General features: G+C 56.7%; 157 protein-coding genes and 7 pseudogenes (1 of these 164 only partly in view). 101 read left to right on the top strand and 63 right to left on the bottom strand.

Annotation, left to right across the window (positions count from 1 at the left end; all coding sequences use genetic code 11):
• From C7476_RS15785 to C7476_RS15760, 6 genes are all read left to right on the top strand, one after another.
• Positions 1 to 189, top strand: a 189-nt coding sequence (locus C7476_RS15785; protein ID WP_147274663.1) for a helix-turn-helix transcriptional regulator, incomplete at its 5' end; no start/stop codon positions are given.
• Between the two features lie 217 nt (positions 190 to 406).
• Complete coding sequence (locus tag C7476_RS15780; protein WP_181872457.1) at positions 407 to 1,096, top strand: ATP-binding cassette domain-containing protein; 690 nt, start codon at positions 407 to 409, stop codon at positions 1,094 to 1,096.
• The gene (locus tag C7476_RS15775) at positions 1,093 to 1,770 is read left to right on the top strand and encodes an ABC transporter permease (protein ID WP_114430854.1); all 678 of its coding nucleotides are present in this window, start codon (positions 1,093 to 1,095) and stop codon (positions 1,768 to 1,770) included. The genes C7476_RS15780 and C7476_RS15775 overlap by 4 nt, the downstream gene beginning before the upstream one ends.
• Before the next feature lie 10 nt (positions 1,771 to 1,780).
• Entirely contained in the window at positions 1,781 to 2,539 is a 759-nt protein-coding gene (locus tag C7476_RS15770; protein WP_114430853.1) for an ABC transporter permease, read from the top strand.
• A complete protein-coding gene (alr, locus tag C7476_RS15765) occupies positions 2,536 to 3,726 on the top strand; it encodes an alanine racemase (protein ID WP_114430852.1) in 1,191 nt (396 codons plus the stop codon). The genes C7476_RS15770 and alr overlap by 4 nt, the downstream gene beginning before the upstream one ends.
• Positions 3,719 to 4,558: a transporter substrate-binding domain-containing protein gene (locus C7476_RS15760; protein WP_114430851.1), complete on the top strand. Its 840-nt coding sequence runs from the start codon at positions 3,719 to 3,721 to the stop codon at positions 4,556 to 4,558. The genes alr and C7476_RS15760 overlap by 8 nt, the downstream gene beginning before the upstream one ends.
• Positions 4,559 to 4,900: 342 nt before the next feature.
• Here C7476_RS15760 and C7476_RS15755 read toward each other — a convergent pair whose 3' ends face one another.
• Complete coding sequence (locus C7476_RS15755) at positions 4,901 to 5,248, bottom strand: hypothetical protein (protein ID WP_114430850.1); 348 nt, start codon at positions 5,246 to 5,248, stop codon at positions 4,901 to 4,903.
• Between the two features lie 515 nt (positions 5,249 to 5,763).
• On the opposite strand from C7476_RS15755, the gene C7476_RS15750 reads away from it, so the two are divergent.
• From C7476_RS15750 to C7476_RS15740, 3 genes are all read left to right on the top strand, one after another.
• Positions 5,764 to 6,906 (top strand): helix-turn-helix domain-containing protein, encoded by a 1,143-nt coding sequence (locus C7476_RS15750; RefSeq protein WP_245426376.1) that lies wholly within the window; start codon positions 5,764 to 5,766, stop codon positions 6,904 to 6,906.
• Positions 6,907 to 7,095: 189 nt separating this feature from the next.
• Positions 7,096 to 7,287 (top strand): hypothetical protein, encoded by a 192-nt coding sequence (locus C7476_RS15745; protein WP_114430849.1) that lies wholly within the window; start codon positions 7,096 to 7,098, stop codon positions 7,285 to 7,287.
• 114 nt (positions 7,288 to 7,401) lie between these two features.
• On the top strand, positions 7,402 to 7,608 hold the full coding sequence (locus C7476_RS15740; RefSeq protein ID WP_147274662.1) for a hypothetical protein: 207 nt from the start codon (positions 7,402 to 7,404) through the stop codon (positions 7,606 to 7,608).
• Between the two features lie 46 nt (positions 7,609 to 7,654).
• Here C7476_RS15740 and C7476_RS15735 read toward each other — a convergent pair whose 3' ends face one another.
• The 3 genes from C7476_RS15735 to C7476_RS15720 all read right to left on the bottom strand — a co-directional run bounded on the left by C7476_RS15735 (position 7,655) and on the right by C7476_RS15720 (position 14,104).
• Positions 7,655 to 9,346, bottom strand: coding sequence for a translocation/assembly module TamB domain-containing protein (locus C7476_RS15735; RefSeq protein ID WP_114430847.1), 1,692 nt, complete (start codon positions 9,344 to 9,346; stop codon positions 7,655 to 7,657).
• A 481-nt stretch (positions 9,347 to 9,827) separates the two neighbouring features.
• Complete coding sequence (locus tag C7476_RS15725; RefSeq protein ID WP_114430846.1) at positions 9,828 to 12,974, bottom strand: efflux RND transporter permease subunit; 3,147 nt, start codon at positions 12,972 to 12,974, stop codon at positions 9,828 to 9,830.
• Positions 12,971 to 14,104, bottom strand: coding sequence for an efflux RND transporter periplasmic adaptor subunit (locus C7476_RS15720; RefSeq protein ID WP_245426375.1), 1,134 nt, complete (start codon positions 14,102 to 14,104; stop codon positions 12,971 to 12,973). Before C7476_RS15720 ends, C7476_RS15725 begins: the two co-directional genes overlap by 4 nt.
• A gap of 670 nt (positions 14,105 to 14,774) precedes the next feature.
• Here C7476_RS15720 and C7476_RS15710 point away from each other — a divergent pair.
• The 3 genes from C7476_RS15710 (at position 14,775) to C7476_RS15700 (ending at position 17,599) form a co-directional block, all read left to right on the top strand.
• Complete coding sequence (locus C7476_RS15710) at positions 14,775 to 16,214, top strand: GntP family permease (protein WP_114430843.1); 1,440 nt, start codon at positions 14,775 to 14,777, stop codon at positions 16,212 to 16,214.
• 29 nt (positions 16,215 to 16,243) lie between these two features.
• Positions 16,244 to 16,831 (top strand): HupE/UreJ family protein, encoded by a 588-nt coding sequence (locus tag C7476_RS15705; protein ID WP_114430842.1) that lies wholly within the window; start codon positions 16,244 to 16,246, stop codon positions 16,829 to 16,831.
• Between the two features lie 84 nt (positions 16,832 to 16,915).
• Positions 16,916 to 17,599 (top strand): urease accessory protein UreF, encoded by a 684-nt coding sequence (locus tag C7476_RS15700; protein WP_114430841.1) that lies wholly within the window; start codon positions 16,916 to 16,918, stop codon positions 17,597 to 17,599.
• Here the strand turns inward: C7476_RS15700 and C7476_RS15695 are convergent.
• The 5 genes from C7476_RS15695 to C7476_RS15675 are packed head-to-tail and all read right to left on the bottom strand — an operon-like array spanning position 17,585 to position 21,970.
• Entirely contained in the window at positions 17,585 to 18,634 is a 1,050-nt protein-coding gene (locus C7476_RS15695; RefSeq protein WP_114430840.1) for an urea transporter, read from the bottom strand. The genes C7476_RS15700 and C7476_RS15695 overlap by 15 nt on opposite strands.
• Positions 18,635 to 18,692: 58 nt before the next feature.
• Positions 18,693 to 20,396 (bottom strand): urease subunit alpha, encoded by a 1,704-nt coding sequence (gene ureC, locus C7476_RS15690; RefSeq protein WP_114430839.1) that lies wholly within the window; start codon positions 20,394 to 20,396, stop codon positions 18,693 to 18,695.
• 9 nt (positions 20,397 to 20,405) lie between these two features.
• Positions 20,406 to 20,711 (bottom strand): urease subunit beta, encoded by a 306-nt coding sequence (locus C7476_RS15685; RefSeq protein WP_114430838.1) that lies wholly within the window; start codon positions 20,709 to 20,711, stop codon positions 20,406 to 20,408.
• Positions 20,712 to 20,721: 10 nt separating this feature from the next.
• Positions 20,722 to 21,024, bottom strand: a complete 303-nt coding sequence (locus C7476_RS15680) for an urease subunit gamma (RefSeq protein ID WP_114430837.1) — start codon at positions 21,022 to 21,024, stop codon at positions 20,722 to 20,724.
• A 22-nt stretch (positions 21,025 to 21,046) separates the two neighbouring features.
• Positions 21,047 to 21,970, bottom strand: coding sequence for an urease accessory protein UreD (locus C7476_RS15675; protein ID WP_425373991.1), 924 nt, complete (start codon positions 21,968 to 21,970; stop codon positions 21,047 to 21,049).
• A gap of 301 nt (positions 21,971 to 22,271) precedes the next feature.
• Between C7476_RS15675 and C7476_RS15670 the strand changes: the two genes are divergently transcribed.
• From C7476_RS15670 to C7476_RS29130, 7 genes are all read left to right on the top strand, one after another.
• The gene (locus tag C7476_RS15670; protein ID WP_114430836.1) at positions 22,272 to 22,769 is read left to right on the top strand and encodes an urease accessory protein UreE; all 498 of its coding nucleotides are present in this window, start codon (positions 22,272 to 22,274) and stop codon (positions 22,767 to 22,769) included.
• Between the two features lie 42 nt (positions 22,770 to 22,811).
• On the top strand, positions 22,812 to 23,429 hold the full coding sequence (gene ureG, locus C7476_RS15665; RefSeq protein WP_114430835.1) for an urease accessory protein UreG: 618 nt from the start codon (positions 22,812 to 22,814) through the stop codon (positions 23,427 to 23,429).
• Positions 23,430 to 23,882: 453 nt separating this feature from the next.
• Positions 23,883 to 24,170, top strand: coding sequence for a glycine zipper 2TM domain-containing protein (locus C7476_RS15660; protein WP_114430834.1), 288 nt, complete (start codon positions 23,883 to 23,885; stop codon positions 24,168 to 24,170).
• 47 nt (positions 24,171 to 24,217) lie between these two features.
• On the top strand, positions 24,218 to 24,709 hold the full coding sequence (locus C7476_RS15655; protein ID WP_114430833.1) for a DUF1269 domain-containing protein: 492 nt from the start codon (positions 24,218 to 24,220) through the stop codon (positions 24,707 to 24,709).
• 143 nt (positions 24,710 to 24,852) lie between these two features.
• A complete protein-coding gene (locus C7476_RS15650; RefSeq protein WP_245426374.1) occupies positions 24,853 to 25,563 on the top strand; it encodes a DUF3611 family protein in 711 nt (236 codons plus the stop codon).
• Entirely contained in the window at positions 25,553 to 27,205 is a 1,653-nt protein-coding gene (locus tag C7476_RS15645) for an alpha/beta hydrolase (protein ID WP_245426373.1), read from the top strand. The genes C7476_RS15650 and C7476_RS15645 overlap by 11 nt, the downstream gene beginning before the upstream one ends.
• A gap of 104 nt (positions 27,206 to 27,309) precedes the next feature.
• On the top strand, positions 27,310 to 27,432 hold the full coding sequence (locus C7476_RS29130; RefSeq protein WP_281032708.1) for a hypothetical protein: 123 nt from the start codon (positions 27,310 to 27,312) through the stop codon (positions 27,430 to 27,432).
• Between the two features lie 173 nt (positions 27,433 to 27,605).
• Here the strand turns inward: C7476_RS29130 and C7476_RS15640 are convergent, their stop codons facing one another.
• Positions 27,606 to 27,785 carry a hypothetical protein gene (locus C7476_RS15640; protein ID WP_114430832.1) on the bottom strand — a complete coding sequence of 60 codons (180 nt, stop codon included), beginning with the start codon at positions 27,783 to 27,785 and terminating at the stop codon, positions 27,606 to 27,608.
• A 22-nt stretch (positions 27,786 to 27,807) separates the two neighbouring features.
• A complete protein-coding gene (locus C7476_RS15635; protein WP_114430831.1) occupies positions 27,808 to 28,077 on the bottom strand; it encodes a hypothetical protein in 270 nt (89 codons plus the stop codon).
• Positions 28,078 to 28,454: 377 nt separating this feature from the next.
• Here C7476_RS15635 and C7476_RS15630 point away from each other — a divergent pair, with 377 nt between their 5' ends.
• Positions 28,455 to 29,513: a calcium:cation antiporter gene (locus C7476_RS15630; RefSeq protein ID WP_114430830.1), complete on the top strand. Its 1,059-nt coding sequence runs from the start codon at positions 28,455 to 28,457 to the stop codon at positions 29,511 to 29,513.
• A gap of 191 nt (positions 29,514 to 29,704) precedes the next feature.
• On the opposite strand, the gene C7476_RS15625 is transcribed toward C7476_RS15630, so the two are convergent.
• The gene (locus C7476_RS15625) at positions 29,705 to 32,056 is read right to left on the bottom strand and encodes an autotransporter family protein (protein WP_114430829.1); all 2,352 of its coding nucleotides are present in this window, start codon (positions 32,054 to 32,056) and stop codon (positions 29,705 to 29,707) included.
• 710 nt (positions 32,057 to 32,766) lie between these two features.
• Between C7476_RS15625 and C7476_RS15620 the strand changes: the two genes are divergently transcribed.
• The 3 genes and pseudogenes from C7476_RS15620 to C7476_RS15610 form a co-directional block, all read left to right on the top strand.
• Positions 32,767 to 33,759: a YihY/virulence factor BrkB family protein gene (locus tag C7476_RS15620; protein WP_114430828.1), complete on the top strand. Its 993-nt coding sequence runs from the start codon at positions 32,767 to 32,769 to the stop codon at positions 33,757 to 33,759.
• A gap of 387 nt (positions 33,760 to 34,146) precedes the next feature.
• Positions 34,147 to 35,547, top strand: a complete 1,401-nt coding sequence (locus C7476_RS15615; RefSeq protein WP_114430827.1) for a Do family serine endopeptidase — start codon at positions 34,147 to 34,149, stop codon at positions 35,545 to 35,547.
• A 72-nt stretch (positions 35,548 to 35,619) separates the two neighbouring features.
• Positions 35,620 to 35,892, top strand: a pseudogene (locus tag C7476_RS15610) (chromate transporter); the annotation flags it as partial.
• 56 nt (positions 35,893 to 35,948) lie between these two features.
• On the opposite strand, the gene C7476_RS15605 reads toward C7476_RS15610, so the two are convergent.
• The 7 genes and pseudogenes from C7476_RS15605 to C7476_RS15575 all read right to left on the bottom strand — a co-directional run bounded on the left by C7476_RS15605 (position 35,949) and on the right by C7476_RS15575 (position 42,305).
• Complete coding sequence (locus C7476_RS15605; protein WP_181872456.1) at positions 35,949 to 36,671, bottom strand: cytochrome c3 family protein; 723 nt, start codon at positions 36,669 to 36,671, stop codon at positions 35,949 to 35,951.
• A gap of 3 nt (positions 36,672 to 36,674) precedes the next feature.
• Complete coding sequence (locus tag C7476_RS15600; RefSeq protein ID WP_114430826.1) at positions 36,675 to 37,166, bottom strand: nitrate reductase cytochrome c-type subunit; 492 nt, start codon at positions 37,164 to 37,166, stop codon at positions 36,675 to 36,677.
• Entirely contained in the window at positions 37,136 to 39,637 is a 2,502-nt protein-coding gene (gene napA, locus C7476_RS15595) for a periplasmic nitrate reductase subunit alpha (RefSeq protein ID WP_114430825.1), read from the bottom strand. The genes C7476_RS15600 and napA overlap by 31 nt, the downstream gene beginning before the upstream one ends.
• On the bottom strand, positions 39,615 to 39,899 hold the full coding sequence (locus tag C7476_RS15590) for a chaperone NapD (protein ID WP_114430824.1): 285 nt from the start codon (positions 39,897 to 39,899) through the stop codon (positions 39,615 to 39,617). Before C7476_RS15590 ends, napA begins: the two co-directional genes overlap by 23 nt.
• Positions 39,892 to 40,389, bottom strand: a complete 498-nt coding sequence (gene napF, locus C7476_RS15585) for a ferredoxin-type protein NapF (RefSeq protein WP_114430823.1) — start codon at positions 40,387 to 40,389, stop codon at positions 39,892 to 39,894. The genes C7476_RS15590 and napF overlap by 8 nt, the downstream gene beginning before the upstream one ends.
• 11 nt (positions 40,390 to 40,400) lie before the next feature.
• On the bottom strand, positions 40,401 to 40,568 hold the full coding sequence (napE, locus tag C7476_RS15580) for a periplasmic nitrate reductase, NapE protein (RefSeq protein ID WP_114430869.1): 168 nt from the start codon (positions 40,566 to 40,568) through the stop codon (positions 40,401 to 40,403).
• A 386-nt stretch (positions 40,569 to 40,954) separates the two neighbouring features.
• Positions 40,955 to 42,305, bottom strand: a pseudogene (locus C7476_RS15575) (transposase).
• Between the two features lie 272 nt (positions 42,306 to 42,577).
• On the opposite strand from C7476_RS15575, the gene C7476_RS15570 reads away from it, so the two are divergent.
• Positions 42,578 to 43,054, top strand: a complete 477-nt coding sequence (locus tag C7476_RS15570; RefSeq protein ID WP_114430822.1) for a transposase — start codon at positions 42,578 to 42,580, stop codon at positions 43,052 to 43,054.
• A 75-nt stretch (positions 43,055 to 43,129) separates the two neighbouring features.
• Here C7476_RS15570 and C7476_RS15565 read toward each other — a convergent pair whose 3' ends face one another.
• Entirely contained in the window at positions 43,130 to 43,510 is a 381-nt protein-coding gene (locus C7476_RS15565) for a hypothetical protein (protein ID WP_114430821.1), read from the bottom strand.
• A 487-nt stretch (positions 43,511 to 43,997) separates the two neighbouring features.
• Between C7476_RS15565 and repA the strand changes: the two genes are divergently transcribed.
• The 4 genes from repA to C7476_RS15545 all read left to right on the top strand — a co-directional run bounded on the left by repA (position 43,998) and on the right by C7476_RS15545 (position 50,013).
• Positions 43,998 to 45,221 (top strand): plasmid partitioning protein RepA, encoded by a 1,224-nt coding sequence (repA, locus tag C7476_RS15560; RefSeq protein ID WP_114430820.1) that lies wholly within the window; start codon positions 43,998 to 44,000, stop codon positions 45,219 to 45,221.
• A complete protein-coding gene (gene repB, locus C7476_RS15555; protein ID WP_114430868.1) occupies positions 45,218 to 46,225 on the top strand; it encodes a plasmid partitioning protein RepB in 1,008 nt (335 codons plus the stop codon). The genes repA and repB overlap by 4 nt, the downstream gene beginning before the upstream one ends.
• 157 nt (positions 46,226 to 46,382) lie before the next feature.
• A complete protein-coding gene (gene repC / locus C7476_RS15550) occupies positions 46,383 to 47,663 on the top strand; it encodes a plasmid replication protein RepC (RefSeq protein ID WP_114430819.1) in 1,281 nt (426 codons plus the stop codon).
• 343 nt (positions 47,664 to 48,006) lie between these two features.
• Positions 48,007 to 50,013 (top strand): ABC transporter ATP-binding protein/permease, encoded by a 2,007-nt coding sequence (locus C7476_RS15545; RefSeq protein ID WP_114430818.1) that lies wholly within the window; start codon positions 48,007 to 48,009, stop codon positions 50,011 to 50,013.
• Between the two features lie 132 nt (positions 50,014 to 50,145).
• Here the strand turns inward: C7476_RS15545 and C7476_RS15540 are convergent, their stop codons facing one another.
• The gene (locus C7476_RS15540; protein WP_114430817.1) at positions 50,146 to 50,928 is read right to left on the bottom strand and encodes an endonuclease/exonuclease/phosphatase family protein; all 783 of its coding nucleotides are present in this window, start codon (positions 50,926 to 50,928) and stop codon (positions 50,146 to 50,148) included.
• Between the two features lie 34 nt (positions 50,929 to 50,962).
• On the opposite strand from C7476_RS15540, the gene C7476_RS15535 reads away from it, so the two are divergent.
• A complete protein-coding gene (locus C7476_RS15535; protein WP_181872455.1) occupies positions 50,963 to 51,910 on the top strand; it encodes a putative bifunctional lysylphosphatidylglycerol flippase/synthetase in 948 nt (315 codons plus the stop codon).
• Here C7476_RS15535 and C7476_RS15530 read toward each other — a convergent pair.
• Entirely contained in the window at positions 51,884 to 53,383 is a 1,500-nt protein-coding gene (locus C7476_RS15530) for a phospholipase D-like domain-containing protein (protein WP_114430815.1), read from the bottom strand. The genes C7476_RS15535 and C7476_RS15530 overlap by 27 nt on opposite strands.
• Before the next feature lie 234 nt (positions 53,384 to 53,617).
• On the opposite strand from C7476_RS15530, the gene C7476_RS27860 reads away from it, so the two are divergent.
• Positions 53,618 to 53,833 carry a hypothetical protein gene (locus C7476_RS27860; protein ID WP_147274661.1) on the top strand — a complete coding sequence of 72 codons (216 nt, stop codon included), beginning with the start codon at positions 53,618 to 53,620 and terminating at the stop codon, positions 53,831 to 53,833.
• A 111-nt stretch (positions 53,834 to 53,944) separates the two neighbouring features.
• Here C7476_RS27860 and C7476_RS27855 read toward each other — a convergent pair whose 3' ends face one another.
• From C7476_RS27855 to C7476_RS15495, 6 genes are all read right to left on the bottom strand, one after another.
• Positions 53,945 to 54,343 carry a hypothetical protein gene (locus C7476_RS27855; protein WP_147274660.1) on the bottom strand — a complete coding sequence of 133 codons (399 nt, stop codon included), beginning with the start codon at positions 54,341 to 54,343 and terminating at the stop codon, positions 53,945 to 53,947.
• 639 nt (positions 54,344 to 54,982) lie between these two features.
• Positions 54,983 to 55,420 (bottom strand): DsrE family protein, encoded by a 438-nt coding sequence (locus tag C7476_RS15515; protein WP_114430812.1) that lies wholly within the window; start codon positions 55,418 to 55,420, stop codon positions 54,983 to 54,985.
• A gap of 503 nt (positions 55,421 to 55,923) precedes the next feature.
• Positions 55,924 to 56,847 carry an SDR family NAD(P)-dependent oxidoreductase gene (locus C7476_RS15510; protein ID WP_181872454.1) on the bottom strand — a complete coding sequence of 308 codons (924 nt, stop codon included), beginning with the start codon at positions 56,845 to 56,847 and terminating at the stop codon, positions 55,924 to 55,926.
• 62 nt (positions 56,848 to 56,909) lie between these two features.
• Entirely contained in the window at positions 56,910 to 57,935 is a 1,026-nt protein-coding gene (locus C7476_RS15505; RefSeq protein WP_114430811.1) for a zinc-binding dehydrogenase, read from the bottom strand.
• Positions 57,928 to 59,016: a Gfo/Idh/MocA family protein gene (locus C7476_RS15500; protein ID WP_114430810.1), complete on the bottom strand. Its 1,089-nt coding sequence runs from the start codon at positions 59,014 to 59,016 to the stop codon at positions 57,928 to 57,930. The genes C7476_RS15505 and C7476_RS15500 overlap by 8 nt, the downstream gene beginning before the upstream one ends.
• Positions 59,013 to 59,465: a nuclear transport factor 2 family protein gene (locus tag C7476_RS15495; protein WP_114430809.1), complete on the bottom strand. Its 453-nt coding sequence runs from the start codon at positions 59,463 to 59,465 to the stop codon at positions 59,013 to 59,015. The genes C7476_RS15500 and C7476_RS15495 overlap by 4 nt, the downstream gene beginning before the upstream one ends.
• Positions 59,466 to 59,568: 103 nt before the next feature.
• Here C7476_RS15495 and C7476_RS15490 point away from each other — a divergent pair, with 103 nt between their 5' ends.
• Positions 59,569 to 60,534 (top strand): AraC family transcriptional regulator, encoded by a 966-nt coding sequence (locus tag C7476_RS15490; RefSeq protein ID WP_114430808.1) that lies wholly within the window; start codon positions 59,569 to 59,571, stop codon positions 60,532 to 60,534.
• On the opposite strand, the gene C7476_RS15485 is transcribed toward C7476_RS15490, so the two are convergent.
• The 3 genes from C7476_RS15485 to C7476_RS15475 are packed head-to-tail and all read right to left on the bottom strand — an operon-like array spanning position 60,509 to position 63,582.
• A complete protein-coding gene (locus C7476_RS15485) occupies positions 60,509 to 60,883 on the bottom strand; it encodes a response regulator transcription factor (protein ID WP_114430807.1) in 375 nt (124 codons plus the stop codon). The two genes, C7476_RS15490 and C7476_RS15485, sit on opposite strands and share 26 nt — an antisense overlap.
• Positions 60,884 to 60,890: 7 nt before the next feature.
• Positions 60,891 to 61,529, bottom strand: coding sequence for a response regulator transcription factor (locus C7476_RS15480; protein ID WP_114430806.1), 639 nt, complete (start codon positions 61,527 to 61,529; stop codon positions 60,891 to 60,893).
• A gap of 4 nt (positions 61,530 to 61,533) precedes the next feature.
• Positions 61,534 to 63,582 carry a PAS domain-containing protein gene (locus C7476_RS15475; RefSeq protein WP_114430866.1) on the bottom strand — a complete coding sequence of 683 codons (2,049 nt, stop codon included), beginning with the start codon at positions 63,580 to 63,582 and terminating at the stop codon, positions 61,534 to 61,536.
• A 502-nt stretch (positions 63,583 to 64,084) separates the two neighbouring features.
• Here C7476_RS15475 and C7476_RS15470 point away from each other — a divergent pair.
• The 3 genes from C7476_RS15470 (at position 64,085) to C7476_RS15460 (ending at position 66,319) form a co-directional block, all read left to right on the top strand.
• Complete coding sequence (locus C7476_RS15470; RefSeq protein ID WP_114430805.1) at positions 64,085 to 64,909, top strand: alpha/beta fold hydrolase; 825 nt, start codon at positions 64,085 to 64,087, stop codon at positions 64,907 to 64,909.
• Between the two features lie 69 nt (positions 64,910 to 64,978).
• Entirely contained in the window at positions 64,979 to 65,944 is a 966-nt protein-coding gene (locus C7476_RS15465; protein ID WP_245426371.1) for an MBL fold metallo-hydrolase, read from the top strand.
• Positions 65,945 to 65,974: 30 nt separating this feature from the next.
• Positions 65,975 to 66,319, top strand: a complete 345-nt coding sequence (locus C7476_RS15460) for a carboxymuconolactone decarboxylase family protein (RefSeq protein ID WP_114430803.1) — start codon at positions 65,975 to 65,977, stop codon at positions 66,317 to 66,319.
• Between the two features lie 207 nt (positions 66,320 to 66,526).
• Here C7476_RS15460 and C7476_RS15455 read toward each other — a convergent pair whose 3' ends face one another.
• Positions 66,527 to 67,243 carry a hypothetical protein gene (locus C7476_RS15455; RefSeq protein WP_114430802.1) on the bottom strand — a complete coding sequence of 239 codons (717 nt, stop codon included), beginning with the start codon at positions 67,241 to 67,243 and terminating at the stop codon, positions 66,527 to 66,529.
• Between the two features lie 228 nt (positions 67,244 to 67,471).
• Here C7476_RS15455 and C7476_RS15450 point away from each other — a divergent pair, with 228 nt between their 5' ends.
• The 17 genes and pseudogenes from C7476_RS15450 to C7476_RS15375 all read left to right on the top strand — a co-directional run bounded on the left by C7476_RS15450 (position 67,472) and on the right by C7476_RS15375 (position 84,828).
• Entirely contained in the window at positions 67,472 to 68,461 is a 990-nt protein-coding gene (locus C7476_RS15450) for a zinc-dependent alcohol dehydrogenase family protein (RefSeq protein WP_114430801.1), read from the top strand.
• Positions 68,462 to 68,516: 55 nt separating this feature from the next.
• Complete coding sequence (locus tag C7476_RS15445) at positions 68,517 to 68,825, top strand: tautomerase family protein (RefSeq protein ID WP_114430800.1); 309 nt, start codon at positions 68,517 to 68,519, stop codon at positions 68,823 to 68,825.
• Between the two features lie 19 nt (positions 68,826 to 68,844).
• Positions 68,845 to 69,132, top strand: a pseudogene (locus C7476_RS28705) (DUF983 domain-containing protein); the annotation flags it as partial.
• Positions 69,044 to 69,547 (top strand): autotransporter outer membrane beta-barrel domain-containing protein, encoded by a 504-nt coding sequence (locus C7476_RS28170; protein ID WP_245426370.1) that lies wholly within the window; start codon positions 69,044 to 69,046, stop codon positions 69,545 to 69,547. The pseudogene C7476_RS28705 and the gene C7476_RS28170, both read left to right, overlap by 89 nt.
• Positions 69,548 to 70,640: 1,093 nt before the next feature.
• Positions 70,641 to 71,261, top strand: coding sequence for a type IV toxin-antitoxin system AbiEi family antitoxin domain-containing protein (locus tag C7476_RS15430; RefSeq protein ID WP_114430799.1), 621 nt, complete (start codon positions 70,641 to 70,643; stop codon positions 71,259 to 71,261).
• A pseudogene (locus C7476_RS28695) lies at positions 71,254 to 72,130 on the top strand (nucleotidyl transferase AbiEii/AbiGii toxin family protein). Before C7476_RS15430 ends, C7476_RS28695 begins: the two are co-directional and overlap by 8 nt.
• 77 nt (positions 72,131 to 72,207) lie before the next feature.
• Positions 72,208 to 72,525: a hypothetical protein gene (locus C7476_RS27850; RefSeq protein ID WP_147274659.1), complete on the top strand. Its 318-nt coding sequence runs from the start codon at positions 72,208 to 72,210 to the stop codon at positions 72,523 to 72,525.
• A gap of 8 nt (positions 72,526 to 72,533) precedes the next feature.
• The gene (locus C7476_RS27845) at positions 72,534 to 72,722 is read left to right on the top strand and encodes a hypothetical protein (protein ID WP_147274658.1); all 189 of its coding nucleotides are present in this window, start codon (positions 72,534 to 72,536) and stop codon (positions 72,720 to 72,722) included.
• Between the two features lie 669 nt (positions 72,723 to 73,391).
• Positions 73,392 to 74,420, top strand: a complete 1,029-nt coding sequence (locus C7476_RS15415; RefSeq protein ID WP_114430797.1) for a substrate-binding domain-containing protein — start codon at positions 73,392 to 73,394, stop codon at positions 74,418 to 74,420.
• Positions 74,421 to 74,501: 81 nt separating this feature from the next.
• Positions 74,502 to 76,043, top strand: coding sequence for a sugar ABC transporter ATP-binding protein (locus C7476_RS15410; protein WP_114430796.1), 1,542 nt, complete (start codon positions 74,502 to 74,504; stop codon positions 76,041 to 76,043).
• A gap of 22 nt (positions 76,044 to 76,065) precedes the next feature.
• Positions 76,066 to 77,055, top strand: coding sequence for an ABC transporter permease (locus tag C7476_RS15405; protein ID WP_114430865.1), 990 nt, complete (start codon positions 76,066 to 76,068; stop codon positions 77,053 to 77,055).
• 1 nt (position 77,056) lies between these two features.
• Positions 77,057 to 78,067, top strand: coding sequence for a sugar-binding transcriptional regulator (locus C7476_RS15400; protein WP_114430795.1), 1,011 nt, complete (start codon positions 77,057 to 77,059; stop codon positions 78,065 to 78,067).
• A complete protein-coding gene (locus C7476_RS15395) occupies positions 78,064 to 79,059 on the top strand; it encodes an aldo/keto reductase (RefSeq protein WP_114430794.1) in 996 nt (331 codons plus the stop codon). The genes C7476_RS15400 and C7476_RS15395 overlap by 4 nt, the downstream gene beginning before the upstream one ends.
• 11 nt (positions 79,060 to 79,070) lie before the next feature.
• Positions 79,071 to 80,815 (top strand): annotated as a pseudogene (locus tag C7476_RS15390) (glycerol-3-phosphate dehydrogenase/oxidase).
• The gene (locus tag C7476_RS15385; protein ID WP_114430792.1) at positions 80,788 to 81,630 is read left to right on the top strand and encodes a class I fructose-bisphosphate aldolase; all 843 of its coding nucleotides are present in this window, start codon (positions 80,788 to 80,790) and stop codon (positions 81,628 to 81,630) included. The pseudogene C7476_RS15390 and the gene C7476_RS15385 overlap by 28 nt, the downstream one beginning before the upstream one ends.
• 31 nt (positions 81,631 to 81,661) lie before the next feature.
• On the top strand, positions 81,662 to 83,191 hold the full coding sequence (locus C7476_RS15380) for an FGGY-family carbohydrate kinase (protein WP_114430791.1): 1,530 nt from the start codon (positions 81,662 to 81,664) through the stop codon (positions 83,189 to 83,191).
• A complete protein-coding gene (locus C7476_RS15375) occupies positions 83,188 to 84,828 on the top strand; it encodes a GMC family oxidoreductase (protein WP_114430790.1) in 1,641 nt (546 codons plus the stop codon). The genes C7476_RS15380 and C7476_RS15375 overlap by 4 nt, the downstream gene beginning before the upstream one ends.
• Positions 84,829 to 85,037: 209 nt before the next feature.
• Here C7476_RS15375 and C7476_RS15370 read toward each other — a convergent pair whose 3' ends face one another.
• Together C7476_RS15370 and C7476_RS15365 are read right to left on the bottom strand one after the other, a co-directional pair.
• On the bottom strand, positions 85,038 to 86,246 hold the full coding sequence (locus C7476_RS15370) for an MFS transporter (protein ID WP_114430789.1): 1,209 nt from the start codon (positions 86,244 to 86,246) through the stop codon (positions 85,038 to 85,040).
• A 59-nt stretch (positions 86,247 to 86,305) separates the two neighbouring features.
• A complete protein-coding gene (locus C7476_RS15365; protein WP_114430788.1) occupies positions 86,306 to 87,295 on the bottom strand; it encodes an AraC family transcriptional regulator in 990 nt (329 codons plus the stop codon).
• 161 nt (positions 87,296 to 87,456) lie between these two features.
• On the opposite strand from C7476_RS15365, the gene C7476_RS15360 reads away from it, so the two are divergent.
• A complete protein-coding gene (locus tag C7476_RS15360) occupies positions 87,457 to 87,939 on the top strand; it encodes a class I SAM-dependent methyltransferase (RefSeq protein ID WP_114430787.1) in 483 nt (160 codons plus the stop codon).
• Here C7476_RS15360 and C7476_RS15355 read toward each other — a convergent pair.
• Together C7476_RS15355 and C7476_RS15350 are read right to left on the bottom strand one after the other, a co-directional pair.
• Positions 87,919 to 88,794 (bottom strand): FkbM family methyltransferase, encoded by an 876-nt coding sequence (locus tag C7476_RS15355; RefSeq protein ID WP_114430786.1) that lies wholly within the window; start codon positions 88,792 to 88,794, stop codon positions 87,919 to 87,921. The genes C7476_RS15360 and C7476_RS15355 overlap by 21 nt on opposite strands.
• A gap of 80 nt (positions 88,795 to 88,874) precedes the next feature.
• A complete protein-coding gene (locus C7476_RS15350; protein ID WP_114430864.1) occupies positions 88,875 to 90,596 on the bottom strand; it encodes an adenylate/guanylate cyclase domain-containing protein in 1,722 nt (573 codons plus the stop codon).
• A 163-nt stretch (positions 90,597 to 90,759) separates the two neighbouring features.
• On the opposite strand from C7476_RS15350, the gene C7476_RS15345 reads away from it, so the two are divergent.
• Together C7476_RS15345 and C7476_RS15340 are read left to right on the top strand one after the other, a co-directional pair.
• Positions 90,760 to 91,854, top strand: coding sequence for a glycosyltransferase family 4 protein (locus C7476_RS15345; protein WP_114430785.1), 1,095 nt, complete (start codon positions 90,760 to 90,762; stop codon positions 91,852 to 91,854).
• Positions 91,844 to 92,596 (top strand): polysaccharide deacetylase family protein, encoded by a 753-nt coding sequence (locus tag C7476_RS15340; RefSeq protein ID WP_114430784.1) that lies wholly within the window; start codon positions 91,844 to 91,846, stop codon positions 92,594 to 92,596. Before C7476_RS15345 ends, C7476_RS15340 begins: the two co-directional genes overlap by 11 nt.
• On the opposite strand, the gene C7476_RS15335 is transcribed toward C7476_RS15340, so the two are convergent.
• Positions 92,593 to 93,423, bottom strand: a complete 831-nt coding sequence (locus C7476_RS15335; RefSeq protein WP_114430783.1) for an MBL fold metallo-hydrolase — start codon at positions 93,421 to 93,423, stop codon at positions 92,593 to 92,595. The genes C7476_RS15340 and C7476_RS15335 overlap by 4 nt on opposite strands.
• 215 nt (positions 93,424 to 93,638) lie before the next feature.
• On the opposite strand from C7476_RS15335, the gene C7476_RS15330 reads away from it, so the two are divergent.
• The gene (locus C7476_RS15330) at positions 93,639 to 95,405 is read left to right on the top strand and encodes a metallophosphoesterase family protein (protein ID WP_114430782.1); all 1,767 of its coding nucleotides are present in this window, start codon (positions 93,639 to 93,641) and stop codon (positions 95,403 to 95,405) included.
• A 27-nt stretch (positions 95,406 to 95,432) separates the two neighbouring features.
• Here C7476_RS15330 and C7476_RS15325 read toward each other — a convergent pair whose 3' ends face one another.
• The 11 genes from C7476_RS15325 to C7476_RS15275 all read right to left on the bottom strand — a co-directional run bounded on the left by C7476_RS15325 (position 95,433) and on the right by C7476_RS15275 (position 111,086).
• Positions 95,433 to 95,897 carry a cyclic nucleotide-binding domain-containing protein gene (locus C7476_RS15325; protein ID WP_112532356.1) on the bottom strand — a complete coding sequence of 155 codons (465 nt, stop codon included), beginning with the start codon at positions 95,895 to 95,897 and terminating at the stop codon, positions 95,433 to 95,435.
• 91 nt (positions 95,898 to 95,988) lie between these two features.
• Entirely contained in the window at positions 95,989 to 98,703 is a 2,715-nt protein-coding gene (locus C7476_RS15320; protein WP_114430781.1) for an ABC transporter ATP-binding protein, read from the bottom strand.
• A 224-nt stretch (positions 98,704 to 98,927) separates the two neighbouring features.
• A complete protein-coding gene (locus C7476_RS15315) occupies positions 98,928 to 100,058 on the bottom strand; it encodes a glycosyltransferase family protein (protein ID WP_114430863.1) in 1,131 nt (376 codons plus the stop codon).
• On the bottom strand, positions 100,055 to 101,299 hold the full coding sequence (locus C7476_RS15310; protein WP_425373990.1) for a glycosyltransferase: 1,245 nt from the start codon (positions 101,297 to 101,299) through the stop codon (positions 100,055 to 100,057). Before C7476_RS15310 ends, C7476_RS15315 begins: the two co-directional genes overlap by 4 nt.
• Before the next feature lie 9 nt (positions 101,300 to 101,308).
• Entirely contained in the window at positions 101,309 to 102,520 is a 1,212-nt protein-coding gene (locus tag C7476_RS15305) for a glycosyltransferase family protein (RefSeq protein ID WP_114430780.1), read from the bottom strand.
• Between the two features lie 87 nt (positions 102,521 to 102,607).
• Positions 102,608 to 103,783, bottom strand: coding sequence for an ABC transporter permease (locus C7476_RS15300; protein ID WP_114430779.1), 1,176 nt, complete (start codon positions 103,781 to 103,783; stop codon positions 102,608 to 102,610).
• On the bottom strand, positions 103,780 to 104,778 hold the full coding sequence (locus C7476_RS15295) for an ABC transporter permease (RefSeq protein WP_114430778.1): 999 nt from the start codon (positions 104,776 to 104,778) through the stop codon (positions 103,780 to 103,782). The genes C7476_RS15300 and C7476_RS15295 overlap by 4 nt, the downstream gene beginning before the upstream one ends.
• A gap of 4 nt (positions 104,779 to 104,782) precedes the next feature.
• The gene (locus C7476_RS15290; RefSeq protein ID WP_114430777.1) at positions 104,783 to 106,708 is read right to left on the bottom strand and encodes an ABC transporter substrate-binding protein; all 1,926 of its coding nucleotides are present in this window, start codon (positions 106,706 to 106,708) and stop codon (positions 104,783 to 104,785) included.
• Positions 106,702 to 108,591, bottom strand: a complete 1,890-nt coding sequence (locus C7476_RS15285; RefSeq protein ID WP_114430776.1) for an ABC transporter ATP-binding protein — start codon at positions 108,589 to 108,591, stop codon at positions 106,702 to 106,704. The genes C7476_RS15290 and C7476_RS15285 overlap by 7 nt, the downstream gene beginning before the upstream one ends.
• Positions 108,592 to 108,786: 195 nt before the next feature.
• Positions 108,787 to 109,725 carry a polysaccharide lyase family 20 protein gene (locus tag C7476_RS15280; protein WP_245426368.1) on the bottom strand — a complete coding sequence of 313 codons (939 nt, stop codon included), beginning with the start codon at positions 109,723 to 109,725 and terminating at the stop codon, positions 108,787 to 108,789.
• 17 nt (positions 109,726 to 109,742) lie between these two features.
• Positions 109,743 to 111,086 (bottom strand): adenylate/guanylate cyclase domain-containing protein, encoded by a 1,344-nt coding sequence (locus C7476_RS15275; RefSeq protein ID WP_114430774.1) that lies wholly within the window; start codon positions 111,084 to 111,086, stop codon positions 109,743 to 109,745.
• Positions 111,087 to 111,487: 401 nt separating this feature from the next.
• Here C7476_RS15275 and C7476_RS15270 point away from each other — a divergent pair, with 401 nt between their 5' ends.
• From C7476_RS15270 to C7476_RS29400, 3 genes and pseudogenes are all read left to right on the top strand, one after another.
• Positions 111,488 to 112,825 (top strand): nucleotide sugar dehydrogenase, encoded by a 1,338-nt coding sequence (locus C7476_RS15270; RefSeq protein WP_114430773.1) that lies wholly within the window; start codon positions 111,488 to 111,490, stop codon positions 112,823 to 112,825.
• Between the two features lie 85 nt (positions 112,826 to 112,910).
• A pseudogene (locus tag C7476_RS29405) lies at positions 112,911 to 113,692 on the top strand (IS5 family transposase).
• A gap of 176 nt (positions 113,693 to 113,868) precedes the next feature.
• Positions 113,869 to 114,104 (top strand): annotated as a pseudogene (locus tag C7476_RS29400) (transposase); the annotation flags it as partial.
• A gap of 52 nt (positions 114,105 to 114,156) precedes the next feature.
• Here C7476_RS29400 and C7476_RS15255 read toward each other — a convergent pair.
• The gene (locus C7476_RS15255; RefSeq protein ID WP_342633344.1) at positions 114,157 to 115,029 is read right to left on the bottom strand and encodes an AraC family transcriptional regulator; all 873 of its coding nucleotides are present in this window, start codon (positions 115,027 to 115,029) and stop codon (positions 114,157 to 114,159) included.
• A gap of 201 nt (positions 115,030 to 115,230) precedes the next feature.
• Between C7476_RS15255 and C7476_RS15250 the strand changes: the two genes are divergently transcribed.
• The gene (locus C7476_RS15250; RefSeq protein ID WP_114430772.1) at positions 115,231 to 115,986 is read left to right on the top strand and encodes an SDR family NAD(P)-dependent oxidoreductase; all 756 of its coding nucleotides are present in this window, start codon (positions 115,231 to 115,233) and stop codon (positions 115,984 to 115,986) included.
• A 449-nt stretch (positions 115,987 to 116,435) separates the two neighbouring features.
• Here C7476_RS15250 and C7476_RS15245 read toward each other — a convergent pair whose 3' ends face one another.
• Positions 116,436 to 117,590, bottom strand: coding sequence for a DUF3095 domain-containing protein (locus C7476_RS15245; RefSeq protein WP_114430771.1), 1,155 nt, complete (start codon positions 117,588 to 117,590; stop codon positions 116,436 to 116,438).
• Between the two features lie 308 nt (positions 117,591 to 117,898).
• Between C7476_RS15245 and C7476_RS15240 the strand changes: the two genes are divergently transcribed.
• Positions 117,899 to 118,690 (top strand): helix-turn-helix transcriptional regulator, encoded by a 792-nt coding sequence (locus tag C7476_RS15240; RefSeq protein ID WP_114430770.1) that lies wholly within the window; start codon positions 117,899 to 117,901, stop codon positions 118,688 to 118,690.
• 3 nt (positions 118,691 to 118,693) lie between these two features.
• Here the strand turns inward: C7476_RS15240 and C7476_RS15235 are convergent, their stop codons facing one another.
• Genes C7476_RS15235 through motA form a run of 7 tightly spaced genes read right to left on the bottom strand, consistent with a single transcriptional unit; the run spans position 118,694 to position 123,938 of the window.
• Positions 118,694 to 119,125, bottom strand: a complete 432-nt coding sequence (locus C7476_RS15235) for a hypothetical protein (RefSeq protein ID WP_114430769.1) — start codon at positions 119,123 to 119,125, stop codon at positions 118,694 to 118,696.
• A 26-nt stretch (positions 119,126 to 119,151) separates the two neighbouring features.
• Positions 119,152 to 120,216 (bottom strand): EscU/YscU/HrcU family type III secretion system export apparatus switch protein, encoded by a 1,065-nt coding sequence (locus tag C7476_RS15230; protein WP_114430768.1) that lies wholly within the window; start codon positions 120,214 to 120,216, stop codon positions 119,152 to 119,154.
• A gap of 17 nt (positions 120,217 to 120,233) precedes the next feature.
• A complete protein-coding gene (locus C7476_RS15225) occupies positions 120,234 to 121,262 on the bottom strand; it encodes a flagellar motor switch protein FliG (RefSeq protein ID WP_114430767.1) in 1,029 nt (342 codons plus the stop codon).
• A gap of 37 nt (positions 121,263 to 121,299) precedes the next feature.
• Positions 121,300 to 121,653: a flagellar motor switch protein FliN gene (gene fliN, locus C7476_RS15220; protein ID WP_114430766.1), complete on the bottom strand. Its 354-nt coding sequence runs from the start codon at positions 121,651 to 121,653 to the stop codon at positions 121,300 to 121,302.
• An 18-nt stretch (positions 121,654 to 121,671) separates the two neighbouring features.
• On the bottom strand, positions 121,672 to 122,130 hold the full coding sequence (locus C7476_RS15215) for a BAB2_0123 family type IV secretion system effector (RefSeq protein ID WP_114430765.1): 459 nt from the start codon (positions 122,128 to 122,130) through the stop codon (positions 121,672 to 121,674).
• Positions 122,111 to 123,049, bottom strand: a complete 939-nt coding sequence (locus C7476_RS15210; protein ID WP_114430764.1) for a FliM/FliN family flagellar motor switch protein — start codon at positions 123,047 to 123,049, stop codon at positions 122,111 to 122,113. The genes C7476_RS15215 and C7476_RS15210 overlap by 20 nt, the downstream gene beginning before the upstream one ends.
• A 7-nt stretch (positions 123,050 to 123,056) precedes the next feature.
• Positions 123,057 to 123,938 (bottom strand): flagellar motor stator protein MotA, encoded by an 882-nt coding sequence (gene motA, locus C7476_RS15205; RefSeq protein WP_114430763.1) that lies wholly within the window; start codon positions 123,936 to 123,938, stop codon positions 123,057 to 123,059.
• Positions 123,939 to 124,090: 152 nt separating this feature from the next.
• Here motA and C7476_RS15200 point away from each other — a divergent pair, with 152 nt between their 5' ends.
• The 35 genes from C7476_RS15200 to C7476_RS15030 all read left to right on the top strand — a co-directional run bounded on the left by C7476_RS15200 (position 124,091) and on the right by C7476_RS15030 (position 152,659).
• Positions 124,091 to 124,873 (top strand): DUF1217 domain-containing protein, encoded by a 783-nt coding sequence (locus tag C7476_RS15200; RefSeq protein WP_114430762.1) that lies wholly within the window; start codon positions 124,091 to 124,093, stop codon positions 124,871 to 124,873.
• Positions 124,870 to 125,595, top strand: coding sequence for a flagellar basal-body rod protein FlgF (gene flgF, locus C7476_RS15195; protein WP_114430761.1), 726 nt, complete (start codon positions 124,870 to 124,872; stop codon positions 125,593 to 125,595). The genes C7476_RS15200 and flgF overlap by 4 nt, the downstream gene beginning before the upstream one ends.
• A 13-nt stretch (positions 125,596 to 125,608) precedes the next feature.
• Positions 125,609 to 126,985, top strand: a complete 1,377-nt coding sequence (fliI, locus tag C7476_RS15190) for a flagellar protein export ATPase FliI (protein ID WP_114430760.1) — start codon at positions 125,609 to 125,611, stop codon at positions 126,983 to 126,985.
• Positions 126,982 to 127,557 carry a hypothetical protein gene (locus C7476_RS15185; protein WP_114430759.1) on the top strand — a complete coding sequence of 192 codons (576 nt, stop codon included), beginning with the start codon at positions 126,982 to 126,984 and terminating at the stop codon, positions 127,555 to 127,557. Before fliI ends, C7476_RS15185 begins: the two co-directional genes overlap by 4 nt.
• A gap of 110 nt (positions 127,558 to 127,667) precedes the next feature.
• The gene (gene flgB, locus C7476_RS15180; protein WP_114430758.1) at positions 127,668 to 128,048 is read left to right on the top strand and encodes a flagellar basal body rod protein FlgB; all 381 of its coding nucleotides are present in this window, start codon (positions 127,668 to 127,670) and stop codon (positions 128,046 to 128,048) included.
• A gap of 1 nt (position 128,049) precedes the next feature.
• Positions 128,050 to 128,469 carry a flagellar basal body rod protein FlgC gene (flgC, locus tag C7476_RS15175; protein ID WP_114430757.1) on the top strand — a complete coding sequence of 140 codons (420 nt, stop codon included), beginning with the start codon at positions 128,050 to 128,052 and terminating at the stop codon, positions 128,467 to 128,469.
• Complete coding sequence (fliE, locus tag C7476_RS15170; RefSeq protein ID WP_114430756.1) at positions 128,469 to 128,786, top strand: flagellar hook-basal body complex protein FliE; 318 nt, start codon at positions 128,469 to 128,471, stop codon at positions 128,784 to 128,786. Before flgC ends, fliE begins: the two co-directional genes overlap by 1 nt.
• 10 nt (positions 128,787 to 128,796) lie before the next feature.
• A complete protein-coding gene (gene flgG, locus C7476_RS15165; protein WP_114430755.1) occupies positions 128,797 to 129,585 on the top strand; it encodes a flagellar basal-body rod protein FlgG in 789 nt (262 codons plus the stop codon).
• A 49-nt stretch (positions 129,586 to 129,634) separates the two neighbouring features.
• Entirely contained in the window at positions 129,635 to 130,075 is a 441-nt protein-coding gene (gene flgA / locus C7476_RS15160; protein ID WP_245426377.1) for a flagellar basal body P-ring formation chaperone FlgA, read from the top strand.
• Entirely contained in the window at positions 130,075 to 131,316 is a 1,242-nt protein-coding gene (locus C7476_RS15155) for a flagellar basal body P-ring protein FlgI (protein ID WP_114430861.1), read from the top strand. Before flgA ends, C7476_RS15155 begins: the two co-directional genes overlap by 1 nt.
• Positions 131,313 to 131,840, top strand: a complete 528-nt coding sequence (locus C7476_RS15150) for a MotE family protein (RefSeq protein ID WP_342633343.1) — start codon at positions 131,313 to 131,315, stop codon at positions 131,838 to 131,840. The genes C7476_RS15155 and C7476_RS15150 overlap by 4 nt, the downstream gene beginning before the upstream one ends.
• Positions 131,837 to 132,550, top strand: a complete 714-nt coding sequence (gene flgH, locus C7476_RS15145; protein ID WP_114430753.1) for a flagellar basal body L-ring protein FlgH — start codon at positions 131,837 to 131,839, stop codon at positions 132,548 to 132,550. Before C7476_RS15150 ends, flgH begins: the two co-directional genes overlap by 4 nt.
• A gap of 8 nt (positions 132,551 to 132,558) precedes the next feature.
• Positions 132,559 to 133,038 carry a flagellar basal body-associated FliL family protein gene (locus C7476_RS15140; RefSeq protein ID WP_181872460.1) on the top strand — a complete coding sequence of 160 codons (480 nt, stop codon included), beginning with the start codon at positions 132,559 to 132,561 and terminating at the stop codon, positions 133,036 to 133,038.
• A complete protein-coding gene (gene fliP, locus C7476_RS15135) occupies positions 133,035 to 133,769 on the top strand; it encodes a flagellar type III secretion system pore protein FliP (protein ID WP_114430751.1) in 735 nt (244 codons plus the stop codon). The genes C7476_RS15140 and fliP overlap by 4 nt, the downstream gene beginning before the upstream one ends.
• Positions 133,770 to 133,953: 184 nt before the next feature.
• Complete coding sequence (locus C7476_RS15130) at positions 133,954 to 134,736, top strand: flagellin N-terminal helical domain-containing protein (RefSeq protein WP_106718358.1); 783 nt, start codon at positions 133,954 to 133,956, stop codon at positions 134,734 to 134,736.
• A gap of 142 nt (positions 134,737 to 134,878) precedes the next feature.
• Positions 134,879 to 136,525 carry a flagellar basal-body MS-ring/collar protein FliF gene (gene fliF / locus C7476_RS15125; RefSeq protein ID WP_114430750.1) on the top strand — a complete coding sequence of 549 codons (1,647 nt, stop codon included), beginning with the start codon at positions 134,879 to 134,881 and terminating at the stop codon, positions 136,523 to 136,525.
• Complete coding sequence (locus tag C7476_RS15120) at positions 136,525 to 137,190, top strand: hypothetical protein (protein ID WP_147274657.1); 666 nt, start codon at positions 136,525 to 136,527, stop codon at positions 137,188 to 137,190. The genes fliF and C7476_RS15120 overlap by 1 nt, the downstream gene beginning before the upstream one ends.
• Complete coding sequence (locus tag C7476_RS15115; RefSeq protein ID WP_114430748.1) at positions 137,180 to 138,424, top strand: MotB family protein; 1,245 nt, start codon at positions 137,180 to 137,182, stop codon at positions 138,422 to 138,424. Before C7476_RS15120 ends, C7476_RS15115 begins: the two co-directional genes overlap by 11 nt.
• Positions 138,421 to 139,623 (top strand): chemotaxis protein MotC, encoded by a 1,203-nt coding sequence (locus C7476_RS15110; RefSeq protein ID WP_114430747.1) that lies wholly within the window; start codon positions 138,421 to 138,423, stop codon positions 139,621 to 139,623. Before C7476_RS15115 ends, C7476_RS15110 begins: the two co-directional genes overlap by 4 nt.
• On the top strand, positions 139,620 to 140,840 hold the full coding sequence (gene fliK, locus C7476_RS15105) for a flagellar hook-length control protein FliK (protein WP_114430746.1): 1,221 nt from the start codon (positions 139,620 to 139,622) through the stop codon (positions 140,838 to 140,840). The genes C7476_RS15110 and fliK overlap by 4 nt, the downstream gene beginning before the upstream one ends.
• The gene (locus tag C7476_RS15100; protein ID WP_245426367.1) at positions 140,812 to 141,363 is read left to right on the top strand and encodes a lytic transglycosylase domain-containing protein; all 552 of its coding nucleotides are present in this window, start codon (positions 140,812 to 140,814) and stop codon (positions 141,361 to 141,363) included. Before fliK ends, C7476_RS15100 begins: the two co-directional genes overlap by 29 nt.
• A gap of 240 nt (positions 141,364 to 141,603) precedes the next feature.
• Entirely contained in the window at positions 141,604 to 142,275 is a 672-nt protein-coding gene (ftcR, locus tag C7476_RS15095) for a flagellar transcriptional regulator FtcR (protein WP_114430745.1), read from the top strand.
• A 139-nt stretch (positions 142,276 to 142,414) separates the two neighbouring features.
• Complete coding sequence (locus C7476_RS15090) at positions 142,415 to 143,677, top strand: flagellar hook protein FlgE (protein ID WP_114430744.1); 1,263 nt, start codon at positions 142,415 to 142,417, stop codon at positions 143,675 to 143,677.
• Between the two features lie 31 nt (positions 143,678 to 143,708).
• On the top strand, positions 143,709 to 145,175 hold the full coding sequence (flgK, locus tag C7476_RS15085; protein ID WP_114430743.1) for a flagellar hook-associated protein FlgK: 1,467 nt from the start codon (positions 143,709 to 143,711) through the stop codon (positions 145,173 to 145,175).
• A gap of 2 nt (positions 145,176 to 145,177) precedes the next feature.
• Positions 145,178 to 146,227, top strand: a complete 1,050-nt coding sequence (locus C7476_RS15080; protein WP_114430742.1) for a flagellar hook-associated family protein — start codon at positions 145,178 to 145,180, stop codon at positions 146,225 to 146,227.
• A gap of 45 nt (positions 146,228 to 146,272) precedes the next feature.
• Complete coding sequence (gene flaF, locus C7476_RS15075) at positions 146,273 to 146,617, top strand: flagellar biosynthesis regulator FlaF (RefSeq protein WP_114430741.1); 345 nt, start codon at positions 146,273 to 146,275, stop codon at positions 146,615 to 146,617.
• Between the two features lie 2 nt (positions 146,618 to 146,619).
• Positions 146,620 to 147,060 carry a flagellar biosynthesis repressor FlbT gene (gene flbT / locus C7476_RS15070; RefSeq protein ID WP_114430740.1) on the top strand — a complete coding sequence of 147 codons (441 nt, stop codon included), beginning with the start codon at positions 146,620 to 146,622 and terminating at the stop codon, positions 147,058 to 147,060.
• A complete protein-coding gene (gene flgD, locus C7476_RS15065; RefSeq protein WP_114430739.1) occupies positions 147,057 to 147,464 on the top strand; it encodes a flagellar hook assembly protein FlgD in 408 nt (135 codons plus the stop codon). Before flbT ends, flgD begins: the two co-directional genes overlap by 4 nt.
• Positions 147,457 to 147,723 carry a flagellar biosynthetic protein FliQ gene (locus C7476_RS15060; protein WP_114430738.1) on the top strand — a complete coding sequence of 89 codons (267 nt, stop codon included), beginning with the start codon at positions 147,457 to 147,459 and terminating at the stop codon, positions 147,721 to 147,723. Before flgD ends, C7476_RS15060 begins: the two co-directional genes overlap by 8 nt.
• 74 nt (positions 147,724 to 147,797) lie before the next feature.
• Positions 147,798 to 149,888, top strand: a complete 2,091-nt coding sequence (gene flhA / locus C7476_RS15055) for a flagellar biosynthesis protein FlhA (protein WP_114430737.1) — start codon at positions 147,798 to 147,800, stop codon at positions 149,886 to 149,888.
• A gap of 10 nt (positions 149,889 to 149,898) precedes the next feature.
• Positions 149,899 to 150,648: a flagellar biosynthetic protein FliR gene (gene fliR, locus C7476_RS15050; RefSeq protein ID WP_245426366.1), complete on the top strand. Its 750-nt coding sequence runs from the start codon at positions 149,899 to 149,901 to the stop codon at positions 150,646 to 150,648.
• 3 nt (positions 150,649 to 150,651) lie between these two features.
• Positions 150,652 to 151,059 (top strand): hypothetical protein, encoded by a 408-nt coding sequence (locus C7476_RS15045; protein WP_114430735.1) that lies wholly within the window; start codon positions 150,652 to 150,654, stop codon positions 151,057 to 151,059.
• A gap of 225 nt (positions 151,060 to 151,284) precedes the next feature.
• Complete coding sequence (locus tag C7476_RS15040) at positions 151,285 to 151,716, top strand: rod-binding protein (RefSeq protein WP_245426365.1); 432 nt, start codon at positions 151,285 to 151,287, stop codon at positions 151,714 to 151,716.
• Positions 151,717 to 151,757: 41 nt separating this feature from the next.
• On the top strand, positions 151,758 to 152,174 hold the full coding sequence (locus C7476_RS15035; protein ID WP_245426364.1) for a flagellar protein FlgN: 417 nt from the start codon (positions 151,758 to 151,760) through the stop codon (positions 152,172 to 152,174).
• Complete coding sequence (locus tag C7476_RS15030; protein ID WP_114430733.1) at positions 152,171 to 152,659, top strand: hypothetical protein; 489 nt, start codon at positions 152,171 to 152,173, stop codon at positions 152,657 to 152,659. The genes C7476_RS15035 and C7476_RS15030 overlap by 4 nt, the downstream gene beginning before the upstream one ends.
• On the opposite strand, the gene C7476_RS15025 is transcribed toward C7476_RS15030, so the two are convergent.
• Complete coding sequence (locus C7476_RS15025; protein WP_114430732.1) at positions 152,647 to 152,988, bottom strand: PilZ domain-containing protein; 342 nt, start codon at positions 152,986 to 152,988, stop codon at positions 152,647 to 152,649. The two genes, C7476_RS15030 and C7476_RS15025, sit on opposite strands and share 13 nt — an antisense overlap.
• 221 nt (positions 152,989 to 153,209) lie before the next feature.
• Between C7476_RS15025 and C7476_RS15020 the strand changes: the two genes are divergently transcribed.
• From C7476_RS15020 to C7476_RS15000, 5 genes are all read left to right on the top strand, one after another.
• Complete coding sequence (locus tag C7476_RS15020) at positions 153,210 to 154,232, top strand: AI-2E family transporter (protein WP_114430731.1); 1,023 nt, start codon at positions 153,210 to 153,212, stop codon at positions 154,230 to 154,232.
• Between the two features lie 74 nt (positions 154,233 to 154,306).
• A complete protein-coding gene (locus C7476_RS15015; protein ID WP_114430730.1) occupies positions 154,307 to 154,837 on the top strand; it encodes a sigma-70 family RNA polymerase sigma factor in 531 nt (176 codons plus the stop codon).
• Positions 154,830 to 155,603, top strand: a complete 774-nt coding sequence (locus C7476_RS15010; RefSeq protein ID WP_114430729.1) for an anti-sigma factor family protein — start codon at positions 154,830 to 154,832, stop codon at positions 155,601 to 155,603. Before C7476_RS15015 ends, C7476_RS15010 begins: the two co-directional genes overlap by 8 nt.
• A 24-nt stretch (positions 155,604 to 155,627) precedes the next feature.
• On the top strand, positions 155,628 to 156,347 hold the full coding sequence (locus C7476_RS15005; RefSeq protein WP_114430728.1) for a Bax inhibitor-1/YccA family protein: 720 nt from the start codon (positions 155,628 to 155,630) through the stop codon (positions 156,345 to 156,347).
• A gap of 169 nt (positions 156,348 to 156,516) precedes the next feature.
• Entirely contained in the window at positions 156,517 to 157,977 is a 1,461-nt protein-coding gene (locus C7476_RS15000) for a sensor domain-containing diguanylate cyclase (RefSeq protein WP_114430727.1), read from the top strand.
• A gap of 22 nt (positions 157,978 to 157,999) precedes the next feature.
• Here the strand turns inward: C7476_RS15000 and C7476_RS14995 are convergent, their stop codons facing one another.
• On the bottom strand, positions 158,000 to 159,109 hold the full coding sequence (locus C7476_RS14995; protein ID WP_114430726.1) for an NADH:flavin oxidoreductase/NADH oxidase: 1,110 nt from the start codon (positions 159,107 to 159,109) through the stop codon (positions 158,000 to 158,002).
• Positions 159,110 to 159,435: 326 nt separating this feature from the next.
• Here C7476_RS14995 and C7476_RS14990 point away from each other — a divergent pair, with 326 nt between their 5' ends.
• Entirely contained in the window at positions 159,436 to 159,630 is a 195-nt protein-coding gene (locus tag C7476_RS14990; RefSeq protein WP_114430725.1) for a hypothetical protein, read from the top strand.
• Positions 159,631 to 159,639: 9 nt separating this feature from the next.
• Here the strand turns inward: C7476_RS14990 and C7476_RS14985 are convergent, their stop codons facing one another.
• From C7476_RS14985 to C7476_RS14970, 4 genes are all read right to left on the bottom strand, one after another.
• Complete coding sequence (locus C7476_RS14985; RefSeq protein ID WP_114430724.1) at positions 159,640 to 161,382, bottom strand: sensor histidine kinase; 1,743 nt, start codon at positions 161,380 to 161,382, stop codon at positions 159,640 to 159,642.
• A gap of 56 nt (positions 161,383 to 161,438) precedes the next feature.
• Complete coding sequence (locus tag C7476_RS14980; protein ID WP_181872452.1) at positions 161,439 to 161,828, bottom strand: response regulator transcription factor; 390 nt, start codon at positions 161,826 to 161,828, stop codon at positions 161,439 to 161,441.
• Positions 161,829 to 161,911: 83 nt separating this feature from the next.
• Complete coding sequence (locus tag C7476_RS14975) at positions 161,912 to 162,589, bottom strand: response regulator transcription factor (protein ID WP_114430722.1); 678 nt, start codon at positions 162,587 to 162,589, stop codon at positions 161,912 to 161,914.
• 28 nt (positions 162,590 to 162,617) lie between these two features.
• Positions 162,618 to 162,638, bottom strand: the end of a protein-coding gene (locus tag C7476_RS14970; RefSeq protein WP_114430721.1) for an RrF2 family transcriptional regulator. The gene runs 627 nt beyond the window's last position; the window shows 21 of its 648 coding nt (coding positions 628-648); its start codon lies beyond the right edge, outside the window; it ends in the stop codon at positions 162,618 to 162,620.

Raw genomic sequence — 162,638 nt, 5'->3', positions numbered from 1 at the left:
CCCTATGCCTTCATTATCCGGCGCAGGATCGAGCGGGCAAAGGACTTTCTGCGCCATTCCTCGATGCCGGTCACCGATATCGCCCTGTCATGTGGCTTCTCCAGTTCAAGCCATTTTTCCAATGCCTTTCGCCGGGAAGTGGGTACAACCCCCGTGGCATATCGCGGCGCCTGGCCGGGCAAAGCATAGCAATGATTTACTGATCAGATCCCGCAGCTGCATCAATTTACTGCAAGCACCCTCGCGTTGGCTGTCGCATCTTCGCGAAAACAAACGAGGGTCTCCAGTGCATACGCAATCTGATAACGATCAATTTCAGCCCCGCATTTCTGACAGCAACGCCCCGCTGCGCGTCAAAAATCTGAAGAAGCGCTTTGGGACGCTCGAGGTCCTCAAAGGGATTTTCATGACCGCGCAGCGCGGCGATGTCATTTCCATCTTGGGAAGCAGCGGTTCTGGAAAAAGCACGTTTCTGCGATGCCTGAACTTTCTGGAAGAGCCGAGCGAAGGTGAGATCTGGATTTCCGGCAGACGCGTCAGGAGGGGCGGAAGTCTTGCGGGTTACCAAGAGGTCAACGCCGTGCGCGCCAAGCTGGGAATGGTCTTCCAGCACTTCAACCTCTGGTCGTGCAAGACTGTTCTGGAGAACATTATCGAAGCACCAATCCATGTTCTTGGTATTTCTAAACAGAATGCGTGCCTTCGGGCAGAAGAGCTGCTCCTCAAAGTGGGCCTGGCTGACAAGCGTCACGATTACCCGGCGCATCTTTCCGGCGGGCAACAACAAAGGGTCGCGATTGCTCGCGCTCTGGCCATGCAACCGGAAATCCTTCTCTTTGACGAACCGACATCCGCGCTGGATCCAGAGTTGGTCGGAGAGGTGCTGAAGGTCATTCGATCGCTCGCCGATGAAGGGCGTACGATGCTCATTGCTACCCACGAACTTGGATTTGCCCATCACGTGTCCAACCGCGTCGTCTTCCTCTACCAGGGACAGATCGAAGAGGAGGGCAATCCGGACCAACTTTTCAGCGAGCCCTCCTCGCCGCGGTTTAAACAGTTCCTGTCGGCACATTTCGGGGAACGTGGCCAATGACGGAATTGCAAGGCTTTGGCGATCAAATCGCCCTTGGCGCATTCACGACACTTCGTACAGCATGCACCAGTCTGGCGCTGGGTATCGGCGTCGGTCTGTGCGGAGCCTTGGCCAAACGCAGCCGGTTTCAGCTTATACGGTGGCTCGCTGACTGTTACACCACGATTGTTCGCGGTGTTCCCGAGCTTCTGATTATTCTTATCCTGTATTTTGGCGGCACCGTTGCGCTGACAACGGTGTTCGGTCGCTACGTCGAGGTCGATGCCTTCGCCGCCGGCGTATTTGCACTGACGATCGTTTTTGGCGCATACGCGACCGAAGTCTTCAGGGCAGCCATTCAGGGGGTGCCTCCAGGGCAGATTGACGCGGCTCAGGCTCTTGGCCTGTCGAAGTTTTGCCTGTGGCACCTGGTGATTCTCCCGCAGATGTGGCGTTACGCATTGCCTGGCCTCGGCAATCTCTGGCTCACACTGCTAAAGGATACCGCGCTGATTTCCGTGGTCGGCCTTGAAGATCTGATGCGCAAGACCAGTATCGCTGCGGGATCAACCCACGACCCCCTGACGTTCTATTCGATCGCTGCCGGCCTCTATCTGTTGTTCACCTCCGTTTCGCTGGTCGGCCTGACATGGCTCGAGCGACGCGCCGACCGCGGCGTGCGGTTCGCGCAATGAGGCGGTTGTCATGAACCTGCATCTCATTGTCGAAGTTCTGCCCCTTCTTCTCGAAGGGATGCTCCTTACGGCGCAACTGACGGCAGCGTCCGTTGCCATCGGCCTTCTCATTGCGGTTCCGCTTGCGCTGTTGCGAACTTCGCCGTCTTCCGTTCTTTCCTATGCCGTTCTCCTCTACACGTTCGTGTTCCGTGGTACCCCTCTGCTGGTACAACTATTTCTCATCTATTACGGCGCCGGCCAGCTGGAGTGGATACGCTCAAGCGCCGCCTGGAGTATCTTGAGAGAGCCTTACTGGTGCGCACTCATCACGTTCTCCCTCAACAACGGGGCCTATACGACGGAGATTTTGCGTGGAGGAATTCGGGCGGTTCCCTCTGGTGAAATCGAAGCTGCAAAAGCACTCGGCATGTCCTACGCGTTGCGCATCCGACGGATCGTTCTTCCTGCCGGCTTTCGGCTCGCCCTTCCGGCGTACGCCAATGAGGTCGTCTTGATGCTGAAGGCGAGTTCTCTCGCCAGCACCATCACTCTCATGGAACTGACCGGCACGGCGCGCAAGATCGTGGCGCAGACCTTTTCTCCTTACGAGGTATTCATAGCGGCGGCCCTGATCTATCTCGGCTTCACATTCCTGATCGTTTGTCTCTTTGGCCGATTGGAAAGGCATATGACAAAGCATCAGCAACGCGCCGGACTCAAGAACAACAGCCGCTCACGCATCAGGGCAGCCGCAAAAATCTCCGCATCGCAGAAAGTGGCACCATGAGGACGGTTGCGGTGCCTCGATCAGGCGTACGCGCTGCAGATCAGGCCAGCGCCGCAATGTTGCGCGGTAGCTGGTACGAGATCGACCTGGATGCCATTTGCCACAACTACCGGCAACTGCGCCGCCATCTGCCTTGCCACGTCAAGGTCTATGCCTGTCTGAAACGCAACGCATATGGATGCGGCGCTGGTCCGGTCGCTTCTGCTTTGGCCAAGGAGGGTGTCGATGGTTTCGCGGTGGCTTCTCTGCTCGATGCCATCGCTATTCGCCAGGAAGGCGTATCCCAGCAGCTTCTGCTCTATCCGGGTGCCCTGCCTGCGGCCGCGCCGACAATTCAGTCGCTTGATCTGACCGTCAGCGTTTCGAGTATGGACGAGCTGGAGCAATGGCGGGCTGCCATCACGAGACTGCGTGTGTTCATAAAAGTCGACCTCGGGTTCTTCCGCGCCGGGGCCACGCCTTTCGATGCGGGTAAACTTCTGGCCGCAGCGGCAGGTCTTGCCGATGTGCAAGTCGAGGGCATTTACGCCCACATGAGCGAGCTGCCGGCCATGCAAGGCTCAGATGCGGACAAGCAATTCGATAGAATGCAGGCGATCTTGCGCGAGGCCAGCGGTTTCGGCTGGCGCCCCGCTGTGGTCATGATGTCCAGTACAGAGGGCGTGCTAAACCATCCGGACATGGACTTCGATGCCGTTGATCCAGGAGCGCTGTTTTTTGGGCTTCCGGAGTCCGACAGGCCGACCCGCCCGGTCATGCTGCGCCCGGCCCTGAAATCCATTTGTTCAAGCCTGGTTTCGGTCAAGCGCCTCGATACTTCCCTCGGACCCGCGCCGACCATTTTCGGGAAGAATCCAATGATCCTCGGGGTGATTGGCATGGGCTGGGGAGACGGGCTTCCCAGGCAGATTCCAGACGATGCGGTGGGCCTCGTGCGGGGGCAGCGAGCCCGGCTGCTGCCTCCCGCCCATCTTGAACACATACGCATCGACTTAACCGATGTTCCGGAAGCCCGCTACGGGGATCAGGTCGTGCTGCTCGGCCGTCAAGGTGAGCAATTCATCACGCATGAAGAAGTCGCCGCCCTCTGGGGGACCGATATCGTCGGCCTTTATGCGCAGCTCAGAGATCATATCCCGAGGATTTACAGCGCAAGGCAAACTGACAAGGGGATCCACAATGAATAGGTTCAAACTGCCACTGTCTTTACTTCTGGCTGCCTTGATTTTCGGGCAGGCGAGTGCCCAGGACGGCAAAACGATCAGGATCGCCACTGAAGGCGCATTTCCACCCTGGAATTCAGTCGACACATCTGGAAAACCCGTGGGCTTTGACATCGATGTCGGCACGGCGCTTTGTGAGCGGGCCAAATTAAAATGCGAATTTGCGACACAGGCATGGGACGGTATCATTCCCGCTCTGAACGTCGGCAAGTTCGATGCCATCATGGCCGGAATGTCGATCACCGAAAAAAGAAAGCAGGTTATCTCCTTCTCAAAACCCTATGCCCTGACCTCCAATTACTTCGTGGTCAGAAAGTCGCTCGGTCTTGCCGAGTTGGCCAGCCATTTGAAAGTCAATCTCTCGTCCGAAGCGGAAGAGGAGAGAGGCATTCTGCAAGCCCTGAAGGACGATCTCAAAGGAAAAATCATCGGCGTGCAGGGATCAACGAACGCCGAAGCATTCGTCCGGGAGTATTTTGGCGATGCCGTTGAAATCCGGACATACGACAAACAAGACAATCTCAATCTTGATCTGGTTGCAGGCCGCATTGATGCTGGATTGGCAGACTACTCCGTCTGGAAGGCTTTTCTGGAGTCGAAGGACGGTGCGGTGGCAGCGCTCTACGGTCCGAGAATTTCGGGCGGCCTCTTTGGCCCAGGTGTCGGCATTGGCTTGCGCAAGCAGGACAAGGAACTTGCCGAACGGTTCAATGGTGCTATCGAAGCAATTGAAGCGGATGGTTCGCTGAAAGCGATAAGCCTCAAATGGTTCGGCGCGGATCTGGTGTCGAACTGAACCAGCATTTGCGACGGATTGGCCAAGGGTTTGCAAGCGACGAGCAGCAAAGTGCATCGGGAAAGGATGCACAAGATGGGTATCATCCTCGGTGACGCTGTAATTTCAGGCCGTTTGGCCAGCCTAACCAATCAAGGCGCGGCTTGAAGATGGGTGTCGACCTCAAGGGACTCCTGTGAACGTGCGACTTTGTAAGGCATCTTTAAAGACTCGCATTGTCGAAGATCAGCTCTTGATCCATGCCAGGCGATACCGTGGCCACCATGCGGAAGAGTGTTGAGCGGTTCGCCATAGGTAGTGCTGAGAGAAAACCTCAAAATGCTTTAAAGAACTGCTCGGCCATCATTCTCGACCCTTCCTAACGATGTTTTCGCCGCCTACACGGTGACTGCCTGGGACATTTTCCGGGCGATCACCTATTAGGACGACTGCATCCACTATTGTGGTCGTCCACCAAGGGTCGGAATCTCTCGCGAGGCGAACCACATCCTCCAGGTCGAGCCCGACAACGTTCGGAACGAAGCCGAGTCTGTCGGACTGCTCCCGAAGGTTTTCCCGGACTACCTCCACGACCTCCGAGAGATGGTCTCTGTCAGCGATGAGGCCAACATCAAGGTCGCTCTCCGGATCGTCTTCCTTCCGACGTTGCTGGAAAGATGTCGCGAGAAAGGAAAATGGCAAGCCAGCCATTCATAGCACCCGGACACGGGGACTGCTGCTTCTCGTTCGAATTGGCGGGAATCGACTCGGACAACTTAGCCTAAGTCGGCGAGCGTCGACCGGAAGTTTTGCCATTGTTGGCACGAGTAGTGAAAAGAGTTCGGTGCACTTTGTTTAACGCAACTGCAATCCCTTAGATCGGCTTCACTGTGGAGGGCGGCAGCAGCCGATGAAAAGACTCGGCGATTGAGGTTACTTCGCCTTGTCTTTGCTTTAGGATTTTCAGTGTTGAAGAGACTTCATTACCAAATGCTTGGACGGTCGGCATTGGTTAAGCCGTGGATTGGAGGATTTGTCCGAAGCGGATAGAGTTACGGACTAAACAATTCGCATTAACTGTGTTATACGATTTTTATTACCACATATATGATGATGTGACCATCTAAGCTCCAAGGGTCATAAGCACTGCTATTTACACGCTGGTGTGCAACCAGGTCGAATGTTTCAAAAAGTTCTGCAGTCATTCTCGTGAGGGTGGTGACGCTATGAGGTCCGAAACTGCGCTAGACCAAGATCGGTTTCCCGGCACATACCGCGATGCAATCGCAATGGTATCAGATCGCGCCATGCCTGATCCGGGGCGAATTGTGCGCGCGCCATTGCACCTGCGGGCCTATGAGCTCACAACGCACGACCTTCCCCCAGGCTATCAGTTTGAAGCTTGGCGCACCAATTTCGCATCCATTCTTGAATTGAATACGCCCGAGGATGTGACCGTCGGCTTTGGTGGCAAGCAAGTCACTTGGGACCTCGGCTGCCTTGCCTTCTCACGCATCAAGACCGATGCGTTGAGATTTGCCAGCCTGCGCGGACATACACGGCGGGATTCCCTCGATCACTGGACATTGACGATGTTACTGCATGGCAGCGTCAACACGATTGCGCCAACCAGGACTTTTGAGGGTGGTGCAGGCGTCGTGCAGGTTCACTCACTCGGCCGGACTTTCGAAGGAACCGTCACCGATAGTGAAATGCTGACGCTGTTCGTTCCACGCGATTTTTCTTACGAAGTGACTAACACGTTGAGTGGCGCGGAATTCTCGACGCTCGACACCGGGTTGGGCCGTCTATTCTCCGATTTCATGATCGGCCTTGCCAAGCGGCTGCCGGCAGTCGAGGAGGTTGATCTTCCTGCTTTGGTAGCTGCGACGCGGGCGATGATTCTGGCTTGCGTTTCTCCAAGCGCGGATCATCTGGATGAGGCACGGGAGCCGATTGCGAGGGCCCTGATCGAAAAAGCGCATCGGATCGTCCAGTCCAGATTGTTCGATCCGGCACTTCGGGCCGAGACCCTGCGGCGTGAGCTTGGCGTTTCGCGCTCGCGGCTCTATCGCTTGTTCCAGCCGTTCGGCGGCGTCACGCATTATATCCAGCATCGACGCCTGCTCGACGCGCATGCGGCGCTTTCCGATCCGAATGATCAACGTCGTATCATCGAGATCGCCGAGCAACGCTGTTTCAACGATGGAACAGAATTTAGCCGTGCCTTCAGACGCGAGTTCGGGTGCAGTCCTACCGATGTCAGGAGCGGGCAAACGGCCCGCCCGCCATACAGGACCACGGCCGACGTTAAGGCGTACGCGCCCGAAGAGCGGTTCGGCGCGCTACTGCGCAGACTTCACGGCTGAGGATGAGGCAATCGCTTTTGGATAGGGCGATCGACGTTTGAGGGAACTCACATCCAACATAACGTCAGATCGTTGGTTTTAAACCATAGGGTGGATGGATTGAGCAACCTGGCGCGGGCTGCTCAGTTCACGTGCTGTGGATGAAATAACTTGTTTCTTTTTATTCCTCAAAAAGAGCGGAGTTTCGATATGGCCGCAAGCAGCTACAACGTGTCTCCCCTGATGAAGAAGGTCATCGGGCTGGCCGCAATCGTTCTCGGATTTCTCCTTACGGCAACAGGTTATAGATACGGATCGCCTGAATTCACTACTGTCGGGATTGCCATGCTCGCTCTTGGCCTGGTCTTACTGGTGCTTATGATTGTTCGACGCAATCAATGATGCGAGTTCTCGCCATGCTGGACATGGTGTTGGCGCGACTGCGACCTAACCGAGACTGCGGCGAGCGGGAATGGCGGCATTGAAGATCAGATGGCAGGCCGCCTGGGAGGCAATATGAAAAAAGTCAGTATAACCAACTCGGCGCTGTGGGGGCTTGTTATCGGGTTCTTATGCATGGCAGCGATAATCTTCTTTACGGGAAGAGCTCGCAGCGTGCCTGTGGCCGGGTACGTGATCGACCTGCTCGGCGGTGCTGTAGCCGGGGCAGGTGCGTTCTCCCTTGTGGCATGGATTCGGAATTTGACCATGCGCGCGAAATAGCTAGGCATAGCCCCTTCAGAACGGTGCCCGCATATTTTCCGGCGGGCTACCGCGATTTGACAAGGCCCGAGAATCCCGCGATGGCCAGCAGGCTCAGTGCCCACCCGATAACAGACTGGAAGAAGAAATAGTGCAGGGCAAGGGATCCTGTCGGCTTTGACGGGTCCGGCCGCCAATATTCTCTTTGGCCCAACTCCATTACGGGCAAAAGCGTATCGAGCGAATACATCAATGGGCGGAATCCCGGGTAGCTTGAGGCTTCGGGCTGATTCAAAAAACACTCCATTTGAGATTGCCCGGCTTCGGCACGCCCCGCAATGACCTGTCCTACCGACGGCATATAGACGGTTTGCTCCTGCCCGTGCGCGCACATTGTCCACTCGAGGGAACGAAGCATCACAGGGCTGTTGGGCTTGAGCGCGCTGTTCCGCTCCGCAAAATCGAACACCGTCGCTCCGATAACCCAAAAAAGAAAAAGCCAAAAAAGGGCGTAAAGCGGTTGGCGTCCGTAGCGGACTGTGACAGCAAGAATTCCGTCGCTGGAAGCCAGTGCAATCCACATCCACGGATTTCTTGTTCGGGCCCGCCGCGCCCGCCGTTGAAGCCGTTCTTTCTCAATCAACACGGTGCGGGCATCTTCATCGTGGCCCATGTCGCGAAGGACCGCTGAGAGCTGCTCGTAGGGCTGAGGCCAGAATTCCTCTTTCCATCGCTCAGGCACTTGCCGTGCCAGCCAGCTTAACCTGCTTTTCGCATCCACTGGCCCACCGATGAACGCGTCGTATCGGCAGCGGTTGAGTAGTAGATTTCCCGGTTGGGGCCAGCTTGCCTCGTCATCGTAAATCGCGCCGATCGCCGCCGCAGTCAGATCGAGCACTCCACCGACCGACGCGTTGTTGCGCAGAAAAAATGCGCCGCCTATCCGGGCCCTGTTGAGCCGCAAACAGTAACCACCAGGCTGGTTGAGGGTGGCAGACCCGCAATGAACATTTCCTCCGAAATCAGCGCCCCACAAGCGCGTCTCGCCTGCGATCATCGATCCTTTGAGGACCAGATCGCCGCGGACGGCGACGCCTTCACCGTCCAACGCCAGTCCTTCAGGCCGTTCAATGCGCGCGCCGGCAGCATTGATATCTGCACCAATCCGTGCACCCGACAGGTCGATACTTCCTTTAATATCCGCTCCGCGAAGCAGGACACTTCCTCGAACTTCTAACTGATCGGCAAGGATCGCCACCTGTTCCGGCAGCACCAACGTGACCGCATCAGCCTCAATGTTACCTCCTATTCGAGCCCCGGACAGGCGAATTTGGCCCGTCAAGGTTGCGCTGCGCAAGGAAAGTTCCCCCCGGGCTTCAAGCCGATCGGCCTGCAGGCCCGGCAGGGACGAGCCATCGAGGAAAAGATTGTCGATGACGGCTGACCGAAAAACAGGAGGGGCGTCGAAGAGGCAATCCTTAAGGCCGATGTCCCGTTGGAAACGGCAGCCTTCGAGATCGAGCTTGCCGATCACGCGCGCCCCGCTAAGCCTTAGGCCCTTCTCATGCAGTCGATGGCCGCTGTCAACGCCAAGAAGGAGAAAACGAACCAACTCCGCGCGTACGATCCTGTCGGGGTCATCCCATTCCGGCCGAAGGCCATCGCCCAGCCTTTCGAAATCTCCCGATCCCAATTCCGCGACCAACTTGACTTCAGCGGGGTTGAGGGGCATGAAATTTTCGAGCTTGATCGGGACCATCGGTCAGTCCTTTTGCTTCCTCGCACTCACGTTCCGATGCAACAGCGATATCCGCGGGAGTCACCTCATCGTGGTTTTGATTTATCCGCTACGGCAGTGCCGGTACAGGCCCAGTTTATCTTCTTCTTCCTATCCGTCGGACATCGACGACACGGCCATTGCTCTGCCTGACGGCAACCTCGAACCGGGTATTTCCTCGCCATGCGCGATAAATAAAGAACCGACCACGGCAGTTTATGCGCCGGATGTTCCGGAAGCCGCGATTGCGGAGCAGCCTTTCGCCTTGACTGCAGCTAATTCCCCTGCCTCTGTTCAGATTGGTGCCGATCGTGATGCTGACCGACTGGGCAATGGCGGCGGTGGGGAGCGCCACAGGCGTCATCACCAGGCTAAGAACAAGTCCCAGCGGTACAAACAAATTCTTGCGCAAAATTCCCTCCATGGACATGGCTGCAACGCCGGGTTCATTCTCGACCAGGGTTCAGCCCTCCCTCGTCGACCGGATCTCCTCCTCAATTCCGAACAACCGACGCTTCACAGTCTCCCTGATGGTCTGGACGAGAACGTAGAGAACAGGAATCAGCAGAAGGCCCGCGATCGTGCCCAAAATCAGCCCGCCGAATACTGTCGCGCCAATCGAGCGCCGGCTGCCGGCTCCCGCGCCCGTCGCGATCACCAGCGGTATCACGCCTAATATTGATGCCGCAGCCGTCATCAGCACCGGCCGAAACCGCTCGGATGTTCCAGCTACGGCTGCTTGCATCGTTTCCATTCCCTCTTCGCGCCGTTCCTTCGCGAACTCGACGATGAGAATGGCGTTTTTGGCGGCGAGGCCGATCAGCAGCAGCAGGCCGATCTGCGCATAGATATTGAGGTCGATACCGGCCACGAGAAGCGCGAACAGCGCGCCAAGCACGGCAACGGTCACTGACAGCATCACAGCGGCGGGGATACTCCAGCTTTCATATTGGGCAACGAGGAACAGATAGGTGAAAAGAATACCCATGAGCACGATGACCGTGATCTGGTTGCCCGCCTGCTTTTCCTGAAGCGCAAGTCCAGTCCACTCGAAGCCGAAGCCGGACGGCAAAACCTGTTCCGCCAGGGACGCCATGGCTGTCAACGCCTGTCCCGTGCTCGCCCCGGGGGCGGCCTGCCCGTTTACGGCCGCGGCAGGAAACAGATTGTAGCGGCTGATGGCATTGGGGCCATAGGCCGTCGCTGCGGTCAAGAGCGCCTGCAGGGGAAGGAGTGCCCCGCTTTGGCTACGGACCCGCAGCCGCTGAATGTCCTCTATCCGGCTGCGGAACTCGGGCTCGTCCTGGAGGCGGACCTGGTAGACGCGCGAGAATATGTTGAAGTCATCAACGTAAGAAGACCCGAGATGCGCCTGCAGGGCGCTGAAGATCGTCGAGGGGGAAATCCCGTAGAGCTCCGCGCGCTTGCGATCGACATCCAGGTAGACCTGGGGAACATCGGCGGAGAACGTGCTGAAGACACCCGCCAGCCCGGGTGTCTGGTTTGCCTTGACGATAAGGCCCCGCATCGCTTCGGCCAGCTCTTCCGGGCTTTGGCCACCACGCGCCTGCAGCCGCATGTCGAAACCGCCCGTCGTTCCAAGACCGGGGATGGCCGGGGGGTTGAAGGGCACAATGGACGCGGTCGAAATCTTGGCAAACTCCGAGCGCATGTGGCTCATGATGGCGTCGACGCTCTCGCCGGACCCTCGTTCGCTCCATGGCTTCAGCGCAGTGATGACCATACCAGTGTTGGATCCACTGCCGCCGATCATGCTCATGCCGGAAATGCCGATGGAGTTGGCGACGCCGGGTGTCCGCTGCAACACCGAAACGACGCTCGCCAGAGTCTGTTGCGTTCGTTCAAGCGAGGCGGCATTCGGAAGCTGGACGTTGATGAAAAGGTAGCCCTGGTCCTCCGCAGGCACAAATCCTGTCGGCAGAAAGCGGTAAAGCCCGTAAATGCCGCCGAAGATGACCAGGACAACAGCCGCCGCGACTGGCAGCCGTCCGCCAAGGGCGGAAAGCAGTTTGAGATAGAAATCGCGCGAGGCGGTAAGGCCACGATTGAAAGATCCGAACAGTCTGGAGCGAACGGGCTGCGGAGGCCGGAGCGTGAGCACGCAGAGCGCCGGGCTCAGGGTCAAGGCATTGATGGTGGAGAACGTGATCGTGACGAGGATGGTGACCGCGAACTGCTGGTAGAGCTGCCCGGTAATGCCCGGCAGGAAAACAATAGGGACAAAGAGGGCCGCGAGGACGAGTGTGGTCGCGACGATGGGGCCGGTAACCTGCCTCATGGTGCGTACCGTCGCTTCGCGTACCCCGAGCTGGTCCTCTTTCATGATGCGCTGCACGTTTTCGACGACGATAATGGCATCGTCCACGACGAGGCTGATGGCGAGCACCATGGCAAAAAGCGTAATCGTATTGGCCGAATAGCCAAGCAGGTAAAGAACGGCGAATGCTCCTATAAGCGACACAGGAATCGTCAGGGTCGGAATGATTGTCGCGCGCCAGTCCTGCAGGAAGATATAGGTGACAGCGACCACCAGCGCGAACGTGATCGCGAGCGTGAGGCCGATCTCCTTGATCGTCTCGGTCAGGAACGTTGTTGTGTCGAAGGCGACCGTATAGGCCATGTCGTCAGGAAACTGTGCCGACAGCGTTTGCAGTTGGGTGCGAACCGCGTTGGCGACGGCAAGCGCGTTGGCGTCGGAGGATTGGTAGACGACGACGGTGGCGCTGGTCTGTCCATTGAATGTGGAGGCGGTGTCATAGGATTGCGCGCCGAGTTCCACACGGGCGACATCGCGGAGACGGACGATAGCTCCGTCCTTGTTGGTGCGAATGACGATGTTTCCGAATTCCGTCTCGTTTGTGAGGCGGCCCCGCGCAGTCACTGTAAGCTCAAGCTGTTGACCGCTGACAGAAGGTGCGGATCCGAGCTGACCCGCTGCCGCCTGCACGTTCTGGGATTGGATCGCGAACGTCAGGTCGGCGGCCGTGATGCCGAGGGCCTGCATGCGGTCAGGATTCATCCAGATCCGCATGCTATAGACAGGTCCGAAGACGCTTGCCTCGCCGACACCGGCCACGCGGGCAATGGCATCTCGGACATTGATCGTCGCGTAATTGCTGATGAATATCTCGTCTCTCGTGCCCTTTGGTGAATAGAGCGCGATCCCCATCAGCATGCTTGAGGAGCGGCTTCGCACCGACACGCCCGTCTGCGTGACCGCAGCCGGAAGGCGCGCCGTCGCCATGGCGACGCGGTTCTGCACGTTCACCTGGGCTATCGCCGGATCGGTGCCCACTTCGAACGTGACGGTCAGCGAATAGGTCCCATTGTTGCTGCTGGATGAGGACATGTACAGCATGTCCTCCACGCCGTTGACCTGGTCCTCGATCGGCGCGCCGACGCTGTCAGTGAGCACGCTCGCGCTCGCGCCGGGATAACTTGCCGTAACCTGCACCTCCGGCGGTGTTATCTGCGGAAACTGTGCGACGGCAATTTGCGTGAGGGCTAGCGCCCCGGCAATGGTCATGACGACCGCGATCACTATGGCCAATCTCGGCCGGCCAATGAACGGTGCCGAGATGTCCTTCATGGCTTCGCCCCAGGCAAGGGAGGGGTGAAGCCACTTGAAGGATCAGCGAGCGGGTCGCTGACCTCAGTGACTCTGACGACGGTGCCGGGAGGAGCATTCTGTATACCCTCCACAACGAGCTTCTCGCCGCCTTTGAGACCGTCGTCGACGATCCAGTTTCTTCCCTTTTGGGTTGAGACGGTTATCCTGCGCGTTTCGACCTGGTTCTTGGCGTCGACGACAAACACAAATTTGCCTTCACGGTCTTGCTGAACCGCACCGACCGGCACCACGGGCCGCAGATTTTGCTTGAGTTCCTTCACGACCACGGTGACGAACTGCCCCGGCACGAGAAGCGACTGCGGATTATGAAACAGAACGCGGACGGCGATCGTGCCGGTCTGTGCATCGATTTCATTCTCGAAGTATTCGATCTCGCCGGCCTCGTCGTATTGACTGCCGTTCGACAGCCGCAGACCAGTCGTGAACTGTTTCGCCAGCGCATCTTTGCTCAAGCCCCCCGCAGCTGCGCGAAGGTCAAGTATCGTCCGGTCGCTGACGGAAAACACCACGCGAATGGGATCCATCTGGACCACGCGGGCCAAAGCACCGGATGAAGTTCCGACGAAGCTTCCCACCGAGAAAGCCGCTGTGCCGATCCGGCCGTCGATCGGGGAGTTTATACGGGTGTAGCTCAGATTGAGATCTGCTTGACGCACACGCGCTTCGGCCGACATGACCGTGGACCTTGCCGTTTCCAGCGCGGTCTCGCTCTGCTCAAGAATTGATTGGGCGATGGTCTGCCTGTTTATAAGGGAGCGGTTGCGCTGCAGCTGCCGCTCCGCCTCGGTGAAACTGGCCCTGGCGCTGACAAGCGCAGCTTGCGCATCTGCCAGAGCGATCTCGTAAGTGTTCCTTTCGATAAAAAAGAGGTCCTGGTCCTTCCGGACGGTCGAACCCTCGCCGAAGAGCCTGTTTTCCAGGAAGCCGTCGATGCGCGTCAGAATATCGACGGCGTTGAGCGCTTCGACGCGCCCTATGAATTCAGTGGAACGGGAGGTATCTTCGATGACCACGGGCGCAACGCCGACCACGGGAGCGTCCTGTGCCTGCGCACTGCTTCCAAGGCTCAAGGCAACAAGAAGTGCCAACGGTCTTCTCCAAAACCATGTCAAGATTGTCGTTCCTTTCATGTGCTCCGATTCGCTGCCTTGGCTTGACCGAACGAACCTGAACTATCTCCTACTCCCAATTCTGCGTACATCGACGACGCGGCCATTGCTTTGCCTGACGGCAATCTCGAACCGGGAATTTCCTCGCCATGCGCGGTAAATAAAGAACCGACCACGGCAATCTATGCGCCGGATGTTGCGGAAGCCGCGATTGCGGAGCAGCCTTTCGCCCTGGCTGCAGGTTATCCCTCTGCCTCGGTTGAGATGGGTCCCGATCGTGATGCTGACGGACTGGGCAATGGCCGCGGTGGGCAACGCCAGAGGCGTTATCAACAGGCCGAGGAGAAGCCCCAGCGTTACAAAGAAATTCTTTTTCAAGCATTCCTCCATGACAATTGGCGGTGGAGCAACGGCTATCCGGAAGCCGTTGCGACTAGATCAGTGGAAGTAGACACAAACAGTGCAGGCGGCATAGTACGTTACAGTTACTACCGCGCTTGTCTCAACCGTTTTTGGTATGTTTGCCAAAGATTGGGATGCTCAGCGTATTGTTGGGATTCTTAGCCGATCATTGGGCCACCCAATGACGCTATAGTAACGTTGGTGACGCTGCAGTGCCTTATCCAGTGGATAGCGGGGGTGCCGGAGTATGGGACTATTCGGAATACTGCTGGCGCTGGGGCTGCTGATGTGGCTGGCTTACCGTGGATGGAGCGTAATCCTTTTGTCCCCTGCCGCCGCGCTCCTCGCAGCGCTGATATCAGGCGAACCTCTGTTAGCTTCCTGGACCTCAACCTTCATGGGTGGAACCGCAGGTTTCGTCGCGCGATGGTTTCCGCTGTTTCTGCTCGGAGGTATTTTTGGGAAGCTGATGGATGACAGCGGTTCCATCATCGCAATTGCGCGGTATTTGACGGAAAAACTTGGAGTCCGCCGGACAATGTTGTCGGTGGTGCTCGCTTCCGCGGTCGTAACCTATGGCGGCGTCAGCGTTTTCGTTGCGTTCTTTGTGCTTGTCCCGATGACGCGCGAGATGTTCAAGGCAGCGAACATACCGGCACGATTGATGCCCGCAGCGATAGGACTCGGAGCGTTCACCTTCACGATGTCGGCTCTACCGGGTACGCCATCGACGAACAATGCTATCCCGATGCCGTATTTTGGCACGACAACCTTCGCCGCGCCCGGTTTGGGCATCATCGCATCGCTCATAACCCTGGCCTTCGGCATGTGGTGGCTGCAACGTGCAGAAGCCAAAGCGCGAACCGCGGGCGAGTCATATGTTGAGGATGCCGAGGCGATCGCCATCACTGAAAAGGTCCGCGAACAGGCAACGACATCCGGTGATTTCGACCCAGCGGAGTTTGACCATGGCCAACGCAGTGACGACAATCCGCCGTTCATCTTGGCCGTCTTGCCGCTCGTTGTGGTCATCGTCGTCAACTTTTTGATGGCCCTGGTCGTTCTTCCGCGCATAGACTTTTCCTTCCTCAAGAGTGAACCGTGGGGCATCGATGTCAGTGCGACGATCGGCGTGTGGGCTGTTCTTATTGCCCTCGCTGCTGCCAACATCACCGTGATCGCGATCAATTTCAGGCGACTTCTGAGGCTGCGCGAAAGCGTGGACGCGGGCGCAAACTCCTCGGTGTTGCCTATTTTGACAATAGCGAGTCTCGTCGGATTTGGAGCCGTGGTCGCCGCTATGCCTGCATTCGCAGTCATTCGGGACGCGGTCCTGCACATTCCAGGTGGACCTCTGGTGTCGCTCGTCGTCGCCATGAATGCATTGGCGGGCCTTACCGGCACTGCCTCTGGCGGCATGGCCATCGCACTCAATGCGCTCGGCAGCGAATTTATGCGGCTCGCAGTGGAACACGATATCGATCCGGCTTTGATGCATCGCCTGACCGTGATCAGCGCTGGCACTCTCGACGCGCTCCCTCACAACGGCACGGTGCTTCTCTTGCTTCAAATCAGCAAACAGACCCATGCGGGAAGCTACCTGGACATGGTCATGACGGTCATCGTCGGTGTGATAATTTCGCTCGTGGCCGTTTTCATATTGGGTTCTATGTTCGGATCATTCTGACGGGCTAGTTTTTGACAGAGGAGCGAGACATGAAAAAGACAACGGTTCTGACAGCAGCGGCGCTGGTCATCACGGCTAGTCCAGCCTTTGCCCACCTCAATCCCGCCGAATACGGCTCGTTTGCAGCGGGGTTCACGCACCCTCTTTCCGGTGCAGACCATATTTTGGCCATGGTCGCCGTTGGCCTCTGGGCCTCCATGCTCGGCGGTCGCGCGCTCCTTGCCGTTCCAGCGGCCTTCGTTGGCGTTATGCTGTTCGGTTTTGTGGCAGCTCTGGTTGGCATGCCGCTGCCTTACGCGGAACCCGTAATCCTGGCATCGGTGGTTGTGCTCGGACTTCTTGTGGCTTGCGCACTGCCCGTATCGACGGTTGCCGGGGCAGCCATTGCGGGCTGTTTCGCATTCTTCCACGGCCACGCTCATGGCGGCGAAATCGGTGCAGCAGCGTTTCTTGACTACGGTGCCGGCTTTGCTCTGGCAACGGCACTACTTCACACCGCGGGCATTGGCATCGGTCTGGCCGTTGGCCAAGCGATGAAGGGTCCCAACGGACGCCTCGCCATGCGCATCACCGGCGGCGCTACGACGATCGGTGGCCTGATGCTGATGGCAGGATAGGTCAAATGACGGCCATCGAATTCTATTTTCGGTTACGTGACTTTTCAGGCTTTCGGCAGGCCTGTTTGGAATTAAAGGACACACGTGGCAGATAATGTTTCTCAAAAGGAGTTGCCGCTCCATCTGTTGCGTCTTGTCAGTCCGAGCCAGCCGGTCGGCGGCTTCTCCTATTCCAGGGGATTGGAATGGGCGGTGCATGCCGGCACGGTCATGGATGAACAGACCTCCAGTTCGTGGATTCTTGGGATCCTTGAACACAGCTATGCCGCCCTTGACGGCGCTTTGTTCTGGCGCATGATTCGTGCCCTTGGAGCCAACGACGCGAAGCGCTTTCTTGAAACGAACACCTGGCTTGCAGCGGGCCGCGAAAGCCGTGAACTCGAACTGGAGGACCGGCGGATGAGCGAGTCGTTGTCGCATCTGCTCGCCGATCTGGGAGTTGCGCCGGCCATGCTATATTCAAACCAGCGCCTGACCTATCCGGCAACCTTCGCGATTGCCGCCCATCACTGGAACGTCTCCCCGGCAGATGCGCTTCGCGGGCTGATGTGGAGCGTCGTCGAAGGTCAGGTTGCCGCCGCCATCCGTCTCGTGCCGCTGGGTCACACCGCCGGTCAACGCATCCTCATCGCCAGTGTGCCTGTGATCGAACGGGCGGCGCATAAGGCCGCCACGCTTACCGATGATGAAATCGGCAATATGTCACCCGGTTTGGCGATGGCGAGTGCCTGGCATGAAATCCAGTATAGTCGGCTATTCCGGTCCTGAAGGATGGCGTTTGCCTTCAACGTAGCGTCGACGATTGTGTTCGGGGGTCGTCGCTTCGGCCGGCGGAACCGGCACAAGCGCCTTGAAGGCGTATTGCCCGATCAGCATGAGCCATGTGACGATCACGAAGGTCGAAGTCAGAACCGGCATCCCGATCGGCTTCAGGAAGATGGCAATCGACGCCCAGAGCCATGCCGAGACAATAGCTCCGAACACGGCGTAGAAAAAACTGTTCCAGGTCAAAACCAGGAAAAAGCCGCCGAGCGCCATTGCTGTCAGCGCCGCGTTATAACCGAAAAGCCCGTCGCGAATAGCTCCCTCGGGACCGCCGAAGAGTGCCGCCACCGCCGTTCCGACGATCGCTCCCAGCAATCCCATGCCTGCGGCGATGCGCGAATGCAGCCCCACGCCAATAAGGATAATGTATCCGGTAATCCAATTGTCCTGAAAGAAGATCTGACCGATAGAGGTACCGATGCCCATGTACCACGTCGGCAGCATGTAAGGCGCGGTGTAGGAGAACTGGTCAGGCGAAACGGGCTTGGCCATCGGGCCGGCGTCGATGGCGTCAAATTTGAGGACGGCAAAGAGAAAAAGCCATCCTATCAGTACGAACGGCATGGTCAGGGGCGCGACTTTGTGCGGGCCCAACAGGGCCGCGATGCTGGCGAACGCCATCGTGCTCAAAGCCGCCCCGAAGATAAGATACGCCGTCATCGCGAGGGAAGGCACCGCCCCCGTGCGGAAATTCTCGCTGGTGAAAGCGACGAGCGCAAGCGCCACCAACGCCCCGTTGAAACCGAAGAGACCGTCGCGAACAAGCGCCCGGTCGGCCCTAAGAATGATGGCGGTGAGAGTGCCTGCAGCCGCTCCCAGTATACAGATCGCCGCGTAGATCCAGGAGTTAATTAAGATGCCGAGCAGGATCACCAGGCCTGACAGTGGGTTGTTCTGGAATACGACCTGTCCGACACCCCGAAGGGTCCAGTCAATAATGCCGAGAAAGCGATGCTCCCGAAAATCGTCCAGTTGCATGGCCTGGGTCCACCCCTTGCTGTTTCGATTGAATCTGCGTTTCGATGATGTTTGGCCGTTAAAACAGGAAATAGCGCTGAGCCATCGGCAAGATCTCTGCCGGCTCGCAGGTGATCAGGTCTCCATCCACCCGGACCTGAAAAGTTTGCGGATCGACCTCGAGCTTTGGCGTAAGGCCGTTGTGTATCATGTCCTTCTTGCGGATCGTCCGAATGCCGCCGACGGCGACCAGCCTTTTTCCGAGCTTCAGTTTGTCGCCGATGCCGTCGTCAAGTGCTGCCTTTGAAACAAAGGTCACTCCGGTTGAGCAAAGTGCCCGTCCCATTACACCGTACATTGGGCGGTAGTGCACCGGCTGCGGTGTCGAAATCGACGCGTTGGGATCGCCCATGGGGGCCATGGCGATCATGCCGCCGATCATGACGAGTTGCGGTTTTACTCCAAAAAAATCCGGTTTCCACAAGACCAGGTCCGCACGCTTGCCGACCTCGACGGAGCCAATCTCATGGGCAAAGCCATGCGTGATCGCCGGATTGATGGTATATTTGGCGACATAGCGTTTTGCGCGAAAATTGTCGTTGCGGCTGCTGTCTTCCCCCAGTGGCCCACGTTGCACTTTCATTTTGTGCGCGGTTTGCCAGCAACGCAAAGTGGTTTCGCCGATCCGCCCCATGGCTTGCGAATCCGATGACATCATCGAGAAGACACCCAGATCGTGCAGAATGTCCTCGGCGGCGATCGTTTCCCTGCGGATGCGCGATTCTGCAAACGCCACGTCCTCCGGAATTTTCGGGCTGAGGTGGTGACAGACCATCAGCATATCGAGATGTTCATCAACCGTGTTGATGGTATAGGGCCGCGTCGGGTTTGTGGATGAAGGCAGGATATTCTCTTCCCCGGCCGCTGTGATGATGTCGGGCGCGTGGCCACCACCGGCACCTTCGGTGTGGAAACTGTGGATCGTCCGGCCCTTCATTGCGGCGAAGGAATTCCGCACGAATCCGCTTTCATTGAGCGTGTCGGTATGGAGCGCAACCTGAACGTCCTCCTCGTCGGCGACCGTGAGGCAATTGTCGATTGCAGCCGGTGTCGTCCCCCAATCTTCGTGAAGCTTGAGACCGACCGCCCCGGCGCGGATCTGCTCCCGCAGCGGTTCCGGCATGCTTGAATTGCCTTTGCCCAACAATCCGACATTGATGGGCAGGCCCTCGACCGCCTCCAACATTCGATGTATCGCCCATGGACCCGGGGTCACAGTCGTAGCGAGCGTGCCGACTGTCGGGCCGGTTCCGCCTCCCACGAGCGTCGTCGTGCCGCTTGCGAGTGCCTCCTCCGCCTGCTGCGGCGCTATGAAATGAATATGCGTATCTATCGCGCCGGCAGTAAGGATTTTACCCTCACCGGCGATCACGTCGGTAGCGGGCCCCACAACGATGTTCACGCCGGGTTGGATGTCAGGGTTTCCCGCTTTGCCGATGCCGGCAATACGTCCTTCCTTGATGCCGACATCTGCTTTGATAATACCCCAATGATCAAGAATGATGACATTGGTGATGACGAGGTCCGCGACCTCGGCTGCAGGTCTCTGCCCTTGTCCCATACCGTCGCGGATGACTTTGCCGCCACCGAACGTCACCTCTTCGCCGTAGACGGTATGGTCCTCTTCGATCTCGATGATGAGCTCGGTATCGGCAAGCCGCAGCCTGTCGCCCTTGGTCGGACCGTAAAGATCTGCATAGGCCTGTCGTGAAATCGTACCCATCCGAGCCTCCTACAATTTGCCCATGATCTTGGCGTTGAACCCGTAGACCTCTCGCGCCCCGGCAAGTGCGACAAGCTCGACCTTGCGATCCTGTCCGGGTTCAAACCGCACGGCGGTACCCGCCGGGATGTTGAGACGGAAACCTCTGGATTGTTCGCGATCGAAAACGAGCGCATCGTTTGTCTCGTAGAAATGGTAGTGCGAACCGATCTGGATCGGCCGGTCGCCCGAATTCTCCACCTCGATCGTGCGCGTTTCCCTACCCGTGTTAAGTTCGATGGAACCGTCCTCAATGAAATATTCGCCTGGGATCATAACGGCCTCCTCAAGGGATGGGATTGTGTACGGTGACAAGCTTTGTGCCGTCCGGGAAAGTAGCCTCGACCTGAATGTCATGGATCATTTCAGGGACACCTTCCATCACCTCGTCGCGTGTGAGAAGGGTTGCGCCATATGACATGAGATCCGCGACGGTCCTGCCGTCCCGAGCGCCTTCCACGACCGCGGCCGAGATATAGGCAATGACTTCGGGATGGTTGAGCTTCAGCCCTCTAGCCTTTCGCCGCTCTGCCAGCAACGCTGCGGTGAAGAGAAGAAGTTTGTCTTTTTCGCGCGGCAAAAGTTCCATTGACCAGTCCTCTTTGATCGTTTCATGTTGCCCAAATGCGCGGGACGGCAGCACCTTTGCCGATACCACCTTCGCGCAGTGCATCCCACGCATGCAGAAAAAGCGCCTTGCCTTCCGACATGCGATTGCCGAGATATCGACACACGATGACTCTTTCGAGTTGGGTGACGGCAAAGACATGACGTGCCGCATGTCCCAACGTTTCGCGCATCTTGCCGACGGCGTTTTCGATCATGGGCCCGGCATAGACCATCGTTCCAACGATCGGCTGACCGGCAAAGGCGAATGGCTCGTCGAGCAGACGGGCGGCGGTGCCTGAGACGCGAAGCTGTTCGAACCAGATAGGGGATCCATCGCGCGCTATTTCCAAGCGCTGGCGGGCGCTGCCCGTCAGAAAGCGCTCTCCACAGGCGGGACGACCGAAACTGAAGAATTCCCACCCGAGATAAATAGCGTCCGCGGCGAGGGAAATTCGCGTATTGATCGAAACATCCGCACCGTCGAAAAGAATGGTCTCTTGCGGAAGATACTCGCAGATCGCTCCAACACCCACGTTGATTGTGGTGTGCTGCGTGCTGAGACCTGCCTGGCTGCGGTAGAATTTCGTCGCGCCGGGTGTAGTGAGCACCGTGCAGGCCCGCGGCCCCAAATGGCAGTTTATGGCAAGCTGATCGCCGCCGGCCACGCCGCCGGGTGGATGCAGAAGATAAACATGGGCAGATCCGTCCGCTTCGGGATAAAACGGGCGCTGGACGGCAAGCGGGCCGACGTGACGCCGCCGCACGAGCCGGGTCAATCCATGACTTTTCTCGAACCAAAGCTCAAGTTCAGCGCACCAGCCAGTCACCGCGAACGAACCCTCTTCCCGTGCAAAAGCGAGAATTTCCGCATAGTGTCTGAAGCCATGATGACGCTCCCAACACCATGCTTTTGGCGGCCAAATCAAACAAGATCGCCCGTCCCGGATACTATAGGATCTCTGCGGGATGTGATCCGCACAGAATCCCAAGCATTGACGGTGCGTTCAAATCTTGGGGAAAATCGGTCAGATGAGATAGTGAAATGCTCTGCATTGTTATGCATGGGCAGCCGGGTACAATCGCAACCTGTAAAAAAGGAACGCAACGCACCGTATTGGGATTCTGTGCCAATTTCCTCGTCACAAGGGCGCGATATGATGCGACGAAATCTCTTGTGAGGCCGAAGTTGATTGCTTTCCCGCCAGACAATTCGATGTCGAGGAACATATGTTACGCGCAACGGGCATACGACACGACCGTGACAAAGATCGCGGGAATTTTACATCACTGCTCGGTACGGCCGTTCTTGAGCACGACGAGCGTCATCTGCGCCGAAAGGTGATCAACCTGACAAACGGTCTCAAGGTCCTCGTCGATCTGGCCGAGCCTGTTGTGCTCGTCGCAGGCGACGAACTCCTGCTGGACGACGGCTCGACGGTCTGCGTTGAGGTTGCCGAAGAGCAGTTGTATGCGGTCAGTGCGAACAACCAGATGCAGCTTACCGAATTCGCATGGCACATCGGCAACCGCCATCTTCCGGCTGCCATTCTCCGGGACCGGATCCTTATCCCGCGCGACCACGTGGTCAAAGCGATGCTGGAGCGCCTCGGCGCTGTCGTTGACGAAATTGTCGCGCCCTTCGATCCGGTTCCTGGTGCCTATCACGGGGGTGGGCACGCACATGACCACGATATTGCACATCCGCATCATCATGAGAATTCGTGACTTCCTCTTCTGAAACTGTTGCGGCTATTTAGGGTAATTACCATGGCGTCGAAAAATGGACCCCTGCGAATAGGGATAGGCGGGCCTGTCGGATCGGGAAAAACAACTTTGACAGAGAAACTGTGTAAGTTGCTGCGCGACCGCTACTCCATCGCCGTGATAACCAACGATATCTACACCAAGGAGGATGCCCTTATTCTCGTACGTCGGCAGGCGCTTTCCGAGGACCGCATTCTCGGCGTCGAGACTGGTGGTTGCCCACACACGGCGATTCGCGAAGATGCATCGATCAATCTTCAGGCAGTGGCTGAAATGAACCGGACGTTCCCCGAACTCGACATCATTTTCATCGAATCCGGGGGCGACAACTTGGCTGCTACGTTCTCGCCTGACCTTGCAGACATGACGCTTTATGTCATCTCGGTGTGTCAGGGAGAAGAGATTCCCCGCAAAGGCGGCCCCGGCATTACCCGCTCCGATTTTCTTTTGATCAACAAGAGCGACCTGGCTCCTTATGTGAACGTCAATCTCGAAGTGATGCGTGAGGACACTGAGCGTATGCGCGGGGGACGCCCCTTTGGTTTCACCGATCTGACGCGCGGCAAAGGTCTCGACACCGTAGTTGATTTTATTGTGGAACACGGTGGCCTCGCTGCCTAGTTCGTAATGTGTCGCACGCCCGCCTTGATCCGGTCTTGAAGAACGAGCACAGGCGGCCATCTGACATGCTGTGACGTTTGGACGGTGCGGCAGTCATCCGGTTCGATGCAGGAAGATCAAGGATCGCGTGTACCGGCATCAGGAGAACAGCCCAGTGGTCAAACGTCGGCAGCTGTTCGGAAAGAACAGGTTTGCCAAAGATTGGGATGCTCAGCGTATTGCTGGGATTCTCAGCCGATCACTGAGGTAACCCAATGGCGCTATAGTAACATTGCTGACGCCGAAGTGCCGCCGCGCCAGAGTGGCTGAATTGTCGCTGCTGGCATTTCTGGCGAGAGAAGTGCGAGCTATCGCGCGGGCGGTTCCCGCCGATCTCAAGTCGACCTGAACATCAGATGAGGGGCGGCGGAACCCGGCCTGTTTTGAATTCCAGATTTGAGAAGGAGCTGTGGCATGAGGGCTTTTAACATCGCAGTTGCCATCACTGTCGTGACGATCTGTGTTTCCGGTTGCGCAACGAACGAACAGGACCGGCGGGCCGGAACAGGCGCTTTGGTAGGCGGTGGATTGGGTGCCGTGGCCGGTCAGGCGATCGGCCGCAGCACGCGCGCTACCGTAGGCGGCGCGGCCGCCGGCGCGCTGTTGGGTGCCGTTGTCGGAACGGCAACAACACCAAGCCAAGACAGAAACCACTGCCGCTATCGGCGCAGCGATGGCACGATCTACATCGCGCCATGTTGACCGTTGACCCAATGCAAGCACGAAACTTCTTAGTAGGAGGAGCTACTATGTCTAGCCTGATCGCAATCGTTTATCCGAATGAAGAAAAAGCGGAGGAGGTGCGCCAGCGCCTTTTTGAGCTGCAGAAAGACTACTTGGTGACGCTCGGCGATGTCGTCATTGCCACAAAAACGGACGCGGGCAGAGTCAAGCTTAACCAGATGGTCAACACGACCGCGGCAGGTGCTGTTTCAGGCAGCTTCTGGGGTTTGCTGATCGGCATTCTCTTTCTCAATCCGCTGATTGGGGCTGCGGTGGGTGCCGCCTCGGGTGCGCTGGGCGGGGCGTTGACCGACGTCGGAATCAAAGATGCCTTCATGAAGGATCTCACCGCCACCATTGAGCCCGGCAATGCGGTTCTATTCACGCTCGTTCACTCCATGACGGCAGATAAGGTCCTGAAGGACATCTCCGGTTTCGGTGGCGTGGTGCTCAAGACGTCATTGGACGAAACCAAGGAACAGGTACTGCGCGACGCCTTGCAGAAGGTTGCCGCGTAGGCTGGCATTTCCGCAACGTGCCGGTGACGTTGTGAACACGTTGGCCGGCATCCGGGAAAAGCCGGAGCGGCCTTCGGAGGGCGATTGCCGGGTAAATCATCCTGCGCAGACCATTTCACAAGAGACCTATCTGCGCAGGAGTGATGAAGCCGGAAGCTCCTTTCATCGGGGCGTTCCTCATTGTCATCGGCATTTGCTTCGAGTGGTTTGACCCTGCCGCAAGCAAATCATTCGCCTCAGAATTCACAATCGAAACCGAAAGGCTCTGGCAGATGGTTGGATTATCACCCCGCAATAGTCTCGCTGGGACCTTCCGGCGCGTAGGGAAGATTGGCTTTTGGGCACAGGTTGTGATCGGTGTCATATCAATAGCGCTGGCAATCTATGCTTTTACGTTAGGCAGCGGTCTCGGAACCCGCGGCGGGCTGGCGCTCACAGAATATCTTACGATACTGAGCCTGATGATACTGACCTTCACGACAGCGTGGTCATACCGCTACGTCAGGTTGGCGGGACGGATCGAGGATCCTTCGCGCCGCCCTCAGATTTCCGCCGTCAAGCGCATCGTTTGGATCGGCGTGGTGTGCACCACCATCGGCCTGGTCCTCTCGATGCTGATAATGCTGTTCGAGACAGCTCAGCTGTTCTTCTATTTTCTTCGGGCCCCGCAGGCCGGTATCCCGGTTGTGCAGGTGACCGGCGAGAGGGCGAGTTGGGTTTCGGCGGGAGACGTCCTCGGCCTTGCCGTCGTCATCCTGACGACGTGCGTCGAGGTGCTGGTGTTGTCGCTTGGTCTTTGGCTGCTTTTCCGGACGCTGATGCCTTCAACGGAGTTTCCCCAGCTTGACGAATAGTTGGATTGCGCGGTTCTGGCGCTCGTTTTCCAGCAGCGGACTGCTTGTCGGCACCGCATTTTTTGTTGCCTCGATGACGCCGACGCTCACGCCTAGATCCTATCTGATTCAGGGGATAATTTCCGGATGGTGTTTTGCCGTCGGATACGGCGTCGGTGTCCTGTGCAGGCTTCTGTGGGGTTACATGGAGCTGCCCCTGCCGGCCGAACGATGGTCGCGCGTCATCAAATGGGTCTCGGCGGCAATTTTCCTCATCCTCGCCACGACGGTGTTATGGTTATCGGCAGGCTGGCAGAATTCAATACGAAAACTGATGGAGATGGAACCGCTGCCGAGCGCACAGCCTCTCGAAGTCTGCGCCATCACGCTCATCATTTTCCTGTTGCTCATCGCGGTTGCCCGAGGCTTAAGCCTTGTCTCGCATGCAATCGCAATGCGTACGAGGCATCTCCTTCCATGGAGGGTGGCACGGGTTATCGGCTACGCCCTGACGATAGTGTCCGTTTGGGCCATCGCCAATGGTGTGCTCATTCGATACATGCTGCATGTCGCGGATGCATCGTTCGCGTCGCTCGACCAGTATTTTGAGGCGGATAAGACCCCGCCCATGTCTCCGCTTAGGTCCGGAAGTGCCGCCTCGTCGGTTGAGTGGGAAGACCTCGGGCGTACGGGGCGAGCGTTTGTCGCCAGCGGACCGACAGCTGCTGAAATCAGCGCGCTTGGTGATGGCCGCGCGCTCGAGCCCATCAGGGTATATATCGGGCTCGCGGCCGCTGAAACACCGGAACGACGAGCGCACCTGGCGCTTGACGAGCTCAAGCGCGCCGACGCGTTCAGGCGGTCCGCCCTTGTTGTGGTCACACCGACTGGCACAGGTTGGATCGACCCTGCCGCGATCGACACTCTTGAATATTTGTGCGAGGGGGATGTCGCGAGCGTCGCGGTCCAGTATTCCTATCTTTCCAGCCCGCTTTCGTTGTTGATGGACCCGGAATACGGCAAGGAGACCTCACAGGCATTGCTTCGTAGCGTCTATGAGTATTGGACGACATTGCCGCCGGAAACGCGCCCGAAGCTGTACCTCCATGGCCTCAGTCTTGGCGCGCTCAATTCCGAAAATTCATTCGAACTCTATGAAATGCTCGGCGATCCGATTCAGGGTGCGCTGTGGAGCGGCCCCCCGTTCCAGAGCGGTTTCTGGCGGAGTGTCATGGAACGTCGCAACCCGGGATCGCCAGCCTGGCTTCCGCAATTCCGGAGCGGATCTTTTGTCCGATTCATGAATCAGAAGGGTGACATGAGCCAGAGTGAACAGCCATGGGGACCGGCGCGGATCGTCTATCTCCAATATGCAAGCGACCCGGTGACATTCTTCGATTACCGCGATTTTTATCGCCGCCCCGACTGGCTGGACGCGCCGCGTGGACCAGATGTCTCGCCCGAGTTGCGTTGGTATCCGGTGGTGACAGGACTCCAGCTTGTTTTCGACATGGCAGTCGCAACTGCCACGCCCGTCGGCTACGGGCATGTGTTCGCGCCCGAGCACTATATTGACGCGTGGCTCGTCATTTTGGAACGGAAGGCATGGACTGCCGGTAAGATTGCACGATTGAAACAATATTTCGCGCGGCAGCGGCAGTAGTGGAGATGATATCGCGGTAGACGTTCGCCCATTTTGTTGAATTTGCAGCAACCATTTCACGTCCACATTGGTTGTTGCGCTGCGAAGCGAGGAGACAAAAAGCCATGTCGGACAAACGCGACACCCGACTGTCGAAACTTGGCGTCAATGCCGGTCCCATAACCTTCAGCACGGTATTCCTGATTGGGGTCGTGGTGGCAATCGTCATTGCTTGGCTTCTTTACTGAATGGGAGCCTAAACCTGATGTGGGTCTTGCGCTCCATTGGCTCGACCTGAATAAGAGCGAGAGCACGCTCGAAACCGTGCTTATCCAGATCGGGGGCAACTTACGCAGCCGCAATTCTCCGTCCTGAACTCCGGTCCTAACCCGACTTCCTGCAAAAGAGAACGGTGTGTACATCAATAGCGGAACCGCCGTAGTGAACGTCCGGCGGTGTTGAGATTATCGTTGAGTGTGTCATGCGCCAACGGTTCGACGATGAGCCAGGTTCGTTCTTTCGTGCAACCGGACATGGCAACAAGATCGTAGCCGACCCGGGAAGTCCTTGGCCGTGGCCCGCCGGAATTCCGTCCGGCCATCGGAGCAGCCCCGAAACAGGTGTCACCCTGGTTTTGACTCGTAAGCTTCCAGCATACGGTCTACATCAGATAGCTGCCGATAGAGGTCGTCCAGCATATCGTCAACGAGATTCATCTTTTCACCCGCGACGGCAAAAATCTCCTGTGAGGCACCGCGGACCTTGGAGTCCGAGACCGTCTCCAAGATCAAATCGAGCCCGTCGTAGCGATAACGGGCGTGAGCAAGCGCATCTTTGATGTCGATGACGTGCCTGCGAAATGGATCAAGCACTTCGCCTAGATCAATCTTCATCCTGGGATCTCCACTATTCGAGCGATGATTTTTGTTCTGCTTTGCCTGTACATTAATGGATACTGCTCGTGTACGATACATTGCTTGATAGGCCATGGCAGCTTACAGCCATGCGGGTAGCCATCGTCTTGGGTGCCGAACCGGACCGGACCGGATCTTCTGCCGGCACGAGACTGCGAGGGTCCGTACGGCCGAATGCAACGACGCGATGAGGCGGGTGGAATGGCCATTACTATTTCAGAACCGATCCGCCGCCTTAGTCACGCGGATGTCCGCTTTTACGCAAAGCGAACATTCCTAGATTTACAGGCTTCGGATCTGTGATTCGAAAATCGCATCATGGTCCACGCCCATACTACTGGGGGAGAACTGCAGAGATGATCGGTGCGGGCCAGAAATGGGCAATCCTGCTTGTCGTTGTTACCGTTACGGTCGCCGGAGTCCTGCATTCGTCTGAAGCAGGGCCAGTCCTGGTTTTCGCCGCGGCGGTCGTCGCCCTGGCGGGAATAGCTTATGTCATCGGCGAAGCCACCAACCAGCTGGGCAATCACCTCAGTGCGGCGGCGACAGGGATAATACAGTCTGCGCTCGGCAACCTGCCGGAACTCTTCGTCTGTGTCTTTGCTTTGCGGGCTGGGTCAGTGGAGGTTGTCCAGGCCGCGCTGATCGGCTCGATCCTGGCCACTGCGGTCCTGATACTCGGTGCTGCCATAATAGCGGGCAGTGTCCGTTACGGCGTGCTGAAGTTCGCTAGCCGCACGCCCCGCATGATCGCTGTTTTGCTCATGCTGGCAGTTTCCGCCCTGGTCCTGCCAACTGTGGCCTATGAACTTCATTTGCCGGCGGGGCAACACAAAGCGCAATTGGCCGTTGCGTGCGCGATAGTATTGCTGTTGGTCTTTGCGGTGTCGACATGGGCCATGCTGCAGGATGGACAGCGAGGTGTCCCGGCGGAAGCGCGCAAGCGTCCCCACATATGGCCGTTATGGCTCGCCGCTTCTATTCTGGGCATCGGTGCTGTTGCCACGGTGCTGGTATCAGATTGGTTCGTTCAAGCGCTGAATCCGGCGATCCTTCGTCTCGGAATTTCACCCTCCTTTGCCGGAATGGTCGTGGTGGCACTGGCAAGCAACACCGTCGGCGTCGTCGAGATCCGTCTCGCTTTGCAGGGCAAGATTGATCTGGCTGTGAGCGTGGCTCTGAATGGGGCGCTTCAGGTGGCAATAGTGCTTATTCCCGCACTGATTCTCATCAGCCATTTTTTCATCGGTGGAACCTCGTTAACGCTGGCGATTCCGCCGATTATGGCGGTGGCAGTGGGACTTTCGGTTCTCGTCGTCACCCTGGTGTGTGTGGACGGACGGGCGGATATCGTCGACGGCGTGGCGCTCGTTGGACTTTATTTTCTTATTGCCGCCATCTTCTGGTGGGGATGAGATGGCATCCTGCCGCGCCAGTCGCAAACACAAGAGGTATGACGCCGAACAAAAATGTTCGGTCGGCGCGCATCCGGGAATCGGCTGGCAGGGGTCTTGAAATGCTTGGTGCGGAAGACACCAGGTTGATCCGGGTCAATAAGGCATTTCGGACTGCGGTGCGACGGAACCAGTCGGTTGTGCCCGGCTTCTTACCAGCGCACCTTCAGGCCGACCTCGCCGCCAATCGACTCGCCTGCATCGTAGAACTGATATTCGTAGTCCAAATTGGCGTAGAGCGCAGTGCTGTCGCCAAGCTCGGTATCCAGCCCCGCATTCAGGACCACCGACGGCCCGGAGTATTCGGCATCGAACGGCACCGGCCCCGCGCCCGAGGAGAAGGTGGTCACAGGATCCCCGAGGAATTCGTAGGCGAAGCTCGCGCGCAGCCACGCGGTGACCCTCCGCGGATCGGTTTTACCCTGATCGAGCTCCCAGGTTCTGGCGAGGCGCGCGCCAAGACGGCCGACCAGGCTTTCGACGTCCGAGAAGCTCACCGTGGCGGCTCCATCGCTCGCCTCGTCGAGATCGACATGCTGATAGGTCAGCTGCGCCTGCGGCTCGACGACCCAGCCGTCGGCAACTGGAAACGGATAGCCCGCCTCGAGGGAAGCGCCGAAGCCGAAGCCGTTCGTCGAGAGCGAGTACGGACGGTCCGAGCCGGCATCGACATCGTACCAGGTGCCCTGCAGGAGTGCGTCGATGTACCAGCCTTCCTTGCCGTAGTGCGTCCAGTAGCCGCCGATGGTGGATGCATTCAGATCGTTGGAGCCCGCTGGAAGGTCGAACGCGCTGGAGTCGGCCGATCCGGTTCCGATCGCCCCATAGACGCCCGCTCGGTCGCTTTCGCGGTTCGGGCCTTCGGCATAGTAAAGATCGATTCCGCCCTGCACGGCAAAGAGATCGTAGTCGAGGTCCATCCTATGACAAGACTGCCGTCCATGTCGGCCGACGGCACGACCCCAGATATGCGACTCGCCGGACCCGCGAGCGTCCGCCCGATCGTCGCCCTTGCGTTGATGCAACGTGTTGAGAAGCATCGACCCATAGCGTAGGGTGAGCGCGGGGTCGTTCTCGTAGAGCGGCACCTCGGGCCGAAAAGGTCCGTCAACGACGCCGCCGCCACTACCTTCATCTCCGCCGTCGCCACCACCGCCACCTCCGCCTTCGCCACCACCACCACCTCCGCCGCCGTCGCCACTACCACCGTTGCCACCTCCGCCAGTGCCGCCCGGCAGTTGAGGTTCAGGTTCGCAGGGGTCGGGGAGCCCGCCTTGGCTGCGCAGGTACCAGTTCTCCGGACCGCCGCTGTCTATGCTGGAGCGGAACAGGTTGTATTCGTACGGTCCCGCGCCTGTCGAACCGCCGTCGAGGAAAAAGGCGTTTGCGTCCGTCGTTGCCCCGTTGCTGGCCTCGACCACCAGAATGCCGTTGCCCTCTGTCTGGACGGCATCGTCAGGGTCGACGGGATCGATTTGAATCTGCGTAGTGCCGCTGGCTCTGGCACCGCTCCCGCTTACCTCCAGGACATCGGAACGCTGATCGTTTGCCGCGCGACCGAACCTGGTATCGAGCGCCAGCGTGCCATCGTCTCCTGCATAATTACCCACGATGGTCAGCCGGTCAGATGCAGATCCGTCGTTGAGGTCGATCATGCCAGCGTTGCTGACATCTACAAGCGCAGACGCACTGAAGGGTTCGACGGAATATGTTCCGCTTCCCGCAAAAACCGTACTCGACTGATCTATGAAAAGGTCGCCGGTCCCTGTTCCACTGTCGCCCAATGTGAGCACGTCGGAAGGCGCGGAAAATGTGAGCGTCGAGTTCTGCGTGAGTTCGAACAGTTCCCAGCGGACATAGCGCGCGGCCTGGTCGCCAGCAGTGTTTCGCCACAACAGATGGTCATCTTGGAGCCCGCCGTCGACGACGAGGTCCCGCTTCAGGTATTCGCCGGTCAAACCGACAAATGTTGCCGAATCTGGCTGTGTGCCTGCGTCGATTCCGTTGACGAAGCCTCCACTCCAGACAATCGTGTCCGGATTGGCACCTCCCAAGAGGCGGCCGGCAATGGTGCTGCCGGTAAGATTGAACGTGTCCCCCGTCTGGCCACCATCGACATCGCCCCCGACAGACCCGCCGCTAAGATTGAATGTGTCGGGCCCGTTGTTTCCCAAAAGACTGCCGGTAATGGCGCTGCCAGCAAGATTGAACGTGTCCGCTCCGTTCCCGGCATCGATCGAGCCCTCGACCTTGCCGCCATCTAGGTTGAACGTGTCCGGTGAGTTTCCTGATGAGGTGATGTCGCCGACCAGCGTCCCGCCCTCCAGGTTCAACGCATCCTTACCGCTGCCGAGTCCTAGAGATGACGACGGAGTTGTATGGTCGCCACTGCAGGTGATTGTCGATCCGTTGGAAACACATTGCGCCTGGGCCGGTCGGATCGCAAAAGCCGACAGTACCAGGAGAACAACAAGCGATGATCCGCTGAGGAGCCCGGCGTTCATGCGACGTTCCGCTCTGGTGCGGCAGTTCGGATAGGCTGACCCGCGAGCAAAAACAATCCGGGATAAATTGGTAGTGGCTGTTTCCGCATTCCTGCGGACCCGCCGAGTGCAGCTGTCGGTACTATGCGGTCATTGGAACGCATAAGCAGCCTCTCCTTCAGGTAACACCCGATGGCGATCCCGCTTCCTCAAACAGGATCAAGGCCACACTTTTGCCATGAATCGCCCTGCAGGCAAGCGCGACGCGCGACGCCGCTCGGATTTGCGTCACCGTGTTGCCAAAATACGACAGCGGCCCAGCCCCGGCCGATGTTGAAAGCTCGACCATACGCGCGCCAGGAGCAGATAGCCTTTCTACCGATGCGGCGCATCCGCAGCGTTGATTCACTGCTCACGTATCGGATCGGACCGGGCTCCAGTGTTTCGTTCATCCCTTGCGAGGGTTCGGCATGTGGATCGGCGTGCCTTCGAATATGGAGATCGGCTAACACGGCGGTCACTGCAACCTGATGTTGCGCTTCTCGTCCGCTCCATTAACCTGCCAAGGTGGTCCAAAATACCGGGGCGGTTCAAGACGAACTGCGCATCAACATTAAGCTCGGATCACCCCATAGAGCAGGCCAAAGGGGCATCGTCGGCACGGATGCTAGGCCGGAGCGCTGCATCAATGGTTTAGACATACGCAGCAGTTCGTTAGTTGGGAGTGGCAAATGCGTTCTCGTTCGATCTTTGCGAACTTATCTTTCGCGGTGACTGTAGGAATCGCGACTTATCTGACAGTGAGTCGGTTTGATGCAGATACGCCCCACAGAGCCGGAAAAGGTGGTGCGCCACGATCCGGCCCGCCGTCAGAAACTTATAAGTTAAATGGAATTTCGCTCGCGAGATGGCTGTCGATATTGAGTCAAACGTTTTCAGGCATTCGGAACGACCGCATCTTGTCAGTCGCCGCTGGCGTGACATTCTATGGTTTGCTTGCACTATTTCCTACCATCGCGGCAGTCCTGTCCGTCTATGGGTTGATTGCAGACTCCCAACATTTGACCGAGCTATTAGCGGGGGTCGAGGGGGCTTTGCCGACTGCCGGGGTTGAATTCTTACGCAATAGGATTGAGCGTATCGACAATGACCAAGAGGCCGCGTTTAGCATTGCGCTTGTCATTTCCGTCGTGTTGTCCCTTTGGAGCGCAAATAGAGGCATGAAGGCGCTGTTTGAAGGGTTGAACGTCGCATACGGCGAAATTGAGAAGCGAACTTTCGTTCAATTGAATATTACTTCTATTTATTTCACGATGGGATTGGTATTTTTTCTGGTGATCGCGATATTTACCGTCGGAGCAGTTCCGATTTTGTCTAACTTGGACAATCTCGATACGGCGGTTTTTGTCTTAATCTGGATTGGGCGTTGGCCTGTTGTATTTGTAATACTGTTGATAGGCTTAGAGCTTGTTTATAGATTTGGACCGAGCCGAACGGGCTATCGCTGGGGGTGGATTAGCCCAGGTTCGATTCTCGCCAGTCTAGTTTGGCTGATGGGATCATTTCTATTTTCAGTTTTCCTGGCAAATTTCCAAAACTATAACATGGCATTTGGCACGCTTGCCGCCGTCGACTTCCTTCTTTTTTGGATGTGGCTCTCCTCAATCAGCATCCTGATTGGAGCAGAGTTCAATGGTATAGGCGAGCGGAACTTCAATGAATGATTTTCGTCGCAGCGATGCCAACTTGACCGAGCCTTGACGGGCGCAGGTCGGACGCCGACATCGTCGTTGCGATGAGCCGCGAGGAGCGCCTTGTCGAGCTTGGCGATCCGCATTCCATCTGTGTCCGGCGACGCGAACGGCCTGCGGAGCGGCCGCAAGGCATATCAGCAGCTCGCGCGCACTGTGCGGCATAATCAGATTCTGGTTTAAGGCAACGCCACCGCTGAGGCGTACAAAGGTCTGGCGAGCGCCAATGGTGGATGCTATAATCTTCTTCTGCAACACAGCCGGATGAAACCCCAGATCGCTCAACCAAAGCGGATACAAGCAATTTTCCGAAGCCTACCGACATCATACCGCAGTGTCGGGAACAGGGAGTGACGGACAATGGATAGCTGTCGTGCCGGATCAACGGTTTTCACAGCCGTATGCAGCGCATTCACGCGTATAATAGCCTTCGGCCTTGCTGCTTTTCTGACGGCTTCGCTCCCCGCCGCAGCTCAACCGGGTGATCTTTCCGATCTTGCGGCGCGAGTTATCGATGCGGTCGTCAACATCTCGACGACCAGACGCGCCAATGAAAATCCAAATCCGGATGCTCAAGGTCAGCGTCCAGCGGCACCCGACACAGAAGAGCCGCCGCGCGCGCAACGTTCCCTTGGTTCGGGCTTTGTGATCGACGCCTCAGGAATCATTGTCACTAACGAGCACGTGATCAGGAACGCTGAGGAGATTGACGTCATCCTCAGTGATGGAACGAGCTTGCGTGCCGAATTGCTCGGGGAGGATAGCTACATAGACGTCGCTGTCTTGCGGGTCAGGCCGAGCACGCCGTTGCAGGTGGTGAAGTTCGCAGATTCCAACCAAATTCGCGTGGGGCAGCCGGTTATGGCGATCGGCAATCCGTCGGGCCTCGGCGGTACCGTGACTGCCGGGATAGTGTCCGCCAAGAATCGTGACATCCGAACGAGTCCTTTTGACAACTTCATTCAGACCGATGCAGCGATCAACCGAGGCAACTCCGGTGGACCATTGTTCGACATGGCCGGCGATGTGATCGGGATCAACACGCTGGGCCTTACCCCTTCGGGCGGCAGTATCGGTCTGAATTTCGCGGTACCGGCCAACACGGCGCAGCCGATAATCGCGCAACTTCGTGAGTTTGGAGAAACCCGGCGCGGCTGGCTCGGTGTGTCTCTCCAGGAACTGTCCAACGAAATCGCGGAGGCGTTGAGGATTGAACCTCCCCGCGGAGTCGTGATTTCTGGCGTCGATCCGCGCGGCCCGGCCGGTCCCGCGGGCATGCGCTCGGGCGACGTGATCGTCAATCTCAACGGTCAAGAAATACGCGATCCGCGGCAATTGCAGCGTATTGTCGCTGAAGCGCCCGTTGGCAAGGATGTGCCTGTAACCGTGGTGCGCGATGGTCGCAGCACCGAGCTGACGGTTACATTGGCACGCAGGGAGGTCCCGGCCGCAGGGACTTCTGTTGTATCTGCCCTCGGCATGAAGATTTCCGGCGTTACGCGTGCACAGCAAAGAGAGCTTGGACTGCGGGACGATGTCAGAGGAGTCGTCGTGGTCGCGCTGGACCCGGGGTCTCCGGCGGCCGGGCAGGGGATCCGACCCGGAACTGTCATTACGGAAGTACAAAATGAGGCGGTGGACTCTCCGGGAGCCTTTATACGGCGGATAGAGACGTTGAAGGCCGAGGGCCGCCGTTCCGCCGTGATTCTCGTACTTGCGGCCAATGGGCAGACGCGCCTCATTGCATTGAACTTAACCTGAACCGCGTGAGGCTGTTTTCCGGTCGATTTCCGGCGATAAGGAAGTCCTGCCCGAATTGGTCACTGGGACGGAATGCGTTGTGCCGCCGCAGTGAAGAATCCATCAGCGAAGACTCCGGACCATGGCGTTTCGTTTGGTGAAGCCGTGCGGGTTTGGGCGCGGGTTGCCGCCTTGAGTTTCGGCGGTCCGGCTGGCCAGATTGCCGTGATGCACCGGATTGTCGTCGAAGAGAAACGCTGGATCGGTGAAACGCGCTTCCTGCATGCACTCAACTACTGCACGCTGTTGCCGGGACCGGAGGCCCAGCAACTGGCCATTTATATTGGCTGGCTGTTGCAGTGTACCGCTCCCGACAAGCAATGTCGGCTTAGCGTAATCGGTGGTCATTCTACCATAGGTAATCATTGTCCAACTGAACCATCGGTCAGAAATGATCCGCCATGCGCGTCGGCGATGGCGCGTTTTAGATCATCGATGGCATTGGCGGAGGGCAGTGTTTCGCCTTCAAGTTCCGGTGGCACTTTCCAGCCGGGATCGATCCCTTGCATGTTGGGAAGTTCGTGGGCGATTCCCTTGTGGCAGTCGATGCAGGTAGCCGAGCCGGACAGAAGGTAGCGTGTATGGATTTCCGCCGCGCGCGGCGTCTGCTTGGAAAGGTCCATTGCCACGGACGAATGGCAGTTGCGGCATTCCAGACTGTCGTTGGCCTTCATCCGCGCCCATTCGTTCTGCGCCAGTGCGAGCCTGTGATCAAGGAATTTCCTGCGGGTGTCGATTGTGCCAAAAATCTTGCCCCATACCTCCTTGGACGCCTGCATTTTGCGGGCAATCTTGGCCGTCCATTCGTGCGGCACGTGACAATCGGGACAGGTCGCCCGCACACCGGAGCGGTTCGAGAAATGGATGGTGCGCGTCAATTCCTCGTAAGCATTGTCCCGCATCTCGTGGCAGGACGTGCAGAACTTCTCCGTGTTCGTCAGCTCAAGCGCGGTATTGAACGCGCCCCAGAACATCACCCCGCCGACGAAGCCGCCAAGCGTCAAGAATGCAAGACTGAGCGTTGCCGCGGGAGTGGTGAGCATTTTCCAGCCCCATGCCAGCCTCTTCTTGACCCACGCGATCATGTGCTATTCGCTCCCGGCGGGCTTAAAGCCCAGTTCGCTCATGTCCTTGAATTTGTTGTCGACGAGGGGGCGCACATCAGCTTGCGGCACATGACACGCGGTGCAGAAGTAGCGCCGCGGCGACACGTCGGCCAGCATCTGGCCTTCACGGGTCATGTAGTGGGTGACACTGATCATCGGAGCGCCCGACCCTTGGGTAAACTCGCGCTTATGGCACGACAGGCAACGGTTGGCGTTCACGGACAGCTGATAGCCTTCGATCGAATGCGGGATGACAGGTGGTTGATCCGGGTAGGCGCGCATCCTGCGGATGTCGTCGACTATCCATTTCGGTATCGGCGCAGCCGGGATTTCCTCCATGGCCTCATCCGGCCCGGACAGCGCAGGCACCATCTGCGCAATTGCCGCGGGTCCCACGAACAATACGAAGGTAAAAATAGCCAAAACCCAAGCTGGTCGGCGGGCTATGCGACCGAAACAATCTTGACCGCGCATTTCTTGAAATCCGTCTGTTTGGAGATGGGATCCGTGGCATCAAGGGTGACTTTGTTGATAAGCTGGCTGGCATCGAACCACGGCACGAAGATCACGCCCTTGGGCATGCGGTTGCGGCCGCGGGTGTCGATGCGGGAACGTATTTCCCCGCGCCTGGAGATGATCCGCACTTCGGCCCCCTGGTTAATGCCGCGCTTCCGTGCGTCGTCCGCGTTCATGAAACATCGAGCCCCCGGAAAGGCCCTGTAGAGCTCGGGAACCCGCATGGTCATCGAACCGGAGTGCCAGTGTTCAAGGACGCGTCCCGTGACAAGCCAGATATCGAACTCGTCGTCGGGAGATTCAGCCGGAGGTTCATAGGGAACGGCGAGAATGACAGCCTTACCGTCTGGCCGGCCATAGAATTTGACGCCTTCGCCTTGCTTGACGTAAGGATCATAGCCCTCGCGAAACCGCCATCTCGTCTCTTGGCCGTTGACCACAGGCCAGCGCAATCCGCGCTCTTCGTGATAGCGATCGTAAGGTGCAAGGTCGTGTCCATGCCCTCGACCGAAAGTGGCATACTCCTCAAACAATCCCTTTTGGATGTAGAAACCGAACGCTTTCGCTTCGTTGTTGCTATACTCGGCGTTGAGCTCACTTGTTGGGAAGCGGTCGACGACTCCGTTGCTGAACAACACCTCGTACAGCGTCTTGCCGCGATAGTCCGGACTGGCAGCGAGGATCTCCGCAGGCCAGACTTCGTCCGTCGTGAAACGTTTGGAGAATTCGGCCATTTGCCACAGGTCCGAGCGTGCATCCCCGGGTGCCTGCACAAGTTGATGCCAGACATGAGTGCGCCGCTCGGCATTGCCGTATGCCCCTTCCTTTTCCACCCACATGGCAGCGGGCAGGATTAGGTCAGCGCTCATCGCCGTGATGGTTGGATAGGCATCGGAAACCACGATGAAATTATCAGGATTGCGGTAGCCTTGATAGGTTTCATTGCTGGTGTTGGGCGCAGCCTGCACATTGTTGTTGACCTGGACCCAATAGAAATTGAGCTTGCCGTCCTTCAGCATCCGGTCCTGCTCGACAGCGTGATAGCCGGGCTTCTCCGGAATAATGCCGTGCGGAACATGCCAGATCTCCTCGGCGTGCTTGCGGTGCTCCGGATTGGTGACCACCATGTCCGCGGGCAAGCGGTGGGCGAAAGTGCCCACTTCGCGTGCCGTACCGCAGGCCGACGGCTGGCCAGTCAATGAGAATGGGCTGTTACCGGGTTCCGAGATTTTGCCAGTCAACAGATGGATATTATAGACCATCTGGTTCGCCCAGACGCCGCGCACGTGCTGGTTGAATCCCATCGTCCAGAGCGACATGACCTTACGACCGGGATCAGCATAGAGTTCGGCAAGCTCTTCGAGGAAACCGGAATCGACCCCGGAAAGTTCGGATACCTTTTTAAGCGTGTATTCCGACACAAGCGTCTTGAACGCCTCAAAGTCTATGGGCTCCATTTTCCCTGGGTCGGAGGCATTTTTGGCTTTGACCTCCAGTGGGTGGTCCGCGCGCAAACCGTAGCCAATATCGGTTGCCCCGCGCATGAACGTCGTGTGCTTCTTGACGAACTCTTCGTTGACCCGCCCGGTCTGGATGATGTGATTGGCGATGTAGTTGAGGATCGCGAGATCGGTTCCCGGCGTGAAGATGATCGGCACGTCAGCAAGGTCCATGCTGCGGTGGGTAAAGGTCGAAAGCACCGCGACCTTGACGTGTTGATGGCCAAGACGGCGGTCGGCGATCCGCGTCCAGAGGATCGGATGCATCTCCGCCATGTTCGAACCCCACAGCACAAACGCGTCGGCATGTTCGAAATCGTCGTAGCAGCCCATGGGCTCGTCCATGCCGAACGTGCGCATGAAGGCATACGCCGCGGAAGCCATGCAGTGCCGTGCATTCGGGTCGAGATTGTTCGAGCGGAACCCGGCACGCATGAGCTTGGTCGCAGCATAGCCTTCGAAAATCGTCCATTGTCCGGAGCCAAACATTCCGACAGCTGTTGGGCCCTTTTCCTTCAATACCCTCTTGCACTGCTCGGCCATCACGTCGAACGCCTCGTCCCAGCTCACGGGTTCGAACTCACCATCCTTGCTGTAACTGCCATTTTTCTTACGCAAAAGCGGCGTTGTCAGACGATCAGCGCCATACATGATTTTTGAGAGGAAGTAGCCCTTGATGCAGTTCAGACCGCGATTGACCTCGGCCTGCGTATCGCCATGGGTTGCAACCACCTGGCCTTCCTTGACACCGACCATCACGCCACACCCCGTTCCGCAGAAGCGGCAGGGTGCCTTCGACCATTTGATTTCAAGTGCGCTCACGCCGCCGGGTACTGGTTGCGCGAAGGCAGGTATGGTGATGCCGGCTGTGGCCGCCGCGACCGCAGCCGCATGCGCCCTGAGAACATCACGCCGCGTCAGTTCGGTCATTGCTTCTGGTCTCCTCCGTTTCGACATGCTCGAAAACCATGTTCGCCGCGATCACCCCGTCAAGGGTGGAGATCTGCGAAAGGCGGTTTCCCAGAATGCCCGTGCTCGTGCCCTCGATAACGACGACGATCTTGTTGCCCTGATGCGCATGGACCTCGACATTCGCCATTTCATCAAGTTGTGCGAGTACGGCTTCCTGCATTGCGGGCAGCGCCATGATGACGGCGCTCGAAATGTGATAGGTGTCCGCCCTGTCACGCATACGCTGCCCTCTGCGCCAGATCCCGAACCTTGATGGCGGTGACAGGACAGACGCTGATGCACGCGCCGCAACCGTTACAGGCCCCTTCGTCGAGAACAGGTAGGAAAGGTCCGCCAGCTTGAGGGCGGAAACGGATCGCCTGCTCGGGACAGACGTCGCGGCATGACTGACACTCGACCCGGTTTTGGGCCAGACAGCTGTCAGTGATCAGGGCCACGTGCGGGAAACGATGCGCTGATCTGCGATGGAAGACCTGCTCTGGACATGCCTTCGCGCATTCTCCGCAGAAGGTGCATTCGCCAACCGAAAAATTAACTGTCGGCAGATCGTCGACAAAGCTGATGATATGAGTGGGACATACTTCCAGACAGCTGCCACAGCCGCTGCAGGCCAGCAGACCATCGTCAGTTGCACCGGGCGGAAGGATGCGCCGAAATTCGGGTGCCCGTCGCCCGCCAAAGAAAGCCCGTCTTGAAATGGTCGTCGCCATTATCTTGCGTCTCAATGAGAGGGAGGGCCCGGCGGCCCGAATATGATCTGCAGCATCCAGACGAGGAAGCCATAGCCGCCGACCACGCCTACGGCAACAAGCGGCCAAATGCCGAATGCAAGCACCAGAAACGTGATGATTTCCACCCGCCGCTGCGATCGACGCGTCTCTTTCGGCATCGGCAAACCGGACGACTTAGACATCAACGCTTCCTTCCCGAAACGCCAAGCCTCTCGATTTTACCTAAAGTCAGGACATCTAAGCTCAGGATCGGTAGATGTCCTGTCGGGGGGCTTAGTTAATGTCGATAGTGCAGTGCGAGACAGAATAAGGAAGTACGTTACAGTAACGGTCGCGTAAATGTGGTCCTGCGCGGCTAAGTCGCGACAGGTCCTCCCCACGACACTGCCCGATATCGGTGATTGAACCGCATGTCGGCTTTGGGCCGATATCGTTGAAAAACTCGGCCAGGTAGCTGTTCATCGGACTGTTGCAGCATCCTTCCGGTAGGGATGATGGGCTATCTGCCCCGCACTTTCGCGTAGGGTATCCTTTCTGCCCGCTTTTATGCGGCAATGACGCCGTGTGGTGGCCTTTGTGGTCTGAGTTTCGCCAGTCTTCTGAGGTTCTGGGCGGTTGCTGCAAGCAGGAATTCGTCTCGCGCACCACATGGATCTCGCAGCCTCAAACGCGCCATCCGGAGAATGCGTTTGAGGTGAGCGAAGAGCATCTCGACCTTCTTGCGGCGATGCCGGGAACGCTCGTAAGCGGGTGTGGCGGCAATAGCTCTGGCGACATCGCGGACGCGGCACCTTGCGAGCAGGTGCATTCGGGCAGCAGCGCTGTTTGAATTCGCAGGCGTCGCAGTTCTTTTTGCTGGCGCGATAGAGCCGCGTCCCTTCACTCGTTATCCCCGATCTGGGCGATGCATAGGTTCGGTGAAACTGCTCGAGCTCTTCGCCTGCCGGGCAGATGTAGCGATCATTCTCGCCATCCCAGGTGAAGTCCGAACGCGAGAAGGTCCCGTCGGTCCTGTTGGATTTATCAAACACCGGAATGTGCGGCGCGATGTCCTTTTCCTTGACTAGCCAGGCAAGATTGTCAGCAGAACTGTAAGCGCTGTCGGCTGCCAGATAGCCTGGCTTCAAGCTGAAGCGGTTCTCGGTTCTGTCGATCATCGTGCGGGATGCTCCGACCTCCGCCTGACGGATCGCTCGCGTAGCCTCGACGTCAAGGATGACACCGTGATCAGTATCGATCAGATAATTGGTGGCGTAGGCGAAGAAGGCATGCCCCTCATGAGCACCTGTCCACTGAGCTGCCGGGTCGGATTGCGGCGTCACCGGCGAGGCAGCGCCAAAAGCCGCGTCATCCAGAACCGCCAGATATTCCTGAACCGAGCGACCAGCATCGTCTTCGGCTTTCCATTCAGTGCCGGGCACCGAACGCTGCTTATTGGCGTCCGCCGCGATCAGGCTGGCATCAACCGCAAAGCCTTCTGCTCCCACCAGCCCTTGGGCAAGGCACCGTTCCACCACAGTCTCAAACATGTGCCGGAGGATATCACTTTGCCGGAACCGGCCATGACGGTTCTTCGAAAAGCTGGAATGATCCGGTACCTTTCCGTCCAGGCCAAGGCGGCAAAACCACCGATATGCGAGATTGAGATGGACGTCCTCGCAAAGTCGCCGTTCCGACCGGATACCCATGCTGTAGCCGATAATCAGCATTCGCATCATCAGCTCAGGATCAACCGAGGGCCGCCCAGTGTTGCTATAAAAAGGCTTCAACTGTGCTCGAACGCTATCGAGATCGAGGTGACGATCGATCCCGCGCAGCAGATGGTCCGCAGGGACATAATCATCGAGGCAGAAGTCGTAGAAGAGCTGCGCCGAAACCGCCTGACATCCCATCATTCGCCTGATCCCCTGCAAATCACTCAGAGGATTGAATCACGCGTCCCAAGCATCGGCAATGCCGAGTTTTTCAACAATATCGGCCGATCGCTGCCATTTAGCAATCATGCGCAGATTAACCAATTCAATTTTCCCGATCGACTCTTCATACGAGATCTGGCATAGAGCCGGCATGTTCAGGATGGCTCGAATACAGCGTTGATTTCTTGCGGAGACCAGTGTCGCCGAGAGTAGCTGTACGTCTATTGAGAGAGAGCCAAAGGAGCCTGAACATGTGCAATCGCATCCATATCCCGTCCAACCGCTCGCCGCTTGTGAGCGGTATTCTGCACGTCCGTAACTCGTCCCGAGGCTGGGAAATATGCGGCTATTTTGGTCTGCATAGCGCCAAGATCATCGCCGACGAGCACAAGAGTTATGATGACCTGATTGGCTTGAACAGACTGGAGCGCGTCAACCATTCCAAGGCGTACCAAACCGAGAAGGGCACCAACACCAATCAGGTCGAGAGCTTTTTCTCGCGAGTACAACGCGCCTATGTCGGCATCCACCATCGTTTTTCACTGAAGTACTTTGACTGGTACATTGCGGAAATGGCCTGGCGTGAAGACGTGAGGCAAAACTCGAACAAGAACCAGTTCTTCGAGATGCTCGGTCGTGCGCTGACGCGGCCGACATCGCGTTACCTGTGCGGATACTGGCAAGGAAGAAAGCCACCCGATCTCATCTGGAAGGGGGACCCCGTCTAGGCGGCAATTTCCCAGAGGTAACGCCGCCCATCGAACATTCCTGCGTGCCGCACACGCCGCTTCTTCATCAACCTATCAAGGGTCACAGAGAGGCGTGGCGACGCGGCTGGTTCTGGGGTCACCGCCGTCGATCCCGAGCTTCTGCATCAACCTGACGGCGCAATCCGCAGTCGTAAGCGGCATGGCTGCTTCGCGCAGGATTTCAAGGACAGCGACCGTCGGCTCGACGCCACTGAGCAGCGTGTCAATCTCGATTGTCGCGGGCGCTTTCCCACGTTTCTTGCGGGTTTTTCGCTCTGCGAGTGCGCCTCCCGGCTCGTAGTCGGGTTCGTAGATCGCGATAACCTGATCCAGTGCTCCCATCTGAGCTTCCAAACTCGCTTGCGTCTCGCGGATTTCGACCAGCCTGTCGAGAATCTCGCTCCTTTTCCGCTTCAACTCTGCCGTTACGTCCATTCAGCCCCTGCTCCTGATCTACCAGGATCGAGGCTACGTCATGCTGGAATTCAAGTCTGGTGGTTTTTGCTACCTAATTCCGGACATTTGGATCAACTTGCCGACCGATTACATTACCGTGGGGCCATCTTGAGTTACTTCTGACAAGTATCAACACACCAGTTTGTTCGCTCACCAGCATTTTGCGCGGTTCGAGCAAGTGCCGTTTCAAACCACCTCCGATTTAGTTTTTGGGTTCCCCGAACTGGGAAACCCGTTTTCGGCGGAAATATTTTTTCGCTAAGCCTTTGACTTCGTTAGTAGCAGAACGGAACATTGGCTCCTAAATACAGAACTTTGGGTCTCCCACCAACTGCCCGGGAATGAGGCGGAACTTTTTATGAAGCCGCGCACAGGCAAAATTCTCGTTAACCTTTAATTGCTTGACGACTCACGCAGACTCAGTTGAATTTACGCTTTAATCGCAGAAATTGGATTTAGAGCGTGTATGTTGTCTCCAGCTGAAAAAGACCAGAGTCACCGGACCGGAAAGAAAGTGCGCTCTCTGACGCGTCTGGTTGAGGCGGATGCTGACCTGCTCAGCGCCCAATTGCAAGAGTTGCGCTCGCGCGCTTTTCCGCCGACAGCCGTAAAGGAATTGCGCAAATTCACCTCCGGCGAGGCCGCCAAGCTCATCGGCATCACCGACGCTTATATCAGGCATTTGTCATTGGCGGGCGAGGGTCCCGAAGCGGAAAAGACCTCCGGCGGACGCAGGCTCTATTCGCTTGAGCAGGTGCATGAAATCCGCCGCTATCTGGCCAAGTCGAAGAAAAGCTATCTGCCCATTCGCCAGGGCAACGAGCATATGCAGGTCATTGCCGTCACCAATTTCAAAGGCGGTTCCGGCAAGACGACGACAGCGGCTCATGTCGCGCAGTACTTTGCCATGCGCGGTTATCGTACCCTGGCAATCGATCTCGATCCGCAGGCATCGCTGTCGGCCCTGTTCGGCATCCAGCCGGAATTTGATCTGGAAGACAATGACACGATCTATGGCGCGATCCGCTATGACGATCAGCAGCGTCCCCTCGCCGACATCATTCGCAAGACGTATTTTCATGGACTCGATATCATTCCAGGCAATCTGGAACTGCAGGAATTCGAGCATGACACGCCGCGCATCCTTGCTGAAAAACGCCGCGGTGCCGAGCGGCTGTTTTTCTCGCGCATTGCGGCGGCGCTGGCGACAGTTGACGATCGCTACGACGTTGTCGTGCTCGACTGTCCGCCGTCGCTGGGCTTCCTGACGCTATCGGCGCTGTGCGCGGCGCGCAGCGTCCTTGTCACCATCCATCCGCAAATGCTCGACGTAGCGTCCATGTCGCAGTTTTTGCACATGACCGCCGGATTGCTCGACGTCGTCGAGCAGGCGGGCGGCGATGCAGATTATGATTTCTTCCGCTACGTCATAACCCGCTATGAACCGAGCGACGGGCCGCAAGGACAGATCGTCGGCTTGATGAAAAGCCTGTTCGGCGAGCGCGTGCTGACCAACGCCTTGCTGAAGTCGACGGCCATTTCCGATGCGGGGCTGACCAAACAGACGCTCTATGAGGTCGGCCGCGAATATTTCACCCGCGTCACCTATGACCGCGCCATTGAAGCCCTTAATGCGGTCAATCTGGAGATTGAGGATCTGGTGCGCGAAGCATGGGGCAGGTCGCCATGAACAAACGCAGAGATGCCTTGAAAGCCATGATGACGCCGATCAACGAGGCGTCGCAGAACGAGCATCGCCTGGCGAAACCGGCGCAGAAGTCCGGCTCTCTGAAAGCCATGGGACTGTCGCTGCAAAGCCTTTCGGACGATGCCGAGGATGCGCAGGCTCTGCGCGCCCAGCTCCAGTCCGGCGAATACGTTATCGACATCGAGCCCGATCTGATCGATGTCTCGTTCATTCGCGATCGCCTCGATGATCTCGATACGGTTGATTTCGAAGAACTGAAGGCAAGTATCGAGGAGCACGGTCAGCAGGTTCCGATCCTGGTCAGGCCGAGCCCGCAGGACGATAATCGCTATCAGGTCGCCTATGGCCATCGTCGCCTTGCCGCGTTGCAGGCTCTCGGCCGCCCGGTGAAAGCGGTCGTGCGCGATCTTTCCGATGAGGGTCTGATCGTTGCCCAGGGCAAGGAAAACCTCGAGCGCAAGGACCTGTCCTTCATCGAGCGGGCTCTGTTCGCGGCCCGGCTCGAGGCGCACGGCATTGAGCGGCATGCGCTGATGGCAGCACTGTCGGTTCATAAAGGCAATTTGTCGACCATGATCGCTGTGGCCAACTCGCTGCCGCTGGATTTGATCCAGGCGGTCGGAGCTGCACCGAAGGTCGGCCGGCCACGCTGGGAGCAGCTGTCGCAGCTGCTGCAGGCTACGTCCGGATCCTGGAAGGAGCGGGTGGATATGCAGCGCTTCCTGCGGCTCGACAGCGATGCACGATTTGCGCTGCTCTTAAAAAGCCTGACACCGAAGCGTAAGTCCGGTCCCTCTATCTATCCGCTGAAATCCAGCGAAGGCGTGTCCTTTGCCAAGATCGAGCAGAATGATGGCAAGACGAAAGTGATCGTTGACGAGGCAACAGCGCCGGAGTTCGGCCACTATCTGATAACGCATTTGCCGGAAATCTACGCTGCGTATCTTCGCAGTGAGGAAAGTGAACCGCGTATGAGACAACTCTAACTGGAGAGAGATCACAAAAGAAAAGGCCCCCGAAACAAGTCCCGGAAGCCCTCTCAAAGTCTAAGCAGCTTGAGAATCGCATTTCCGAGAATCACTGTCAAGCACTAAGCGTCGTTTCGGCGAGCAGATTTCTTTTGCCTGATTGAAGGTGAAAGCTATGAACAGGGAAATGACAACGACGCCCTTCGGGCGGCGGCCGATGTCGCATGCCATGCTGGAAGCACAGGCTGCGGCGCGCAATTGTCCGGCCATGCAAGTCGCCGACAAGTGGAAATTGTTCCGTACGATCACCGAGGCGCGTCCGGCCCTCGGTGTATCTGATCGGTCGCTGGCCGTGCTGCATGCGCTGCTGAGCTTCCATAAGCCGGCCGAACTCGACAGTGAAAGCAATCTCGTTGTCTTCCCCTCCAACCGCGAACTTTCGATGCGCGCCCACGGCATGGCGCCAGTAACATTGCGCCGGCATCTGGCGGCATTGGTCGAGGCCGGTCTCATCATCCGCCGCGACAGCCCCAACGGTAAACGTTATGTGCGCCGCGACCAGGAAGGCGATGTCAAAACGGCTTTCGGCTTCGATCTGTCGCCGCTGGTGGCGCGGGCAGGGGAGATCGAACAATTCGCTGCCGCCATCCGCGCCGAAGATCTGGCAAAACGCCTGCTTCGGGAACGGATCAGCCTGCATCGCCGCGACATCGCCAAGATGATTATCTTTGCCGAAGAGCAGGAACTGGATGGGCCCTGGAGCGCCATCAGCGAGCGTTTCATCCCGCTGGCACGACCACTGTTGCGTGGTTTTGACCGCCGGGGGCTCGATGTATTGGCCGCTGCGCTTGATGATTTGCGCTGGGATGTCGAGAAGTTATTGGAAATTCACGCAAATTACAGAAAATCAAACGCCAGTGACGTTCAAAATGAACGGCACATACAGAATCAAAATCCCGACTCTTCATCTGAATTTGAACCCGGCATCGAAAAAAGCCAGGGGGCAAATGGCGAGGCAAGCTGGAACGATGACAGCGAGCCGGAAAGCACCAAAGAGATCGATGCCGGCGTGACCGACCAGCCGATACCTTCCCGCAACAAGCTGACGCCAAAAGCCTTTCCGCTCGGCTTGATCCTGAAGGCTTGCCCGGACATTGTCGATTACGCCTTGCGAGGCATCGAGAGCTGGCCTGATCTGGTGCAGACGGCCAATCTGGTTCGGGTGACGCTCGGGATAAGCCCTGACGCATGGAACCAGGCCGTCGAGACCTTTGGTGCCAATGAAGCGGCCATTGTCGTCGCCGCCATCCTGCAGAAGGGCGAAGCCATTACCAGCCCAGGCGGCTACCTCCGCTCGCTTACCGACAAGGCCCGCGCCGGTTCGTTCTCTTCGGGCCCCTTGCTGATGGGATTGTTGAAGGCAAACCAGAAGCAGGATGAGGCGAGGGCAGGGTGAAAGGATGGTTAACAAAAGCTTGATTGATTTCTGAGGGTATTGTCACATGACTGAACTGAAGTGACGTCCACCTGCAAGAGCTGTTTCAGGCAGTCGCAATGTCCGATCAGGTCAGTCTCTGGCTTGGGTAGGGACGGGGAGTTTGACCCGTTCCTGAATTCATAGCTGACACGCCGCGGCGAGGTGAGAGTGCACGCAACCGGTCAAAGTTGTAAATCGAGAATGGCGAAGCTGAGCTCGGCATTGCGAATACCGGAACCTGAAAGCGCACTGGTGCCGTGGGCAATCAGATCTGGAGCAGACGTCGTGCAACCTTTTGATCTTTTAAGCCGTTATCGCCCTTATGTCCGAGGCCAAACGCAAGGCGGAATCGATCGACGGCGCCAAACAACGCAGTGCCAAAAAATCGCGTCAAGCGAAAGGAGCGACTGTCGAAGTCGCGTCGGAGGCCGCTGAGCAGGACGCGCCGCCGGATTTCATCGACCCGGCTGCAGAACTGACGCCTGAGGAGACCGAGCGCGCGCGCAAGAGATACTTGCTGAGACGTTTTTGGATCAGCGCGCGCGGTTACTGGAGCCGCAATGGCGACAGGCTGGCTTGGCCGTTGTCGATCGGGCTTTTGATCCTGATATGTATCAATGTCGGCTTCCAGTATGGGATCAATGTCTGGAACCGCGCAATTTTCGATGCCCTTGAGCAACGCGATGCCAGCACCGTCTATTTCCTCAGTGCCGTTTTCGTGCCGCTCGTTCTTGGAAGCGGCAGCCTTGTCGTTGCACAAGTCTTCCTTCGGATGACGATTCAGCGCCGCTGGCGCTCCTGGCTGACGACCGCCGTCATCGCGCGATGGCTGGCAAACGGCCGTTACTACCAGTTGAACCTCGTCGGCGGCGACCACGAGAATCCCGAAGCCCGCATCACGGAGGATTTGCGAATTGCCACCGAATCGCCCGTCGATTTCATCGCAGGTGTCATCTCCGCATTTCTGGCGGCCTCGACCTTCATCGTCGTGCTGTGGACTATCGGCGGGGCCCTGACCCTGACGATCGCAGGTTCGACTGTTACTGTACCCGGTTTCCTCGTTATCACTGCGGTGCTGTATGCCGGGATCACGTCGACCTCGATGGCGGTCATTGGCCGGCATTTCGTCCGCCTCTCCGAGGAAAAAAATCAGGCGGAAGCAGAATTCCGCTACGTGCTGACGCGCGTGCGGGAAAATGGCGAGAGTATTGCATTGCTCGGCGGCGAGGAGGAGGAACGCAGCGGCATCGACAAAACGTTCGGCAATGTGCTCAGACGATGGGCGCGTCTTACCGGCCAGCACATGCGCACAGCCTTGGTATCGCAGGGGTCGAGCTTGTTTGCGCCGGTCGTGCCGGTTTTGCTTTGTGCTCCGAAATTTCTCGAAGGGAGCATGACACTTGGGCAGGTAATGCAGGCTGCCTCTGCTTTCGCTATCGTGCAGGGCGCGTTCGGATGGCTGGTCGACAACTACCCCCGTCTTGCCGATTGGAACGCCTGTGCTCGGCGCATCGCCTCGCTGATGATGTCGCTCGATGGCCTCGAACGCGCGGAACGGAGCGACGCCTTCGGACGTATCAAGCGCGGCGAGACTGAAGGCGACGCGGTGCTTAGCTTGAACAATCTTTCCGTGTCGCTTGACGACGGCACTGCCGTGGTCAAGGAAACCGAGGTCGTGATCGAACCAGGCGAGCGGGTGTTGGTCGCCGGCGAATCCGGCTCAGGCAAGAGCACGCTGGTGCGGGCCGTCGCAGGTCTATGGCCGTGGGGGGACGGCACTGTCAATTTCCACGCCGGGAAGCGAATGTTTATGCTACCGCAACGGCCCTATATCCCCTCCGGGACGCTGCGCCGTGCGGTCGCCTATCCCGCCGCCGCCGATAACTGGACGTTGGAGAAAATCAACGCGGCACTCGACAAGGTAGGGCTCGATTACCTGAACAGCAAGATCGAGGAGGAAGCACCATGGGATCAGACCCTGTCGGGTGGCGAAAAGCAGCGGCTGGCGTTCGCCCGCCTGCTGCTGCACACGCCCGACATCATCGTGCTGGATGAAGCAACCTCAGCACTGGATGAGAAGAGTCAGGACAAGATGATGGAGATGCTCATCCACGAAATGCCCAATGTCACCATCATAAGCGTGGCGCATCGAGCCGAACTCGAAGCTTTCCATAGCCGTAAGATCATATTGGAGCGGCGTGAGGGTGGCGCAAAACTTGTCAGCGATATCGATCTCGGCCAGCGCAAGCGCAGGCGAAACTTGCTTGCGCGCCTTTTAAAGCAGCAAAGAAAGGTTCCCGGGCGACACAATTCATCCATTCGGAGTTGACAGCCCAATGACCGCTTTGGAGTGCCACAAGCCGAGAAGATCTCGACGCCGGCTTTGCCACTCATAGCGGGCTCGCCGAAGGTTGCGCAGGCGGCTTCGGACAATTTGTGTTCGAGGAACCTGCGCTTGCCGCTACGTTTTGCTCATGGCGATGGTGGCGTAGAGAGGCAGATGATCCGAAGCCATGCGTGCGGCGCGTCCGCTGACAACGCCGACGTCGGTGACCTGCATCGATCTTTCAACAAAGATGTGATCGATCCGGACAAGAGGAAGCCGCGAAGGAAACGTTTTTCGCGGGCGGCCGGTTCCCCCTGCCCACGCGTCGGCGAACTGGTTGGAAATCTGTCTGTATGCCAACGATGACCTGACGGCATTGAAATCGCCCAGCAAGATCTTCGGCGATCTGCAATCGGCGTGTCCGAGCCATCCCGGTCCAAGCAGAGCCGCAACCTGGGCTGAGCGGTCGCGCCTCGACAGACCCAAATGGGTATTTATAATGTTGACAGTGTTTCCCCGGTAGTTCGCTTCGACCCACAATGCTCCACGACGTTCTCCGAAAGAGGGCAGGGGACCAGCCTTGATCAGCCGCATGTCGAGCGAGGTCAAAATAGCATCGCCATATTGCTCCTCAGCGACTTGGATTGCCGGATGGAAGAACAGTCTCATACTCAAATGCGTCGCAATGGCATGCGCCTGATCCACCGAGCCTGTGCGCTTGCGGCCCACATCGAGCTCCTGCAGGGCGACAACGTCCGGATCGCATGCGGCAATGACCTCGGCGATACGCCCCGGAGATGGTTGACCGTCGCTGCCGACACAGCTGTGCACATTGTAGGTCAGGATCTTGATAGCAATCTCCTCGCAGTGTCGATGCAAGAGGAACTTTCCGAAGCCTACCTTCGTTCCCTTCAACATGCCATCGCACCGGCGGTGCCCCGGAGACAAAGCAATGCGCGGCAGAAAAGCAGGACTTAACTTCCTGGTCGCTACAGCGGCCGCTTTTTTCTGCTGGCTGCTCTACCGAAATATCAGCCGCTACAGTCCGGCAGAGGTCGTGGCATCGATTGGCGCGATCCCCCTTGACCATCTTGTTCTATCCATTGTCTTTGCTGCAGCCAGCTATGGTTGCCTGACGGGTTTCGATGCCTTTGGGCTCATCTATGCGGGCAAACCTCTGGCGTACCGCAAAGCCGCGCTGACGTCCTTTGTCAGTCTTTCAATCGGCCACAATGTCGGCTTGTCGGCTTTGAGCAGTGGCGCCATTCGCTATCGCTTCTACTCGCGATGGGGACTGACAGCCGAGGATGTGACCAAGGTTGTGCTTTTCTCGGGGTTGACCGTCGCCGTCGGCCTGTCATCGCTGTGCGGATGGGCGATGCTTTTGAGTTCGAGCTCCGCTGCAGTCATCGGTCTTGAGCAACGGGCGGCGTTTTTGGTCGGCATGGTATTTCTTGCAGCCCTTGCGCTCTATCTGATCCTCTGTTGGCGGATCCGGCGACTTGTGACCGTCCGCAAGTGGAAATTCAATTTGCCACCGCTGGGATTGGCGGTTGCGCAACTGGCCCTTGGCACGATCAACTTCGCTTGCATCGCGGCGAGCCTTCAGCAGTTGTTATTGGCCTATCAGGATGTCCATTATTGGGAGGTCTCCGCAGCGTACGCGATAGCGAATGCAACGGCCATCGCGACACACGTTCCGGGTGGTCTCGGAGTCCTGGAAGCCACCACGCAGTTTCTGTTGCCGCAGGCTGCCACCATCGGTGCCGTCATAGCCTTCAGGTGCGTCTATTTCTTGCTGCCACTACCCCTCGGGCTGCTGTTGCTTGCCATATCGGAACGGGTGCTGGGGAGGGATACGGCCAAGGCCAAATCAGCGTCGGCTCAGCCACACCCTTAGGATTTGCAAGCATTTGCCAAAATATCGTGAGGGTTGCACGGGCTTTTTTGGATCGAACAAGGCAGTCAGGGGAATGGGCTTCTCCGGCCCGGCGTCTGCTTCGAGCACTATAGGCTTCAAGCGGCGGTTGCCACGGCTATAATTGTCGATTACCTCGACAATGGACCGCTGCTTGTGGATGCGCGATTGCACTTCAACGGGTGTCATACCGAGGTGCTCAGCCAGGAGACGATCACGCAAGCGAGCGACAGCTGCACGCTCCGATGGGGTCGCCGCCTCGATGGCGAGATCGCACTCGGTATCCATGCCGCAAGAGCGGTTATTAAGATTGGATGAGCCGATCCGCGCAAACCGGTCGTCGATGATCATAACTTTGGAATGGACGAAGATAGGGGCTTCGTGAGCGCCTTCACTATCAACGACAACCGGGTAAACGACACGTAGTCGGCCATATATGTCGGCTCGTCTGAGCCGGCGAACAAGGCGGTCGCGATTGCCGCCCATGAACAGTCGCTCCAGGCCACCGTGGCATTCTTGGGGAACCACGATGATGATTTCCGGTCCATCAGGCTCACGCAGCCTGCGTTCAATCAAACGACCAATTCGCCGACATGTGAGATACTGGGTCTCTATATAGACCGATCGGCGGGCGGCCTTCAGCGCCGTTTCATTGAGAAGCTCGATTTCGCGACTGCCTTTTCTCCCGAAGGCAGCGGGTGCGGTGCGGGCTATGGCAACGTCAACATTGCGAAGGTCGGGCTTCAGACCGGCCGGCCAACGGTTGCCGTCGACACGTACCGGGGCGATCCTCGTGCCTTTGCAGGTCAGCCAACGCGCGCGCAGGAGATCGGCCAAAGATCTTGCGGCCTCACCGTCCACGGCAAGCTGCACATCGTGCACCGCGGGGTAAAGCGTGCCATTCAAGTCTTTGCGCCGGCTGTCAATTTCGAAATGATCCGAGGTGTCCCAGCGGTGGACGGTCAGGTCAATACCCCCGGAGAAAGCGATTTTGTCATCGATACATACTATTTTTTGGTGATGACAACCGCGCCATGGATGGTGACGATCATAGCAAAGATTGATACGCGGATGGTTGGCCCAGGGCTCTTTGGGAAATACGCGCATCTGCCGTGCCGAATAGATCGGGCCGTTGGACCAGACCAGGATATGAATATGAAGATCCAGCCGCTCGTCGACCAATCGCCGCAGATAGTGGCCGAGCCGCTCAGCACCGGGCCGGTCGGGACGCAGAGCGATCTCTCCGTTAAAGTCCCAGCCGGCGATAAGGATGGAGCGTTGGGCGGTGGCGAAGGCTTCTTCGAGATGTCGGTAGTAGTCAGCGGCATCCACCAGCATCGCGATCCGGCGAGCCGGGACAAGACGCCACGCATTCACACCAACCTTTATGAGCGATTGGTGTCGCGCGACGCGTGTCGGCTTTGACGAAGACTCTTCGGTCTGTATGAATGCCATCTGCTCAGGACACCTTCTTTCCCATTGTTTGCACGCAAAGAAACCAAGCGGCGTACAGCGAAATCAAAACATCGGTCTGGCCAGATGGTTCCCTGTGCAATCAACGGCTTGGCGGGGTGGATTGAGTGCGGCGCTTGGTATCCGGTCGCTCTTCAGACTGGCCTGGAGCTCTGCGGCCAATCCGGAACGGGCCAAGTTTCGGGCTATCCCCAGTGTTCCTCATTGGCACGAAACATGAGTATTTCGACAGTGCTGTCCTGCGCGCTGATGATGATCGGTGTCGCGCTCACTTTATCGTCTGTCGCACTTGCGTCGGTGTTTTTCAGCCGCCAGCTTATTCGTCTCTTCGAAAGCCGGGCACGCCTCATCGACGGCATCTCGCGATCCGTGGAGGGGATCGCCGGCATGATACTGGTGCTGGTAGCTATCCACGAAATCCTGATCCGCTAGGCAAGCAACCGACCACCACATCATTACTGTTTCAGTTATCGCCAGATGCGCATTAGCAATGGTGAAGCAGACTGACGGTTTCGCCGCGGCACCTGCAATGGAATAAGCCGATTACGATAAGTAGCCGCTATCCTGAAGTCGGTGGTGATGATCCGGCCCCACCATTCGGAATGGCAAAATGTTCAGTCGATCCCCGTCAGAAAGTTCAAGGATTGCGTCGAATTCGTGCGGTTCTTCGGGTGCTGTCTCACTCAGGAAGCTGTAGCCCGCTTCATCCTGCTCCATAAACGGAATGATCTCGTCGTTGCCCAAGCAAAGCAAGTCCAGTGGGCGGCACTTCTCCGACGCACCGAGCTGGCCCTCGCGCCCGAACCGCTTTCGGAAATCCAGCCGCGCATCGCCCAACTTGTGATGCCACCCACGATCGCAACGACCGAGGCTGCGCCTTTCAATGCGCAGTGGGTCGCCGGTGGCCCCTGGGTCGACCGATAGCATTTCAAGGTAGAGCATGGAGAACTCCAGGCGTGACTACAGCAGTCTCTGCGCACCTATAAATCCAGGCGAGTGCCGAGACGGTGGCATCGCTTTCAAAGCCTGATATGGTTTGATGACGGTACTTTAAGAAGCAGATTCCGGCGCGCCGCCGGACGCCGAGAGGTGCAAAAATCGTCCGATTGATCCTGATAGTTACTGAAACCACAGAAAAATTTTTGCGTCGATTTTCCCTTTGAAATCAAAAGCGTAGCATTTTAACAGGCCCATCGTCGGAGCTTTCTCGCCGCCAGAATAAATTTGCAAGCAATTTCAATTGGTTATATGCTGTTCAAACAATAGAGTGGGGCGTGAGGAGTAGTATAAACGGCGGTATGCGGCGGTAAACGGATAAGTTTTTCGCAACGCTGCCTCCGATAGTCGATGATAGGTGGTGACCGATCAAAATGGACCGACAGCGCTGATCATGTCTGAAGGCCATGCATGGCTGAGACGCTGACGGAGTCTCACGAGCGCTTTTCCATCGTATACCCAATGACCGGTTCGCAACGATCGCAACCTAGGCCCCCCAACATGATCTGGTGGCCCGCGGAAAGGCGCAGTAGAGCCCCGCGGCACGTCAAGCTCGCGAATCTTCTTCGGGTGTCCATCCACTCGCTAAGCTTCAGTGATTTTTACGAAGCCTTGCTGGACAAGCTCAATCGTTCGCGCCATTGCATCGGTGTTGATCTTCACGTTCGGGAGGAGATCAGCGTTGCCCCAACCGTTCACCTTTGCGGTTGCACCGCACAGCTCGATGCTGACGCCTTTCTTTACCAAGTCAGCGATCATGTCCTTGCTGGGATTTCCTACAGCGATCTTCCGCGAATAGTTGTATGCCTCGTCATTTAGGGTGAGGTGTCCCGCGTTTGTGTGGAAGACCACTACCACTTCGGCGTCAGCGCCCCAATCTTTGATGTCATTGGTGATCAGCTGAAGGTGAAAAAGCGCTGCTGGCAGATCCCCTTCAAACTGTAGTGAGCCGATACTGTGCACCGATTTTACCGAGCTCAGCTTTACTGGGATATCAATGGTGATTGCGTGATGATCTGACATAGGACGCTCCCTTGTTGGTAAAGTTGACGCGAACCGCTCCTCTCATACTCTGGTTGATGGCCGCAACGCCGAGCCTATACACAGGGATCGCCATACCCAATTATGGGTTCATATTAGTATCCGATTGCCGCAACCGATTGACTGAAGCCGCTAGGCCATCCGGGCTTTTGAAGCCCTGCAGCGTAGGCGTGACATCAACGCTTCTTTGCGTCATCGTCTCCGAATGTTCGGCAATCTTAGCTCCAAGAATAGAACTTGATCGGATCGCTCTGCACATACTTGCAGATTACCTTGTTCCTCCGAGTTCGCGGAACAAAGACGATTGGCGAACAATTCATGCAAATACGCATCATTTCGTCGATAAAGACCGAATGCGTCTAGGCTCGCTGCCGCTTGGGACGCTGGAAGACCGTGTATGCGTGGCGCTTGCCTTTTCGGTCATCACGACTGCAATTCGCGCTCACTGATTGCCCAAGCCGATAATACCTATCTTGGTAATTCGCTCATTTTGGTTCTCCGACAATGTTGAGAGCCATCTCCCAAAGCCGATCCGCATTGGTGCTGTCGAGAGCATAGGCAGCGACACCCTCAAGTTTGCCTTCTGGTCTTTGCGCCACCAAACGGGCTTCCTGGCAGTTGTCAAAATAACGACCGTTAAGTCCTTCTACCAATGGCGACGCAGCCAAAAGCACCGACGTCGATGCACCCTGTTCAGGAGTCTTTCGAAGATGTTCTGGCGTTCTCAGGCCGCCGGTGTGGCGTTGCAAGTTGGTGGCAATGGCACCTGGATTGAGCGCATTGGAGACGATCCCATCCGACTTCCAGCGGTCTTTGATTCCGACAGATAAAAGGATGCAGGCGGTCTTGGATTGAGCATATGCGAGCAGGGGATTATAGGGAATGAAGCGGAAGTGTGGATCGTCCCAGAACACAGGACCAAACAGACTGCCCGTTGAACTGACCGATACGACACGCGCGCCCTGTGCCATTGCTAGGTTGCCACGGAGGCCCAATGTGAGAGCAAAGTGGCCAAGAAAGTTTGTGGCGAACTGCATTTCGCAGCCTTCCCGCGAACGATCCAATTCTGGTAAAGCCATGATCCCGGCATTGTTAATGAGTGCATGAATAGGCTTGTCCCAGTCGGCAACGAAAGCACGCACGGATTGTAAGTCCGACAGATCAAGTTGACGTACGTCGATATTTTGATTGCCAGTCTGTTTTCTAAGCGTTTGGGCGATTTCTGCTGCTGCCTCGGGCCGGCGGGCCGCAATGGTAACCGAGGCTCCTGCTGCAGCGAGGCTTTTGACCGTTTCGACGCCAATGCCACTGGCTCCCCCTGTTACGATCATGGTTTTGCCAGTCAGATCTACACCGGACAGAACTTCGGAGGCGGTTGAGGAAAATCCAAAAGGAATTAAACGAGACATTGCTCTGACCTTTCAATCCATTTCATTTTGTAATTGGGGACCACGAAACGTTCCAGCTCCGCTCAGATCAACAGGACAGGGCGGCCCATGGTTTCGCCAGCCTCCAGAGCTCTTTGTGCTTCGCCAACGCCCGCAAAAGATACAATCCTGTCGATATGCGCTCGTAGACCTCCACGATCAACAAGGTCGGCAATCTGTTTAAGCACAGCGGTCTGCCGAAGCCGTTGTTCATGGTTTCGAGTGATCTGGGGCAGACCGATGTTAACGAAGCTGATGTCCAGATTCTTCCATTCGGCCGTGCCGTTTCCTCCGGCAGGCCAATCCGACACGACAGTATTCACCAGTCTTCCGTAGGCCGCCGTATGGTCAAAGCTCGCAGCAAAGTTCGCTTGCCCCACGAAGTCGAACACCACGTTCGCTCCCGGAGCACCGCGCCAGGCGTACAGCGCCTCTTCAACGTTTTCCGTCCTATAGTTGATAACCAGGTCCGCCCCAAGACCTCTGACGAGTTCCGCTTTAGCCTCACTCGAGACAGTCGCAGCAACTCTTGCCTTGAGGGAGGCGAGATATTGTATGGCAATGTGCCCGAGTCCGCCTGCGCCTCCATGGACGAGGACATGATCATCCTGGCTGACACGAGCCTTCTCGAATACCGCTTCCCATGCCGTCAACGCAACGACAGGTAGCGCAGCGGCATCGGCGAAGTCGATGGTTTTTGGCTTCGGAGTGACATAGTCGGCGCGAACAACCTTGTATTGCGCATAGCTTCCGGGATTTCCCGCGTAGCCGCCGTCCACATACCAGACTTCATCGCCCAACTTAACGTTAGTTACTTCGCGTCCGACTCCCACAACCACACCAACACCATCAATGCCGAGGATTGTCGGTCCGGCGGTGGAACTTCCCTCACTGTCGTAGACGGCCCCGTTCTTCCTGTTTTGCCAGTCTGCCGGATTTATACCCGTCGCCTTAACTTGGACAAGAACGTCAGTCTCGTCCCGAAGCCGAGGCAAGTCGACCTCGCGGACCTGAAGAACTTCGGGGCCACCCGGCCTGGTTACCACGAGTGCCTGCATTTTATCAGGCATCGTGCAATTCCCTGTCACCTGTGCCGATCGCACTTAAAATGCGGTGTAGTTTTACGGCGTCTTCGAAAGTAGGGCTCAGGGTGGTCTGATTTCTGATATCTGACGCTATACGCGAATAAGCGATACCAACGCTTTGACTGAACCCGTCTTCGAATCCGTGGGAATTGTACGCTGGTGGTACCGGCAATTCGTGCATCTGTTCATCACCTTGTGCCCCCCTGACCGTGAAGCCGCCAACACCGACGTATCCGACAGTACTGGTCAGGATGAGATCGCCTTTGCTCCCATTGATTTCGATATGAAAATTCGTTCCCCGAGAAAGGCCGCCGCGGAAGTGCGCACTAAGGGCAGCCCCATTTTCCAACAGACCGTTCACCACAATCTGATCAGGTGCGGTCAAAGGAATTTGTGTCCCGGTTTCCGCTATTCTGACCATCGAGCGGCTATTCGAAAGAAAGCCGTTGACCGCAGTTAGCCGCAATCCAAGGGCGTAAAGCGTGGCGTCCAGAGTATGGGCGAACGGCACGTGAAGCATCGACGCACCATTTGCCATGTCCAGCGTATACAGGTAGCTCTCGGGAATCTCCTCGCCCCAGATTATTCCGGAGCCTATTATTGAAACCGAGAGAACTTCGCCGGCATACCCGTCCTTGATCAAATCCTTGATAAAGTTGATCGCTGGGACGGAACGGGTTTGAAGGCCAATTGCAGTAAACGCATTCTTGTTCTTTGCGAGCGTTAGCATCCTTTCAGCGTCAGGCAAATTCATCCCAAGCGGCCACTCCGAGAATACAGACTTTCCCGCCTCCAGCGCCTTGGTTACCAATTCAAGATGGTGAGGGACCTTGACGGTTACGACGACCAGATCAACGTTTGGATCGTTTACCAGCTCGTCAGTGGTGCCGAAACCATGGTCTGCACCAAACTTGAGCGCCGACTCGCGGGCGGTTTCCAGCTTGTTGTGGCTTACCGCGGTGAGACGGAAGTCAGGTAGTGTTTTGAGAGCAGGGATATGGGCAGTCGTTGCCCATCCCTTGTCAGGATGGACACCGATGATACCGACTTTGATAGGACTGGTCACGCCGCGTTCTCCTTAGGCTTGATTTCTAAGATGGTGCGGCGAAGTTCGAGGTGCGCCAATCGCCACTCTCCATCTTCGAGCCGCCAAGTTTCATGATAGTGGCCGTAGCCGTGCATTGAGGCGGGGCGACTATCGTTGACGTCGGGGAAAATCAGGTAGTCTTCCATCGACCAAATGGCACTGACTTCCTCCTCCGAAACAACTTCGATCTCGTCGTTGTGGACCTGATGTATGGTCTTGGCACCTGAGAGATAGGCTTTTGTGACGGCAAGGAATTCACCGACGGAACTGAATTCGGCCAGCGCGACTCCGTTCTCACCTAAAAAGCGGATGTTCGGATTGCGCGTGAACAATGCGGCCAATTGCGCCCAGTTCTGGGTATCGACATATCGGCAGTACCGAGCTTTCGATGCACGGATGGTTTCAATTAATGCGAGACGGTTATTCAATTGGAATCTCCTTTTCGCAACACCATATAGCGACGAAAGGTAAGAGCCTTCAGTCTCAATCGTCCCAAGTTTTGGCGCGATCGTCTATTATAGGAACATTTAGTTGGACCTTTTGACCGATATCTTCTCTTCGATGCGAATTCGGAAAGCCAAATTCACTACACTCGATGCGACTGCTCCCTGGGGGGTGGCTTCGACCGGAGATCCTGCGATCAAGTTCGTTCTGGTCGTGCGTGGGTCCGGAGTCCTGACTACCCGGGAGAATCCGAAACCCGTGTCGTTGCGGGCTGGGGACGTATTCATCATGTTCGCAAATGAACCCTACCAGGTTTACGATGATGAAGGCTCGCGGATGTTGGATTGTCTTAATGTCGATGCTCTTCGCAAAGGCAACAGAATTGAATTCGGGGGCGGTGGTGCCACGACCACGTTCATAAGTGGTTTCTTCGAGACAGAAGGACTGGACGCTCGTCCTTTGTTAAACGTATTGCCGAAAATGCTTCATCTGAAGTCCGAACAGAACCGCAGCCGGGCATTTCAGTCCGTGCTTGAGATGCTCGCGGCAGAATCTGAAGCCCCAGGGCCGGGTTCGGATGCCGTAGTGCGCCGCCTTTTCGAGCTGCTGTTTATTCATGCGATCCGGGTGTTCATCCAGCAGGGGGCAATACCCAAGAGAGGATGGCTGGCGGCTGTTGCGGACAAAAATCTAGCGCCGACCATAAATGCCATTCATGCCCAGCTGCAGACTCCCTGGACAGTTGATCAATTGGCGAAGATTGCAGGAATGTCTCGTTCGGCCTTCGCGGCTCGGTTTAAGGAGGTCGTTGGACAGGCTCCCCTCGCTTATTTGACCGAATGGCGAATATATAAGGCGGCACAGCAGGTCGAAAGAACAACGGAGAAGATTTCAGTCATCGGTAGAGGGGTCGGTTATCAGTCAGAAGCCGCTTTTGCAAAAGCGTTTAAAAAGGTGATAGGTTTTCGCCCTAGCGAATATAGGAAGACTGCGACTATCGTCGAAACAAATGCAGGAATTGCGATCGTCACCCAAAGGCAAGAAGCCGCTTGATCGCCTGCATCAGCAGGCGAGTATTGAGCGGCTTTCTCAGGAATATCCTATAGTCTTCGGCTCCCGCAAATCCCCGATCTTTAATGTCGTCGCGGCCGGTCATCAATATCATGGGCATTCCAGGGTGCTGACGTCTCACAGCTTGCTCAAGCTCGAAGCCGTTCATTGACGGCATAATGATGTCCGTTATCACGCAGTCACATGCTGAAAGATCTTCACCCGAGAGAAACGAGCTCGGTGAGTGATACGTTCTGGCCACGTAGCCCACTGATTCCAAAAGCTCCCGCAAGCCGTTGAGGACCTGTTTGTCGTCGTCAATAATAGCAAAATTAGGAGGCGCATGTGTCATTGCGCGCCTAGTTTCCATAACGAGAATGCGTGATCGGAATACTCAGTTTTGTGGCGATCCGTACCAGGTCGGCCAATGAGTCCGCCTGCATTTTCCGCATCATGTTGCCTCTGTGGATCTGGAATGTAATTTCGCTTATCCCCAACTTGGCCGCGCCTTGCTTGTTCATCAACCCACTTACAACGAGTGGAAGGACATCGCGTTCCCTGGTGGACAAGGATTCCAGCCTGTTCTGCAACTCGTGTAGTGAGGATCTCTCGCGAAGTGCATCTCGATCGCGCTCCAGCGCCGCTTCGATCGCAACACGCAATTCATGTTTTTTGAACGGTTTCGGAAGAAAGTCGACTGCGCCCAGTTTCATAGCACGTACCGTCATAGGTATGTCGCCGTGACCCGTTATGAAAATGATCGGCGGGTGAGGCTGACTCGCTAATTGAGCCTGAAGCTCGAATCCGCCGATATCTGGAAGTCGTACATCGAGCACCAGGCATGACGGACCTTGGGCTTTGGGTGCGTCAAGATATTCTCGAGCGGACGCAAACGTTTTCACATCTATGCCCCAGGACTCAAGCAGCTCCGAAATCCCGTCTCGCACGCGTTTGTCATCATCGATGACGAATACGGCTTTGTGATCCTCATGAGACATTGGTTTATTCTCCGGATAGTGGAAGTGCGAAGCTGAACACCGTGCCGGACTTTTCAGATTGGGATGCCCAAAGCTTCCCGGCATGTGTCCCAATGATGCTACGGCAGATCGACAGTCCGATTCCCATGCCGTTGTGTTTTGTGGTGTAAAAGGGTTCGAATATTTTCTCGGTGTCCTGCAGTCCGACACCATTGTCCTCCACATCCACCTGTATGGTTCCATCCTTGTAACGGGACCTTATTTCCAGAAGACGCATCGCTCCGTTGCCCGTCGAAACTGCATCCATCGCGTTTTGAATGAGGTTGACGAGCACTTGCAGGATAAGTCCCTTGTCGAATTGCGCGCCTGGTAGATTGGGCTCCAGATCAATCCGCAAATCACATTTTGAAGCTGTGATCCTTTCACGCAGCAGGGTGCAGGCCTCCAGCACGACATCATTCAGATTGCCCGCCTTTTTGGACCCCCCGGACTGCCTGAAAAGAGCCTTTATCCTGCTGATCACTTCGGCAGCGTCATTCGCAGCGTCGGTGGCCTTGTGGGCGCTTGCTTTCGCCCTTAGAATGTTCGGAGGTGTGGCGTCCAGCCAGTTTTCGGTTGCGCTGCTATTAGTGACAACGGCCACCAATGGCTGGTTCAGTTCGTGAGCGATAGACGCGGACAATTCCGAAAGACTTGCCGCACGCGTGGCCAGTTCAAGCTGATGCTGCGCTTTCTGCAGTTTGACCTGCGCCTGCGCCTCCTCTTCAACGTCAACAATGACGCCGTACCACTGCGAGAGTTTGTTTCGGCTATCGCGCAGGACCCGCGCTCTGCAATCAACGAGATGATATTGGCCAGTAGCCAGCCTGTGTCTGTACTTTATCGCGATCGGTTCGCCGGTTTTGAAAGATTGTTCGAAGCGCTCGAGTAATGCAGGCGCATCGGCGGGATGGACAAGTCTACTGATCATCGGCGCGAAGCCAGAGCCTTCAACTCCTCTCAGTTCTTCGAGTGTCACCCCCGAATATTTCATCAAAGGCTTGTTGAAATAGGTTGGTTGCCCTTTCGGATCCGCACACCAAACGAATGCAGGAAGAGTGTCCAGCATCAATCTTAGCCGCTCGGCATTTGACCTTAGCTCTTCTTGGATCTGATGGAGCTCCTCGATATCGACGTTGGTGCCATACCACTCGATTATATCGCCTTTATCGCTCAATAGCGGAGCGGCGGTTATTCTGTTCCAACGATGAGTGCCGTCATTGTACCGAAGCCTGCAGATCAGGGAGAGAGGTTTTTTCTCTTCGACGCAGACCGCCCATGCAGATTGAAAACCTTCGACGTCGTCCGGGTGAACGACGCCGAAATTGTCCGATTTAATCTCCTCGAAAGTTGCACCCAGATACTCGAGGGTCTTGGGGTTTGGATAGGTTGGCTCTCCTGACGGAGACGCGCACCATATCATCACGGGCAAGGTATCGATTAGCGTTCGAAGTTGCCGCTCGCTGTCTTCCAGCCGCTGCTCGGCGCGATGCTTCTCATCGACATCGATGGTTGTTCCAAACCAACCCTGAACTTGGCCGATCCCATCGAAATGGGGTTTTCCATAAGCCTGGAACCAGCGATATTCGCCGTCGGCTCGCTTTATCCGGTGAACGGACTGGAAGGACGTGCCCTCACGCATGCTCGTAAGCCACGCCGCAGTCACGCGGTCGGTATCCTCGGGATGAACTGCCTCCAGCCCGGTGCGTTGGGCTTGATTGAATTCGTCCGTATTCTTGCCGACGTAATCAATGACACTTGGGCTGACGTATACAAAATTTCCCTTTGCGTCGGTGGCCCAGCCGAGACCCGGCATGCTCTCCACTATCAGTTTTGCCTCATTCAGAGATTGCTCGGCGTAAGTCCTCGACCTCCATATACTCATAAGCCAGATGGCGGCCAAGGTGGATAGCAGGAATGCCGCCGGGCGGGTCAGGGAGGCGGAATCGCTAGCGTGCACGAAGACAATGAAAGTACAGGCGACCATCAATAGTACCGCGACGGCTATAGCAACACGCCTGCGTTTGATGAACATTATTGCGGCAAAGAACAGGAACAGCGCTCCATATGGTTCGCGTTCAACTATCCCCAAAGCAGTTCCGGCGCATCCTGCAGCAAGTGCGGATGCGTAGTGCCGCAGTTCCAGCCCCCTCACGAACCCCTCCAGGTTGGGACCTATCGAGCCTTGAACAATTGTACTTCGACCCAGAACAGATGACCAGTCAATCATCTGGACTAACGGAAATATATAATTGGCCGACTTTACCCGACTGCTATCTTTGAAAGCAAAGGAAGCGATCGCCGAGCACATTTGAAATCGCCCGCCAACTTTGCTTCCACAAGCTGCCGTCTCCGCGATGGCCAATTGAAGGATGAGGCACATGGAGGTTCCAAAAAATCTTCCCCCGATTTCGAGGCGAAGCGTCTTGGGCGGCGCCGCCGGGGCAGTGGGAGCTTCTCTTTTAGGGTTGCCGCCGTTGTATCCGATACCGACCGCAAGCGCACAAACAACACCATCATCAGTCGAGGAAAAGACCATGGGCATGATCACCACCAAAGACGGGACGCAGCTTTTCTACAAGGATTGGGGAAAGGGCCAACCGATAGTATTCCACCATGGCTGGCCTCTCAGTGCCGATGATTGGGACAACCAAATGTTGTTTTTCCTCAGCAAGGGCTATCGCGTAATCGCACACGACAGGCGTGGTCACGGCCGTTCGACACAAACGGCGACTGGTAATGACATGGATACCTACGCAAGTGACGTTGCGGAACTAGCAAGCGCTCTCAATCTGCGTGATGCAATTCACGTAGGCCACTCGACAGGCGGCGGCGAAGTTACCCGTTACGTTGCCAAGCATGGCAAGGGCAGAGTCGCCAAGGCGGTTATAATTTCTGCGATCCCACCTGTAATGTTGAAGTCCGACAAAAACCCCGGCGGCTTGCCGATCAGCGTATTCGACGATCTTCGCGCGCAACTTGCCACAAATCGTGCGCAATTTTATCTCGATGTGCCCAGCGGTCCGTTTTACGGCTTTAACCGCGAGAACGTCAAAGTATCTCCCGGTCTGATCCAGAATTGGTGGCGGCAAGGAATGATCGGCGGAGCAATCGCACATTATGAATGCATCAAGGTCTTTTCTGAAACCGACTTCACCGAGGATTTGAAAAAGATCGAGGTTCCCGTTCTGGTTATGCACGGCGACGACGACCAAATTGTCCCGATTGAGGATGCTGCCCTTCTATCGGTCAAGCTGCTCAAGCACGGTACCCTGAAAGTTTACACGGGACTGCCTCATGGCATGTGCAGCACACATCCCGAAATCATCAATCCCGATCTGCTAGCATTCTTCAAAGCTTAATCGTCGGAGCAAAGGCGGCTTTGGAATAGCCGATTTCTGCAGCCGCCACACATCCACAAGGGACCTGTTATGACCAACAATCTAAAACTTTCCCGCCGCGGATTTTGTCTATGTTGTATGGCCGCAACGACTTTCGCTGCATCAGGAGGTTGGTTAACTCCGCGCCAAGTGTTCGCAAAAGCGCAGGGCATTGTGGACATGATCCGCGATGAGGCCGCTAAAGCGCCGATCAAAGTGCATAAGGCAAGAGGCGGCGTCGCCATACTCGAAGGGTCGGGAGGGAATATTGCCGTGCTCAGCGGCTTGGATGGGAAGGTACTTATCGACGGTGGGATTACCGCATCCCGCAATCGGATCATGGATGCTTTGAAAAGTCTGGATACGCAACCAATCAAACATCTCATCAATACGCATTGGCATTTCGACCATACAGACGGAAATGAGTGGTTGAACGCAGAGGGCGCAGCAATCCTGGCGCACGAAAACACCAAGAACCACCTGATGACGGTGCAAAAAGTGGACGACTGGGATTTCGAGTTCCCCCGACCACCGCTTGCAGCCGTACCGTCTGAGACCGTCGGCGATGAGGCTACCTTAAAACTGAACAAGTCAACGTTATTGCTGAAACATCATCCCAATGCCCATACGGATGGCGATATCTCGGTGACGTTCAGTGAGGCAGATATTGTCCACACCGGCGATCTTTACTGGAACGGCATTTACCCGTTCATTGACTATTCGACTGGCGGAGGCATCGACGGCAAGATCAAGGCTGTGGAAGAAATTCTTTCCGATATCACGGATGAGACGATCGTTATCCCCGGTCACGGGCAGCCCAAAAGCAAAAAATCCGAGCTGAGCGAATACGGGACGATGCTTGTCGATATCCGCGGCAGCGTCGCGAAACTCAAGGCCGAAGGAAAGCCAATCGACGCAGTCATTGCTGCAAAACCGACAGCCCAGTTTGATGCCAAATGGGGGCAATTCGTCATAGGTCCGGATTTTTTCACCCGTCTTGTTTATCACGGGGTGTGAGCTGGCTGGAACCTTGCGACGAGGTATGTAATGGCAATGATCGATTGGAATGCCTATCACAAACAGGTTCTCACCGGAGTTGGCGAATTTGCTACGCTGAATCCCGATGTGATCAAAGGATATCAGGCAATTGGTGGAGCAGCCCGCAAAACCAATCTGCTTGGATCCAAAGTTAACGAGCTGATCGCACTCGCGGCCGCCGTCTCCTTGCGATGCGATGGCTGCATCGTCGTCCACACGGACGCTGCTTTAAAGGCTGGTGCGACGCGCGAAGAAATTGCGGAGGCGCTGGGGGTCGCAATTAGCGTTAATGCGGGAGCAGGTCTAGTTTACTCCACTCGCGTAATGGATGCCGTAAAGTCGAAGACTTCTTGATGGCTATAGGGCTCGGCCGATGATCGGCAAGGCATAAAGTCAGCGTTTGATAAGTTCCACAAAATGCTTCGACATCGAAAACAAGCTGGGGAGGACCTCCGTGCTTGCCGATAGTCGCGCGATAATTCGCTGATACCCTCCAAACAAAAAAATCACTTATCCTAAAGTTTGTGGTCCGGGGCTGGGTGTAATGGAACAACAGCAACATTACTCCAAAATGAAATTCAGTCTTTTGAGATTAATCGATATCATCGTCCGACCAAGATCAGGGGTCAGGTCCGAACGCCGCGCGTAGCCGCGTAATCTTGTCGGCATCTTGATACCTTGGCATTCAACGTAGTCGGATATCATCTCAGTCATCGTGATGCCTGTATCGCCATCAATATGGTAGTCATGTCTCCGTAACAGAAAATCACCACCAAAGAAGAAGTCCTGGACACGAGCTATGGTGGCAAGATCTGGTGGAAATTCAGCCCTTAGGACCCGCCATTGCTCCCCCCCCTCGTTCCAAGGAACCAGTTCGCTTACTTCAACACCCTCCAACGTCAACAAAAAGGGGGTGGTCAGGAACGTTCGAACTGCGCTGCATGTCAGGAATGCTCCGAGCGGTTGGCCTATCGGAGTTTTAAAGTCATACGTCATTTGCCCGGATCGCACGTCCGCGACCCGGGTAACGAACGTGTCCTTATCGCGGACAAGCGAGAAGTCGTTGTGGTCAAGGTCGCTTCGGCAGTCAGTACAACCCAAGGGCTTAACTATCGCTCGTTGAAGGTGCGGCAATACCGTCAGTTCCCGGACTTCTTCGAGCTGCACACTGGGACAGAATTCACCGGCGAGCAACGCGGTGGCCTTTATAGCGCGACAGCCGCTCCAGCGGGAAAGACCTCCGTGCGCCACGATGGCCTTGTAAAGCAGCTTGTTCAATCTTCGCTCCCGTTGCCGAGTCCCAGCGATCAGGGCGACCGCGCGTGATCGGCTTTACCAATTTACGCCCCTACTGAAATTTCAAAATCATGTGTTCCCGTTAGAGAGTGTGGCGCGTGACTGCCGTCGTTGAGCGGGTTCGCGTACCGGCCTACTAAAGGTTTATATGATTTCTCCGACTCAGTATTTGGCGCAAAGTCGACTTGAAAATATTGCAAGGAGACTGAAATGCCTAAAATGAGAGCTGCTGTGGTCGAAGCAGCAAATGGTCCTTTCCGGGTCTCCGAACTTGAGCATCCGGTGGCAAAGCGTGGCGAGGTTCTGGTTCGAGTAAAGGCAAGTGGTGTTAATCCCCTCGATACGAAAATTCGTGCTGGCGCGGCTGCGCATGCCCGGCACGAGCTACCCGCCGTTCTCGGACTTGATCTTGCGGGAGTTGTGATTGAGGTGGGCGAGGGGGTTACGCGGTTTTCGCCCGGTGATGAAGTCTACGGAATGACCGGCGGAGTAGGTGGCCATCAGGGTTCACTTGCCGAGTACGCCGCTGTCGATGAGCGGCTATTGGCTCTCAAGCCGTCGAACCTTTCAATGCGCGATGCGGCAGCACTTCCGCTCATCTTCATCACTGCGTGGGAAGGTCTCGTGGATAGGGTAAACGTGCGAGCCGGGCAAACAGTTCTCGTGCTCGGTGCAGGCGGAGGCGTTGGCCATATCGCGGTACAGATTGCCAAAGCGTTGGGAGCCGACGTTTACGCTGTCGATTCCACGACCAAGGGAGATTACTTGCGCAGTCTCGGCGCTACCGCAATCGACTACACGTCTGAAAACGTTGATGAGTACGTGACGAGACATTCCGGGGGCAAAGGTTTCGATGTCGTCTATGACACTGTGGGCGGCGCAGGGTTGGATACCGCGTTTAAAGCGGTTACCCGGTTCGGGCATGTCGTAAGTTGTCTCGGTTGGGGCACTCATGCCCTCGCTCCTCTATCGTTCAAGTCAGCGACATACTCTGGGGTGTTCACATTGCTCCCTCTTTTGACCGGAGAAGGGCGCGAGCATCACGGCGATATCATGCGGGAAGCGACAAAACTGGCAGAGGTCGGCAAGGTCTCGCCGCGCCTTGATCCGCGTACATTCACCCTCGAAACCGCGACGAATGCGCATGAGTTGATTGAAACCCGAAAGGCCAATGGAAAACTGGTTGTCGACGTCGGTTAACCGAGTTGTCGAGTCTCAGAGCTCCCTAACACGTGACTGAAAGTGGAGATTTGCAATGCCCTTCGTAAATATCAAACTTGTAGACGGCGTATTTACTAGCACACAAAAACATGCGCTTGCGAAAGCGATTACCGATGTCATGGTGAAGTTCGAAGGTTCCGAGGCGTTCAGGTCGGTAACTTGGGTATTGATCGAGGAACTCCACACCGATGGATGGCATATTGGCGGTGAACCGTTTGCAGGGCCTTCTTCGTTGATGGCTACACTCGGTCGTTCGAAGGCCGTCTATGAAATGATTGATGGTACGCCTACTTCCCGGGACGAATTTGCCACCGCATTGCCACCAAGAGCTGAGGCCACGTAACAAAAAATGAAACGGTGAGATGCTTCCACAAGCCGGAGTACCAGTTGTGCCAACTGAACAAACCTCTCCACTATCCCCGATGCAAACCGGATTACGCGGACGTTGCCCGCGGTGTGGCGAGGGTCATTTGTTCGAGGGCTTTTTGAAAATACGGGCAAAATGCGAAGTGTGCGGGTTGGACTACTCCTTCGCCGACCCGGCAGACGGACCTGCTTTCTTTGTTATTATGTTCACTTGCATTCCCGCGGTCGCTTTCGCTCTCTGGCTCGAGATCGTCTATCAGCCACCGTTTTGGGTTCATTTGCTTACGCCCCAAGGCATCCGTCAGTTGGTCCCATATCAACAGCGACGCTTACGACCTCTCGGGCAGCCTTCTCAACATACCGGTCAGCGTTTCCCTTCCCGGCGACAGCTTCAATTATGGCGTCCTCGATCTCTCGACAGAGGTCAGCCGTTACTTCCGTCTGCCGGACGGGCAGCCGTTTCTCGCCTTCGCCGAACTCGGTGCCGAATACCAATTCGAGCGGCCCAACGACGGCAAGATCCTGACGGGCGACCTATCCGAGGTAACGCCGTCGCCCTGGGCGTTCTCACTTCGCTCGGGGCTCAGAATGCTGCTGAATGACAATATCCAGATCGAAGCGACCGGAGGATATTTGAGCTTCGGCCAAAATGACCTCGATGCGTGGGAGGGTAAGCTCCACTTGTCAATAAGTTTCTAAGATCGAATGGCAAGGTATTGAGAACTTCAAATCCGCGTAAGAAAAAACGCTCGCGTGGACATGGCAAACTTGGCTAACGACAATCCACAACTGGTGGCGAAACTTAGCCGCCAGTTGTGCACGCAAAGTTTTATTAACCCGGTCCATGCTCAACTATTCGGCCTTTCGCGATGACGGCTAGAGGGTCGAGAAGGTTTGCAAATTGAGTCAACGAGATACGGTCGATGTAGTAGTATTTGCTACCTGATTCCGCACAACAGCAACCGCGCGCAAAGTCTGCTGCCCTGCTGTACTTAGGCGCCCACTGTCGCTTTGCTTTTTAAAGGCAAACCATCGGATATAGAGACAAAAGAGCCTTTGATTTGCGATCCAGACGACCTTCAAGCGCCGCGAGACAGCGCTTCGCACCGAAACGCCACGGGCGCTGACGGCGGGTTTTGCACAAGCGAAGCAAGTCTAGTGGGCGCGTTTCCGAGGCGGACCGACCTCGCCTCCGAACCGCTTTCGGAAATCCAGGCGCGCATCGCCCAAGTTGTGATGCCACCCATGATCGCAACGACCGAGGCTGCGCCTTTCAATGCGGAGTGGGTCGCCGGTGGTCCCTGGGTCGACAGATAGCATTTCAAGGTTGAGCATGGAGAACTCTACGCGTAACTACGGCACACCTATAAATACAGGCGAGTGCCGAGACGATGGCACCGGTTTTCAAAGCGTGATATGGCTTGATGACGGTACTTTTAGAGGCAGTGTCGGGTGCATTGTCGGAGGCCGCGAGGCGTAAAAATCGTCCGATTAACCTCGATAGTTAGTGAACCACAGAAAAATTTTTGCGCCGATTTTCCCTTTGAAATCAATAGTGTAACTTTTTGACAGGCCCAATGCCGGAGTTTTCTCGCCGCCAGGAAGTATTTGCAAGCAATTTCAATTGTTTAAACAATAGAGTGTGAATGATCCAGGCCCATGAGAAGCAGCGGGAGAAGCACCGGCAGATAATCTGAACTCGCGGGAGGCTGGCCGTCTATTTTTGGCTACTGCAGGGATGGCATGTTACAAAACCTCTGATAACATCGCGATCTATTAGAGGATTTGTAACATGCCATCGGCGCAAGATTCACAAAAAGTGAAGCTCAGAAACCTGCTCAATGCGCGCAGCATGATGCATGCGCATGAGTTGCGCGCGGCTGGCATCAGCGCGCAAACGATCGCGCGCGCCGTCGAGGGCGGTGAAATCGAGCGTATCTCGCGCGGCGTTTATCAAAAGCGTGACACGGAAATCGAGGAGAACCAGATCCTTGCTGAAGCCATCATGCGCGCACCCAAAGGCGTGATCGCTCTGGTGTCGGCGCTCGCCTTCCACGGACTGACCGACCAAGTGCCGCGGCGCGTTTGGATAGCGATCGGGACGAGCGATTGGGCGCCCGTGCAGTCCTATCCCCCGCTGCGTATGGTCCGTTTCACGGATCCATATCTGCGACAGGGCATCGAACATCATGTAATCGCCGGCATTGACGTTCCGGTTTATTCGATCCCGAAGACCCTTGCCGACCTTTTCCGAAACCCCAAACTGGTGGACAGATCGGTCGCTGTAGAAGGCCTGCGCGCTGCTCTCCAGCAACGCAAGGCAACTCCGAGCGCAATCGCCCAGGCCGCGAAGGCCGGCGGCGCCTGGAAGGTCATGCAACCCTATCTTGAGGCGCTCACCTTTAATGGCTAAACCACCGACGAACATGGCGAAGTCGGTCAAGGATCGGCTGCTCAATATCGCTCGCAAAGAAGGTCGCGCATTCGACGTCCTGCTGGTGCGATTCGCGCTCGAACGACTGCTCTATCGCCTGTCGATCTCAGCGCATTCGGACCGCTTCGTCCTGAAAGGCGGCATGCTGGTCATAGTTTGGGTGGCGGACGACAATCGTGTGACGCGGGATGCGGACTTTCTCGGACATGGGGACGACGATCCTGACCGTCTGATCGCCGACTTCGGGAAGATCATGGCGATCGAGAGCGACGATGGCCTCACCTTCGATATCGACGCGCTCGTTGCGACGGTTATTCGAGAAGAGATGGAATATGGCGGCGTTCGCAAAACCGCGGCCTATCTCGAAAGGACGCGCATTCCCGTCACAATCGATATCGGTTTCGGAGACGCTTTGGCCGATCCGACGCAGCGGGCTCGACTATCCGATCCTGCTGGATTTTCCCGCTCCGCAGGTTCGCTCCTATCCGCCCGCCACGGTGATCGCCGAGAAGTTCCAGGCAATGGTGGCGCTTGGCGTCCTCAACGAACGGATGAAGGACTATTACGACCTGTGGGCGATCCCGCGTGCGATGGACATTTCCGCTGAAGATCTGGATGCGGCCATCAGCGCGACGTTCGAGCGCCGGCGGACGCTGATCCCGAAAGAACGCCCACCAGGCCTCTCGGTCGAGATGTTTGGCGACGAAGGGAAGCAGCGGCAATGGCGTGCTTACGCCGCGTCGCTCGAACTAGAGACTGTTTCGCTGGAATCGATCATCGAAGGAGTTTGGGAGTTGGTCGGCCCGTCATGCACGCGAATCGTGGCAAGAAATGAGAATGAGACATGACTTGAGGGCGTCGTGATCATTGACGTCTGGGATGTCGAAACCTTCGACAGCGAGTTGCGCGGCGACCTCGACGCCCGATGTCATCCGCGATTACATGCTCACCTCTCGCCGCCAATGGCTGGAGCGTGAGGCCTCCGATCGCACAATGCCCTGTCGAGAATCCCTATGCGGGCGAGTTCATGTGGGTAAAGGAGCATATCATGCGGCTGATGGAAGCCCGCACCATCCGCGCTTGGCATTCTATCCGCCTGACTGACGCAGAAGTCGACGTTCTTCGTCAAGGCGGCATCTATCCATCTAGCCTCGACACCATCCGATCACGCTTCGCGGCCCAAGCCGCTGCTGGCGCCTTTAGTCAAGAGGTTGCCGATCGCTTGTTCGCCGACAAACAATAGAGTGGGTCGTGCTGCTGAGAGAGCCAGTTGACCAGATGTTCGACGATACGGGGAAGTTCGGCGGGCCCGCCGAAGACTTCGTCGGCAATTATCCTGCCCGCTGGGTCTTTCGCCGAAAAATACGGTTTACCGCCGAGATTTTCATAGCTGGCGCGCATTACTTCTTCGATATTGATGCCTTCATCCCAAGAAAATAGCCCAAATTTCAGGCTTGATGAGCCGGCATTGATCCATCAGATAGGTCTGTCCAACGGAGATCTATATTGCCGCGCCCCAATAGGATCAACGAGTTATATCCAGTTGGTGTCTGGCGGGATACGGTTGTCGCAGTGCATGGTCGCCTCCGCTTGGTTCATCCACGTCACAAGGTGTAGACCGATTCCTTCGGGACGACTGGATGAGGCCGAGAGAGGTCGACATATCAGGTAAATCTGGCCTCTGACGTCCAGCACGCCCCACCCGAAAAAGTGCAGCCATGGCAATTGTTCCACACAAAACGCTGCGGAATCGCACAGGAAACGGGGAATCCCGACGGTATCGCATTATTTCTATTGGCGGTGTGGATAATCGATCCCGGCAACTTCTCTGGATCATGCGGCGCGCAGGGCGGGTGGTGCAGGCGAAGGTATGTCCATGGGTAGCCGACACCATTCGGATTATAACTGTCGCGGATATCCGCCGGGAATGAATCCGGATAGCCGGGTGAATTATAATTCACAGATTGAATTATATTGACAATGATTTTCTTTTAGGCTTGATTGGTTCCCGACAGCATTCGAGGAGGATTGCTGGACTTCACAACGAATAGTGGCCGCCTGCGCGGCACCACGAACCAATGGGAGGGGCTTCGGCCTCGAGGAGGACACTTGCGCACTTTTTTAAGCACAACGGCCATGGCAGTCCTGGTCATGGCGTATTCCGCAGCCCCTGCTAAAGCTGCCGAAGAATCGCCGTTTCGCTGCGAACCGGGCGAAAAATACGTCATGAACGTCATGGTTTCCGGCGTTGAATACTGGTTCCCCGTCTATGAAATGTTCAAGCAGGCGGGCAAGCAGCTCGGTTGCGAAACGGCCTATACCGGAACACCGGAATATGACGTCAACAAGCAGATCGCCAGCTTCGACCAGGCGCTTGCGCAGAATCCCGCTGGCATTCTCGTTCACCCGATGAACTCGGATCCATTCATTGAACCGATCAACCGGGCGATCGGCCAGGGTACGGCAGTCGTGACATTCGCGGCCGACTCGCCGCTTTCCAAGCGGATTTCCTTTATTACGTCCGACAATATACGCGAGGGCACCTATGCTGCCGATGCCATTGCCGAGAAGCTCGGAGGCAAGGGCGAATACGCCGTCCTCGAGAATCCCGGGCAGGACAATCACGACAAGCGCGTCACGGCTTTCATCGACCGTATGAAGGCAAAGTGGCCCGACATGAAACTCGTCGGCAGAGCAGCCTCGAACCAGGATCCGACCAAGGCCTATCAGGGCCTGATGAGTATCGTTCAGGCCAATCCCAATCTCGCGGCCGTCTTCATGCCGGAGGCGAATTCGGCCATCGGCGCCGCCCAGGCCAACAAGGAAAGCGGCGGCAAGATTCTCGTCATGTGTGCGGACGTCAACGCCAACATCCTTGACATGATCAAGGCAGGTGAAGTCTTCGGCTCGATCAATCCCAATCAGGGCATGCAGGGCTACATGGGCTTCATGCTGCTCTGGCTGGCCAAGCATCCGGAACTGATCGATCCCATGAACGATGCCAAGCGTGCAGGGCTCAATCCGATGAGCATCCCCTTCGTGGACAACGGGCTTTCCATCGTCACCGCCGAAAATGCCGACGATTTCTTCTGGGACAAATACCTCAAGCGCCGCGGCACCAAGGGTATCGAGGAATAGGCATTGCAACCGGCTATCCGGGCGGCAAGTCCGGGTAGCCATCCTTGCGAAACCAGTTGCCATCCTTGCGAAGAGTACGTCATGCGAAATCCGGTTCTCAATATCCGCAACGTCACAAAACATTTCGGTGCGGTGAAAGCCCTGACGGGTGTGAATTTCAGCCTGGAGCAGGGCGAGATTCACGCGCTTTGCGGCGAAAACGGCGCGGGAAAGTCGACGCTCATGAACATCATCGCCGGCGTGCTGCAGCCGGATGATGGAGAGATTGTCCTCGACGGCAACCCGGTCAAGATCGCATCGCCTTCGGTTGCGCAGGCGCTTGGTCTCGGACTGGTCCACCAGGAGATCGCACTTTGCCCGGACGCCAGCGTTGCGGAAAACATCTTCATGGCAACCACCAGCCGGCAGCGCTCGCTGCTGATGAACTACCGCAAGCTGGAGCGCGAGGCGCAAGATGTGATGAACCGACTCGCGCCAATCGACGTTCGCCGCAAGGTCGGTGATCTGCCGATCTCCAGCCAGCAGCTCGTGGAGATCGCCAAGGCCCTGACGCTCGATTGCCGTGTCCTGATTTTCGATGAGCCGACTGCCGCGCTGACAGAAGCGGAAACACGCATACTTTTCGAGATCATCCGCGGTCTGAAGGCCAACGGCATATCGATCATTTATATCAGCCACCGCATGGCCGAAATATTCGATCTTTGCGACCGGGTGACCGTTCTGCGTGACGGCCGCTATGTGGCGACCGGGTCCGTCGCCGATCTGACCCCTGATGACGTGGTCCGGCTCATGGTCGGGCGCGAGATCACCCAACTCTATCCATCCAAGCAGTCAGCCGGGGAGCGATCGCACGAGGTGGTCCTTTCGGTTCGCGCTCTGGGCGACGGCCAGCGCTTTCGGGGTGTAAACATCGACTTGGTGAACGGTGAAATCCTTGGCATCGGTGGTCTCATTGGCTCCGGCCGCACGGAAATCGCCGAAGGTATCTGCGGCTTGCGCGCCATTACGAGCGGCGAAATCCTGCTCCATGGCAAGCCGCAGGCGATAAGAAACTATGCGGACGCGGTGAAGGCCGGGCTCGTATATCTGTCGGAAGATCGAAAGGGCTCCGGTGTATTCCTCGACCTTTCGATTGCCCGGAACATCTCGGTCCTTGACCTCGACGCGCTGACCGGGCGCCTCGGGTTGATCGACGCCGGTGCAGAAGCCGCGCTCGCCTGCGACTTTGCCAGGAAACTGAACATCCGAATGGGCAGCGTCGATGCGCCGGTGTCCTCGCTCAGCGGCGGTAACCAGCAGAAGGTTGCGATTGCCAAACAGCTCGCCGTCCAGCCCAAGGTCATAGTGATGGACGAACCGACGCGTGGCATAGACGTCGGCGCAAAGTCGGAAATCCACTTGCTGCTGCGGGAACTTGCCATGTCGGGAATTGGCATCATCGTCATTTCTTCCGAACTCCCCGAACTGCTCGGGCTGTGTGACCGGGTGATTGTCATCCGCGAAGGCACGGTGGCTGGTGAACTGGACGCGGAAGCGATGAACGAAGAAGCGGTTATCCGCCTCGCGTCGGGCGTCAATGCGCAAAATGCACAAAACCGGCGGGCATCAGAACATGCCGCCTGAGAAAACTATGGGAGAAAAGCAAATGCTGGCTGAGACGATGGCGACAAAGGCCGTGCGGGCTGCGTCCTGGAAAAGACTGGGTTCGATGCGGGAGGCAGGGTTGATCGCAATCATTCTCGCTCTTTGCATAGCCATGAGCTTTGCATCGCCGCATTTTCTCACACTCGGAAACTTCCGCGCGATGCTGATGAGCTTTTCCGTGGAAGGCATCGTCGTCGTCGGGATGACGATCCTGCTGATTGTTGGCGGCATCGACCTGGCCGTCGGTTCCGTGGTTTGTTTCGCAATGGTCCTGTCGGGCTCGCTGTTCCTGGCGGGGTTCGACCCATGGAGCGCATCGCTCATTGGCATTCTCGCAAGCGCTTTGATTGGCGCCGTCATGGGCTTTTTCGTTACCGTGGTCGGGCTCAACCATTTCATCACGTCGCTCGCCGGCATGGTCATCGTGCGCGGCCTTTGCCTGATCATCACCAAGGGAACGCCGCTCTCGCTCTTTACGCTACCCCCGGCCTTCAAGGCAGTCGGGCAGGGCAGTTTCCACGGCCTGCCCTATGTCATCATCATCTTCGTCGCCGTTGTCGTTCTCTTCGATTTTCTGCTCAGGCGTGCAACGGCGTTGCGCAAGGTGTTCTACACGGGCAGCAACGAGAAAGCCGCGCTCTATTCCGGTATCCGGACAAACCATGTGAAATTCTGGGTGACCGTGCTCTGCTCGACGCTCGCGGGTTTTGCCGGCGTGATATACATGTCGCGCTTTGGTGCTGCTACGCCCACATTCGGCGTCGGCATGGAGCTCAACATCATCGCCGCTGCTGTCATTGGCGGCGCATCGCTCAACGGTGGCTCGGGGACGATACTTGGTGCCATTCTTGGGATAGCATTGCTGTCGGTGGTGACGAGTTCGCTGGTCCTGCTCAATGTATCGGTCTACTGGCAGGACATGATAAAGGGGTGCATTCTGCTTGCTGCCGTCTCAATCGATCATTTTCTGCACAAGCGGAAGGCTTCCTGACATGACGATCGTCAGACTAAACCCAAAACCGTCCTCGGCACCCCGCGAAGAAATCGTCATCGCGCGGCAGATGCATCAGGCACTGGTGTTGCATTTCCTGGAGGGTCTCACCCAGGCGCAGATCGCGGACCAGCTCGGTGTTTCGCAACCGACGGTGAACCGCCTGATCAAGCGTGGCCGGCAGCTCGGTCTCGTGGAGATCAAGATCAAGTCCCCGGTCGAGCCATTGATTGATCTGGAAGAGAGGTTGCTGGCGCTCGGCGGGATCAATCGGGCCGTTGTCGTGCCGACGGTTTCGGGCAATCCGCAGACCGCGCTTCAGGCCGTGGGCGAGGCTGCAGCGCGCCTGCTGCTCGATGAGATCGCCGATGGTGACACGATCTGCATCACCGGCGGCAAGGGCGTCAGTGCCGTCGTCGCCGGCCTGCGCGCACCACGTGCATTCAACGTCGAAGTTGTCCCCGCCACGGGATGCGTTCAGGGCAAGCATTATACCGACGTGAACCATGTCTCGACATCCATGGCGGACAAGCTCGGTGGTCGCGCCTACCAGATCCATGCGCCGCTCTTTGCTGATAGCGCTGCGGAACGTTCGATGCTGATCAACATGCGCTCGGTAGCCGATGTATTCAAACGCGCGCGGGAGGCGAAGGTGGCACTTGTCGGCATCGGCTCGATCCTGACCGACGATTCAAGCTATTACGACCTGCATCCTTCCTCCAGTACCGACAGGCAGTCGATAGAACAGTCAGGCGCGAGCTGCGAACTCCTGGCGCATCTGCTCGACGACCGGGGCCAGGTTTGCGCCTATAGCCTCAATGATTGCCTTGTCTCCCTGACATTGCGGGAGTTCGCCTCGATCCCAAGCAAGATCGGTGTTGCGAGCGGACCCAACAAGGCACGGCCGATTCTCAGCATCATGCGTGGTAACCATCTGGATACGCTGGTCACAGATGAAGCGACTGGACAGCGTATTCTGGATATCGCGGCGGCCGAAGGAGCCTTGGCATGAGTGGTCATCAATTGGTGCGTTCGATAGGCAGGTCAGGCGTGCAAGCCTCTGCGGTCGGGCTCGGGACGTGGGCCATCGGTGGCTGGATGTGGGGCGGAACCGACGAAAAGCAGTCAATCGCCGCCATTCACGCATCCCTCGACGCAGGCGTTACTCTGATCGATACTGCACCCGCCTACGGGCTGGGACGCTCTGAGGAGATCGTCGGTAAAGCCCTTCAGGGACGGCGCGACAAAGCGGTCATTGCCACAAAATGCGGTCTCGTCTGGCACACGGATAAAGGCCGGCACTTCTTTGACCAGGATGAAAAGCCCGTCCACCGCTATCTTGGACGCGACGCGATTTTCCATGAGGTCGAAACCAGCCTGGCCAGGCTGGGCACGGACTATATCGATCTTTACATCACCCATTGGCAGGACCCCACGACCCCGATCGAGGAAACCGTTCGGGCGCTGGAGGACCTGCGCAGTTCAGGCAAGATCCGCGCAATTGGGGCAAGCAATCTCAGCGCGACCGAACTGGATGCCTACATCGCAACCGGCTCTCTTGATGCTATCCAGGAAAGGTTCAGCATGATTGACCGGGAGATTGCGAAAGACCTGTTGCCCGTGGCCCGGCAGAACGATGTCTCGACCCTGAGCTATTCGTCGCTCGCGCTGGGCCTGCTCTCGGGAACGGTCGATCCGGGCCGCGTATTTTCCGGCGATGATCAGCGCAAAGACAATCCGCGCTTTTCGGTCAGCAACAGGCTGAAGGCGCAAGCGTTCGCTGAAGCAATTCTGCCGGTAGCCAGCAGGCACGACGCGAGCATTGCACAGACAGTTATCGCCTGGACGCTGGCGCAGCAAGGGGTGACGTTCGCGCTGTGCGGCGCGCGCAATCCGCAGCAGGCGCTGGAGAATGCAAAAGCCGGGACGATACGGCTCGGCAAAGAAGACCTTTCGGCCATCGACGCGGCCATCGCAGTGAAACTTGCAGATATGGACAGGTAACGGGCTGCATCATGAATCGTGAAGAGATATTCGACGGGCTTCGCCGGAGTCCGAAGGTGGACGTGTGTGTCGTGGGCGGCGGCATCAACGGTATCAGTGTATTCCGTGAGCTTGCCCTTCAGGGTCTCGACGTATTGCTCGTGGAGAAGAACGATTATTGCTCCGGTGCCAGTTCAGCCTTGTCCCGGATGGTGCATGGCGGCCTGCGTTATCTTGAAAACGGCGAGTTCAATCTGGTGAGGGAATCGCTTGTCGAGCGCGATCGGCTATTGAGAAACGCGCCGCATCTGATCGCGCCGCTGCCGACGATGGTTCCTGTTTTCGATATCTTCTCCGGTCTTGCAAATGGCATGGTTCGCTTCCTTGGCCTCGGTCGCAAACCCAGCCGCCGTGGCGCCATCGCCATCAAGGCAGGGCTGAGCATCTATGACTTTCTGACGCGCAAGCGCGCACTGATGCCCCGGCATCGATTTCGCGGACGGCAGGGAACACTTGCCAAATGGCCCAAACTCAATCCGGCGATAAAGAGTTCGGCAACCTACTACGATGCATGGGTCAGGCACCCGGAGCGTATCGGAATTGAATTGCTGCAGGACGGACTGTCCGCAGCAGCGGGCGCAGGTGCCCTGAACTATGCCGAGCTTCAGCACAATGCTACCGGGGGCTTTGTTGTCCGGGACCATGTTGGCGGCACGGCCACTTCAATCGAGCCGAAACTCATCATCAATGCGACGGGCGGCTGGATCGACATCGCCAATGCAAGCCTGTTCTCGCCGGAAACCCGGCCGACGCCGCTGATGGGCGGAACCAAGGGCTCGCACCTGATCATCGACAATGCCGAACTCGCCAAGGCACTTGATGGCCATATGATCTACTACGAGAATGAGGATGGCCGCGTCTGCATTCTGTTTCCTTATCTCGGCAAGGTGCTGGTCGGCTCCACCGATATCCGTATCGATGACCCGGCAACCGTGGTCTGCACCCCGGAGGAACGGGACTATATCCTGCAATCGCTCGCATTCGTGTTGCCTGATATCCGGATCCGGCCGGAGGAAATCGTCTATCAGTTCTCCGGTGTCAGGCCGCTTCCCGCCAGCAAGGACAAGTTCACCGGGCGTATCCCGCGCGATCATTTCTGCACCTTCATCGAATCGGATGGCGGTCCTGCGGTCCTATGCATGATTGGCGGCAAATGGACGACGTTCCGCTCTTTTGGAGAGCTCGCTGCGGACATGGCATTGGATCGCCTGCGGAGAACCCGCCATCTGACGACGGCAGACCGTGCCATTGGCGGCGGGCGCACCTTCCCGGCGGACAGCGGAGACTTTATAGCGCGCACGTCTTCCGCAACGGGCCTTGCGCCAGCGCGAACGATCGAACTCTTCGAACGATATGGCACCGCCGCGACATCAATTGCCGGCTTCATCGCCAGCGGACCGGACGAACCAATGCCGGGCGCCCCCTATTCGACCCGCGAGATGCTGTTCCTCATACGCCATGAATGCGTCGAACATCTCGATGATCTCCTGCTGAGACGAACAACCCTCGCCATCAGCGGACAATTGTCGCTCGATATGATGGATGTGGCCCTCGACCTGATCGCCGATGAAAAGCACTGGTCCGCGGCACGCAAGGCCGCCGAACGGTCTTCCTTCCTCGACCTTCTCGCCATATGCCACGGCGTCGACCTCGAAACACTGACAGCGCGCAATAAACAAGGAGTATGTTATGCGAAACAACCGCAAGGTCCGGATGAACCGGCTGTTCGGCAACGGGCGCTGCCTCGACGTGGCGATCGATCACGGCGTGTGCAATGAACCATCTTTCCTGAATGGTCTTGAGGATATGCAAGATGTTGTCGGGACGCTGGTTGCCGCCGCTCCGGATGCGATCCAGATGAACTATGGCCAGGCCGATCTTCTCCAGAACGTTGAAGGCAAGGAAAAGCCGGCTCTCGTCATGCGCATCGACATGGGCAACCCCTATAATTCTGTCCGCCACCGCGACATGTGGGCTGTTCTGCAAAATCAGGCCGAGCCGCTGGTCGGTGCTATCGAACTCGACGCGGCCTGCGTGGTGGTGAATCTGTTTATGCTGCCGGATGAGCCTGACCTGTTTAGGCAGTGCGTCGAGAACATTTCGCGTGTACGTGCCGATTGCGAAAAATATGGCATGCCGTTGATGATTGAACCTCTCGTCATGCAGCCGGTTACCGAACGCGGCGGCTATATGGTAGATGGCGACGCGGACAAGATTGTCACGCTGACCCGGCTTGCCCGCGAGATGGGCGCGGATATCGTCAAGGCGGATCCCACGACCAACGCCGAGGATTTTCACCGGGTTGTCGAGGCAGCGCGTTGCCCGGTACTGGTGCGTGGCGGCGGAAAGGAAGATTTGCGCGCGGTCTTCGACAAATCGGCAGCCTTGATGCGCCAGGGCGCTATGGGAATGGTTTACGGCCGCAACATCTACCAGCACTCCAACCCGGGTGCTGTGGTGCAAGGACTGATGGCAATCATCCATGACGATGCCAGTGGGGAAGACGCCTACGCGCGCTATCAGCAAGGCTGAGAATGAATAAGGACCTGAGGAGGGGTTCGCAATGGGAAAATATCTTCTGGGGCTGGATGCCGGCAATACAATCATCAAGGCGGTGATCTTCGACCGGCAGGGCAACGAGATTGCCTCCGTTGCCGAGGAGGGACATAGCAACATGCCCTACCCGGGGCATGTCGAGCGGGGGCTTGGTGAACTCTGGACAAACGCGAAGCTGGTCATTCGCACATGTATCGAGCAGGCCGGCATCGAGCCTGGGGAAATCGCGGCAATCGGGTGCGCGGGACATGGCAACGGGCTCTATGCGCTTGACCGGCAGGGGGAGCCGCTGCTCGCCATCCAGTCGCTCGATACGAGGGCAGCCGGTCTTGTCGAGGAATGGCAGGCCGAAGGCGTCGGCGATCGTACATATCCCATCTCTCTGCAGCGCCCCTGGCCTTCCCAGACACCAACATTGCTCGCCTGGATAAAACGGCACCGGCCGGAAACATTCAGCAGGATCGGTACGGTCTTCCTCTGCAAGGACTTCATCGTCAATCGGCTTACCGGCCAGTGCGTCAGCGACGTTTCCGACATGGCGGGTTGCGGGCTGCTGAACGTTTCGCAACGCGACTATGATCGTGACCTGATGGCCGCCTTCGGGCTCGGTGACTGCATGGATATGCTGCCGCCGCTGATCGAAAGTGCTGACATAGCCGGAAGGGTGACGCAAGCGGCGGCGGCAGAAACAGGTCTCTCCGCGGGCACGCCTGTCATTGGCGGGTTCTTCGACGTGGTCGCTTCGGCCATCGGCTCGGGTGTCACACGCACGGGCGCGGCTTCGATCATTGCCGGAACCTGGAGCATCAATCAGGTGATCATCGACCAGCCCCGGCTGGAGGGGCCGGTCTTCATGTCATCGACCTTCGATCGCGATCGCTATATGGCGATCGAATCCAGCGCTACGTCCGCCGCCAATCTCGAATGGTTCGTGCGCGAATTCTTTCCAGGCAAGCAGCCGGATGGACGCTCGCCCTTCGATGTGTGCTGCGAACTTGCCTCCTCGGTGGAGCCGGCGAGCAATGATCCGATCTATCATCCGTTTCTCTATGGAGCGCAGCAGGACGGCAATGCGCGAGCCGCATTTTATGGAATTGCCGGCTGGCACACCAAGGCCCACTTGATCCGTTCTCTCTTGGAAGGTGTCGCCTTCGGGCATCGCCAGCATATCGAGACCCTGCGGGCCGCAGGCGCCTGCTTCGACGAGGCGGTGCTGTCAGGAGGTGGTTCGCGCAGCCTGCTCTGGCCGCAGATTTTTGCGGATGTGCTGGGTGTACCCGTCACCGTCGCCCGCTCGAGCCAGACCGGTGCCCTTGGCGCGGCGATCGCCGCAGGAACCGCCGTCGGCATGTTTGCTGATTTCGAGGCTGGCGCCAATGCAATGGTTGCAACTGACCGCCATTACAAGCCCGACGCACGGCGCTCGGCGCACTATGACTATCGCTACCGGCTCTACCTCGATATCGCCGAAGCAATGGCGCCGATCTGGCGGCGCATGGCAGGAAGCGGAGCATCGGCAACGGAGGTGGCAGCGTGAACTCGCGTGCCCACGAAGCTGCGCTCGACGAAGGGGTCTACGACTTCATCATCATAGGAGCGGGATCGGCGGGCTGCGTCCTTGCCAACCGGCTGTCCGCCGATCCAAAAAATCGCGTGCTTCTCCTCGAGGCTGGAGGCAGCGACCGCTACCACTGGATTCATGTGCCGATCGGCTATCTCTTCTGCATGGGTAATCCCCGCACAGACTGGATGATGAGGACGGCGGTGGAGCCTGGTCTCAACGGCCGTTCCTTGCCCTATCCCCGCGGCAAGGTCCTTGGCGGCTGCTCTTCGATCAACGGAATGATCTACATGCGTGGGCAAGCCGCCGATTACGACAATTGGCGGCAGGCGGGAAATACCGGCTGGGGCTGGGATGACGTTCTGCCATACTTTTTGAAGTCCGAGGACAATTATCGCGGGCGCTCTTCCATGCATGGTGCGGGCGGAGAGTGGCGGGTGGAGCGGCAACGGCTTTCGTGGCCCATTCTCGACGCATTTCGCGATGCCGCGGAAGAACTTGGTATTCGCAAGACCGATGACTTCAACGCGGGCGACAACGAGGGCTCGGGTTATTTCGAGGTGAACCAACGCGGCGGGTTCCGCTGGAATACGACCAAGGCGTTTCTGCGACCGGCCCTCAGGCGGCGCAACCTTCGTGTTGTCACCGGTGCCGAGGTCGAGCGGCTGGAGTTCGATGGCAAGCGCGCGGTCCGTGTTCGTTACGGCCTGCGAGGCAAAGCCCGCGTAGCGGCGGCAGCGGGAGAAATCATCCTTTCGGCAGGAGCCATCAACTCGCCCAAGATTCTCGAACTTTCAGGCGTCGGAGATCCCGCAATTCTGGCGCGCGCAGGTGTCGAATTAAGCCATGAACTGCGCGGCGTCGGGGGAAATCTGCAGGATCATTTGCAGATACGTACCGTGTTCCGCATTGAAGGTGCGAAGACGCTGAACCAGCTCTACCATAATCTTTTTTCAAGAGCCGCCATGGGCCTCGAATATGCTCTCCGGCGTTCCGGTCCCCTGTCAATGGCGCCGAGCCAGCTCGGCATCTTCGCAAGGAGCGATCCGGCGCTGGCGACGGCTGACCTCGAGTACCACATACAGCCGCTCAGCACCGATCGCCTTGGCGAGCCCTTGCATCGCTATCCCGCCGTCACTGTTTCGGTGTGCAATCTGCGTCCGGAAAGCCGGGGCACGGTGCATATTTCGAGGCCGGAGGCGAGCGTTGCAGCGGATATCCGGCCAAATTACCTCTCGACGGTCGGTGACAGGCTGCTCGCCGCCAGGTCCATCCGTCACGCCCGCAACCTCATGGCGGCAAAGGCGGTCATGAGATACCGGCCCGAAGAGATGCTGCCAGGCCGCCAATATCAGAGCGATGATGAACTGATCCGCCGCGCCGGCGACATCGCAACGACGATCTTTCATCCCGTCGGAACGTGCAGGATGGGCAGAGGCGATCTCGCCGTCGTTGACGATGCCTTGAAGGTGCACGGACTGGAGCGGTTGCGGATAGTTGATGCTTCGATCATGCCGACGATCGTCTCGGGCAATACAAATTCACCGGTAATCATGATTGCAGAGAAGGCAGCGGACCTCATTCTCAAGGACGGCCGAGTTCGGCCATGCTGACTTCGCGCGCGAGCATAGCCGGTGAAAGATTCGGCATTTCTCGGGCGGTTGTTCCTGCGTCGTTCGGCGATGCTATCGGTCAGATGGAAAGCGCGCCCACGCCTCGATATGACCTCTCGCACTGCTCAGAAGATGCGCCGATATCTTGGCGCATCTTCAACTTGGTGATGACGTCTGGCTGCTCTACCTACGCGCAGTACGAGCAGAGACTAGCTGCGGGGCTGTAGCAGCGCCAGCACGACCGTCGATGCAGCAAGGATGGCAGTAAGGGTCAAGGGCCCCGTGGCGCCATAGGTGTCCACGACATAGCCGCCGACAACTGCGCCGATGGTGATGGCCACCTGGAAAGAAGCGACCATCAAGCTGCCCGCCGCCTCAAGCGCGTCAGGTGCCGCGCGGGACAGATTGGTCGGCAGCACCACCGGCGCCATGCCGAAGGCGAAGCCCCAAAGCGTAGCGAAGCCGAAGGCAACGCCGATATGCGCACCCCAAAGCACCAAAGCGAGTGCAGCAAACGCCATTAATGCGGCGGTAACCACGAGGGCCATGCGGATATTGGCGTCGGCCATGCGGCCGCCGGCAATATTACCGACCACAGCGGCGATGCCAAACCCGAGCAGTGCCAGGGCAATCGGCCCGGTTTCAAGGAGCGTCACCTGTTCGAGGAAGGGGCGCACATAGACCGAGCCAGCAAAATGCCCCGTCATCAGCAAAAAGATGGCAAGCATACCGAGTTGAATGCCACGCCGCCGTGTCAGGCGAAGGACGTCGGCAAGACTGTTGCTTGTGGTTGCAGGCAAGGTTGGCAGGCTGAGAAACTGCAGCAGCATGGCAAGCGCGGCCAGTCCTGCCGTCATCGCCATGGCGCTGCGCCAACCCAGCCAGTCGCTGATCAACGCGCCCATCGACGGTGCGGCAATGGTGGCGAGCGATACGCCGAGGGTGACGATAGCCATGCCACGGCCTGTCGCATTGGCGCCAACCAGCCGCGCTACGACGGCAACTGAAAGCGCCCAGAAAGCACTGAGGGCGATTCCGAGTCCGGCCCGACCTAACAACAATAGCCAGAAATCGGTCGCTACCGCCGCGAGAATATTGGAGCCGATCGCCAGAGCACTGAGACCAACCAGCACCGTCTTGCGATTGAGCCGGCCGATGAGAACGTTGCTCAACAGGGCCGTCACGGCGCCGACGGAAGCGGTGGCGGTGACGACCTGCCCGGCCGTTCCCTCGCTGATGCCCAGATCGCGCGCCATTGGCGTCAACAGACCTGCCGGCAGAAACTCGGCTGACACCAGCGCAAAGCTGGCGGACGCCATTGAAAGGACCGCGAACCAGGTGGCCGCGCTCCATTCGGCCGGCGCCGCGGCATCGAGCTCTAAGACCTCGCCATCAAGTTGTAATGTTGTGTCCGTCATTTAAGTATCTCCAAGGTTTGGAGATATTCATAGACGAGTCTTTTCGGATGATATGTGTCCTATAATCCGAAATCCATGTCCATTCGTCCGGAAATTGTGCGCCGCACAACGCCAGGCGAGACACTGGTGATGCGCTTGAACGCGCGAGCGAAGGATGCCTCGGATTCATAGCCCAAACGGGTGGCGACCTCAGCAACCGACATGCCGCCTTGCCCCAGCAAATCGCGGGCAAGCTGCATGCGCAGACGGGCGAGATAGCGTGCAGCGCCTTCCCCTAAAACAGCGCTGAAGCGCTCGGCGAAAATCGAGCGTGATTGGCCTGCGAGGCCTGCGAGGCTTTCGAGTGTCCAGTTACGGCCGGGGTCCCGGTGCATGGCTGCGAGGGCGCGGCCAATATGGGGATCGCGGATGGCAGCGAGCCAGCCGGTGGTGGAGGCTCCGGTGCAATTGACCCAGCAGCGGATGAGCCGCGCTGCGAGCAGGTCCGCCATACGTGACAAGATGGTGGCGCTGCCCATCTGCGGTTGTGCGGCCTCCGCCGTCATAGCCGCTAGCAACGGCCCGACGATCGGGTCATTGCCGGCCACGTCGCAGCCCTTGATGATTGGCGGCATCAAAGTGATCAAGGGGTTGAGCGCACAGGCGCCCAAGGACATGGAGCCGCAGAAAAGGGTGCTGGTCGCGCCCGTTCCGTCCCGCACCACTTCGCAAACGTTGCTCCCCAACTTGGTCACCTGGCAAGCCTTGAGCGAATCACCCACAACGTCCGGCGCGCTGGCCAGCCGATGGGCGATGCCTTGCGGCAGCAGCACCAGATCGCCGGCGTTCAGCTTCTGCCAGCCTTGCGCTTGTGTATAAATCCAGCATGGACCCTGGCTGACAAAGTGAAATCGAAGCAGCGGCTGTTGCGGAAAGGCGATGCTCCATGGATGCCGGAGCTCGCAGCGGCCATAGTTGACGCCACTCAAGCGAAAGTCCTGCAGGACTTCGCTGAGCGCATCCATAGGCATATGTGGCAGCGTAGACGGTCGGGACGAATGGTCAAGCATTTAGCCAATATAGATGCCAAGCGTCCGGCAGGCAAGTCACGTCCTGCCTTTGAACTCAGAAATGCTGACCTTTGATCATACATCTGCGGCATGCCAGCCATCGACCTCGTGTCGATCCGATGCTAAGCCCGCATGGTCTGCACAGAATCATGGAAGATTTGATGAGTCGTCTTGATAGCTTCATCCGCCGCATGACGGCACAGCGCGATGTTCTCAATCACATTGGCGAAAGGGTGAGGGCGTTGGATGGACCGGTGCTCGAGCTCGGCCTTGGTAACGGTCGCACCTTCGATCACTTGCGTGCCCATTTTCCAGGCCGCAGGATCATCGCTTTTGACAGGGCCGTCGGTTCTCATAAGTCCTCGACCCCTGAACCGGAGAATCTGATCGTCGGTGAGATACGTGAGTCAGCAAAGCCATTCGCAGGCATCAACGCCGCTCTAGTTCATGTGGATATCGGTACAGGCTATGAGGAGAAGGATGCTATAACCCTCACATGGCTGCCGCAATTGACGGTAGCGCTGCTTGCCCCGAACGGTATAGTTGCCAGCGGGCTCGAACTTGACCATCCGCAGCTTGAAAGTCTGCCGCTGCCACACAACGTCAAGAAGGGCCGCTACTTCCTATATCGCCGCGTCGAATAGCAGAACGTCGAACTGTTTTTCGTTGGTGGGAATCTCCCTGACCTTTGCTGGCGTACTGTTGTTATCCTCACGGAAAATCAGGCAATCTTCATAGAATTCTGCAAGAAATTGCACGAAAGCGGCCGATTGGTTCGGCCCGTAAAATGTCGGCGAAAATTCCATGTAGAGTGGAATCCTGCGGGCAAACAGCGCTTGCATCGAGTGGCAGGCGAGGGGTTCGTATCCCTCGATATCCATCCATATCAGGCCGATGTCATCGGGATTTGTTCCGGTTTCGGCAAGGATTGAACCGACCGGCTTGACCGGAACGACGATCTTACGATCGGACGCGTTCTGCCGGCTGGCGCTGCTCTTGCCATGATTGCTTTGATGTTGAAAAAAATCAATCTTGCCTTGGTTTTCGCCAGCGGCGCAATTGACCAAACTCACACAATCATCGAGCCCGTTCTGAGTGACATTGATGCGAAGCAAATCGAAATTGCGCGGATCCGGTTCGACGCTGACGATGCGGGCGAACTGCCCGCTCAGGGCAAAATAGATGGTCTGGGTGCCAATATTTCCGCCAAGCTCAAGCAGCGTGGTGCCTTCCTGCAGCATACGGCGCTCCTTTAGGATACCAAGCAGCCGGTCCACATGCTCTCGCTCGTAGTGGCCTTTCCGAAAAATCTTCTTGCCGATATAATCGCCGGGGGAAAAACTCATGATGTGATCGCCACAATCGAGCGTCATCGTCTGAACGCGGGGGCCAAGCGAATTGATCAACAAATTCCGCCCGTAACGCGTATCGAAAAGCTTGCGAGCCAGATTGTTTCTGACGTTGCGGAGATTTCGGCGGATCTTTTTTGTGTCCAACATTGATTGAGCCCTGGCCAACACCACTCCTAGCTCAATCCTGAAACATGTAAAGCCCGGGCACGTCTTGCCGACCGCCTCGATCAGGCGAACCTCGCAGTCAATTCCTGGCGAATAATATAAACGCGCAGCGGTTGGGCCCGGCCGCGTATCGAGATTTCGTGGCTTTCTAGATCCGCAGTATCCGAACCTGCTAGCTCGATGGTCGGCTCCGACACAACAAGCGTGGTATCGAGCTCCTTGGCGATGGTTTCCAGCCGGCTGGCAACGTTGACCGTATCCCCGATGGCTGTGAGGTTTTTGACATTGCCATATCCCATGGCGCCCACAATGGCCGGACCGCTGTGGATGCCGATTGCAACGCGAAGCGGCATGGAAAGCTCGGCAGACAATTCATCATTGAGCCGGTCTATTTCGCTGACGATCCTGGCGGCGGCTTTAAGCGCATTGCGGCAGGCGTCTTCCGGGGAACCTCTCAGGCCAAAGAGTGCCATGGCACCATCGCCAATGAATTTATCGAGGCGTCCGCCAGCCCGCTCGACAGCCTGACCGACAATGGCAAAATAACGGTTGAGCAGGAAGACGATGTCGTAGGGAAGCTGCGCCTCAGTAAGCATGGTGAAGCTGCGGATATCGCAAAAGAAGATGACGATTTCCTGTTCGCGTCCAGGATTGGTTTGCTGGCTGCCAACGGGAAGTGCGCCCTCTATGGTCGGCACAAGGAGCGGAACAACGCTGATATCGTTGAGCGGCCGCAACTGGCAGGCGAGACGCACGCCGGGATCTGCGTTGATGCGGTTCAGCGTTGTCAGTTCTGTGGATTCTGGTTTGGGTAACGCTGCTGCACCGTCAACAACCTGGACGCGACAGGTCGAGCAGCGGCCTTTGCCACCGCAGACCGCATAGTGCGGGATCCCACCAAGCCGGCTCGCTTCCAGCACACTGAAGCCGCGCGGGACGTTGACGATTTGGCCCTCCGGATAACGGATTTCGACCTGGTTGGTCCGTTCGCGCCAGCTGCGACGGGTGCGCATGGCAACCACCGTCAGCAAGGTGCCGGCAAATCCGCCATAGAGTGCATATTTCGTCATCTGCACCCGTTCCTTGCGGACTTTTGTCGTTGCAGATGAATATGAGGCTTCATCGCTCTTGGAACTCGCCCGGTTGTAGCCGCTGCCAAAGCTGGATTGCAGCGGCTCGCTGGCGAGGATGCGTCCTGTACTGGCAAATCCAAGTAGGGCCAGTACAGGAAGGAGAATGGCAAAGGTCAAAAGGAAAGGTGCGGCCTTGTCGTACCAGGGACGATAGCGCAGCCAGAAATGGACCCCTATGCAGCCATGCATCCAGACCACGACGAGGGCAATCGATTGACGCAAACCGTTCATTGGCGCGTTGATCCAGAGCGAGCGGATGACAGACGCGTAAACGTCCGGCGTGCCCATGATTTGCGAGCTGATGCGTGTCGCAACCACGTGTTCAATGATCAACAGAGGGATGAGGATGCCGAGAATAATCTGGAGCGCCTCCCGCAATGGCATAGTGAGGGTGCGGCGCTGATAGAGCGAGCGCATGACGAGCGCGATGTGGACGAGAACCGAACCATAAAGAAGGACTGTGCCGACAGGATTGCGCCAGATGGCGGTGAACCACAGCCGGCCTTTTTCCGCGGCATCAAGAGAGATCAGGTTCAGCGCGTGATTGGCAAGATGCAATGTCACGAAGACCAGCAGGATCAGCCCCGAAATCAATCGTGCCCTGCGCAGGGATCGCTCGGACAAAAGGGGGACTGCGTCGATTGATGTCATGAATATCCGGATTATTTTCTGTCGAATCAATTTAAGCGACGAATGGTCATTTGGCGAGAAGATCAATGCGGCCGCAAAGATGGCGAGATGAAGCCGTTCTTGCAATTGTTGGCAGAACATTTGAAAGCTTGTCGATATACGTCGTTTGAAGCACAAAGAGATAATGCAGATCGCCTTCTACGCCCCGCTGAAATCACCCAATCATCCGGTGCCATCCGGCGATCGGCAGATGGCGAGATTGCTCATGGCTGCGCTTGCGCTCGCTGGTCACCGTGTCGACCTGATATCGGAGCTGCGCAGCTTTACGGCAACGCCGGAAGCAGCCGGACGCGAACGCGTTGGGGAACTGGCAAAACAGGAGATCGAGCGATTGTCCCGGAGATGGCAGCGCAGGGGAAAGCCCGATCTATGGTTCTGCTATCACCCTTATTACAAGGCGCCTGATCTGATCGGGCCGCCGCTAGCCGCTTCGCTGGGCATTCCCTATGTCACCGCTGAAGCGTCCTATTCGAAGCGGCGCGATGAAGGTGGCTGGGCTGGGCTGCAGTCGGTGGTGATGGATGCGGTTCGGCACGCGGCGGTCAATATCTGTTTTACCAGGCGCGACGAGATCGGACTTGCCGGACATATTCCGGAGGCTCGATTGGCGCGGCTCCAGCCTTTTATCGATGTAGCGGCGTATCGTGCTGAACCGGCGACGAATGATCCAAATCGGTTGGTGACGATCGCGATGATGCGGGCGGGCGATAAACTCGAAAGCTACCGAATGCTCGCCGAGGCATTGGCCTTGCTTGGTGAAAGGCCCTGGAAATTGAGCGTTATAGGCGATGGACCGGAGCGCGTGGCAGTGAAGGCGATGTTTGCGGAATTTGGCGCCGAGCGCATCGAGTGGCTTGGCCAGAAGCGGGCCGGGGAAGTCGTGGATCTGCTCAATCGTGGTGGCATCTTTGTCTGGCCGGGGACAGGCGAAGCCTATGGCATTGCTTACCTCGAAGCACAGGCGGCCGGATTGCCGGTTGTGGCACAGAAGACCGCGGGGGTGCCGGAGGTGATCAAGGACGGTGTGACGGGTACGTTGACGACGGTTGGAGATACCAGGACCTTTGCCGATGCCATTGAGCAGATGATTGGCAATGAAGAGCGCCGCCTTTCCATGGGGCAAGCGGGACGTCGTTTTGTAATGGAAGAGCGATCGCTCGAAATTGCGTCGAAGCGGCTGGACCAGCTATTACGGGAATATGTGGCACATGATGGATGAAGTGACATGGCAGCCATTGCAGGATGAGCTTAAACGCTGGACAAACGCCAATCGTATTGCCCGATTTTGGCTGCGCGATGATGATGCTGTCGAGCCAACGGCTGCGTTGGAACGGCTTATGGCATTGTGCGACACGTACCAGGTCCCGCTGACGCTCGCAGTCATCCCTGCGCATGTGAACGAGCAGCTTGCCCGTCGGTTGGCGCAGGAAGCCGGCGTGAACGTCGCGGTGCATGGCTGGTCCCATGAAAATCACGCATCGGCAAATGAAAAAAAGCAGGAACTAGGACCGCATCGAGCACCGGCCGTGATGTCGGCTGAGCTGGTCGATGGGTATAGACGGCTTGAAAAGCTGTTTCCCAACCGGTTTGTACCGGTGTTGGTGCCGCCGTGGAACCGGATCGATCCGGTGCTGCTGAAGGAACTACCAAATCTCGATTTTGGGGCGCTGTCGGTGTTCGGTCCGCCCAACGAGAAGGTCATGTCTGTCCTGCCGGTCGTCAACACGCACGTTGATTTGATGGATTGGCACGGAACACGCGGCTGTAAAGATCACGGGCAATTGGTTGAAGCGATCGTCACAGAGTTGCGGTTGCGCTGCGCGAGCAGCGATGAGCCTATCGGCATTCTAACGCACCACCTTGTGCATGATGAATCAGCTTGGGACTTTTTGCAGAAGTTGTTTGCGCTTATTGCGGCGGCGCCAGCTGGCCGGTGGATTTCACCGTGGGAATTGCTCTAAAGATCGATCACCTGAAAGTCCCGAGCAGCAAAGGCGCCGGTAAAGCGTTCTTTTGCCAGGCGGTCGAATTCGTCGAGTTCGTCATCAGTGCGATCCGGCGCATGATGAAACAACGCCAGTCTGCCGATCTTGGCCGCTTCCGCCAGGAGTACGCCATGTTGCCACGTCGAATGGCCATAGCCGAAACGCCGTGGCATCTCATCTTCTGTGTAGGTGGTATCATAGACGACCAGGTCGGCATCCTTGATGAGGTTCAGAACGACGGGGTCAAGCTTGCCGGCCTCATGCTCGGTGTCGTAGATCAACGCCAGTACGCGGCCCGCAAATTCAACACGATAGCCGATGCAACCGCCCGGATGATTAAGGCTACCGGTGCGGATCGTGACCCCGTCGAATGGGCTCAGTACTTCGCCGGAACGGAAATCGCGAAAAGCCAGACTGGCCTTGCAGATTTCCGGCTCGACAGGAAACCATGGCGGGCGCATGAACTGCTTGACCATTTCACGGGTAGTCATGACCCCGGCCAGATGACCAGACCAAAGCTGCACATTCATCATCGGATTGTAGAGCGGCATGAAGTAGGGGAGGCCGATGATGTGGTCGTAGTGACAATGGGTATAGAGGATATCGAGGTGATCAACGCCTTCCAGAGATAACGCATCACCAGCCTGCCTGATACCGGAACCCGCGTCGAAAATCATACGATGCTTGCCGCATTGAACTTCGATACATGCGGTATTGCCGCCATACCGTTTGAAATCGGGACCCGATACGGAAACGCTTCCCCGCGTTCCCCAGAATTTCACCCGAAACACTTCGTCGTTCATTATGCTCTTTACACCCAATTCCCCTTTTTCAGGGCATCGTATCCAAACTGCAACCGTTATGCGAGGCTTGGATTTCGATTAATTTATCAGCGGCGCAATAAAAATCTGCGTCAGGTCATATGTAAGCGATAGCGATTTGGATTTTAAGCTTTATGACAATTATTGATACAAACGTATAAATCTGCCGACTTTCTTCACCACGGAACGGATCATTCATGTCTTCTTTGACGTTTCCGCCAATTGCTGTCATCGCCGATGCGCATTTCCACGATCTCTATGGAGACTATGATTTTGGCGGCATTGATGTTGGTGGACGCAAAATGACAGCACGACGGCTGACCGACACGGTGCGCTCCACCCGGGTGTTCAACGAAAGCTATCATGCTTTGCGTGGGGCGTTGGACGAGGTCGTAACCCGCGGCATCAAATATGTCGTTCTGCTTGGCGACTATTCCGATGACGGCCAGATTGCGACGCTTGAAGCGTTGCGCCTGCTGCTTGGCAATTACCATCGCAAGCACGGACTTATTTTTATTGCTACTCCGGGCAACCACGATATTTTCGGCCCATATGGCAAGCATCACGCCAAACGGCTGCTTAATCCGGACGGTACCTATACGATTGTCGCCAGCGTTGGTGAATTCGTCGATGACGATGCAGACGGCATGGTCGTTACCGACAAGATGTATTGCTCGGGATATCCTGCCGGGCTGCTGGCATTGCCGGATATCGGTTTTTTCCGCAGGCCATCGGATTTGCATTGGGAGACACCATTCGGGATGCATGACGATCCAGCGAAGCGGCTCTATTCAGTGTGCTCGGACGACGGAGTGAACCAGTATCAGCTGATGGATGCATCTTACCTGATCGAACCGGTTGCGGGGCTCTGGCTGCTGATGATCGATGCCAATGTCTTCGAGCCGCGCAACGGTGTTTTTGCCAAAGGCGACGCGGGCGCATTCGTCGACAGCACCCATGCCGGCTGGAATGCCTTGCTCAAGCATAAGCGTTTCATACTGCAGTGGGCAAAAGATGTCGCCAGCAGAGCCAGGCGAGGTGGCAAGCGGCTGCTGACCTTCTCGCACTATCCGTTGCTGGATATGCTCAATGGCACAGCGGAGGACGAACGATCGCTAATGGGTGAAACGATCGCCACGCAACGGACACCGACGGATGAGGTGGCGCGTGCGGCCATCGATGCGGGCATCGGTATACACTTCAGCGGACATCTTCACGTCAATGATACGGCGCTGGTCCGGCAGGGGAAAGATTACCTCCTCAACATCGGCGTGCCGTCGCTTGCTGCCTTTCCTGCGGCCTTCAAGGTGATAACGCTGGAAGATATGGCGTTAAAGGTTGAAACGGCCAGCATCGAGCATCTGCCAATCGATCCAGCCATCAATCGGCAATATCGTATCGAGATCAATGTCACAGGCAAAAAGACGGGTCATATGCTGGATGCTGCCAACTACGGAGATTTCCTGTCGGAGCATGTGGATCAATTGGTCGTGCATCGCTATTTGCGCCGCGAATGGCCGAATGACATGGCAAGGACGATGTCGCGGCTCAATCTCGGAGATTTATACGTGCTCGGCCAATGTGCGCAGCCATTTCCGCTCGAGGACACTGTTGCGCTTATTCATGCCGAACGCGCTGGCAAAACTTCAAATGATTACAACGCAAACGCGATTGAACAACTGGATTCGATCCCGGTACTCAGCCTGCTTGGCGATTGGTACCGGCTGCGCATGGGCAGTGAAATGGCACTCAATCGCATTTCGCCGGCTCGGCTTGCGGCCTATCGTTTGCTGATCGAGATTTACGCCGGCTCTTCTGCACTCGAGATTGGCGGTGCTCAGGGAAAATTCGCACGCATATTGCGCATGATGGGGCGATATCTGTCGGATATGCCGTCGCGTGACTTCCTGGTTGATCTGACCAGCGGGTCAGTCACGCGGAATATAGACCGGCCAGCCTATTGAAGGGTAGGTGGAGGCCACGGCGCCGCATTATTTCGCTGCCTGCTTCTGTTTGCTGCGCGCTTCGCTGAGTTCGGTGGTTGTGTGACTCAAACGGTCGGCAAGAACCCGCATGATCTCGATGGTCATCTCCGGATAGTCACTAAGGAGCTTGAGAAAGTGATCCTTGCTGATGCGCAAGGCCTCGAGTGCAGAATTTGCGCGGACCGTCGCAGTTCGCGAAACATCACAAAGGATCGCGATTTCACCAACGATGGAATCGTGCTCTATCTCCGCAACCTTGATCTCGCCGCTTGGGGAATCGGAGAGAATATCAGCGCCGCCGGTGAGGATGACATAGGCTGCATCGGCTGGATCACCCTGGCGAAACAGTGTCTGGCCGGATTTGTAGCTGACGCGCTCGGATGTGAAGGCCAGAAGCTTGAGCTTGGCCGGCGCAACGCCCGAAAACAGCGGTACCCGCCGCAACATTTCAACTTCATCTTTCAGCAGCATGAACGTCCACAACCCTCTAAATAGAGACTTTTCGATAATTTCAGCCAGACGGGCGTAAAGCTGAATTCTCAAAAGATCTCATGTTGCCCCCTTATGACACCAGCTCCTTGAATATACCGTTTTTCTCCAAAAGAGTCGCGTGCGTTCCCTCTTCGACCAATGTCCCCTTGTCGAATACAATCACGCGATCGAACAGATTGGCAAGTGCAGTGTTGGACAGCACCCAGATGATCGCAGGAGCGTGGCCCTCTTCGTGCAGGTCCTCCATGATGTTGTGCGTGATATGGTCTTGTACGCGCTGGTCAAGTGCCGGCAATGGACGGTTGAATATTATATAATCGGCACGCTTGAGCAGTGCACGCGCGACATTGAGCTTCTGGCGCTGCACATTGGTCAATCGCTTGCCACCGGATCCGACATCGAAATCCATGCCTATCGAAAGCACACTTTCGAACAGGCCGAGTCGGTCGAACAGGTCGCGCAAAATCGTACGGATGCGATCCGAGCCGTCGGCTTGGGTGAAGCCGATCCTACCGAAGAGGACATTATCCAGAAGCGTCGCCGATGAGATAAAGCGTTCCGGATCATAGCGTTCGATAACAGCTTTGAGATCGTCCGGCATATTCTGGTGGAAACGTGCGCGCGCATCGACGATCTTGGCCATGAGCTGGCTGTTGAGAAGACCAAAGCGATGCCTCGGCTCGATGTAGGAGAAGCTCAGGCGAATTATACTTGTACGTTCGTCTGCCGACGCCGCGTCGATACCGCGGCCCTGCAATTTTTGCAGCAACACCTGATAGGCCGGAATGTCATCGGCGGTCATGAAGGTCAGTTGCTGGAAGAACGGATGATCTGGCGGCAGATCCTCGAACAGCTCGACCGCATTGGCCGCGATCTCCAGACCCATAGTATAAAGATCGATGTAAAGGTCGTTCTCGCGCAACACCGAGCGGAAATAAGGATGCGCCGCCAGTTTGCGGTTCGTCATCATTGGCCGCCTCATGCTGCCGAACAGCAGGTTTTCACCAACGGTGGCTTGAGGGTTATACTCATCCAGCTTGAACGGAACGACGAGGTCGTCGAGATCTTCCTTCTTCAATCGTTTGCGCAGGGCCTGACGCACCTCGACGATGCGATCGGTCAAATCGGCGTGTGTCTCGATGACGACAGTGGAGCGCAATGCCATGTCGAGAATGTCCTGAGAAATCAGAACGGCATCAAGGACCGGGCGCACAACCTTGAAGAGATCGTCAGGCCCCGTCACGCCCGCGGAGACATAATCCACCCAGTCGCTGTTAACGTCGAGTTCGGGATTGCCCGCACGGCGCGCTTCGTTGATGTTCCATCTGTTCTTGGCGGCTTTCGCTCCCTCGTACTCAACCGTGGTCAAGGGCGCATGCTTGAGGCCATAAAGCAGATTGTCCCGCAAGGTTCCGGAGAAGAAATAAGTATCGGACGCCGCATAGGCGATGCGGCGGCCGGTTACTGATTCTGGCAGTTCGAGGATGTCTTTGCCATCGATGGTGATGCGGCCCTGCTCGGGCCAGATAAGGCGGGCAAAGGCCTCGGCGAGGGCCTCAGCCCCGCTTCCGCTGTTGCCGACGATTGCGGCGGTTTCGCCCGGTTTGATCTCCAGCGTGACATGTCTGAGCAAGGGCGCACCGCTGTCGTCGGAAAGTGTCAGGTTGACGGCGTGCAGCGAATGCTCAAGACGGTTGACGGGATCGGGGGCAAGAGCCTGAATTTTCGGATCAACGAGCATATCGACGTTGAATTGTTCGACCACCTGGTTGTACTTGACCTGGACATCCTGACGGGCCTGGTCCCAATCGATCAGCTCTTTCAACGGCCCCGGGAGATCCTTGTAGGCATTGATCACGGCAACAAGCTGGCCGATATCGAGTCTTCCTTGCAACGCCAGAAAACCGCCGATCGAATAAAATAGAAACGGGGTGACCTGTGCGAGGAAATTGTTGATGAATTTGACCAGGAACTTCCATTGATAGAGATCGTACCGGATCGAGAAGATAAGGCCCAAACGCGACGCGATATCGGCCCGTTCGAAGTTCGACGTGTCGTTACCGTGAATGGTACCAATGCCGTCGACTATCTCACCAACACGGCCAGACAATTCCCGCGCTGTGAGCTGACGTTGACGTCCGAGTTCAAGCAAGCGTTTTCGCATGCGGGGAATCACGACGCCCTGGACCGCGACAATTCCTGCAGCGATCATACCAAGCCAGAAATTCTGCATGATGATGAAGACGAGGGCAGTGATAGCTTGTCCGCCTAGCAATGCCGGTTGAACGAAGGCATCCCCGGTAAAGCCGCCCATAGGTTCTACTTCGTCCTTGATCATCGTCGCAATTTCAGCGGATTTTACCCGCTTGAATTGCGCTGGTGGAAAGCGCAGCACGCGATCAATCAACTCGAAGCGAATTCGTCGCAACATGCGTTCGCCGAGACGGCCCTTGTAGGTGTTGATATAAAGCTTGAACAAACCGTTGATGATGACGAGCAGCAGGAAAACCAGGCTTAATGCCATCAATGTCTGGAAACGGGTAAGCTCAAGGCCATCGAAAAACACCACCTTGCCGAGCGCGGGGAGGTCGTATTCGAGATGCATGAAGGTGCGCGTCGCGCCGGGTGTCTCGAACCCGTTACCCTGGATGGGACCGTTGACGATCTGTTTTGGCAGATCGAAAGACATGAAATACGGAATCATCGAGACAGCTACGACGAACAGAATCCATATCTGCTGCAGCCGCGTGTTCGACCAGATATAGCGTGTTAGACTTGTTTCCATGGGCGACCAGGGGCTGCGAATTCAGCAGGAATTTCAAATACTGAAACGTTTGAAGAGTACATGGACGAACTCCATGATTGAATCGTCCCAGCCTACAGCATCAGCTTGGTGAAGGCTATATGACATGGGTAGGGAACATAGCGCTGTCAACCAGAGGTGTTGGTGTTTAATTTCAGCAAGCTTGGAGGATCAGCGCAGTGCCGTCGCTGAGGAATACTGCTTGACTAGAGGAGACTCCGTAACACCCCAGCCGTGCGCTCGGCACCATTCAGATCGAGCCTATGTGACGATGGCTTTGGCTGTGCCAACGCGGCTTCTAGGGCACTGCCGAGAATATCCGCGTTGAGGCCGTTTTCGGGCAAGGCGATGGCGAGGCCGAGGGCTTCCAATCGTGCGGCCCGCACGCTCTGTTCAGTTTCGCCTGCGGAAGCGAAGGGAACAAGGATGGAACGGCACCGCGCGCGCAGAATATCGCATACCGTATTGTAGCCCGCCTGCGAAATCGAAAGCTCGGCTCCTTTGAGCAATGATGGAAAATCCTGGCGGAAACGGACGACGCTCACATTGCGGGGTGCATCTGCCAACAAGGCATTAAAATCGCGTTCCGGCAGGTTGGGTCCGGTGATCAGGCACCACGATCCCCGGAATGCCGATTGCGTTGCCACTTCCAGACTTGAGCGGATCAGGGCGAGCCCCACTGCGCCGCCACCGGCAGACACAACGATATCAAAGACTTCCGAAGGTTCTGCTGGGTCAGGACCCGCAACCAGACCGGTATAGATAATCTTGCCAGCGATCTTCCTTGCGAGCGGAAACGTATCGGCAAGCGTTGCAAATGACGGGTCTCCGTGCACCAGGATATGGTCGAAGTGTGCGTTGATAATGCTAACCGTCTCTTCGTCGCGCCCGGGCTTCGTGCGCTCCTGCAGGATATCACGAACTGAGCTCAGAAGCTTTGGCCGCGGCGACGTTGCCTTGATGGCACCCAGCAATGGCAGAAGTTCGAAACGCATCTGCCTGCGCCCAAAAGGGAACGCTTCCGTGATGACGATAGATGGGCTGATTTGGTGAAAGGCTTCGAGCAAGAGATCGCGGCGGCGAGCCAGGAATTCATCGTCAACCGAATTAGCAAACGCATCTGCCAGACCTGAAAATCCAGCATTGTCCGCAACAAGTGTGGGCAACGCGACAAATTTGACATCCGATCCTGGAAAACCCGGAACCTTCGATCCCCCTGTTACAAGCGTGACGTCGAACTTGTCAGCGGCGAGCTCCGAGGCGACGCGGCTGGCGCGGGCAAGGTGACCTATGCCAAGAAGATGCTGGACGTAGAAAAGGACGCGCGGTTTGCTCATGGTTTTTGCCATTCGCTTTCAAAAAGCCGGGTCAATTGGCGGATACTTGAATTGTGGTCGAAGTGTTCGCGTACCCGTTTTTCGGCGGCCTTGCCCAAGCGGTATCGAAGGTCAGGTTCGCGGATCGCCCGTTCAAGTGCAACCGCCAGCAGTCGGGGATCTTCCGGAGGGACGACGAAACCGTTTTCTCCGCCGGTCAAAAGCTCGGGTATGCCGGAAATATTCGTCGAGATGCAGACAAGGTTTTGACTGGCGGCTTCAAAAAGGACATTGGGCAAGCCGTCGCGGTCTCCATCTGCCGCGACCCGGCAAGCCAGGGCAAATATATCGGCGCTGCGATAGTGGCCAAGGACATCCTCCTGCGCAAGCGCGCCTTTCCAGGTGATGCGCTCCGCGATGCCGAGCTTGTCGGCAAGGGGTTTTAATCGCGCCAGTTCGTCGCCCCCGCCAATATGAACAAACCTCCAGTGTAGACGGGCAGGCAGAAGCGCCAGTGCTTGCAAGAGGATGTCATAGCCCTTCTTCGGCACGGCACGGCCGACGCTCAATATCTGCACGGGATTCGAGGCGTCCGAACCGTCGCGGCTCGGACGGACGCCGGAGAAATATCCGAAGCGGGCAAGATCAAGACCATGATAACTCAGATGCACCTGCTCTTTTCGGTTTGTCAGCTCACGCATATGGTCGAAGCCAGCGCGCGTGCAGGTGACGCTCCAGCGCGCCGCGCCGAGTTTCTCGATCAGTTCCCAGTCGGGGGAGGTCCATATGTCCTTGGCATGGGCCGAACAGGTCCAGGGCACATCGGTCATGATGCTGGCATAGCGTGCGACGGAAGCCGGCGTATGGATAAAATGGGCATGCAGCCATTCACCTTTGTCCGGCCATTCATGGACAAGGACAAGTGCCTGGCCGAGACGGCGGATGCGGTTGCGCGAAATATCGCGACGCAGGTCTTTCCAGAACCGCAGGAGAAGCGGCCTGAAATTGGGTTTCTTCCGCGCTGCCATGAGGGCACGGAACACGCGAATTGGTTCTTCGTGGAGATATTCGGGCAGATAGACGACACGCGCCTTGATCTCATCGTGGATTGGATGGCGCTTCTTGTCCGTCGGCTTACGCATGGAGATCAGTGTCAGGTCGAAGCCTGCCCGCTCCAGTCCGAGCAGTTCCTGTGCGATGAATGTTTCCGAAAGGCGCGGATAGCCCTTCAGAATCACCAATGTCTTGAGGCGTATTGACAAGCTATTCTCTTATTCCGCGACTGCGGGCAATGGCTGTTCGCGTTCGTCCAGCCAGTCGCCGACGATCTCGGAAATATGCACGAGACCCTCCAGCCGCATGCCTTCACCCTTGCCGGTTTGCGATGGCGGGGGACGGTCCGGCAAGCGCTTGAGCACCTCTGCAAAGCGCAAGGGGTCCTCGGCTTCCTCTGGCAGCAGCATTTCGATGAGACCGAGTTCGGCGGCGCGTGTGGCCCGGATCAGTTGCTCTTCGCGTGGCAGGACGCGGGGGACGATCAGCGCCGGCTTGTCGAAAGACAGAATCTCGCAGTAGGTGTTATAGCCGCCCATGGCGACAACGGCCTTTGCACCCGCGATCAATTCTTCCATGCGATTATCGAACTCGATAACCTGGATGTAGGGAATTTTGCCGCCCTTCTTCACCAGTTTTGCCCGCTGCTTCGCCGGCATATACGGGCCGAGCACTATGAATGCCTTGTGCTGAAGGGTCGGATCCTGCTGATAGGCGTGGATGACATTGTGCACGAGGTCGGCCCCATCGCCACCGCCGCCCGTAGTCACCAGAATATAATCGCCCTCGGGAACATGGGTTGGGGTGTTGTCGTTCGACAGGCTCCGTTGCAGGAAGCCGACAAATTTCATCTTGTCGCGTAGGGTGACCGGCACATCCAGGTCGATGAGCGGATCGTAGAAATCCGGCGGGCCATAGACCCAAACCGTGTCGTAGAACTGATCGATCTTGCGCATCACGTTGTTGTTCTTCCACTCGGCCTCGAGCAGATGCGGCGCGTCCATGACCTCTCGCAGGCCAAGGACAAGTGTCGTGCCGCGAGATTTAAGATAGGCGAGGGTTTCTTCCACTTCGCCTTTCAGCCCCATCGGTTCCTTATCAACGATAAAAATATCCGGTTGAAAAGTCTCGGCCGTATGCCGGATGATCGACTGGCGCATCTTCAGTGTTTCATGCAGATCGATGTGGCGTGCAAGCGAAGTGTATTCGCCATTGCGAAGCTTGATCACGCTCGGCACCTTCACGAAATCGACGCGGGCGCGATAATCGAACGCGCCCGCGATAGTTGCGCCGGATATAATCAGGATATTGAGCCCGCGGTAGTCCTCGACAAGCGAATGGGCAATCGTCCTGCACCGCCGCAAATGGCCAAGGCCGAAGGTGTCGTGGCTATACATCAAGATCCGGGCATCTTCGAAACGCCGCATCATGGTCAAAACCCCTTGTTTTGCGGGTTGACCCGCGCAGTGCATTCGAAACGATGGTGAGAATGCGAACTCATCGGATTCTCGTTTCCCTTATCTGTAGGGATCGGCTGCGTCACGCAACCCATCTCCCAAGAAATTGAACGCCAGGATAACAAGTATGACAGGAATCATCGGAAACAGCAGCCAAGGATAAAAGGCGATGACACTAACGCTGCGTGCTTCAGTCAATAGGATACCCCAACTGGTGATAGGGGGCCTGAGGCCAAGCCCAAGGAAACTCAGTGCGGTTTCTCCGAGGATCATCCCAGGTATGGAAATGGTGGCCGTGGCGATCAGATGCGACATAAAGCCGGGCACCAGATGCCGCCCGATAATCCGGCCGCTCCTGGCACCCATCAACTGCGCCGCGAGCACGTAGTCTTCCTCCCGCAGCGAAAGCAGTTTGGAGCGCACGGAACGAGCGAGCCCGGTCCAGTCCAGCATGCCGAGGATGATGGTGATGCCGAAATAGATCAGGATAGGACTCCACGTCACCGGCATGATAGCCGCCAATGCCATCCATAGCGGCAGGCTAGGCAATGATTGCAACACTTCGATGACGCGTTGCACCAGCAGATCGAACAAACCGCCATGATAGCCTGCAAGTCCGCCGATGACGATGCCGAGAACGAAACTGATGGTTATGCCGATGAGCCCGATAGTCAGCGATATGCGCGCACCATAGATGATGCGGGATAACACGTCACGGCCGAGACGATCAGTGCCGAGCAAGAACATCTGGCCATCCTTCGCCGGGCAGACAAGATGGACATTACCCTCGATCAGGCCCCAGAAGCGGTAACTGTCACCACGACAAAAGAAACGAAGCGGTTCAACATCGTTGCGATCATTTGTGTAGATACGCTTGAGCGACCCCATATCAAGTTTCATTTGCCGGCCATAAACAAAGGGTCCAACAAACTGTCCGTCGTGGAACAGATGCACCCGCTGTGGCGGCGAATGGATAAAGTCGACGTTACGGGTGTGCAAGTTGTAAGGTGCCAGGAATTCGGCAATAACGATCATGCCGTAAAGCAAGAGCAAGAATATGCCTGATGCCAAGGCAAGCTTGTGCCGCTTGAATTTCCACCACATCAAACGTGTCTGCGATGCAAGATGGATTTTCGCCTGCGCGTCCGTCATCACCTCGACCGACATCGGATCGAACGGGGCGTTGGAAACATAATGTTGCAGGGGCGCGCCGGGCGAAGGAAGCGGTGCCGTCACTTTGTACTCCTGCCTTGCAAGCGAATGCGCGGATCAAGAAAGGCAAGCGCAATATCGGATATGAGCACACCGATAACCGTCAGGAATGCGAGGAACATCAAAAAGGAGCCGGCGAGGTACATATCCTGGCTTTGCAGGGCCTTGATGAGCATCGGGCCGGTCGTTTCAAGTGAAAGGACGATTGCGGTGATTTCAGCGCCGGAGATGATCGACGGCAAAATGGAACCAATATCGGAAACGAAGAAGTTCAGCGCCATTCGAAGCGGGTACTTGACCAGCGTACGGAACGGATGAAGCCCTTTGGCGCGCGCCGTCATCACATATTGCTTTTGTAACTCGTCCAAAAGGTTGGCGCGCAAACGCCGGATCATGCCGGCTGTGCCAGCGGTGCCAACAATAATTACTGGAATCCATAGATGGGAGAGAATAGACCGCGCTTTTTCCCAGCTCATCGGTTCGTTCAGAAATTTCTGATCCATCAGATGGCCAATCGATGTACCGAACCAGATATTGGCGAAGTACATCAGTATAAGCGCCAGCATGAAATTGGGGATAGCAATGCCGAGAAGCCCGAACAAAGTAAGGCCGTAGTCGCTCCAGCTGTATTGATGCGTGGCCGAGTACATGCCGATAGGAAAGGCGATTACCCAAGTAAACAGGATAGTGACAAAAGAGACGAGGATTGTCAGCCACATCCGTTCTCCCACCACCTCGCTCACGGGCAGCTGGTACTCGAAGGAATAGCCGAAATCACCCTGCAGCATGCCGCCTAGCCAATAGAAATATCGCAACACCGGCGGTTGGTCGAAACCGTATTGATGCCGCAGTTCCTCAATCTCCTGCAGATTGACGGTTTCACCCTGGGCACGAAGCTCCGCAATCTGGCTTTCGAAGAAATTGCCTGGCGGCAACTCGATAATGGTAAAGACCAGGGCCGAGATGACCAATAGGGTGGGGATCATCGCAGCAATACGCCAAAGTATATAACGCAGCATTTCTTTAGACCTGCTCCCCGCTCAGCCAGAAAGTATCAGGCATGTAAATGCCGAGATAGGATGTGGGATCAAATCCGTAGAGGCCCTTTTCGGGAACGTTCTGCAAACGTGATGTACGCACGATCGGTTGCAGCGTGCCATTCACAAGCCCGATCGAAAATACCTGCTGGGTATAGATGGCCAGCATCTGCTGCCAGATTTCAGTGCGCTCCGCCAGGTGCGCGGATCGCTGCCAGCGCCGCAAAAGCTCGGTAAGCTCGATCGCTTCAGGAAGATCCGCTGCCTTGCCCTGGCTGCCATGCGACAGGTAATGCATTCCCCAGAGCGGCCATTGCAGCTGATCGTCCATGGTGGGCGCCAGCTGTCCCGGGTTCATGTCGGCAGTTGCAACGCCGTTGTCCATGCCATACCAGATTGACATCATGATGCGTCCGCCCATAGCACGGCTGCGAAAGATGTCGCGCTGGGAGGTGCGAATGAACAGCGCGATTCCGATCTTGCGCCAGTGATCCGTGACGAGTTCAAGCACATCCGTATCCACAGAGCTCTCGCCGGGTGTCTCGATGGTGATCTCGGCTAGCCGGCCGTCCGGGAGGAGGCGAATGCCGTCCTCATCGCGATTTTGCAGTCCGGCCTCGTCAAGGAGCGCGTTGGCCTGTTCCGTGTCGTGATTGATCCACGCATTGGCATATTCGGGCTTGAACAGAGGACTTTCGGGCAAAAGTGTATCAGCACTGGGAACACCGAGACCGTAAAATACCGCCATATTGATTTCATGCCGGTCGATGGCAAGCGACAAAGCCCGTCGCACCCGCACGTCGCGGAACAGCTCTCGCCAGACGTCATCGCCGCAATTGAGATTGGGCAGGATTGCGACGCGCGAGCCACGAGTCATTTTCCACAAATCGACCTTCACAGGATAGCGGTCTTCCGCGTCCTTCAGAAAGGTGTAATCGGCAAAATCAATGCCTGTTGCCTGCAGATCACTTTCTCCCGCCCCCGTTTTCGCCGGAATAATGGAGGATGAACTGACATTGAGTACGAAGCGGTCGATATAGGGCAGTTGACGGCCGTTTTCGTCGACGCGGTGGAAGAACGGGTTGCGTTCGAAGATGAATTGCTCCGCCGGTGGCGCTGTCATGTTTCGCCAAGGATCAAGCGTCGGCAGCTTGGGATTTTCCGGCCGGTACGTTCGTGACATCTTGATATGAAGGTCGGCCCACTTTTTGACGCGGTTTTCTTTCATCAGGGCCGAAAGCCGGAACTCGTCTTGATACTCCTTGTGGAACTGCTTGAGATAGGCTGATGGCCCGACGAGGACCAATGGCTGCGGCCCGGCGAGATTTGGCAGGAAGTCCGGATTTGGCTTGTCCCAGGAGTAGCGAATGGTCCATTCATCGAGAACTTCGAAGCGTGGCAGATTTCCATCGACACGCAACACCATGGAGCCGCCGCCAGGTGTCAGATCCTTGTTGAGCAGAACGTCTTCCCACCAATAGCGGAAATCATCGACGGTAAATGGCGATCCGTCCGACCATTTGTGGCCTTCGCGGAGTGTGAAAGTGAAGACGGTATCATTGTCGGACTGAAAGCCCTCAAGAATATCAGGCTGGAAAACCAGACGTTCGTCATAGCCAATCAACCGCGCATAACCATAAATGGTCATGAACCGTATGTCTTTGGCACTGCCAATGATCGTGCGAACGGTTCCGCCATATTGTCCGGGGGTTCGTCCCATTGCCTTGAGGTGCACAATGCGTGGCCGCTTTGGCAGTCTTTGGGGAAGGGGAGGCAAACTGCGGGCACGCAATTGATCCGCAAGATATTCCGGCTCAATATCACGATCGGCCGCATTTGCCATATCCGGCAGCATCGCGCAACCCAAAGCCCCGAGGCCAAAAGTACCAAGAACAGTACGGCGCGTTACCACGAACGTAACTCCCTTGCATCGGCATTGCGGTGCGCCAGGACGAGATGGCCGCCACCAAGATCGGCTGGAGCCAGTGTCTCGCTGTCGCCATCACCGGCGAACTGAGCACCCCAGGAATGTTGGTCCGAAGCGCCGCCCATCTTCAATGTTTCGAAGTCAAGCGGCCTGTCCAGATCGGGGAAAGGCACAGCGGCCAACAGCGAGCGAGTGTAGGGATGAACCGGGTCACGAAGTATTATTTCGCGCGGTGCTATCTCGACAATCCGACCGCCACACATGACGGCAATCCGGTCTGCCATATAGTCGACGACGGCCAGATTGTGGGAAATGAACAGATAGGTCAGCCCGAGTTCCTTCTGCAGGTCCTTGAGAAGATTGAGAATCTGCGCCTGAACTGAAACGTCAAGCGCCGAGACAGGTTCATCGCAGATCAGCAGCTGCGGCCCGAGCGCAAGAGCACGGGCGATGCCTATGCGCTGGCGCTGGCCGCCGGAAAAACTGTGTGGATAGCGGTTGAGATAACGCTGGTCGAGGCCAATGGCCTGCATCAGCGCGCGTACCTTCTCCAGACGATAAGCATTGTCGCCAAGTCCATGGATCTCCAGCGGTTCACTAAGAATGTTCTGCACTGTCATGCGCGGTGAGAGCGAAGAGACCGGATCCTGGAACACCATCTGGATGCGGGTGCGCAACTCCATGAGCTCGTCGCCCTCTGCCTTCAGAACATTGATCTTACCCCTGCCGTCATCGAAGGTGACGGATCCGCTGTCGGGCGTGATTGCGCGCATCAATATTTTACTGACCGTGGTTTTACCGCTACCGCTCTCGCCGACAAGACCGAGGCATTCGCCGCGCCTTATATCGAAGCTGATGCCGTCGATGGCTTTCACCAAGGTTTTATCCTGCTTGCCAAACAAACCCGATTTGCGAATGCCATAGGCCTTCACCAGGTCGCGAACGGAAAGAAGAATTTCCGGCGCGTTTTCGATCTGCTTTTTCTTTGCCCACAACGTGTTCGCATTGACGGGAACCTCGCGCAGTGCCTTCAAGCGTTCACCAGGCTTCATGTCGAAATGCGGTACGGCAGCCATGAGGCCTTTCAGATAGGGATGCTGCGGCCTACGGAAGATAGCGTCGACGGGCCCGGCCTCCATGATCTCACCGTGATAGATGACCACCACCTCGTCGGCCATATTGGCGACGACGCCGAGATCATGGGTGATGAGCAGCATCGCCATGTTGAGCTTGTGCTGGAGATCGCGCAGCAATTCGAGGATCTGCGCCTGGATCGTCACATCGAGCGCCGTCGTCGGCTCATCGGCGATGAGCAGAGCAGGACGGCAGATGAGCGCCATGGCAATCATGGCACGCTGGCGCATACCGCCAGAAAGCTCGAACGGATACATGTCATAGGTGCGACTTGGCTTGGCAAAGCCGACGAGACCAAGCATTTCTTCGGTTTTTGCCCGGCGTTCGTCCTTTGTTGCGTCGGTGTGGATCGCCAGGACTTCGCTGATCTGATTGCCAACGGTGTGGAGCGGCGACAGCGATGTCATCGGCTCCTGAAAGATTTTCGCCATGCGGCTGCCGCGCAACGCCCGGATTTCAGGCCCATCCCGCGACAATTGCAGAATATCCGTGCTTCTGCCGTCGATTGGATCGGTGAACAATATTTTCCCGGTGACCTTTGCCGTATTGGGCAGGATACCCATGACCGACTGACTGATAACAGACTTTCCCGAACCAGACTCACCGACGAGAGCAGTTACTTTTCCCGGAAGAACCCGCAGATTTGCGCCCTTGACGACTTGCAAACGTCCGCCAAGCATCGAAAACGAAATGCCCAGATTTTCGATACGCAACAGATCAGAATCCGACTTCATGCCAGTCAATTGTTCCCTCGGAGCCTTGTTCGTTGCTCACTTGAATTTGAACCTATCGCACGGCATTGGGGGAGTCTAGCTGGCTCTATGTGACGATAGCATCGCATACCTTTGGAGGAGGCTATGCAATAATGAACTTTGCGATGGAATTCAAAGCGGTAAGGCGTGTTGGAGATTTGAGATCCAAGAAATCAATCAAGGCGTGGGACAAACCCCGGCGCCAAGCACGTCTTCGCAGCGCGGTGAACGGCGGAAATTATCATAATAAAGTGTCCACTCGGTCTTGTCGGCAGCTCTATAAGGGCCAAATTTGAAATACTGATTTTTACCAAGACCTTTGTCGCCGTGACCGATATGCCCCTTGACTGTCACGATCCATTTCTTGTTGGCGAAAATCTCGATATGGCCGGACCCGTCAGGGCCAGGCTTGGTGTAAATAGCGAAATCAATCCAGCCGGAATCTGGAGAAGGCAGCTTGTTGCCGTGGTCGGTCACGGTGATCGCATCGGTGCAGCTATTGAACTGGCTACCGTCCTGCGGCGTCCAGTTCTCGTCGGTCGCTATCAGCGCACGCATTTGGTCTGTGTCCGGTCGGAACCAGACCGGCGTTTGGTTGTTTCCACAGGCCTGGACAGTACTCGCCCCTTCCGCTTTGGCAGGGGCGACATAATTCGTTTCGACGGTCGCGAACAGCTTGCCCTGGTTCAAACGTAGCGCCAGGAAAGGGCTAAAATCACCGACAGCGTCGGGCCCGATCTCACGCTTCCATTGTGCGATGAGATATCGATGATCACCTTCTGGGATTGGATCGGCGAATTTGACAGCAAAACCATACCAAACACCCTCAGTGTAGGGCACACGACGGTCGGTTCTCTCCCATATCTCTGCCCGTTCGCTGCAGTTCTGTTTGACGTTTGGACAAAATGGCTTGACGCTCAACTTCAGCGCGCCAGCGCCAGTCTGCGTGACGGCGGACTGGAACTCGAAAGAACCCGCGCGCTGCTCGAAATTCTTGCGGTAGTAAAGTCCGCCGCCTGCCGCAAAATCCTTGCCATCGAAACCGTCGAAAAGCGTGTCGCCTCCTGGCTCGGCTGCCGCACCAGATAGGTTGAGAGTTGCGGCAAGGAGAGCCATTGCGATGATCTTTCCTGTCATTGCATGAATTTGTCTATCATGGGCCGCCGCTCCTGGGTCCTGGTATCGCGGTGCAACAGCATAACCTGTTCTGCATCTGACAGGCCATCATAGGTGACCTGATCATAGGCGTCGTCCAGCTGGCCTGTCTGCTCAGAAGATTTTGGCAATAGAACAGTGACTTTCTGTCCAACACCGCGCAATTTTTCCTCGCCCAGGGTAACCCAGTCGCCACCACAATAGGTGGCAAACGCCTGACTGGCGATAACCTCGCGCGAATATTTCTTGGTGAGGCCCTGTAAGCGCTGTACTTCGTTTACAGCAGAGCCGAAAGCCGAGAACGTCAAGCGGTCCTTCAGACCAACATTCCCAAACATGACGTTACCAACGTGCAGGCCGATGCCATAACGAATATCTCCAAGACCATCCTTGCGCCGCTCCTCGTTGAGTTCAGCGACGCGTGCCTGCGCCTTGAACACCGCATTGAGCGCGGTTTGACAGGCGATCTTCGACGGATCCTTATGACGACCGCAAGGATAGACCGCGAGAAAGCCGTCGCCCATAAAGCTGAGAATTTCGCCACCACCCCGATTGAACGGGGCTGCAATAGCATCAAAAAAATGATTGAGTGTATCGATATATGCCTGGCGGCCCTCTTTCTCGGCCAGGACGGTGGACTCGCGCATATCACCCATGACGAGAGCGGCCCGGATTGTATCGCCATCACCACGTCGGATCTGGCCGTTCAGGACACGCTTGCCGGCATTGCCACCGAGGTATGTGGTCAGCATGTTATCCGCAAGTTTGCCGAGGACCGCCATTTTGGCGGCGACTGCCAGATGGTTCTGCAATCGCAGAAGCGCCGCGATCATGGCATCGCTAAACCCTTCCTTGCTGTCTGTTGACCAGGAACCCATCATGCCTTGCGTCGACTGACCGCCAAAAGGCTGCAAGAAAGCGAGATAATCGGTGACGCCCTCCTGTTTCAACTCGTCAAGGACGGGGAATTCGAATGGTCCATCCACATCGATGCGTCGCCGCAAATGCTCCAAATTATTGCTAAGGAGATAGAAATAGGGGCTCAACAGGAAGCGTTCAGGCTTTCCGGCTGGGTCGTGCCGGTAACCTTCCACGCTCATACCACTCGCGCGCTTCCAAGTGAATCCCAACGCATCGTAGAGCGGATGCAGCATTGAGAACGAGAGATTGACGCGCGCGATCGGCAGGCCCGCCGCTGCGATACGTTCGCAAAAGCCGCGTACAATAGTCTCCAGATTGTCGCCGGCAAGCGAAGTTTGCGTGAGCCAGTCGGCTACCTTGTCGAGAAGTATGCTGGATACATCAAATTGGGTCGTGCTCATCCGTCGTCCTTGCAAATGCGAGCCACGTCCACTTTCCCGCACCCAGTCGCCCCTTGAGCAAGCGTGATCAACCGCACGAACGTGTCAGAGAGCGGGAGGAAGATGAGCGAATCGGATAGTCGTGTCAACGTCGGAGACAGGCACCGGCCCGATACAGCTCAAGCGGGTAGTTCGGCGGGGAAGTCCTCTATCAGTCGTTGTTTTCATTTCTCAAATGGGCATGTCGCCCCCTTGAAACAATAGGCGATTGTCACTTGATCGTGAGTTACCTGTCGACGAACGGGCGGCTTGGTTTCTTGAAGAGATAGTTCGCGGTCGTCGACGCTTGACAGCCAACGTCGTAGCGGCCATCTAAAACCGACCTGATGGCCGGCAGCGGCGCTAGTACAAGAGAGAATATATTGGCTTCGTCCCCGTTTTCCGAGCTTTCGGGTAAAATCTCAACACGGCAGGCCCGCGCCGGTGTCATAGGGCTTGGCTACGTCGGATTGCCTCTTGCGATCACGCTTGCGCGCAGCGGTTTTGCCGTGACCGGTTTCGATATCGATCCGGGCAAGAAAGTAGCGCTCGATGCGGGGCACTCCTATATCGAAGCGGTGACGAACGATGCTCTCAAAAGCGAGGTAGCAGCGAAAAGGTTTCGCGCGACAATCGACTTTTCCGAGCTTGCAAAATGCGATGTCATCATCATCTGCGTGCCCACGCCGCTGACGAAACATCGCGACCCGGATCTTTCTTTTGTCGAGGCGACTTGCCGCTCGATTGCGGCGGCCCTGCGCCCCGGCCAACTGATCGTGCTTGAGTCGACGACCTATCCCGGCACGACCGATGAGGTGGTCAAGACGATCCTCGAGAAAACCGGTCTCAAATCCGGCACGGACTTTTTCCTCGGATTTTCGCCTGAGCGTGAAGATCCTGGCAATCGTGACTTCCAGACTGCCACGATTCCGAAAATCGTTGCGGGCGACGGCGAGAAGGCACGCGAGTTGATGCAAGCTTTTTATGGTGCGGCGGTAGAAACCGTGGTGCCGGTTTCATCGAATGCGACGGCAGAAGCGGTCAAGCTCACAGAAAACATCTTTAGGTCGGTCAACATCGCTCTCGTCAACGAACTCAAGGTCGTCTACGCGGCGATGGGAATTGATATCTGGGAGGTCATTGAAGCCGCGAAGACCAAGCCTTTTGGCTATATGCCCTTCTATCCCGGGCCGGGGCTCGGAGGCCATTGCATTCCCATCGATCCGTTCTATTTGACGTGGAAGTCGCGTGAACATGAACTACCGACACGGTTTATCGAGCTGGCTGGCGAAATCAATTCCGCCATGCCGCGCCATGTCGTAGGCAAGCTTGCGGAGGCGCTCGATATTCGGGCAGGCAAGGCGCTCAGCCGTTCACGTATTCTTGTCATGGGACTGGCTTACAAGAAGAACGTGCCGGATATCCGCGAGAGCCCGTCTTTGCGATTGATTGAGATCATCGAGGAACGTGGAGGAACCGCCGATTATCATGATCCCTTCGTTGACGAAATCCCGACAACCCGTGAATACATGATGTTGAAGGGGCGCAGGTCGGTGGATTTGGACGAGACTTCGATCAGATCCTACGACGCCATTCTGATCTCGACCGATCATGATCGCGTCGACTACGCCGCTCTCGCGAGATGGGCACCTCTCATCCTCGATACGCGGAATATTTTCACCAGGCTGGGACTGATGGCCGAGCATGTTGTAAAGGCGTAACCGGTCGACGTCCTAGGTTGTGTTGACAAAGTGGATTCCCAAATCAGCTTCGGTATGATTCAAGGCTGCCTTTTAGGAGGTAGCTTTGGCTCGCGGAGACCTGACAGATGCCGAGTGGCGGATTATTGAAACGCTTCTGCCTGCAGAGCGTGGGAGGAAGTCCCGTCCAGCCCAGGATAATCGGCGCTTTCTGAACGGGATGCTGCACGTCCTGCGTGTTGGCTGCCCTTGGCGCGACATGCATGAACGCTATGGCAAATGGAACTCCGTCTATGTCCGCTTCCGGCGCTGGGCAGAGCAAGGCGTCTGGGAAGCATTGCTCGAGACCCTTGTCGAACTTGGGGCGGCCGACGACTGGCAGCATATGATCGACAGCACCACGGTCCGGGGCCATTCACAGGCTGCTGGTGCTAAAGGGGGACTCATAAGGAGGCTTTTGGTCAATCACGTGGCGGCTTTACGTGCAAAATCCACGCCCGCACAGACGGTCAGGGCCGCCCTCTTGGCTTTGTCCTGACGGGCGGACAAGTCTCTGATTACACCGCGGTTCCCGATCTGCTGGCAATGCCAGTCAACAGACCCAAGCTGTTCCTCGCCGACAAGGGCTATGATGCAGATGGGGTGCGCGAGAAACTGCTCATCCAAGGCATTTGGCCTGTCATTCCTCCAAAGGCCAATCGGAAAAATCCGCCCGTCTGCGATTTCAGAGCTTACAAGGACCGCAATCGTATCGAGCGCATGTTCAACAGGCTAAAACAGTTTCGCCGGATCGCAACTCGATACGACAAAACCAGACGCTCGTTTGGCGCTTTCCTTGCCCTAGCCGCCGCAAAGATTTGGCTCCCATATTTTGTAATGCTACGCTAACTCCCGATTGCCCCATAAACTATATCCAATGTTCTTGCCGTCATTATAGCTATAAGTAGGATCATCAGCAGCATAAGACGGTTGGAATATATGTATATTTTCGAAACATTGGGTTTATTATAACGCTTATCCCGGTTGCTCAGGTTGTATGGCCTGCTGCCGGTATTTGGCGCGCCATGAAGGGTCTATTCCCTACGCGCTGGAGGCACGACCGACCTCCCTCGATCCAGAAGTTCATGGCTGACTTCTCGGACGACTGCGCAAGTATCTGTTCAAGAAACGCTGGCCAGAGGGATTCGAATGCCCGCGTTGCACCCACAGGAAGGGATGGCGTCTCGAGTCGCGGCCGTGGCTGTGGGAATGTTCAGCTTGCGGCCGCCAGACATCGTTGATTGCCGGCACCGTGATGCACGACCTATCTGACCTCTTGCCGCTGCCGCCTCTTACACGCCAATCCTACGCGCTCATCTCTGTATGCCGCATGTCGCGTGCTGGGGGGCTACCAAACAAACGGCCATATTCGGGGTGAACTGCTGTACGCTTTCGTAACCAACGGCAAACGCCGTTGAGCTTATGCTCATGCCATCTGCCAGCATCCGTCTGCGCGCCTCGATCAGGCGCAAGTGCTTTTGGAACTGCAATGGCGATAGAGTGGTGATTTCGCGAAAATGTTGGTGGAACGATGAGGTACTCATGCCCGCCGCAGCAGCTAACTCTTCTACGCGTATAGGTCTGGCATAATACTGTCTGATCATTGAGACGGCGCGCGCGACGCGTTGTGCGTGGCTGTCAGTGATGCCGAGACGGCGAATTGCCGTGCCATGCTTACCTGTCAGCAGCCAGAAATGGATTTCGCGAAGAAGTTGTTTTCCCAGCATTGGCAGCGCTGCGGGTCGGTCCAAAAGCCGCATCAAGCGCAGTGCCGCATCGGAAACATCTTCATCTGTTGGTTCGATCCGCACGGGGCTGTCGTCCCCATCGGGAATGGCCGCGATCTCGACTGAAAGTTCTCGCACCAAGGCTGGGTCGAGTTCAAGCACCAGCGAATAATACGGCGCAGCGGGGCTTGCCTGTATGATCTGGCTGACCGTGGGAACGTCTGCCGAGATCAACAGCGACTCGCCTGGCCCGAATTCGAAACTGTCGGCCCCCATCGAAACGCGTTTCCTGCCTTGCAGCAGTATTGCCACCAGCGGTTTGTTGACAGCGACTTGCAGTTCGTCTGTCTGAATCGCGCGTATCGCGGCCATCCCGGGAATGGGAGTCGGGGCAGCGCCGAAATGGTCGGCATGAGCGTCGGCGTATCGCCGCACAAGATCCAGCAGGTTTCCTGTCATGCCATAAGAATGGAACTTGTCGTAGCTTCAGGCAAGGAGATATCTGGCATCAGGCAAGGTAATTCGACGTTTTCCGCACGACAACGAGTATGGTCAACGCTACATTTGTAGGATCAGGCAAAGTAGCGCGAGGAACGGGCAACACGAGACGCAGCATTTACTCCATCTTCCCGACATCACTTTTGATGAAAGGAAACTACTATGACCAGCATCTCTCTCGTAACAGGCGCAAACCGCGGCCTCGGACGAAACACGGCCATCAGCATCGCCAGACTTGGCGGGGACGTAATCATTACCTATCGCGGCAACGACGTTCAGGCCCGTGAAGTGGTGGCCGAGATCGAGGCTCTAGGTCGCAGGGCGATCGCGCTACAACTCGACATCGCCAGAATCGACAGCTTCCCCGTCTTTGCGGACACCTTGCGCGCCGCGCTGCTACAGACCTGGGACCGCGACACGTTCGATCATCTGATCAACAACGCTGGCCATGGCGAATTCGCCATGATCGGCGAGACCACCGAGAGCCAGTTCGATGGGCTATTCGATGTCCATGTCAAAGGAGTCTTCTTCCTCGTACAGACTCTTTTGCCTCTTATCGCCGATGGGGGTCGGATCGTGAATTTCTCCTCCGGCTTGACCCGGGTCTCTTATCCAGGTTTTTCTGCATATGCCGCCGCGAAAGGAGCGATTGAGATTCTGACCGTTTATATGGCTCGTGAGTTGGGCAGTCGCGGAATCACTGTAAACACCGTCGCTCCAGGGGCTATAGAGACCGATTTCGGTGGTGGACTTGTCCGGGACAATGCCGACGTAAACGCCCAATTCGCAGGTATGACGGCACTTGGCCGAGTGGGGGTGCCAGACGATATCGGGCCGATGGTTGCAGGCCTGTTAGGTCATGACAATCGATGGGTTACCGCGCAGCGGATCGAGGTATCAGGCGGTCAGGTGATTTGACCTGACCACTTGTCGTCCAAGGCAACTCATTTCCTGTAAGTGCCGGCCCGATAAGTCTAGTTATCGGGCCGCACAGCGGCAAAAGGGAAAGATGCCAGATAAATTATAAGGCTTATCCCGCTGGCTCAGGTCCTACAGTTCGATTACGTTCCAGAGCCACCAGAGACCCGCCCCAGTCATGCAAAGTGTGAGAACGAGGCGGACCCGCCTGACGTTGCGGACGAATCGTTCTCCGCCCGGTGTAGCTTTGAATTTTTGATATCGCCGATGCCACCAATCAATGGCAGCTATAAACGCGGCGAAGGAGAGGACAGCGCCGACATACAAGCCTCTCTGGTAAGCCACTCGTCTCGATTATGCAAAACGAATAGTTTTTAAATTCCGTATAGGCAACAGTTTCTTATAGACCCATTTGGAAGATGCGCCCGACACCACTTTGTCAACACGGCCTAAGACATTTTCGCTTTCAGATTGCTTGCTGCCATTGCATAGCCACCCATTGCGCCATCGATAAAGTGAATGTGGTCGTGGGCGCGGGGCGTCGGCACGAAACAGGTAATCAGCGCGGCATCCTGCCGGTGCAAGCCATATTGAACGATACCCGCTTTCGCAGCGTTTTCGAGCAGCATTTCGATGCGGTGCGAACGCTGACCGTCGATGTCGATGGTCATCTTGAGGCCGTCGTCGAACTTGCGGAAATCGGAATTTTGCGACAATTCGATTTTGTAGCGCTTGGGATCGAAGCCGCCCGCAGTCAGTCCGAGCCTGTCGAGCAGAAAAGTTAAGATGATCTGTCCGATAATCGCGAATTTGCGGGAAATGCGTTTACCCACCGGAGCGGTGGCGCGCGCTTCCACATCGACACCCTTGATCCACAAGTTTATCGACGGGCCCTCGGCGGGAAGTGGGTGGGCGCCGCGGTTTTGCTCGGCTGTAACGGCAATGATATCGCTAACGAGTGTCTGGAATTCCTTGCTGGCACCTGATGGCCCCGGCACTGCGATGATCGACATGATTTCGCCGTTGCGTGCCTCAATCGGATTCCAACGGCAGGAAAGACCAGTCAGGTCCGGCCTCGTACCGGAAGGAGCGGGTTCGATCGCGTAGGCGCCTTTCTTCATCTGCGCTTCCGCCCAACTCGCCCCACCTCCGGCAAACATCGCGTAAGAAACGTCGGGGCTGACCCTGAAACGTGCGACCCGCACATCAAGGCCTTCAGTCCGGATATCGCGCATGGGGACAATGGCGGCACGCAGGTTCAACTGTAGTTCATCGGCAACCCAGGATTGTACAGCTGCCAGCGCTTCGCGAGCGAGCGGAACGGTGAATGCGGGTAGTGCCACCAATGCCCCATCGCCACCGAAAACAAAGGGATAGTTTTTCCTGTCGAGCACGTTGAGGAGAGCAGAGATGACACTCGCGCCGGCCATGTTTACAGCCTTGTAGCGTCCCGCCTTAATCGCCAGGGTCGAATCAACAATATCGGCCGTTGCCAACACCCAGTCATCCGGGAGTGGCTGATAGTTGCCGAGGTCGGAAACACCCTCGAAGTGTTCGAAGACAGGGAGTGTTTCGAAGAAGTCGCCCGATGTTTCTGTAGTCATGCATAACGGTTAGCACAATCCAAAGTGGCGAGCGATGGGTGAACTGCATTGTGCAATGTCTTGGGCAAAAACAAGCGGCCTCCTGAAAAGGAGGGAGCAGAAAAACGCGACTTTCAACTGCAGACTGCCGTTGCGTTGTAAAAATGTGACAAAGCGGCAATACAATAGTTCAGCGACTTGTGCCTCGGGCAAAGCTCGTGCAACCATATGCAGGTTATTGATTCTGTGCCTTTTCAACCAGTTCGAATTTTTAAATTTTAACGAGGATACGGGCATATTCTGCCAAGAAGAAATGGTTCACTCCCGCGATGCATTTTAATCTGGCCCATTTTCCGGATTTCGAGGAAGGTTTTATAAGTGGGACCGTCAAGCATGACACCCTTGAAATGCTTGTTGGCATCAGGCAGCAACTGAATTGCCGCCACATTACGCATGTGGGCCATAGCGATCAGCCTGGCCCCTATCGCGGTCCTGCTCCGGATGTATCCGTGCTCACCACTGTGCCGACGAAATGGGTGATGCGTTATGCAGCCAAGAACTACTTCTCGGTTGATCCGATCATGCGGGCCATAAAGCCGTCCAAACAGGCCGGAATTGCACCTGGCACCATCCGCAACCTCTCGGCGGAGGATGGAGTGTCAACGGAGGTGAGGCAGTTTCTGCGCGATTGCGAATTGCGTGGTTTGGGTAATCTCTATCTGGCCGTCGATGCTTCCAATGCCCATGGCTTTCGCGGAGTGACGCTTTTCACTTTCGACATTGAACGCGCACATGAAGGTGCATTCGTGGACGGGATGCGAAAGAGGTTGGCGACCGTTTCGACGCGCCTGCACAATGTCCTGCATGGCAATCGCAATCCGCGCCTGGCGGCGGTCGTCGCGAAGCTGTTGACGAAACGCGAATTGGATTGTTTGTACTGGGCCGCCAACGGCAAAACCGACGGTGAAATTGGCGAGATTCTCAACATTGCCCGCTGGACCGTCGTGACCTATCTGCAGAACGCCAAGAACAAGCTTGGTTGCTCCAATCGCACATCGACGGTGGCGACGGCGCTGGCCCTGGGCGTCATCGAGATGCCAACCATTGCCAGCAGATTCTAGACCTTATCTGGGTGCCGTGAGCTGTGGCAGCCGGGCATTGTCGAACGCTGCCGCGAGCAGAGCCGTATTATCGGCCGGAGTTTTGCCCGTTTCGGAAAATCGAACGTGATGCAAGTCGATCCCGGTGGTATCGGATGACAGGGTCAATCTGAAATAAGCATTCACGCCCATATTGCTGAATTCCAGATCAAGCATCACTTTTGGCGTTGAATTCCAGTCGAGTGTGTACTCGCCCCCAAGCCCGAAAGTCAGCGTATTGGGGTAAAAGGTCAGTTCCGTCGCAGAATTGACGATGTCGGCAATATTGCCGAACAGTTCGCAACGAATGAAGGCGATATAGTCCGCCACATCCACCAGGCAAAGATCGTGTATGACCTCCTGCAGATGCGCCGAGATGATCTCGACGCGGGCAACGGAATATTGTGTTCGCTTCATATATTGATCCGCTTGAATTTACGCGATTATTTACGGCGTCCATTAACAAATTGAATGAGTTCAGCCACCGCCTTATAAAATTCCGGAGCAATCACGTGATTGACCTGGACCTGCTTGTAAAGTGATCGTGCCAATTGGATATTCTCGAATATGGGTATGTCATGCGCCTCGGCGATCTCCCTGATCTTGAGGGCGATGATATCTTGACCCTTTGCGACAACGACGGGTGCCCCATCTTGGGCAGGATTGTAGCGCAGAGCAACCGAGAAGTGTGTCGGATTTGCGACGATCAGTGTGGCAGTCGGTACCGAAGCGATCATGCGCTGGCGTGCCCGGTCACGGCCAAGTGAGCGCAAGCGCGATTTGAGCAGTGGGTCGCCTTCTGCCTGTTTGTGTTCGTCTTTGATTTCCTGGCGTGTCATGCGAAGTTCGCTGCGCCAGTGTATCCGGGTCCAGGCCAGGTCGAATGCCGCAAGCACGGTGACGGCAATCGCTACGGAGGCAAGGAGGCGCACAATATGCGTGCGGATGAGTTCGGGCAACTGGCCCGGCTCGGTGATGATCGCGTCGACAAAAAAATGGCTGTCCTTGAAGAAGATCATGAAGACAATGATGCTCGCGGCGGCAAATTTCAACGTGGATTTGAGGAACTCGACGCGGCCTGCTGAACCGAAAAGGCGCGACCAGCCCTTGATGATGGAAACGCGCGAGGCTTCCGGCTGGATGCGATCGAAGACGATGCGGGGCGCATTTTGCAGGACGGATGCGAGAATACCTGCACCAGGGACGATAATGAGGATCGGCAGCAGGGCCAAGCCGACGGCGGAGCCGATAATGCCAAACAATCGGCGCGCATCATCGGCACTGCTCAGCCGCCAATCGTCGGATTTATCCAAGAGCTCGGAAAGAAACGAGGCAAGCTTGGCGCCGCTGGGCACAACGACGAAGACCATGATGATGAGAAAAGCGATGATCGAAGCAAGGATTGGTGCTTCCCGGGAGAAAGGCAGATTGCCTTTTTCGATTGCGTCACTGACTTTTTTCTCAGTGGCTTCCTCGGTTTTGCTTTCCTTGTCGGCCGTATCCGACATCCGCTAGCGACCTCGCCTCATGCTGCGGGCTCTTCAGCTTCGAGTTTGAGGTCACCGCGGTCTGCAAGCACAATCGCCGTACGGGCAATTGCCCGCCGTGCTTCTGTGACCGCATTGGCATTGATGTTGGTCTGGCTGGAAAGTTCGGTTTCCACCATGCGCCGCCCGCGGGTGGAGAGCGACTGCAGGATCAGTTCCTGTAACTGCGGTTCACAGCCGTGCAACGCTGTCGTGACCACATCGGTCTGGATTTCGTCGAAAAGAACAAGCCGGGCACGCTGCGATATACGAAGGATATCCTCGAAGGTGAACAGCTTGGCTTTGATCTTGGCAAGATCATCGGCGCCGAGATCGGTCAGGCCCGCAAGCAATTCGTCGATCTCGGATTTTTCCAACTGATTGATGATATTGGCGATCGCTCCATGATGGCTCTTTTCGGAACTTGTATTGTCCTTGCCGGTGAGTTCGCGCTGCAGGATGCCCTCCAGCATGGCTGAAACGGCTGGACCAACTTTGCGGATGTGCAAGGTACGCTGAATGAGGGCGCTGCGCTCTGCCGCATCAAAACGGATCAGGAGTTTGGCGGCAATATCGGAGGGAAGGCGGGAAATGACATAGGCGCTGACCTGTGGATGTTGTGCGGTCAGATAGGCGTGAAGCACGTCAGATGGAATGCGTGGCAACTGGTCCCACACCGACTCCTGCGTCAGCAATTCCGGACGACGGTTCTCGATGACGGCACTGGCTTCGTCGGCCGAGAGCGTTTCACGTAACAAGCCTTCGAAACGCATCCCGGCCTCAGATACCGGCGCGCCATCGGCGAAGGCGTTTTCGAACTGCTTGACCAGCTCTTCGAAATCACCCGGCGTGATCGGTTCGAGCTTGCGCGCATGGCCGGCAAGCGAACGCAGATCATCGGCGGTGAAATGCTTGAGCAGCCGCGATGCGGATGGTCGCCCGATGGCAACGAGCAATGCCGCCACCTTTTCCGGACCTGACAGATCCATGATGGCGCTTGAACTTTGAGGTATTTCTTGATCGCTCATGCGGCCCGGCTTCTAAGAGTTGTGGTGTGGATTGGGATCAGATGCCGCTGCCGATAACCTCGGTGAGGCTGACACCGAAGCGGGAGGAATCGTCTTCAAGAACGATTACTTCGCCGCGGGCGATAACCCTGCCATTGACGACGATATCGACCGGATCGCCGATCTGCTTGTCCAGGGTGACAACGGCGCCGCGGCCCAGCTTCATGAGATTGGCGACGGGCATCGATGTACTGCCGAGGACGACCTGGACATCCACCGGGATGCCCATGATGAGATCGATGTTGGGCTTCGTGCCCCCCGATTTGCGGTTCGGCTGCGGATCATCACGCTTCAAATCTTCGATCGCTTCGTTGAGTTCGTCTTCAATGGTGGTCTTGTCGGAAATGGTCATGATTTGGAAAGCCCGGAGTTAGAGGACGGCGCTTGCCACATCGGCGCTGCGCACGACGCGGTTGACGAATACGGGGAGGATCTTTGCGGGGGCGACAGGCGCAGCCTTTGCGATAAACGCGGGTGTTGCCGGAGCAGTATCTGCTTGCTGGACAGATGCCGGCATCACCCTGACATTGTCCTTGAGATCATTTTTTGCACGTTCGACAAGGTCGATGGCGCGGGTGATTTCGGAACGCACACGATCGGAATCTTTCAGCCTGGCCTCAAGCCGGACGCTTTCATCGCGGCAGCTTTCGCGCTCGGCCTGCAGGATCGCCAGTGCCTGCTGCAGATTGGCGGCAGAGCTGGCGACCTGATGTGCCATGATGCGGCTCATGGCTGTAAGGCGCTTGGCCTTGCGCAGCGCCGCAAAGAAGACGACGAGGGACACCGCCGTCAGCGCGATCGAAATAAAATTAATCAGCGGCAAGCTCATCGAGGAGATCCTCTTCTTCATTGACGGAATCGGTGATCCGCACGGTGAATGCGCTGCCCGCCTTGCCAAGCCGACATTTGTAAAGCGCCTGTTTGCCGCTGCGCAGACGGACCTGATCGATGGCGTCCTTGGGCAAATGCAGCACCTGACCCGGCCGCAACAGAGCGATTTGTTCAAGCGTCATCGAGCCTTGCTGCAGATAGGCTTCAACATCGATGCGGGCGCGGCTGACTTCGAGCCGCAGTTTCTTGGCCCATGCAGGATCGGAATGATGTGCCGGCTGCCGAAGCAACCGGGCAATTGCTTCCTGCATTGGCTTGAAACTGGACCGCGGCAAAAGGATCAGGATCTGACCCGAGCGCCCGCTAGCCTTCAACGCGATCGTGCAACAGATCATGCGTGTTTCCGTGACCGTAGCTGGTGCCAGATGCGCAGCCTCGACGAGGTCGCCGATCTGGAAAAGCGCCTCTCCGCCGGCCGAGAAAATATGATCGAGCGAAGCGGTAACATCGCCAAATATCCGTGCGGCGATGCCAAGGTCGACGGAGGTCAGCGGCCGCGCCGCAGCGCCAGTGTCGTGACTTGCGCCCGAACCGAATAGCGCCTCAACACCGCAATCGATAAAGTTGCGGTCGGCAGCGAGCATCAGCCGTGATCCCCACTTGGCAACCGGCACCAGACCGACAAGGCTGGCTTTAAGGAGATTCTCGCCGATCGCATCCTTCTCAAGCGATTCAATGCGGATGAATTCTGCTCCTATCGCGACATCTGTCTGGGCTGCGACCCTCGAACCGAATGAGCCAGCAAGATCGCGGAAGACGGCTTCCAGCGATTTAAGGTCATCGACCGAAAGGCCTGCAGCCCGCAGAATGTTCTCTGCGAGTGCGTCGGGTCGTTTCTGTTCGGCTTCGACCTCCATGATTGTCTTACGCCGCTTGCTGCAACGGGGCAGGAGCCGATGGTGTCAGCGTTTCCTGTTCGACGACATCGATGGACGGGCGATCATAGGCGGAAATGGTCTTGCGGCCGTATTCCAGCGCAATCTGGGGCAGTGCGCCATTCATATAGGCAAGCAATGTCTGCTTGACGATCATGTAGAGGCGGTTTTGCTTCTCACGCGTTGTCTTGATCTTGGTGGCAATCGGGCCGACGACGCCATAGGAAAGAAAAATACCGGCGAAGGTTCCAACGAGTGCCGCGCCTATCAAATGGCCGAGCACCTCCGGCGACTCGTTCAGCGCACCCATGGCCTTGATCACACCGAGTACCGCCGCGACGATGCCGAGTGCCGGAAGGCCTTCGGAGACGCTGACCATGGCATTGTAGGGCTTGAGCTTGTCACGGGAGATGGTGTGGATCTCTTCGTCCATCAAGGCTTCGATCTCATGCGAGCGCGCATTGCCGATGATGATGAGACGGCAATAATCGCAGATGAAATGGGTCAGATCGTGGTTCTTGAGCACGCTCGGAAAGGTTTGGAAAATTGTCGATTCCGTTGGGTTGTCAATGTGAACCTCAACTTCATTGCGCGACTTGGCACGCAATTCCCGCATCAGGGCGTAAAGGACCCCGAGCACATCGAGATAGTCCCGCTGCTTGGGAATCTTGTTGGTAAAGGCTTCCATACAGGCCCGTCCCGTATCCTTGACCGCCGAAAACGGATTGGCCACCAGGAAGGTGCCGAGCGCAGAGCCACCGATGATGACGAATTCCCAAGGTTGTATGAGCACGGCAACGTGGCCGCCCATGGCGATAAATCCGCCGAGAAGACATCCCATCGTCACGACGAGTCCAACAAGAATACCCAAGACACTCTCCTGCCACGTTTATCGATAGAGCGCTAGCAGCGTCGGCTTGCGTGAACCTTGCAGGAGATGGAAGCCCCCCGTGAGGCACCGCCAGCTTCAGGCAAGCTTGATTTGACACATATGAGCCAAACGTTTTTCAGGAAAGGCGCATCATGATCAATACGATGACGGGCTACAGGCTGATTGCCGCCGACTTGCCGCGCTCGCTCGCTCGCGTCTCCAAGGAGCCGATCGTTCAGCGTGAGAGCGATTATTATCTCAAAAACATAGGCAATGTGAAATCCATCGACGATTTCATGAAAGATACGAAACTGTACAACTATGCATTGAAGGCGTTCGGCCTTGAGGATATGGCCTATGCCAAGGCCTTTATCCGCAAGGTGCTCACCGAAGGCATAGACAATCCCGACAGTTTCGCCAACAAGCTTACCGATCCCCGTTATAAGGAACTTGCGACGACATTCAATTTCGTCAAGCTTGGCGACAAGGCAACTGCCCAGCCTGGAGTGAAGCAACCCATCGTCGACAAATATGTGCGCCAGACGCTGGAGGTCGAGACGGGCCAGCAGAATGAGGGCGTGCGGCTGGCCCTGTATTTCGCGCGCAAGGCGCCGACCATTACCAATGCTTTCGAGATCCTTGGCGACAAGGCACTGCTGCAGGTTTTTCAGGCGACCTTCAACATGCCGGCGCAGATGTCCAATCTCGACATCGACCGACAGGCCAAACTGGTCGAGGACAAACTTGATCTGAAGGATCTCAAGGACCCCGCCAAACTCGACAAGCTGTTGACGCGGTTCACGGCCATGTACGAGATGAGCAATCCTTCCACTGCTGCGAGCGCGCCATCCTTGCTCCCCGGAGGAACCGCCACCATCGGGATTTCGGCAAGCATTCTTGCGACCCTGCAATCCTTCAAGCTCGGTGGTCGTTGATGGAAAATTCGATCTATGTCGGGCTTTCGGCACAAATCTCGCTGGAGCGCCGGCTCGATGCGCTGGCTCACAATGTCGCCAACATGTCGACGCCTGGCTTTCGTGCCACAGGCATGAAGTTCGAGGCAATGGTGTCGAAAGCCGCGGAAAACTCAAGTTTCGTCACGGCCGGCGAAAGCTACATCAAGACCGAAGCCGGTCCGATTTCCCAGACGGGCAATCCGCTGGACGTGGCGGCGAAGGGCGACGTCTGGTTCTCCCTTCAGTCACCCGCCGGTCAGGTCTATACGCGCGATGGCCGTATGCAGATGTCGACGACGGGCGAACTCCTCTCCGTCAAGGGCTATCCAATTCTCGACGCCGGTGGGCAGCCCTTGACGATCGATCCAAATGGTGGACCGCCTGATATTTCGTCGGATGGCGCGGTCTATCAAGACGGCAGGCAACTGGGCGCGATCGGTCTTTTTACCATCAGCCCGAACGCCAAACTCACCTATTTCGACAATTCCTCGGTCATTCCGAGCATGGCGGCTCAGCCTGCCATCGACAATCCCAATGCCGGTGTAATTCAGGGTTCGATCGAAGGCTCGAATGTGGACGCCATCAGCGAAATGACGCGGTTGATGAGCGTATCACGCGCTTTCGAACGGGTTGACGCATTGCTTCGCGGCAGCGAAAACACGTTCTCCGAAGCCATAAAGACGCTCGGATCGAAGACATGATCGCCGTTTGACCATGCAGTCGCTTGAAGCAGCCTTGCCGACGATATGCCAACGGACGGGCAGTCTTGATACGCTGGCAAGGATCGTGTCGCAGATCGTCCAGGAGCGAAATCCGGTTGTTGTCGGTGGCTATGTCAATGAGGTATCGCGCTCCGCCATCGGGGTTCGTGGGATATCGGACCAGGTTCAACTCGGCGACATCGTGGCAATCCGCTCCGATAGCCAGCTCCACCCGGCCGAGGTCGTCCGGCTCGAACAGACAAGGGTCCTGATCAAGCCATTCGACGACCGCATCATGCCATCGCTTGGAACACCGGTCTTTCCGGAAGGACCGTTCCGCATCGCCCCTGCACCCGACTGGAAGGGCAGGGTGATCAGTGCTCTGGGATATCCGCTCGACAGCAAGGGACCGTTATCGGCGGGAACCGTCCCGAAACCGGTGGATTGTCCGGCACCGTCCGCGATGACTCGCGGCCGGGTGGAAACGGGGCTGCGCACCGGCGTCAATGCGGTCGATGTCTTCCTACCGCTGTGCTTTGGCCAGCGCATGGGCGTTTTCGCCGGATCTGGCGTTGGCAAATCCACATTGCTCGCCATGATGACCAAAGCCACCGACTTCGATACGGTCGTGCTGGCTCTGACCGGCGAGCGCGGGCGTGAAGTACGGGACATGCTTGAGGATACGATGGCCGGGAAGCTTGAAAAGACCATCGCCGTCATCGCCACGGGCGACGAAAGCCCGATGATGCGCCGGCTTGCGCCCAATACGGCGACGGCGATTGCCGAATACTTCCGGGATCGCGGCGAGAATGTCCTGCTGATTGTTGATTCCATCACGCGCTTCGCCCATGCGGCGCGCGAAATCGCCATCGCGGCGGGCGAACCACCGGTATCGCGCGGTTATCCACCAAGCGTCTTCAGTCAGCTGCCGCGCCTGCTCGAACGCGCCGGCCCTGGCCTTAAAAGCGGTGGCACAATTACCGGCATCTATGCGGTTCTTGTCGACGGCGATGACCACAATGATCCGATCGCCGATGCCATTCGCGGCACGCTGGATGGCCACATTGTTCTTGATCGCAGCATCGCGGCGCAGGGACGGTTCCCTGCAGTCGATATTCTCGGTTCCATCTCTCGCCTTGCCCAGCATAACTGGACAACAGAACAACGGAAACTGGTGACCAGTCTGCGCGGCCTTGTCGCGCGCTACGAGGAAACGCGTGATCTGCGCATGATCGGCGCGTATCAGGCGGGCAGTGATCCACTTATCGACCAGGCGGTCAATCTTGTCCCCCTCATCTATGACGCCATGCAGCAAACGCCGGCCTCGCCACTCTCGCAGGATCCTTATAACGACCTTGCGGTATCGCTGCGACCAAAGGAGCCATCATGACGAAACAACAAGCTTTGCCCGGGAAAACCACAGAGACCGCTGGTGCAGAGCTCAGGGTAGGTCGTCCGCGCGATAAACGCTTCGACGGTTATCTGAAGAGCGTCGGGTTCATGCTGGCGGTCGGCAGTTTCGTGCTGCCCTTCGTCATGTACTACGACATTCTGGATGCGCAATCGACACCCATGTCCTCAGGCAAAAAGGTCAATGATCCGCTCAACCGGAGCAATCAGAAGGTCGTACGCGAGACCCATGGCAGAAATGGAGCTTCGCCGGGCAAACCGAGCGCGGAACTTGATCCGATGACAACCGCCACGACAGCGGATCTGAAGGAAGACAGGGTGGCCAGCGTCGATGAGGCCAGCAAGCAGCCCTTTCCCGGCCAACCGGTTTTTTTGTTACGTGAGATCGTTGGCGGACTGGTTATGATCGAAGATGATAGCGGCTACTGGTTCGTCGAAAAAGGCGCAACGCTTCCGGATGGAAGCAAGCTCGTTGCTATCGAACGCGGTGTTGGCAAGGACAGTTGGCAGATCAAGACATCTGAGGGCGATGTGATCAGCCGTACCAACTAGGGAACTTCGTTTTGAACATAAGTTGCTGACGGATCAGGGCCGCAAGTCTCACGCAAGTTTGAAAGCATAGGTTAAGGCAAGATTAACCGGGTCAGACGTGCGAGGAAGACATGCAGGGCATCCATCTGTTCGAGCTGGCATCACGTCAGGCCGAATGGCTCGCGGTGAGGCAGGCGGCGATCTCCGGAAATGTGGCCAATGCAAATACGCCGGGTTTCAAGGCACGCGATGTCGAGCCGTTCAAGGACGTGCTGGAACAAACGCAGCTGACCATGGCCGCGACCAATCCCAAACATCTGGAGATCGATGCGTCCGGCATCAGCGCGACAGCGCTGCGCCAGGATGCGGTGACCGACCAGAATCATTCCAAAAATACGGTCAGCCTCGAGGAGGAAATGGTGAAATCCGGCGAGATCAACCGTCAGTTTTCTCTCAACACCAGCATCGTCAAAGCGTTTCACCGCATGATGCTGTCAGCGGTAAAGAGCTAAGATGTCCGATCCATTGCAAGCCGCTCTCAAAGTCGCCGCATCCGGTCTGTCGGCGCAATCGACGCGCCTGCGCATTGTTTCGGAAAACCTCGCCAATGCACAGTCGACGGGCAAGTCCGCCGGCAGCGACCCGTACCGGCGCAAGACGGTTTCCTTTGCGACAGAGCTTGATCGCGCCACGGGTGTCGAAACGGTGCGCATCGCCGAAGTCGGCAAGGATACCTCCGCCTTTACCGAAGAATATGACCCGAGCCATCCGGCAGCCGATGCCAATGGCTATGTGAAATTGCCCAATGTCAGCATGGTCGTTGAAATGGCGGACATGCGCGAAGCCAATCGCTCCTATGAAGCCAATCTCCAGGTGGTCAAGCAAGCACGCGAACTGATTGCCATGACTGTCGACCTTTTGAGGAATTCCTGATGATAGACCAACTTCTCAGTGTTTCCACGCGTAACGCTCTGTCGAATTTGGCGCAGACCGTCACCCAGGGCGCAGCGTCCCCCGCTGCGGCCACCGGCCAGGCTTCATTCGGCAATGTTCTGTCGCAACTCGCAGGATCGGTCAGTAACAAGCTTGAAGGTGCGGAAGCTGTTTCGATGAAGAGTATGACAGGTGACGTGCCGACCCGGGACGTCGTGAATGCGGTCATGGATGCGGAACAATCGCTGCAAACGGCCATCGCCATCCGCGACAAGATCGTCCAGGCCTATCTCGAAATCAGCCGCATGCCTATCTAAGGGATCAACGATGAAAGCGCTTACTATTGCTGCAACCGGCATGAATGCCCAGCAGCTCAATCTGGAAGTGATTGCCAATAACATCGCCAACATCAACACAACGGGCTTCAAGCGCGCCAAGGCCGAATTTTCGGATCTGCTGTATCAGGCGGAACGGACGGCAGGCGTGCCCAATGCGGCGAACCAAAGCATCATTCCGGAAGGGGCAATGGTCGGGCTTGGGGTTCAGACATCGGCTGTCCGCAATTTGCATATCCAGGGCAGCCTCAACCAGACCGGCAACCCGTTCGACGTGGCGCTGGTTGGCCGCGGATGGTTCCAGATCCAGAATCCGGCTGGCGAGACGCTGTATAGCCGAGCCGGCGCATTCAACACGAACAGTACCGGCCAGCTGGTGACGCTCGATGGAAATCTGGTCGAACCGAACATCATTGTCCCGACCGATGCGATCGAGGTCAAGATCACCGATACGGGCCAGGTGTTTGCGAAAATGGCTGATCAGACGGCGCTCGTCGATCTCGGCCAGCTGACGATCGCCAATTTCGCCAATGAAGCCGGGTTGGAGCCACTTGGCGACAATCTTTACAAGCAGACGGATGCGTCAGGGGACGCGGTTGTCGGTGTCCCGGGCGATCCTGGATTTGCGACATTGAAGCAAGCCTATCTCGAGAATTCCAACGTCGATCCGGTCAAGGAAATCACTGATCTGATCACCGCGCAGCGCGCCTACGAGATGAATTCGAAGGTGATTCAGGCTGCGGACGAAATGGCTCAGGTCGTTTCCAAGAACCTGCGCTAGGACAATCATGAAGGTGGCAATTTACTCGGCTAAAAATATCATTCGCATCATGGCTATGGCCAGCTGCGTCTGGCCGTTGGCATTTGCCGCCTATGCCGACCGCATAGCGTTTCTGGTTCCATCGCAGATCATCTATCCGGGCGAGATCATTGGCGGTTCCGGTCTTCAAGAAAAGTATTTTACCATCAAGGCGAGCGCAGCGGGCCAATATGTCCTGTCTTCGCAGCAACTTGCCGGCAAGGTGGCACGCCGTACCCTGCTGCCAGGACAGCCAATCCTGGTCAGTGCATTGAACGAGCCGGAACTGGTCGAGCGTGGTGTACCTGTGGCACTGGTCTACAGCACGGGTACATTGGTCATCACCGCCAAAGGCACGCCGATGGAAGCCGGACATGCGGGCGACTTCATCAAGGTCCGCAATATGGACAGCGGCATTATCGTCTCCGGCACTGTGTTGGCTGACGGCAGCATCCAGGTCGGGATGCAATGATGCGTTTTGCCCTCGCTCTCCTCGTCGGGATACTGGCAGGTACGGTCGTCGTGAAGGCAGCTGAGCCGTCGGCGAATGCCAAACTCTATGGCACACCTGGCGAAGCCAAGGCTGCGTGGCGAAAGGCCGAAGCGCAGGCCGCACTGCAGAGAGGTGATGACGGGCACTGGGGCGGTGCCGCGTCGCCGTTGGGGGAAGGCGGCGCGATTGCCCGCCTGAAGGATATCGCCAACATCCAGGGCGTGCGCGAAAATCAGCTCGTCGGCTACGGTCTCGTCATAGGTCTGAATGGGACGGGCGACAGCCTGCGCAGTGCACCCTTTACCGAACAATCCTTGCGCGCGATGCTCGACAATCTCGGTATCAGCCCGCCTCCGGGCTCCTCGCGCGTCAAGAATGTCGCAGCGGTTATCGTCACCGCCAACCTGCCACCCTTTGCCGGACGCGGCTCACGCATCGATATTACGGTTTCCTCTCTCGGTGACGCGACATCGCTTGCCGGCGGAACATTGGTGATGACGCCGCTGGCGGCGGCCGATGGCCAGACCTATGCTGTTGCACAGGGCAATATGGTCGTCTCCGGCTTCGTGGCTTCGGGACAGGCTGAAACCTTGACCCAAGGCGTTCCGACCAGTGGCCGCATTCCGAACGGCGCGCTCGTCGAAAAAGAAGTGACCGGCAATTTCGGCCAGGACGAACTTGTGGTTGAATTGCGCGAGGCAGACTTTACGACAGCCATACGCATCACCGATACGATCAATGCCTTTGCCAAACGCCGCTATAACCAGCCGGTTGCCAAAGAACGCGACTCCAAGTCGATCCGCCTGCGCCGGCCAAAGAATACTTCCGCAACGCGCTTCCTCGCCGAAATCGAGGGCCTGCCGGTGGTGACTGACGAGGTCGCCCGCGTTGTGGTCGATGAGCGCACCGGCACGGTGGTGATCGGTGAAAAGGTGCGTATCTCGCGTGTCGCAATCAGCCATGGCAGCTTGTCGGTGCGCGTCACCGAGACACCGACGATCGTCCAGCCCGAGCCTTTTTCCGATGGCGTGACTGCCGTCGAACCCAACACGACCATTGATGCAACACAGGCGTCGAAGCTCGGCATTCTCGGCGGCACCGATCTCGAAAGCCTCGTTAAAGGCTTGAACCAGATCGGCGTCAAACCACAGGGAATTATCGCGATCCTGCAGGGTATCAAGACGGCGGGAGCCTTGCATGCGGAGCTGGTGGTGCAATGATGGTATCAGGTCTAAAGAAATCGATCAGGCCAAGTGTTGCGGCGCTCGTCTTCACTTCGGCTCTGTTGCTGCCCGTTACCTATGGCATTTCGCAGGAACCGGCAGTCAAGGAAGAGAGTGGACAAGAGATTGACCGTTATTGCACCAACATCAGCGACAAGGCGGCCGACGAACGCTATGCCATGCAGACACGCGAACTGGCACAGCTGCGCGCCGACATAGACAGCCGTATCGAGCAGCTTGATGCCAAGCGCAAGGAATATGAAGTCTGGCTGAAGCGGCGCGACGCGTTTATCGACAAGGCCGAAGATTCCCTTGTCGGCATCATCTCCAAGATGCGGCCGGATGCGGCAGCAGCGCAGATGGCCCTGCTTGGCGATGAGGCGGCGGCGGCACTTCTTCTCAAACTTAACCCCCGGGTCTCCAGTGTCATCTTGAATGAAATGCCTGCGGAAAAATCATCGAAGCTTGCCCGGGTCATCGTCGGGTCACGCATTGTTCCAGCAGAAAGAACCGCCCAATGAAAAAAGCGGCACAATCAATTACTCTTGCCGGCGTTCTGGCTCTTGCAGGCTGCGCGAACAACCTTCGCGACTTCAACCGCGCGCCCGAAATGTCGCCAGTCGGAACAGGCGTTGGCCAAGGATTCAATGTTGCCGACCCGGCTTACTATCCGTCGCAACCGCGGCCGCAAAAATATTCGCTCTGGCGCGACAGTCAGGCCAGCTTCTTCCGTGACCCCAGGGCGACCAATCCCGGCGACGTGCTGACGGTCGATATCACGATCGATGACAAGGCGAAGCTCGACAACAAATCTGACCGGTCGCGTGTCGCATCCTCCGGCTATGGATTGTCCGCTGACATTGGCGGTAGCGGGGTGTCCGCCAGCGATATTGAAGGAAACCTTGCGCTCAATTCGGATAGCCGGTCCAAGGGCGAAGGCAAGATCGACCGATCGGAAAAGATCAATCTGCAGGTCGCAGCGATCGTGACCGCCATTTTGCCGAACGGCAACATGGTTATCCGGGGTTCTCAGGAAATCGGGGTCAACAACGAGTTGCGCGTTCTGAATGTGGCCGGCGTGGTCCGCCCCCGCGACATCACCAATCTGAACAGAATTCCCTACGACAAGATTGCCGAGGCGCGGATCTTCTATGGAGGACGCGGACGCCAGAGCGAAGTGCAACAGCCGCCTTGGGGGCAGCAGATCCTCGACACCGTCTCGCCGATCTAGGATTGATGATGAGCGTTTCTGAAGATACTCAATCTGCGCCGAAAAGCGCTTCGATTGTCGCGCTGATCGGTGTCGTTGCGGTGCTGACGCTTGTCGCAGCGGGCGGTGGATGGTTGCTTGGCGGCCAACTCGGCTTGGGCCTTGCCGAAGCAGCCAAGACTGAGGGTGCGAAACAGGCTACAGCAGCGGAAGTTCCCACGGGCAGCGTCGTTCCGCTGAAACCAATACTCACCAACATCAAGATACCGCAGGACGTGTGGATCAGGCTCGAAGCCGGCGTCGTGGCGCGGCCCGGTGAAAAAGTTTCGGACGAGCTTGCCGCCACGCTCGCCGGTGATTTTACAGCCTTCATGAGAACGGTCAATTTGATGCAACTGCGCGGTCCCGCGGGTATCGAGTATCTAAGGACTGATTTGCAGGAGCGCGCGGCGATACGCTCCGAAGGCAAGATCGAAAAAGTCTATATCTGGGCGCTGGTGATGGAATGAAAAGACGTTTTCTGACGCCCGCGTTACTCCTGGTTCTCACCGGGACCGCGATGGCGCAAAGCTCGCTGCTCGAAGGTTTGCTCCCGCCCGGCAGTGCATCGACCAGCGGCCAGATCATACAGATGCTGGCGGCGCTGACGGTGCTGTCCATCGCGCCGGGCCTGTTGATCATGGTGACCAGCTTTACCCGCTTCGCCATTGCCTTTTCGATGCTGCGCTCCGGTCTTGGCCTGCAGACGACGCCGGCCAATCTGGTGATGATCAGCCTTGCCTTGTTCATGACGTTCTATGTCATGGCGCCTGTCTTTGATCGGGCCTGGCAAAATGGCGTCCAGCCGCTGGTCAACAACCAAATTACACAGCAAGTGGCTATCAACGAGATCGCCACCCCGTTCCGCGAGTTCATGCTGCGACAGGTGCGCGACAAGGATCTGCGGCTTTTCGAGGATCTGGCGGACGAGTCATTTCGCACCAAAGCTAATGACGTAGTCGACATGCGCATCCTTATTCCCGCCTTCATGATCTCCGAACTGCGCCGCGGCTTCGAGATCGGTTTTTTGATCGTACTGCCCTTTCTGGTGATCGATCTCATCGTTGCGACGCTGACAATGTCAATGGGCATGATGATGCTGCCGCCAACAGTGTTGTCGCTGCCGTTCAAGATCCTGTTTTTTGTGCTGATCGACGGCTGGAATATTCTCGTCGGCAGCCTCATACGGTCATTTTCCTGAAAGGTTTTCCAGCTCTTTAACGAGAAGAAAAAATTAACGCTCTGTGTTATTGAAACTGTAATGCTTATGTCGTACTCATCACGCCATGACGGGTTGTCATTGAGACAATAGGCATCATGCCGCTCCGTCAAATCGGTAAAATCCGATATGTCCCGATCCAAGATATCATCAGGGGCTTCATCCTATGACCAGCATTCTTACAAACGCATCAGCAATGACTGCGCTGCAGACACTCAACACAACCAACAAGAACCTTGCTACCACGCAGGACCGTATCGCTACCGGTCAGCGCGTTTCTACCGCTTCTGACAATGCTGCCTACTGGTCAATCGCCACCGGCATGCGCACGCAGAATTCCGCTCTTTCGGCAGTCAAGGACGGTCTTGGTCTCGGCGCGTCGATCGTTGACACCGCTTACACCGCATTGACCAGTGCTATTGACCTCGCCAGCAAGATTCAGGCGAAATATGTTGCCAAGGAAACGCCTGGTACCGACGGCACCATCATCGATGCCGATATCGCTGAAATGAAGGCCCAGATCGTCGAGATGGCGCAGGGTGCAACATTCCAGGGGGTAAATCTTCTGGAGACTGGTGGTGCGGCACAGAACATCGTGACCGGCTACACATCCGGTACCGGCGTAACAACGATGAGCGTCGCGGCCTATGACCTTGAAGCCGCATTGACCGCTGCAACATCGTCCTCAACCGTTGAAACAGCCGTCAACGCCATGAAGGCTGCCGCTGCCGCCCTTGGCTCTGCCAAGACTCGTATTGATACACAGCAGACGTTCACAGGCAACCTGATGGACGCAATCGATCGCGGCGTTGGCCAGCTCGTAGACGCTGACATGAACGCGGAATCGGCACGTTTGTCGGCTCTTCAGGTTCAGCAGCAGCTGGGTATCCAGGCTCTTTCGATTGCCAACTCCAGCAACCAGAGCATCCTGTCGCTGTTCCGCGGCTAATAACGATAATTCTTCTGACTAGATTTGGGCCACGCTTCGCGCGTGGCCCTTTTTTGTTTGGAAACGACACTCCGACACGGGGCTCTAACTTCGCGCAAGCTTCGCGCTCTATGGTTCTATCACGCGACGGTGGTGGGAATTGATGGAAAAGAACGTAAGACAGACATTTGCGCAGCTCGGCACCGCGATGCAGAGGCTTGGCGCAAGGCGGCTCATTGCTCTTGGGGTCATTGGCATCACGCTGTTCAGCGCCATCCTTGTTTCAAGCCTTTATCTCAATCAACCTCAATACGAGACCTTGTATGTCGGCCTCAGCCGCGACGACGTCAACCGCATGGGTATGGCGCTTGGCGAAGCCGGCATTCCCTTTGATGTGAAATCCGATGGAACCTCCATTCTCGTGGCCTTTGGCAAGGCCGATCAGGCACGCATGTACCTTGCGGAAAAAGGTCTGCCCACCAGCAACAATGCCGGCTACGAGCTCTTCGACAATATGGGTTCGCTCGGCCTCACTTCGTTCATGCAGGAGATCACCCGGGTTCGCGCGCTCGAGGGTGAAATCTCCCGTACCATCCAGGCAATCCGCGGTATCAAGGCCGCCCGCGTTCATATCGTCTTGCCGGAAAAGGGCAGCTTCCGCCGCGGCGATCAGGCGCCATCCGCCTCGGTCGTCATTCGCACCGAAGGCGACTTCGCCATCGAATCGGCACAGTCGATCCGCCAGCTCGTTGCTGCCGCGGTGCCGCAGCTTACCGCTGCGGAAGTCACCATTCTCGATACCAATGGCCGTCTGCTTGCCTCGAAGGATGACGGCACGAATGCGGGTGCGGTGATGTCGGCGACGCTCGAACAGAATGTTTCGGCGTCGGTGGATGAGAATATCCGCAAGGCCCTTGCGCCCTATCTTGGCGTTGGTCATTTCCAGACCAGTGTTCAGGTCGCGCTCGATACCGATCGCCGCCAGACCAACGAGACGGTCTTTGATCCGGAATCGCGCGTCGAACGTTCGGTGCGGGTGGTGCGCGAGAGCGGCGATTCGCAAAATTCGACCAGCGACAACGCAACCGGCGTCGAACAGAACATTCCGCAGGAAGAAATCGCCAGCAAGAATGGCGATAATTCATCGGAAAAGACGGACAAGCGCGAAGAACTGACCAATTACGAGCTGAACTCGAAGACAGTGTCGACGACCAGCGACAGCTATCAGATCAAGCGGCTCTCGATCGCAGTCGTCATCGATCAGGCGCGCCTGCTGGCAACGGCCGGTGTGACGCCAGCTCCGGATAGATTCCTGGAGCAGCAGATCGCAAAGATCACCGAACTTGTCGCAACGGCGGCGGGTCTCGATCAAAAGCGCGGCGACGTGATCAACGTGACGGCGGTCAATTTCCTGGAGGCTTCAGACGAGCAGCTGGCGCCTGCTTCAACACCGGTGTCCGAGATGATCTTCCGCCAGGCCGGCAGTTTCATCAATGCTGCAGCCCTGATTGCCGCTGTCGGGCTTGTGCTGTGGTTTGGAGTGCGCCCGCTGATGCGTGACATGAACAAGCCGCAGGAGGCTCTGCAACTTGCCGCCGGCTCCAACCTTCCGGTTCCAGGCTTGGCCCCGGCGTCCAATCTTCCGGTCGTGGCGCAGGCTCATGCCGAACACAGCCTGCCCTATGATGATCTGAGCGAACTTAGACGACGCATGCGTGTGCCCGCGCAAAATCGTCTCGAGCAGATGATCGACATGGATGAAGAACGGGTCGCGGCGATCCTCAAACAATGGGTTCACGAGGCAGCCTGATGGTCGCTCGCTCTGTCGCCAGTGTGCTGACTGATTTCACGCCGAAGCATGTGCCGGCGGAGCGCGTTACCGTGTTTGCGGCCGTGAGCCGTGACCGGGCCGAGTTGTTGGCGGAGATCGAGGAGCCATCGGAGAATGTTGTCGAACTCATCGATTATGAGTTGAAGATCAAGGAGGCATTTGTTGCTGGGCGCGAATCTGGCCAGGCGGAGGCCGCGGTGCTGTTCGAGGCCGAGAAAATCCGGCTTGAGAGGGAATTCCAGGATCAGCTGGCCGCTGCCGAAGCGCTCTTCATGCAACAAACCGGCACGCGCATGGCGGTGCAGATCAATGACGGGCTGGCCGCGATTTCATCGGATCTTTCGGGTTCACTCGCTGCCGTTCTCACGCCTTTCGTCGAAGAGCGCTTGCGCCAACGCGCCGTCGAGGCATTTGCGCATGAGGTGGAACGGATGACCAAGGGGTTCGACGCTGTGAGCATGGAAATTTCCGGTCCATCCCATCTTCTCGACGTGCTTCGCATCCGACCGGAAATCGATCCGATGCGGTGCACCTTCCGGGAAACTGGCCAATCGGAATTGTCGATGAAACTGGATGACGCAGTGGTCGAGACACGGCTTGGCCGCCTCATCGACGCATTGAGAGATATTAGCAATGAACATTGATCCCGAAACGCACCGTGAGATCATCATCGTCCGGCGTGGCCGTGAACATGAAGAGGGTCATCACGGCGGGGTCTGGAAAATCGCCTATGCGGATTTCATGACCGCGATGATGGCCTTCTTCCTTGTCATGTGGCTCATCAATGCGGCCAACGAGGAAACGAAGGCTGCCGTTGCTGCCTATTTCAATCCGGTCAAGCTGATGGACCGGCAGTCGAGGCCAAAGGGCATCGAGGAAACCGACAGTCAGGAGGGCAAGATTCGCTTTGAAAGCCTGGATGCGACTGATGCCGAAACCAAAAGTGCGCGCAACGAAAAGCAGGTTCAATCACCACCTGCAACCGAAGAACGTCAGATTTTCAAGGATCCGTATGCCGTGCTTGCCGAGATCGCCACGCAGTCCGGCGTCCTGCAAAATCGTTCTGCAGCAGGAGAGGGCGGTTCCAATCGTGCCGGTCCATCGACGGGTGCTGAGGGCGGAGACGCCTATCGCGACCCGTTCAATCCCAATTACTGGTCGACCCACGTTGAAGACGAGATTTTCCCGCTGACGGACAGTCCGGTGACTTCACCTCCGTCCCAGGACAAAGCGATAGCGCCAAAGTCGAATGAGGTTTCTGATGCTGACGCAAAAGCCAAGCAGGGGGCGCTGGAAAAGCGAATGGCCGCTGGCGAGCCGCCGGCCGATGCGAAAGCTGCACCATCCAATGCTGCCAAACCGACGCATGCCGAAAAGGCAGCGGTGAAGGATGAGAAGCCCGGCGCGGTTGAGATCAATGCCGCGCGTGAACTTGCTGCCGAGATTTCGAAGAAAACCGGCGCCAGCCCGGATGAGAAAGCGCCTGACATTTCGGTCGTCCCCACTGAAGATGGCGTCATGATCCAGCTCACCGACAAGGTTGACTATGGCATGTTTGCCATAGGATCGGCCAAGCCCGACAAGCGCGTCGTGCAGGTGCTTGATGAAATCGCCAAGATCATCGCAAGCCGCAAGGGCGATGTCATCATCAGCGGACACACGGATGCGCGCCCGTTCAAAAGCGAAACCTATGACAATTGGCGCCTGTCATCCGCGCGGGCGCACATGGCCTACTATATGCTGACGCGTGGTGGGCTTGACGGCAAGCGTATCCTGCGTGTCGAAGGCCATGCCGACCGCGACCCGAAAATTCCGGCAGATCCTTACGCTCCCCAGAACCGGCGCATCGATATCTTTCTGAAGACAGCGTCCAGATGATCGCGCGGCAAACCATCCGCTTGTTGCTGTTCGGCCTTTTCAGCCTGCCGCTGACGACGGCGCAGGCTGCAATGCCCTCACCGGAGCCCTACATGCTGGTGCGATCCATGCGCATGCTGCAGGATCAGGTGGCGTCCGGAAAGCCGGAAGCATTGCCGATGCTCAATCGCGTCCTCGGCCATATCGCCGCACAGCTTCAGCTGGCAAAGCCGGAAGTCTGGTCGAAACCGGCAAATGTCTACGCCATTTTCATTTATCTCCTCAATGGCGGCAATCCGCAGGTTGTTCGCACCATATTGGCCTCGGCAAATCTTGGCCAGGTCGATCCCAAACTCGTGGCAGGGTCTCTGGCTTATGCCGATGGCGATACGCTGCGCATTATCGAGAATTTCCAGGAACTGCCGCCCAATGTGCCTATCGAGCTGGTCGCATCGATCTATCTGGTCACGGCGACGCAGCTCGCCGGCATCGACGCGGCAACTGCACTCAAGCGGCTGGATTATATACGCCTCAACGCGCCGGGAACGCTGCTGGAGGAGGCGGCGCTGCGGCGTGGTCTGATGATCGCGGCACGTCTTGGCGACAAGGACAAGGTCAGGTTGATGGCGCGCAATTATCTGCAGCGCTTCGCCTTCTCCCCCTATTCGGAGGACTTCTTTCGCCAGCTCGTCGACGCCTTGATGGTGATCAAGCATAAGATCAGCAATGCGGAAATCGAAGAAATGGCCTCCTTGGCGTGGCCCGGGGCCCGCTTGCCTTTCTACCTGCGCATGGCCCGAGGTGCGATCGTGGATGGCGATATGGGGCGGGCCCGATTTGCCTCGCAACAGGCCGAAGCCCTTGCAACTGTGCTCAAGGCAGACGACACGCAGGCCAGACTCTATCTGGCGGTCAGCAATGTTGGTTCCGACAAGACCGGCGAGGCCAAGACCATGCTTTCGCAATTGCCGAAAGATCGTCTGCACGGCCGGGATGTAGAGCTGATGGAGGCTGCGACCACGATGGCGAACAAGATTCTTGCGCAGCCAATTCCGGCAATGGACGGACCGCAGCAGGCTTCAGCCGCGGAGAATTCCATGGCAGCCGTCGGGGCTGGCAGGGCCGAAACAACGCCCATTGAAACGCTTGATCCGATGATTGATGCGACACGCAAGAAACTCGACGCCATTGACGCGCTTCTCGGGAAGGCCAGGAAATGACCATTGGAGTTCGCATGCCGCTTAAGACAATGCTTGACGCGATTGTCCGCGACAAGGGCAAGGACGACATGCCCGACCAAAAGCCGGCGAAGGACAAGGACGTCCTTTCGGATTTCAGCTCCATGGTGAGGGCGGTTGGCCCGAAGCTGAAGCTCGACAAGGAGAACGCAAAGCCCGACAGGAGCTTGGTGGAATTGCTGGATAGGGCGGAGCCGGACGAGGACAAGGATGTTTCCGATGCCGCCGCTCAGGGCATCTTCGGCCAGGCAATCCTTGCTTTCGAACAACTGCTCGACCGGCAGCAGCACGAAAATGGCGAACAGCCAAGACCCGTAACCAATGCCAAAGCGCCATCCAAAGCCGATACAATTGCGGGACTCATCCAAATTGTCGAAGCGGATCAGGGAAGCGAAAAACCGGCCGAGATAGCTGCGCCCGATAAAAAGTCCGGGAAGACTGATGTGAAAGCTGTCACGGATAGGCAGGTAGCCGCTCCTTTGCAGGACAAACAGGAACCCGGCAAATTAGCCTCGCATGCCCGGCAAGACGTTGCGCCAGCAACTCAGGCCCCCGAGGGACCGCGACCCAAAGTCAGCGCCAAGGCCGCCCCGGTGGAATACGCCGCGCCTGTTGAGACGGCCACGTCCGCACCGTCCCCGTCGGTTCAAGCAGAGGCAAAACTCGGTGCGACTGTGTCAAATAACGCGACGCCGGTACAACCTTCCCGTCTGCTGATAACCGATGTCCAGATTCTTTCTGATCGCAGTACACCTGGCGCAAGAACGCTGGTGATTCAGCTTCAACCCATCGAACTTGGAACGGTGACCGCGCGCATGCGCCTGACGCCTGAAGGGATGCATATTCAGTTAATGGCGGAAAACCCGGCGATGGCAGAACATCTCGCCAAGGACCATGACATGCTTACCAAGGCCTTGCAGCGGGCGGGTGTGGCAGATGACGCCTCCTCAGTCACCATCTCGGTCATTGATCGCTCCGGCACCTCTTCGAGCGCGCAGAACGGGCAGCAAAATCTGTCCGCGCAGGACCAGCAGCCCGGTGCGCGGGCCAGCAGCCAGGGCCAATCCGGATTCCAGGGTTCGTCCGGTGACCGTTCCAGCAATCAAGAATCCTTTGGAGAGATGCGATCCGATGAGCGCGTGGAAAAGGCAACTGATCCGGGTACTGAGTATGGCCTTTCACGCGGGTTGGTTGTTTAGCCTCTTTCTCGCGTCGCAGACTGCCTCGGCGGAGAACCTTTGCGAGCGGCAAATGCACCGTGCCTCGACGAAGTACGATATTCCGGTGGGAATTCTCTACGCGGTAGGTTTGACTGAAACGGGGCACAAGGACTCGCTCCAACCCTACGCAATGAATATAGAAGGTAAAGCAGTATTTATGCCGTCAGCAGCAGCTGCCATGGCCAAATTCAACGAGGCGCATTCGCGCGGAGCGAAACTCGTCGACATCGGATGCATGCAGATCAATCACTATTTTCACGCCAGCAAGTTCCCGTCTGTCGCGGCAATGTTAGACCCTGCCACCAACGTGGATTACGCCGCGCGATTTCTAAAAGAGCTCAGAACACGTGAAGGCGGCTGGACTATGGCGGTTGCGCGCTATCACGCGGGACCCGATAACGACCCGGCCCAGAAGCAATATGTTTGCCGAGTAATGGAAAATATGGTGGCTACCGGTTTCGGAAACTGGACGCCGAAGGCGCGAATGTTTTGCGATAAGTGATCGTGTTAATACTTGGTAATAAAACGTGAATTTGTCGTCGTGCTTATATTTTGTAAAGGTCGAAATAGTATTGATCCTGCCCGTGCAGGACATGCCAACCTCCCCAAGAATTCCCCTACATCGAATTAATTAGAACTCCCAATAAGTTAGGTACAATATATTGGGAATTGTCGCCGAGTCGCGGACCCCGCTAGTTGTGTGTTGCTTGGGGCAAAAATAAATGATTCGGAAGGTGGGGCAGTGATTGTAGTCGTCGACGAACGAAGTCTGGTGACGAGTGGGTATTCGGCGTGGTTCGCCCGCGAGGGCATAACAACAACAGGGTTTACTCCGGACGATTTCGGCGATTGGGTTGCCACCGTCCAGAAAAACGACATTATGGCGGTCGAGGCATTTCTCATAGGAGAATGTGTCAATCGTAGCCAGTTTCCACAAAAAATTCGCGAGCGCTGTTCGGCGCCGGTCATCGCTGTCAATGAGACACAGTCATTGGAACATACGCTGGAACTTTTCCAGGCGGGTGTCGACGATGTGGTTCGCAAGCCGATGCATGTGCGAGAGATCCTGGCGCGAATCAATGCCATTCGCCGCCGCTATGGCAATGGCGATGCGGGAACGCAGGTAGGTCCGATCCGGGTATTTTCCGATGGCCGCGATCCACAGGTGAACGGGCTTGATTTTTCGCTGCCGCGGCGCGAACGGCGCATACTGGAATATCTGATTGCCAATCGCGGGCGCCGCCTGAACAAGGCACAGATATTCAGCGCGATCTACGGCATTTTCGACAGCGATGTCGAGGAAAGTGTCGTTGAGAGTCACATCAGCAAACTGCGCAAGAAGCTGCGTGAGCAACTTGGTTATGATCCGGTCGATTCCAAGCGCTTTCTCGGTTACTGCATCAATCTGGACTGACCTGCCAGAACAATTTAGACCGCCGGCGCGGTCAAAATTGAAATTCAACTATTCCCCGGTGACACCATCTGAACGTCAGCTTCGCGCAAGTATTGCGCGCTAACGATTTTGAACGGAATCACGGTGCAAGGAGACGGAAATGAGCCTCTATGGAATGATGCGAACCGGTGTGTCGGGCATGAATGCCCAGGCAAACAGGCTGTCAACCGTGGCGGACAACATCGCCAACTCCAGCACGACCGGTTACAAGCGCGCCAGTACGCAGTTCGCATCGCTCGTGTTGCCAAGTTCTGGGGGGGCTTATAATTCCGGTGGTGTCGAAACGGTCATCCGCCACCATATCTCGGATGACGGTTCGCAGCGCTTCACGACTTCGTCGACCGACCTGGCGCTGAAAGGCAATGGCTTTTTCATTGTCGGCAACGCGGATGACACCCCATATCTGACGCGCGCCGGTTCATTCGTGCCTGATGCGCAAGGTAATCTCGTCAATTCAGCCGGCTACTATCTGATGGGTTATCCCGTGGTCAACGGCAACGTCAATCCGGTTGCCAATGGCTTTCAGGGGCTCGAAAAGGTCAATATCGCCCAGAACGACCTGATCGCGGATCCGAGCAAGACAGGTATCTTTACGGCCAATCTCCCGGCGGGCGCTTCGATCATTGCCGCAGCTGACCGGCCGCCAACAAATGCCACGGCGTCGGCTCAATATACCGCCAAGACATCCGTACAGACATTCGACAATCTCGGTAACGTCGTCGTCGTCGATCTCTACTTCACCAAGACCGCAAACAATAGCTGGGAAGTTGCCGCCTATAATCACGCCAATGCATCGGCTGCTGGTGGATTTCCCTATGCTCCTGCCGCGCCGTTGACTACGGAAAATTATACGTTCGATGCCGTCACCGGCAAGCTCACGTCTGCGGACAAGTCGATCTCGATCCCAGTGCCAAACGGACAGGCGCTGGAAATCGACTTTTCCGCCACCAAACAGCTGGCAGGTGACTACACGCCTATCGAGGTAAAGATCGACGGCAACACGCCAAGCCCGATAGAAAATGTCAGCATCGCCGACGATGGCACCGTAACCGCCATCTACAAGAACGGTGCGAAACGGGCCATCTATCAGATCGCGCTGGCCGACGTTCCAAGTCCTGACAACCTGCTTGTCATGACAGGCAACGTGTTCTCCCCGAGCGCAGAATCCGGCGACGTCCAGCTTGGCTTTGCCGGTAGTGGCAGCTTTGGCACGCTGACATCCGGGGCGCTGGAGGAATCAAATGCCGACATCGCGCAGGAACTGACGGAAATGATCGAATCCCAGAGAAGCTACACGGCAAATTCGAAGGTCTTTCAGACCGGTGCGGATTTGATGGATGTGCTGGTCAATCTGAAAAGATAGCTGAACTTCTAATGGCGAATGGACACAGGGCATGTCACTAACTTCGGCGCTCCTTACTGCTCAGAGTGCTCTCAATACCGTATCGAAACAGACAGCGCTGGTCTCCCGCAACATTGCGGGCGCCAACGATCCTGATTTTACGCGGCGTATTGGTTCCGTCGTGAGCGGACCAAACGGATCGACCTATCTTTCCATGACCCGCTCCGCCGACTCCGCGCTCCTGTCCAAGTTTATTGAAAGCAACAGCCAGTATAACGCGTCCAACACGTTGCAGGCCGGTCTCGACCGGCTGTCCGGGATTTATTCGGCTGATGATGCATCGGGATCACCAAGTTCGCTCCTCGGAGACTTGCGCGATTCATTGCAGCTCTACGCCTCGCAGCCCGGCAACACTTCCGTTGGCGAATCCACCGTCACCAAGGCGACGGAGCTCGCCAATGCGCTGAACAAGGGCACGGAAGAAACGCAGAAGCTGCGCCAGGATGCCGACAACGACATCGGCGATTCGGTCAAGAATCTGAATTTGCTGCTGTCGCAGTTCGAGACCGTCAACAACCGGATCATCAATGGCACGCGTTCCGGCACAGACGTCTCGGATTATCTCGACCAGCGCGATGGCCTGCTGAAGCAGATGTCAGGCGAGATCGGCATCACGACGCTGGTCCGCGGCGATAATGACATGGTGGTGTTTGCCGAATCCGGCGTAACCCTTTTCGAAGGCTCCCCACGAACGGTCAGCTTCACACCGACCAGCGCATTCAGCGCCGGTACAGGCGGCAACGATGTCTATGTCGATGGGGTCCCGCTGTCGCATGGAACATTTCAGCAGCCCTATGGCACTGGCCGCCTCAGTGGTTTGTTGCAATTGCGCGACGACACGGCGCCGGCCTATCAAAACCAGCTCGACGAGATAGCGCGCAGCCTCGTCAGCATGTTCGCGGAAAAAGACCAGAATACACCAGCGACGCTACCGACGGTTCCGGGCCTGTTCACCTATTCAGGTGCACCGACAATGCCGGCGGACGCGGCGATTCTTTCGGGCATTGCCGGCACAATCAAGGTTCACGCCGCCTTCATCCTGACGGAAGGCGGCAATCCCGCACTTTTGCGAGATGGCGGGGCGGCCGGAGCAGATTATGTACAGAATCCGGATGGCTCGTCAGGGTTTTCGGCGCGGCTCCAGGGTCTTATCGGTGCTATCTCGGCGCCTCGCAACTACGATCCGGACGCGGCCGCCGGCGATGGGAAAAGTCTCCTTGATTTTTCTGCGGCCACGATCAGTTCGCTTGAGACCAAGCGCAAATCCGTAACCCAGACGAATGAGTACAACACCGTTCTGGCATCGCGCGCCGAAGACGCAATTTCCAATAGCAGCGGTGTGAATATCGACACGGAGATGGCGTCGATGCTTGATCTTGAACATTCCTACAAGGCATCGGCGCAAATCATCTCCGCCGTTGACGCCATGTTGAACGAACTCTTTCAGGCGGTGAGATAGATATGAAGACCCAGTCGGTTTCATCCTATATGCTATCCAACTCGACACGTAACATTATCGCCAGGGCCCAGGCAGAACTGGTCAAGGCAAATCAGGAAGCAACGACGGGTTTTGTTTTCGACAAAGGGCTTACGCTTGGCAGCCGCACCGGCCAGTCGATTTCCCTGCGCAAAGAGCACGATCGGCTGACAGTTCTGACCCAGACCAATGGGCTGATCTCTGAACGAATGAAAGCTTCTCAAGATGCCTTGAGCAATGTCATCAAGGGATCGCAGGATTTTCTCGGTAATGTAACGGCGATGCGCGGAGCAAGCGAGGGCCGTTCGATCATCGTCGACAAGGCGAAGGGTCTGTTGCAGACCGCCACCGACCTGATCAACACCAGCTACAACGGCGAGTATATTTTCGCGGGAGAGAACACGGACGTAAAGCCGCTGGGTGACTACGGCTCCGCCGGCGATCCCGCAAGGGCCGCCGTGTTGCAGTCGTTTCAGGATTATTTCGGCTTCCCGACGACTGACCCGCAGGTGGCAAACATAACCGCGGCAGCCATGAAAACTTATCTGGACACGTCGCTCGCGGCCGAATTCGATTCCGCGTCCTGGTCGGCCAACTGGTCTTCGGCGTCAGACACGCTCGTCAAGAGCCGGATTGCGCCGACCGAGCTGGCGGAGACGTCGGTTAGCGCCAATAATTCTGGGTTCCGTCAGCTCGCCATGAGCTACACGATGATGGCGGAACTCGGTGATATCGGGCTCAATCAGGCAGCGTTCGATACGGTAATCGACAAGGTGGCGGAGACGACCAACCAGAACTCTACTTCACTGGCAGGTGCTCAGTCCTTCCTGGGCAATGCCCAAGCCCGGACAAAGGACGCGACCGACCGGCTGACCGTACAGATCAATGTTCTCAATAGCTCGGTTCTCGATCTGGAGGCGGTGGACCCGTTTGAGGCCGCCAACCGGGTGGAGGCTTTGCGGACCCAGATCGATGCGTCCTATGCCTTGACCGTGAAGATCCAGAGCCTGAGCCTGCTCAATTACCTGAAGTAAATCAACGAACGCGACAGCCGCGTTCGTTAAAAACCGGAAAAGCGCATGTACCAGGCCCGATACGACGACATCATGAACGACGGTGCTGACGAAGCCAGGGAGCGGGAACGGTCCTTGTTCGATCAGTCGATCGTGATGCTGGAAGCCGCTCGCGATGAGAGCGGCTATGCTTCTAAGGGCGTCGAAGCCGTGTATTTTACGTCGCGTCTGTGGATGATTGTGATCGAAGATCTCGGCAGTCCCGCCAATGGATTGCCGCCGCAATTGCGGGCATCACTGATTTCGATCGGTCTGTTCATTCTGAGGCAACTGGAAGCCATCAGGCAGGAGACCTCACGCGACTACGACAGCATTATTGATATTACCAAGACCATTCGCGACGGGCTTTGACCATGAAACTCTCATTACGTGCCGGTGAGAAAGTCTACGTGAACGGGGCAGTCTTGCGCGTTGACCGCAAGGTCTCCATCGAATTCATGAACGATGTCAGTTTTCTTCTCGAAAGCCACGTCATTCAGGCGGATCAGACGACAACGCCTCTACGACAGCTCTATTTCGCCGCACAGATCATGCTCATCAATCCTGCTGTGAAGGAGGAGGCAAACCGCACATTCAAGCGTATGCTGGCGTCGCTCCTCGCAACCTTCGAAAACCGGCAGATGCTGAAAGAATTGAAGCTGATTGACGAGATGGTGTGCAACGAACGTGTGTTCGACGCCCTGAAATCCATCAGATTGCTCTACGCGCTGGAAGCACAAATTCTTTTCGGCCCAGTAGAACAAACCATTTCCTCTCAAACAGACAGGGCCGTCAGGCCGGAGGCAAACCCATGACCACCATCCCTCCCGTAGGAACACAGGCCGATACGACAGATACGTCCAAGGCTACCGGACCCGGCGTCGACTATCAGGCGTTTCTGAAATTGCTTGTGGCGGAGATGAAAAATCAGGATCCGACCGAGCCGATGGACGCAACACAGCAAATCTCTCAGCTCGCACAGTTTTCGAGCGTTGAACAAGCGGTTCAGACCAATACCAAACTCGACCAGTTGCTTGCGAGTTCATCCCTATCACAGGCCGATGGCATCATCGGTCGCACCGTCACGAGTGCTGACGGTAAGGTCAGCGGCGTTGTCGAGTCCGTGCGCATCTACAGTGACGGCATGATCGCAACACTCGTCGGTGGTGCCCAGCTTCCAATCACTGCCGGCATCGTCATTTCGGCCGGCAATGAATGAGGCAGATGCGCTCGATATCGTCAATCAGGCGATCTGGACGGTAATCGTTGCGTCTGGTCCGGCAGTCGGAGCCGCGATGCTGGCTGGGGTCTGCATTGCGCTGTTTCAGGCACTGACACAAATACAGGAAATCACACTTACCTTCGTCCCCAAGATCCTCGTCATCCTGGCGGTTCTTGCATTGACCGCTCCGTTCGTCGGTTCACAGATCAACACGCTGACACTGCTGGCGTATTCCCGGATCGAGAAAGGTTTCTGACGCGCGTCGCCACGTTCGCGTTGGCTTCGCACAAGCTTCGGCATCTATTGTCCCCGTGACAACAGGAGAATGCCGTGCAGCAGGCCGCAGTAAAACGATTGGGCGACAAGGGCTATCTGACGGGCAGCGATGTTGGCCTTGCTCTCGGCATCGTCATCATTCTCACAGTGCTGTTCCTGCCTGTTTCACCAATCGTTCTCGATATTGGTCTCGCATTCTCCATCGCCCTTTCCGTGCTCATCCTGATGGTATCGCTGTGGATCCAGCGGCCCCTCGATTTTTCTGCCTTTCCCACGGTGCTTTTGATCGCGACAATGATGCGCCTGTCGCTCAATATTGCAACGACACGTGTCATCCTGACCCATGGCGACGAGGGTTACGCCGCGGCCGGCCAGGTCATCCATGGTTTTTCGCAGTTTGTCATGGGCGGTGATTTCGTCATCGGTCTTGTGGTCTTTGCCATCCTTATCATCGTCAATTTTCTTGTCATCACCAAGGGCGCCACGCGTATTGCCGAAGTTGGTGCGCGCTTTACGCTCGACGCCATTCCGGGCAAGCAGATGGCCATCGATGCGGACCTTTCGTCCGGCCTTATCGACGAGAAGGAAGCGCAGCACCGGCGGCGCGAACTCGAAGAAGAAAGCGCCTTCTTCGGATCGATGGACGGTGCCTCAAAATTCGTGCGGGGTGATGCCATTGCCGGCCTCATCATTACCGCCGTCAACATCTTCGGCGGTATTATCATCGGTGTCACGCGGCATGGCATGGAAGTCGGCGAAGCTGCCGATGTCTTTACAAAGCTCTCTGTCGGCGATGGTCTCGTCACCCAAATCCCGGCATTGATCGTATCGCTTGCGGCCGGCCTTCTTGTCTCAAAAGGCGGGACGCGCGGTTCAACCGACAAGGCCGTCTTTGGTCAGCTTGGTGCTTATCCGAAAGCGCTGTTCGTCGCTGCCCTGTTGTTATTCGTGCTCGGCATCTTGCCGGGGCTGCCTGCCTTTCCGTTTTTCGTGCTTGCAGCCGGACTTGTGGCGATTGGCGTATCTGTCCCGCGCAAGCTCGCCCGGGTGGCAGCCGCTGCCCAGGCCGAAATCGCGCTGCAGCAGAAACATGCGGAACAGGAAGACCGGGATTCTGTCAGGGCTTCGCTTGAAACGGCGCAGATCGAGCTCTGTCTTGGCAAACAAATCTCGGCACGACTGCTCGCATCGCAGCTTGAACTTGCGCATCGCGTCAACAAGATGCGCAAGAAGTTTGCGGTCGAGTACGGTTTTGTCGTCCCGGAAATCAAAGTTACAGATGATTTTCTCCTGCCGCCCAAGACATACCGGATCAAGATCCACGGGACGGTTGTTGCTTCGCATGAGCTGCGGGTCGGTGAAATCCTGGTTATTCCCGGCGATCGGCCACCCCCGCATGTGCCGGGCGAAGAGGTGCGGGAGCCTGCGTTCGGTATGAAAGCCTATTCCGTCCCGGAAATCTTTGCCGCCGACCTCAAGCGCGACAACTACATGACGGTCGATAACCTCTCCGTATTGCTGACGCATCTCAGCGAGATCGTCCGCAACAACCTGGCACAGCTGCTTTCCTACAAGGACATGCGCGCACTGCTCGACCGTCTTGGACCCGAATACCGCAAACTGCTCGACGATATCTGCCCGGCGCATCTCTCCTATTCCGGCCTGCAGGCGGTTCTCAAGCTGCTGCTGACGGAACGGGTGTCGATCCGCAACCTCAATCTCATCCTCGAAGCCATAGCGGAAGTGGCACCGCATATCCGCCGCTCGGAAATGATCGTCGAACATGTGCGGATGCGTATGGCACAGCAAATTTGCGGCGACCTTGCCGACAATGGCGTTCTTTCGGTTTTGCGTCTCGGCAACCGTTGGGATTTGGTTTTCCACCAGAGTCTCAAACGTGATGCCAAGGGCGAGATTACGGAATTCGATATCGATCCGCGTCTCCTGGAGCAATTCGGTAACGAAGCGAGTGTCGCGATCCGCAAGCACCTTGATGGGGGCGAGCGCTTCGTCCTCGTTGCTTCGCCGGAAGCGCGGCCTTACATCAGAATGATCATCGAGCGCCTGTTCGCGACATTGTCAGTCCTGTCCCATGTCGAGATCGCACGCGGCGTGGAGGTACGTTCCCTCGGTACTATTTCGTGAGGCTCCAGACGTGCCGCCACTGAGCGATAGCATCATTGCGGCCCTGCTTGTTTTTGCCCGTGTAGGAGCCTGCCTGATGATCATGCCGGGCATTTCCAGTCCACGCATTCCCATGCAAATACGCCTTTTCCTGGCACTCGCATGCTCTCTCATGGTCGTGCCGCTGGTGCTGCCGCAGGTCACTCCAGCGGCAAAGGCGGCCCCTTTGATGCTGATGCGGATCATCGTCATCGAAGCGATCGTTGGCGCCTTCATCGGCATTTTGTCGCGCCTCTACTTTTGGGCGCTGCAATTCATGGCAAATGCCATGGCGATGGCGACCGGATATTCCGGCGCACCAGAGCGCGCCATTGAATCGGACGAACCACAGGCAGCCATTGCAAGCCTGATCACGCTTTCCGCGCTGTGTCTGTTCTTCGTATCAGACCTGCATCTGGAGGTGTTGCGTGCGCTGCTTTCATCCTATTCGACGATCCCGGTGGACGGCATCTTCCAACCGGCAACGGCGATGGTCAACCTGACCGACACTTTGTCCAAGGCGTTCATGAGCACCATACGCATCGCTGCTCCCTTTATCGTCTTCGCCGTCGTGGTCAATATAGCGGTGGGCCTGATCAACAAGCTCACGCCATCGATTCCCGTTTATTTCATTTCGTTGCCCTTCGTCCTCGCCGGCGGGTTGATGCTACTCTATTTCAGCATGTCCGACCTGATGCGTTTTTTCACCAATGAGGCAGGAATGTATCTGAGGAACTTTTGAGTGATGACCATGCATGACGCATCCCGGACATCCTATCTCGGATTGATCAGGCTGCAAAAGCTCGCCAAAGCGCGCCATGAACTGGAGCTGTCACGCCTCAATGCAAAACAGGCTGCGATCAAGGAGGAGAATGACGCTCTTTTCAGGATGCAGGAAGATCGTTTTGTCGTAGGTGCAACCGCGTTTGTTCCCGTGCCTATCATCTTGAAGCGTCTCGAGACCAACAAGTCGCTTCAGGCCCAGTTGTCCGAACACATGGTCGAAGCCAAACGGAATCTGCTGAAAGCGTCGCGTACGCTCGACACGTTGGAGAGCCGGCTTCGTGATTTAGCAAAAACGATATCGCGAGCCGAGGTTGCCGACGAAGCGGACGAGTATATGGGGCATCTGCTTGGCAGACACGCAATCTGAAGATGCAAGTCTCAAGCCTCCCGTAAGTTTGGGAGGGTAGGGTGCATGCAATGAAACAGGATGGAACAGGAATCGATGGCTATTAATCCACCTTCCGATCTGGTGTTGGATGTTGCCATGGCAGCCGATCCGGACACGTTGCGAACCTCCCTGGAGAAGTTGCGGAGCATGGCTTCCGACCGCGTCGCGGCACAGAAGCAGCTGTCACGCGAGAACTTTGCCTCCATGCAGCAACCGGCCTCGTCAAGTGGCACCATTGCCGGTAGCGTATCGCATGCGCCGAACGCTGCATTCAAAAAGTTCGAAGCTTTCATGCTGCAATCCTTTGTCGAATCCATGTTCGCAGGAGACAATCAGGCAGTCTTCGGCGAAGGAATTGCCGGAGAGTACTGGAAATCAATGATGGCCGAAGCCGTCGCCAACAAGATGGCCGATGCCGGCGGGATAGGCGTCGCCCGCATGCTGGAGCAGCAGAGCGCCAAAAAAGCCAAGTCTGAAGCTGCAGCACAAGCTGAGGAAGCAGCTTCGGGGATATCCATAAATCAACAACATTTTCAAAACCAGGATTCAAATGTCATTTTGCACCAAATCCAACGCCAGCTCATTCATAAGCAATTGAAATCAACGGAAAGCGTCGACAACTCGAGGCAGAGTTAGAGCGCCAACCCTCAAGGCCGATGAGATTGGAGAGAACAGATATGGAAATAGAAATAATGACCAATGATCAGAACCGCAGCGATATGCCTGAACCGGCGCTGGAACCCGTCCTTTTCGCCATTCGTCGTTTGGAAGATGTCGTAGAGCGTGAAACACGGCTGCTTCTCGAAGGCCAGTTGGTAGATCTTGCAAGTATCAATGCCAATAAGAGCCGCGGGCTGCGCGATTTCAACAAGGCCATGGGCAAGGCTGTCAAGACGGTCGACACGCCTGCACTTAAGGCGCTCCAGCCCGTCCTCGATAGCCTGCGTCAGAAGCTTGATCGCAATTGCGATGCTATCAAATTGCACTTGCGCGCGGTGACAGAGCTCGCGGGAATTATCCGCGATGCGCTTGAGACGCAGGAGGCCGACGGAACGTACACGGCCAGCCAGGTCAGAAACGGGCTCGGTGCATGATCCGTATCGTGCTGATCGGCCTGTGGATCTGCGCCGTTGCACTGGGATCCCTGTATCTTGCCGTCTGGCAGAACTCTGCGACAGCAGCTGTTGCACCCAACACTCAGGAGGCACTGGACGATGGCAAGACCGAAGTCTTCAGTGTCCCGATCATCGTGGACAATGCGGTTCAGGGTTATGTGGTGTCTCAGCTGGCCTATACATTGGACCACACCGTGAACGCGTCCTTCAAGATTCCGGTATCGTATTTCATCAATGACGAGATTTTCAGCCAGTTCTACGGGCATTATTCGGACGTCAAGAACATCCAGGACGTCAAGTTCGATGATGTCAAAAAATCGATCATTGACGGTGTCAATGCACGATTTCCGCAACCATTGGTGAAGGACCTGCTGGTCGAGCAATTCAACTACATAACGGCCAAGGAAATCCGCGACCAGAACACCAAGGGTCTGCAGCGTCAGCAAGCACCTCAAAGTGAATAATATTTGCCGGCAAGCGTGCGCAGAATTGTGTCTGTCAACGGTGTGACGTCAGGATCCTCGACGAACCGCACGCCAAGTTCCATATCTTGGCGCCAGACGACTTCCGTCATCAACGCGCCGCTATACTGATCGTCGAACAGCCAGAAGCGCATCGGGACGGGGGATTGGCCGACAACCCTGATCTTGGCGCCGCCACCGGCAAGATTGTGAAAATGACATTCGGTCAGAAACTGCCCATCGAGCGTCACGAGTTTGCCGGATCGCAATCGTGTTCGCTGGCGCTGCTCGACGCGTTTCTCGGCTTTGGTGTTCGTTTGATATAATGGCATGTAAATTTGCCTGGCCCGAATTGAAGCCGGTTAAAAGGCGCGCGGACGTCTTTCATGCCGGCGGTTCATTCGTAGCTTGTACAGGCAAACAATTGCAAATCCGTTATGTTTCATTCGAATGCAGCGCTCGGATCGCGAAGATTTACGTGCCTGGATCAATGGTGCTTGCGCCGCGGGCATTTTCAAGAGTAGGTACAGCTGAAAATTGACAGCCCCTTCAGGTGACACACTTGCCAACCGCCACCAGGCTCCGAATTGCCTCCTACATTTTGTCGTTCATCGCGCTCGTCGCTGTGCTTGAACTAGGCTTGCTCTCGGCTCTCCTCTCAGGACTGCTCGTTTACAACCTCGTCCATTATTCGGCTCCATTGCTCGGCAGATTAGGCATTTCCGGCCACCTGGCAAAAACCATAGCGTTGGCAATACTGGCGTTGGTTTTCATCCTCGTGATCGTCGCCGCCGTCATGAGCAGCATGGCATTGCTCACCGATGGTTCCGACGAAGGTATAGTATCGCTTTTCCAGAAGATGGCCGAAATCATCGATACCGCCCAGTTACATCTGCCGAACTGGGCCCGCGATTATTTCCCCTCAAATCTTGAGGAACTGGAAACGCTGGCGGCAAAGTGGCTGCGTGAACATGCCGGCCAGCTTCAGCTCGTCGGCAGGGAACTTGGCGTTCTCCTGGTGCGAATAATCGTCGGCATGGTGATCGGGGGAATGATCGCGCTTAGTTCCACCGTTGCCTCATCACGCGAGCCAGGCCCGCTCGCGATTGCCCTTGCCGAACGTATCGAGCTATTGAGCGCGGCATTTCGTAATATCGTGTTCTCGCAGCTTCGGATCTCGGCATTGAACACAGTATTCACCGCTATCTATCTTGTTGTAATCCTGCCATTTTTCGGCGTTCACCTGCCCTTGGTCAAAACCATGATTGCCGTGACGTTCATTGCGGGGTTACTTCCTGTTATCGGCAATTTGATCTCCAACACCGTGATCGTCGTCGTGGCACTCAGTGTTTCCTTTGTTGCCGCAGTGGGTTCGCTGGCCTTTCTGGTCATCATCCACAAGCTCGAATATTTCCTCAACGCCAGGATCATCGGATCGCGAATCAAATCGCGCGCCTGGGAATTGCTCCTCGCAATGATCGTGCTGGAAGCCTGGTTCGGCATCGCTGGCCTCATCGCCGCGCCGATTTACTATGCCTATCTCAAGGACGAACTTAAAAAGCAGAGGCTGATCTAGGCGGCAAATTTGCGGCCGCGTGATATAATTGCGGATGGCAGGGAATAAATCCGCCGCAGGTCCGTATACGCCGTATGGAGAATTCGAAACCCCGTTTTGACGTTGTTGGCCAGCTTGGTTCGTTACGCCGGTATGCACGTTCGCTAACGGGCAATGAAACCGATGCGGAAGACCTTGTGCAGGATACGCTGGTGCGGGCTTATGAGCGGCGCAGTCATTTTCGCAATGGCGGAAACCTGAAGGGTTGGCTTTTGTCGATCCTGCATAATGGTTTTATCGACAGCAAGCGTTCGAGCCAGTCGGAAGCGCGCCGCGAAAATGCTTTGGCAGTCATCACCGAAACGATACTCCAGCCGCCGCAGGAGCATTCCATGCGGTTAATGGAGGTCCGCAATGCGTTTTTTTCGCTGCCCGAAGAGCAACGAGCCGCTTTGCATTTGGTAGCGATCGAGGGTCTCTCCTATGAAGAAGCTGCAGCGACGTTGGGAATACCGATGGGCACGCTGATGTCGAGAATTGGCCGCGCGCGGGCGACACTGCGGTCTCTCGAGGCTGAGCCCGGCAAAACCGCACATCTGAAAATTGTTGGAGGCCGCGATGAATGACGCGATCGATCCCGTCGTTGAGGCCGACCTTGATGCCTATGTCGACGACCAGCTGGATGCGGGCCGCCGCATCGAGATCGCCCGCTACCTCTCGCATCACCCTGAGCAGGCCGCCCGCGTCATGTCGGATCTGCAGGCGAGGGACGAATTGCGGCTGGCGCTGACCGGCATGCACAGCAAGGGATCGCCGGAGACGAGTGAAGCAGCGCGTCGCCTTGAACGTGGCCTCATGCGAAACCGGTTGCTCGGCAATTTGCAACGTGTTGCCGCGGTCGCCGTCCTTGTCGGTATTGGTTGGCTGGCGCATGCCGGCTTTGGCCCGCTCACCATCTCGGAGGTCGTCGCCTCGACACCGCCGCCGGCTTATGTTGCGGATGCGGTGATGGCCCACAAGACGTCCTTGGTCAGGGCAGGGATGAAGTCGCAGTCCGAGGTGAACAGTTACGATCCTGCAGAAATACGTGCGGCCACCGCCATTACCATGCCACAACTTTTGGACCGGTGGATCGTCAATGATGTCCAGCTTTTCCCGTCCGCCTTCGGACCAAGTGTCGAGATGGAAATCAGATCCGATGAGATGAAGCGGCTCTCGCTTTTCGCGGTTCGTCCCGGCAGTTTCGATGTCGTGAAGCCGAAAGCGTTGCGCATCGATGATAGCACCGCCGCCTATTTCCAGATTGGTGACGTTGCCTATGCCCTCGTATCGGATGCAAGCCCCGCCGACCTTGAAATAGTAGCATCGCAGCTTGCAAAAACTCTTTACTGATTAACCAGCCAAAGGATCACAACCATGAATACACCACTTCGTTATGAAATGGGCACAGCGCGCGGACAGTCCGCCGCATTGTTCGATGAAGGACTGCGCCAGCATATGCTGCGCATCTACAACTATATGGGCCTGGGCCTTGTTCTGACGGGCGTTGTTGCATTCGTCGTCGCCTCGACGCCGGCTCTGTATGTTCCGATTTTCTCCACTCCCCTGAAATGGGTCGTTATCTTCGCGCCGCTTGCTTTCGTGATGTTCTTCTCGTTCAAAATGCAAACCATGTCGGCAGCAACCGCACAGGCCATGTTCTGGGCATTCTGCGCGGTCATGGGGCTTTCGCTGGCGTCGATCTTCCTTGTCTTTACCGGGACCAGCATCGCCCGCACATTCTTCATAGCGGCCACCATGTTCGGTGCCACCAGCCTTTATGGTTATACAACCAAGCGTGATCTCTCCCAGTTCAGCTCGTTCCTGATTATGGGTCTGATCGGTGTTGTCGTGGCAAGTGTCGTCAACATCTTCCTCGGCTCCTCCATGCTGCAGTTCGTTGTCTCGGTTGCCGGCGTTCTGGTCTTCATCGGTTTGACAGCTTGGGACACGCAATCGATCAAGGAGCAGTTTGCCGAAAGCTACGATTCGGAATCGCAGCAGAAGCTGGCGGTGTTCGGCGCCTTCTCGCTCTACCTCAACTTCATCAACCTCTTCCAGCTGTTGCTCAGCCTGACCGGTCAGCGGGAAGAATAAAATCATCCCGTAGCGATCCTGTGCAGATGCCCTCAAGGCGTCTGCACAGTGTGGTGTAGACGAGGTGCGGTCTTCGCGCGTTCGTTCTGCGCGAGGTAATGATTGTTCAGTGAATTTCGTTCATATAGATAGCTGCCGATACAGCAGTCAGCCGAGAGATTCGCGCTATATGAATGAGCATGTCGATAATCACGCCGATGTCGAGACATTCGATCTCGCACCGATCTCGTTGTGGCTGGAGGATTTCAGTGGGGTCAAGCACCTGTTCGAGAAATGGCGGCGATCCGGCGTCACCGATATCAGATCCTATCTGCGTGAGGACGAGGGCCGGATTAGAGAATGCGCAAGCCTGATCCGGGTTCTAAAGGTCAACAAAAAGACCCTTGCTCTTTTCGAGGCAAATGATTTCAACCACCTGACCGGCAATCTCGACTCCATCTTTCGCGACGACATGCTCCAGTCGCATATACAGGAGCTCTCGGCTCTGTGGGATGGCGATACCGAATTCTCCAGTGGTACAGTGAATTACACGCTGACGGGTCGCCGGCTGGATATCCAGCTTCGCGGCGCGGTTCTGCCGGGATATGAAGATTCGTGGACGCGGGTATTGCTTTCCATCGAAGACGTCACCGAGCGCGAGGACGCGCGGCGGCAGCAGATCGAGAGCAAGCGCTACGCGGAAGGGTTGTTTGAATATTCTCCCGTATCTCTTTGGGTGGAAGATTTCAGCCGCATCAAGCGTCTGCTTGACGAAGTGCGGGGGCAGGGTATTATCGATTTTCGTGTGTTTACCGATGTCCATCCTGAATTCGTTGGACAATGTGCAAGCGAGATCCGCGTTGTCGATGTCAACAACGAGACGCTCAGGATGTTTCTCGCGCCCGACAAGCTGACATTGTTGCGCCGGCTTCCCGATATTTTCCGCGACGGCATGAATGCGCATTTCAGGGAACAGCTGATCGAACTTTGGAACGGCAACCTCTTTCATCAGCGTGAGACCGTAAACTATGCACTTGATGGAACCGAACGCCATGTGCTGCTGCAATTTTCGGTTCTGCCGGGCCACGAACAGGATTGGTCCTTGGTCCAAATATCCTTGACCGATATCACGGCGCGCAAGAAGGCCGAGGCTTATCTGGAATATCTCGGCAAGCATGATGTGCTCACCAAGCTTTACAACCGCGCCTTCTACGTGGACGAGCTGAACAGGCTTGAGCGCCGTGAGTTTTATCCCGTCTCGATCATTATCCTCGACCTCAACGGACTGAAGGTGGTCAATGATCAGTGGGGGCATGGCGTTGGAGATGCTTTGTTACGACGCGTTGGCGAGGTACTGGCGGGAGCAGTCAAGCCTCCCTGCTACGCTGCGCGTATTGGCGGCGATGAATTCGCCGTTCTGCTGCCGGCCATCGATGAGCTTGGCGCCGCAAGCATGATCGACGAAATCCGCAGCCTTATCGAGATAAACAACCAGTATTACTCCAATATTCCCTTGAACATATCGATCGGTTGGGCCACCAGCAATATTGGCGAAAAGCTGGAAGCTGTGGCCAAGCGTGCTGATCTGCTCATGTACGAGGACAAGCGTTCGCATTATTCGTCAGACAACGAGCGCCGTAACCTCGAATAGCTACGACCGCTCGCGTTTTAATTCAGGCTGTTTGCGGGATTTTGAACAGATCCGCATGATTCCGGGGCTGCGATCGCCAATATTGTTCGGGAGCCACGACCTGTGCTCCGAGTTCCGCCGCTGCGTGCCACGGCCAGCGAGGGTCATAGAGGATTGCGCGTGCAAGCGCGATCGCATCGGCGTCGCCGTTGGCAATGATGTCTTCCGCCTGTTTCGCCTCGGTGATTAGTCCGACAGCAATGACGGGCATTTTTACCTCGGCTTTGATCCGCTGCGCGAATGGAACCTGATAGTTGGGTTCAACCGGCATTTTCTGCAGGGGCGAAAGACCGCCACTGCTGACGTGAATGGCGGCACAACCGCGCGCCGCCAATTCCTTTGCAAAGATCACGGTGCTCTCGACGTCCCAGCCACCATCGACCCAGTCGGAAGCGGAAACGCGTATCCAGACCGGCTTGTTGGCGGGAAACGCTTCCCGTACTGCCTCGAACACTTCGAGAGGGAAGCGCATTCGATTTTCCAGACTTCCACCATATCGATCGTCACGCATATTCGAGAGCGGTGACAGGAACTCGTGCAGCAAATATCCATGCGCTCCATGAATTTCGATGCCCTCTATGCCGATCCTGTCGGCGCGTTTTGCCGCCTTGACGAACGCATCCCGTATGCGATCGAGGCCAGCGCCATCCAATGCCGTTGGAGCATCGTATTCATTCAGATATGGCACTGGCGAAGGGGCCACGGTTTTCCAGCCGGTCGGCTCATTCGGCGCAATCTGCTTACCACCCTCCCATGGTACGCGGGTTGATGCCTTTCGCCCCGCGTGCGCGAGTTGCGCGGCGACGGGTATCGGCGAATAGTCGCGGATCGCGGCGACAATACGCCCGAGTGCTGCTTCATTGGCATCGGAATAAAGCCCGAGATCCCGGGGGGAGATGCGTCCTTCAGGTGTTACGGCGGTAGCTTCCGTGACCAGCAAGCCGGCACCCGACAGGGCAAGGTGACCCAGGTGCATCATATGCCAGTCCGACGCCGAGCCATCCTCGGCGGAATATTGGCACATGGGAGCGATTATGATCCTGTTCGCGAGTTCGAGCGAATCCAATCGCAGTGGCTGAAACAACTGGCTCATCTATATGACCTCAACTTTTTGGGTAGCTGCGTCGCGAAATTGGGAGTTTCGTCGCAGCAGGTTCGCGCTGAATTTGACATTGCACAAATGGATCCTGTCCGCCGGAAGTCAAGTAACGGGTTCGTAATGAGCGAAAGCGGCTGGTGCTCGGGTCGCGAGCCCGGGCGGTCGTCAATGCGATGTCCCGCGCGCCAAATCAACCAGTTGACTGGCCGAAGACAGGTTTCCATTTGCGACCTGTGAAGCAACGGGTTAGTCCTAACCGAAATGCCTAACTCAAATTTCTGAATCCCGCATCTTGTAAAACTGTAATAAAGTCCGCTTATATGGCAAATCTTGATTATCCTGAGTTCGAATGCCAAAACTGCAAAGCGATCATGATCGCGGTGCGGCGCAACTTACGCGATTCCAGTGCCATTGTTTGCAGCCGCTGTGGCAGTTTTCTGGGGGCATTCGTCGATCTGGACAATCAGCTTGCGCTGAAGTCTCGACAGGTGATGGGTCCTCCGGACGTCAGTTGACATGCGGGACTAAATTATACGAGGGACCAAGTCCTCCTGAAGACCGAACGGCTGCCCATTTTGGAGTTGACCCTCGGCCGCGGATTTTGCCGGTATCGAGAAACTGAATACGGCTCCGCCTTCCGGATGGTTTGAAGCGGTTATCTCTCCGCCGTGAGCTTGGATGATTGACTGACAGATGGCCAATCCTATGCCCAGGCCGCCTTCCTTTGTTGTAAAGAACCCATCGAATATCTGATCCAGGTGATCGACCGGAATACCAATCCCTGTGTCCCGGATCGAGAATGAGACGCGCGCGGTCTCATCCAGTTGCGTTTCGAGATAGATCTCGCGCTGCATTTGCGGTGTCACCTTCATGGCCTGGATACTGTTGGCGATCAGATTGACGATCACCTGTTGCAACTGGATGCGATCACCCTGGACAGCGGGAAGGTCCGGTTGCAGCTTGGTCGTAATGACAACATCTTTATCTTCGCTTTCGTGACGAAGAAAAACCACGCATTGACGAACAACATCATTGAAATCAAGCAAAGTCGAGGTGGCCTCGCGCTTGCCGGCCATATCCTGAATGCGGCCGATAATATCGCCTGCTCGCTGGGCGCTTTCAACGACACGGGATGTCAGGATGTCTACCTTGTCAAGGTTTGGCTCGGCTCTCCTGAGATATCGCAGGCTTGTCTGTGCATTCATCAGGATGGCCGAAAGCGGCTGCTTGATTTCATGCGCTATGGATGTGGTCATTTCACCCAATGTGGAAAGACGCGCTGCATGGGAGAAGTCGGCCTCGATCTTTCGTAATTTTGCCTCTGCCTCGAGGCGAGCGGTGTTGTCGATCATCATGAGGATCGTGGTATCGAGGCGCTCGCCCGGTACCGGGAAGGTCATCAACAACAGCACATCGAGCAGGCGGCCATCGAAGGTCTTCACCTTCAACTCTTCGACATGATTTCTGGCACCTGAAAAATGCGCCAGCATCACGCGTCTTGTTGCGCCGGGTGTAGTTGAAAACAGATACTTCACCGACCCGATGAACTCTGAGCGGCGCTTCCCGCCGAAAAGGACCATAGCTTCTTGGTTGACGTCGAAGACTTGTACAATCTCGCACGCAAGATTGACGATCTCCGGATGTTCATCCGAGTATGCCGCCATGTCCGTGATGCCGCTGGCTCTGAGGCGCTCAAATATGCGCCCTGCCGGCCGGGCGTCGATCTGCCAGACAGGAATGGGCAGGGAGGAAATCAGGTTGCGATAACGTTTCTGGCTGGCTTCGAGTTCGATCACCGCATTTGGTGTGTTCAAGGTTGCTCTGACCGAGACGAACACGGTGTCGGCGCACCTTGAATCAAAAGCCTTCCAGCCTGTCAGAACGACATGCTGCAACCGGCCGACTGTGGGGATCTCTCGTGTTACCGGTTCTTTATGAACGGAGGCAGCGATGGTAGTGAGCAGATCTCCGAGAGCAGCGCGGCTTTGTTCGGGCCAGAGGCTTGCTGTTGGCCGGTCCAGCACTTTGTCCCGGTCTGCCGGCAGGCCGAACAGGCGGATTGCTTCATCGTTGACGTCCACAATCCGAACGGCAGAGAGCAGCATATCCAATCGATCAGGCTGCCATTCCTGATCCCCACGAGGGGCTGCATCCACGCTTTCAAGCAAAGCGCGTACACGCGTCAGATTGAATTGCCAGCAAGCAACCTGTCCGGCAGCCGCCTCACGGGGTTGCTCTCCTTTGGTGGGGTATTCGTCTGGTTCCATTGGCGACCTCTCTTCGAGCGATGGTCGATGCTGTTTAATTCGATGAAACGCTATTGTTACGGCTCTCGAGGCCTTGACCGTCGATTGAGAGCTGAAATGATATGCCTGTGCAAGACATCGTCATTGATCGGCTTGCTTAGAAAGGCTACCGCGCCCAGACGCAGTGCCTGGGATTTTGCTTCGGCGGCCGACTGGGCCGACATGAAGATAATAGGCAAATCGGGATCGGCGGCAGACAGCTTTTGTTGAAGCTCCAAACCGGTCATGCCTTTCATATTGAGATCGGTGATAAGGCAGTCGAACCGCCCACTGATGGATGCGGCTAGAAACTTTTCCGGACGGTCGAACGTCTGGCACTTGAAATCGAGTACCTCGAGCAATTCGGCCAAGGCTTTGCAGATGCTCACATCGTCGTCGACGACTGCAATGGTTGGGGTAAGGATCAATTCGCAAACTTTCACACAGCGGACTTTCGTCACAATGGCTTAGTATCTGCCGGATCACCGCCTTATCAAATCCATACGGAAGTCTAGGCCAGGTAGTCATCACGTATATCCGCTGGTATCGACTGCCAGGCACGAACAAGGTGTGTGACGAACGGCGTCTTCATCTTGCGCATCACACTGCTTCGATGAAGCTTGACCGTGATTTCAGAAATGTTGAGATCGAAGGCGATCTGCTTGCTCAGCGCACCGCGCACGACGGCCTCCATGACCTGGCGCTCGCGGTGCGTGAGCGTCCCATAAAGCGCTATGTTCGTCTTGGTGGTGCGTTGCTCGGCGCGCCGTTCCTTGTCAGTTTCGATAGCCTTGTTCACCGCATCGAGCAGGGTCTGATCGCGAACAGGCTTGGTCAGAAATTCGACTGCACCTGCCTTCATCGCCTGAACCGTCATTGGAATATCGCCATGACCGGTCAGAAAAATGATGGAGGCTGAGATGCCATTGGCGATCAGGCGAGTCTGGAAATCAAGACCGCTTGCACCTGGCATCCGCACGTCGAGAATCATGCAGCCCGGTCTGTCCAGAATGTCGGCATCCAACAGTGCTTGAGTCGAGCTAAACGCTGCAGTCTCAATTTCCACCGATTCCATCAGTTCACAAATAGAAAGCCGCACCGACTCGTCATCATCCACGACCAGCACCAAGGGGGTCGTCTCGGGACGGGCTTCAATGGTGCCGACTGCATTTCCCAAAGAAATGTTCATTTGCCATCCTCCAATGCATTCCATAGCTTCACGACTGCGGCCCCAAATT

Source organism: Phyllobacterium bourgognense, assembly GCF_003337575.1.
Taxonomy (GTDB): domain Bacteria; phylum Pseudomonadota; class Alphaproteobacteria; order Rhizobiales; family Rhizobiaceae; genus Phyllobacterium; species Phyllobacterium bourgognense.
This window is presented reverse-complemented; position numbering and strand designations above follow the sequence as displayed.

Bases quoted from the DNA above. Each gene is read 5' to 3' on its own strand.
- C7476_RS15780 (WP_181872457.1), top strand. From the start codon at position 407: ATGACCGCGCAGCGCGGCGATGTCATTTCCATCTTGGGAAGCAGCGGT.
- C7476_RS15775 (WP_114430854.1), top strand. From the start codon at position 1,093: ATGACGGAATTGCAAGGCTTTGGCGATCAAATCGCCCTTGGCGCATTC.
- C7476_RS15770 (WP_114430853.1), top strand. From the start codon at position 1,781: ATGAACCTGCATCTCATTGTCGAAGTTCTGCCCCTTCTTCTCGAAGGG.
- alr (WP_114430852.1), top strand. From the start codon at position 2,536: ATGAGGACGGTTGCGGTGCCTCGATCAGGCGTACGCGCTGCAGATCAG.
- C7476_RS15760 (WP_114430851.1), top strand. From the start codon at position 3,719: ATGAATAGGTTCAAACTGCCACTGTCTTTACTTCTGGCTGCCTTGATT.
- C7476_RS15755 (WP_114430850.1), bottom strand. From the start codon at position 5,248: ATGGCTGGCTTGCCATTTTCCTTTCTCGCGACATCTTTCCAGCAACGT.
- C7476_RS15750 (WP_245426376.1), top strand. From the start codon at position 5,764: ATGAGGTCCGAAACTGCGCTAGACCAAGATCGGTTTCCCGGCACATAC.
- C7476_RS15745 (WP_114430849.1), top strand. From the start codon at position 7,096: ATGGCCGCAAGCAGCTACAACGTGTCTCCCCTGATGAAGAAGGTCATC.
- C7476_RS15740 (WP_147274662.1), top strand. From the start codon at position 7,402: ATGAAAAAAGTCAGTATAACCAACTCGGCGCTGTGGGGGCTTGTTATC.
- C7476_RS15735 (WP_114430847.1), bottom strand. From the start codon at position 9,346: ATGGTCCCGATCAAGCTCGAAAATTTCATGCCCCTCAACCCCGCTGAA.
- C7476_RS15725 (WP_114430846.1), bottom strand. From the start codon at position 12,974: ATGAAGGACATCTCGGCACCGTTCATTGGCCGGCCGAGATTGGCCATA.
- C7476_RS15710 (WP_114430843.1), top strand. From the start codon at position 14,775: ATGGGACTATTCGGAATACTGCTGGCGCTGGGGCTGCTGATGTGGCTG.
- C7476_RS15705 (WP_114430842.1), top strand. From the start codon at position 16,244: ATGAAAAAGACAACGGTTCTGACAGCAGCGGCGCTGGTCATCACGGCT.
- C7476_RS15695 (WP_114430840.1), bottom strand. From the start codon at position 18,634: ATGCAACTGGACGATTTTCGGGAGCATCGCTTTCTCGGCATTATTGAC.
- ureC (WP_114430839.1), bottom strand. From the start codon at position 20,396: ATGGGTACGATTTCACGACAGGCCTATGCAGATCTTTACGGTCCGACC.
- C7476_RS15685 (WP_114430838.1), bottom strand. From the start codon at position 20,711: ATGATCCCAGGCGAATATTTCATTGAGGACGGTTCCATCGAACTTAAC.
- C7476_RS15680 (WP_114430837.1), bottom strand. From the start codon at position 21,024: ATGGAACTTTTGCCGCGCGAAAAAGACAAACTTCTTCTCTTCACCGCA.
- C7476_RS15670 (WP_114430836.1), top strand. From the start codon at position 22,272: ATGTTACGCGCAACGGGCATACGACACGACCGTGACAAAGATCGCGGG.
- ureG (WP_114430835.1), top strand. From the start codon at position 22,812: ATGGCGTCGAAAAATGGACCCCTGCGAATAGGGATAGGCGGGCCTGTC.
- C7476_RS15660 (WP_114430834.1), top strand. From the start codon at position 23,883: ATGAGGGCTTTTAACATCGCAGTTGCCATCACTGTCGTGACGATCTGT.
- C7476_RS15655 (WP_114430833.1), top strand. From the start codon at position 24,218: ATGTCTAGCCTGATCGCAATCGTTTATCCGAATGAAGAAAAAGCGGAG.
- C7476_RS15650 (WP_245426374.1), top strand. From the start codon at position 24,853: ATGAAGCCGGAAGCTCCTTTCATCGGGGCGTTCCTCATTGTCATCGGC.
- C7476_RS29130 (WP_281032708.1), top strand. From the start codon at position 27,310: ATGTCGGACAAACGCGACACCCGACTGTCGAAACTTGGCGTCAATGCC.
- C7476_RS15640 (WP_114430832.1), bottom strand. From the start codon at position 27,785: ATGGCCGGACGGAATTCCGGCGGGCCACGGCCAAGGACTTCCCGGGTC.
- C7476_RS15635 (WP_114430831.1), bottom strand. From the start codon at position 28,077: ATGAAGATTGATCTAGGCGAAGTGCTTGATCCATTTCGCAGGCACGTC.
- C7476_RS15630 (WP_114430830.1), top strand. From the start codon at position 28,455: ATGATCGGTGCGGGCCAGAAATGGGCAATCCTGCTTGTCGTTGTTACC.
- C7476_RS15625 (WP_114430829.1), bottom strand. From the start codon at position 32,056: ATGAACGCCGGGCTCCTCAGCGGATCATCGCTTGTTGTTCTCCTGGTA.
- C7476_RS15620 (WP_114430828.1), top strand. From the start codon at position 32,767: ATGCGTTCTCGTTCGATCTTTGCGAACTTATCTTTCGCGGTGACTGTA.
- C7476_RS15615 (WP_114430827.1), top strand. From the start codon at position 34,147: ATGGATAGCTGTCGTGCCGGATCAACGGTTTTCACAGCCGTATGCAGC.
- C7476_RS15605 (WP_181872456.1), bottom strand. From the start codon at position 36,671: ATGATCGCGTGGGTCAAGAAGAGGCTGGCATGGGGCTGGAAAATGCTC.
- C7476_RS15600 (WP_114430826.1), bottom strand. From the start codon at position 37,166: ATGCGCGGTCAAGATTGTTTCGGTCGCATAGCCCGCCGACCAGCTTGG.
- napA (WP_114430825.1), bottom strand. From the start codon at position 39,637: ATGACCGAACTGACGCGGCGTGATGTTCTCAGGGCGCATGCGGCTGCG.
- C7476_RS15590 (WP_114430824.1), bottom strand. From the start codon at position 39,899: ATGCGTGACAGGGCGGACACCTATCACATTTCGAGCGCCGTCATCATG.
- napF (WP_114430823.1), bottom strand. From the start codon at position 40,389: ATGGCGACGACCATTTCAAGACGGGCTTTCTTTGGCGGGCGACGGGCA.
- napE (WP_114430869.1), bottom strand. From the start codon at position 40,568: ATGCCGAAAGAGACGCGTCGATCGCAGCGGCGGGTGGAAATCATCACG.
- C7476_RS15570 (WP_114430822.1), top strand. From the start codon at position 42,578: ATGTGCAATCGCATCCATATCCCGTCCAACCGCTCGCCGCTTGTGAGC.
- C7476_RS15565 (WP_114430821.1), bottom strand. From the start codon at position 43,510: ATGGACGTAACGGCAGAGTTGAAGCGGAAAAGGAGCGAGATTCTCGAC.
- repA (WP_114430820.1), top strand. From the start codon at position 43,998: ATGTTGTCTCCAGCTGAAAAAGACCAGAGTCACCGGACCGGAAAGAAA.
- repB (WP_114430868.1), top strand. From the start codon at position 45,218: ATGAACAAACGCAGAGATGCCTTGAAAGCCATGATGACGCCGATCAAC.
- repC (WP_114430819.1), top strand. From the start codon at position 46,383: ATGAACAGGGAAATGACAACGACGCCCTTCGGGCGGCGGCCGATGTCG.
- C7476_RS15545 (WP_114430818.1), top strand. From the start codon at position 48,007: ATGTCCGAGGCCAAACGCAAGGCGGAATCGATCGACGGCGCCAAACAA.
- C7476_RS15540 (WP_114430817.1), bottom strand. From the start codon at position 50,928: ATGTTGAAGGGAACGAAGGTAGGCTTCGGAAAGTTCCTCTTGCATCGA.
- C7476_RS15535 (WP_181872455.1), top strand. From the start codon at position 50,963: ATGCGCGGCAGAAAAGCAGGACTTAACTTCCTGGTCGCTACAGCGGCC.
- C7476_RS15530 (WP_114430815.1), bottom strand. From the start codon at position 53,383: ATGGCATTCATACAGACCGAAGAGTCTTCGTCAAAGCCGACACGCGTC.
- C7476_RS27860 (WP_147274661.1), top strand. From the start codon at position 53,618: ATGAGTATTTCGACAGTGCTGTCCTGCGCGCTGATGATGATCGGTGTC.
- C7476_RS27855 (WP_147274660.1), bottom strand. From the start codon at position 54,343: ATGCTCTACCTTGAAATGCTATCGGTCGACCCAGGGGCCACCGGCGAC.
- C7476_RS15515 (WP_114430812.1), bottom strand. From the start codon at position 55,420: ATGTCAGATCATCACGCAATCACCATTGATATCCCAGTAAAGCTGAGC.
- C7476_RS15510 (WP_181872454.1), bottom strand. From the start codon at position 56,847: ATGTCTCGTTTAATTCCTTTTGGATTTTCCTCAACCGCCTCCGAAGTT.
- C7476_RS15505 (WP_114430811.1), bottom strand. From the start codon at position 57,935: ATGCCTGATAAAATGCAGGCACTCGTGGTAACCAGGCCGGGTGGCCCC.
- C7476_RS15485 (WP_114430807.1), bottom strand. From the start codon at position 60,883: ATGACACATGCGCCTCCTAATTTTGCTATTATTGACGACGACAAACAG.
- C7476_RS15480 (WP_114430806.1), bottom strand. From the start codon at position 61,529: ATGTCTCATGAGGATCACAAAGCCGTATTCGTCATCGATGATGACAAA.
- C7476_RS15475 (WP_114430866.1), bottom strand. From the start codon at position 63,582: ATGTTCATCAAACGCAGGCGTGTTGCTATAGCCGTCGCGGTACTATTG.
- C7476_RS15470 (WP_114430805.1), top strand. From the start codon at position 64,085: ATGGGCATGATCACCACCAAAGACGGGACGCAGCTTTTCTACAAGGAT.
- C7476_RS15465 (WP_245426371.1), top strand. From the start codon at position 64,979: ATGACCAACAATCTAAAACTTTCCCGCCGCGGATTTTGTCTATGTTGT.
- C7476_RS15460 (WP_114430803.1), top strand. From the start codon at position 65,975: ATGGCAATGATCGATTGGAATGCCTATCACAAACAGGTTCTCACCGGA.
- C7476_RS15450 (WP_114430801.1), top strand. From the start codon at position 67,472: ATGCCTAAAATGAGAGCTGCTGTGGTCGAAGCAGCAAATGGTCCTTTC.
- C7476_RS15445 (WP_114430800.1), top strand. From the start codon at position 68,517: ATGCCCTTCGTAAATATCAAACTTGTAGACGGCGTATTTACTAGCACA.
- C7476_RS15430 (WP_114430799.1), top strand. From the start codon at position 70,641: ATGCCATCGGCGCAAGATTCACAAAAAGTGAAGCTCAGAAACCTGCTC.
- C7476_RS27850 (WP_147274659.1), top strand. From the start codon at position 72,208: ATGTCATCCGCGATTACATGCTCACCTCTCGCCGCCAATGGCTGGAGC.
- C7476_RS15410 (WP_114430796.1), top strand. From the start codon at position 74,502: ATGCGAAATCCGGTTCTCAATATCCGCAACGTCACAAAACATTTCGGT.
- C7476_RS15405 (WP_114430865.1), top strand. From the start codon at position 76,066: ATGCTGGCTGAGACGATGGCGACAAAGGCCGTGCGGGCTGCGTCCTGG.
- C7476_RS15400 (WP_114430795.1), top strand. From the start codon at position 77,057: ATGACGATCGTCAGACTAAACCCAAAACCGTCCTCGGCACCCCGCGAA.
- C7476_RS15395 (WP_114430794.1), top strand. From the start codon at position 78,064: ATGAGTGGTCATCAATTGGTGCGTTCGATAGGCAGGTCAGGCGTGCAA.
- C7476_RS15385 (WP_114430792.1), top strand. From the start codon at position 80,788: ATGCGAAACAACCGCAAGGTCCGGATGAACCGGCTGTTCGGCAACGGG.
- C7476_RS15380 (WP_114430791.1), top strand. From the start codon at position 81,662: ATGGGAAAATATCTTCTGGGGCTGGATGCCGGCAATACAATCATCAAG.
- C7476_RS15370 (WP_114430789.1), bottom strand. From the start codon at position 86,246: ATGACGGACACAACATTACAACTTGATGGCGAGGTCTTAGAGCTCGAT.
- C7476_RS15365 (WP_114430788.1), bottom strand. From the start codon at position 87,295: ATGCTTGACCATTCGTCCCGACCGTCTACGCTGCCACATATGCCTATG.
- C7476_RS15360 (WP_114430787.1), top strand. From the start codon at position 87,457: ATGAGTCGTCTTGATAGCTTCATCCGCCGCATGACGGCACAGCGCGAT.
- C7476_RS15355 (WP_114430786.1), bottom strand. From the start codon at position 88,794: ATGTTGGACACAAAAAAGATCCGCCGAAATCTCCGCAACGTCAGAAAC.
- C7476_RS15350 (WP_114430864.1), bottom strand. From the start codon at position 90,596: ATGACATCAATCGACGCAGTCCCCCTTTTGTCCGAGCGATCCCTGCGC.
- C7476_RS15345 (WP_114430785.1), top strand. From the start codon at position 90,760: ATGCAGATCGCCTTCTACGCCCCGCTGAAATCACCCAATCATCCGGTG.
- C7476_RS15340 (WP_114430784.1), top strand. From the start codon at position 91,844: ATGATGGATGAAGTGACATGGCAGCCATTGCAGGATGAGCTTAAACGC.
- C7476_RS15335 (WP_114430783.1), bottom strand. From the start codon at position 93,423: ATGAACGACGAAGTGTTTCGGGTGAAATTCTGGGGAACGCGGGGAAGC.
- C7476_RS15330 (WP_114430782.1), top strand. From the start codon at position 93,639: ATGTCTTCTTTGACGTTTCCGCCAATTGCTGTCATCGCCGATGCGCAT.
- C7476_RS15325 (WP_112532356.1), bottom strand. From the start codon at position 95,897: ATGCTGCTGAAAGATGAAGTTGAAATGTTGCGGCGGGTACCGCTGTTT.
- C7476_RS15320 (WP_114430781.1), bottom strand. From the start codon at position 98,703: ATGGAAACAAGTCTAACACGCTATATCTGGTCGAACACGCGGCTGCAG.
- C7476_RS15315 (WP_114430863.1), bottom strand. From the start codon at position 100,058: ATGAGCAAACCGCGCGTCCTTTTCTACGTCCAGCATCTTCTTGGCATA.
- C7476_RS15305 (WP_114430780.1), bottom strand. From the start codon at position 102,520: ATGATGCGGCGTTTCGAAGATGCCCGGATCTTGATGTATAGCCACGAC.
- C7476_RS15295 (WP_114430778.1), bottom strand. From the start codon at position 104,778: ATGCTGCGTTATATACTTTGGCGTATTGCTGCGATGATCCCCACCCTA.
- C7476_RS15285 (WP_114430776.1), bottom strand. From the start codon at position 108,591: ATGAAGTCGGATTCTGATCTGTTGCGTATCGAAAATCTGGGCATTTCG.
- C7476_RS15280 (WP_245426368.1), bottom strand. From the start codon at position 109,725: ATGGCTCTCCTTGCCGCAACTCTCAACCTATCTGGTGCGGCAGCCGAG.
- C7476_RS15275 (WP_114430774.1), bottom strand. From the start codon at position 111,086: ATGAGCACGACCCAATTTGATGTATCCAGCATACTTCTCGACAAGGTA.
- C7476_RS15255 (WP_342633344.1), bottom strand. From the start codon at position 115,029: ATGACAGGAAACCTGCTGGATCTTGTGCGGCGATACGCCGACGCTCAT.
- C7476_RS15250 (WP_114430772.1), top strand. From the start codon at position 115,231: ATGACCAGCATCTCTCTCGTAACAGGCGCAAACCGCGGCCTCGGACGA.
- C7476_RS15245 (WP_114430771.1), bottom strand. From the start codon at position 117,590: ATGACTACAGAAACATCGGGCGACTTCTTCGAAACACTCCCTGTCTTC.
- C7476_RS15240 (WP_114430770.1), top strand. From the start codon at position 117,899: ATGCATTTTAATCTGGCCCATTTTCCGGATTTCGAGGAAGGTTTTATA.
- C7476_RS15235 (WP_114430769.1), bottom strand. From the start codon at position 119,125: ATGAAGCGAACACAATATTCCGTTGCCCGCGTCGAGATCATCTCGGCG.
- C7476_RS15230 (WP_114430768.1), bottom strand. From the start codon at position 120,216: ATGTCGGATACGGCCGACAAGGAAAGCAAAACCGAGGAAGCCACTGAG.
- C7476_RS15225 (WP_114430767.1), bottom strand. From the start codon at position 121,262: ATGAGCGATCAAGAAATACCTCAAAGTTCAAGCGCCATCATGGATCTG.
- fliN (WP_114430766.1), bottom strand. From the start codon at position 121,653: ATGACCATTTCCGACAAGACCACCATTGAAGACGAACTCAACGAAGCG.
- C7476_RS15215 (WP_114430765.1), bottom strand. From the start codon at position 122,130: ATGAGCTTGCCGCTGATTAATTTTATTTCGATCGCGCTGACGGCGGTG.
- C7476_RS15210 (WP_114430764.1), bottom strand. From the start codon at position 123,049: ATGGAGGTCGAAGCCGAACAGAAACGACCCGACGCACTCGCAGAGAAC.
- C7476_RS15200 (WP_114430762.1), top strand. From the start codon at position 124,091: ATGATCAATACGATGACGGGCTACAGGCTGATTGCCGCCGACTTGCCG.
- fliI (WP_114430760.1), top strand. From the start codon at position 125,609: ATGCAGTCGCTTGAAGCAGCCTTGCCGACGATATGCCAACGGACGGGC.
- C7476_RS15185 (WP_114430759.1), top strand. From the start codon at position 126,982: ATGACGAAACAACAAGCTTTGCCCGGGAAAACCACAGAGACCGCTGGT.
- flgB (WP_114430758.1), top strand. From the start codon at position 127,668: ATGCAGGGCATCCATCTGTTCGAGCTGGCATCACGTCAGGCCGAATGG.
- flgC (WP_114430757.1), top strand. From the start codon at position 128,050: ATGTCCGATCCATTGCAAGCCGCTCTCAAAGTCGCCGCATCCGGTCTG.
- fliE (WP_114430756.1), top strand. From the start codon at position 128,469: ATGATAGACCAACTTCTCAGTGTTTCCACGCGTAACGCTCTGTCGAAT.
- flgG (WP_114430755.1), top strand. From the start codon at position 128,797: ATGAAAGCGCTTACTATTGCTGCAACCGGCATGAATGCCCAGCAGCTC.
- flgA (WP_245426377.1), top strand. From the start codon at position 129,635: ATGGCTATGGCCAGCTGCGTCTGGCCGTTGGCATTTGCCGCCTATGCC.
- C7476_RS15155 (WP_114430861.1), top strand. From the start codon at position 130,075: ATGCGTTTTGCCCTCGCTCTCCTCGTCGGGATACTGGCAGGTACGGTC.
- C7476_RS15150 (WP_342633343.1), top strand. From the start codon at position 131,313: ATGATGGTATCAGGTCTAAAGAAATCGATCAGGCCAAGTGTTGCGGCG.
- flgH (WP_114430753.1), top strand. From the start codon at position 131,837: ATGAAAAAAGCGGCACAATCAATTACTCTTGCCGGCGTTCTGGCTCTT.
- C7476_RS15140 (WP_181872460.1), top strand. From the start codon at position 132,559: ATGAGCGTTTCTGAAGATACTCAATCTGCGCCGAAAAGCGCTTCGATT.
- fliP (WP_114430751.1), top strand. From the start codon at position 133,035: ATGAAAAGACGTTTTCTGACGCCCGCGTTACTCCTGGTTCTCACCGGG.
- C7476_RS15130 (WP_106718358.1), top strand. From the start codon at position 133,954: ATGACCAGCATTCTTACAAACGCATCAGCAATGACTGCGCTGCAGACA.
- fliF (WP_114430750.1), top strand. From the start codon at position 134,879: ATGGAAAAGAACGTAAGACAGACATTTGCGCAGCTCGGCACCGCGATG.
- C7476_RS15120 (WP_147274657.1), top strand. From the start codon at position 136,525: ATGGTCGCTCGCTCTGTCGCCAGTGTGCTGACTGATTTCACGCCGAAG.
- C7476_RS15115 (WP_114430748.1), top strand. From the start codon at position 137,180: ATGAACATTGATCCCGAAACGCACCGTGAGATCATCATCGTCCGGCGT.
- C7476_RS15110 (WP_114430747.1), top strand. From the start codon at position 138,421: ATGATCGCGCGGCAAACCATCCGCTTGTTGCTGTTCGGCCTTTTCAGC.
- fliK (WP_114430746.1), top strand. From the start codon at position 139,620: ATGACCATTGGAGTTCGCATGCCGCTTAAGACAATGCTTGACGCGATT.
- C7476_RS15100 (WP_245426367.1), top strand. From the start codon at position 140,812: ATGGCCTTTCACGCGGGTTGGTTGTTTAGCCTCTTTCTCGCGTCGCAG.
- C7476_RS15090 (WP_114430744.1), top strand. From the start codon at position 142,415: ATGAGCCTCTATGGAATGATGCGAACCGGTGTGTCGGGCATGAATGCC.
- flgK (WP_114430743.1), top strand. From the start codon at position 143,709: ATGTCACTAACTTCGGCGCTCCTTACTGCTCAGAGTGCTCTCAATACC.
- C7476_RS15080 (WP_114430742.1), top strand. From the start codon at position 145,178: ATGAAGACCCAGTCGGTTTCATCCTATATGCTATCCAACTCGACACGT.
- flaF (WP_114430741.1), top strand. From the start codon at position 146,273: ATGTACCAGGCCCGATACGACGACATCATGAACGACGGTGCTGACGAA.
- flbT (WP_114430740.1), top strand. From the start codon at position 146,620: ATGAAACTCTCATTACGTGCCGGTGAGAAAGTCTACGTGAACGGGGCA.
- flgD (WP_114430739.1), top strand. From the start codon at position 147,057: ATGACCACCATCCCTCCCGTAGGAACACAGGCCGATACGACAGATACG.
- C7476_RS15060 (WP_114430738.1), top strand. From the start codon at position 147,457: ATGAATGAGGCAGATGCGCTCGATATCGTCAATCAGGCGATCTGGACG.
- C7476_RS15045 (WP_114430735.1), top strand. From the start codon at position 150,652: ATGACCATGCATGACGCATCCCGGACATCCTATCTCGGATTGATCAGG.
- C7476_RS15040 (WP_245426365.1), top strand. From the start codon at position 151,285: ATGCAGCAACCGGCCTCGTCAAGTGGCACCATTGCCGGTAGCGTATCG.
- C7476_RS15035 (WP_245426364.1), top strand. From the start codon at position 151,758: ATGGAAATAGAAATAATGACCAATGATCAGAACCGCAGCGATATGCCT.
- C7476_RS15030 (WP_114430733.1), top strand. From the start codon at position 152,171: ATGATCCGTATCGTGCTGATCGGCCTGTGGATCTGCGCCGTTGCACTG.
- C7476_RS15025 (WP_114430732.1), bottom strand. From the start codon at position 152,988: ATGCCATTATATCAAACGAACACCAAAGCCGAGAAACGCGTCGAGCAG.
- C7476_RS15015 (WP_114430730.1), top strand. From the start codon at position 154,307: ATGGAGAATTCGAAACCCCGTTTTGACGTTGTTGGCCAGCTTGGTTCG.
- C7476_RS15010 (WP_114430729.1), top strand. From the start codon at position 154,830: ATGAATGACGCGATCGATCCCGTCGTTGAGGCCGACCTTGATGCCTAT.
- C7476_RS15005 (WP_114430728.1), top strand. From the start codon at position 155,628: ATGAATACACCACTTCGTTATGAAATGGGCACAGCGCGCGGACAGTCC.
- C7476_RS15000 (WP_114430727.1), top strand. From the start codon at position 156,517: ATGAATGAGCATGTCGATAATCACGCCGATGTCGAGACATTCGATCTC.
- C7476_RS14995 (WP_114430726.1), bottom strand. From the start codon at position 159,109: ATGAGCCAGTTGTTTCAGCCACTGCGATTGGATTCGCTCGAACTCGCG.
- C7476_RS14990 (WP_114430725.1), top strand. From the start codon at position 159,436: ATGGCAAATCTTGATTATCCTGAGTTCGAATGCCAAAACTGCAAAGCG.
- C7476_RS14985 (WP_114430724.1), bottom strand. From the start codon at position 161,382: ATGGAACCAGACGAATACCCCACCAAAGGAGAGCAACCCCGTGAGGCG.
- C7476_RS14975 (WP_114430722.1), bottom strand. From the start codon at position 162,589: ATGAACATTTCTTTGGGAAATGCAGTCGGCACCATTGAAGCCCGTCCC.